This window comes from Allocatelliglobosispora scoriae (assembly GCF_014204945.1).
GTDB lineage: Bacteria > Actinomycetota > Actinomycetes > Mycobacteriales > Micromonosporaceae > Allocatelliglobosispora > Allocatelliglobosispora scoriae.
On the sequence record NZ_JACHMN010000003.1, the window covers coordinates 1,551,270 to 1,781,955 of the forward strand.

General features: G+C 71.4%; 163 protein-coding genes (2 of these 163 only partly in view). 81 read left to right on the plus strand and 82 right to left on the minus strand.

Annotated features, from left to right (window positions below):
- Both F4553_RS33435 and F4553_RS33440 read right to left on the minus strand, forming a co-directional pair.
- Nucleotides 1-753, minus strand: the 5' portion of a protein-coding gene (locus F4553_RS33435) for an oxidoreductase (RefSeq protein ID WP_184844411.1). The gene continues 51 nt to the left of window position 1, outside the view; the window shows 753 of its 804 coding nt (coding positions 1-753); its start codon is at nucleotides 751-753; the stop codon falls past the left edge of the window.
- A complete protein-coding gene (locus F4553_RS33440) occupies nucleotides 754-2,352 on the minus strand; it encodes a nitrilase-related carbon-nitrogen hydrolase (RefSeq protein WP_184844414.1) in 1,599 nt (532 codons plus the stop codon).
- A 103-nt stretch (nucleotides 2,353-2,455) separates the two neighbouring features.
- Here F4553_RS33440 and F4553_RS33445 point away from each other — a divergent pair, with 103 nt between their 5' ends.
- Nucleotides 2,456-2,722 (plus strand): Dabb family protein, encoded by a 267-nt coding sequence (locus F4553_RS33445; protein WP_312875574.1) that lies wholly within the window; start codon nucleotides 2,456-2,458, stop codon nucleotides 2,720-2,722.
- Nucleotides 2,723-2,860: 138 nt separating this feature from the next.
- Nucleotides 2,861-3,688 carry a hypothetical protein gene (locus F4553_RS33450; protein WP_184844420.1) on the plus strand — a complete coding sequence of 276 codons (828 nt, stop codon included), beginning with the start codon at nucleotides 2,861-2,863 and terminating at the stop codon, nucleotides 3,686-3,688.
- A 70-nt stretch (nucleotides 3,689-3,758) separates the two neighbouring features.
- Here F4553_RS33450 and F4553_RS33455 read toward each other — a convergent pair whose 3' ends face one another.
- Nucleotides 3,759-4,223: a P-loop nucleotide/nucleoside kinase family protein gene (locus tag F4553_RS33455; RefSeq protein WP_312875480.1), complete on the minus strand. Its 465-nt coding sequence runs from the start codon at nucleotides 4,221-4,223 to the stop codon at nucleotides 3,759-3,761.
- 175 nt (nucleotides 4,224-4,398) lie between these two features.
- Here F4553_RS33455 and F4553_RS33460 point away from each other — a divergent pair, with 175 nt between their 5' ends.
- From F4553_RS33460 to F4553_RS33470, 3 genes are all read left to right on the plus strand, one after another.
- Nucleotides 4,399-5,601: a cytochrome P450 gene (locus F4553_RS33460; protein ID WP_184844422.1), complete on the plus strand. Its 1,203-nt coding sequence runs from the start codon at nucleotides 4,399-4,401 to the stop codon at nucleotides 5,599-5,601.
- Nucleotides 5,598-5,810 carry a ferredoxin gene (locus F4553_RS33465; protein ID WP_376776327.1) on the plus strand — a complete coding sequence of 71 codons (213 nt, stop codon included), beginning with the start codon at nucleotides 5,598-5,600 and terminating at the stop codon, nucleotides 5,808-5,810. The genes F4553_RS33460 and F4553_RS33465 overlap by 4 nt, the downstream gene beginning before the upstream one ends.
- An 83-nt stretch (nucleotides 5,811-5,893) precedes the next feature.
- Nucleotides 5,894-7,624: a toll/interleukin-1 receptor domain-containing protein gene (locus tag F4553_RS33470; RefSeq protein WP_184844425.1), complete on the plus strand. Its 1,731-nt coding sequence runs from the start codon at nucleotides 5,894-5,896 to the stop codon at nucleotides 7,622-7,624.
- Nucleotides 7,625-7,642: 18 nt separating this feature from the next.
- On the opposite strand, the gene F4553_RS33475 is transcribed toward F4553_RS33470, so the two are convergent.
- Nucleotides 7,643-8,446, minus strand: coding sequence for an inositol monophosphatase family protein (locus F4553_RS33475; protein WP_184844428.1), 804 nt, complete (start codon nucleotides 8,444-8,446; stop codon nucleotides 7,643-7,645).
- 60 nt (nucleotides 8,447-8,506) lie between these two features.
- Here F4553_RS33475 and F4553_RS33480 point away from each other — a divergent pair, with 60 nt between their 5' ends.
- Entirely contained in the window at nucleotides 8,507-9,196 is a 690-nt protein-coding gene (locus F4553_RS33480) for an HAD family hydrolase (protein ID WP_312875481.1), read from the plus strand.
- Nucleotide 9,197: 1 nt separating this feature from the next.
- On the opposite strand, the gene F4553_RS33485 is transcribed toward F4553_RS33480, so the two are convergent.
- The 6 genes from F4553_RS33485 to F4553_RS33510 are packed head-to-tail and all read right to left on the minus strand — an operon-like array spanning nucleotide 9,198 to nucleotide 16,388.
- Entirely contained in the window at nucleotides 9,198-10,634 is a 1,437-nt protein-coding gene (locus F4553_RS33485; RefSeq protein ID WP_184844431.1) for an aldehyde dehydrogenase family protein, read from the minus strand.
- A complete protein-coding gene (locus F4553_RS33490) occupies nucleotides 10,631-11,779 on the minus strand; it encodes an FAD-dependent oxidoreductase (RefSeq protein ID WP_184844434.1) in 1,149 nt (382 codons plus the stop codon). The genes F4553_RS33485 and F4553_RS33490 overlap by 4 nt, the downstream gene beginning before the upstream one ends.
- A complete protein-coding gene (locus F4553_RS33495) occupies nucleotides 11,776-12,624 on the minus strand; it encodes an isocitrate lyase/PEP mutase family protein (protein ID WP_184844437.1) in 849 nt (282 codons plus the stop codon). Before F4553_RS33495 ends, F4553_RS33490 begins: the two co-directional genes overlap by 4 nt.
- A complete protein-coding gene (locus F4553_RS33500) occupies nucleotides 12,621-14,093 on the minus strand; it encodes an aldehyde dehydrogenase family protein (protein ID WP_184844440.1) in 1,473 nt (490 codons plus the stop codon). Before F4553_RS33500 ends, F4553_RS33495 begins: the two co-directional genes overlap by 4 nt.
- Nucleotides 14,090-15,385: an acyl-CoA dehydrogenase family protein gene (locus tag F4553_RS33505; RefSeq protein ID WP_221470575.1), complete on the minus strand. Its 1,296-nt coding sequence runs from the start codon at nucleotides 15,383-15,385 to the stop codon at nucleotides 14,090-14,092. The genes F4553_RS33500 and F4553_RS33505 overlap by 4 nt, the downstream gene beginning before the upstream one ends.
- A gap of 4 nt (nucleotides 15,386-15,389) precedes the next feature.
- Complete coding sequence (locus F4553_RS33510; protein ID WP_184844443.1) at nucleotides 15,390-16,388, minus strand: flavin reductase; 999 nt, start codon at nucleotides 16,386-16,388, stop codon at nucleotides 15,390-15,392.
- A 151-nt stretch (nucleotides 16,389-16,539) separates the two neighbouring features.
- On the opposite strand from F4553_RS33510, the gene F4553_RS33515 reads away from it, so the two are divergent.
- The 4 genes from F4553_RS33515 to F4553_RS33530 are packed head-to-tail and all read left to right on the plus strand — an operon-like array spanning nucleotide 16,540 to nucleotide 19,178.
- Nucleotides 16,540-17,358, plus strand: a complete 819-nt coding sequence (locus F4553_RS33515; protein WP_312875482.1) for an IclR family transcriptional regulator — start codon at nucleotides 16,540-16,542, stop codon at nucleotides 17,356-17,358.
- Between the two features lie 46 nt (nucleotides 17,359-17,404).
- Nucleotides 17,405-17,893 carry an NUDIX domain-containing protein gene (locus F4553_RS33520; protein WP_221470576.1) on the plus strand — a complete coding sequence of 163 codons (489 nt, stop codon included), beginning with the start codon at nucleotides 17,405-17,407 and terminating at the stop codon, nucleotides 17,891-17,893.
- A gap of 59 nt (nucleotides 17,894-17,952) precedes the next feature.
- Nucleotides 17,953-18,516, plus strand: coding sequence for a GNAT family N-acetyltransferase (locus F4553_RS33525; RefSeq protein ID WP_184844448.1), 564 nt, complete (start codon nucleotides 17,953-17,955; stop codon nucleotides 18,514-18,516).
- Entirely contained in the window at nucleotides 18,513-19,178 is a 666-nt protein-coding gene (locus tag F4553_RS33530; RefSeq protein ID WP_184844451.1) for a GDSL-type esterase/lipase family protein, read from the plus strand. The genes F4553_RS33525 and F4553_RS33530 overlap by 4 nt, the downstream gene beginning before the upstream one ends.
- 51 nt (nucleotides 19,179-19,229) lie before the next feature.
- Here the strand turns inward: F4553_RS33530 and F4553_RS33535 are convergent, their stop codons facing one another.
- The 3 genes from F4553_RS33535 to F4553_RS33545 all read right to left on the minus strand — a co-directional run bounded on the left by F4553_RS33535 (nucleotide 19,230) and on the right by F4553_RS33545 (nucleotide 21,782).
- Nucleotides 19,230-20,168: an alpha/beta hydrolase gene (locus F4553_RS33535; RefSeq protein WP_184844453.1), complete on the minus strand. Its 939-nt coding sequence runs from the start codon at nucleotides 20,166-20,168 to the stop codon at nucleotides 19,230-19,232.
- 89 nt (nucleotides 20,169-20,257) lie between these two features.
- Complete coding sequence (locus F4553_RS33540) at nucleotides 20,258-20,854, minus strand: hypothetical protein (protein ID WP_184844456.1); 597 nt, start codon at nucleotides 20,852-20,854, stop codon at nucleotides 20,258-20,260.
- Between the two features lie 220 nt (nucleotides 20,855-21,074).
- Complete coding sequence (locus F4553_RS33545; RefSeq protein ID WP_184844459.1) at nucleotides 21,075-21,782, minus strand: hypothetical protein; 708 nt, start codon at nucleotides 21,780-21,782, stop codon at nucleotides 21,075-21,077.
- A 76-nt stretch (nucleotides 21,783-21,858) separates the two neighbouring features.
- Between F4553_RS33545 and F4553_RS33550 the strand changes: the two genes are divergently transcribed.
- Genes F4553_RS33550 through F4553_RS33605 form a run of 12 tightly spaced genes read left to right on the plus strand, consistent with a single transcriptional unit; the run spans nucleotide 21,859 to nucleotide 31,398 of the window.
- Nucleotides 21,859-22,359, plus strand: coding sequence for a MaoC family dehydratase (locus F4553_RS33550; protein ID WP_184844462.1), 501 nt, complete (start codon nucleotides 21,859-21,861; stop codon nucleotides 22,357-22,359).
- A complete protein-coding gene (locus F4553_RS33555; protein WP_312875483.1) occupies nucleotides 22,356-23,366 on the plus strand; it encodes an LLM class flavin-dependent oxidoreductase in 1,011 nt (336 codons plus the stop codon). The genes F4553_RS33550 and F4553_RS33555 overlap by 4 nt, the downstream gene beginning before the upstream one ends.
- Nucleotides 23,363-24,562, plus strand: a complete 1,200-nt coding sequence (locus F4553_RS33560) for a CaiB/BaiF CoA transferase family protein (RefSeq protein ID WP_184844465.1) — start codon at nucleotides 23,363-23,365, stop codon at nucleotides 24,560-24,562. Before F4553_RS33555 ends, F4553_RS33560 begins: the two co-directional genes overlap by 4 nt.
- Entirely contained in the window at nucleotides 24,555-25,868 is a 1,314-nt protein-coding gene (locus tag F4553_RS33565) for an MmgE/PrpD family protein (RefSeq protein ID WP_312875484.1), read from the plus strand. Before F4553_RS33560 ends, F4553_RS33565 begins: the two co-directional genes overlap by 8 nt.
- Nucleotides 25,865-26,842, plus strand: a complete 978-nt coding sequence (locus F4553_RS33570; protein ID WP_184844470.1) for a RidA family protein — start codon at nucleotides 25,865-25,867, stop codon at nucleotides 26,840-26,842. Before F4553_RS33565 ends, F4553_RS33570 begins: the two co-directional genes overlap by 4 nt.
- A complete protein-coding gene (locus tag F4553_RS33575; RefSeq protein WP_184844473.1) occupies nucleotides 26,839-27,306 on the plus strand; it encodes an FAS1-like dehydratase domain-containing protein in 468 nt (155 codons plus the stop codon). The genes F4553_RS33570 and F4553_RS33575 overlap by 4 nt, the downstream gene beginning before the upstream one ends.
- Nucleotides 27,303-27,737, plus strand: coding sequence for a MaoC/PaaZ C-terminal domain-containing protein (locus F4553_RS33580; RefSeq protein WP_184844476.1), 435 nt, complete (start codon nucleotides 27,303-27,305; stop codon nucleotides 27,735-27,737). The genes F4553_RS33575 and F4553_RS33580 overlap by 4 nt, the downstream gene beginning before the upstream one ends.
- Complete coding sequence (locus F4553_RS33585; RefSeq protein WP_184844479.1) at nucleotides 27,734-27,925, plus strand: hypothetical protein; 192 nt, start codon at nucleotides 27,734-27,736, stop codon at nucleotides 27,923-27,925. The genes F4553_RS33580 and F4553_RS33585 overlap by 4 nt, the downstream gene beginning before the upstream one ends.
- The gene (locus tag F4553_RS42640) at nucleotides 27,922-29,034 is read left to right on the plus strand and encodes a thiolase C-terminal domain-containing protein (protein WP_184844482.1); all 1,113 of its coding nucleotides are present in this window, start codon (nucleotides 27,922-27,924) and stop codon (nucleotides 29,032-29,034) included. Before F4553_RS33585 ends, F4553_RS42640 begins: the two co-directional genes overlap by 4 nt.
- Entirely contained in the window at nucleotides 29,031-29,408 is a 378-nt protein-coding gene (locus F4553_RS33595) for a Zn-ribbon domain-containing OB-fold protein (protein ID WP_184844485.1), read from the plus strand. The genes F4553_RS42640 and F4553_RS33595 overlap by 4 nt, the downstream gene beginning before the upstream one ends.
- A 5-nt stretch (nucleotides 29,409-29,413) precedes the next feature.
- Nucleotides 29,414-30,577 (plus strand): acyl-CoA dehydrogenase family protein, encoded by a 1,164-nt coding sequence (locus F4553_RS33600; RefSeq protein WP_184844488.1) that lies wholly within the window; start codon nucleotides 29,414-29,416, stop codon nucleotides 30,575-30,577.
- Nucleotides 30,574-31,398, plus strand: coding sequence for an HpcH/HpaI aldolase/citrate lyase family protein (locus F4553_RS33605; protein ID WP_184844491.1), 825 nt, complete (start codon nucleotides 30,574-30,576; stop codon nucleotides 31,396-31,398). Before F4553_RS33600 ends, F4553_RS33605 begins: the two co-directional genes overlap by 4 nt.
- Nucleotides 31,399-32,116: 718 nt before the next feature.
- Here F4553_RS33605 and F4553_RS33610 read toward each other — a convergent pair.
- The 5 genes from F4553_RS33610 to F4553_RS33630 all read right to left on the minus strand — a co-directional run bounded on the left by F4553_RS33610 (nucleotide 32,117) and on the right by F4553_RS33630 (nucleotide 37,811).
- Nucleotides 32,117-32,878 (minus strand): TIGR03089 family protein, encoded by a 762-nt coding sequence (locus F4553_RS33610; protein ID WP_184844494.1) that lies wholly within the window; start codon nucleotides 32,876-32,878, stop codon nucleotides 32,117-32,119.
- A gap of 107 nt (nucleotides 32,879-32,985) precedes the next feature.
- The gene (locus tag F4553_RS33615) at nucleotides 32,986-34,314 is read right to left on the minus strand and encodes an MFS transporter (RefSeq protein WP_184844497.1); all 1,329 of its coding nucleotides are present in this window, start codon (nucleotides 34,312-34,314) and stop codon (nucleotides 32,986-32,988) included.
- Nucleotides 34,315-34,339: 25 nt separating this feature from the next.
- Entirely contained in the window at nucleotides 34,340-35,812 is a 1,473-nt protein-coding gene (locus tag F4553_RS42645) for an MmgE/PrpD family protein (protein ID WP_312875485.1), read from the minus strand.
- The gene (locus F4553_RS33625) at nucleotides 35,809-36,612 is read right to left on the minus strand and encodes a cyclase family protein (RefSeq protein ID WP_184844500.1); all 804 of its coding nucleotides are present in this window, start codon (nucleotides 36,610-36,612) and stop codon (nucleotides 35,809-35,811) included. The genes F4553_RS42645 and F4553_RS33625 overlap by 4 nt, the downstream gene beginning before the upstream one ends.
- Nucleotides 36,613-36,614: 2 nt before the next feature.
- Nucleotides 36,615-37,811, minus strand: a complete 1,197-nt coding sequence (locus tag F4553_RS33630; RefSeq protein ID WP_184844503.1) for a CaiB/BaiF CoA transferase family protein — start codon at nucleotides 37,809-37,811, stop codon at nucleotides 36,615-36,617.
- A gap of 78 nt (nucleotides 37,812-37,889) precedes the next feature.
- On the opposite strand from F4553_RS33630, the gene F4553_RS33635 reads away from it, so the two are divergent.
- Nucleotides 37,890-39,317, plus strand: a complete 1,428-nt coding sequence (locus F4553_RS33635) for a dihydroorotase (RefSeq protein ID WP_184844506.1) — start codon at nucleotides 37,890-37,892, stop codon at nucleotides 39,315-39,317.
- Between the two features lie 59 nt (nucleotides 39,318-39,376).
- Here F4553_RS33635 and F4553_RS33640 read toward each other — a convergent pair whose 3' ends face one another.
- Nucleotides 39,377-40,690, minus strand: coding sequence for a hypothetical protein (locus F4553_RS33640; protein WP_184844509.1), 1,314 nt, complete (start codon nucleotides 40,688-40,690; stop codon nucleotides 39,377-39,379).
- Between the two features lie 132 nt (nucleotides 40,691-40,822).
- On the opposite strand from F4553_RS33640, the gene F4553_RS33645 reads away from it, so the two are divergent.
- Nucleotides 40,823-41,248: a hypothetical protein gene (locus F4553_RS33645; protein WP_184844513.1), complete on the plus strand. Its 426-nt coding sequence runs from the start codon at nucleotides 40,823-40,825 to the stop codon at nucleotides 41,246-41,248.
- A 221-nt stretch (nucleotides 41,249-41,469) separates the two neighbouring features.
- Here the strand turns inward: F4553_RS33645 and F4553_RS33650 are convergent, their stop codons facing one another.
- Entirely contained in the window at nucleotides 41,470-41,682 is a 213-nt protein-coding gene (locus F4553_RS33650) for a hypothetical protein (protein ID WP_184844516.1), read from the minus strand.
- Nucleotides 41,683-41,863: 181 nt separating this feature from the next.
- Between F4553_RS33650 and F4553_RS33655 the strand changes: the two genes are divergently transcribed.
- On the plus strand, nucleotides 41,864-42,604 hold the full coding sequence (locus F4553_RS33655) for an EcsC family protein (RefSeq protein WP_184844518.1): 741 nt from the start codon (nucleotides 41,864-41,866) through the stop codon (nucleotides 42,602-42,604).
- Between the two features lie 42 nt (nucleotides 42,605-42,646).
- On the opposite strand, the gene F4553_RS33660 is transcribed toward F4553_RS33655, so the two are convergent.
- The 3 genes from F4553_RS33660 to F4553_RS33670 all read right to left on the minus strand — a co-directional run bounded on the left by F4553_RS33660 (nucleotide 42,647) and on the right by F4553_RS33670 (nucleotide 45,968).
- On the minus strand, nucleotides 42,647-43,489 hold the full coding sequence (locus tag F4553_RS33660) for a DUF4437 domain-containing protein (RefSeq protein WP_184844521.1): 843 nt from the start codon (nucleotides 43,487-43,489) through the stop codon (nucleotides 42,647-42,649).
- Complete coding sequence (locus F4553_RS33665; RefSeq protein ID WP_184844524.1) at nucleotides 43,486-44,982, minus strand: class I adenylate-forming enzyme family protein; 1,497 nt, start codon at nucleotides 44,980-44,982, stop codon at nucleotides 43,486-43,488. Before F4553_RS33665 ends, F4553_RS33660 begins: the two co-directional genes overlap by 4 nt.
- Nucleotides 44,983-45,062: 80 nt before the next feature.
- Nucleotides 45,063-45,968 (minus strand): hydroxymethylglutaryl-CoA lyase, encoded by a 906-nt coding sequence (locus F4553_RS33670; protein WP_184844527.1) that lies wholly within the window; start codon nucleotides 45,966-45,968, stop codon nucleotides 45,063-45,065.
- Nucleotides 45,969-46,022: 54 nt separating this feature from the next.
- Between F4553_RS33670 and F4553_RS33675 the strand changes: the two genes are divergently transcribed.
- From F4553_RS33675 to F4553_RS33690, 4 genes are all read left to right on the plus strand, one after another.
- Entirely contained in the window at nucleotides 46,023-47,216 is a 1,194-nt protein-coding gene (locus tag F4553_RS33675) for a CaiB/BaiF CoA transferase family protein (protein WP_184844530.1), read from the plus strand.
- A 1-nt stretch (nucleotide 47,217) separates the two neighbouring features.
- The gene (locus tag F4553_RS33680; protein WP_312875486.1) at nucleotides 47,218-47,838 is read left to right on the plus strand and encodes an isochorismatase family protein; all 621 of its coding nucleotides are present in this window, start codon (nucleotides 47,218-47,220) and stop codon (nucleotides 47,836-47,838) included.
- A gap of 98 nt (nucleotides 47,839-47,936) precedes the next feature.
- Nucleotides 47,937-48,839 (plus strand): alpha/beta hydrolase family protein, encoded by a 903-nt coding sequence (locus F4553_RS33685; RefSeq protein ID WP_184844533.1) that lies wholly within the window; start codon nucleotides 47,937-47,939, stop codon nucleotides 48,837-48,839.
- A gap of 63 nt (nucleotides 48,840-48,902) precedes the next feature.
- Nucleotides 48,903-49,880, plus strand: coding sequence for an aldo/keto reductase (locus F4553_RS33690; protein ID WP_184844536.1), 978 nt, complete (start codon nucleotides 48,903-48,905; stop codon nucleotides 49,878-49,880).
- Nucleotides 49,881-50,195: 315 nt separating this feature from the next.
- Here the strand turns inward: F4553_RS33690 and F4553_RS33695 are convergent, their stop codons facing one another.
- The 3 genes from F4553_RS33695 to F4553_RS33705 all read right to left on the minus strand — a co-directional run bounded on the left by F4553_RS33695 (nucleotide 50,196) and on the right by F4553_RS33705 (nucleotide 55,859).
- Nucleotides 50,196-51,095 (minus strand): glycerophosphodiester phosphodiesterase, encoded by a 900-nt coding sequence (locus tag F4553_RS33695; protein ID WP_312875487.1) that lies wholly within the window; start codon nucleotides 51,093-51,095, stop codon nucleotides 50,196-50,198.
- Nucleotides 51,096-51,097: 2 nt separating this feature from the next.
- On the minus strand, nucleotides 51,098-53,215 hold the full coding sequence (locus tag F4553_RS33700) for an MMPL family transporter (RefSeq protein ID WP_184844539.1): 2,118 nt from the start codon (nucleotides 53,213-53,215) through the stop codon (nucleotides 51,098-51,100).
- A gap of 310 nt (nucleotides 53,216-53,525) precedes the next feature.
- A complete protein-coding gene (locus F4553_RS33705; protein ID WP_246467866.1) occupies nucleotides 53,526-55,859 on the minus strand; it encodes an ATP-binding cassette domain-containing protein in 2,334 nt (777 codons plus the stop codon).
- A 120-nt stretch (nucleotides 55,860-55,979) separates the two neighbouring features.
- On the opposite strand from F4553_RS33705, the gene F4553_RS33710 reads away from it, so the two are divergent.
- Nucleotides 55,980-58,706 (plus strand): VWD domain-containing protein, encoded by a 2,727-nt coding sequence (locus F4553_RS33710; protein ID WP_184844545.1) that lies wholly within the window; start codon nucleotides 55,980-55,982, stop codon nucleotides 58,704-58,706.
- A gap of 57 nt (nucleotides 58,707-58,763) precedes the next feature.
- Here the strand turns inward: F4553_RS33710 and pntB are convergent, their stop codons facing one another.
- The 3 genes from pntB to F4553_RS33725 form a co-directional block, all read right to left on the minus strand.
- Nucleotides 58,764-60,227: a Re/Si-specific NAD(P)(+) transhydrogenase subunit beta gene (gene pntB / locus F4553_RS33715; protein WP_184844548.1), complete on the minus strand. Its 1,464-nt coding sequence runs from the start codon at nucleotides 60,225-60,227 to the stop codon at nucleotides 58,764-58,766.
- Nucleotides 60,228-60,231: 4 nt separating this feature from the next.
- Nucleotides 60,232-61,809, minus strand: coding sequence for a Re/Si-specific NAD(P)(+) transhydrogenase subunit alpha (locus F4553_RS33720; RefSeq protein WP_312875488.1), 1,578 nt, complete (start codon nucleotides 61,807-61,809; stop codon nucleotides 60,232-60,234).
- A 456-nt stretch (nucleotides 61,810-62,265) separates the two neighbouring features.
- Entirely contained in the window at nucleotides 62,266-62,691 is a 426-nt protein-coding gene (locus F4553_RS33725) for an SRPBCC family protein (RefSeq protein ID WP_184844551.1), read from the minus strand.
- Nucleotides 62,692-62,714: 23 nt separating this feature from the next.
- On the opposite strand from F4553_RS33725, the gene F4553_RS33730 reads away from it, so the two are divergent.
- Nucleotides 62,715-63,263: a TetR/AcrR family transcriptional regulator gene (locus F4553_RS33730; RefSeq protein WP_184844554.1), complete on the plus strand. Its 549-nt coding sequence runs from the start codon at nucleotides 62,715-62,717 to the stop codon at nucleotides 63,261-63,263.
- Nucleotides 63,264-63,502: 239 nt separating this feature from the next.
- On the opposite strand, the gene F4553_RS33735 is transcribed toward F4553_RS33730, so the two are convergent.
- Entirely contained in the window at nucleotides 63,503-65,125 is a 1,623-nt protein-coding gene (locus F4553_RS33735) for a flavin monoamine oxidase family protein (protein ID WP_184844557.1), read from the minus strand.
- Nucleotides 65,126-65,213: 88 nt separating this feature from the next.
- Between F4553_RS33735 and F4553_RS33740 the strand changes: the two genes are divergently transcribed.
- Nucleotides 65,214-67,094, plus strand: a complete 1,881-nt coding sequence (locus F4553_RS33740; RefSeq protein WP_184844560.1) for a CASTOR/POLLUX-related putative ion channel — start codon at nucleotides 65,214-65,216, stop codon at nucleotides 67,092-67,094.
- Nucleotides 67,095-67,145: 51 nt separating this feature from the next.
- Here the strand turns inward: F4553_RS33740 and F4553_RS33745 are convergent, their stop codons facing one another.
- Nucleotides 67,146-71,504: a choice-of-anchor D domain-containing protein gene (locus F4553_RS33745; RefSeq protein ID WP_184844563.1), complete on the minus strand. Its 4,359-nt coding sequence runs from the start codon at nucleotides 71,502-71,504 to the stop codon at nucleotides 67,146-67,148.
- 212 nt (nucleotides 71,505-71,716) lie between these two features.
- Between F4553_RS33745 and mug the strand changes: the two genes are divergently transcribed.
- A complete protein-coding gene (mug, locus tag F4553_RS33750; protein WP_184844566.1) occupies nucleotides 71,717-72,277 on the plus strand; it encodes a G/U mismatch-specific DNA glycosylase in 561 nt (186 codons plus the stop codon).
- A 10-nt stretch (nucleotides 72,278-72,287) separates the two neighbouring features.
- Here the strand turns inward: mug and F4553_RS33755 are convergent, their stop codons facing one another.
- Both F4553_RS33755 and F4553_RS42060 read right to left on the minus strand, forming a co-directional pair.
- Nucleotides 72,288-72,833, minus strand: coding sequence for a hypothetical protein (locus F4553_RS33755; RefSeq protein ID WP_184844570.1), 546 nt, complete (start codon nucleotides 72,831-72,833; stop codon nucleotides 72,288-72,290).
- 36 nt (nucleotides 72,834-72,869) lie between these two features.
- Nucleotides 72,870-72,998: a hypothetical protein gene (locus F4553_RS42060; protein WP_281395458.1), complete on the minus strand. Its 129-nt coding sequence runs from the start codon at nucleotides 72,996-72,998 to the stop codon at nucleotides 72,870-72,872.
- A 46-nt stretch (nucleotides 72,999-73,044) separates the two neighbouring features.
- On the opposite strand from F4553_RS42060, the gene F4553_RS33760 reads away from it, so the two are divergent.
- Nucleotides 73,045-74,358, plus strand: a complete 1,314-nt coding sequence (locus tag F4553_RS33760) for a DUF2252 domain-containing protein (RefSeq protein WP_184844573.1) — start codon at nucleotides 73,045-73,047, stop codon at nucleotides 74,356-74,358.
- A gap of 127 nt (nucleotides 74,359-74,485) precedes the next feature.
- Here F4553_RS33760 and F4553_RS33765 read toward each other — a convergent pair whose 3' ends face one another.
- From F4553_RS33765 to F4553_RS33775, 3 genes are all read right to left on the minus strand, one after another.
- On the minus strand, nucleotides 74,486-76,765 hold the full coding sequence (locus F4553_RS33765) for a glycosyl hydrolase family 18 protein (protein ID WP_184844576.1): 2,280 nt from the start codon (nucleotides 76,763-76,765) through the stop codon (nucleotides 74,486-74,488).
- 75 nt (nucleotides 76,766-76,840) lie between these two features.
- Nucleotides 76,841-77,392 (minus strand): PadR family transcriptional regulator, encoded by a 552-nt coding sequence (locus F4553_RS33770; protein ID WP_184844579.1) that lies wholly within the window; start codon nucleotides 77,390-77,392, stop codon nucleotides 76,841-76,843.
- Nucleotides 77,393-77,512: 120 nt separating this feature from the next.
- A complete protein-coding gene (locus F4553_RS33775) occupies nucleotides 77,513-78,835 on the minus strand; it encodes a ricin-type beta-trefoil lectin domain protein (RefSeq protein ID WP_312875489.1) in 1,323 nt (440 codons plus the stop codon).
- 161 nt (nucleotides 78,836-78,996) lie between these two features.
- Between F4553_RS33775 and F4553_RS33780 the strand changes: the two genes are divergently transcribed.
- The gene (locus tag F4553_RS33780) at nucleotides 78,997-79,245 is read left to right on the plus strand and encodes a hypothetical protein (protein WP_184844583.1); all 249 of its coding nucleotides are present in this window, start codon (nucleotides 78,997-78,999) and stop codon (nucleotides 79,243-79,245) included.
- Between the two features lie 5 nt (nucleotides 79,246-79,250).
- Here F4553_RS33780 and F4553_RS33785 read toward each other — a convergent pair whose 3' ends face one another.
- From F4553_RS33785 to F4553_RS41405, 4 genes are all read right to left on the minus strand, one after another.
- Nucleotides 79,251-80,081, minus strand: a complete 831-nt coding sequence (locus tag F4553_RS33785; protein WP_184844586.1) for an NAD-dependent protein deacetylase — start codon at nucleotides 80,079-80,081, stop codon at nucleotides 79,251-79,253.
- A gap of 18 nt (nucleotides 80,082-80,099) precedes the next feature.
- Nucleotides 80,100-80,759, minus strand: a complete 660-nt coding sequence (locus F4553_RS33790; protein WP_184844589.1) for a TetR/AcrR family transcriptional regulator — start codon at nucleotides 80,757-80,759, stop codon at nucleotides 80,100-80,102.
- A gap of 127 nt (nucleotides 80,760-80,886) precedes the next feature.
- Nucleotides 80,887-81,621 carry a peptidylprolyl isomerase gene (locus tag F4553_RS33795; protein WP_312875490.1) on the minus strand — a complete coding sequence of 245 codons (735 nt, stop codon included), beginning with the start codon at nucleotides 81,619-81,621 and terminating at the stop codon, nucleotides 80,887-80,889.
- Nucleotides 81,622-81,803: 182 nt separating this feature from the next.
- Nucleotides 81,804-85,781 (minus strand): choice-of-anchor D domain-containing protein, encoded by a 3,978-nt coding sequence (locus tag F4553_RS41405; protein WP_184844595.1) that lies wholly within the window; start codon nucleotides 85,779-85,781, stop codon nucleotides 81,804-81,806.
- A 292-nt stretch (nucleotides 85,782-86,073) separates the two neighbouring features.
- Between F4553_RS41405 and F4553_RS33805 the strand changes: the two genes are divergently transcribed.
- The 4 genes from F4553_RS33805 to F4553_RS33820 all read left to right on the plus strand — a co-directional run bounded on the left by F4553_RS33805 (nucleotide 86,074) and on the right by F4553_RS33820 (nucleotide 89,200).
- Nucleotides 86,074-87,042: an aliphatic sulfonate ABC transporter substrate-binding protein gene (locus tag F4553_RS33805; protein ID WP_184844598.1), complete on the plus strand. Its 969-nt coding sequence runs from the start codon at nucleotides 86,074-86,076 to the stop codon at nucleotides 87,040-87,042.
- Nucleotides 87,039-87,890, plus strand: a complete 852-nt coding sequence (locus F4553_RS33810) for an ABC transporter permease (RefSeq protein WP_184844601.1) — start codon at nucleotides 87,039-87,041, stop codon at nucleotides 87,888-87,890. The genes F4553_RS33805 and F4553_RS33810 overlap by 4 nt, the downstream gene beginning before the upstream one ends.
- Entirely contained in the window at nucleotides 87,863-88,576 is a 714-nt protein-coding gene (locus F4553_RS33815) for an ABC transporter ATP-binding protein (RefSeq protein ID WP_184844604.1), read from the plus strand. The genes F4553_RS33810 and F4553_RS33815 overlap by 28 nt, the downstream gene beginning before the upstream one ends.
- Nucleotides 88,577-88,792: 216 nt before the next feature.
- Complete coding sequence (locus F4553_RS33820; protein WP_184844607.1) at nucleotides 88,793-89,200, plus strand: MmcQ/YjbR family DNA-binding protein; 408 nt, start codon at nucleotides 88,793-88,795, stop codon at nucleotides 89,198-89,200.
- On the opposite strand, the gene F4553_RS33825 is transcribed toward F4553_RS33820, so the two are convergent.
- The 5 genes from F4553_RS33825 to F4553_RS33845 form a co-directional block, all read right to left on the minus strand.
- Entirely contained in the window at nucleotides 89,197-89,745 is a 549-nt protein-coding gene (locus tag F4553_RS33825) for a dihydrofolate reductase family protein (RefSeq protein WP_184844610.1), read from the minus strand. The two genes, F4553_RS33820 and F4553_RS33825, sit on opposite strands and share 4 nt — an antisense overlap.
- Before the next feature lie 82 nt (nucleotides 89,746-89,827).
- Complete coding sequence (locus F4553_RS33830) at nucleotides 89,828-92,278, minus strand: CHAT domain-containing protein (protein WP_184844612.1); 2,451 nt, start codon at nucleotides 92,276-92,278, stop codon at nucleotides 89,828-89,830.
- Between the two features lie 121 nt (nucleotides 92,279-92,399).
- Entirely contained in the window at nucleotides 92,400-92,627 is a 228-nt protein-coding gene (locus F4553_RS33835; RefSeq protein ID WP_184844615.1) for a hypothetical protein, read from the minus strand.
- On the minus strand, nucleotides 92,624-93,112 hold the full coding sequence (locus tag F4553_RS33840; protein ID WP_312875491.1) for a universal stress protein: 489 nt from the start codon (nucleotides 93,110-93,112) through the stop codon (nucleotides 92,624-92,626). Before F4553_RS33840 ends, F4553_RS33835 begins: the two co-directional genes overlap by 4 nt.
- Nucleotides 93,113-93,134: 22 nt before the next feature.
- Nucleotides 93,135-94,706, minus strand: a complete 1,572-nt coding sequence (locus F4553_RS33845; protein WP_246467553.1) for an MDR family MFS transporter — start codon at nucleotides 94,704-94,706, stop codon at nucleotides 93,135-93,137.
- A gap of 83 nt (nucleotides 94,707-94,789) precedes the next feature.
- Between F4553_RS33845 and F4553_RS33850 the strand changes: the two genes are divergently transcribed.
- The 3 genes from F4553_RS33850 to F4553_RS33860 all read left to right on the plus strand — a co-directional run bounded on the left by F4553_RS33850 (nucleotide 94,790) and on the right by F4553_RS33860 (nucleotide 98,064).
- A complete protein-coding gene (locus F4553_RS33850; RefSeq protein ID WP_184844619.1) occupies nucleotides 94,790-95,383 on the plus strand; it encodes a TetR/AcrR family transcriptional regulator in 594 nt (197 codons plus the stop codon).
- 68 nt (nucleotides 95,384-95,451) lie between these two features.
- Nucleotides 95,452-96,378, plus strand: coding sequence for a hypothetical protein (locus F4553_RS33855; protein ID WP_184844622.1), 927 nt, complete (start codon nucleotides 95,452-95,454; stop codon nucleotides 96,376-96,378).
- 123 nt (nucleotides 96,379-96,501) lie between these two features.
- A complete protein-coding gene (locus F4553_RS33860; protein WP_184844625.1) occupies nucleotides 96,502-98,064 on the plus strand; it encodes a PP2C family protein-serine/threonine phosphatase in 1,563 nt (520 codons plus the stop codon).
- On the opposite strand, the gene F4553_RS33865 is transcribed toward F4553_RS33860, so the two are convergent.
- The 3 genes from F4553_RS33865 to F4553_RS33875 are packed head-to-tail and all read right to left on the minus strand — an operon-like array spanning nucleotide 98,061 to nucleotide 99,407.
- Complete coding sequence (locus F4553_RS33865; RefSeq protein WP_184844629.1) at nucleotides 98,061-98,453, minus strand: ATP-binding protein; 393 nt, start codon at nucleotides 98,451-98,453, stop codon at nucleotides 98,061-98,063. The genes F4553_RS33860 and F4553_RS33865 overlap by 4 nt on opposite strands.
- Nucleotides 98,454-98,492: 39 nt before the next feature.
- Nucleotides 98,493-98,825: an STAS domain-containing protein gene (locus tag F4553_RS33870; RefSeq protein WP_184844632.1), complete on the minus strand. Its 333-nt coding sequence runs from the start codon at nucleotides 98,823-98,825 to the stop codon at nucleotides 98,493-98,495.
- A 42-nt stretch (nucleotides 98,826-98,867) separates the two neighbouring features.
- Nucleotides 98,868-99,407: a MarR family winged helix-turn-helix transcriptional regulator gene (locus F4553_RS33875; protein WP_184844635.1), complete on the minus strand. Its 540-nt coding sequence runs from the start codon at nucleotides 99,405-99,407 to the stop codon at nucleotides 98,868-98,870.
- A 52-nt stretch (nucleotides 99,408-99,459) separates the two neighbouring features.
- Between F4553_RS33875 and F4553_RS33880 the strand changes: the two genes are divergently transcribed.
- Entirely contained in the window at nucleotides 99,460-101,556 is a 2,097-nt protein-coding gene (locus F4553_RS33880; RefSeq protein ID WP_184844638.1) for an MMPL family transporter, read from the plus strand.
- A 19-nt stretch (nucleotides 101,557-101,575) separates the two neighbouring features.
- Here F4553_RS33880 and F4553_RS33885 read toward each other — a convergent pair whose 3' ends face one another.
- From F4553_RS33885 to F4553_RS33930, 10 genes are all read right to left on the minus strand, one after another.
- Nucleotides 101,576-102,571, minus strand: coding sequence for a YihY/virulence factor BrkB family protein (locus F4553_RS33885; protein WP_184844641.1), 996 nt, complete (start codon nucleotides 102,569-102,571; stop codon nucleotides 101,576-101,578).
- A 129-nt stretch (nucleotides 102,572-102,700) separates the two neighbouring features.
- On the minus strand, nucleotides 102,701-102,970 hold the full coding sequence (locus F4553_RS33890) for a GlsB/YeaQ/YmgE family stress response membrane protein (protein WP_184834845.1): 270 nt from the start codon (nucleotides 102,968-102,970) through the stop codon (nucleotides 102,701-102,703).
- Nucleotides 102,971-103,044: 74 nt separating this feature from the next.
- Nucleotides 103,045-103,269 carry a CDGSH iron-sulfur domain-containing protein gene (locus F4553_RS33895; RefSeq protein WP_184844644.1) on the minus strand — a complete coding sequence of 75 codons (225 nt, stop codon included), beginning with the start codon at nucleotides 103,267-103,269 and terminating at the stop codon, nucleotides 103,045-103,047.
- Nucleotides 103,266-104,297, minus strand: coding sequence for an iron-containing redox enzyme family protein (locus tag F4553_RS33900; RefSeq protein WP_184844647.1), 1,032 nt, complete (start codon nucleotides 104,295-104,297; stop codon nucleotides 103,266-103,268). Before F4553_RS33900 ends, F4553_RS33895 begins: the two co-directional genes overlap by 4 nt.
- 102 nt (nucleotides 104,298-104,399) lie before the next feature.
- Nucleotides 104,400-106,403, minus strand: a complete 2,004-nt coding sequence (locus F4553_RS33905; protein ID WP_184844650.1) for a SpoIIE family protein phosphatase — start codon at nucleotides 106,401-106,403, stop codon at nucleotides 104,400-104,402.
- Entirely contained in the window at nucleotides 106,400-108,172 is a 1,773-nt protein-coding gene (locus F4553_RS33910) for an ATP-binding protein (protein WP_184844653.1), read from the minus strand. Before F4553_RS33910 ends, F4553_RS33905 begins: the two co-directional genes overlap by 4 nt.
- A 1-nt stretch (nucleotide 108,173) precedes the next feature.
- The gene (locus tag F4553_RS33915; RefSeq protein ID WP_246467556.1) at nucleotides 108,174-109,187 is read right to left on the minus strand and encodes an ATP-binding protein; all 1,014 of its coding nucleotides are present in this window, start codon (nucleotides 109,185-109,187) and stop codon (nucleotides 108,174-108,176) included.
- On the minus strand, nucleotides 109,175-109,594 hold the full coding sequence (locus tag F4553_RS33920; RefSeq protein WP_184844656.1) for an ATP-binding protein: 420 nt from the start codon (nucleotides 109,592-109,594) through the stop codon (nucleotides 109,175-109,177). The genes F4553_RS33915 and F4553_RS33920 overlap by 13 nt, the downstream gene beginning before the upstream one ends.
- Nucleotides 109,591-110,010: an STAS domain-containing protein gene (locus F4553_RS33925; RefSeq protein WP_184844659.1), complete on the minus strand. Its 420-nt coding sequence runs from the start codon at nucleotides 110,008-110,010 to the stop codon at nucleotides 109,591-109,593. The genes F4553_RS33920 and F4553_RS33925 overlap by 4 nt, the downstream gene beginning before the upstream one ends.
- A gap of 3 nt (nucleotides 110,011-110,013) precedes the next feature.
- Nucleotides 110,014-110,868, minus strand: a complete 855-nt coding sequence (locus tag F4553_RS33930) for an STAS domain-containing protein (protein ID WP_184844662.1) — start codon at nucleotides 110,866-110,868, stop codon at nucleotides 110,014-110,016.
- A gap of 155 nt (nucleotides 110,869-111,023) precedes the next feature.
- Here F4553_RS33930 and F4553_RS33935 point away from each other — a divergent pair, with 155 nt between their 5' ends.
- Nucleotides 111,024-111,374 carry an STAS domain-containing protein gene (locus F4553_RS33935; RefSeq protein ID WP_184844665.1) on the plus strand — a complete coding sequence of 117 codons (351 nt, stop codon included), beginning with the start codon at nucleotides 111,024-111,026 and terminating at the stop codon, nucleotides 111,372-111,374.
- A 146-nt stretch (nucleotides 111,375-111,520) separates the two neighbouring features.
- Here F4553_RS33935 and F4553_RS33940 read toward each other — a convergent pair whose 3' ends face one another.
- The 3 genes from F4553_RS33940 to F4553_RS33950 all read right to left on the minus strand — a co-directional run bounded on the left by F4553_RS33940 (nucleotide 111,521) and on the right by F4553_RS33950 (nucleotide 117,381).
- Nucleotides 111,521-112,018 carry an SRPBCC family protein gene (locus tag F4553_RS33940; protein WP_184844668.1) on the minus strand — a complete coding sequence of 166 codons (498 nt, stop codon included), beginning with the start codon at nucleotides 112,016-112,018 and terminating at the stop codon, nucleotides 111,521-111,523.
- An 86-nt stretch (nucleotides 112,019-112,104) separates the two neighbouring features.
- Complete coding sequence (locus F4553_RS33945; RefSeq protein ID WP_184844671.1) at nucleotides 112,105-113,724, minus strand: hypothetical protein; 1,620 nt, start codon at nucleotides 113,722-113,724, stop codon at nucleotides 112,105-112,107.
- Nucleotides 113,725-113,910: 186 nt separating this feature from the next.
- Nucleotides 113,911-117,381: an ATP-binding cassette domain-containing protein gene (locus F4553_RS33950; protein ID WP_184844674.1), complete on the minus strand. Its 3,471-nt coding sequence runs from the start codon at nucleotides 117,379-117,381 to the stop codon at nucleotides 113,911-113,913.
- Between the two features lie 294 nt (nucleotides 117,382-117,675).
- Here F4553_RS33950 and F4553_RS42065 point away from each other — a divergent pair, with 294 nt between their 5' ends.
- Together F4553_RS42065 and F4553_RS33960 are read left to right on the plus strand one after the other, a co-directional pair.
- The gene (locus tag F4553_RS42065; RefSeq protein WP_184844676.1) at nucleotides 117,676-129,048 is read left to right on the plus strand and encodes a LamG-like jellyroll fold domain-containing protein; all 11,373 of its coding nucleotides are present in this window, start codon (nucleotides 117,676-117,678) and stop codon (nucleotides 129,046-129,048) included.
- Complete coding sequence (locus F4553_RS33960; protein ID WP_184844679.1) at nucleotides 129,042-129,293, plus strand: hypothetical protein; 252 nt, start codon at nucleotides 129,042-129,044, stop codon at nucleotides 129,291-129,293. The genes F4553_RS42065 and F4553_RS33960 overlap by 7 nt, the downstream gene beginning before the upstream one ends.
- A gap of 82 nt (nucleotides 129,294-129,375) precedes the next feature.
- Here the strand turns inward: F4553_RS33960 and F4553_RS33965 are convergent, their stop codons facing one another.
- From F4553_RS33965 to F4553_RS33985, 5 genes are all read right to left on the minus strand, one after another.
- Nucleotides 129,376-130,257 (minus strand): hypothetical protein, encoded by an 882-nt coding sequence (locus tag F4553_RS33965; RefSeq protein ID WP_184844681.1) that lies wholly within the window; start codon nucleotides 130,255-130,257, stop codon nucleotides 129,376-129,378.
- A complete protein-coding gene (locus tag F4553_RS33970) occupies nucleotides 130,254-130,568 on the minus strand; it encodes a PadR family transcriptional regulator (protein WP_184844684.1) in 315 nt (104 codons plus the stop codon). The genes F4553_RS33965 and F4553_RS33970 overlap by 4 nt, the downstream gene beginning before the upstream one ends.
- Nucleotides 130,569-130,629: 61 nt before the next feature.
- A complete protein-coding gene (locus F4553_RS41425) occupies nucleotides 130,630-131,856 on the minus strand; it encodes a helix-turn-helix domain-containing protein (RefSeq protein WP_184844687.1) in 1,227 nt (408 codons plus the stop codon).
- A 153-nt stretch (nucleotides 131,857-132,009) separates the two neighbouring features.
- Nucleotides 132,010-133,218 (minus strand): NAD(P)/FAD-dependent oxidoreductase, encoded by a 1,209-nt coding sequence (locus F4553_RS33980; protein WP_184844690.1) that lies wholly within the window; start codon nucleotides 133,216-133,218, stop codon nucleotides 132,010-132,012.
- 182 nt (nucleotides 133,219-133,400) lie between these two features.
- Complete coding sequence (locus F4553_RS33985) at nucleotides 133,401-134,534, minus strand: toll/interleukin-1 receptor domain-containing protein (protein ID WP_184844693.1); 1,134 nt, start codon at nucleotides 134,532-134,534, stop codon at nucleotides 133,401-133,403.
- A gap of 117 nt (nucleotides 134,535-134,651) precedes the next feature.
- On the opposite strand from F4553_RS33985, the gene F4553_RS33990 reads away from it, so the two are divergent.
- Nucleotides 134,652-136,562 (plus strand): 5'-methylthioadenosine/S-adenosylhomocysteine nucleosidase family protein, encoded by a 1,911-nt coding sequence (locus F4553_RS33990; RefSeq protein ID WP_184844695.1) that lies wholly within the window; start codon nucleotides 134,652-134,654, stop codon nucleotides 136,560-136,562.
- 9 nt (nucleotides 136,563-136,571) lie between these two features.
- On the opposite strand, the gene F4553_RS33995 is transcribed toward F4553_RS33990, so the two are convergent.
- From F4553_RS33995 to F4553_RS34005, 3 genes are read right to left on the minus strand one after another with little or no spacing between them, the layout of a single operon-like run.
- Nucleotides 136,572-137,435: a 5'-methylthioadenosine/S-adenosylhomocysteine nucleosidase family protein gene (locus F4553_RS33995; RefSeq protein WP_184844698.1), complete on the minus strand. Its 864-nt coding sequence runs from the start codon at nucleotides 137,433-137,435 to the stop codon at nucleotides 136,572-136,574.
- On the minus strand, nucleotides 137,432-139,276 hold the full coding sequence (locus F4553_RS34000; RefSeq protein WP_184844701.1) for an AbeC-like domain-containing protein: 1,845 nt from the start codon (nucleotides 139,274-139,276) through the stop codon (nucleotides 137,432-137,434). Before F4553_RS34000 ends, F4553_RS33995 begins: the two co-directional genes overlap by 4 nt.
- A 9-nt stretch (nucleotides 139,277-139,285) precedes the next feature.
- On the minus strand, nucleotides 139,286-139,852 hold the full coding sequence (locus F4553_RS34005) for a hypothetical protein (RefSeq protein ID WP_184844704.1): 567 nt from the start codon (nucleotides 139,850-139,852) through the stop codon (nucleotides 139,286-139,288).
- A gap of 216 nt (nucleotides 139,853-140,068) precedes the next feature.
- Between F4553_RS34005 and F4553_RS34010 the strand changes: the two genes are divergently transcribed.
- The 3 genes from F4553_RS34010 (at nucleotide 140,069) to F4553_RS34020 (ending at nucleotide 143,186) form a co-directional block, all read left to right on the plus strand.
- On the plus strand, nucleotides 140,069-141,433 hold the full coding sequence (locus F4553_RS34010) for a pyridoxal phosphate-dependent decarboxylase family protein (RefSeq protein WP_184844707.1): 1,365 nt from the start codon (nucleotides 140,069-140,071) through the stop codon (nucleotides 141,431-141,433).
- 96 nt (nucleotides 141,434-141,529) lie between these two features.
- The gene (locus F4553_RS34015) at nucleotides 141,530-142,486 is read left to right on the plus strand and encodes a calcium-binding protein (RefSeq protein WP_184844710.1); all 957 of its coding nucleotides are present in this window, start codon (nucleotides 141,530-141,532) and stop codon (nucleotides 142,484-142,486) included.
- 202 nt (nucleotides 142,487-142,688) lie between these two features.
- The gene (locus F4553_RS34020) at nucleotides 142,689-143,186 is read left to right on the plus strand and encodes a hypothetical protein (RefSeq protein ID WP_184844713.1); all 498 of its coding nucleotides are present in this window, start codon (nucleotides 142,689-142,691) and stop codon (nucleotides 143,184-143,186) included.
- A 4-nt stretch (nucleotides 143,187-143,190) separates the two neighbouring features.
- Here the strand turns inward: F4553_RS34020 and F4553_RS34025 are convergent, their stop codons facing one another.
- The gene (locus tag F4553_RS34025; protein ID WP_221470581.1) at nucleotides 143,191-146,199 is read right to left on the minus strand and encodes an AfsR/SARP family transcriptional regulator; all 3,009 of its coding nucleotides are present in this window, start codon (nucleotides 146,197-146,199) and stop codon (nucleotides 143,191-143,193) included.
- A 32-nt stretch (nucleotides 146,200-146,231) separates the two neighbouring features.
- Here F4553_RS34025 and F4553_RS34030 point away from each other — a divergent pair, with 32 nt between their 5' ends.
- Complete coding sequence (locus tag F4553_RS34030) at nucleotides 146,232-146,789, plus strand: GNAT family N-acetyltransferase (protein WP_184844716.1); 558 nt, start codon at nucleotides 146,232-146,234, stop codon at nucleotides 146,787-146,789.
- A gap of 210 nt (nucleotides 146,790-146,999) precedes the next feature.
- Here the strand turns inward: F4553_RS34030 and F4553_RS34035 are convergent, their stop codons facing one another.
- The 4 genes from F4553_RS34035 to F4553_RS34050 are packed head-to-tail and all read right to left on the minus strand — an operon-like array spanning nucleotide 147,000 to nucleotide 150,514.
- Complete coding sequence (locus F4553_RS34035; protein WP_184844719.1) at nucleotides 147,000-147,242, minus strand: hypothetical protein; 243 nt, start codon at nucleotides 147,240-147,242, stop codon at nucleotides 147,000-147,002.
- Between the two features lie 16 nt (nucleotides 147,243-147,258).
- Nucleotides 147,259-148,062 (minus strand): ABC transporter permease, encoded by an 804-nt coding sequence (locus tag F4553_RS34040; RefSeq protein WP_221470582.1) that lies wholly within the window; start codon nucleotides 148,060-148,062, stop codon nucleotides 147,259-147,261.
- Nucleotides 148,059-149,576, minus strand: coding sequence for a DUF2705 family protein (locus F4553_RS34045; protein WP_184844721.1), 1,518 nt, complete (start codon nucleotides 149,574-149,576; stop codon nucleotides 148,059-148,061). Before F4553_RS34045 ends, F4553_RS34040 begins: the two co-directional genes overlap by 4 nt.
- The gene (locus tag F4553_RS34050; RefSeq protein WP_184844724.1) at nucleotides 149,573-150,514 is read right to left on the minus strand and encodes an ABC transporter ATP-binding protein; all 942 of its coding nucleotides are present in this window, start codon (nucleotides 150,512-150,514) and stop codon (nucleotides 149,573-149,575) included. Before F4553_RS34050 ends, F4553_RS34045 begins: the two co-directional genes overlap by 4 nt.
- A 153-nt stretch (nucleotides 150,515-150,667) precedes the next feature.
- Here F4553_RS34050 and F4553_RS34055 point away from each other — a divergent pair, with 153 nt between their 5' ends.
- From F4553_RS34055 to F4553_RS34070, 4 genes are all read left to right on the plus strand, one after another.
- Complete coding sequence (locus F4553_RS34055) at nucleotides 150,668-151,834, plus strand: sensor histidine kinase (protein ID WP_221470583.1); 1,167 nt, start codon at nucleotides 150,668-150,670, stop codon at nucleotides 151,832-151,834.
- Nucleotides 151,831-152,505, plus strand: a complete 675-nt coding sequence (locus F4553_RS34060) for a response regulator (RefSeq protein ID WP_184844727.1) — start codon at nucleotides 151,831-151,833, stop codon at nucleotides 152,503-152,505. Before F4553_RS34055 ends, F4553_RS34060 begins: the two co-directional genes overlap by 4 nt.
- 188 nt (nucleotides 152,506-152,693) lie before the next feature.
- Nucleotides 152,694-153,419, plus strand: coding sequence for a 4'-phosphopantetheinyl transferase family protein (locus tag F4553_RS34065; RefSeq protein ID WP_184844730.1), 726 nt, complete (start codon nucleotides 152,694-152,696; stop codon nucleotides 153,417-153,419).
- 231 nt (nucleotides 153,420-153,650) lie between these two features.
- Nucleotides 153,651-156,767 (plus strand): AfsR/SARP family transcriptional regulator, encoded by a 3,117-nt coding sequence (locus tag F4553_RS34070; RefSeq protein WP_184844733.1) that lies wholly within the window; start codon nucleotides 153,651-153,653, stop codon nucleotides 156,765-156,767.
- A 93-nt stretch (nucleotides 156,768-156,860) separates the two neighbouring features.
- Here F4553_RS34070 and F4553_RS34075 read toward each other — a convergent pair whose 3' ends face one another.
- The gene (locus F4553_RS34075; RefSeq protein WP_184844735.1) at nucleotides 156,861-157,037 is read right to left on the minus strand and encodes a hypothetical protein; all 177 of its coding nucleotides are present in this window, start codon (nucleotides 157,035-157,037) and stop codon (nucleotides 156,861-156,863) included.
- Between the two features lie 205 nt (nucleotides 157,038-157,242).
- Between F4553_RS34075 and F4553_RS34080 the strand changes: the two genes are divergently transcribed.
- Nucleotides 157,243-158,259 (plus strand): helix-turn-helix domain-containing protein, encoded by a 1,017-nt coding sequence (locus tag F4553_RS34080; RefSeq protein WP_184844738.1) that lies wholly within the window; start codon nucleotides 157,243-157,245, stop codon nucleotides 158,257-158,259.
- A 62-nt stretch (nucleotides 158,260-158,321) separates the two neighbouring features.
- Here the strand turns inward: F4553_RS34080 and F4553_RS34085 are convergent, their stop codons facing one another.
- Entirely contained in the window at nucleotides 158,322-160,205 is a 1,884-nt protein-coding gene (locus tag F4553_RS34085) for a condensation domain-containing protein (RefSeq protein WP_246467888.1), read from the minus strand.
- A gap of 47 nt (nucleotides 160,206-160,252) precedes the next feature.
- Complete coding sequence (locus tag F4553_RS34090; protein ID WP_184844743.1) at nucleotides 160,253-160,462, minus strand: DUF5988 family protein; 210 nt, start codon at nucleotides 160,460-160,462, stop codon at nucleotides 160,253-160,255.
- 200 nt (nucleotides 160,463-160,662) lie between these two features.
- On the opposite strand from F4553_RS34090, the gene F4553_RS34095 reads away from it, so the two are divergent.
- The 3 genes from F4553_RS34095 to F4553_RS34105 are packed head-to-tail and all read left to right on the plus strand — an operon-like array spanning nucleotide 160,663 to nucleotide 163,714.
- Nucleotides 160,663-160,929, plus strand: coding sequence for a phosphopantetheine-binding protein (locus F4553_RS34095; protein ID WP_221470584.1), 267 nt, complete (start codon nucleotides 160,663-160,665; stop codon nucleotides 160,927-160,929).
- Nucleotides 160,926-162,497: an acyl-CoA ligase (AMP-forming), exosortase A system-associated gene (locus F4553_RS34100; protein ID WP_312875493.1), complete on the plus strand. Its 1,572-nt coding sequence runs from the start codon at nucleotides 160,926-160,928 to the stop codon at nucleotides 162,495-162,497. The genes F4553_RS34095 and F4553_RS34100 overlap by 4 nt, the downstream gene beginning before the upstream one ends.
- Entirely contained in the window at nucleotides 162,494-163,714 is a 1,221-nt protein-coding gene (locus tag F4553_RS34105) for a pyridoxal-dependent decarboxylase, exosortase A system-associated (RefSeq protein ID WP_184844749.1), read from the plus strand. Before F4553_RS34100 ends, F4553_RS34105 begins: the two co-directional genes overlap by 4 nt.
- Nucleotides 163,715-163,840: 126 nt before the next feature.
- Here the strand turns inward: F4553_RS34105 and F4553_RS34110 are convergent, their stop codons facing one another.
- Entirely contained in the window at nucleotides 163,841-165,202 is a 1,362-nt protein-coding gene (locus F4553_RS34110; protein ID WP_184844752.1) for a condensation domain-containing protein, read from the minus strand.
- A 325-nt stretch (nucleotides 165,203-165,527) separates the two neighbouring features.
- On the opposite strand from F4553_RS34110, the gene F4553_RS34115 reads away from it, so the two are divergent.
- From F4553_RS34115 to F4553_RS34165, 11 genes are all read left to right on the plus strand, one after another.
- On the plus strand, nucleotides 165,528-174,038 hold the full coding sequence (locus F4553_RS34115) for a type I polyketide synthase (RefSeq protein WP_184844755.1): 8,511 nt from the start codon (nucleotides 165,528-165,530) through the stop codon (nucleotides 174,036-174,038).
- A gap of 28 nt (nucleotides 174,039-174,066) precedes the next feature.
- Nucleotides 174,067-179,631, plus strand: coding sequence for a type I polyketide synthase (locus tag F4553_RS34120; RefSeq protein ID WP_221470864.1), 5,565 nt, complete (start codon nucleotides 174,067-174,069; stop codon nucleotides 179,629-179,631).
- Between the two features lie 33 nt (nucleotides 179,632-179,664).
- Entirely contained in the window at nucleotides 179,665-181,125 is a 1,461-nt protein-coding gene (locus F4553_RS34125) for an acyltransferase domain-containing protein (RefSeq protein WP_184844761.1), read from the plus strand.
- Nucleotides 181,126-181,128: 3 nt separating this feature from the next.
- Nucleotides 181,129-185,988: a type I polyketide synthase gene (locus F4553_RS34130; protein ID WP_184844764.1), complete on the plus strand. Its 4,860-nt coding sequence runs from the start codon at nucleotides 181,129-181,131 to the stop codon at nucleotides 185,986-185,988.
- A gap of 8 nt (nucleotides 185,989-185,996) precedes the next feature.
- The gene (locus F4553_RS34135) at nucleotides 185,997-195,305 is read left to right on the plus strand and encodes a type I polyketide synthase (protein WP_184844767.1); all 9,309 of its coding nucleotides are present in this window, start codon (nucleotides 185,997-185,999) and stop codon (nucleotides 195,303-195,305) included.
- Between the two features lie 67 nt (nucleotides 195,306-195,372).
- Nucleotides 195,373-196,278, plus strand: coding sequence for a 3-hydroxyacyl-CoA dehydrogenase family protein (locus F4553_RS34140; RefSeq protein WP_184844771.1), 906 nt, complete (start codon nucleotides 195,373-195,375; stop codon nucleotides 196,276-196,278).
- A 12-nt stretch (nucleotides 196,279-196,290) separates the two neighbouring features.
- Complete coding sequence (locus F4553_RS34145; RefSeq protein ID WP_184844774.1) at nucleotides 196,291-196,545, plus strand: acyl carrier protein; 255 nt, start codon at nucleotides 196,291-196,293, stop codon at nucleotides 196,543-196,545.
- 2 nt (nucleotides 196,546-196,547) lie between these two features.
- Nucleotides 196,548-197,702: an acyl-CoA dehydrogenase family protein gene (locus tag F4553_RS34150; RefSeq protein WP_221470585.1), complete on the plus strand. Its 1,155-nt coding sequence runs from the start codon at nucleotides 196,548-196,550 to the stop codon at nucleotides 197,700-197,702.
- On the plus strand, nucleotides 197,699-198,781 hold the full coding sequence (locus tag F4553_RS34155) for an HAD-IIIC family phosphatase (protein WP_221470586.1): 1,083 nt from the start codon (nucleotides 197,699-197,701) through the stop codon (nucleotides 198,779-198,781). Before F4553_RS34150 ends, F4553_RS34155 begins: the two co-directional genes overlap by 4 nt.
- Before the next feature lie 8 nt (nucleotides 198,782-198,789).
- Nucleotides 198,790-199,566, plus strand: coding sequence for a thioesterase II family protein (locus F4553_RS34160; RefSeq protein WP_184844777.1), 777 nt, complete (start codon nucleotides 198,790-198,792; stop codon nucleotides 199,564-199,566).
- 286 nt (nucleotides 199,567-199,852) lie between these two features.
- Nucleotides 199,853-201,988 carry an MMPL family transporter gene (locus F4553_RS34165; protein ID WP_312875494.1) on the plus strand — a complete coding sequence of 712 codons (2,136 nt, stop codon included), beginning with the start codon at nucleotides 199,853-199,855 and terminating at the stop codon, nucleotides 201,986-201,988.
- 123 nt (nucleotides 201,989-202,111) lie between these two features.
- On the opposite strand, the gene F4553_RS34170 is transcribed toward F4553_RS34165, so the two are convergent.
- Both F4553_RS34170 and F4553_RS34175 read right to left on the minus strand, forming a co-directional pair.
- Entirely contained in the window at nucleotides 202,112-203,155 is a 1,044-nt protein-coding gene (locus tag F4553_RS34170; RefSeq protein ID WP_184844783.1) for a TolB-like translocation protein, read from the minus strand.
- Between the two features lie 134 nt (nucleotides 203,156-203,289).
- On the minus strand, nucleotides 203,290-203,784 hold the full coding sequence (locus F4553_RS34175; RefSeq protein WP_184844786.1) for a DUF1707 SHOCT-like domain-containing protein: 495 nt from the start codon (nucleotides 203,782-203,784) through the stop codon (nucleotides 203,290-203,292).
- A gap of 334 nt (nucleotides 203,785-204,118) precedes the next feature.
- Here F4553_RS34175 and F4553_RS34180 point away from each other — a divergent pair, with 334 nt between their 5' ends.
- The 6 genes from F4553_RS34180 (at nucleotide 204,119) to F4553_RS34205 (ending at nucleotide 216,393) form a co-directional block, all read left to right on the plus strand.
- Nucleotides 204,119-204,955 (plus strand): ABC transporter ATP-binding protein, encoded by an 837-nt coding sequence (locus F4553_RS34180; RefSeq protein ID WP_184844789.1) that lies wholly within the window; start codon nucleotides 204,119-204,121, stop codon nucleotides 204,953-204,955.
- An 85-nt stretch (nucleotides 204,956-205,040) separates the two neighbouring features.
- Nucleotides 205,041-205,763, plus strand: coding sequence for an ABC transporter permease (locus F4553_RS34185; RefSeq protein ID WP_221470587.1), 723 nt, complete (start codon nucleotides 205,041-205,043; stop codon nucleotides 205,761-205,763).
- Between the two features lie 111 nt (nucleotides 205,764-205,874).
- Nucleotides 205,875-210,659 carry a type I polyketide synthase gene (locus F4553_RS34190; RefSeq protein ID WP_184844795.1) on the plus strand — a complete coding sequence of 1,595 codons (4,785 nt, stop codon included), beginning with the start codon at nucleotides 205,875-205,877 and terminating at the stop codon, nucleotides 210,657-210,659.
- Nucleotides 210,656-214,549 carry an SDR family NAD(P)-dependent oxidoreductase gene (locus F4553_RS34195; protein WP_184844798.1) on the plus strand — a complete coding sequence of 1,298 codons (3,894 nt, stop codon included), beginning with the start codon at nucleotides 210,656-210,658 and terminating at the stop codon, nucleotides 214,547-214,549. Before F4553_RS34190 ends, F4553_RS34195 begins: the two co-directional genes overlap by 4 nt.
- Nucleotides 214,536-215,696 (plus strand): acyl-CoA dehydrogenase family protein, encoded by a 1,161-nt coding sequence (locus F4553_RS34200; RefSeq protein WP_184844801.1) that lies wholly within the window; start codon nucleotides 214,536-214,538, stop codon nucleotides 215,694-215,696. Before F4553_RS34195 ends, F4553_RS34200 begins: the two co-directional genes overlap by 14 nt.
- A gap of 208 nt (nucleotides 215,697-215,904) precedes the next feature.
- The gene (locus tag F4553_RS34205; RefSeq protein ID WP_184844803.1) at nucleotides 215,905-216,393 is read left to right on the plus strand and encodes a hypothetical protein; all 489 of its coding nucleotides are present in this window, start codon (nucleotides 215,905-215,907) and stop codon (nucleotides 216,391-216,393) included.
- A gap of 52 nt (nucleotides 216,394-216,445) precedes the next feature.
- On the opposite strand, the gene F4553_RS34210 is transcribed toward F4553_RS34205, so the two are convergent.
- Nucleotides 216,446-218,083, minus strand: coding sequence for an aminotransferase class I/II-fold pyridoxal phosphate-dependent enzyme (locus F4553_RS34210; RefSeq protein WP_184844806.1), 1,638 nt, complete (start codon nucleotides 218,081-218,083; stop codon nucleotides 216,446-216,448).
- A 9-nt stretch (nucleotides 218,084-218,092) separates the two neighbouring features.
- The gene (locus F4553_RS34215; RefSeq protein ID WP_184844809.1) at nucleotides 218,093-219,424 is read right to left on the minus strand and encodes an NAD(P)/FAD-dependent oxidoreductase; all 1,332 of its coding nucleotides are present in this window, start codon (nucleotides 219,422-219,424) and stop codon (nucleotides 218,093-218,095) included.
- A 344-nt stretch (nucleotides 219,425-219,768) separates the two neighbouring features.
- Between F4553_RS34215 and F4553_RS34220 the strand changes: the two genes are divergently transcribed.
- The 5 genes from F4553_RS34220 to F4553_RS34240 all read left to right on the plus strand — a co-directional run.
- Nucleotides 219,769-221,181, plus strand: coding sequence for a glycoside hydrolase family 76 protein (locus F4553_RS34220; RefSeq protein ID WP_221470588.1), 1,413 nt, complete (start codon nucleotides 219,769-219,771; stop codon nucleotides 221,179-221,181).
- 89 nt (nucleotides 221,182-221,270) lie between these two features.
- Entirely contained in the window at nucleotides 221,271-224,072 is a 2,802-nt protein-coding gene (locus F4553_RS34225; protein ID WP_221470589.1) for a glycoside hydrolase family 2 protein, read from the plus strand.
- A gap of 24 nt (nucleotides 224,073-224,096) precedes the next feature.
- Nucleotides 224,097-225,206 (plus strand): SGNH/GDSL hydrolase family protein, encoded by a 1,110-nt coding sequence (locus tag F4553_RS34230; protein ID WP_184844815.1) that lies wholly within the window; start codon nucleotides 224,097-224,099, stop codon nucleotides 225,204-225,206.
- A gap of 97 nt (nucleotides 225,207-225,303) precedes the next feature.
- The gene (locus F4553_RS34235; RefSeq protein WP_221470590.1) at nucleotides 225,304-227,358 is read left to right on the plus strand and encodes a PQQ-dependent sugar dehydrogenase; all 2,055 of its coding nucleotides are present in this window, start codon (nucleotides 225,304-225,306) and stop codon (nucleotides 227,356-227,358) included.
- Nucleotides 227,359-227,510: 152 nt separating this feature from the next.
- Nucleotides 227,511-230,686, plus strand: the 5' portion of a protein-coding gene (locus F4553_RS34240; protein ID WP_184847272.1) for a GH92 family glycosyl hydrolase. It continues 73 nt past the right edge of the window; the window shows 3,176 of its 3,249 coding nt (coding positions 1-3,176); it begins with the start codon at nucleotides 227,511-227,513; its stop codon lies off the right edge, out of view.

Consider the following 230,686-nt stretch of genomic DNA (forward strand, 5'->3'; position numbering starts at 1 on the left):
CTTGTCCGTGGTCTCCTGGCCGAAGAGCCGGACGCCCATCACGTTGGCCGGGTCGCGGTCGGCGATGTTGCGCCGGATCGCCAGGTCCGTCGCGGCCTGCGCCTCGCGCTCGTCGGCGGGCACCTGCTCGGCCTCGTCGACCCACCGCAGCCAGCGGTCGACGTAGTCGGTGAGGACCTGCCGGACCACGCCGATGTTGCGCTCGCTGCGCTCGAAGGAGTAGCAGTACGCCGTGGGGCTGAGGCTGGCCCGGATGAAGCCGGCCCGGCTCACGAAATACTCGAACTCCGGGTCGTTGCGCAGGGTTAGCCAGTCGGCGTCGAGCGGGGCGTAGTACCTGTCGTAGTAGTCGCCGTCGACGACCATGTTGGTCCGCGGCACGCCGTCGACGTAGAACCAGCCGCCCGGCCACACCAGCAGCGCGATGCCGAGGTGCGGCACCCGGATCTGCGGGCCGAGCCAGACCGTCAGGTGCAGGTTGGCGAAGCTCGCGTTGGGGTTGCCGATCCAGGAGTGGACCATCCAGTCGACCTCGGGCCCGGAGTAGGCCGCGAGCGAGCCGCCCGCGCCGTCCGGGTAGTCGCCGTAGGCCTCGAGCTCCAGAGTGGACGGATCGCGGTGCAGCTCGAACCGCGCGTCGATCTTCGCCCTGAGCTCGGCGAGGATCTCCTGGAACTGGTGGAACGTGTCGTGGACGTCGATGACGGGCGAATTGTCGACCATGTCCTCGACGTGCTGGAGGGTCTCGGCCACCTAGGACTGCCTTTCCGTGAGTGCTTGAACGAGCCGCCAGGGGCGCCCGTCGACGAGGTCGGTGCGGCGCGAGACGAGCCGGTTGGCGGCCTGCGCGGGTGCGACGGCTGCGCTGCCCACCGGCTCGCCCGCCGGGATCTCGGTGACCACGGGGTGGCTGATCCGTCCGGTGAACGGCCCCTGCCACGCGGTCCAGAGGGTGAAGTCGCCGGAGAGGGCGAGGATCGCCGAGGGCTGGTCGAGGGGCGCCGCGGCGATGACGTTGAGCCGGTTCTCGGCTGCGCGTTCCCGCAGGCCGAGATCGAGCTCCCACGCCTCGGTCGCGGTGAAGGGGGACGCGACCACGTCCACGTCGGCGAGCGCGGCGAGGCGGTAGGCCTCCGGGAAGATCGTGTCGTCACCGGCGATGATCGCCAGGCGACCCCAGGGCAGGTCGAAGGTGAGCAGCTCGTCGGCGAGCTTGCCGTCGCGGGCCGCGCCCGCCGGGTGCAGCGGGAGCTGGTGCCCGAGCACTCCGGTCGCGTCGAGGAGCACGGCACCGTCGGAGGTGCCGGTGACGGCGTGGGCATCGGTGCCCGCGAGCGCCGTCACGAGTGCTGCCGGGTCCGCCTCGGCGACCACGATCAGCAGCGCGCCGGCGGTGGCGGCGCGCGCCGTCTGGCGTACCACCTCGTCGGCGGAGCCGCGGACCACCGCGACGGGCAGGACCGGCGCGCCCACCGCGGACCTGCGGCCTCGGGGCTCGGCGGCGATCGGGGCGTAGAGCTCGGGGCGGCGGGCGGCGAGGATGTCGGTGCCGTCGGGCCGCAGCTTGCCGTCGGCGAGGTCAGGGTCGATGTCGGCGATCACGACGGCTTCGCCGGTCCGCGGCCCGCGCGCGACCACCGTGCCGTCCGGCGCGACGATCTGGCTCTCACCCGCACCGTGCAACCACTCGGCGGGTACGCCGAGAGCCGCACTGATTCGGGGCAGATCCGATGCGGGGAGCAGCGGGCCGATCTTGTTGGCCGCGACGACCCAGACCTTGTTCTCTGCGGCGCGGACCGGGATGTGCAGGCTCGCCTCGTCGGTGGCGAAGGAGTTGAGGCTGTTGAGCAGCACCTGCGCACCGCGTAGGGCGAGACCCCGGGCGACCTCGTTGATGACGCCTTCCATGCAGGCATACATCCCGAGGCGGCCGAGCGGGGTGGAAAGGATCGGGCCGACCTCGGTCGCCGGGTCGAGGTGGTCGTTCTCGGCCCCCATCAGGGTCTGCTTGTCGCAGGAGCCGACGACCGCGCCGGTCGGGTCGAACATGAAGTTGGTGCCGCCGGTGCGCCCGTCGGGGTAGGCGTGCGTCACGTTGACCTTGATGTAGGCGCCGTGCCGGGCGGCGCGCTCGGCGATCGCGCTGAGGAAACCGTCGCCGGGGCGGGTCGCGATGCGGTGGGCCTCCGCGCGGTCGGCGTAGAACGAGAGATGATTGCAGAACTCGGGCAGCACGATGAGCTGCGCGCCCTGCGCGGCGGCCTCATCGATCAGGCGAAGGCAGGAGGCGAGGTTGGCCTCGACATCCTGTGACGCCTCGAGCTGCACCGCGGCGACCCTCACGGGAGTCATTTCCGGCCTCCGGTTCCCCTAGCGAAACGCTGTTTCCCGAAACTACACTCGGAACCGCGTTTGCAACAGGGGTCAACCGGAGGTCGCAGTGCTCGTTCACGTGGTGCTCATGACGTTTGCCGACGTCTCCGATGCTGCCAAGGCGAAGGATCTTTTGGAAGGGCTGGTGGGAGCGGTTCCGCAGATCCGCACCCTTGATGTCCGTCTGGACGAATTAAAGACGCCGGTCTCGGCCCATCTGTGCCTGACGACGACCCATGACGACGCCGCGGGGCTGGTCGGCTACCAGGAGCACCCGGCCCACCTGGAGGTCGCGGTCTGGCTCAAGCCCCGGCTCGCCGCCCGCACGGTCGTCGACTACACCTCGTAGCACCAACTCTTGAAGAGTTGGTGCTACGGGCGATCCGGTGCTGGCGGATTTCCGACGATCTTGTATCAGGCCGTCGCCGTATCAGCGGGCCTACGCCGGTGCTCTCCTTCGCGACATCGTCAAACGGAGGAGCGAGAGATGACCTACCCAGTCACCGGTGGCAGTTTCATCATCGGCGGAGACGGCGAGCTCAAGGACACCGGCTACACCGCGGTCAACCAGCCCACGAAGAAGAAGCAGGACCCCGCGGTGGTACGCGGTGCCGAGCTCAAGATCGCTTTCCTCGCGGACAACGCGCAGGCGCCGAACCAGGGCGGCGGCACCACGATGCGGGTGAGCCTGATCCAGATCGTCCAGGACAACACGATCGTCACCGACTCGAACGGACTCGTGACCCACCACGGCATCAACGGCTACCAGCCCAACCAGATCCAGGTCTTCGACGGCACCGCCGATGACGGGACCCACATCGACCAGCAGTTCTTCAACCGGTCCGGCGCTGTGATCAACCGCGACCCGCGGTACGCGCAGCAGCGCCTGCTCGGCACGGAGAAGATGATCACGCAGAACCCGAAGAAGGACGGTGCGAAGGTCACCCCGGAGATCGGCGGCGACCGGTCGGCGGCCATCCCGTCGGGCGGATGGGCCGGCGAGCGGGTGAACACGAAGTTCTCCCTGGCGATGCTGCGCGACCAGCCGGGCGCCACGATCAAGACCGGCCCGAACGCGGACACGCTGGTGGGCGGCATGATGTTCGAGATCGCCGTCCTGTTCGAGGCGACGAACTCGACACCCGCCACCTGGGGCGGCTCGATCAGCTGGGGCTTCACCATCGTCGGCGGCCAGGCGGTGCTCACGCCGATCGCGGTCATCCCCGGCGGGGGGCTGTCCCCCCGCTTCATCAAGGCGCGCAACGCCTGGAACGCCGCGGTGGTCGGCGGCAACCCGCTGCTGCAGCTGCCGTGACAGCCGGGACCTCTTGGCACCGACTCTTCGAGAGTCGGTGCCAAGAGGTCGGGCGGCCGCGACTACGCGGCTACGCGAGGTGCGCGGGGGCGTCGAAGAGGGCTTGTTCGGCGGGGTCGGGGATCTGGAAGATCTCCTCGTAGAAGGCCATCTGCTCGTAGGTGAGCGGCACCGTGCCCCGCCCGGTGCGATCGGCGACCCGGCGCATCAGCTCCGCCATCGGCGCGTGCAGGTAGCGCAGCTCCACGGCGGCGCCGAGCGCCTGCCCGCCGAGGCGCTTCTCGTCGCGGTCGACGCGGCTCCAGAAGCCCGATTCCAGGATCACGCTCTGGCCCAGCCGGAGCAGGTCCTGCGCGAGCCGCCAGAAGACCTCCTCCAGCCGCGCCCGTTTGCCGAGGTCGAAGAGGTCGATGTCGAGGTCGCTCAACCAGTCGTCGGGGCAGAGGCGAACGGCGGGGACGGCGGCCTCGAGCTGCTTGGCGAGGGTGGTCTTGCCGGTGCCGGGCAGCCCGCACATCAGGATCAGTCGCGTCACCGGCCCATCATCGCCGCTGCCGCGGCGACCTCGCGACGCGGTGATGGGCGCGTCGTGAGCGGGGGACTTCTGTGTTCACCTGCCGTCATTCCCGGCGTATCGGGTTGGCCCTTCATCCATCGATGACTAACGTATAGGAGTTAAGTAATCACGCATTGACACGGGAGGCCCCCGCATGTCCGACACGCTCGCGCCTACGCATCGGTTCCCCTTCGTGCAGCCCAACGGCGATCCGCTCGTCCCCGTCCCGTCGCCCGGATCGGAACGGGTCGCGCGGATCACCCTCCCGACCGGACGGGAGGCGTGGCTCGTCTCCCACCACGACGACGTACGCCAGCTGCTGCGCAGCCCGGACTTCTCCAGCGACTTCAGCCATCCGCTGTTCCCGCTGCTGCGGGAGGCGCCGCTGCTCGACGAGAGCCGCCGAGCCGGGTTCTTCATCGGGATGGACGCGCCCGACCACACGATGTTCCGCCGCTTCCTCACCCCCGAGTTCATGATCAAGGCGATGCGCCGGTTGGAGCCGCTGATCCGCGAGACGGTCGTCGAGTCCATCGAGTCGATGCGGGCGGCCGGATCGCCGGCCGACCTCGTCGAGTGGTTCGCGCTGCCCGTACCCTCGATGATCATTTGCCATCTGCTCGGTGTCCCCTACAGCGACCACGCGTTCTTCCAGCAGCGCAGCCGGACCCTGCTCAACCGCAAGAGCTCCATGCCGGAGCTGCGGGCGGCCGGGGACGAGCTGCGCGGCTACCTGGCCGACCTCGTCGCGGTCAAGCAGCGCGACGGCGGCACGGACGACCTGCTCGGCCGGCTCGCCGTCGAGCGGGTCGCGACCGGCGAGATCACCGCGCAGGAACTGGTCGGCATCTCGGTGCTGCTGCTCGTCGCCGGGCACGAGACGACCGCCAACATGATCGGCCTCGGCACCCTGGTCCTGCTGCGCCACCCCGATCAGCTCGCCCAGCTGCGGGAGCGGCCCGAGCTGATCGACGGCGCCGTCGAGGAACTGCTGCGCTACCTCACGATCGTGCGGACCGGGCTGCCCCGGCTCGCCGTCGCCGACACCGAGATCGGCGGCCAGGTCATCCGGGCGGGTGAGGGCGCGATCGCGCTGCTCTCGGCCGCCAACCGCGATCCCGAGGCGTTCGCCCGGCCGGACGAGTTCGACCTGCACCGGGCAGCCCACTCGCACATGGCCTTCGGGTTCGGCGTGCACCAGTGCATCGGGCAGCCGCTCGCCCGCAGCGAGCTGCGCATCGCCTTCGCCGAGCTGACGACGAGGCTGCCCGGCCTCGCGCTCGCCGGTGACCAGACCGATCTGGTGTTCCGCGACTCCACCGTGTTCGGGGTCGAGCGCCTGCCGGTGACCTGGTGAGCGAGGTGCCCGCGATGCGCGTCGAGGTCGACCGGGAAGCCTGCTGCGGCTCGGGCAACTGCGTGATGGCCGCGCCGGACGTCTTCGACCAGCACGAATCGGACGGGCTCGTCGTGCTGCTCCTGCCCGAGCCGCCGCCGGAGCTGCACGACGCGGTCCGCCAGGCCGTGCACCTCTGCCCGGCGGGAGCGATCACCGTGGCCGGGTGAGGCCGGCATCCGGCACTCGTCCACCCATCAGGTGTCCGATTCGGTGTGGCGGAGCCCGGCCCGCCCGTGATGGGGTGTCCTCGATGGACGTGTACCGAGGGGGATATGTGAGCCGGGTGCGTCGCGCGGTGGTCGTGGCCGTCGCAGGTGGGGCGGTCGGGGGCGCGGCGTGGTGGCCGCTGTCCCGGTGGGGATTCGGCGGCGGCAGCACCCTCGCGGCGACGCTGCTCCTCTCGCTCGGCGTGATGCTGGGGCTCGCCGTGCTCCTCCGGCGACGGCCGACCCCCGGCGACCGCGGCGCCGCCGAGCCGTCGGAGCCCGGCGGCCACCTGTTCCTCAGCTACAGCCATGCCGACGCGGCCGACTACGTGCGGCGGCTCGCGCAGGTCCTCACCGACGCGGGCGTCCTGGTGTGGTTCGACAGCCGGATCGTGTCGGGCGACCGGTGGACCCGGATGATCCAGTCGCGGATCGACTCCTGCGCGGCGGTCGTCGCGGTCATGACGCCGATGGGCGCCGAGTCCACCTGGGTGGAGCGCGAGATCACGCACGCGGAGCAGGCGGGCAAGCCGATCTTCCCGCTGCTGCTCGCCGGTCGTGGGTTCTTCAGCCTCGCCCACATCCAGTACCACGATGTCACCGGCGGGCAGCTGCCGCCGGAGGCGTTGATCGCGAAACTCCGTGCCCTGGCGCCCCTGTCCGCCGGGCCCGCTCCCATCGGGCCCCGCCCCCGTCCGCTGCGCGACCGGGTGCGGCCCTTCGGCCTGGCCGCGTCCGCGCTGCTCCTCGTGGCGTCACTCGCCGTCGTCGTGCTCTCCGTCCCCGACGCGCCGCCGCGAGACCGGGCCACGACGCCGGCGCCGAAGGGCTCGGTGTCGATGCGATCGGTGAGCCTCACCAATCACGCGGGCACGGTCTTCGGCGTGGCGTTCAGTCCGGACGGCAGGACGATGGCCTCGGCGAGCGCGGACAAGACCGTGATCGTGTGGGACGTGGCCGACCCCGCGCGACCCAGCCCGCTGGCGACCCTGCGGGGGCACACCGACACGGTGCTCTCCGTGGCGTTCAGCCCCGACCGCCGGACGATGGCCTCGGCGAGCGCGGACAAGTCGGTGATCCTCTGGGACGTCACCGATCGCGGGAAGCCGGTCCGGCTCGGTGCCGCGACCGGGCACACCGACGTGGTCTACTCCGTCGCGTTCAGCCCGGACGGCCTGACCATGGCGACGACGGGCGTCGACCGCACGGTGATCCTGTGGAACGTCGCCGCTCCGGCACAGCCGGTCCGGCTCGCGACGCTGACCGGGCACAAGGACCTCGTGTGGTCGGTGGCGTTCAGCCCGGACCGCGCGACGATGGCGACGGCCAGCACCGACAAGACGGTGATCCTCTGGGACGTCGCCAACCCCGCGAAACCGTCCCGGCTGACGACCCTCACCGGCCACGCCGCCTGGGTCTTCACGGTGGCGTTCAGCCCGGTCGGCAGCACGATGGCGACGACGAGCGGCGACAAGTCGGTGATCCTGTGGGATGTCACCGACCCGGCCCATCCGGTGCGGCGGGCCGGCCTCGCCGACCACACCAACACGGTTCTCTCGGCGGCTTTCAGCCCCGACGGCAGGCTCCTGGCCACGACGGGGTACGACAAGCTGGTGATCCTGTGGGATGTCACCAACCCGGCCGCCCCGATCCGGCGGGCGACCTTCACCGAGCACTCGAACTGGGTCGCCGCCGTGGCGTTCAGCTCGAACGGCGGGGCCCTCGCCAGCGCCGGTTACGACCAGTCGATCGTCGTGCGGAGCCCGGTCTCCTAGCCGGGGGGCGGACCACGCCTAACGGGAGCGGGCGAAGTGCGCGCCGATGATCTCGATCAGTGCGGCGTGCGTCTCGGCGTCCGCCGCCGCGACGAGACCGCCGACACCGGTGTGCAGCGGCTGGCCCTGCAGGCCGGTCACCACGCACCCGGCGGCCCGGCAGAGCGCGATCCCCGGCGCGAAGTGAACGCTGTCGCGCAGGTCGCCATCGGTGACGTACGCCGCCCGCCGCCCGGCCGCCACCCACGCCACCGCGAGCGTCGTGGAGACGACCCGGGGCTGGAACCGCGCCGTGAACGCGGGGTCGGCGAGCAGGTCGGCGGCGAGGAAGGCCGGGCTGTTGGGGACGGGCGGGTCGACGTTGATGTCGACGAGCCGCGTCACCGGTGACGGCGTGAGCGGCTCGTCCATGCCGTCGCGGCGGAGGTAGGCGGGGCCGCCGCCGGTCCAGAAGAGCTCGTCCGCGAAGGGGTCGGCGCTCGCGGCGGCGGTGATCTCCCCGCCCCAGCGCAGCGCGACGTTGACCGAGACGAGCGGCGTGCGCGCGGCGTAGTTGGCGGTGCCGCAGAGCGGGTCGACGAGCCAGGTGCGGTCGTTCGAGGTGCCGGGGGTGTGCCCGCTCTCCTCGCCGAGCACGGCGTCGCCGGGCCGGGCGCCCCGCAGCATCTCGATGATGACCTGCTCCGACTCCAGGTCGGCGGCGGTGGCGAAGTCGCCGGGCTCCTTCTCGAAGCGGGCGATCGACTCGCCGTAGAGGGCGCGGACGACGTCGGCACCCGCCTCGGCCGCGGCGATGGCGAGGTCGTGATCGGTCTGCGACATGCTATCGAGGATAGGCGACCCGCCTTGACGGGCCGCGCGTGATCGTGTTGTGGTCTGACGGTGCAACGCCTCGTGCTGTGGGACATCGACCAGACACTCGTCAGCTACGCCGGTTACGGCCGGGTGATGTATGCGGCGGCGCTGCTCCGCACCACCGGCCACGAGCTGCGGGAGATGCCCGATCTCGCGGGCAGGACCGATCGCGAGATCACCGAGGCGGTGCTCGCCGGCCACGGTGTCGAGGCCGACGAGGAGCTCATCGAGGCCTTCTACCAGGAGATGATCGCCACGGCCCTGGCGGGCGGCGCCGAGATGCTCGCCCGCGGTCAGGCGCTGGCGGGTGCCGCCGCGGCACTGGGTGCCGTCGCCGGGGTGTCCGGCGTCGTGCAGTCGGTCGTCACCGGGAACCTCGCCCCCGTCGCCCGGCACAAGCTGGCTCTGTTCGACCTCGCCGAGCCGATCGACTTCGAGATCGGCGGCTACGGCTCCGACGGCCCGGCCCGGTCGATGCTGGTCCGGGCAGCCTGCGAGCGCGCGGCACGCAAATACGGCGCGGTGCCCGCGACGGACCGGGTCGTCGTCATCGGCGACACGGTCTTCGACATCAGGGGCGCGCTGGACGCCGGGGTGGTCGCGGTCGGCGTCGCCTCGGGCCGCACCACCGCCGCGGAGCTCACGGCGGCCGGTGCGCACGCGGTCCTGCCGTCACTCGCGGACACGTCGGCGGTGCTGGCCGCGCTGGGTCACTGACTCACGTGGGGTACGCGTTGGCAGCCGCCCCCGCACCCCCCGCCCGGAACGCCGCCGGAGCGTGCACGACGCAGGTCTGCGCGTACTCGGTGATGCCCTCGTCGCCGTATTCGCGGCCGTAACCGGAGCGCTTGACGCCGCCGAAGGGCGCCCGCAGGGACATCCCGGTCCGGTTGTGCGTGTTGACGAAGACGAAACCGGCCTCGATCCGCCGGGCCAGCGCGAACGCCCGGTCCTCGTCGGCCGACCAGACCGATGCGCCCAACCCCAGCTCGCCCGCGTTGGCCCGCTCGACGAGGTCGTCGACATCGTCGTAGGCGAGCAGCGGCACGACCGGCCCGAACTGCTCCTCGGTCACGACCGGCGCGTCGGCGGGGGCGTCCACGACGAGCGTCGGCAGCACGAAGTGCCCGCCGCCGAGGTCGGTCGCCGGATCGGTCAGCCCCAGCGGGATCGCCCGTCCGCCGCGAGCCACGGCGTCGTCGACGAGCCCGCGTACCCGGTGGGCGGCCTCGGCGGTGATGACCGGGCCCATGCTGACCCCGTCGTGCAGCGGATCACCGGTCCGCAGCACCGAGCGAGCGGCGTCCTGATAGGACTCCAGGAACTCGTCGTAGCGGGACCGGTGCACGTAGAGGCGCTTCGCCGCCATGCAGACCTGGCCGCTGGTGGCGAAGGAGGCGAGGACGAGGCGCCGCATCGGTTCGGGGCCGAGGTCGGCGTCGGGCAGCAGCAGCACCGGGTCGTTGCCGCCGAGCTCCAGGACGGTCGGCGTGGCGAGCAGCGCTGCGGTCGCGGCGACCTGGCTCGCGGCGGCGGCGCCACCGGTGAAGGCGACCTTGCGGACGAGCCGGTGCCCGACGAGGGCCGCCCCGGTCTCCCCGCCGCCGTGCACGGCGTGCAGCAGCCCGTCGGGGAGGGCGTCGGCGAGCAGCCGGAGCACCCGGTCGATCGCGAGCGGGGCCAGCGGCGACGGCTTGACGACGATGGCGTTGCCCGCGGCGAGCGCCGGGGCGACCTTCAGCATCGTCAGGATGACCGGTGCGTTCCACGGTGTGATCGCGGCGACCACGCCGTAGGGCTTGCGCTGCAGCAGCAGCCGCCCCGCGTCGTCGTCGATCTCCCGGTCGGCGAGCAGAGCCGGTGCCCGCCCGGCGGTCCAGCGGAGGTAGGTGAGCGCGAATCCGACCTCGCCCCGGCAGTCGGCGAGCGGCTTGCCCGACTCCCGGGCGAGCAGGACGGCGAGCTCCTCGACGTGCGGGGCGACGGCGTCGGCGGCCCGGCGCAGCACCGACGCCCGCTCGTCGGCGGCGACCGCGGCCCAGGCGCGCTGCCCGTGGGCGGCGGCCCGGACCACGGCGTCCACCCCGTCGGGCGAGGTGGCGGCGACGCTGCCGACGAGTTCGCCGACGCGGGCGGGATTGTGGCGCTCGATCATGCCGGAACCGGGCGCAGGGACGAGATCATCGAGCTCTTCAGCAGGTACGCCCTGGCTCGGACCGGGTCGGCGGCGGTGGCCCGCAGCTCGGCGAGGTGGTCGGCGCGGACCCGCGGATCGGTGGCGGTGAGCCGCACGTAGTTCTGGTGCGACACCGACTGGACGTACTCCAGGGCGATGCGGCGCCGATCGGCCGCGGCGGCTGCCACGGCGTCGGCGGAGTCGGCGATGGCGGCGGCGTAGGCGACGGAGTCGTGGATGCCGGAGTTCATCCCGAGGCCGCCCAGCGGGTTGTTGACGTGTGCGGCATCCCCGGCGAGCAGCACCCGCCCGGTCCGGAACGACGCGGCCACCCGCTGGTGCACGCGGTAGATGCTGGCGTGCGCCACCCGCCACGGCCGACCCGGATCGGCGATGAGCCGCAGCCGCTCGTCGAGCCGGGCGAGCTCCACGTCGTCGGTGGAGTCGTCCGGTGTCGGCAGCAGCACCCGCCAGTGGTCCGGCGTGCGCAGCAGCACCGACCAGTCGACCGGGTCGAAGACGTAGTTGACGGCGGCGAGCCCGTCGAGCAGCTCCGGCAGCTCCTCCTCGGTGGAGGCGACGAGGAACCGCTCCGGGTAGGTGATCCCCTCGAAGTCGACGCCGAGGCTGCGGCGGACCGCCGAGTGCGCGCCGTCGGCGCCGATGACCCAGTCGCCGCCGACGCGGTGCCCGTCGGCCGTGGTCGCGGTGGCCCCGGTCCCGGCCTGCTCGACCGAGGTCACCGGCGACCCGAAGCGGACCGCACCGCCGAGCCGCTCCACCTCGGCGAGCAGGATCGGGGTGAGTTTGGACTGCTCCAGCTGCACCCGGAAGGGGAAGGGGGTGTCCCCGGCGAGGACGGCGAGGTCCAGCGCGGCGATCAGCCCCTCGACCCGGTCCCGATAGGCGAAGACCGGCGCGATCAGACCGCGCTCCAGCACCGGGTCGAGAACACCCAGCTCGCGCAGCATCTCCAGGGTCGGCGGGTGGAAGGTGGAGGCGCGGGACTCGGCGGCGAGCCCGGGGCCCGCCTCCAGGACCGTCACCGCGATCCCGGTGCGCAGCAGGGCGAGCGCGGCGGTCAGCCCGACCGGCCCGGCACCCGCGACGACGACGTGGGTCATGCGAACCTCGCATCCAGTTCGAGTGCCTCGTCCTGCCCGACGAGGCTGGTGAAGTCGGACCAGGGGAGGCGGGTCACGGTGGCGGCGGTGCCGTGCGCGGCGATCGCGGCGTAGGCGTCGCGGGCGGCGTGCAGGGCCGCGAGCAGCGGCGCGACCGGGTGCAGCACGAGGCGTACGCCGGCGGCGTGCAGCTCGGCGTCGGTCGCCGGGACGGCGGAGCCCGCCTCGGAGCGGTTGAGGACGAGCGGCACGCCCGGCAGGGCGGCGTGGGCCTCGGCGAGCTCCGCCGGATCGCCGACCCCCTCCAGGAAGACCGCGTGCGCACCGGCCTCCACATAGGAGGCGGCGCGGTCGATCGCATCCCGCAGGCCGGTCACGGAGTAGGCGTCGGTGCGGGCCACGACGACCAGGTCCGGCACCTCCGCCACGATCGCACGGATCTTGCGCGCGGCGACGGCTGGTGCGGCGAGCTCCTTGCCCGCGAGGTGGCCGCAGCGTTTCGGCTGGACCTGGTCCTCCAGGTGCAGCCCGCTGACGCCCGCGGCGGCGTAGCGGCGTGCGGTCCAGACCGCCTGCAGCGCGTCGCCGTAACCAGTGTCGGCGTCGGCGAGCAGCGGCACCCCGCGCAGCGCGGGCACGATGCGCGCGGCCCGGTCGGCGAGGTGCGTCCCGTGCACGTAGCCGAGGTCCGGCAGGCCCAGATCGAGCGCGGCGCAGGCGGCACCGGAGAGGTGGGCGGCGCGGTGCCCGGCCGCCACGGCGAGCGCCGCGGTCGGCGGGTCGTAGACGCCGGGCAGATGGGTGACGGTCGCCGCGTGCAGCAGCGCGCGCAGCGGGTTGGTCATGGCCGCCCGTGCAGCGCGAAGCCGCCCTCGACGCCGACGACGCGGGCATTGGTGAAGAAGCGCAGCGTCTCGGCCGTGCCCTCCTCGGAGATGCCGCTCAAGCCCCAGGCCGGGCGCGGGGTGAACAGGTGCAGGCTCATGATGCTCGACCCGTTGACCTTCACCTCGCCCGCGCGGATCCGCCGGGCCACCGCGAGCGCGGCGTCCTCGTCGGCGCCGACGACATAGGCCTCCAGGCCGTAGTCGGTGCCGTTGGCGAGGGCGACCGCCTCGTCGAGGTCGGCGTAGGTGTGTACGGCGGCGACGGGTCCGAAGATCTCCGCCTCGGTGTCGGCCGGGTCGACACCCGTCACCAGCGTCGGCGACAGGAAATTGCCCGCCACCGGTACGCCGAGCGACCGGTGCACGGTGCCCCCGCGCTCCACCAGCTCGTCCACGGCGGCGGCGACCCGCTCCCGGTGCCCGGAGTGGATGAGCGGCCCGAAGTCGGTCGCCTGGTCCAGCGGATCGCCCGCGGTGAGCCCGGCGAGCCGGGCCAGCACGGCGCCCACGATCTCGTCGGCCCGGTCGGCGGGCACGATGAGCCGCCCCAGCGCCCGGCACCACTGCCCGTTGAGCGTGGTGAGCAGGTCGGCGGCGGCCCGGGCGGCGGTCCCGGTGTCGGCGTCGGGCAGCACGACGAGGGGATTGTTGCCGCCGAGTTCGAGCTGGACGGGCTTGATGCCGAACCCGCAGGCCGACGCGACCGCCCGCCCGCCGGCGAGGCCGCCGGTGAACGAGACGGCGCGGATCCGGGGATCCGCCACGAGCTGCCCGCCGACCGCCGCGTCACCGTGGACGAGCTGGAAGAGCCCGTCGGGCAGCCCGGCGGCGGCGAGGGCCCGCTGGATCGAGCCGGCGAGCAGCTGGGTGCCGTGGGGGGCGTACTCGCTGGGCTTGACGATCGTCGGGCAGCCCGCGGCGAGCGCGTTGGCGATCTTGTGGGCCGCCATCGGCGCCGGGGCGTTCCACGGGACCAGGCAGGCCGCCGGGCCCCACGGGAGCCGTTCGACCAGGGCGGTCCGGCCGTCCTCGCGGGGCATCGTGCTCGTCAGCCAGCCCGCGCGGAGCTGCCCGGCGGCGAGGCGGAACGCGCCGCCGAGGATCACCGCGAGGATCGAGGTCTGGCGCAGCGGCACACCGGTGGCGAAGGACTCCAGCTCGACGATCCGGGCCGCGTCGACCTCCACCTCGGCGGCGATCGCGTCGAGGAGGTCGGCCCGCTCGTCGGCGGTCCGGGCGGACCAGGCACCCGACCGGTGCACGGCGTCGGCGGCGGCGATCGCGGCGTCGGTGCGCTCGTAGGAGGTGCCGACGGCGCGGCTGGTGGGCGTACCCGTCGCGGGGTCTTCCAGGGCGAAACCCAGGACCGAGTCGCACTCCCGCCACTCTCCCGCGACCAGGTCGGCGACCGGGGGGATCTCGATCACTTGGCACCGCCCGGGGCGACCGGGGTGAAGAGGTCGTTGGCGCGGGACGCGGTGACCATGGAGGCGGCCTCCAACCGGCCGCGCTCCGGCGGGAACGTCATGACCAGGCCCATCGCGAGGTCGCGCAGGGCGCGGCCCATCGTGCCGTGCAGCGTCGCGTTGGAGGTGCCGGAGGCCTTGAAGGCGCCGACCGCGACGGCGAAGGCCGCCTCGCAGATCGAGCCCTTCGCCAGCCGCCACTGCCGGTAGACGTCGGATTTCGGCGCGAGCGGCGGCTCGGACGTCTCCAGCAGCAGCTGGCGGCGCAGCCACAGGTAGGCCGTCTCCAGGTTTTCCGTCATGTCTCCGATGATGACCTGGTGCATCGGGCTCTCGGCGATCGGCCGCCCCGTGTCGGCGAAGGTCTTCGTGGTCAGCCCGCGCAGCGTCTCGTCATAGACCCCCTGTGCGCAGCCGACGTAGACCGCCGTGATGGCGAGCTGGTTGCCGACGAAGCTGCCCCGGCTGCACTGCAGCATCTTCACGAACGCGCCGGACACGGTCAGCGCCTCGTCGGCCGGGACCCAGACCTCGTGCAGGGTGATGCCGTGGTTGGACGAGCCGCGCATGCCCAGGCCGTCCCAGGAGGGGCGGTTGGCGACACCGTCGGCGTCGCGCGGGACGAGGAAGAGGGCGAGCCCGTCGGCGGTGGTGGAGCCGTCGATCCGGGCCGTGACCAGGTAGGTGTCGGCGACACCGGTGGCGCAGCCGAAGGACTTCTCACCGTCGATGAGCCAGCCGTCGACGCCGTCGCGGGTCGCCGGGCGGGCCGTGGTCGAGATGGCGATGTTGGCGCTGGAGCTCTTCACCGACTCGCTGGCGAAGTTGGCGAGCCAGGTGCCGCCGGCCATCCGGTCGAGCACCTTGTGCGCGAAGGCGCGCACGGTCGGCACGTCCGCGTCGTCGAAGAGCCCGGCCTCGATCGCTTCGAGGGGCAGCAGGCCGCGCGAGGCGCTGGTGTTGTGGAAGAAGTAGGCGAGTGCCGTGGACGGGCACGCCGTGCCCATCGCGAAGGTGGCCGCCGCGAGGTCGCGCAGCCCGCCGCCGAGCCCGCCGTGCTCCACCGGGACGACGAGGCCGAGCAGCCCGGCGTCGCGCAGCAGGTCCACGTGGCCCTCGGGGAAGGCGCCGTCGGCGTCGGCGCGCTCGGCCGCCGCACGCAGTGCGGGCAGGACCGCTTCCACGCGCTTGGCACGGTCGCGCTCGGCCTCGGTCATGTCGTCGACGAGTCGCTCGCCGGTCAGGCGGTCCATGTGTTCACTCCCTTGTGGATGGCGGGTCGAAGTCGGGCAGCGGGGCGGGGCAGGCCACGCCGAGCTGCCGGGCGAGCAGGAGCAGATCGTGGGCGGGCAGGCCGCCGGAGGTCGCGTCGAGCACGGTGTCGAACCGGCTCACGCCGCTCTTCATCGCCACCAGTGCGTTGACCAGGCCCAGGCCGTGGTGGGCGAGCAGGCGGACCCGCAGCGGCGCCGGGCGCACCCGGACGACGGCGTCCTGCAGCACGCGGCGTACCTGGAGAGGGGAGGCGGGGCCGGTCTCGGCGCAGCCCAGCTCGACGCCGGGCACCGAACAGAGCGCGCCGAGGGTGGCCAGCACCGTCTCCTCGCGGGCGGGGGTGAAGGCGTCGTCGACGTAGGCGATGACGGCACCGTCGGCGGCCATCCGGGCGATCCGGGCCACGTCCTCGGTGTCGCGGACCAGGACGCCCTGCTCCGGCAGCGGGTGGCCGTCGAGCACCGTCATGCTGATCTCGTCGGGCAGCGGGTCGGCGAGCTGGCCCCAGTTGCGCGAGTGGAAGAGCAGCGGCGAGGTGATCCGGGGGATCGCGGCGTCGAGGACCCGCCCGACGAAGATCGTGTGATCCCCGCCCGGGTAGGCGTGCTCCACCGAGCACTCCAGCCAGGCCGTGGCGTCGGCGAGGCGCAGGCAGCCGGTCGGGCCGCGCTCCCAGTCCAGGCCGGTGAACCGGTCGGCGAACTCGGGGTGCATCCCGGCGAAGCGCCGCCCGACGTGGGCCTGGTCCTTGCCGAGGAAGCTGATCGTGAAGACGCCGGAGGACTCGACGAGGGCCCGGCTGGGCAGGTGATTGCCGAGGCAGACCGAGACGAGGGGCGGGTCGAGGCTCACGGCGGAGAAGGAGCTCGCGGTCATCCCGTGCGGGCGGGCCACGCCGCCCGGCCCGATCGCTATCGTGGTGACCACGGCGACACCGCTCGGCCACTGGCCGAGCACGGAACGCAGGTGGGTGCTGTCCACGGGCCGGAGTACTCCTGTTTCGCATCAGGAAACGCTGTTACCGTGAAGGTAACGATGTGCGACGGCTCGTGTCAACGCCTCACCGGCCTATCTGCCGGAGCGGGCGATGCGATCTACACTGACGCACGTCCACGCCGACAGGAGGGGCCCCGTGCCGACCAGTGCCGCAGCCAAGGTCGTCGTCGAAGACGACGGCGACAGTCAGTCACGCTCCATCGCCGCCGTCGAGCGAGCCATGGACGTGCTGCTCTTCTTCGGCCGCAGCGGGCAGCCCGACCTCGGCGTCACCGAGATCGCCACCGCGCTCGGCATCACCAAGGCCGCCGTGCACCGCATCCTCACCGCGCTGCGCAGCCGCGACCTGATCACCGTCGACCCGGCCACCCGGCGCTACGCGCTCGGCCACGCGGCGGTCGCCCTCGGCCGGGCCTACCTCGCCCGCACCGACCTGCGCGCGATGGCCGCCCCCGAGCTGCGCCACCTCGCCGAGCAGACCGGTGAGACCGCCACCCTCTCGCTGCGGCGCGGCGACACCCGCCTCTACGTCGACCAGGTCGTCCCCGACCAGGAGCTGCGGATGGAGGTGACGCTCGGCATCCCCTACCCGCTGCACGCGGGCGGGTCGTCGAAGGCGTTCCTCGCGTTCCTGGCGGAGGCCGAGATCGAGGAGTATCTGGCCCGGCACCCGCTGGAGCCGATGACCGACAAGACGGTCACCGACCCGGTCAAGCTGCGCAAGGAGCTCGCCTCGATCCGCAAGAAGGGCTTCGCCACCTCGCTGGGCGAGCGCCAGGCCGGTGCGGCCTCCCTCGCCGCCCCCATCTTCGACCACGACGGCCACGTGGTCGCGGTCCTCAGCGTGGCAGGCCCCGCGGCCCGCTTCAAGCCGGACCACACCGACGCGGCCACCCAGCTCCTGGAGGCCGCGGGCCGGATCTCGGCCCAGCTCGGCTACGCCCCTGAACTTTAATGCTGGACACGCCGCGAAAACCGCAACAAATGTCAGGATCGACAGTGTGAGACTGCGACTCGGCGCCCGGGCGCTCATCCTCGACGAGACCGACGCGCTGCTGCTGTGCCGGCTGGACCTGACCTACAAGGGCGGTCCCTATCTCTGGCTCACCCCCGGCGGCGGGATCGACGACGGCGAGCTCGTCCTCGGCGCCCTGCGCCGCGAGCTGCTCGAGGAGATCGGCCTGCACCTCGACGCCGACCCGCCGCTGGTCTGGACCCAGCGGGTGGTCAATCCGGTCACGGCCGCGCGCGGTTACGACGGGGCGATAAACCACATCCACTGGGTACGCACACCGCGCTTCACCCCTCGCGGCCAGCTCTCCGACGAGCAGCTCGCCCGCGAGCACGTCACCGAGTTCCGCTGGTGGAGCCAGGAGGAGCTGCTCGCCTACCGGGGCGACGAGGTGTTCGCGCCGCGTGACCTGCCGGTGCTGCTGGCGGAGCTGCTCCGAAACGGGCTGCCCGCCGAGCCGGTGCAGATCGGTCTCTGACCGAGGGCATCGGCGCTACTCTTGAAGAGTTGCGCCGATCATGGAGTTACGATCGGCGAGTGCTGCTGCCCGCGTACCCCCTGATGACCGAACGGCTGACCCTGCGCCCGTTCGCGGCGGGCGACCTCGACGATCTCCACGCCTTCCACTCGCGGCCGGAGGTGGCGCGCTACCTCTACTGGGAGGCGCGCGACCGGGAGCAGACCCGGGAGGTCCTGGCCCACAAGACCGGGCAGACCGCGCTGCGTGCGGAGGGCGACCGCCTGGTGCTCGCCGTCGTCGCGGGCGAGCGGGTCATCGGCGAGGTGAGCCTCGCCTGGCTCAGCGAGGAGCACCGGCAGGGCGAGTTCGGCTACGTCTTCCACCCCGACGCGGGCGGCAGGGGCCTCGCGACCGAGGCCGCCCGGGTGGTGCTGCGGCTCGGGTTCGAGGAGCTGGGGCTGCACCGGATCATCGGGCGCTGCGACCCCCGCAACGAGCCGTCGTGGCGGCTGCTGGAGCGGCTGGGCCTGCGGCGCGAGGCGCACTTCGTGCAGAACGAGATCTTCAAGGGCGAGTGGGGGGACGAGTACCACTACGCGATGCTCGAAGACGAGTGGCGCGCAATAACATCGGAGTCGTGATCACGAACTCTGCGGCGAGCAAGGTCCTCTGTTTCGGGGACTCCAACACCAACGGCATCCCCTCCGACGACGAGGACTACGCGCGGCTCGCGGCCGATGTCCGGTGGACCGGACGGCTGCAACTCCTGCTCGGCGACGGCTACGACGTCATCGAGGAGGGCCTCGGCGGGCGCACCACCGACCTGGAGTACGACGACCGCCCGGGCTGCAACGGCCGCCCCTACTTCGGGCCCTGCCTGCGGACCCACCACCCGATCGACGTCATCGTCATCATGCTCGGCACCAACGATCTGAAGATCCAGTTCGACCGGGCGCCCGCGTCGATCGCCGGTGCGCTGCACGGCTACATCGACGACGTCGCGCTCAATGCGGAGAGCCGGTCCGGTGGCGTACCGGGGATCGTGCTGGTCAGCCCGCTGCACCTCGATGACGGCCAGCCCCGCTTCGCCGGGACGACCGCCGGTGCTTTCGACGGGACCTCGGTGGAGAAGTCGCGGCTGCTCGCGGCGGAGATCTCCCGGGTGGCACACGCCCGCGGCGTGCTCTTCGCGGACGCGGCCACGGTGGCCCGGGCGGGCAGCGACGGGCACCACCTCTCGGTGGGTTCGCACGAGCGGCTCGCCGAGCTGATCGCGGGCAAGGTCCGCGATCTGGTCAAATAGCACGGCGCGGGCGGCGGTGTCGCTGCGCCGCCGCCCGCCCTGATCAACCGGTCAGTACGCCGACTCGGTGGTCACGTTCGCGTCGAGCGTGTCGCCGATACCGTGGATCCAGGCCTGTCCCACGGGATCGCCGAGCTGTGCCCGCAACCAGTACGCCGTCCAGCGCGCCACCGTCTCCACGCCGACCGTCTGCCCGAGCGTCTGCGGGGAGAGGTCCGGCCGGGCGCCCGCGGGGTTCTGCCCGTCGGTGATGCCGTAGTGGTTGGCGCCCGTCACGCTGACGAAGAGCTTCGGCGGCGAGACGATCGCGGCGTAGGTCGCGTGCCCGGCGACCGGGCTCCCGATCCCGTCCACGCCGCCCTGGATGAGCGCGATCGGCACGGTGTTGACGACCGGCGGGTTGATCCCGGTCCCGGGCACGGTGTTGTTGGTGCCGTAGAAGACCGCCGCCTTGAGCTGCGGCGGTGCCGGGGTGGGCAGCGTACAGAAGGGCGGCGTGCAGAGCCCCGACGCCAGGGTCAGCCCGGCGGCTCCGCCGAAGGAGTGCCCGAGCAGCAGCAGCGTCCCGGGGTCGATCGCGCCGAGCAGCGGGGAACCGGCCCGGACGTTCTCGGTCTGCGCCCAGGTGACGGTCCAGCCCGCCTGCGCCCCGGTGGCGTAGAGGCCGGGCTGTCCGAAGAGGACCTGGAAGTGGTTCGGCACGACGACGACGAAGCCGTAACCGGCGACCTTGGCGGCGTACCGCGCGTAGTTGGCCTTGTCGACGTTGGCGCCCTGGAGCAGCAGCACCACCGGCCACGGGTCGTGCGGTGAGGTGGTGACGGGGTGGTGTACGTCGGCCGCGTCGCCGTTGACGCTGGTGGCGAAGCTCGCCACGGTGCTGTAGGCGGCGCTGGCGGGTGCCGGGGCGGCCAGCAGGCCGGCCCCGGCGGCCAGCGCGGCGGCGGCCAGGGTGACCAGGCCGCGCCGCATGGCTGTTCGAACGTGCATGACGGTCCTCGCGTTTCTTCTAGCGAAACAGCGTTTCCTAATTGGGGACCATCATGGGAGTCGAAGCCTGATTCGTCAATGTCGGCCGCCTAGATGATCTGCTCCCAATCGCCCTGCGGCATCGAGAGGGTGCGCATCGTGTGCTGGTGCGCGAAGGCGTTGCGGGCGGCGGTGGTGGCGAGCGCGTTGTAGCCGGGCAGCTCGGCCACCTGGTCGTCCCAGCGGTCGTTGACCGCGGTGCCCATCGCGAGCCTGCCGCGCGGGTGTGCCCAGCCGACCTGCGAACCGGCGGCCATCACGTTCACCGTCGGCACGCCGTAGGCACCGAGTGTCTGGAAGCACGCGGCGCAGTTGGCGCCGGTGCACTCCATCCGGTTGAGGACCAGCCCGAGGTCGTCGGCGGCCGCAAGCACGCACATCTCGCCGTGGTTGCTCGCCCCGTCGCTGGTGAACTTCTTCGCGAGGTAGACGACGGTGGTGCCGGCGACATACCACGGGTAGGTCTGGATCTGCGCCTGCAGCGCGGCCATTCCGCCGGCGCGCAGGGTGATCCCGCCGACCTTGCTGATGATCATCGTGTCGCCGGAGAGGCCGACGGCGAAGTTCGGCGCCTGGTTGTTGATGAAGAACGGCTGAGCCATGATCCACGTGATCACGTTGGTCGTGGCGACGTTGGGCAGCGGCATGACGCGCTCCTCGATGCTCGGGCGACTCGGCGCCCTTGTCGCGCCGTGCCTGTCCCCGAGTAGATGGGCGACCCGCCCTCGCTGATACCGCTGCGGCGGTCGCCCATCCGACGGAGCGCCAGGTATTCGCGGCGGTGATCGCGGTGTTTCCCGGAAACAGGCCTCTCAGGCGGCCTTCGAGGGGACTGCTTCCGGGAAACACCGCGATCACCGCGCCTCGCTACAGGTCGGCGAAGGGCTTCAGGACGCCTAGGGCCGCCGCCAGCAGGACGCTGGCCCAGATGCCGTAGACGTAGGGGAGGCAGCCGTCGATGGAGCGCTTCAGTGCGGCCTCCACGGAGGGGGTCGAGCCCGTCGTCATCAGGGTGCCGAACGCCGGGCCGAAGGGGCGCAGCGTCCGGCGGATGCCGAGGCCGCAGGCGATCGCCACCGTGTAGAGCAGCAGCTTCGCACCCAGCCAGCGTGGATTCGTCGTCACGCCGAACGGGTTCGTCGCGATCAGTGTGTAGAGCGCCAGTCCGGCGAGGACCGCGATCAGCGTGAGGCGGATCGTCCAGTCGAGGGTGCGCACCCACGGGCGCTTGCCGGGGTGGTGGTGGTCGCTGATCGTGGCGGCGAGCCAGCCGGCGGCGAAGAGCCAGACCAGCACGACGAGCGGCCAGGGGAACGGGTTGACGCCGAAGAGCGTCGCGCCGTGCGGTTCCAGCGCCATCAGGGTCAGGCCGCTGGGCAGGAAGAGCACCAGGCAGATCTTGGGACCGAGGTCCAGCCCGCCCATGATCTTCAGGGCCGTCGCCCGCGCGGCCGGGGTGAGGTCGGGGCGCAGCACGAAGCGGCTGGACCAGAAGACGCCCAGGTCGCCGCCGAGCCAGAAGACGAACAGGACGAGGTGGAGCAGAATCCACCAGCCGTGTGTATGTTGTCCCACCGCGTAATGGAAACACTGATTCGCTGTGAGAAACAAGCCCTTGACGGGCTGGTCAACGCATGGCTAGCGTCGCAGCATGGTTGGCCTCTACTTCGAAGACTTCACCGTGGGTGACGTCTACCAGCACCCCCTCGGTCGCACCCTGAGCGAGGCGGACAACACCTGGTTCACCCTGCTCACGATGAACACCAACCAGAACCACTTCAACGCGCACTTCGCCGCGAAGGCGCCCTACGGGCGGATCATCGTCAACTCCGGGTTCTCCGTCGCGGTCGTGCTCGGGCTGTCGGTCTCCGACATGAGCCAGAACGCGCTGATGAACCTCGGCTGGGACGAGATCAGGCTGACCCACCCGGTCTTCATCGGCGACACCCTCTACTCCGAGTCGATCGTGACCGAGACCCGGGAGTCGAAGAGCCGGCCCTACGCCGGGATCGTCAGCTGCCGCACGCGCGGGCTCAACCAGGACGGCGACGAGGTCATGTCCTGGCGCCGCTCGGTGATGGTCTACAAGCGCGACGCACCCCACGACAAGGGCCTCTTCCCGGTCGCCAAGACCGGGCCGATGACGCCGTGATCCGGCTGGACTACCAGCCGTGGGGGGAGTCGCTCGCCGAGCTCGCCGACGCGGCCCGCCGGGCGGAGGATGCCGGTGCCGGGGTCGTCTGGGCGCCGGAGCTGCACCGCAGCGCCCCGATCGCGGCGGCCGCGCTGATCTCGGGCACCACGACCGTCGGTGTCGGCACCGGGGTGGCGCTCGCCTTCGCCCGCAGCCCGATGGTGACCGCGCTGACCGCCCTCGACCTGGACGAACTCTCCGGCGGCCGGTTCCGGCTCGGGCTCGGCTCCGGGGTGCGCAAGCTCATCGGCGACTGGCACGGCGTGCCCTTCGATCCGCCGGTGGCCCGGCTGCGGGACACGGTCGCGGCGATCCGGGCGGTGATCGCGGGCGCGCACCTCGGCGACCCGATAGTCCACAGTGGCGAGACTTCGATCGCGGTGCGTGGCTGGCGGCGGCCCCATGCCCCGGTCCGGGAGCGGATCCCGATCCACCTCGCCGCCGTCGGACCGGCGATGACGGCGCTCGCGGGGGAGATCGGCGACGGGTGGCTCTCGCACGAGCTCTGCCCGGCCGACCACCTCGCCGAGACCGTGCTCCCGATGCTGCGGAGGGGTTCGGCGCGGACCGGCAACCGGCCGGAGGTCGTCGTCTCCGCCTGCTGCTCCGTCGACGCCGACGCGGGTCTCGCCCGGGACCGGGCGCGCGGCGTGGTCGGGTTCTACGCCAGCGTGAAGTCCTATGCCGAGCTCTTCGCCGGTGCCGGGTTCGCCGCAGAGCACGAGGCGACCGTGGCGGCGCTGCGCAACGGAGCCGCCGCCGACGCGCTGAGGGACGGCGTACCCCCGGAGATGGCCGCCGCCTTCACGCTCAGCGGGACCCGCGACGACGCTGCCGCGGGGATCGCGCGCTACCGCGGGCTCGCCGACGCGATCAAGCTCTCGCCGCCCACGCACGGCCTTGCACCAGCGGAGATCCGCGCCGCGCAGGACGCCGTCATCGACCTGATCCGGGAGCTGGCATGAAGCCGTTGGCCGACATCCGCGTCATCGCCGTCGAGCAGTACGGCGCCGGGCCCTTCGGCAGCCTGCACCTCGCCGACCTCGGCGCCGAGATCATCAAGATCGAGGACCCGTCGTCGTGCGGGGACGTGGGGCGTTACGTGCCGCCCTATGCCGACGCCGACGACGACGGCGAGGACTCGCTCTTCTTCGAGACCTTCAACCGGGGCAAGCGATCGCTGTCGCTGGACCTGTCGACGACCGCCGGTCGGGAGGTCTTCGAGGACCTCGTCGAGCACGCCGACGCCGTCTACAGCAACCTGCGCGGCGACGTGCCGCCGAAGATGCGCCTCACCTACCCTGACCTGCGCCACCTCAACCCGCGGATCGTCTGCTGCTCGCTCACCGGCTTCGGCATGACCGGGCCCCGCGCCGCCCAGCCCGGATACGACTACATCCTGCAGGGCCTCGCCGGCTGGATGGCGCTCACCGGCGAGCCCGACGGCCCGCCCGCCAAGTCCGGCCTGTCCATGGTGGACTATTCGGGCGGCTTCGTCGCCGCGATGTCGCTGCTCGCCGGGGTGCACGCGGCCCGCCGCGACGGGCAGGGCATGGACTGCGACCTCAGCCTCTTCGACACCGCGCTGGGGCTGCTCACCTACCCCGCGACCTGGCACCTGACGGCCGGTTTCACGCCGGTGCGCACCCGCCACTCGGCGCACCCGTCGCTCGTACCCTTCCAGGTCTTCCAGGCCGCCGACGGCTGGCTCGTGGTCGGCTGCGCCAAGGAGAAATTCTGGCGGCGCCTCGCCGGGGTGCTCGGCCTCCCCGACGACCCGCGCTTCGCCACCTTCGCCGACCGGCAGCGCCACTCCGCCGAGCTGCTGGCGATCCTGGAGCAGGCGTTCCTGACCAGGGATGTCGCGGCGTGGCTCGCCGACCTCGAACCGGCCGGGGTGCCCTGCGGCCCCGTCAACGACGTCGCCGCCGCGCTCGCCGACCCGCACACGCTGGCCCGGGGCATGGTGGTCACGACCGAGCACCCGCGCTATGGCACGGTCACCCAGGTCGCGTCGCCGGTCCGGGTCGGCCCGGCGCCGGAGACCTACCGCCGGGCGCCGCGGCGCAACGAAGACTTCGACTACGTCACGCGCGACCTGCTCGGCTACTCACCCGTTCACATCGCCGAGCTGCGCGGTGCCGGAGCATTCGGTGCGTGACCTGGCCGTCTGGGCTTCCGGCCTCACCCTCGCGCAGGTCCCGCCGACGGTCCGGGCCGCGGCGCGCCGCCACCTGCTCGACGGCCTGGGCTGCCTGATCGCGGGGGTACGCCGTGACGCCGCCCCGGCAGCGCAGGAGGTGGCGTCGGGGCTGGGCGGCCCACCGGAGGCGACCCTGCTGGGGTGCGACACCCGCGTCGGCGCACCCGCGGCGGCCTTCGGCAACGCGGTGGCGATGCACGCGCTCGACTTCGACGACACCCACGCGGGCGGCCTCGTCCACGCCACCACGGTCACCGCACCCGTCGCCCTCGCCGTGGCGCAGCAGCTCGGCTCGACCGGATCGGAGCTGCTCGCCGCCTATGTCGCGGGGCTGGAGACGGTGTGCCGCCTCGGTGCCGCGACGCCGCACGGGTTCCACGCGCGCGGGGTCCACGCCACCTCGGCCTGCGGCACGATCGCGGCGGCCGTGGTCGCGGGTCGGTTGATGGGCCTGCCCGCCGAGGTCATGGCCGATGCGATCGGGATCGCGGCGAGCGGGTCCAGCGGGCTGCTGGAGTTCCTCGCCACCGGGTCGTCGACGAAGCAGCTGCATCCGGGGTTCGCCGCCTGCAACGGGATCCTCGCCGCCCGGCTCGCCGCGGCGGGAGCCACCGGTCCCGGGAGTGCGATCGAGGGGTCGCGGGGGCTCTATGCGGCGTTCACCGGTCGCCGGCCGGACCTGTCGGTGCTGGTCGGGGCGTTGGGGGAGCGGTGGGAGGCGGCCCGGATCACCATCAAGCCCTATCCGGCCTGCCAGCTCGGCCATGCCTCGATCGATGCCGCCCTCTCCCTGCGCGGCGGGGTGGACGTCGAGCGGATCACCGGGATCGAGCTGCGGCTGCACCCGGACGCGCTGGCGATCGTCGGGGACCGGGCGCCCGGGACGGCGTACGCGGCGAAGTTCTCCGCGGCCTGGTGCGTCGCGGCCGTGCTCGTCGACGGCGCGCTGCCGGTCGAGGTCTTCGACCAGCCGCTACGCGCGGACCTGCAGCGGCTCGCGGGCATCACGTCGCTCACCGCGCGGCCGTCCTCCGGTCCCGCGGCGGACGCGCCCGGATGGCTGCGGGTGACGCTCGACGACGGCACGTCGCTCGTCGGCGAGGTGCCGCGCAGCGGCGGCGGACCCGACGATCCCGGCCTCGACGCGCTCGTGCTGTCGAAGGCGCGTGGCACGATCGGCCCCCGGGCCGAGGTGGTTCGTGCGGCGGTGGACGGACTCGCCGAAGCGTCCGATGTGGAAGAACTCGTGAGGAGCCTGGCATGACGATTCACCTGCCCGCGACGGGCGGCCATCCGGCGGCGACCGCGCTGCTCGGCGAGTGGGGCCTGGAGCCGGGCGACCTCGTCCACCTCGCCGAATACGTCACACCGCACGCCGACCCGGTGCAGCTCGCGGCGGGGCGCAACCGGCTGCTCCACGGCCACGTCGTGCCGGTCTCCACCATCCCGGTGCGGGGCTTCCCCGACGACTCCGGCGACGCCTTCCGCGTCGTGATGACCGCCGACCCCGGCGGCAGCGTGCTGCGCGGCAGCGGCCGGGACGTGCTGCGCAGCGCCGACGGCATCGTCTACCTGCCGAGCGTGCACACGGCCGAGGGCGAGTTCCGGGATCAGTACCGCTGGTGCCTCGAACGCCTCGAAGCCCTCCTCGGCGGGCTCGGCCTCGGGCTCGACGCCCTGGTCCTCACCACCGACTACACCGCCACCGCCACCCGCGCCGACTACCCGCGCTGCGGGCGGCCCCGCCGCGACCTGCTCGGCGACGGACCCGTGCACCCCGGTGCGGCGGGCATCCTCGTCGACCACCCGGTCGCACCCGGCGCGATGGTCTCGCTCGACGCGGTCGCCGCGACCGGCTCGCTGCGCGCCGTCAACCCGGGCTGGGCCCGTTACGACACGCTCACCTACAAGCCGGCCGTCGTCGCCGGGCGGCACGTCTTCGGCGCCGGGTTCGGTGCGCTGGACCCGGTCACCCAGACCGCGCTGCACGACGGCGACCTGCTCGCCCAGGCTGCCTACATCTACGACAGCATCGACACCGTGCTCGACGCGGCGGGCGGGGCGGAGGTCGTCACCCTCCTCGAATACGTCACCCCGGCCGGGGTGACCGCCTATCCGGAGCTGGCGGCCCTGCGCGCCGCGCGATTCCCCCGGGCCGCCGTCACCTCGGTCGTCTGCGACGGACTGCTGCGGCCGGAGTTCCTGCTCGAGGTCATCCCCCGGGCGGTGCTGCGATGAGCCTGCTCACCGATGAGCTGCGAGCCCAGGTCGGCCGCGAGGTCGTCTACACCGCGCCCGAGGAGCTGGGTGCGGCGGCGATCCGCTACTTCGCGCAGGCGATCGGGGCCGTCAACCCGGCATACACCGGCTCGGATCCGGTCGCACCGCCGACGCTGATCTGCGAGACCAACTCCTACGCCGGGCTGCCCCGCGACGCCGACGGCTACGCCGGGCACGGCTGGCACCTCGATATCCCCGGCACCCGGCTGATCCGGGGCGGCAACGCCTACGAGTTCCACCAGCCCGTCCGGGCCACCGACGTACTCACCGTCCAGTGGCGCCTCGCCGCGATCACCGAACGCGTCACCGGCGGCGGCGTACCGATGGTGGTGGTGACATCGGTGGCGACCTACGTCAACCAGCACGGCGACCTGCTCGCGGTGAACACCGAGACTCTGATCCACCTGGGGAGCGCGTCATGATCGCCGTGGGTCTCGAACTGCCGGTGCGGGAGCGGACCATCGAGCTGCCCGACATGATCGCCTATGCCGGTGCGACCTGGGACTGGCACCGCCTGCACTACGACCACGAGTACCTCGCCGATCGCGGCCTCTCCCGGCCGGTCGTCGACGGCCAGCTCTTCGGCGCGCTCCTCGCCGAGCAGGTTCTCGACTGGGCCGGTCCCGGCGCCCGCCTGACCGCGCTGAGCTTCCGCTTCGCCGGCCTGGTCTTCGCCGGTGAGACGGTCCGCCTGACCGGCACGGTGACCGCCGTCGACGGCGACACCGTCACCCTGGACCTCCGAGTCGAGGTCACCCCGGACGGCCGCCCCGCGGTAGCTCCCGCCGCCGCCACGATCCTCTTACCTCCGGCCGCAACCACAACCCATGCCCCGGCTCCGGCTCCGGCATGAGCCGCACCCAAGATCGTCGCAACTCTTCAAGAGTTGGTCCTCACCCGGCCCGCTCGCACACCGGGCCGCGCACTTTCCGGCGCAACTCTTCAAGAGTTGGTGTCATGGACGGCGCGCACAGGCGGGTGCGGGGAGCGCATAACACCAACTCTTCAAGAGTTGCGGCGGTCTTGGCGGTGCTGCCGTGAGCGTTGCGATTGTGGGGGCGGGGGAGTGCGACCTCGGGGTGACCGGGCTCTCGACGCAGCACCTGCTGGCGCAGGCGGTGGCGCGGGCGCTCGCGGATGCAGGGCTGCGACTGTCTGATGTGGATGGGATCGCCACCACGGGGCACGGACGGTTTCCGGCCACGCACCTCGCGGACCAGCTCGGGATCCAGCCGGCGTGGACGGACTCGACCGCCGCCGGGGGAGCCGTCTTCGAGATGTATGTCGCCCGCGCCGCACAGGCCATCGCGGCCGGGCAGTGCCGTGTCGTCGTCATCGCGTACGCGTCGAACCAGCGGTCGGCCCGGTCCCGGGTGATCGGCGGTGTCTGGGACCCGGCGCTGCCGGAGGCGCAGTTCGAGCAGCCCTACCAGCCGCTCTGGCCGTTGTCCTACTACGCCATGACGGCCCAGCGCTACCTGCACACCTACCGGCTCGACCGGGCCGACCTGGCGCGGGTCGCCGTCCGGGCGAGGGAGCACGCGCTGCGCAATCCGGCCGCCTTCCGCTACGGAGCCGGGCCGCTCACCGTCGACGACGTGCTCGGCGCGCCGGTCGTGTCGAGCCCGCTCGGCACCCTGGACTGCTGCCTCGTCACCGACGGCGGCGGCGCGGTGGTGCTCACCTCGCTGGACCGGGCCCGTCACCTGCGGAAAGCTCCGATCATCGTGCGGGGTTACGGCGAGGCGGTCACGCACGCCGCGATGTCGACCGCCGACGACCTGCTCGACACGGGCGCCGCCGTCGCCGGGAAGCGAGCCTTCGCGCGGGCCGGGATGACGCCGGGGGAGATCGATGTGGTGCAGACATACGACTCGTTCACCGTGAGCGTGCCGCTCGCGCTGGAGCAGCTCGGCCTCTGCCCACCGGGGACGGGGACCTTCTGGGACGGGGTGCCGGTCAACACGACCGGCGGCGGCCTGTCCTACTGCCATCCGGGCCAGCTCGGGGTGCTGCTGCTCGTCGAGGCGGTCCGGCAGCTGCGTGGCGAGTGCGGCGAGCGGCAGGTGCCGGGGGCCGCGTCCGCCCTGGTCCACGGCATCGGCGGCATCTCCTCCAGCCACGCCGCCGTCATCCTGGAGGCGGGATGATCCCCGAGGACGAGGTGACCGCGCCCTGGTGGGCCGCGACCCGCGAGCGCCGCCTGCTGCTGCAGCGCTGCGACGGCTGCGGCACCGTGCAGCACCCGCCGCGAGCGCTCTGCACCACGTGCGGGCTGCTCGGTCCGCACGGCTTCGTCGAGGCCTCCGGCCACGGCACGGTGGATGCCTTCACCGTGGTGCACCGGGCTCCGGCGCCCGAGGTCGCGGTGCCCTTCACGCTCGCTCGCGTCCGCCTCGACGAGGGCCCGATCCTGCTCACGCACCTCGTCGGCGTGGCGGTGCCGCGGTGCGATGTGCCCGTACACCTCGCCTGGGAGCCGCTGCCCGACGGCCGCGCGCTGCCCGTCTTCAGCCAGGAGTGACCACAGTGGACTTTGAACTGTCCGAGGAGCAGAAGCTCTTCCGCGACACGCTGCGCGACTTCGCCGACCGGGAGATCCGCCCGGTCGTGCAGGAGTGGGAGAGCGCCGGGCGGTACCCGACGGAGATCGTCGCCACCATGCGTGACCTGGGGCTCTTCGGCCTGACCGTGCCCGAGCAGTACGGCGGGCTCGGCATCGACATGGTCTCCTTCGCGCTCGTCTTCGAGGAGATCGCCAAGGCGTGGATGGGGATCGCGGGCATCCTCGGCAGCCACTCGCTGTCCTGCTGGCTCATCGCCAAGCACGGCACCGCCGAGCAGAAGCAGCGCTACCTGCCCGACCTCGCCACCGGCGTCCGGCGGACCGGCATCGCGCTCACCGAACCCGACGCCGGCACCGACCTGCAGGGCATCCGCACCGTGGCCCGCCGCGACGGCGACCACTACATCCTCACCGGGCGCAAGACCTGGATCACCAACGCGCGCCACGCCGACCCGCTGCCGGTGCTCTGCAAGACCGACCCGACCGCCGACCCCGCGCACAGGGGCATGTCGGTGCTGCTCGTCGAGGCCGGGTCGCCGGGCTTCGAGGTGCTGCGGGACCTGCCGAAGCTCGGTTACAAGGGCACCGAGTCGTGCGAGATCATCTTCGACGACGTACCGGTACCCGCGTCGCAGCTGCTCGGCGGGGTCGAGGGGCGCGGCATGCAGCAGGTCCTGTCCGGGCTGGAGATCGGCCGGATCAACGTCGCCGCGCGGGCGCTCGGGATCGCGCAGGCCGCCTACGACGCGTCGCTCGCCTATGCCGGGCAGCGGGAAGCCTTCGGACAGCCGATCGGCGACTTCCAGGCGATCCAGCTCAAACTCGCCGACATGGCGATGAAGGTCCAGTCGTCGCGGCTGCTCGTGCAGTGGGCCGCGTCGCGCGCCGACGCCGGGCACCGGGTCGACCTGGAGGCCGGCATGGCGAAAGCCCACGCCTCCGAAGCCGCCGTCGACTGCGCGCTGCTCGCGATGCAGATCCACGGCGGCTACGGCTACTCGCCCGAGTTCGGCATCGAGCGCCTCTACCGCGACGCGCCGCTGATGATGATCGGCGAGGGCACCAACGACATCCAGCGCATCGTCATCGCCCGCGCGCTGCTCAGCGGGAAGGGCACCATCGGATGAGGTCCTACCTCTACGTCCCCGGCGACTCCCCGGCGAAGCTCGCCAAGGCGCTCACCGTCGGCGCCGACGCGATCATCATCGACCTCGAGGACGCGGTCCCACCCCCGGGCAAGGCCGCGGCCCGCGCGGCCGTCGCCGCCTTCCTGCGCATCTCATCCGGCCCCCAGCTGTGGGTACGCGTGAATCCCGGCCCGCTCGGCCACGAAGACGCGCGGGCCGTGGCCGGACCGTGGCTCGCCGGGATCTGCGTCGCCAAGACATTGTCGGCGGCGGAGCTGGTCGAGCTGGACGGGGTGCTCTCCGACGCCGAGCGGCTCGTCGGGGGCGTTGCGGCGGTCGTACCCCTCCTCGAGAGCGCGAGCGCCATCCTCGCCGCGCCCTCGATCGCGCTGGCACCGCGCGTGGCCCGGCTGCAGATCGGGGAGGCCGACCTCGCGGCGGACCTCGGGGTGACCCTGGGGCCCGACGAGCGGGAGCTGCTCTGGGCCAGGTCACACGTGGTGCTCGCGAGCGCGGCGGCGGGAATCGAACCGCCGGTCGGGCCCGTCTCGACCAACTTCCGGGACTTCGACGCGCTGCGGGAGAGCACGGTGGCGCTGAAGCGGCTCGGCTATCGGGGGCGGGCGTGCATCCATCCGGCGCAGCTCGTGGTGGTGCACGAGGTGTTCACGCCGACGGCGGCTGAGCTGGCGGCGGCGACCGAGGTGGTGGCCCGGCACGCCGAGGCGCTGGCGTCGGGTTCGGGCGTCTGTGTCGGCGCGGACGGTCGGTTGATCGACGAGGCGGTGGTGCGGTCGGCGCGGCGCCTGCTGGGCGGGTAGCGGCCGCTGGTGACGCGTTGTGCGTTGTGGTGCTGTGGCGCTGTGCGTTGTGGTGCTGTGGTGCTGCGTGCTGTGCGTTGTGCGGCTGTGGTGCTGTGCGTTGTGGTGCTGTGGTGCTGTGGTGCTGCGTGCTGTGCGTTGTGGCGCTGCGTGCTGTGCGTTGTGGCGCTGCGTGCTGTGGTGCTTTGCGTTGTGGTGCTTTGCGTTGTGGTGCTTTGCGTTGTGGCGCTGCGCGTTGTGCGTTGTGGCGCTGCATGTTGTGCGTTGTGCGTTGTGCTGGGCCGTCGCGCGGCGCGTTGCTGCATGATCGCGTTGTTTCCCGGAACTTGGCCCCTCGACAGGACTCTGAGGGCGTTGTTTCCGGGAAACAACGCGATCATGCAGTGGGAGCGCCCGCTGGAGGGGGCTGTTTCCCGGAAATAGCGCGATCACTGGGGCGTCATTCCGGCGGCGCGGGGTGTTGCGCAGGTACAAGCAGAGCTGGGGGTGTAGCGCAGGTGTAAGCAGAGCAAGGGGGTGCCGCGTAGATGTAAGCAGAGCAAGTGGTGTTGCGCAAGTGTAAGCAGAGCAAGCGGGTGCCGCGCAGGTGTAAGCAGAGCAAGGAGGGTGCCGCGTAGGTGTAAGCAGAGCAAGCGGGCGCCGCGTAGGTGTAAGCAGAGCAAGCGGGTGTTGCGCAGATGTAAGCAGAGCAAAGCGTGGCAGGGCGCCGGATCGCGACCTACAGGCTGCGGGTGATCCCCTCCGCCGCCAGCCGTTCCTCCTGGCGGTCGGGGTCCAGGTTGGCGACCAGGACCACCGTCGCGCCGACCGACAGCGGCGCCAGCAGCCACTTCACCGGGTGCTCGTGCTCGGCGGCGTCGACGAGAACCCGGTCGCCCGGCCGCAGGCCGTTCAGCGAAGCGAGCTCCGCCGCCAATCTGCCCCACGCGCCGTAGCTGGTGCCGTCGGTGGTCGCGGCGCCGTCGGGCCGGACCTGGGCCGCTGGCATCTCGGCGGGGAAGCGCGCCACCTCGGTGAGGTAGTCGAGGTAGTAGCCCTTCGGCTCGCGGAGCGTCTCGATCTCGGGGCCGAGCGCGTACTGGTGGACCGCGTCGGGGACGTTCTCCAACCAGTCGTCGAGCCGGTCCCGGGCGACGAACGACACGTCGAACGGCTCGCGGGCGTCACCGCCGAGCGCGGGCAACCCGGCGGTGGCCGTGCCGCGGAACGAGACCGCCACCCCCGCCGACCAGCAACCGAGCAGCACCGCGGCGGTCTGCCAGTGCGGGTGCAGCATCACCGCCGCGCGGTCTCCGATGCCGAGCCCGCAGCCGTCGCGCAGCAGCCCGGCCGTGCGGGCCGCCCAGCCGCCGAGGTCCCCCGCGGTGAGCGCGGTCCGCTCGCCGGTCGCGTCGTCGTAGAAGGTGAGCAGCGGCTGGTCGACGCCGACGAGCCCACCCTCGGCGAGCAGCGCGGGCACACCCGCGGTCTCGACATCCATCCTGACCTCCCACCAGCGGCAACCCGACGACTCTACGCCGCCATCACCCGAGGTTGCCGAGATCTTGAGTAGTTTCCGTCGTTACAACGACGGAAACTACTCAAGATCTACGATTCGGCTATCGCGGCGGCGGCATCGGTGTCGTAGCTTCGGTACGCCGAGAGCACGATCAGGCTGCCCACGATCAGGGGTGCGATGACCACGGCGTACGCCCAGCGCAGCGACCCTGTCGCGTCGGACGCCTCGCCGATCAGCCACGGACCCAGCGCCCCGCCGAGCGTCACCACCATCTGCAGCACCGCGAACCCGAGCCCGCGCCGCGACGCCGCCACGACATCCGCGTTCACGGCGGTCAGGTTGGCGATCGCACCGGCGAAGCCGACGTTCGCCAGCCCGAAGCAGATCACCTGCGGGACGAACGGCGTGAGCAGCACCGCACCGGTCAGCCCGGCCGTACCGAAGAGCAGCGACCAGCCGCCGAGCGCCACCCGCCAGCCAATGCGCTTGCCGTGCCATCGGTCGCCGAGGAAGCCGCCGACGGCGATGCCGACGAGGATGCCGACGAGCCCGGCCCCGCCGCCGACCGCAGCCGCCCCGGCCTCGTCGAGACCGAATTCGCGCTGGTAGAACGAGGGCATCCAGAAGAAGAGCCCGCCGAGGCCGAAGAAGAGGATGCTGAGCCCCACGACGACCGAGCGCAGGGTGCGGATGCGCCACAACCCGCGCAGCTGCACGATCATCGGGGCCGGGGCGACGGGTGCGGCGGCGGCTCGGGCGGTGCCGGTGGCGTAGAAGGCGGAGAGGCGATCGCCGATCCCCCGGATCGGTTCCTTCACGGTCAGCATCAGCAGCGCGATGACCGCGCCCGGGATCGCCACCAGGAAGAAGCCGGTACGCCAGCCGTAAGCGCTCGCCAGCGCGCCACCAGCGATGACACCGATCGGCAGCCCGGCGAAGTAGGCCATCCGCTCCAGCCCGAACGCGCGCACCCGGGACGGGCCGGGGTAGAGGTCGCCGAGCAGACTGGAGGCGGGCGGGTTGTAGAGCTGCCCCGCCGCCCCGAGCAGCATCCGCACGCCGAAGAGCGCGGCATAGGAGCCGACGAGTCCCGTACCCACCGTCAGCACTGCCCAGACCGCGACCACCGCGGCGACCGTCCACGAACGACGGCCGGTGTCGGCGAGCTTGCCCGCGGGCAGGAGCAGCGCGATCGCGGCGATCGCGCCGGCCGTGGCGATGGCACCGGCCTGGCCGTCGTCGAAGCCGAACTCCCGCTGGATGGCGGGGAGCGCGCCCGCGAGCAGGTTGTATTCGATCCGGTCGACGAGCGCGACGAGCGCGATGCAGATCGCGGGCCACCAGCCGAAGGGCGCGGCTTCGCCCCTGACCACGGTGACCGGCGGCTTGCCCCGGTAGACCTCGATGTCCTGGCTCATGGCGGCACCCTTCGGGGTTGGAAGGTCAACGATCGGCGATGCAGGCCTGCATGATCTCGGTGGCGGTGCGGCGGCCCAGCACGGTCGCGGTGAGGGCCTGAGCTGCGGCGTCGGTGAGCGCACCGGTCGCGTTGATGGCGAACTTCAGCGCGAGCTCCTCGCTGCGCAGCGGGTGCTCCGGGCCGCCGCGCGACGAATCCACCCGGTGTTCGAGCAGCTCGCCGCCGTGAGTCCGGACCCGCAGCACGGCGCCGAAGGCGGTGGGGAAGCGCTCGGTGGCGCGCTCGTCGGCGACGCAGCGGATCCGCGCGGCGAGCGCCAGCCGGTCCGCGCGCAGCTCCGCGAAGTCACTCAGCGTCACCCCCAAACCCCCGCCGCCGGTCAGGGCGGCGGCGACGGTGTAGGGTCCGGAGAATTTCGCATGGTACGCCGAAGCCGGCCGCGCCTTCTCCGCCGCGGGTTCGGCGATGGTACGCAGCACCGGCGCCGCCACCCCCAGCTCCGCACTCGCGACATCGTCGGCGGTGAGCCCGCGCTCCCGCAGCGCCAGCGCGCAGTCGATCCCCGGATGCGTGAAGTGGTTGGTCGGGTAGGGCTTGTACACGGTCCGCAGCAGCTCCCAGCGCGTGCCGAGTCCGTCGAGCAGCGCACCCGCGTCGAAGCGCCCGTCGGTGTACGCGGCGAAGAACCCGAACCGTCCTTCGAGGACGGTCGGCGGCCCGGTCATCCCCTCGGCGGCGAGCACGGCGGCGGTGACCCCGCCGTGCGCGGCCCAGCCGCAGTGCACCTTCTTCACGGTGCCACCGGTGCGGTTCGCCTCGATCAGCCCGGCGCCCATGCTCGCCGCGATCCCCATGGCGGAGGCGATCCCGGCGGCGTCGAGCCCGTAGAGCAGGCCCGCTGCCGCCGCCGATCCGATCGTGCCGCAGATCGAGGTGGCGTGCAGCCCGCGCTCGAAGAAGACGGAGTTGCGCAGCTCGGCGTCGTACGCGGCCGTGCCGAGGCGGTTGCAGATCTCGATGCCGGCCGCGACCGCGGCGATCAGGGCGTCCCCGTCGGCACCCGTCGCCTCGGCGGCGGCGAGCGCGGCCGGGACCACGCTGGCGCTGGGGTGCAGCACCGACGGCAGGTGCGTGTCGTCGAAATCGAGCGCGTGCGCCATCGTGCCGTTGACCAGGGCGGCGACGGGTGCGGGGAGGCGTTCGCCGGTGCCGACGACGGTGGATTCGGCGATCCCTCCCCAGCGGCGGACCGCACGCAGCACCGAGGGCACGGCGTCGGCACCGGGCTCGGTGGATGCGGCGAGCGCGAGGCCGAGGATGTCCAGGATGCGCCCGGGTACGTCGGCGGCAACGGCCGCGGGTAGCGATTCCCGGCACCCGACGGCGAAGGCGGCGAGCCGCTGCACGGCGGTACCGACCGGCTCGGCGGAGCCGACCGCGGCCGCTGTGTCCGGGACCGCCGCGGATGCGGCTGCGGCGGTGTCGTGGCTGCTCACGGCAGCACCGCCAGCGGGCGGACCGGTGAGCCGGTGGCGCCGACGATCAGCAAGGGGTTCAACACGAGCAGCACCTCGCGCTCACCGCTGTCGAGCAGTTCGGCGAGGCGCATCGTCTCGACGATGTGGATGCCCGCCTCGACGAGCAGGATCCGGTGCGCGGGCAGCACGGCGTGGCCGCGACCGGCCGGGATCTGCTCGAACGCGATCGTCTCCCCGCCCACGGCCACGGGCCGGTGCCCGGCGAGCCAGCGCGCTGCGTCCACCCCGGGTCCGGGCGTCCCGTCGCGGCCCCCGACGAAGGCATCGTGGGAGTCCCAGCGCCGCGACCAGCCCGTGCCGATGAGGATGACCTCGCCCGGTGCGAAGGCGACGCCCTCGGCGGCCTGCTCCAGATCGGCGACGGTGATCTCGTAGCCCGGCGGCAGCGACGCCACCCCGTGCGCGGCGGCGGCATCGAGGACGACGGCCCGGCCCAGGTAGGGCGGGAACGCGTCGATGCCGAGGTCGCTGAAGCCCAGGTGGGACTGGAGCGGGCCGGCCGGGCGGCCACCGTGCAGGAGACCGTCCTGGGAGACGTGGGCGAGCGCGTCGACGTGGGTGCCGACGTGGCCGCCGGTGACGATCAGCTCGTTCGCGGCGGATCCGCCGTCGGGGCGCACCAGGTCGCCGTGGCGGCGTTCGAGCGCCATCCGGAACGGGGGATGGTTGGGCGACTGCGGCATCCCCCGGCGCATCGGCTGCGCCAGGTCGATGACGCGCTTGCCCCGCAGCGCCTCCCAGCTCTTCGGCGACACCATCTCTAGATCACTCCGCTCTCGCGCAGGGCCGTCAGCTCGTCGGCGGTGAGCCCGAGCCGCGTGGTGTAGACGTCGTCGTTGTCGGCGCCCCGGGGCCGTCCGGTCCAGCCGATCCGCCCCGGTGTCCCGCTGAGGCGGTAGAGCACGCCGGGCATGCGAACCGGCCCGAGGACCGGGTCCGTGACGGCCGGGAGGGACCCGAGGTGGGCGTACTGGGGGTCGGCGAAGACGTCGGTGATGTCGTAGATCGGGGCCACGGCAGCCTGGGCCTGCTCGAACGCGGCGGTCACCTCGGCGAGGTCCCGCTGCGCGATCCAGCTCCCGACGTAGCCGTCGAGCTCCTCCGCGTGCGCGGCCCGGCTGGTCCCGGCGGCGAACCAGGGTTCGTCGATCACCTCGGGGTGCCCGACGAGGTGCATGACCCGCTCCGCTATCGCCTGCGCGCTCGTCGAGACGGCGACCCATTTCCCGTCGCGGGTGCGGTAGGTGTTGCGCGGCGCGTTGTTGACCGACCGGTTGCCGGTGCGCTGCTGGACGATGCCGAGCTGGTCATAGGCCATCGCCTGCATGCCGAGCACGGGCAGCATCGGCTCGATGATGGCGAGGTCGATCACCTGCCCGCCGCCGCCGTGCACGTCGCGGTGGTAGAGCGCGGTCATGACCGCCTGCGCGCAGGTGAGGGCGGAGATGCCGTCGGCGAGCCCGAAGGGGGGCAGGGTCGGCGGTCCGTCGGGTTCGCCGGTGATCGCCGCGAAGCCGCTCATCGCCTCGGCGAGCGTACCGAATCCGGGCCGCTTGGCGTAGGGGCCGGTCTGGCCGAAGGCGGTGACCCGGGCGATGACGAGGCGCGGGTTGATCGCGTGCAGCGTCTCCGGCGACAGTCCCCAGCGCTCCAGGGTGCCCGGGCGGAAGTTCTCGATCAGCACGTCGGCCTCGGCGATCAGCCGCTTGGCGAGCGCGGCCCCCTCGTCGCGGCCGAGGTCGAGGGTGATCGTGCGCTTGTTGCGCCCGAGCATCGTCCACCACAGCGGTACGCCGTCCTTCGACGGCCCGTGACCTCGCGAGGGGTCGCCCTTCACCGGGTGCTCGATCTTGATGACCTCCGCGCCGTAGTCGCCGAGGATGGTCGCGGCGAGCGGTCCCGCGAAGAGGGTCGCGGCGTCGATGACGGTGATGCCGGTCAGGGCGGCGGGCGGCATGGCCGAACGGTACACGGTCTACCCACGAAAAGGAAACCCCGTTACAGTGTGCGAAACACTCGACCCCGGAGGTACGCCGTGGCACGCTATGACCTGCTCGTGAAGGGCGGAACGCTCGTCCTCCCCTACGTGGGTACTGTGCGAGCGGACCTCGCCACCCGGGGCGGGAAGGTCGCCGCGATCGCCGACGAGATCGGCACCGCCGAGGCCGACGAGGTGCTCGACGCGTCCGGCCGCCTCGTCTTCCCCGGCGCCGTGGACGCGCACTACCACCTCGGCATCTATCGCCCGCTGGAGGTCGACGCGGCCGAGGAGACCCGCTCGTCGCTCGTCGGCGGCGTCAGCACGGTGCTCTCCTACTTCCGCACCGGCCAGCACTACCTCAACCGGACCGGTGCCTACGCCGAGATCTTCCCGCAGGTGCTCGACGCGGTCGCCGGGCACGCCTTCACCGACTACGGCTTCCACCTCGCGCCGATGGACACCGCCCAGGTCGGCGAGGTTCCGTCCCTCGTCGACGACCACGGTGTCAGCTCGTTCAAGTACTACATGTTCTACAAGGGCTTCAACCTCTCGGCCGACTCCCGCGACGCCAAGTCGTTCACGATGAGCGACGAGTACGACCTGGGCCACCTCTACCAGATCATGGAAGCCGTCGCCGCCAACCAGCGCGCCGGGCGCCGGGTCTCCCTCTCCCTCCACTGTGAACAGGCCGAGCTGATGCGCCTGTTCATCGACCGGGTGCGGGCCGCCGGTGATCCGCAGACGCTCAAGGCGTACTCGGATGCGCGTCCGCCTTTGACCGAACGCGTCGCGATCGGTGAGGCGACGACGCTGGCGCACGCCACCGGCTGCCCGATCAACCTGCTGCACCTCTCCTCGGCCGAGGCGCTCGCCACCGCGAGTGCCGCGAAGCGGTCGCTCGGGCTGGACCTGCGCTGCGAGGTGACGCTGCACCACCTCTGCCTCGACCACGAGAGCCTGGACCGCAGGGGCGGCCTCGGCGCCAAGGTCAACCCGCCGATCCGCGCCGTCAGTGACACCGAGGCGCTCTGGGCCGGTGTCCTCGACGGGACGGTCGACTGGGTCGCCTCCGACCATGCCTGCTGCCTGGAGGAGAACAAGGGCGACCAGCTCTGGCCAGCGCTGCCCGGATTCGGCGGCACGGCGCTGCTCTACCCGATCCTGCTCAGCGAGGGCATGCACAAGCGCGGCCTCAGCCCGCAGCGCGTCGCCGAGCTCGCTTCGGCGAACCCGGCCGCCGCCTATGGCCTCGCCGGGCGCAAGGGCAGCCTGATGGTTGGCGCCGACGCCGACATCACGGTCGTCGACCCGCACCTGGAGCAGGTGGTCACCACCGACCTGCTCCTCTCCGGCCAGGACCACTGCCCGTTCGAGGGCCACCGGGTCACCGGCTGGCCGGTGGCGACCGTGCTCCGAGGCCGCGTCGCCTACCGGGACGGGAAGGTCACGGGTACGCCCACCGGCCAGTTCGTCGCCCGCTGACCAAGATCGCCGTGCTCCCGCGGCGTGCCAAGATCACCGCAACTCTTCAAGAGTTGGTCCTATCGGCGGCGCCTCGGCGTGCCCGGCGCGGGCTCGCCGAGGCCGGGCAGGAGCTGCCGGGTGGCCCGGACCCGCCTGCGCGCCAGCCAGCCGATCACCAGCAGTCCCGTGAACGGCGCCCACGCCAGCAGGTACGCCGGCCAGTAGACCGACAGGTCGAAGATGGACCGTTCGCCGGTGATGTCGCTGGTGCTCGACCCGAAGTAGGCGAGCAGCAGCGCCGGCGGGATCGCGATCATCGAACCCACCGCGACCATCGTCGTCAGCATCCGGTCCCGGCGTTCCTGCAGGCTCTGCTCGGCGGAGGCGAGCACCGTGCTGCGGGCCGCGACGACCGAGCCGAGCCGCTCCACCATCCGCGAGGTGTTGGCGAGACCGGAGTCCATTCCCGCCACGGCGTGCAGCGATTCGCGATAGACGTCCAACCGCGAGTCGGGGATCAGCACGCTGTCGATGTAGGCCTCGACCCCGAAGCTCAGGTCGAGCTGCACCTCGCCCAGTTCGGTGGCGAGCCGGGCGTGCACCTCCCGCGCCTCGGCGAGCGAATCGGCCGCCGACCGCAGGTCGTCCTGGAGCGCGTCGAAGGCCCGCAACCGCGCCCGCCGCAGCACCGCGAAGGCACTGATCATGCTGGTGGCGACGAGAACCAGGCCATTGTGGATGGTGCTGCTCCAGCCGGCGGCGACCGTCAGCGACCGCCCGTGCGCGATCATGGACTGACCGGGATCGTTGATCGCCTCCGGCGCCTTCGGTGCGGCGACCTTCCCCCGTCCCGCCGCGCGATAGGTCATCAGCTCCGCCACCAGCGCGGACCGGTCGCCCGGCTCGGCGAGCAGCTTGGTCGCCAGCTCGCCGTCGGCGAGGATCAGGTGGTGCGCGTAACCGATCCGGAACCCGTCGCCGACCGGCAGGCGCTCGGCCAGCCAGGTGGTCAGCGGGCCGCCGAGGAGCTCCAACCGGTCCCGGTCCACGTGCATGTGCGTCACGTAGTCACTCAGGTCGGCTGCGGCGGCCGACGAGTCGATCTCCGCGACGAGCAGCACCAGGGTGTCCTCGCGCGGCGTACTCAGCACGGTGCAGGTGAGCTGCTCGACGGCGACCTTCCGGGTGCCGCTGAAGCCCTCGGCGTCGACCCGCTCGTGCAGGATCACCCGGGGGAGCAGCCCGGCCGAGTCGGTCATGAACCGCTCGAGGAACCCGAAGTCCAGCATCGTCGAGAGCGGCTCGGACGGACGGTTCGGCAGCGACGTGTTGGTGCTGAAGATCGAGATCACGCGGGTACGCGGTGACGCTGCGACAGGGCTGCGTGGCATCCCGTCACAGTGGCAGGTGGTGGCAACCCGAGCACGAAACGGTCGGATCGACGACAGCCTCAGTGTTCCCGTTGCCATGACGACGGAACCGCTCAAGATCTCGGGTCGGGACTGTTCGGTAGTCTCACCGCCGTGACGACCCGAAAGATCGCCAACGCCACCGGGCTCGACGAGTTCCTCCGCGACTACCAGGCGGGTGGTTACCCCGTCGCCGAGGTGGTCCACGCGGCCTGCGCCGACTGCGGCGGCACGGTCTTCGCCGTCCTGCTCGACGACGAGGCCGGTTTCGTCGAGCGCTGGTGCACGAGCTGCGAGGCCGACGGCGTGGCGATGCTCGACTCGGCCGAGTACGCCGAGGAGGCGGAGCCGGGCGAGGCGACCTGCCCGTGCGGCGGCGAGTATTTCGAGGTGGCGGTCGGTTTCTCCCGCAACGCCGACGGCGACATCCGGTGGGTCTCGGTCGGGCTGCGCTGCGTCGCCGACGGGCTGGCCGGCGTCTACATCGACTGGAAGATCGACTACCTCCCCGCCGAACACCTGCTGACGACGGTCCGTTAGCACCAACTCTTCAAGAGTTGGTGCTAAAGGGCGTGGTCGCCGTAGCGCACGGGCGACGGTGATCACGCCATCTTCCCCGAAATAGGCGTGATCAAGGTGCTTGATCACGCCTATTTCCCCGAAGAAGGCGTGATCATGTTTCCCCGAAGAAGGCGTGATCATGCCAGCACAGCCGCAGCCGCAGCCGCAGCCACAGCCACGGCCGCCGCCGCGGCCGGTGCTCAGGCGCGGATGCGCTCTACCCGCTCGCCGCCTGCCGCGACCCCGGCCGAGGAGAACGCCGCCATGACCTTGGCGCGGTCGGGACCGGCCGGCACCGCGGTGGTCGGAGCCGCAGCGGTCGGGGCGGCTGTGGCGGGTGTGTAGTTCCGGGTGCAGGCAGCGGTCGCGACCAGCGTCAAGCCGAGGGCGGCGGCGGCGAAAGTGCGTCTCATGTGGATGGACCCCCCGCGGGCGAGCGGCGCGGACCGCTGCAGAAAGCAGCGATCATGCCATAGAAAGCAGTGATCATGCCGCGGAGAGCAGTGATCATAGAGGGTGGCAGACCGGCCCGGTGTGGCCCGCGTGTGGAGGGGGTATGCAGTATGGGGTTCCCCCGACCTAGCGGAGACTCCGATGACCGAGCCCCACATTCCCGCCCAGCGACAGCCAGCCTCCACTGTGGAGGTCGACGGCCCGCCACCCGGCCTGTGGGATCGGATGCGGGCCGACCCGCAGTACGCACCCGAGCAGCTCGCCCTCGAAGCCGTCGAGCGGATCGGTCCGGAAGCCCAGGCCTGGGCTGTGAAGATGCGCGAGCGGCGGCCCGATGCGCACCCGGCCGCCTTCGCCAGCGAGGTGATCGTCCGGTTCACCCGGCACGCCCGGCTCTCCGGTGCGATCTCCGGTGTCGCGGGGCTCCCCGGTGCCGTACTCGACATGGGGGTCCTGGTCTGGACCCAGTGCCGGATGGTGCTCTACATCGCGGCGGTCTACGGCATCGATCCCACCCACCCGGACCGGGCGACGGACCTGCTGGTGCTGCAGCGGGTGCACAAGGCGACGGAGGCGGCCCGGCTCGCGCTCGGCGTCGCGACGGGCCGGGAGCGGCTCGGCGACGCGGTCGGCACCTTCAGTAGGAGCGCGACCGGCAAGGCGTCGAAGAGCAGGGCGTTCGGGGCGCTGGCGATGAAGCTGGCCCAGATGGCCGGGATGCGGGCGGTGAAGCGGGTGCTCGCGAAGGTGCTGCCCTTCGCCTCGGTGATCTTCGGCAGCTGGGCGAACTCGTCGGCGACGAAGGAGCTGGCGCGGCGGACCACCGCCTACTACGAGGGCATCTCGCCGCTGATCAAGCGGCCGGGCCAGGTCACGACGTAGGGAGTGTCCCGCGCCCGAGGGGAACGGGCGCGGGACACCGGCTCACATGCCGTCGCCGGACCACTCGCCGCGCGACTTGGACCGCAGCGGCATCGTCGAGATGACCGGCGCGTGCTGGTGCTCGTAGTTCTCCGCCGTGCCGCCCCACTTGACCCACTCTTCGGTGGTGTACCAGTTGATGAGCTCGCCGTCGGACCGGATGATCCAGTCGATCTGGGTCTCGGCGATGAAGTGCCCGTGCTTCACCCCGGCCGGCCGGAAGCAGTAGGTGCCGTCGTCGATGTCGCCGAAGTTGTAGGCCATCTTCCCGCCGAGGGTGTAGAACTCCTCGTAGCAGGGGTGGTGGGCCAGCCGGTGATCGGTCCAGCCCTTCTCGGCCCGGATGAGCCGGGTGTAGAAGCCGGTCAGCGGGTCGCGGTTGAGCAGCTTGATGTAGAGCGGCGTGATCGGCCCGACGGTCGGCGCGGGCGTCCACTCCATCGCGTTGGAGTCGAGGACGGTCGCCTCGCCTGCGGCATCGGCCCAGCGCTGCGCGCCGGGATCGAAGCCGCAGTCGCCATACTCGCGCCAGTGCAGGATCCGGCTGCCCTCGGCGACCTTCAACCAATCCATGGGTACGCCCTTCGGCGCCTGCACGTATCCACCCGGCCCGATCTCCCGGCCGCCGTAGGTCATCGACCCGGACACGACGTAGAACTCGGTGTTGGCGTGCGGCACCCCGCCCGCGCGGCCCCACTCGCCGGGGAAGTCGAGGGAGAGCGAGGTCGACCCGTCCTCCTCGTCGGTGGAGAGCCGTCGCTCGCGGACCTTGCCCTCGCCGAAGGGCAGCTCACCGGCGTGCCAGATGTAGTCGTCCTCGTGGATCAGTTCGGTGTGCGCTCTCATTGCTCGGGGCTCCTCAGCTGTCGTTTCAGGATCTTGCCGGCGGCGTTGCGTGGCAGCACGGCGGGGAACACATAGGACTTCGGGACCTTGTATCCGGCGAGCCGTCCGCGCAGGAACGCGTCGAGTTCGGCCGGGTCCAGCGGGCTTCGGCAGATGACGTGCGCGACGATCCGCTCGCCCCAGCGCTCGTCGGGCTCGCCGACGACCGCCGCCTCCACGACACCGGGGTAGGCGGCGAGCGCCTCCTCGACGTCGCGCGGGTAGACGTTGACGCCACCGGTGATGATCAGGTCCTTCTTGCGGTCGACGATGCTGATGAAGCCCTCGTCGTCCACGACCACGATGTCGCCGGAGGTGAGGAAGCCGTCGGCGGTGGTGCAGGCCGCGGTCGCCTCGCTGTTCTTCAGATAGCCGTTCATCAGGAAGGGAGACCGGCTGAACAGCTCACCCGGCTCGCCCGGCGCCACGGCGGCGCCGTCCGCGCTGACCACCCGGACCTGCGTCGCGAACCACGGATGCCCCACGGATCCCGCCTTGCGCCGGGCATCGGCGGGCCGCAGGTTCGTCACCACCCCGGCCTCGGTGGAGCCGTAGAGCTCGTGTACCCCGACGTGCGGGAAGGCACCGAGCACCCACTCCTTGAGCGGCTTGGGCAGGGCCGCGGCGTTGAAGTAGAGCGTGTCCAGGCTGCTCAGGTCGGCGTGGGTGGCGGGGTCCTCGGCGAGCGCCCGGATCAGCTGGGCGTGGGTCGGCACGAGGAAGACCGACTGGGCCCGGTCCCGGGCGATCATCTCCAGCAGAGCGCCCGCGTCGAAGGAGCGCAGCATGCTGACGGTGCCGCCGCAGAAGACGGAGGCGTAGGCGAAGGCGAACCCGGCGCCGTGGTACATCGGTGCGACGGCGATGCCGCGCCGCCCCGGTCCCAGGCCCCACTCGAGGGCGGTGGCGTAGAAGGTCAGCACCCGGGACCGGTGCGAGATCTGCACGCCCTTCGGGTCCCCGGTCGTGCCGGAGGTGTAGGTGACGCAGAACGGGCTGCGCTCGTCGACCGGGAGCCACGGGTCGGTGGCGTCGGCGGCGCGCAGCAGCTGCTCGTAGTGCTCGCCGACGGTGATCGCCCGCTCCGGTTCCGGGGCGAGGTGGGCGAGCGACTCGTCGGCGATGAGGGCCCTCGTCTCGGCGTGCTCGACGATGAAGGCGATCTCGGCGGCGGTGAGGCGCGGGTTGAGCGGCACGAGGACGAGCCCGGCCTTGGCGAGCCCGGCGGCGATCTCGCAGTATTCGAGGCGGTTGCCGAGCAGCAGGGCCACCCGGTCGCCGGGGCGCAGACCGCTGCCGAGCAGGGCGTTGGCGAGCCGGGAGGCCCGGTCGTCGAGCTCGGCGTAGGTCAGCCGGCGGGCACCGTCGATCACGGCGACGGCGGCCGGGGTGGCCCGCGCGAACTCGCGTACGCCGCCCGCGATGGAGAGATCGGCGCCTCCGGGAAGCAACATGGCGTAATGGAAACACCGTTTCCATTCTGGGGCAAGAGTTGATCCTGAGGTTTATTGCAGTTCCGGCGGCGTGTCCAGCATTAAAATTCAGGGGGGAAGGGTCCGGCTCGGCCGAGCAGCGCCGGGGTCGGGACCTCCAGCTCGGCGGTGATCCAGCGGCCGGTCGTCGCCAGGGCGGAAACGTCCACGCCCGTCAGCTGGCCGTTGCGCTTGAGGAGGTAGGCGAGGTCCTCCGTCGCGATGTTGCCGGTGGCGGCGGGGGCGAAGGGGCAGCCGCCGATGCCGCCGGTGCTGGCGTCCAGCACCGTGATGCCGTGGTCTCCGGCGGCGATCGCGTTGGCGTACCCCGTGTTGCGGGTGTTGTGGAAGTGTGCGCGGAGCGTGACGTCCGGCGCCACCTCGCGGGCCGCGGCGGCGAGGGCTGCCACCTGGCGCGGTACGCCGACGCCGATCGTGTCGGCGAGGCAGATCTCGTCCGGACCGGCCTGTGCGGCGGCGGCGACGAGGTCCCGGACCCGCTCGACGGGAACCTCCCCGGTGAACGGGCAGCCGAACGCCGCCGCGATCGTGATCGTCGTGCGCAGCCCGGCGGCCCGGGCGTCGGCGGCGATCACCGACCACTGCGCCAGCGACTCCGCGCTGGTCATGCCCTGGTTGCGGCTGGAGAACACATCGGTGGCGACGAGGACGTAATTGACCTCGTCCACCCCGAAGCCGTCCGCCGCGCTGGCGAGCGCCCGGTCCAGTCCACGCCGGTTGAGCAGCAGCCCGCTGTAGGAGACGCCCTCGATCCGGGGGACCGCCGCGAGGACCGCCTCGGCGTCGGCCATCTGCGGCACCCGAGCGGGGTGGGCGAACGCCACCGCCTCGATCCGGCGGAGTCCCGCGGCGATCGCCTGCCGGATATAGTCGACCTTCGTCGCCGTGCTGAGCAGCTTCTTCTCGTTCTGCAACCCGTCGCGCGGGCCCACCTCGACGATTTCCACGAGTACCCCTGGTTCCTCTAGCGAAACAGCGTTTCCCAAGCATAGGATGCGGCGATGATGGGGGCGCTATCCGACATCCGGGTGATCGAGACCGGCACGCTGCTCGCCGGACCGTTCTGCGGGCAGCTCCTCGGCGACTTCGGCGCCGAGGTGATCAAGCTGGAGGATCCCGGCAAGGGCGATCCGATGCGGCAGTGGGGGCGGGAGAAACCGCACGGGCAGAGCCTGTGGTGGCCCGTCGTCGCGCGCAACAAGAAGTCCGTGACCTGCAACCTGCGGACCGAGGCGGGCCAGGACCTGGTGCGCCGGTTGGTTGCTGAAGCCGACGTACTCCTGGAGAACTTCAGACCCGGCACGCTGGAGCGGTGGGGCCTGGGCTACGAGGAGCTCGCCGCGATCAACCCCCGGCTGATCCTGACCCGGGTCACCGGCTACGGCCAGACCGGGCCTTACGCGCCGCGCGCCGGGTTCGGGTCGATCGGCGAGGCGATGGGCGGCATCCGCTACGTCACCGGTGAACCCGACCGGTCGCCGTCGCGGGCCGGCATCTCGCTCGGCGACTCGCTCGCCGCCACCTACGCCGCCTACGGCACGCTCGCCGCGCTGCACGCCCGGGAGCGGACAGGGGTGGGGCAGGTCGTCGACTCGGCGATCTACGAGGCCGTCATGGCGATGATGGAGTCGCTGCTTCCGGAGTGGGCGGTCGCGGGCTACCAGCGCGAACGCACCGGCGCCATCCTGCCCAACGTCGCGCCGAGCAACGTCTACCCGACCGTCGACGGCATCGACATCCTCATCGCCGCCAATCAGGACACCGTCTTCCGGCGGCTCGCCGAGGTGATGGGCCGGGTCGAGCTCGCCGCCGACCCGCGCTACGCCACGCACGGCGCACGGGGCGCCCACCAGGGCGAACTCGACGAGCTCATCGCCGCCTGGACCGCCACCCGCCACTCCGGTGAGCTGCTGGAGTCGCTGCACGCGGCCGGGGTTCCCGCCGGCGGCATCTACACCGCCGCCGACATGCTCGCCGACCCGCACATCGCGGCCCGCGAGGCGATCGTCACGGTCCCGCACCCCGACTTCGGCGAGCTGCCGATGCAGAATGTCGCGCCCAGGCTCTCCGCCAACCCGGGCTCGGTGCGCTGGGCCGGCCCGGCGCTCGGGCAGCACAACGACGAGGTCTACGGCGGCATTCTGGGGATCGGCGACGAGGAACGGGCGGCCCTTCGGGAGCAGGGGGTGATCTGAGGTGCTGGAGCGCGACTACGCCGAGGCCGGGTTCGCCCGGCGGCTCGGGTGGGGCATGAGACCGGCGCTGGTGCTGGTGGACCCCGTGGTGGCGTACACCCTGCCGGGTTCTGCCTTGTTTCTTCAGACCGGGGCCGAGGCGGTGCGCGCGATGTCCGCGCTGCTCACGGCCGCGCGCGCCGCGAGCATCCCGATCGCCTTCACCACCGTCCGGTACGCCGACGAAAGCTGCGCCGAAGCCCCGCTCTTCGCCGCCAAGGTGCCCGCGTTGAAGGCCTTCGCGGCCGGGAGCCCGCTCGGCGCCTTCCCCGACGAGATCGCCCCGCTGCCGGGGGAGAACGTCGTGGCGAAGCACTACGCGAGCGCCTTCGCCGGGACGTCGCTCGCAGCCTGGCTCACCGCCCACGGCGTCGACACGGTGGTGCTCGGCGGCTTCTCCACCAGCGGCTGCATCCGGGCGTCCGGTGTCGACGCGCTCCAGCACGGTTTCCGCCCCATGGTGGTGCGCGAGGCCTGCGCGGACCGCGACCCCGGCCCCCACGAGGCCAACCTCTTCGACCTCGACGCCAAGTACGCCGACGTGGTGACCCTCGCGTCGGCGGTGTCGGCCCTTTCCCGCTAAACCTCGAAATGTTGACATATCTGAATGCTTGTTTCTCTGAGAGAAACGGTGTTCCACTCTTGGAACCAGTTCCGCTCTCCCATGAAGAGGAGCAAACCATGTTGAGACGAGCGATCCTCGCCCTCACCCTGCTGACCGCCGGTGCGCTGGTCGGACTCCAGGCACCGGCGGCCGCTGCCGACTCGACGAACCCCGGCCCCTACGCCGTCGGGTATGTCGACGCCAACGTCAGCGCCTCCGGCCGTTCCTTCAGCGCCCGCGTCTACTACCCGGCCACCACGGCCGGGCAGAACGCACCCATCGCCGCCGGCCGGTTTCCGGCGGTGGCCTTCGGACACGGCTTCCTCCAGGCGATCAGCAAATACGCCGGCACCCTGACCCACCTGTCGTCGTGGGGCTTCGTCGTCGCCGCGCCCACCTCGCAGGGCGGCCTGTTCCCCAGTCACGGTGCGTTCGCCGACGACCTCAACGCCCAGCTCGCCTGGCTGGTCGCCCAGGACGCCACGGCGGGATCGCGCTTCAACGCGCACATCAACACAGCCAAGCTGGGACTGTCCGGCCACTCGATGGGCGCGGGGGCGAGCGTGCTGGCGGGTGCCCGCAACTCCGCCGTCACCACGGTCGCCAACCTCGCCGCCGCCGAGACGAACCCGTCCGCGGTCACCGCCGCCGGGACCCTCACCAAGCCGTTGATGCTGCTCTCCGGCTCGGCCGACGGCACGGCTCCGCCCGCGAGCCACCAGCGGCCGATCTACAACGCCAAGCCCGCACCGAAGCAGCTCCGGACGATCACCGGCGGCTTCCACTGCGGGTTCATGGACTCCACCAGCACCTTCTGCGATAGCGGCTCGATCAGCCGTGCCACGCAGCTGCAGATCACCCGCCGGGTGCTCACCGACTGGTTCCGCTTCTACCTCGCCGGTGACACCTCCCTCAACGACGCAGTCTGGGGGACCGCCGCCCACAGCGACCCGCAGGTAGTGTTCGAGGGCGTCGCCTAGATCAATGTGCCGGGTACCCGCTCGCTCGCGGGTGCCCGGCACCTCCCCGGAGGGCACCACCACATGGACTATGCGAAGCTCGGCTCCACCGGCCTCGACGTCTCGCGCCTGTGCCTCGGCTGCATGAGCTACGGCGAGCCGGACCGCGGCGCGCACCCCTGGACGCTGCCCGAGGACCAGTCCCGGCCGTTCATCCAGCGCGCCGTCGAGCTGGGGGTCAACTTCTTCGACACCGCCAACGTCTACTCCGACGGCACCAGCGAGGAGATCGTCGGCCGTGCCCTGCGCGACTTCGCCCGCCGCGACGAGATCGTCATCGCCACCAAGGTGCACGGCGTGATGCGTCCCGGTGCCAACGGCGGCGGCCTGAGCCGTAAGGCCATCATGACCGAGATCGACAACAGCCTGCGCCGTCTCGGCACCGACTACGTCGACCTCTACCAGATCCACCGCTGGGACCCGCGTACCCCGATCGAAGAGACCCTCGAAGCCCTGCACGACGTCGTCAAGGCGGGCAAGGCGCGCTATATCGGCGCGTCGTCGATGTCGGCCTGGCAGTTCGCGAAGGCCCTCTTCACCGCCGATCTGCGGGGCTGGACCCGCTTCGCGACGATGCAGAACCACTACAACCTGATCCACCGCGAGGAGGAGCGGGAGATGCTGCCGCTCTGCGCGGATCAGGGCATCGGCGTGCTGCCGTGGAGCCCGCTCGCCCGCGGCCGCCTCACCCGCGACCCGGTCGCCGCCACCGAGCGGTCCGGCAGTGACGCGTTCGGCGCGACCCTCTATGCCGCGAGCGAGGCCGCAGACCTCGCGATCATCGAGCGGGTGGCGTCCGTCGCGGCGGCCCGCGGTGTGTCGCGGGCGCAGGTCGCGCTCGCCTGGGTGGCGCAGAACCCGGTGGTCACCGCGCCCATCGTCGGCGCCACCAAGCCCCACCACCTCGACGAGGCGGTCGCCGCCCTGGAGCTGCGCCTGACCGCCGAGGAGATGTCGCAGCTGGCGGAGCCCTACGTCCCGCACCCGGTCGTCGGCTACTAGCCGGTCGGCCCACTCGAGATCTCGGTTTGCGGTCTGGGTCTGCGGCACAGCGCGGCCTCGCTTCGCGAGAAGGCCGCGCTGTGCTGCAGACCCAGACCGCTACGCTCTGTCACCCAGAGCTGGCGGTGGCAGAGTAGTGCGCGCCGCGCTTTGCTCTGCTTACACGGACGCATCACCGGGAATATCCGGATTCAGTGGGTGGTGCGCCGGTGTAAGCAGAGCAAAGCGCGGCGCGCACCTACGATCCCCACCGAGGCAGCACACACGCACCGTCACCGTCGTCCGGAATCGGTCGGGATCGCCCACCGACAACGGTCACCGCGGAGGACGCGACGGCGAAGCGCTCGCGATCCACTCGATCAGCGCGGCCGGGCGGTTGGTGATGACGCCGTCCACCCCGGCGGCATCGAGTCGGCGCCACCCGTCCGCGGAGTCGACCGTCCAGGCCAGCACCGCCACCCCGGCCCGATGCAGGTCGGCGATGGCGGACGGCCGAGCCATCAGGGCTGCCCCGGCCGGGTTGTAGGCGGCGAGGTGCAGCCGGGCCGAGACGGCGACCGGGTCGGCGTCGAGCTCGTCGCGGAGCAGGCCGAGCGGCAGATCGGGGGCGAGGTCGTAGCTGTGCTGCAGGGCCACGGGGTCGAAGCTCTGGATCAGCACCCGACGGCTCATCCGCTCCGCCCGGACCACGCCGATGATCGTGGCGACCTCGTCCCGGGTATGCGGTCCCTTGATCTCCAGCAGCAGGTTGCCGCCGTGCTCGCGCAGATCGGCGAGCTGCTCGGCGAGGGTCGGCACCCGGGTTCCGGTGAAGGCGGAACCGAACCACGCCCCGGCGTCGAGGCTCTTGAGCTGCGCCGAGGTGAGGCGGCGGATCGAGCCGGTGCCGTCGGTCGTCCGGTCGACCGTGCTGTCGTGCAGGACGAAGGGCACCCCGTCGGCGGAGGGCTGGACGTCGTTCTCGATCCAGACCGCTCCAGCCGCGCGGGCCGATCGCTGAGCGGGCAGCGTGTTCTCGGGTGCGTCGGCCGAGGCGCCCCGGTGCGCGACGACGGTCAGCGGCGTGCCGGGCGGGCGGGAAACGCCGGCGGTGGCGGCCGAGACGAGAACCGCGCGGTGGGGCAGCAGCGCCGGGACACCCCCGCTCACAGCGATCGCGCCGAGCGCGACGGCCCCGAACGCGAACCAGGCGAGGAGCCCGCGCGCGGGACCCACCGTTACGCCTCGCTGCCCGCGGCGGCGGTCCGGCGGCGGCCGGGCCACCAGTTGGCCCGGCCGAGCAGCGACATCACCGCCGGCAGCAGCAGGCCGCGCACGATCGTGACATCGAGCAGCACGGCCACCGCCATGCCGACCCCGATCTCCTTCACCGCGATCAGCTCGCCCAGCGCGAAGCCGAGGAAGACGATGCCGATGGAGAGCGCGGCGGCCGTGATGACCGGCCCGGTGGCGGTGATCCCGGCGAGGACCGCGCGGTCGTTGGCGCCCCGGTCGTCACCGGTACGCCGGTCCCACTCCTCCTTGATCCGGGCGAGCAGGAACACCTCATAGTCCATCGACAGCCCGAAGATGAAGACGAAGAGCAGGAGCGGCGTGGTGATGTCCAGCGCCCCCCAGGGCTGGAAGCCGAGCAGGCTCGCGCCCCAACCCCATTGGAAGACCGCGACGAGGGTGCCGAGGGTCGCCGTCAGCGTCAGCACGTTCATGCAGAGAGCCTTGAGGGGTACGACCACCGAACGCGTCAGTGCGAAGAGCAGGATCGCGGTGGCGATGACGACCACGGCGAGGGCGATCGGCAGCCGGTCGACAGTGGACTCCTTGGCGTCGATGAGCTCCGCGGCGGGACCGGCGACGAAGATCGGCACCTCGGGGTGCATCGCCCGGACGGTGTGGACGAGCTGCTGGGCCCTGTCGCTGGTGGCGGGGCCGGAGGTCATCAGGTCGACGATCGTCACCTGCGGCGGCGCGTCGGTGCGCAGATCCACGTCGATGGCCCCGATCAGCGCGCGGAGGTCGTCGAGGAGTGCGCGTACGGCGGGCTCCTCGACATTGCCCTCGATGAGGATCGTGATCGGCTGCGAGAAGTCCATCGCGAAGTCGCGCTCGAAGGCCTCGAAGGCGAGCCGCTCCTCGCTGTTCGCCGGCAGCGACCGGGCGTCGGAGTTGGCGAGGTTGACGCCGAGCAGCGGCCCGCTGAGCAGCAGCAATCCTGCCGTGACCGCGAGCGCCACCAGGGCGGGACGGCGTTGGGCGAAGCGGGCGAGCTTGGCGAGGGAGCCCGGTCCGGGCTGACGGGTACGCCGCCAGACCCAGGTCCGGGTGCCCGGTGCCGGGATGCGGTGATGCGCGACGGCGATGATGGCGGGGACGAGCGTCAGCCCGGTCGCCGTGGCGAGGCAGACCACCAGCGCACCGCCGAGCGCCATCGCGGCGAGCAGCGGGTCGGCGAAGGCGAAGAGGCCGATCAGGGCCGCCCCGACGGCGAGCCCGGAGACAAGGACGGCCCGACCTGCGGTGGCGACGGTCCGCGCCAGCAGCTCGGGCAGGGCTGCTCGGCGGTCGGCGGCTCGTTCCTCGCGGAACCGGGAGATGATGAGCAGGCTGTAATCGACGGCGAGCCCCAGCCCCAGCAGCGTGACGATGTTGACGGCGTACTCGCTGACGGGCATCGCGCTGGCGAGACCGGTGAGGGCGAGCAGGGTTCCGGCGACGGTGGCGAGCGCCGCGGCGAGGGGAATGCTGCCCGCGAGCAGGCCGCCCAGGATGACGACGAGTGCGGCGCACAGGACGATCAGCGCGACTCCCTCACCGATCGCGGCGTCCTGGATCGCCTGGTCACCGAAGGAGCGCTCGGCGAGCAGTTCCCCGCCGACGAGCACCGTCGGCGCGTCGATGCGGTGCAGGGCGGCGGCGACCCGGTCGGCGAGGGCGAGGGCTTCGTCGTCGCCGAGGCCGGGTTGGAGCTCGACGGTGACGAGGGAGCTCTTGTTGTCGGCGGCGATCTGCCGGGCCGCCGAGGTGTAGGAGTCCGAGACGCTCTTGACGCCCGGCATGCCCCGGATCTCGAACATCACCTTGCTGGCGCTGTCGATGAGCGCCATCGAGTTGAAGTCACGGCCGGCGACGACCGCGACGATGTGCTCGCCCTCGGGGTCGACCTTGTCGATGCGGGCCTTGGCGACGGTCGACTCGGCGGTGGGGCGCAGGCTGTCGACGGACTCCGTCCTGTCGTAGACCGCGCCGCCGAAGACCGCGCCGAGCAGCGCGATTCCGATCCAGCCGACGATGATCGGGTAGCGCCGGCGCGCCGCCGACCGACCGAGCCATGCGAGCACCGCGACCTCCCCAGTCCGGGTGCTGATCCGACAGCAACCGACGCAATGCAACACGCATGTACCCGTACGCGCAATGGGTAAAGATCTTGATCTTTAAAGCGGGCGGACCTTGCCCTCGATCCGCGGCCGGGACGCGCCCTCGACCGCCGTGCAGATGCCGTAGACCAGCGCCGGTCAGAACTTTAATGCCGGACACGCCGTCCGCGGCGCGACAAAAGTCAGGATCGACCCGGCGGCTGCGGGTCGATCCTGACTTTTGTTGCGGTTTTCGCGGCGTGTCCAGCATTAAAGTTCAGGGGCCGCGGGGGAGCTAGCCGTTGCCGGGCTCGAAACGGCGCAGGGCCAGCCGGGTCGCGCCCAGCAGGACCAGGATCTGGACGCCCATGATGGCGATCGCCCGCCACCAGTTGCTCGCGACGTGGGTCCAGAGCGCGTCCGGGAACGGGAACCGCACCAGGTCCGTCGTCGCGGCTGCGGCGGCGAAGCCCCAGCGGGACGGGTCGATCATCGAGATGTACTCCAGCACCTGCTGGCCCTCGATCGCGAACAGGCCACCCGAGAGCACGAGCTGCGCCATGACGCTGACGACGAGGATCGGCGTGGTCTGCTCAGTGGTGCGGACCAGGGCGCTGGCGAGCAGGCCCAGCGCGGTCGAGGTGAGCGCGACCATCGTGACGGCGATCATGATCTCGATCATCGGGTCGCCGAGGATCAGCGCGTCCGCGGGCTTCGGGCGGCCGAGCATCGCCAGGTAGACGAAGAGGCAGCACTGAACCGCGTCGATGATGAGGAAGATCAGCACCTTGGAGGCGAGGTAGGCGCCCGGGGAGAGGCCGATCGCCCGTTCCCGCCGGTAGATCGACTGCTCGTTGACGATCTCGCGGATCGCGATCGCGACGCCCATGAAGGCGGCGCCGATGACGAAGACGACGAGCAGCCGCTGCGCCTCCAGGCTGTAGCCCTTCGGGTCGGGGCTCAGGCCCATCTCGCCGGGGACGGCGTGGCTGAGCACGGCGAGCGCGAGCGGCAGGCCGAGCAGGAAGAAGCTGTAGCCCCGGTCGGAGAAGATGACCGCGATGAGGCGCAGCGAGAGCGTCACGAAGGCCCGCAGCGGCGCCAGCGGGTGCAGCGCCCGATAGGTCATGGAGATGTCCTTGCTCTCACCGGCCGGCTTGCGCTCTCCGGCCGGCTTCGCCGGTGCGGCGGGTACGCGGGCAGTCGCCTTCGCCGTGACCGGAGCCGACCCGGTGGCCGTCCCCGTCGGGGCCGGAGCGGCAGCCGTCGCCGCCGCGGGAGCGGTCGCCGTGGCCGTCGCCGCAACGGACTCCGCGACGGTCTCCGCATCGGTGGGAGCGGCGGCCGTGTCGACGGCGGTCGTGTCTGCCGCAGCGTCGGCGGGTGCCTCGGGGCCTGCGGCGGCGGAGAGGTCCTCGATCACCGGGGCGACGGCGTCGGCCGACCTCGGCGTGGGGATGGCGATCGTCATCGAGTCCGAGACGTCGATGTCGTCCGGCGAGAGCAGCTGCAGTGACAGCTCGCCGATGAATTTGCGGTACACGTCGGAGTTGCGGAACCGCTGCGCCCAGCGCTGCGCGTCGTGGGTGACCTTGTGGAAGACGTCGGCGTAGTCCTCGGAGCCGAAGAACTCCAGCACCCCGTCCGGCGGGCCGAAGTAGCCCATCCGGCCGCCCAGGCACATGACCATGACGCGGTCGCAGATGTCGAGGTGCAGCACGCTGTGGGTCACGACGACGACCGTGCGGCCACGGTCGGCGAGCAGTCGCAGTTCCCGCATGACCTCCTTGTCCAGGGCCGGGTCGAGGCCCGAGGTCGGCTCGTCGAGGGCGAGCAGCGACGGCTCGGTGAGCAGCTCCAGCGCGACCGAGGTGCGCTTGCGCTGGCCGCCGGAGAGGGTGTCGATGCGCTGCTTGGCGCGCTCGGTGAGGCCGAGCAGCTCGATCACCTCGCGAACGCGCTGCTTGCGCTGCTTGCGCGGCACGTCGTTGGCGAAGCGCAGGGAGGCTGCGAAGCTCAGCGCCCGCTCGACCGTGAGCTGGCGGTGCAGCACGTCGTCCTGGGGCACCATGCCGATGCGGTGGCGCAGCTCGGAGTAGTTGTCGTAGAGGTCGCGCCCGTCGTATTTGATGCTGCCCCGGGTCGGCACCCGGAAACCGGTCATCGTCTTCAGCAGGGTCGACTTGCCGCAGCCCGAGGGCCCGATGATGCCGAGCAGCGAGCCGTGGTGCAGCGCGAAGCTGACATCGTCGAGGAGGTTGGCCTTGCCGATGTCGACCGTGATGTCGTCGGCGATGACCGAGGTGGGGCCCTGGTCGTCGTGCTGGAAGATCTCGTCGCCGTCGTAGAGGAACTCGTGCCGGCCCACGGTGAACCGGTCGCCGGCGTCCAGCGAGCCGCGCTGCACCCGCTTGCCGTTGTGGTGGATGCCGTTGGTGCTGCCCAGGTCCACGATCTGGTGCCCCGTGCCGCCACCGGGGCGGATCTCGGCGTGCTTGCCGGAGACCCACAGGTCCGGCAGCACGATGTCATTGTCGGGGTCGCGCCCTATCCGGATCGTGCCCGTCGAGCTGAGCACGGCGACCGGTTCCCCCAGCGGCGCGGTGCTCAGTCCTGCCTGATCGTTCATCGTCACGCGCCCATCATGCCGGGTGCCCGGCGACGCGTCTTCCGGCCGAACAGACGATGGGACCAACCACACAAACGGCATCGAACACCATCTTGTACGGCTGGCGTACCGTCGGCGGGCATGAGGCTCCTCCTCCGTGGCGCGCTCGTCGCCGTAGTGATGGTGATTTCCCTGTTCAGCGCCGGTGCTCCAGCCAGCGCGGTCGACGGCGGTGTCGAGGTGGCGTTCACCGGTGCCGATGCGCTGAATCCTTTGATGCGGTTGACGAACACCTCCGGCACGCCGTGTCAGGTCGTGGCGGGGTCGTTCGGCACTGTCGCGTTGTCTACAGTGGAGCAGGGTGGTGCGCCGTCGATCCCCGTCGGCCTGCGGATGGCCTTCCTCGACGATCCCGCGATCGCCCTGCGGAAGCAGCTGCGCACGCTGCTACCGGGCGAATCGGTCGAGGTGCCCCTGGAGACGGTCGACTGGGGCGAGTCAGGCCATTCGGTGCGTACGGTCGCCTGGACACCGGGTGGCGGGTCCTTCGCGCAGCTCTACCAGGTGCGGTCAAGAGAGCCGCTCACGCTCGCGGGCCGCTATGTCCCGCCCGCGCTGAGGGTCACGGGTCCGCAGCTCTGCCAGCCGGCGGGCGGTGAATTCGGGGTGGCTGCGGCGATCGGCGGCGATGCCGCGTCCACGGGATCGCCATGGCTACCGGTCGGTCTCGGGGCGCTCGCCGCGCTGCTGCTGGTCGTCGTCGTGGTGCTGCTACGAAAGCGCCGGACCGGGACCGCCGCGATGGCTCTGCTCCTGCTCGCAGGCTTGATCGGCGCGGACTGGCACTCGCCGCCGGCGAGCGCGGCGCCCTTCGTCGTCGCCGACGACCTGAAGGCGGAGTGGAACAAATGCCTCGCGGAATTCCAGCTGCCCGGTCACGACCCGGCCGGGATCATGCCGACGATCCTCGGTCCGGACCTGCAGATCGATGTGGCCCGGGGCCACTCGACGCCGAATCACAGCGCCGATGACGAGGGTGCGATCAGCAGCAGGCACGTGCTGATCACGTGGGATCCCGATGAGAAGTACGAGTACGTCGGCAAGGGCGGGAGATCCGAGAAGTGCGATTCGCTCTATCACGAGCTCTACCACGCATACGAGCACAAGAAGATGATCCTCTCGGACCTGCAGTGCGTGACGAGGGAAGAGGGTGCGACCGGCATCTCGGTGGCGGAGGTCAACGCCACCCGCGCCCAGAATCGGCACCGCAAGGTGGTTGGTCTGGACGAACGCGATCACTACGGCGACCGGGTGCTGCCCAAAGGCGAGTGCCTGCCGCCACCGGACAGCTCCTGCGGCGACGTCGAACGCTTCCGGAGAATCCGCAGCCGTGGGCTCGACGCCGTCGAGGGCCAGCATCCGGCGGATGCGGCGACGACCTGCGCGACGACGAGCGGCGACCCGCATCTCGCCACCTTCGACGGCACCCGTTACGACTTCCAGGCGGCGGGCGAGTTCATCCTGGCCCGTGACTCCGATGGTGCGTTCGAGGTCCAGACGCGCCAGCAGGGGTATGCGTCGATGCGCACCATCGCGGTCAACACGGCCGTAGCGATGCGGATCGCCGGCGATGTGGTGGAGTTCCGCCGCGATCCAGCCGACCGGGGAGCCGCGCTTCAACTGCTCGTCGGCCGGGTGCCGCAACCGCTGACATCGGCGCGGCTGCCCGGCGGCGGTGAGATCCTCGTCGACGCCGAGAGCACCACCAGCTACGTCGTCTGGCCCGACGGCTCGTCGGTCTCGGTCACCAGCTACAACGGCACGCAGCTGACGATCGGTGTCGCCCCCGCCGCCACCCTCGCGGGGAAGCTGCACGGGCTGCTCGGGGACATGGACGGTGTCGCCCTCAACGACCTGCGGCCGCGGGGTGGTGAGCCGATCACGAACGCCACCTTCGACGCGCTCTACCCCGGGTACGCCGACTCGTGGCGGGTCGACGCTGCGACGTCGCTGTTCGCGTACCCGCCGGGGGTTGGTCCTGCTACCTTCGCGGACCGCGCGTTTCCCGACCGGCCGGTGGCTGTCGCGGGCCTGCCGGGGCGGGCCATGGCCGAGCAGCTCTGCGCGATGTACGGCGTGACGGACCCGCAGGTGCTCGCGGCGTGCGTGCTGGATGTGGCGCTCACCGGGCGGCCGGAGTTCGCCGCTGCGGCCGCTGCGAGCCAGCTCCAGCTCTCCGGCCGGGCCACCTCGGGTACGAGTTGGTCGGTGCGCATCGGCAGCCCCGGTGAGAAGGCGCGCGTGGAGTTCGCCGGCACGGCCCGGCAGAAGGTGTCCGTCGAGATCACCACGACGCTGCCGGAGCAGTGCACGCCGTTCCGGCTGCTGGATCCGAGCGGCGCCGTGCTGCGGACCAGCTGCGCCGGGCCGACCAGCAACTTCCTCGACGGGACGGTCCTGCCGGTCGACGGCACCTATGCCGTCCTGGTCGATCCCAACGACACCGCCGCCGATGTCGGCGACGTGACGTTACGCCTGATCACCGTGACCGATCAGCGGTCGGCGATCGAGGTCGACGGCGCGCCGGTGACGGCCCGGGTGGATCAACCCGGAGCGGTCGCGGTGCTGACCTTCGCCGGGCGGTCCGGGCAGCGGGTGGCGGTGGAGCTCAGCGGTGCCACGCTGCCGGACGAGTGCAACCACGTCGGCCTGTGGGACTCGGCGATGAAGCTGGTGGCCCAGGCCTGCGTGAGCGGCGGGAAGGGCGAGATCGCGGCGACGACCCTGGCGGTGGACGGAACCTACAGCGTCATCGTCGACCCGGCGGGCCGCAAGACCGGCTCGATCACCGTCCGGGTGCACGGCTGACATGACTGATCGCCGCAACCCTGTACAGGGTTGCGGCGATCGATCGAGACGGACAGGTCAGTGACCGGCGCCGACGGGCACGCGCTTGTCGCCCGAACGCTGCGAGGAGACGACCGGGCCGAGCGCCCGCAGGATGTCCTCGACGCGTGCCTTGGCATCGCCGAAGAGCATCTGGGTGTTGTCGCGGAAGAAGAGCGGGTTCTGCACGCCCGCGTAGCCGGTCGCCATCGAGCGCTTGAAGACGATGACGTTCGCCGCCTCCCAGACGTGCAGGACGGGCATGCCGGCGATCGGGCTGCCCGGGTCGGCGGCGGCCGGGTTGACGGTGTCGTTGGCGCCGATGACGAGGACGACCGACGTGGCGGCGAAATCGTCGTTGATCTCGTCCATCTCCAGCACGATGTCGTAGGGCACCTTCGCCTCGGCGAGCAGCACGTTCATGTGTCCGGGCAGGCGGCCGGCGACCGGGTGGATGCCGAAGCGCACCGTGATGCCGCGCTCGCGCAGCTGGCGGGTCAGCTCCGCCACCGGGTACTGCGCCTGCGCCACCGCCATGCCGTAACCGGGCGTGATGATGACCGAGGTCGCCTCGCGCAGCAGCGTGGCGGTCTCCTCGGCGGTGATCTCGCGGTGCTCGCCGTGGTCGACGGTGTCGGTGCTGGGCGCCTCGATGCCGAAGCCGCCCGCGATGACCGAGATGAAGGAGCGGTTCATCGCCTGGCACATGATGTAGGAGAGGTAGGCACCCGAGGAGCCGACCAGCGCGCCGGTGACGATGAGCAGGTTGTTGTTGAGCAGGAAGCCCGAGGCGGCCGCCGCCCAGCCGGAGTAGCTGTTGAGCATCGAGACGACGACGGGCATGTCGCCGCCGCCGATCGAGGCGACGAGGTGCCAGCCCAGCGCGAGCGCGACCACGGTCACCGCGATCAGCAGGCCCAGGTGGGGCTCGATGACGAAGAAGACGGTGAGGACGACGAAGGCGACGAGCGCGCCGATGTTGAGCAGGTTCTTGCCGGGCAGCATCAGCGGGTTGGACTTGATCCGCGCCGAGAGCTTCAGATAGGCGACGATCGAGCCGGTGAAGGTGACCGCGCCGATGAAGATGCCGATGAAGATCTCGGCGTGGTGGATGCTCAGCAGCGAGCCCGCGATCTCGGTCTGGGTGTCGCCGTGCGCCTCGACCTCGAGGTAGCCGTTCCACCCGACGAGCACCGCGGCGAGGCCGACGAAGCTGTGCAGGATGGCGATGAGCTCCGGCATACCGGTCATCTGCACGACCTTGGCCCGCCACAGGCCGATCCCGCCGCCGACGACCATGGCGCCGACGAGCAGCGCGATCCCGGCTCCGGTGATCGACTCCGAGGCGAGGACCACGGTGGCGACGAGCGCCACGACCATCCCGGCGATGCCGTAGACGACGCCCGAGCGGGATGTCTCGTGCTTGGAGAGGCCGGCCAGGCTCAGGATGAACAGCAGGGCGGCGACGATGTATGCGGCCTGGGCGGCCGTGACGGCGGTCATGGGATCAGCCCTTCGAGAACATGCTGAGCATGCGGCGGGTGACGGCGAAACCGCCGAGGATGTTGATGCTCGCCAGCAGGATGGCGACGGACGACAGCACTGTCACCGCGAGATTGTCGTGCCCGATCTGCAGCAGCGCGCCGACGACGATGATGCCGGAGATCGCGTTCGTCACCGACATCAGCGGCGTGTGCAGCGCGTGGTGCACCTTGCCGACGACGTAGTAGCCGATGACGATCGCCAGCACGAAGACGGTGAAGTTGCCGATGAGCTGGCTCGGCGAGAAGGCGGTCACCGCGAAGAGCGCGGCGGCGGCCGCGCCGACCACCGCGTAGGTGCGGCCGGGCTTGGCGGGCGCCTTCTCCTTGACGATGGGACCCACCACCGGCGTGGTGGCGGTCGGAGCCGCGGAGACCTGCACGGGCGGCGGCGGCCAGGTCTTCTCACCGGCGCGCACGACGGTCATCGTCCGCTGCACCACGTCGTCGAAGTCGAGGACGATCTGGCCGTTCTTGCCCGGAGTCAGCAGCTTCATCAGGTTGACCAGGTTGGTGCCGTAGAGCTGCGACGCCTGCGTCGGCAGTCGGCCGGGCAGGTCGGTGTAGCCGATGATCGTCACGCCGTTGTCGGTGACGATCGCCTGGCCTGCGACGGAACCGGCGACGTTGCCACCCTGCGCGGCGGCCATGTCGACGATGACGCTGCCCGAACGCATGCTCGCGACATGCTCGGCGGAGATCAGCTTCGGTGCCGGGCGGCCCGGGATCAGCGCCGTGGTGATGATGATGTCGACCTCGGCGGCCTGCTCGGCGTAGATCTCGGCGGCACGGCGGTCGTAGTCGGCGGAGGTCGCCTTGGCGTACCCGTCGAGACTCGCCTCCTGCTCGACCTCGACGGCGAGGAAGTCGCCGCCGAGCGAGCGCACCTGCTCCGCGACCTCGGGTCGCGGGTCGGTGGCGCGCACGATCGCGCCGAGGCTGCTGGCCGCACCGATCGCGGCGAGTCCGGCGACGCCGGCGCCCGCGATGAGCACCTTCGCCGGGGGGACCTTGCCGGCCGCCGTGACCTGACCGGCGAAGAACCGGCCGAACGCGTGCGCCGCCTCGACGACCGCGCGGTAACCGGCGATGTTGGCCATGGAGCTGAGCACGTCGAGGGACTGGGCGCGCGAGATGCGCGGCACCGCGTCCATCGCGAGCGCCGTGATCGGCCGCCGCGCGAGGCTCTCCACCAGGTCCGGGTTGAGCGCGGGGCTGAGGAGGCTGATGAGCGTCGCACCGTCGCGCAGCTCGTCGATCTCGGCGGTGGCCGGTGCGTTGACCTTGAGCACGATGTCGGACTGCCAGGTCTCGTCGTGGCTGCCGATCTTCGCCCCCGCCGCCACGTAGGCGTCGTCGGCGAAGCTCGACTTCACGCCGGCGCTGGTCTCGATCACGACCTCGAACCCGAGCGCGAGCAACTGGCGCACCGTCGACGGCGTCGCCGCCACCCGGGTCTCGCCCGCATGCGACTCCGCGACCACACCGATCCGCTGGACCATGGTCGTGATGTCCTCAGGCTGCTCTATGTCCTGTTGTCCCACTTGTTGTCTCCAGTCGTTCGGTGACCCACAGACTAGATCAGAGAAGGTGCCATTCCTATGGACGGTGCGGCTCGTCTCAGGATGGGCGACGCGCGTCGGCTAACCCCAGCAACAAAGGCTGATCGGCGGCGTCGGGCCGCAGTCGGACCATCGTCGCGTGGCATCCGCGAAGCAGGCAAGGCATGTGACTTAATCGATGTATGTGGTGTTCGTCATGCGTCCCGGAGGTTGGGATGTACACCCCTGGTTGTAGGCCGGCATACCGCGTGGGGTTGAGGCGTGGCAACCACGGGTGAATGTGCGGACGCCCTGACTGCTGGAAGCTGTCAGGGGGAGGTCGAGCCTTGGGCGCGACTGCGGGCCGGAGACGGGGCTCGGTGAATCAGGGCTCGCATGGGCTCGATCGCCACCGCCCCGTCTACGGCCCCCACGCCCACCGACCGGAATCGGTGGTGCTCACCGGCCGGCCCGCTCCGCGGCGGCCTTGAAGCCGGCGTTCTCCAGGGCGAGGGACGCGCGCAGCAGGGCGCCGAAGGCGATGCCGAAGAGGCGGGCGCCCCGCCCGGTGACCTCGATGGCCAGCGTGTTGCGGCAGCCGCTCGGGGTCGGCTCCACGAGGTGGGATCCGGTCATCGACAGCCCCATCCGCCGGGTCCGCCAGGAGAAGGCCCGGCCCTCGTCGAGGTGGTCGACGGTCCAGAGTGCCGTGCTCTGCCCCGGCTGCTTGATCCGGGCCGAGCTGCCGACCCGCAGTGGTCCCTGATCGACCCGGTCGACCCGCTGCATCGTGGTGGTGAGGGACGGCCACTTCTCGACATCGGTGGTGAGCTGCCACACGACCTCGGTCGGCGCGTCGATCGCGACGGTGTTCTCCCATCTCATGCAATCAATGTACCATCTGGTACATGACTGGTGCCGATCCCAAGGAGCTCCTGCTCGGCCGCGTGATCGACTTCCTGGCGGCGTCCGGGATCACCGGCAAGAGCCTGCGGGAGATCGCGATCGGCGCGGGGACCAGCCACCGGATGCTGATCTATCACTTCGGCTCGCGGGAGGGCCTGCTCGCGGCGGTCGTCGCCGTCATCGAGGCGCAGCAGCGCTCGGCGATGGCCGCGATGGCGGGGGAGTCGTCGCGCGAGCTGATGACGGCGCTCTGGCGGCAGGTCTCCGATCCGGCGATCCTGCCGTTCGTGCGGCTCTTCTTCGAGATCGTCGGCCAAGCCGTGCAGGGCGTGCCCGGCACCGAGCGGCTGTTGGCGACGCTGACCGAGCCGTGGCTCGCCGAGGGCGCTGCGACGGCCGAGCGGGTCGGCGCAGCGTTCGATCCCGCGGTGATCCGGATGGGAGTCGCCGTCACCAGGGGACTGCTGCTCGACCTGCTGGCAGGCGCCGACCCCGCCGAGGTGACCGCGTCCTACCAGCGCTTCGTCGCACTGGTCGCCCCGGAGTCCTGACGCTGGTGATCGGTTGGCGGGCGGCGGTTGCGGCGACGATCCTGTCGGCATGGTGCGGCCCAAGATCGCCGCAACTCTTCAAGAGTTGGTCCTAAAACCCCGGCCTCCGCGCGGCCGGGTACATCGTGGTGCATTGGGTCCGGGTGCGATGGGGCGCCGAGGCCTTGGCGATCGCGGCGGACTTCGGGAGTTGATCCTGACTTTTATGGCGGTTTTCGCGGCGTGTCCAGCATTAAAGTTCAGGGGTTTGCGGGAGCTAGGTGGCGGGCCGGGCGGGCGGCCGTGAGGTCGGCGAGGACCTCTCGGGCGGCCTCGATGCCGCTCGCCGCGGCGCCGTTCATGAAGCCCTGGAACTCATAGGAGCAGTGCTCCCCGGCGAAGTGCACGTTGCCCTGGCGGACCTTCTCGTACCCGGCGTAGCGCGACACGTAGCCGACCGGCCAGAACGAATAGGCACCCCGGGTCAGCGGGTCGAGGTGCCACGCCGAGAGCGCGGCCTTCCCGGTGAACACGCCGGGCAACCCCGGAAAGGCGGGCGCGGCGTCCGCGACGGTCGCCCTCGCCAGCGCGGCGACGCCCCGATCGCTCTCGGTCAAGAACGCGGCGGGTACGGAGACCCGCCGCGCCGCGTCGCCGCCGAGGTAGTTGTTGAGGATCCCGCTCGCCCCGGCCTGCCCGAGGCTGGGCTGCCACAGGCACTGGAAGCCGCGATCGCTGAAGGCCTGCCCGTTGCTGACGCCCGGCCAGGCACCGCGACCCTGGAAGATCCGGCTGCTGAACTGCATGTTCAGCTTGGTGCAGGCGCCCATCCGCATCGCGGCGATGCCGGCGGTCTTGCGGGCGTCGAACCCGGCTCCGCTGACGTCGATGCGCTGCAGGACGCCGAGCGGCAGGGCGAGGACCGTGTGGTCGGCGACGACCTCGCGGGTGGCGCCCGACACCTGGAAGGTGAGCACCTGCCGCCCGTCGGTGCGGGTCCGCACGGCGAGCAGCGTCCAGCCGGTCCGGATGCTCTCCGGCGGCAGCGCGGCGGCGATCGCCTGGGGCAGCAGGTCGTTGCCGCCGCGGATGCGGTAACGCTCGTCGGACTCGCCCCAGACCGCGAGCTTGCGCGCCTCGGGCTGGTAGCCGAGCACGTAGACGAGGCCGAGGGCGGAGATCTCGCCGGTCTCGGCGCCGTACTCGGTGCGGTAGGCGACATCGAGGAATCGGCCGAGCGGGGAGTCGTGGCCGCCCGGTACGCGGGTGTCGATCCACTCCGCGACGCTCATCCGGTCCAGTGCCCGGGCGGCGGGGGTCGCGGCCGACCAGGTCGCCTCGGGCAGGCAGTCCTGGAGGTCGCGGCGGAGGCGACGGCGTACGGGTTGGAAGTCGGCGTCGGCCCGCAGCGGATCGTAGTAGCCGCCGAGGAAGTGCAGCACCTCGTCGGAGCCCTTCGGCGCTGCCCGGAGCACGTCCACCTTGCCCAGGCCGAAGCGCCGGACCAGGCGGTGCATCGTGGTGTGACCGGTGTCGATGAGTTCGCCGCCCCACTCGGAGAGCTGCCCGTCGGCGAAGTGGCCGCGCAGGGTGCGCACGCGTCCGCCGACCCGGCCGCTCGCCTCGTAGATCGTGCCGGTCCGGCCCGCGTCGGCGAGGGTCAGCGCGGCGGTGAGCCCGGCGAGTCCACCCCCGACGATGGCGATGACGGGTCCGCGCCGCGGGTCTTCGCGGGGCCGCGGAGGTGCGCCGACGGCGGCGAGCGCGGCGGTGGCGCCGATTCCACGCAACAACGTACGTCGATCGAGTGACATCGCGGCGGGTCCGGTGGCGGGTGTGCGGAGGAGTCGCTGCAGCGCGTGCATCATCGGGCTATGTGCCATCGCGCAACTATGCACGGTGAAACGGACAAAATGGCTGACAAATTGTCCGTTATTCTGAAAAAACTGGACATGCGGCATGATAGTTCGCATGAGTAGCCTGTCGGCACGCTTGCGGTACTGGTTCGACAACACGATGGCGCGCGGCACTCCGGCCCTCGTCGGCCTGCTCGGCTTCGCCACCCTCGCCGTCCTGATCGTGGTCTCCTTCTATCTCCTCGCGGTCGGCGACCGCACCGACGGCTACGGCAACCCGCGTACCCCCGCCCAGATGCTGTGGGAGAGCCTCACCGCGGTCCTCGGCCTCTACTACGCGCCCACCAGCGGCCACTGGCAGATCCTGCTCGGCTGGCTGCTGCTCGGCCTCGGCGGCCTCTTCATCACCAGCGCCTTCATCGGCGTCATCAGCTCCGGCATCAGCGGCAAGCTCGACGAACTGCGCCGGGGCAGGTCCCATGTGGAGGAGACCGGCCACACCGTCCTGCTCGGCTGGTCGGACCAGATCTTCATGCTCCTCGGCGAGCTCGCCGCCGCGGGCAACGGCCGCCGGGGCGTCGCCGTCATCCTGGCGTCCCGAGACAAGGCCGAGATGGAGGACGCCATCCGGGCCCGGATCCCCCGCGGCGCGCTGCGGGTCGTCTGCCGGACCGGCAGCCCGCTCGACCCCGCCGACCTCGACCTCGTCAACCCGGGCCGGGCCCGGGCCATCCTGCTCGTCAACGACCACGAGGACGACGACGCCGACATCCGGGTCATCAAGACCCTGCTCGCCGCGCGTGACACCGGGGAGATCCCGGTCGTCGCCTGCGTGCAGCACAGCGCCAACGCCGGGGCCGCCGGTCTCGCCGCCGACGGGCGGGCGATCGTGCTCGACGCGAGCGAGATCACGGCCCGGCTGCTGGTCCAGACCGCCCGGCAGCCCGGGCTCTTCGACATCTATCTGGAGCTGCTCGACTTCGCCGGGCAGGAGATCCACCTGCGGGCGGAGCCCGCGCTCACCGGGCACACCTTCGGGGAGGCGCTGTTGGCGTACCCCCGGGTGGGTGTGATCGGGCTCGTGCCCGGCGGCGGACGGCCCCGGCTGAACCCGCCGATGTCGACGCGCCTCGGCGCGGACGACCGGCTCATCGTGATCGACGCGGACGCGGCCCCGAAGCCCTACGCGCCGGTCTCCGCAGTGCGGCCCGCGACCTGCGCGCCCGTGCCCGAACCCGGCCCCGACCACACGCTCGTCCTCGGCTGGAGCCCCCGGGCGGCGCGGATGCTCGCCGAACTCGACGCCTATGTGGTGCCCGGGTCGACCGCGCTCGTCGTCTCACGCGAGCCGGTGGCCCTCCTCGCGCTGCCCCGGCTCGCGGTCGAGACGCTGCGCGGCGACCCGACCGACCGTGCAGTGCTCGACGAGGTGGAGCTGGCACCCTTCAGCCGGGTCGTCGTGCTCTGCGAGGACCACGGCGAGCCCGCACTCGCCGACGCCCGCACCCTCGTCACGCTGCTGCACCTGCGCGACATCATCGCCCGCACCGGGCACACCTGCACCGTCGTGAGCGAGATGCGCGACGACCGCGACCGGGTCCTCGCCGAGGTGGCCGGGGCCGACGACTTCGTCGTCAGCCAGCGCCTGATCAGCCTGCTGATGACCCAGCTCGCGCAGACGCCCGAGCTGCGCGGGGTCTTCGAGGACCTCTTCGACCCGGCCGGTGCGGAGCTCTACCTCCACCCCGTGACGCGCTACGCCGTCTCCGGCCGGGCCACGACCTTCGCCGAACTCGTCGCCGCGGCGGCCTCGATCGGGCAGACCGCGGTCGGCTACCGGCGCGCCGGAGCCGGACCCGTGCTGAGCCCGCCGAAGGATCTCGAGCTCGCCTTCGAGGCGGGCGACATGCTCATCGTCCTGGCCGACGGGGTCATCCGCTCCGCACCGGCGGCGCCGCGACAGCTGAGCGTCCTGCAGGCGGAGCAGGTGGGTTGAGGGACGGGCGGACACCCCGGCAGGTGCCCGCCCGTCGCCGAGCCGATCAGCTCACGAGCCGAAGACCGAGAAGCCGGAGATCTGGCCGCTGGAGCCACCGCTGTTGGCGGTGATGTTCAGGCGGACATGGCGGATGGTCGTCGACGTGAAGGTGATCGTCACGGTGTTGCCGGTGGCCGGGTTGAAGGTGTAACCCGCCGACGCGACGACCGGAGTGAAGGTCGTCCCGTCCGTGGAGCCCAGCACCGAGAGCGTCTCGGTCCGGCTCGCCCACGACGCCGACGGCGGCAGGTTGAGCACCACCGAGCCGACCGCCTGCGCCGAGCCCAGGTCCACGGTGAGAGTCGACGGGAACCCGACGCCCTCCCAGTAGGAGCTGGTGTTGCCGTCGGTGGCGTTGCCCGGCAGGTAGGTCTGCGTCGAGCCGGACGCCGTCGTGGGGCGGTTGAGCGCGAGGTCGGGACGCCCCACCCCCATGACGGCGAACTCCGCGAGCTGCGCCGCCGGCCAGGCCGAGTTGCCGGTGACGGTGACCCGGACGAACCGGCTCGACGTCCCGGCGGGCAGGCCGATGGTGACCGAGCCGCCGGGGTTGAAGGCGTACGCCGCCGAGGCGACCAGCGTCGTGAAGGCCGATCCGTCGCCGCTGCCGAGAACCGACAGGGTCTGGGTACGCGCGCCCCACGCCGGCGGCACCGAGAGCACGACCGACGACAGCGTGCTCGCCGAGCCGAGGTCCACCGTGATCCACTGCGGGAAGGCGTTGTTGGCGCTCTCCCAGTAGGTACCCGGGTTGCCGTCCACCGCATTGCCGCCGCCGTAGGACTGCGAGACGCTCGACGTCGTGGTGGCCTTGCCCAGCGCCAGGTTCGTCGTCGTGGCGGTGGTCCCCGTGCCGGTGAGGGCCACGGCCAGCGTCGGGTTGGTCGCGTTGCTCGCCACGGTGAGCGTGCCGCTCGCCGCTCCGGTCGCGGTGGGGGCGAAGCGGACCGTCGCGGTGCAGCTCGCACCCGCCGCCAGCGCCGAGCCGCAGGTGGTGGACTGCGTGAACGCGCCGGACACCGTGACCGAGCCGATCGACGCGGCGACCGTGCCGGAGTTGGTGACCGTCACGGTCTGCCCGGCACTCGTCGAGCCGACCGTCTGGTTGCCGAAACCGAGCGATGTCGGCGAGGCGACGAGCGTCGCCGTCCCGACCGTCGTGCCCGTGCCGGTGAGCGCCACGGTCAGCGTCGGGTTGGTGGCGTTGCTCGCCACGGTCAGCGAGCCGCTCGCCGGACCGGTCGCGGTGGGGGCGAAGCGGGCCGAGACGGTGCAGGACGCGCCGGCCGCGATCGCCGAGCCGCAGGTGGTGGTCTGCAAGAACGCCCCGGAGACCGTGATGCCGGAGACGGCCGCCGAGACCGTGCCGGTGTTGGTGACCGTCACCGTCTGCGGCGCGCCGGTGGTGCCGACGGCCTGGTTGCCGAAGGCGATCGACGACGGCGACGCCGCCAGGGTCGCCGTGCCGCCACCGGTGCCGGGGAAGACCGCGAACTCCGAGATCTGCCCCGCCGGCCAGCCGGTGTTGCCGGTGATGGCGAGGCGGACGTAGCGGACCGACGAGTTCGGCAGCCCGATGGTGACGGTGTTGCCGGTCGCGGGGTCGAAGACCCGGCCCGCCGCACCGGAGAGCGGCGCCCAGTCGGTGCCGTTGCTGCTGCCCAGAACCGTGATCGTCTCGGTACGCGTCGCCCACGACGGGGCCGGCGGCAGGTGGAGCCGGACCGAGCCGACCACGACGACCGAGCCGAGGTCGACCGTGAGGGTCTGCGGGAAGGCGTTGGCCGCGCTCTCCCAGTAGGTCGTGGTGTTGCCGTCGTTGGCCTGGCCGGGGCCGAAGCCGCCGGTCGAGCTGCTGGCGGTGATCGGGGCGCCCTGGGCCAGGTTGGTCGTGGAGCTGATGCCCAGGCCGGTGAGGCTCGCGCCGATCGGGGTCTGCGTCCCGCTGTTGGTGATCGCGATGGTGCCGGTGACGGCGCCGCCCGCCGTCGGTGAGAACCGTGCGGTGATGGTGCAGGACGCCCCGGCCGCGAGAGTGCTGGGGCAGGCGTTGGTCTGGCTGAAGCCGGCGCTCGCCGTGATCGACGAGACCGTGATCGGGGCGGTGCCCGGGTTGGCGAGCGTGAGCGTCTGCGGCGCGCTCGTCGAGCCGACGTTGACCGAGCCGAACTGCAGGCTCGTCGGCGTGACGGTCGGCGGCGTGATCACCACGTTGGAGCCGGTGCTGCCGACGAGCGAGAGCACCGTCGGGCTGCCCGGCTGGTTGCTCGGGATGGTGAGGGTGCCGGTCGTGGTCCCCGCTGCCGACGGCGTGAAGGAGACGTTGACCTGGCACCAGACGTTGGGGTCGCCGGGCGAGCTCAGTGCCAGCGTCGTGCCGCACGGGTGGCCCGAGTCCGGGGTGACGGTGAAACCGCTGCTCGCCGAGACCGCGCCGATCGTCGCGGCGGCGGCGGCCGCGTTGAAGATCGTCACTTTCTGGCTGGGCGTGGCCTGGCCGACGGTGGCGTTGTGGAAGGTCGTGGTCGTCGGGAAGGCGTAGAGCAGGGCGGTCGGCGGCAGCCCGCAGGCCGTCGTCGACCAGCCGGAGTTGCCGCTGCCCTGGTTGAGGGTGAAGCCGCTGTTGCAGTTGAAGACGCCCGCCGTGCCGACGCCCGTCGCCACCGTGCCGGAGACGGCGGCCGAGCCGGGCCCCTGGAGCTGGAAGACGAAGGTGCCGACGTTGGTCACGGTGTTGTTGCTGATCGTGATGCCGGTCGCGGTGTTGCCGTTGACGCCCTGGGTGGTGACGCCCGCACCGACCGGCGGCGCCTGGTTCTGCAGGTGGAACGCCGCGCCGGGGCTGTCCACGATCTCGTTGTTGGTTATGTTGACGGTGCTGGCGATCGGGCCGTCGAGGGGCCAGGTCCAGATCGCGCCGACGTGGTAGTCCCAGCCCGGATCGAACTGGCCGGTACGCACCAGCCGGTTGCCGGTGATCGTGGTGACCCCGGCGAACGCGGTGCCGCCGAACCGCCGGCCCAGGTGGATGCCGCCGCCCCGGGTCACGGTGTCCTGGAGCAGGTTGTTGCTGATCGTCGTACCCGTGCTGCCGTAGAGGGCGATGTTGTTGGCGATGCCGGGGGAGTTGACCGTGTTCTGGTCGACGACGTTGTTGACATCGGCGCCGGGGCTCGACCAGAAGGCGATGCCGTCGTCCTGGGTGTTGCGGATGAACGTGTTCTTGATGGTCGAGTTGGTCACCGAGCCGTGGAAGTTGATGCCGTCGGCGGTCGTGTCCAGGATCCGGTTCGAGTCGATCGTCAAGTGGTCGGTGGGGCCGACGACCCAGATGCCGACCTTGTGGTTCTGCATCCACACGTGGTGGATCGTCGAGTTGGTGAAGCCGCCGTTGAAGGCGTGCACCGTGCCGTCGGCGTCGTCACGGGTGTTGACGTTGCCGAACATCGCCAGGTGCGACACGTTCACGTTGGTGCTGGGATTGCCGATCTGCCCGGCGAACTCGACGTGGTACCCGGTGAGCTTCGTGTACCACTGGCCCGCACCGGTGATCGTCACGTTGTTGACGTAGATCGGCGCGCTCACCTTGTAGAGGCCGGCCGGCAGGAAGAGGCCCACACCCTGGGCGGATGCGGCGTTGACGGCGTCCTGCAGCTTCTGCGTCGAGTCGGTCAGGCCGCTCGCGTCGGCGTTGTAGGGCGCGGCCGTCGCGTCGAGGAAGCCGGCGGGCTTGGAGAGCGCCGGTGCCACCAGTTCGAACTCGGCGGTGTTGATCGCGTACCACGGCGCGGTGTCGTTGGCGCCGACCTGCAGGCGCACCTTCGCGCCGACCGGCAGCGTCGAGGAGAACATCGTGCGCACGTCGTCGTAGAAGGCGTGCGGCGCGCTCGTGCCCGGCTCGCTGACGAACGGGGTGTTCGTCTCCTCCGGCGGGTTGGAGCCGTAGAGCCAGCTGTTCTTCGAGGTCAGCGCGAGCGGTGCCTGCGGGGTGCCGTTGACGGACAGGCTCAGCGAGGCGTTGATGCCGGTGCCGTCGAGCGAGTCGGGGATCGAGTAGTGGACGTTGACCGCGTTGGCCGGTGCGGTGAGCGTGAACTCCACGTACTTGCCCTGCCCGACGAGCTGCACGGCCTGGCGGCCGGTCGCCTCCGAGGCGAGCGCGCCGAAGTAGAAGTTCTTCGCGAGGACCGTGCCGTTGGTCTGCGCGTTGACCGCCTGCTGCTCGACGAACGGGACCGGTGCGCCCGCGGTGACCGCCGCCGGAGCGGGGGCCGCCAGACCGATGACGGCGAGCACCGACGCGGCGAGTGCGCCGGTCGTGCCGATGGCTAGCGCGCGGATGCGCATCGCCGGGTTGCTGATCTTCACGGGCGACCTCTCTGGACAGCGCGGCCGGCCGAGGCGCTCATCGCCCGGCCTGACCGGTTATGCGGAAGTGCAGTCCCCCCGGGCGACAATTCTTAGCAAGACAGCAACACGATCGACGCAAGAAATCAACACGATGCGGTAGGGAATGTGATGGCGCAGCAACATGACCGCCCCGCCGAGCGGCCCGGTCGGCGGTGTGATCGGCTGGAGCGGTGCGCAGACCCTCCGCCGCCGATCTCGCCGCCGCCCACGGCAGGTCCATTCCCGACCTGATCGCCGACGACCTCTCGGTTCTCTTCTGCGGCATCAACCCCGGCCTGTGGTCGGCGGCGACGGGCCACCACTTCGCCCGCCCCGGCAACCGGTTCTGGCCGGCGCTGCACGCGGGCGGCTTCACCCCGCGCCTGCTCCGCCCGGCGGAGCAGGGTGAGCTGCTCGCCTATGGGCTGGGCATCACCAACCTCGCCGCCCGTGGCACGGCTCGGGCCGACGAGCTGACCGCCGCGGAGTTACGCGAGGGCGGTGCCCTGCTCGCGGCGAAGCTGGCCGCACATCGGCCGGGCTGGCTCGCGGTTCTCGGCGTGACCGCCTACCGCAGCGCGTTCGGGCAGCGGCACGCGGTGATGGGACGGCAACCGGAGCGGATCGCCGGGGTGCCCGTGTGGGTGCTGCCCAACCCGAGCGGCCTCAACGCGCATTACACCGCTGCCGCTCTGGCCGCCGCTTTCGCTGAACTTCACACGGCCGTCACCCAAGATCACCGCAACTCTTGAAGAGTTGGTGTCATGCGTCGGGCTTGACGATCTGGAGCAGGCCGTGGACGAACCAGAGCCGGTGGCCGTCCACGTGCACCACCCACTGCGACGCGGTGCCGGGGTCGGCCTGCCAGGCGCCGGGGAATCGCGTCAGCGCGTCGTTCACCACACAGGACCATGGCGCCAGCCGCTCCGGCCTGGGCAGGTCCGGGACCGCTGCACCGGGGGAGCGGACCAGCCAGCCGTGCAGGACCGCGCCGCCGAAGCCCACCGTCACCTGCCAGCGCAGGTCGGGCCAGAGCCCCGGCAGCGGCCACGAGCAGTTCTTCACCGTCACATCGCCGACCTGCACCGGCTGCTCGGTCTCGGGCGGGCCGAGGACCGCCCGGTAGAGCGCCAACCCTCGCGGTGCCCGGCGCGAGTGCTGCATCGTCTGCCAGCGGTTGTGCGCGGCCATGTACTCACCGAGCGACGCGCCCAGCTCGATCCGCGCCTCGGTCACCAGGTCCGGCTGGAAGTCCGCCATCCGGCGCAGGAGCATGAGCTGGAACTCTCGCCGAGCGAATCCCTCCACGCCCGCCAGCCTATGTCCTCGCTGCTCCGACGGCGGTCACGGGAGCCGCCCCCGCGTAGGACCAACTCTTGAAGAGTTGCGGCGATCGAGCTCCTCCCGGGACTCGACCCCGAACGGGCTCGTGTCGAAAGGTGTCAGAAATCGGGCAGCAGGAAAAACAGACATGTAAGGGACAATTCATACTATGGACGCGTTGAATGGTGACGATCGGATGACCGACCGCAGTCCCGATCGGGGTCGTCTGATCGCGGGAGCGATCGACACCCACTTCGGCGAGATGATGCGCCTCGACCTGCCCGCCTTCCGGCGGAAGTTCCGCAAGATGGCGGCGTCGCCCTACGCGTTCTACCGCGGTGCGGCCTGCCTGTTCTACGCCGACATGGCGGGCGCCTTCGCCGACACCTCCTATCTCGACGCCGAGACGAGCCGGGTCTGGATCCACGGCGACCTGCACGCCGCCAACTTCGGCACCTATATGGACTCCGAGGGGAGGCTGGCCTTCAACGTCAACGACTTCGACGAAGCCTATATCGGCCCCTATCTCTGGGACCTCAAGCGTTTCGCCGCGAGTGTGGCGCTGATCGGCCAGGCCAAGGCCCTCTCGGACCGGGCGATCTCCCAGCTCGTCACCGTCTTCGCCGCGGGTTACCTGGCGGAGCTGCGGGCGATGGTGCAGCAGCCGTCCGCGACCGGCGCGATCACCCTCGGCACCGCGCACGGCACCATCCGCCGGGTGCTCCAGCAGGCGCAGCTGATGACGCGGACCGGCATGCTCGCCACGTTCACCGAGATCACCGACTACCGCCGCCGCTTCATCCGCGACTCCCACGTCTTCGAGGTCGACGCGCAGGCGGAGGTGGCGCTGCGGGCGGCGTTCGAGCGCTACCTCGACACGCTGCCGCCGTCGCGGACCGCCCACGCGTCGGAGGCGAAGATCAAGGACCTGATGCTGATCAAGGGCGCGGGTATCGGCTCGGCGGGCCTGCCGTCCTACAACGTCCTGCTGGAGGGGCGGACGGAGGCGCTGGAGAACGACATCATCGTCTACCTCAAGCTCGCCCAGGTCCCGGCGGTCTCCGCCTACGTCACCGACGCGCGGATCCGGGACCACTTCGAGCACCAGGGGCACCGTACCGCCGCCGCCCAGCGCGCGCTGCAGGTGCACGCCGATCCGTGGGTGGGCTGGGCCGAGCTGAACGGCGCGGGGCAGTATGTCGCCGAGGTCTCGCCCTATGAGGCGGACCTGAACTGGGACGACCTCACCGAGCCCGCCGAGCTCACCGAGACCGTGGCGGACCTGGCCAGGATCGTCGCGCGGATGCACGGTGCGGCCGATGTGGACTCCGCCGACCCGCTCGTCGGCTTCTCCGCGGAACAGGCGATCCTGCGGGTGGTCGACGGCGACGACGAGGGCTTCACGGTCCTGCTCAACAGCTTCGCCCGGGAGTACGCCGCCCAGACCCGCGCCGACCACCAGCTCTTCGTCGACCTCTTCCGCAACGACGAGCTGCCGGGGTTGAGCTGAACCCGCCCTGAATTTTAATGCTGGACACGCCGGGAAATCTGCAATAAAAGTCAGGATCAACTCGCCGCAGCTCGTTGATCCTGACTTTTATTGCACTTCAGGCGGCGTGTCCAGCATTAAATTCAGGTTATAGGCCGCTGTTGACCGCAGTCATCAACGTGCCGCTGGACGTGTCGCCGGACATCTCCCAGATCATCCCGCCCAACAGTCCCTTACTCTTCAACCACGTGGTCTTCTGCCCGATCGACCATGCGTCGTCGAAGCTCCACCACTGCCCGCCCGCCCCGGTGTAGCAGTAGGTCGAGACCGACTGCGTGTCGTGGTAGACGGTGCACGCGGGCACCCCTGCGAGCAGGTTGGCGTAACCCCGGGTCCCGGCCTCCTCGGCGAACTGCCCCGGCGCGGCCCCCGTGGCGGTCTGCCACTCGCCGTTGACGCCACCGGCGGCGACGCCCTGCCAGCCCCGGCCGTAGAACGCGACGCCGATCGTGAGCCGCCGCGGATTGACCCCGGCGTCGAGATAGGTCTGAACCGCCTTGTTGACGCTGAACTCCGTGTAGGGGTCCTGCGTGTCGCGGTAGAGGTTGGCCTGGTGGCCGGTGCGGTTGGGCTCCCACGAGTTGTCCGAGCCCGAGCCGTGGAAGTCGTAGCCCTGCACGTTGGCGAAGTCCATCGAGGCGAAGACGCCGGTCGGGCTGATGTCCCAGCCCGCCGCGATCTTCGCCGGGTCGGCCGGGGTGAACGCCGTGATCAGGTAGCGCTTGCCGCTGGTGGCGGTGAGCGCGTCGAGCTGGCGGCGGAATTCGGCGATCAGCGCGGTGTTGTTGGCCTTGTCGGCCGGGCTGACGTGGTTGCCGGGGTGGCCCTCGGCGCCCGGCCACTCCCAGTCGAGGTCGATGCCATCGAAGATCCCGGCCGCGCTGCCCGGGCCGCCGGCGGCGTTGTACGCCGGCAGATTCCCCTTGATGTAGATGTCGAGGCAGGAGCGGACGAACTTCTCCCGGGACGCCGCCGTGGCCGCCACATCGGAGAAGTACTTCGAGTAGGTCCAGCCGCCGATCGAGATCAGCACCTTGAGGTTGGGGTACTTCACCTTGAGCTTGCGGAGCTGGTTGAAGTTGCCGCGCAGCGGCTCCCAGCCGGTGTCGGCCACTCCGTCGACGGACTGCGCAGCCGCGAACGGGCGGCCGTAGTCGGCGTCGGCGTCGCCCGCACCCGTACCCTGATCAGGATCTTGGGGGTTGGCGGTGGTGCCCCGGGTGACGCCCTGCAGGCAGGTGAGGTTGACCGGGTCGATGTTGGCGAAGGCGTAGTTGATGTGGGTCAGCTTCGCCGCCGCACCGCTGGTGTCGAGGTTGCGGACGAAGTACTGCCGCCCGTAGATGCCCCACTGGACGAAGTAGCCGACCTTGGCGTACTTGCCGGTGCCGAGGACGTCGTCGGTGGTGACGGCGACCGCGTTGCTCGCCGCGGAGACGTTGTCATAGGTGTCGCGGGCCTTCACGGTGAAGGTGTATCCGGTCATCGGCGCGAGACCGCCGACGACCGCGGTGAGCCCGGTGACGCTGGCCCGCAGCGTGGTGCCGGTGTAGATGTCGTAGCCGGCGATGCCGCTGGCGTCGGTGGCCGCGGTCCAGGCGAGCGTCACCGAGGTGGCGGTCTTCGCGGTGGAGCGCAGCGTCGTCGGCGCGGTCGGCGGCGTGGTGTCGTTCGCCGGGTTGAGGGTGGTCGCGCTGACGGTGGTGCTCAGGGCGGAGAGGTTGCCCCGGGTGTCCTTGGCCCGCACCGCGAAGGTGTATCCGGTGTTCGGGGTGAGCCCGGTGACGACGGCACCGGCGGTCGTGCTCGTCGCGACGACGGTGCTGCCGGAGAGCACCTCATAGGAGGCGATCGGGAAGTCCGTCACGGCCGCGGCGGTCCAGGCGAGCGAGACGGTACGCGTGGTCCGCCCCGCCACCGTGACGCCGGTCGGAGTGCCGGGCGCCCGGTCGGCGCTGCCGTCGCACTTGTTGCCGTTGATCCTGCAGTTCAGCGGTGCCGCGCTGCCGCCGTAGGCGATGAACCACGGGCTGTAGGGCTCGGTGGTGGCACCGGCGGCGACCGTACCGTTGTAGTGGGCGTTGACGACGGTGACGTGCGAACCGGCCTGCGTCGCGGTGCCGTTGTAGAAGTTGCTCATCGTCACCCCGGCGGGCAGGTCGAACTCCAGCGTCCAGCCGGTGATCGAGGCCGTGGTGGGGTTGGCGACGATGAGCTTGTCCATGAACCACGAGCCGTTGTCGGCGCTGGAGAACGTCGCCGTCAGCCCGGCCGGTGCCGCGGTCGCCGCCGTCGGCACCCCCACGGCGGCGGTGGTGCCGACGGCTAACGCGAGCACCGCGGCGGGTAAGCGGTAGATCCTGCGCATGTGACCCTCCCAGTTATTAGGAAACTTTCCTAATATTCAGGCCGCAGGACTCGGGCGTCAATGCCATATTTATATCTACGGATATGTTGTCGGCGCAGGCAAAATATCGGCTCGGTGCCCCCGCTGACCCGGCAGCAGTTGCAGCCAGGCGAGCAGCGCCCCCGTCATCTGCTGCTCGAAGGCGACCTTCGCGTGGAGGGCGGGCGGGCTGTCCGGGGCGGGATCGGCGAGGCCCTGCTGCCGTTGCCGGATCACGGTGAGACTGCTGCGGAGGAAGGCGTCGAAGGTCTCCCGGTCGGCGGAGGCGACCGCGAGCACGCCCCGCACGTAGAACTCCTCGATCGAGGCGCCCTCGGGTACGTCGGCGAGCCAGGACCGCTGCCGCCGCCGCCCGCTGACGGTGAGTGCGCAGGCCGGCCGGTTCTGGTAGCCCTTCGCGAGCGGGGTCACGGTGTCGACGTAGAGGTATCCGGAGCGTTCGAGCCGGTTGACGGCGGCCTGGACGCGGCCGAGCTCGACCGGCCGGTGGCTGTCGAAGATCTGGGTGTGCCGGCGCTGGAGGTCGTAAGCGCTGGCGGGCTCGCGGCTGAGCAGCACGAGGAGGATCTCGTCGAGCGCCAGCGTCACCGCTCGGTTCCTTTCGCCGACCCTCCCGCTGCAACTTCTACAGTATGTAGAAGTTAACACCGGGTACCTCCGGCGACCAAGATCCCCGCCCCGGCCGGAACCGGGGCGGGGGACCATGGCTCAGCCCAGGCGCCAGCGCTGGGCGGCGGTGCCGTTGCAGTCCCAGATGGCGAGCTGGGTGCTGTTGGCGGAGTTGCCGCCCGGCACGTCCAGGCAGCGCCCGGACTGCGGGTTGAACAGGCTCTGATCGGCGCGGAGCTGCCAGTTCTGGCTGCCGACGCCGAGGCACGACCAGAGGTGGACCTTCGTGCCGTTGGCCGTGCCGCCGCCGACGATGTCCAGGCACTTGCCGAGGACCCGCCAGCTCGTGCCAACGTTGGTCCACTTCTGCGCACCGGTGCCGTTGCAGTCGTAGAGCTGGATCGGCGTACCGTCGGCGGTGTTGCTCGACCGCACGTCGGCGCACTTGTTGGCGAGGCCGATCAGCGGCCGGTCGGTGGTCGACTGGCAGCTGCTCGCGCCGCCGACGTTGTCGACATGGGTGGTCCCGGCCGTGCGGTAGCTCGCGACCCGGCTCTTCGCGTCAGCCGTCGTGATCACCTCGCGGTCGGTGTAGTAGACCCAGTCGACCTGCTGGATCCAGGTGCTGCGGCCGCCGGTGTGACCGGCCAGGTCGATCAGCCAGAGGTTGAAGTTGATCGACATCGGCGTCTCGGGGTAGTACTTGTCGCCGTGGTCGGCGACGAGCGCGCCGTCGATGTAGTACTTCACCCGGCCCGCGCTCACCGTCACGGCGAGGTCGTGCCAGCCGTCGTAGCTGCGCCGCTGCGCGTTGTTGATGTTGTCGGCGATCCACGGGTCGGCCTGGTAGGTCTCCCAGGTCGTCTCGAAGAAGGTGGCGCTCGGCTCGCCCCAGCCGCCGTTGGGCAGGTACTCGAAGTCGATCTCGCCGTAGTTGGGCTCCATCGGGGCGTTGAGCGGCGTGATGGTGAAGAAGGTCTCCACCAGGTGGTCGCCGTCGGCACCGCTGACCGGCGCGTCGGTGAAACGGACCCGGCTGGCGTAGGTGCCCTCGAAGAACTTGCGCTGGTGCAGGATCTCCGACTGGCTGGTGCCCGCCCCGGTGCCGTCGGTGGAGGCGGTGAGCTGCATGACGCGCTGCCCGTCGGCGGTGGGGAAGGTGATGTTGGATGCGGGCCACGAAGCGCCGGGGACGCCCGGCCCGCCGGCGTTGGTGCGGACCGTCCAGTTGCGCGCCCTGATCAGCGGGTCCGTCGACGACGTGTAGGCGAAGTCGTCGAAGAGCACGTTGCAGGCGGCGGCGAGGGGTGCTGCGGCCTGTGGTGCTGCGGCCTGGGCGGGTGCGGTCGCGCCGGTCAGGGCTCCGGCGATGAGCGCGAGGACGGCACTCGCCGTGAGCAGTGCGGGGAGTTTCGGGGACACGAGCTCCTCCTGAGTAGAGAATTATTTATATTTAATTATGTGAACAATGAAAATTATGACTGGAACCGTCCCCGAGTCAAGAGTTTTGCTGAGAGCGCTCTCACGGATTGGCACATCGCGGGCCGTGCTTAGGCGGCGGTGCCGGTGGGTATGCCCAGGACATGACCATGACCAAAGACATCGTGGCCCCGCCCGGCGGCGTCATGACCGACGAGGTGGGCGTGGTGACCGGCGACCTCACCCTGGAGACCGTCCCCGCCGACGACGGCACCGTGAGCCTGCGCGTGCAGTACCAGGGCGCGGAGGAGTGGTACCGCGTCACCGGGGCGAAGGCCCAGGTCCCCGACCCGCACGACGAGCAGGCGGTCGACAAGGCCGCCAGTGACCTCTTGGCCCGCTTCACGGGCTAATCCGCCTAGCGGGTGGCCGTCACCGAGGCCAGCAGGTGGGGGAGCGCCTCGCCGAGCGGGGCGTCCACGACCCAGCGGGCGACCGGATCCGCCCGGGTGACGCCCTGATTGATCACCCCGACCGGGATGTCGAGCTTCACCGCGTGGGTGACGAAGCGCCGTCCGGAGTGGACGGTGAGCGAGGAGCCCAGCACCACCACCGCCCGGGCCTTCTCGACCAGGTCGTAGCAGGTCCGGACCCGATCGGGCGCGACCGATTCGCCGAAGAAGACGACATCCGGCTTGAGCGTCCCGCCGCAGTATTCGCAGCCGACGATCTCGAAGTCGGCCACCTCGTCGTCGGCGAGCTCCGCGTCGCCGTCGGCGTTGAGCGCGGTCGCCTGCGCGCGGAAGCCGGGGTTGGCCTCGCTGAGCCGCACGTCGAGCCGGTCGCGGGTGGTGCGGCAGCCGCAATCGAGGCAGACCACGCTCACGAGGTTGCCGTGCAGCTCGATCACGTCGCGGGCTCCGGCGGCCTGGTGCAGGCCGTCCACGTTCTGCGTGATGATCCCGCCGAGCAGCCCGAGCCGCTCCAGCCCGGCCACCGCGTGGTGCCCGGCGTTGGGCGAGGCGTATGCGATGGTCCGCCAGCCGAGGTAACTGCGCGCCCAATACCTCCGTCGGGCGATCGGATCGCCGGTGAAGACCTGGTAGGTCATGGGTGTGCCCCGCCGCGCACTGCCGGTCGGTCCCCGGTAGTCCGGGATGCCCGATTCGGTGGAGAGCCCGGCCCCGCTGAGCACCACCACGCCGCCCTCGGCGACGAGGGCGGTCAGTTCCCGCAGGCCGGCCGTCATCCCACCATGATGCCCGCGCTACGTGCTCTTGCCCAGCGCCGCGCTCTCGCTCAGCGCCGCTACGGCGAGCTCGGTGAGGTGGTCGACGAGCACGTCGGGGGCGTCGGCCATCCCGCCGGCCAGCCATTCGATGAGCACCTCGGCGACGCCCGCCATCAGCGCGAGCAGCAGCCGATCCGACCGCAGCCGATCTCGCGGCCCGGCGGGCACACCGTGCAGGAGGCCGTCGAAGAGGACGGCCTCCTCGCGCAGCAGCTCGCGGCGGCGGGTCTCCAGGCGCGGCGCGTTGATGTAGATCACACGCGCGCGATCGGGATGGGCGAGCAGGAGCGCGACCTTGGCGCCCATCGTCGCGCGGAAGAGTTCGTCGAGGCCGGCGGGGTGCGGCGGTGCGGCGGCGGTGATCCCGGCGAGGAGCCAGTCGTTCTGCTCCCGGTGCACGGCGAGCAGCAGGCTCTCGCGGTCGGCGAAGTGCTCGTAGAAGTCGCGCTTGGCGACGCCGGAGTGGGCGCAGACGTCGGCGACCGTCACGTCGTCATAGCCCCGGGCTGCGAAGATGTGCCGGGACGAGGTGAGGATCCGGTGCCTGCGGTCGGCGGAGCGTTCCTGGCGGGACTGCCCGCCATAGGTGTCCCCGCACGGGTCACCGGCGGTGGCGACCTGCTGCTGCTTATCCACGACGCACCCTTCCGAACCGTGCACGGACAGTAGCAGGGCACGCGGGTATCGTCCTGCCTCGATGAGATGCCAAGATCGGCGCAACTCTTGAGGAGTTGCGCCGATCTAGGGTGTGAGCAGGGCTGCGTCAGCAGGTGATGCGGGCCCTGATGATGTCGGCGGTGAGGACCGGCGTGCCGTCGATCGGTGCCGGGTCCTCCGGCGTCGGCTGGATGCCGCCCGCGGCGATCGTGTCCAGCACGGCGAGCCCGGCGGCGTCGATCTGCCCGAAGACGGTGTAGTTGGGGCGCAGGATCGAGTCGGCGGTGACGAGGAAGAACTGGCTGCCGTTGGTGTCGGGGCCCGCGTTCGCCATCGCGAGCGTGCCGCGCGGGTAGTAGACGCGGTCCGGCCGGTCGGGCACCGGCGGCAGCGTCGTGGGCAGCTCGTCCTTGTAGCGGTAGCCGGGCCCGCCCTCGCCGGTCCCTGACGGGTCGCCACACTGCAAAACCTTCAGAGTGGGGTACGCCGTGAGCCGGTGGCAGATCGTCCGGTCGTAGAAGCGGTGCTGGACCAGGTGCAGGAAGCTCTGCACCGTGCAGGGCGCCTGCGCGCCGGTGAGCGTCAGCGTGATGTCGCCGTGGCTCGTCTTGAGCACCGTCTCCCTGGTCCGCGTCGGCGTCCGGTGCGGATCGGGCGGCAGCGGCACCCGCCGGACCCCCGGGTCGTCCGGCGTCTCCGTGTACTGACAGGGCCCATGCGTGACCTTGGGCGGCTTCGGCGGCTTGCCCGCGGCCGCGGCCGCGGCCGGCAACCCGACCGCAGCAACCAGCAGCCCCGCGGCGATCCCCGCCACCGCGACGCGCGATAAATGACGTCCCACGTGATCCTCCATTGCATCAGGGAGATGTATCAATGGAGATCCTACCGACCACCCACCCCCAAATTCGCGTTGATCAAGGGAAGACTCGCCGCATATCGGACACCCGACATGGTGAGTCTTCCCTTGATCAACGCGAATTTGTTGGGGTGGCCCCCGCCCGGAGGGGCGGGGGCCGGGGTGGGTCAGGAGGCGTAGGCCTCGAATTCGGAGATCTGGCCGGCGGGCCAGCCGGTGTTGGCCGTCACCGTGATGCGGAGGTAGCGGACGCTTCCGGCGGGGAAGGTGACCGTCACCGTGTTACCCGTCGCCGGGTCGAAGGTGTAGCTGGCGGCGGCCTTCAGGATGGTGCCGGTGCTGCCGTCGGAGATCGCGATCGTCTGGTTGCGGGTGGCCCAGGCGGTCGCGGGCGGCAGCTTCAGGACCACTCGGCTGATGCTCGTCGAGCTACCCAGGTCCACCTGCATCCACTGCGGGAAGGCGTTGTTGTTGCTCTCCCAGTAGCTGCTGGCGTTGCCGTCGACCGCGTTGCCCGAACCGTAGTTCTGCGTGTTCGACGACTGGGTGGTCGGCTTGTTGAGCGCCAGGTTGACATTGCTCGCGGGTGCCCCGGTGCCGGTGAGCGGCACCGTCAGCGGCGAGTTGGTGGCGCTGCTGACGACCGTCACCGAACCCGTACGCGTACCGGTGGCGGTGGGGCGGAAGGTGACCGAGACGGTGCAGTTGGCACCGGCGGCGATGCTGCCGCCACAGGTGTTGGTCTGCGTGTAGTCACCGGACGCGGCGATCGACGACACCGTCGCGGCGAGGGTGCCGGTGTTGGTGACGGTGATCGATTGCGCACCGCTCGCCCCGCCGACCGTGGTCGAGCCGAAGGTCAGCGAGGTCGGTCCCGCCGCCAGGGTCGCCGAGCCGGTCGACGTACCGACGCCGGACAGGGAGACCGTCGCCGGGCTGTTCGTGGCGCTGCTGGCGATGATGAGCGAGCCGGTGCGCGTACCCGCTGCCCGGGGGTGGAAGTTGATCGTCGCCGCGCAGTTGGCACCCGCCGCGAGAACCGCGGGGCACGTGTGGCCCACGGTGAAGTCGCCGGTCACGGTGATCGACGAGATCGTCGCCGAGCCCGTGCCGGTGTTGGTGATGACGACCGCTTCCCAGTCCTCGTTGTTGATGTTGACCGGGGTCGCCTCGAACGTCAGCGACGTCGGGCTCGCGGTGATCGTGGCCGGGCCGGACGTGCCGGCGGCGTAGACCTCGAAGGCCGACAGCTGCCCGGCCGGCCAGCCGGTGTTGCCGGTGACGGAGAGCCGGACGTAGCGAGCGCTCGTCGTCGGGAAGGTGATGTTCACCGTGTTGCCGGTCGCCGGGTCGAAGACGTAGCCCGCCGACGGCACGACCGTGGTGAACGTGTTGCCGTCCTGGCTGGTCTGGACCGCGAGGGTCTGGGTACGCGTGGCCCAGGCCGTCGGCGGCGGCAGCTTCAGGGTCACCTTGCCGACGCTCGTCGACGCACCCAGATCCACCTGCACCCACTGCGGGAAGGCGTTGTTGTTGCTCTCCCAGTAGGACCCCGCGTCGGCGTCCGTCACGTTGCCCGGACCGTAGTTCTGGGTGTATGACGACGCCGTTGCCGGCTTGCCCGCCGCCACGTTGGTGGTGCCGGTCCCGGTGACGCCGGTGCCGGTGAGCTGCACCGCGATGGCGCCCTGACCGTCGTCGCCGGTGATGGAGTAGATCGCCGACTGCGCGCCCTGCGCGGTCGGGGTGAAGGTCACCGTCTGCCGGATCACGTCACCGGGGAAGAGCTGCTGGCCCTCGGAGACCGGCGTGCTGGTGTTGAAGACGCCGACCGGCGGCGCGGCCTTGGTCAGGGTCAGGGTGATGTTGCCGGTGTTGGCGATCTCGAAGGTGTGCGTCGCGGTCGTGCCGACCGGCACCGCACCGAACGCGACCGGGTTGGGGGTGATGGTGAGGTGCGCGGCGCCGGTCACGGCGGTGCCGTTGATCGGGACCGTGACGGCTCCCGCATTGCTCGTCACCGTCAGCGAGCTGGTCTGGTTGCCCGCGACGGTGGGTGCGTAGGTCACCGAGATCGCGACCGACGATCCCGCCGCGATCGTGGAGCCGTTCGCCGGGAAGCCCGTAGCGGTGAAGGGCCCGGTCGGCGGCGTGGAACCGGTGATCGTGACGGCGGAGGTACCCGTGTTGAGGATGCTGACACCGATCGTCTTGCGAGCGCCGGTCGGCACGGTGCCGAAGGCGAGCGTGGACGGTGTCGCGCCGAGGCCGGCCTGCGTACCCGTGCCGTGCAGGTCGAGCGCGACCACCCCGGCGTCGGTGGTGAACGACAGGCTGCCGGTCGCGCCGCCCGTGGTCGTCGGGGTGAAGCGGACCGGGACCGCGAGCGTCTGGCCGGTGGTGAGCGTGCGCGGCAGCGACGGCGGCGTGGCGCCGAAGGGCGCCGTGGTGGAGATCGCCGAGATCGTGACCGTGCGCGCGGCGGTGACCGTGACGGTCGCGTTGGCCGTGCCGTTGACCGGCACGTTGCCGAAGTCGGTCGGCGGGCTGGTCAGCGCGGCGGTGGTGGGACGGCCGAAGCCGTAGATGAAGCCGTCGCGGGTGCCGACGTAGACCCGGCCGTTGTCGGTGGCGGGGGTGGCGAACTTGGTGGCGATGCCGATCGGCGCCGAGTAGCGCAGATTGAGACGGCCGCTCACCGGCAGCGCGTCATAGGCCCGGAGCTGGCCGTTGGCGCCGGTCGAACCGTCGCTGTAGACGGCCCAGACGATCGCGGTGCCGGAGGTGGTCCCGGTGGAGGTGACGACCGGCGAGCCGGACGTGTAGCCGAAGGTGCCGGCGCTGGTCCCGGCCGAGGTGAGCACGGGCAGCCCGGCGCCGTTGACGCCGTACTTCAGCGCGCGCAGGAAGCCCTGGTTCTCCACGTTGTAGACGTAGCCGCCGTCGCCGCCCCAGAACGCCGGGTGGCCCCAGACGCCGTTGTAGGGACCGGCGGGCGGGCCGACCGAGTTGTCGGAGCCGCCCGGGCCCTGCGCCATGCCGCCGAGGTTGTCGCGGTTGAGCAGGTAGACGCGGCCGTCCTTGCCGGTCTGGACCAGCAGGCGCGGAATGGCCGCCGTGCCGAAGCCGGCCGGCAGGGCCATCGGGCCGCCGGAGCCGAAGTCGGTGTCGTCCTGGTCCAGCTTGCCGTTGTTGTACGGGCTGAAGAAGTCCTTCGCGGTCAGCGTGCCGTCGCCGTTGACCTGCAACCGGATCACCGACTCGCCGAGCGTGCCGGGCGGGCTGGTGCCGGGGCCGGGCGCGGGCGAGACGCCGTTGCCGGTGGAGACGATGATCCGGCCGGGGCCGTCGGAGACGAGGCCGCCGCCGGACTGCCAGATGCCCGCCATGCCGTTGGAGCGGCCGGCCTCGGTGGACCACAGCGTCGACATCGCCGGGGTGGTGGTGCGCACACCCGCGATGTAGCCGACGTAGGGGCCGTAGTCGCAGTGGCTGGCGAAGCCGGCGTAGACGACGCCGTCGAGCAGGAGCAGGCCGGGCCGCTGGGCGGCGGTCTTGGCGTTGAACGTGTTGCCCGGGTCGTTGCTGGGGGAGCCCTGGATCGTCACGGGCCAGCCGGCCCGCTCGACGCCGGTCGCCGGGTTGATCGAGTGCATGTAGAAGTGCGGGTGGTCGGCGTCGGGGCCGTCGTTGACCTTCGCCATGAAGAAGACCGAGCCGGTCGCCGGGTCGTAGACCGGGGTGCTGGTGATGCCGATGTTGGGCACGAGGTCGCCGCAGCCGATCGCCGAGGCGGGCCAGGCCGGGCCGACGCTGCGCGACCAGGAGACGGCGCCGGTCACGGCGTTCATGCCGTAGATCCAGTTGTTCTCGGTGACCGCGATGACGGTGCCCGCGATGACGATGGGCTGGGCGTAGACCTGGCCGTTGACGGGGGTCTTGAAGAGCTGGCCGAAATCGGCGGCCGAGACGGCGGAGGGGGCGAGGCCGGGCTCGTTCTGATCCCAGCCCGTCCGCAGCACGTCGACGGAGACCGTCGTCTCGTCGGCGGTCGCCACTCCGGGCGCGGCGACGACCGCGGCGAGGAGTAGCACCCCCGGTAGCAATCCGGTTAACAGGCGACGTACGCGAGATCTGCGACGCATGACCCACTCCTGAGGTGAAACACCGGTGACCGGCGTAAATGCGGGACGGAGGGCCAGAGCACACCTGGCCTGATTGGAGCAGACCGTAACTTGCTCGACACGTTCCCGCAAGATATCGACCGCATGTCGAAATAATCTGTCCTAAGTTGCTAAAGAAGCTGCGTACGGCGGTGGTTGTCGCGCTGTGCGGGTGTCGCGCTCGCGTCGCCAAGATCCCGGCTATCGCTCAAGTACACATATCCCATAGGCTTAGTAGGTATTACCCGCATCCCTTGCCCCTCTTGGAGAATCCATGTCCCACCCCCTTCCGCAAGGTCGCCGCCGCGTCCTCGCCGGGATCGCCGCGCTCGCCCTCGCGGCCGGTTCCCTCGTCGCCTGCTCCTCCGCCGACGACGCCAAGCCCGGTGCCGAGGCACCGCTGCGCATCGGCTACCAGCGCTTCGGCGGACTGAGCCTGGTCAAGGCGAAGGATGCGGCGCCCGGCACCACCTGGTCGCTCTTCGAGAGCGGACCGGCGCTCACCGAGGGGCTCAAGGCGGACGCCATCGACATCGGACAGACCGGCGAGGCGCCGCCCGTCTTCGCCGCCGCCGGAAAGATCGACTTCCGGATCATCGGCACCTCGCAGCCGGTACCGAAGGGCGAGGCGGTCCTGGTGAAGACGGCCAAGGGCTTCAAGACCTTCGCCGACCTCAAGGGCAAGACCGTCGCGCTGAACAAGGGCTCCAACGTCAACTGGCTGCTCGTCAAGCTGCTGGAGAAGTACCAGCTCAAGCTCACCGACATCAACATCAAATACCTCAAGCCGGCCGAGGCGCGCCCCGCGTTCGACAACGACCAGGTCGACGCGTGGATCATCTGGGACCCGTACTTCGCCCTCGCCGAGCAGCCCGGCGTCTCCATCCTGGAGGACGCGACCGGCCTCGCCAGCAACCGTGAATACCTGCTCGTCTCGCCGCAGGCGCTGAAGAACAAGCCGAACCAGATCCGCGAGTTCCTCAAGCAGTACCGCACGATCACCGACTGGGGCATCGCCAACCCGACCGAGCGCGCCGCGGTGCTCGCACCGGAGCTGAAGATCCCGCTCGACACCACCACCCGGGCCCTGTCGCGCAGCGCGCAGCCGCTCGCCCCGGTCACCCCCGAGATCGGCGCCGAACTGCAGGCGATCGCGGACGGCTTCACCACGCTCGCGCTGATTCCCGAGAAGATCGACATTGCGGGGCGGATCGACGGGCAGTTCGCCGAGATCCTCCGATGACCAGCTCTCCCACCACCACCGCCCCGGACCGTGCCGACAGCGCGGCTCCGGGGGCGGTGGCCCTCTCCGGCTCCACGCCTCCCGTCGTGACATCGCGGCGCTGGCGTCGGGCCGTCACCCCGGTGCTGCTGGTGCTGCTCTGGGAGCTCGCGGCCCGGATCGGCCTGCTGCCGCCGGAGAAGCTCCCCGCGCCCACCGACGTCATCCGGGCCGGCTGGCTTCTCAGCGGCGACGGAACCCTCGCCCTCCACGTCCTCGACTCGCTCACCCGCGCCCTGATCGGACTGGCGATCGGCGGCCTGCTCGCCCTGGTCCTCGGATCGCTGGCGGGCCTGCTGCGGATCGGCGACGACGCCATCGACCCGCCGGTGCAGATGGCGCGGATGCTGCCGCACCTCGGTCTCGTCCCGCTGCTCATCATCTGGGTCGGCATCGGCGAGGAACTCAAGATCACGCTGGTGGCGCTCGGCTCCTTCTTCCCGATCTACTTCAACACCTACGCCGGGATCCGGGACATCGACGAGCGGTTGGTGGAGGCCGCGCGTACCTGTGGGCTCGGCGCCTGGGGGCGGCTGCGGCACGTGGTGCTGCCCGGCGCGCTGCCGTCGCTCTTCCTCGGCCTGCGCCTGGCGATCGGCGCCGCCTGGCTCAGCCTCGTCGTCGGCGAGCAGGTCAACGCCCAGACGGGCATCGGCTTCCTGATGATGGAGGCCCGTGAGTTCTACCAGACCGACATCGTCGTGCTCGGCCTGGTCATCTACGCGCTGCTCGGTCTCGGCTCCGACCTGCTGCTGCGCTTCGCGGAACGGAGGACCCTGTCATGGCGACGCGGACTGAAGGCGACATGAGGCCCGTCATCGTCGCCGAGGGCGTCCGCCGCTCCTTCGGCGCCGCAGTGGTGCTCGACGGCGTCGAGCTGCGCATCGCGCCCGGTGAGGTGGTCGCACTGCTCGGCGGCAGCGGTTCCGGCAAGAGCACCCTGCTGCGGATCCTCGCCGGACTGGATCCCGAGGCCGGTGGCGTGATCCGCCGCCCCGACCATCTCGCCGTCGTCTTCCAGGAGCACCGGCTGCTGCCGTGGAAGCGCGTCATCGACAACGTCGCACTGGGGCTGACCGGCCCGGATCTGGCCGGGCGTGCCAACGTGGCTCTCGCCGAGGTGGGGCTCGCCGATCGCGGTCGGGCGTGGCCGGCCGAGCTCTCCGGCGGTCAGGCTCAGCGGGTCGCGGTCGCCCGGGCACTCGTACGCGAACCCGACCTGCTCCTGCTCGACGAGCCGTTCGGCGCGCTCGACGCCCTGACCCGGCTGCGGATGCAGGCCCTGCTCACCCGGCTGCACGCCCAGCACGGCTTCGCGGCGCTGCTCGTCACGCACGACGCCGAGGAGGCGCTGCTGCTCGCCGACCGGATCCTGCTGCTGGAGGGCGGACGGATCGTCGAGGACTCGCCGGTGACGATCGCCCAGCCCCGGAGCAGGGACGATCCGGCGTTCGGTGCCGCCCGCCGCCACCTGCTCACCCGCCTGGGCGTCTGAGAGCGGCGCCGCTCGAGCCGCCGCCCGCCGCCCGCCGCTGCGCTGCGCTGCCCGCTGCCCGCTGCGCGGTGCTGCGCTGCGCGAGGTGGCGCAAGATCGTGCTGTTTCCGGGAAGTAGTCCCCTCCGAGCGGGTCGGTAGGGCTTGCTTCCGGGAAACAGCGGGATCTTGCACGTTGGCGGCGTCGATGTCGGAGGTGCCCGGTAGCGTCGAGCGCGTGACCGCCCCAGCAGACGTCCCGCCCGAGTTCCTCGCCAGGCTTCGCCCGCTCTGCCTCGGCCTGCCCGAGGCGCACGAGGAGCTCGCCTGGACCGGCGTCCGGTGGCGCATCCGCACCCGGACCTTCGCCCACGTCCTCACCGTCGACCCCGATCACCAGGCGGCCTATGCCCGTGCGGTCGAGACCGACGAGCCCGTCACCGTGCTGACCTTCCGATCGCCGCTCGACGAGGTCGCGGGGCTCGTCGCGGGCGGGCATCCGTTCTTCAAACCCGCCTGGAGCCCCGACGTCGTCGGCCTGGTCCTCGACGAGGGCACCGACTGGGACGAGGTCGCCGAGCTGCTCACCGAGAGCTTCTGCGTGATGGCGCCCAAGCGGGTCGCCGCTCTCGTCGCCCGCCCCTAGGCGTAACGCAGCAGCACCACTCCGTTGCCGAAGGCGCGGGTCTCCAGCAGCCGCAGGTCGAGGTGGCGGTCCTGGAACCACGGCGTGCCCTGCCCGATGGCGACGGGGTGGACATAGAGCCAGAACTCGTCGATCAGGCCGTGCCGGATGAAGGTGGTGGCGAGGTCGGCCCCGCCGATCGCGATGTCGCCGCCGGGCTGCGCCTTGAGCCGCTGGATCTCCTCGACGTCGACCTCGCGGGCGATGGTGGTGCCCCAGTCTGCCGTGTCGAGCGTGCGGGAGAAGACGACCTTCGGCATGTCGCGCCAGATCCGGGCGAACTCGACCATGGCGGGCGAGCTCTCCGGATCGGCATCGGCGGTCGGCCAGAACTCGGCCATCCCCTCATAGGTCACCCGGCCGTCGAAGAAGGCGCCCATCGCGGCGAGCCGCTCGTTGAAGTGGGTGTGCAGCTCCTCGTCGACGAGGTGCCAGCTCAGATCGTGGTCGGGACCCTCGAAGAAGCCGTCGAGCGAGATTGACATCATCAGGATGATCTTCCGCATGAGACTGCTCCTCAGCACCCGCCGCCGGCCTTCCCGCCGCCTGTGGCCACCGTAGCCCCGACCACCGACATCGGCGCCGCGATCACGCGGACTGCGCGGACAGCCTGGCGCCGGGGTCGCCGACGATGGTGAACGGCGCCCACTCCGCCACCGGGGCACCGGACTCGCGCCGCGCCCGCATGCTCATCCGCAGCGCCTCGCCGATGGGCAGTCCCCGGCGCAGCTGTACGTAGACGCCGATCATCAGGTCGGCGGTGGCCGCGTCGTCGACCGGCCACAGCGAGACCACGACGGCGGCGGCGCCGGCCGTGAGGAACGCCCGTGCGAGCCCCAGCGTGCCCTCGTAGGTGCTGCGGCCCCAGCCGGTGCGGCAGGCGCTGAGCACGGCGATCCGGCAGTGTGGCAGCCGGAGTCCGGCGATCTCCGCCGTACGCAGGTAGCCGTCGTCGTCGCCGTCGGGGCTCAGGCAGAGGGCGCCGGGCGTGGTGCCCTCGCTCGCGCCCTGGAGCCCGTGCGTGGCGAAGTGGACGATCTCGCAGCTCCCGATGCGGGCCAGCACGGCGGCCTTCGTCGCCGCCGCGCCGAGCAGCGGCGGTGCGGAGCGGCACTCGGCCGCGATGCCGAGCACCTCCCGTTCCGCGTGGACGAGCGGTGGCAGCTCGGGCAGGGGGAGGCCCGGCCCGAGCGGATGGCGCGGTGGCGCCGGGTTGCCCACCAGCAGCAGGTCACCGATCGCGGTGGCCCGTGCCGACCGGTTCGCCAACTCGGTGAAGACCGCGACCGCCGGGACGATCGCCACCGGCCAGCGATCCCCCAGGTGGACGCCCGGGCGAAGCTGCAGCGCGGCGAAGGGGACCAGGTCGAGCTCCCCGTCGGGCACCACGATCAGCCGCTGGGCGGGCGAGCCCATGAGCGCGGCGTCGAGCGGCTGGACGAGAAGGCGGGACAGCTCGTCGAGATCGCGCACGGCGCGCGGGCGGCGGACGACGAGATCCCTGGTCAGCCCCAGGTACGGGTCGGGCTCGGGCCGGGTGGCCGCCGTCGACGAGGCGAGGGCGCGCAGGAGATGGAGGTCGACCGCCGTGTGGGTGGCACCGAAGGCGTCGATGAACCACAGGTGCAGTCCGGCCTCGTCGTCACCGGGCCGGGCAAGCGGTTCCCAGGCCTGCGGCACCAGGCTGCAGATGAGGAAGCCGACCCCGTGCGTACCGGCGAGGGCCACCGCGTCGGCGACCGTGGGCGTGATCGGTGTCGGCTGCTGCTCCCGGCGCAGCAGCCGCAGCAGGCTCCGGCCACGAGCACGCTCGGACGCCTCGAACGCACCGTCCGGATCGCCGGCCGTCAGGCGGCACGACTGGAGCGTCCGGTACGCCCCCGCCTGCCGCTCCAGCACGTCGACGTGGTGGCGGTCGTCGGTCACCGTGCGGCGGACCGTCTCCCAGTCGTCGATGGCGGCGAGCAGGCCGGTCTCCGCGGCGATCAGCTCACCCCGCGCCATCGCCAGGCTGGCGAGATTGAAGCGGGCCGTGCCGCGCGCGGAGACGTCGCCGCTCTGCTGGAGATCGACGGCCCGTTGCGCCCAGCGCTGCGCTTCGTCGAGCGCACCGGTCTTGGCGAACGCCATGGCGAGGTTGGTGGCGGCGCGACCGGCGAGGTGCTCCGGTCCCGTCGCGGCGATGCTGTCGAACACCTCGGTCAAGGCGGCGATCCCGACCGAGACGTCGCCGCCCTGCACGTGGCACAGGGCCCAGGCGACCCGCGCCTGCCGGTACTGCTCATGCCGCTGGTAGCGCAGGCACAGCTCCATCGACCGCCCCGCCGACTCGATCGCACCGGCGAGGTCACCGGTGCTGCGCCGGATCGACGCGAGCGTCGCGAGCGCGCCGATCCGCTGCTTGTCGGCGATGTCGGGGTCGGCGATCTGGTCCATCATGGACAGTCCCTCGGTCACCGATCGCAGTGCCTGATCGAACTGCTCCAGACCGCAGAGCGCGGTGGCCAGATCGGCGAGCGCGACCGAGATCCAGATCGGGTCGCCGGTGCTGCGCATCAGCTCGAGGACGCGGCTCTGGCAGCCCAGGGTCTCCGTCGGCCGACCCTGCCGCAGGAGCGTCTGCCCGAGGGCGGCGTAGGACATGGCCTGCCAGACCACCTTGTCGGTGCGCTCGGCCACCTCGATCGCCGCTCGGGCCAGCACCTCGGCCTCGGCGAGCCGGTCGAGCCAGTGCAGTGCGTCGGCTCCGATCGCCATCGCCTCGAATCCGGTCGCCACGGTCATCGGCGAGCGCCACAGCGCCGGTGGCGGAAGCACGTCGAGCGCCTGCCGGCAGTGGTCGAGCTGGGCGGCTCGGTCCTCCATAAGCGCGGCCAGCCTGGCGGCGGAGACCCAGCAGTCGGCGGCGAGGACCCGGTCGCGGTGCTGCCACACGGCTCCGGCCTCCAGGTATGCGGCGAGTGCCTCCTGGCGGTTGCCCTGGCGATCGAGCCAGTCCGCCCGCCGCCGCAGGTAAACGCCACGAAACCCGTCGAACATGCTGTCTCCCAGTGGTTGCGGCCTCCGGGTTGCTCCTGACGGACATGATGCGTGGCGCGAGCGCCGCAGTCACCCGAGTCCGCTCGGTCCGCGGTTCGCTCGGGTCAGCGGTTCGCTCGGGTCAGCGGCGAGAGCTCACCGCGTTGCGGTTGCGCGGCCGGCGCGCGTGCGGTCGCGACGAGACGGCACGGCGCCGCAGGCTACGGCCGGTGTCGCAGGTGGATGGCGGCGGCTCGGCGACGGCTTGGGCAGCGGCGGCTCGGGCTCCGGGACAGGCGCCGCGACGGCGGCGCAGGCAGCGGGAGAGGGCGAGCAGCAGCATCCCGGCCACCGCACCGAGCGCGGTCACGGCACCACCACCACGGGCCAGCGCCCCAGCTTGACGAGCTTGGCGGCGACCGACCCGACGAACCGGTGCCCGGCCTGTGCCGAGGCGCCCACGACGAGCAGATCCGCCTTGTGGCGATCGGCCTGGCTCCGCAGTTCGGTGAACGCGTCGCCCCGGCACACGATGAAGGTCGTCGGCACTCCCATCTCCTCGGCGGTCCGCCGGACGTCCTTGCGCAGGGCCTCGGCGAGCTCGTCATACGTGCTGATCAGCGTCGCCGCCGTCTCGGCGTAGATGGCGTTGATGAAGCTGGCCGGCGTACCCACGAAGACGACGACGAGCCGGCAGCGCTGGCGCCGGGCCATGCCCGCGGCGTAGGCGGCGGCCCGTTCCGAAGTGGGGCTGCCGTCCACGCCGACCATGATGACGCGCGGCCCGTCGGTGCCGCGCTCGAAGGGGTGCCAGGCGGCCGCCGGGCCGTAGTGCTCGGCGGCCGAGGTCTCCACGGTGGGGTCCCGGTGGCGGTGGTCAGGCCTGCGCGGCGAGCGCCGGTTCGGCCTCGGGCAGGGCGGCGGGGGTGTCGAGGCTGGACCGCAGCGTGATCGAGGGCAGCAGCAGCGCCGCGATCACCCCGACGACGCCGATCGCGGCGGAGATCAGGAAGATGTGGCCGGTGGCGTCGCCGTATGCCTCCCGCACGACGGTCTGCGCCGCCGCGGGCAGCGCGTTGATGTTGAGCGAGCCGCCGCCGCTCCCGGCCGGGATGCCCCGCTCGGCGAGGTGCGCGGCGATCGTCGTCTGGACCCGGTGGGCGAGGACCGCGCCGAGGACCGAGACGCCGATCGTGCCGCCGAGCGAGCGGAAGAAGGTGACCGCGCCGGTCGCCGCACCCAGGTCCTTCAGCGCCGCGGTGTTCTGCACGGCGAGCACGAGGTTCTGCATCGTCATGCCGACGCCCGCGCCGACGAGCAGCATGCCGACCGCGAGCGCGCCGAGGGAGGTCTGGTGGTCGACGAAGGAGAGGCTGGCGAAGCCGAGGACCAGGATGATCGCGCCGGTGACGATGAAGGGCTTGACCTTGCCGGTGCGGGTGACGAGCTGCCCGGAGACGGTCGAGGAGAGGAAGACCCCGAGCATGAGCGGCATCGTCAGCAGCCCGGACTCGGTGGGGCTGTAACCCCGGCCGATCTGGAAATACTGCCCCAGGAAGACCGCGCCGCCGAACATCGCCATGCCCACCGCGAGGCTCGCGACGATGGCGAGGGCCGGGGTGCGCTGCTTGATCACGTCGAGCGGCACGACCGGCTGCGCGGCCCGCTTCTCGACCCGGACGGCGGCGGCGAGGATCGCGAGGCCGGGCAGGACCATCGCGAAGGTCTGCCACGACAGCCAGTCGAACGAGCTGTCCACAAAGGAGACCCAGATCAGCAGCACGCTCACGCCGATCGCGATCAGCGCGGCGCCGAGGTAGTCGATGGGTCCGGCCGCGCGCCTGCCCGCGGGCAGGCGCAGCGTCTTCTGCAAAAGCCCGAAGGCCAACACCGCGATGGGTACGCCGATGAAGAAGCACCACCGCCACCCCAGCCACGAGGTGTCCACGATGAGGCCGCCGAGCAGCGGACCGGCGAGGGTCGCGATCGCCATGACACCGCCGAGGTAGCCGTTGTAGCGCCCGCGCTCGCGTGGCGGGATCATCGCCGCGATGACGATCTGGACCAGCGCCTGCAGGCCGCCGACGCCGATGCCCTGGAACGCGCGGGCGGCGATGATCTGGCCGGAGTCCTGGGCGAAGCCGCTGAGCAGCGAGCCGATGACGAAGATGCCGATCGCGATCTGGACCAGCAGCTTCTTGTCGAACATGTCGGCGAGGCGCCCCCAGATCGGCGTCGTCGCGGTCGCGGCGAGCAGCGTCGCCGTCACCACCCACGTGTACTGCGTCTGGGTGCCGTTGAGCTCGCCGAGGATCCTCGGCAGGGCGGTGGAGACGATGGTGGAGCTGATCATGGCGACGAAGAGCACGAGCAGGAGGCCGCTGAGTGCCTCCAGGATCTCGCGATGGCTCATCCGCGCTGCAGGCATGGGGGTGGCGGCGGTGCTCATGCACCGAGCATGGCACAACATTGCGCACTGCGCAAAATTGCGCGATGAGCAAATTGGGCCGGATGGCTGTATCGTCTGAACCCGTGGAGGCAACCGCAACGCTGCGCGAGCGCAAGAAGGAAGCGACCCGGCAGGCGCTCTACGAGGCGGTGCTGCGGCTCGCGCTGGAGCGAGGGCTCGACGACGTCACGGTCGAGGCGGTCGCCGACGAGGCGAACGTCTCCCGGCGGACCTTCTCCAACTACTTCGCCAACAAGGAAGACGCCCTGCTGCACGGCGATCGCACCCGGATCGACAAGCTGCTCGACGGGCTGCGGGAGCGGCCCCGCGACGAGCCGCCGTGGCGGGCGCTGACGATGGCCGCCGCGGCGCAGTTCGATCCCCTCACCTCGATCGACGCGAGCTGGCTGGCCCAGCTCCAGCTGCTGCGCCGGCACCCGTCGCTGCTGGCCCGGCAGGTCACCGCACAGGGCATCCTGGAGCAGCAGCTCGCCGCCATGATCGCCGAGCGGGACCCGGGGCACCCCGACGAGCCGATGCGCTCCCGGGTGCTGGCGGCGACGTTTCTCGCGACGCTGCGTACGGCCACCACCGTCTGGGCCGAGCAGAAGGGGCCGATGCCGCTCGGAGCCGCGGTCCGAGCCGCCCTGGACCGGGCCGCCGAGGCGTTCGCCTGAGCCGCCCTGTGGGGTTTATCTCGATCTTGTCGGTTTAGGCGGCCGCGGTTCGGTGCATTGAGAGAGCCATGACCGATCCCTACGCTCGCCCGTCCGGCCAGCCGGACCCCAGCGGGCCACCCCAGCCGTCGAGCGGCGACCTCGGCCAGCCAGGACCGGCCCAGCCGGGCTACCCGCAGCCGCAGCCGTCGAGCGCACCGCCCGCCTACCCGTCGAGCGGACCGCCCGCCTACCCGCCGGGTGGCCAGCCTGCCTACGCACCAGGGCAGGCCGCCTACACGCCGGACGGGCAGCCCGCCTACGGGCAGGGTGGGCAGCAGCCGCCGAAGTCCCGCAAGGGGCTCATCATCGGGCTCGTCGTCGGTGCGGTGGTGCTGCTGCTCCTCGTCTGCGGTGGCGCCGTGGCGCTGATCCTCAACGCCGCCGACGACGACACCACGCCGACGGCGTCGAGCACGAGGTCGGTCGCGCCGACCGGGGCCGCGTCACCGCAGAACAACAACGGGGTCACGGCCAACTCGTCCAGCGACTTCGGCGACGTGTGCCAGGGCGGAACGATCCTCAACGCGGCCGAGGTCGGCAGCCTCGCCACCGCCAAGGCGTACGTGTTCAGCAACACCCCCGCCCGGATGACGAGCTGGAGCAGCAAGATCCTCGACTCCGACGCGTCCTATTACGCCAAGTCGGCCGACTACTCCACGGTGAGCGTCGTCGGCTGCCTCGCCTACCAGGAGGGCAGCGAGGGCGCCGGGCAGAAGTGCGACATCAAGGCGAGCGACGGCACGAAGCTGACCGTCGACTACCTCTCGTCGCGCTACACCCTGACCTTCTACGCGGCCAAGACCGGCGAGAAGATCGGTGACGGCGGGACGATCAACGCGCCCGCCAACAAGTGCCCGATGCTCATCAGCTACAACCGCGAGACGCTGAAGTCCTACGCCTCGCCCGACAACGCGGCCATCGATGCCGCGGTCAAGAAGTTCGTCACCGCCTGAGCGTGCCAGCACCGCGGCCCGGGGGCCGCACCCCGGCCGGGGTGCGGCCCCCGCTGCTGACGGCATCGCTTGCGGGTGGCCGACGCCGGACGGCTAGGCTCGACGGAGTTGGGAGGCGAGCTGATGCCCCGAGGCCGCACGCGTGCCGATCAGGCCGCCGCCGAGCCGGTCACCGATACCGGCGAGGCGATGCTTCCGATCGTCCGCGAACTCCTCGCGGCGATCCCGTCGAGCTGCACCTGGCTGCTGCCCGTTCGCGACGGCGCCGGGCAGATCGTCGACTTCCGGATCGGGGCGGCGGGTGCCGAGTCGCGGGACGTGACCGGGCGCAGCGGCACCGAGCGGGTGGGCGCGCTCCTCGGCGAGCTCTACCCCAGCATGATCGGCGGTCCGCTGTGGCAGCTGTACCTCCAGGTCAGCGCCGATCGGCAGCCCGCGCAGCTGTCGAACTTCCGCTACCAGGAGCAGCGGGCCGGGGTGGTCGCGGTCTCGGTCTTCGACGTGAGCGTGCACTGGGCCTGTGGCGGCCTGCTCGTGTGGTGGCAGCGGCTCGACGAGTACCAGCGGCGCCTGGACCAGACGGAGTTCCTCGGCAACCTGGGCTGGGGCGAGTTCGACCTGGCGACCGGTCGCAACGAATGGTCGCCGGGGATGTACCGGCTCTTCGAGCGCGACCCGGCGCTCGGGCCGCTGTCGCGGGCGGAGCAGACGGCCGCGATCGTCGCCGACGACCAGCCGCTGCGGGAGACGGCGTGGCAGCTCCTCGACGGCGGCATCGTCTCCGACCTCACCCTGCGGGTGCGGGTGGGCGACGGAATCAAGGCGCTGCGGCTCGTCGCCGACGTGGCCCGCGACGCCGAGGGCAACCCCGTGAAGATCTACGGCGTGGTGCAGGACGTCACCGCCCGGGAGGAGTCCCTCAGCGCGGTCGACCGCCTCCGGGAGGAGCTGCGCAGCAGGGAGCTGTCGGCGCTCGCCGAGCACCGTCTCGCCGGGCAGCTCCAGCAGGTCATCCAGCCGCTGCCGAGCGACCCGATCGACCTGCCCGGTGTGCAGGTGCTGGTGCGTTACGTCCCGGCGGGCAGCCCGGTCCAGGTCGGCGGCGACTGGTACCACGCGATCGAGACCGCCGACGGGCGAGTGGTGCTGGCGATCGGCGACGTGGTCGGGCACGGTCTCGCCTCGGCGACCGCGATGGCGCAGCTGCGCTACGCCCTGACCGCGTGGACCAGCATCGGCATCAGCGACCCCGGTCCGTTGATGAGCCACCTCAACGGGCTGTGCCTGCGGCTCGGCACCACCTCGACGGCGGTGATCGCGCTCTTCGACCCGGCCGACGGCAGCCTGCGCTGGGCCCGGGGCGGGCACCTGCCGCCGCTGCACACGCGGGGCGGTCGGGTCACCGCGCTGCCGCACCCGCAGGGGCTGCTGCTCGGCGCCTCGGCGGCCGCGGTCTATCCGGAGGCGATGGTCCACCTGGACTCGGCTGACCTGCTGCTCTTCTACACCGATGGGCTGGTGGAGCGGCGCGGTCACGACCAGGAGGAGATCCTGACGAGGGTGGTCGACACCCTCTCGGCCGCCGACGAGGGCGCGGCCGGGGCCTGGTCCGCTGTGGACGGACTGCTCGAATACGCCAGCCCCGACGACGACACCTGCCTGCTGGCAGTGCGGATCACGCCCTAGAGGTCCATCACCAACCGGTGCCGTACGCCGTAGGCGGTGTGCACCACGGTGACCCGGTCGCAGATCCGGTCGACGATGGCGAGACCCCGACCGCCGGGCGATGTGACCTGCGGCATCACCGGTGGGGCGAGGTCGCCGAGCCGACCGCCGTCCTCGACCTCGCAGATCACGGCGCCCTCCTCGGTCCACACTCGCACCAGGCCGCCACCCGAGGTGTGCTGGAGCGTGTTGGTGGCGAGCTCGCTGACGGCGAGGGTGAGCAGGTCCGCACGGGACGGGGTGAGACCTGCCAGGGTCGCCCGGTCGTGCACGAACGACCGGACCCCCTGCAGGTCGGTCGCGACCTGGTAGGTGAGTTCGGCGGGTGGCGCTGCTGCCGGTTCGGACACGGGATCGGTCTCCTGGTCGGGGCGGTTGTGCGGCGTTTCCTAGCTGTCAGCTCCGGCCGAGGCCGGTGGGGCGAGGAGTTCGGCGACTCCGGTGAGCTCCAGCACCTGCGCGACCACGCCGGTCGCACCGGTGGCGTACAGCCGGCGGGTGGCCTGCACGGCTGCATGATGGGCGGTGACGAGCGCGTGGATCCCGCTGGAGTCGAGGAACTCGACATCGGACAGGTCGACGGTGACGATCCGGGCGTCCGCGACGGCGGCGAGCAGGGTCGCCGTCAGCTCCTCCCGGCCGGCCAGGTCGCAGTCTCCGGCGACGGCGACCACTGTGTGCGCTGGCCCACGGGAGACGTGCGTGGTCAAGCGTCCCGACATCGTTTCGTGATCCATCCTAGGTGAGGGGCCCAGTCATGCCCATCATGGCACTTCCGGAGCCGAGGCGCTTCCGTCGGTGGCCTCGGGGCGTGCGGTGGCCCGGCGGGCGTCGGTGACGGCCTGCGTCATCCGGCGTACGACGGTCGAGGCGATCTTCAGCTCGGTGACCGGGATGTCGGCTGACGCGTGGGCCATGCCGACGCCGAGCGGTGCGAAGAACTGCATCGCGAGCTGCAGCGCGACATTCTGCATCCGGATCGTCACCTTGCGCCGGTCGTGCGGGTCGCGGTCGCGCACGACGTGCCCCGCCGACTCCAGCCGGTCGATGAGCGCGGTGGTCGCGGGTGCCCCGAGCCCGAGCCGGCCGGCCAGCTCACCGGCGGTCATCGGGTGCCCTGCCTGCGCACTTGCGCTGATCCACATGATGGCGTTGAGATGGCTGCGACCGAGACCGTGCGCACGGGCGAAGACATCGACGAAGACGTCGGACTCCACAGTGAAGGTCCGGAGCGCGTCGACCAGATCGTCGAGTGCTTCGGACCTGACGGCGTTCTCCTCGCTGCCCCCGGCCACGACGACCATGCTATCATTTCGATTCTCGAAATATTCGTTAAATGAACAATAGGAGTTGGCGATGGGCAGCCGCTTCATCAAGATCATAACTGGTCGGGTCGGGTCGATTCTCATCCTGATCGCCACCGCCGTGCTCTCGGCGCTGGTCTTCGCCACCTCACCCGAGCAGCCCCAGGCGCAGCCCGGCGACGGGCTGCCCGCCGGAGCGCAGTCGACCCGCGTCACCGAGCTCGGCGACCGGTTCGCCAGCGGTCGGCAGTCCTCGGCGATCGTCGTCTACGAGCGCGCCGATGCCGCGCTCACCGGCGAGGACAAGGCCGCGATCGAGAACGCGCGGACCGCCCTCGCGGCGCGGGCGCTGGGTGGCAAGCTGCCACCGCCCGTCGTCTCCGAGGACGGGCAAGCGGCGCTGCTCATCGTCCCGCTCTCCGGTGACCTCGACGGCGACGCGCTCGGCACGACCGTCGACGGCATCCGCGACGACGTACGGGCGCCGGGCGCCGGGCTCCCGGCCGGACTCTCGGCGCAGGTGACCGGCGGTGCGGCATTCAGCCGGGACATCTCGGCCGCCTTCGACGGTGCCGACGTCACCCTGCTCGTCTCGACCGCCGCCGTCGTGGCGCTGCTGCTGCTCATCACCTACCGCAGCCCGTTCCTGTGGATCATCCCGCTGACGGTGATCGGCATCGGCGACCAGGTGGTGGCGAAGCTGCTGCCCTGGGTGGCGAACCTCGTCGGCGAGCGTACCGACGCGTCGATCAGCGGCATCGTCTCCGTGCTGGTCTTCGGCGCGGGCACCGACTACGCGCTGCTGCTCATCTCCCGTTACCGCGAGGAACTGCGCCGGACCGAGTCGCGCCGCGAGGCGATGGCCGGAGCGCTCCGAGGGGCCGCACCGGCGATCCTCGCGAGCGCCGGTACCGTCATCCTGGCGCTGCTCACCCTGCTCTTCGCGGTGCTGACCAGCAACCGCACCCTCGGCATCTCGGCCGCCCTCGGCGTCGCGGTCGCCCTCGTCTTCGGCCTGGTCGTGCTGCCCGCCGCGCTCGTCTGCTTCCCTCGCGGCATCTTCTGGCCCTTCGTGCCCAAGGTCGGCAGCGCCGACCCGAGCGAGACCGGCTTCTGGTCCAGGGTGGCCAAAGGCGTCGGCCGCCGCCCGGCGGTCGTCCTGGTCGGTGCCGGGGTCGTGCTGGCGAGCCTCGCACTGGGTCTGCTCGGCACCAACGTCGGCCTGTCGCAGACCGAGCAGTTCCGCACCGAGGTCGAGTCGGTCACCGCGCAGGAGACCCTGGCCAGGCACTACCCGCCGGGTTCGTCGCAGCCTGCCGCCGTCATCGTCAACGCGGCCGCCGGCCAGCGGGCCGCCGACGAGCTCCGGGGCATCGGCGGGGTGACCCGGGTCGAGGAGCCGGAGACCTCCGAGGACGGCACGCTCACCCAGCTGCGGGTGCAGCTGACCGCCGAGTCCGGCACCCCGGCCGCCGACGCCACGGTCACCGCGATGCGCGACAGGCTCGCCGGGATCGCCGGAGCGGATGCCTACGTCGGCGGCGCACCCGCCGCCGACCTGGATAAACGCGACGCCAACGTACGCGATGACATGGTGATCGCCCCGCTGGTGCTCGCCGTCGTCCTGATCGTGCTCATCGCGCTGCTGCGATCCCTGGTCGCGCCGATCCTGCTGCTGATCACCGTCATCGTCAGCTTCGCGGCGAGCCTGGGCGCGGCGACCTTCGTCTTCCACCTCGTCGGGATTCCGGCGCTGGACGCCGCGGTGCCGCTGCTCGCGTTCCTCTTCCTCGTCGCGCTCGGCGTGGACTACAACATCTTCCTGGTGACCCGGGCGCGGGAGGAGACCGCCGCACGCGGAGACACCAGGGCCGGGATGCTGCGGGCGCTCTCGGCGACCGGTGGCGTGATCACCTCGGCGGGCATCCTGCTCGCGGCGGTCTTCGCGGTGCTCGGCGTGCTGCCGGTCATCGTGCTCACCCAGCTCGGCATCATCGTCGGCATCGGCGTGCTGCTCGACACGCTGCTGGTGCGGACCGTGGTCGTTCCCGCGCTGGCCCTGCTGCTCGGCGAGCGGTTCTGGTGGCCGGCCCGCCCGGCCGAGGGGGCCGGCGCGAACCGGGCCACCGCCTCGGATCCGTCGGCGTGACGTCCGACCCCGGCCTGGATCAGGAGAGATCCTCGTCCACGCCGGGGTCGACCTTGCTGCCGTCGCGCATCTGCATGTATGGCTCCTGGTCGGCCGGGTGGCCGGCCGCGATCGCCCGGCGGCGCTCCAGCTCGGCGTCGAACTCCGCGCCGAAGAGGATCGCGACGTTGCTCAGCCACAGCCAGGTGAGGAAGACGATGACACCGCCGAGGGTGCCGTAGGTGGCGTCGTAGGAGCCGAAGTGTGCGGTGTAGAGGGCGAAGAGCAGCGAGATCGCCACCCAGAGCACCACGGCGACGAGCCCGCCCGGGCTGACCCAGGCGAAGCCGCCCTGGCGGACGTTCGGGCAGGCCCAGTAGAGGATGGCGAAGAGCAGGCCGATGATGACCACGAGTACCGGCCACTTCAGCACGTTCCAGGTGTCGACCGCCGCCGGACCGATGCCGAAGACATCGCCGACGCGCTGGGCGAGCTCGCCGCTGAGGACCACGATCAGCATGCTCGCCACGAGGAGTACGCCGGTGACGAGGGTGACGCCGATCCGGATCGGAACCGTCTTCCAGACCGGGCGGCCCTCCTTGACGTCATAGATGGCGTTGGAGGCCTGCATGAACCCGGCCACATAGCCCGAGGCCGACCAGGTGGCGACGAGCAGGCCGATGACGGCGGCCAGCCCGGCCTTGCCCTGGCCGTGCTGCACGTTCTCCACCGCCGCGGTCACGATGTCGCGGGCGGACGCGGGCACGATCGGGATCACGTTGTCCACAAGAGACTGTGTCAGCGAGTCGTCGAGCAGGCCCAGGATGGCGACGAGCACCAGCAGACCCGGAAAGAGCGACAGGACGCTGTAGTAGGTGAGGGCCGCCGCCCAGACCGTCAGGTTGTCCCGGCGGAACTCCTTGACCGTCATGACGATCGCCGACCACCAGTCGTGGCCGCTGAGCCGGGCGGGGGAGGCGGGACCGGCCTCCGGCGGGGGTGCCTGCTCGGATGTCGGCTGCGCGTGACTGCTCATGGTCACGCTCATACCCGTGAGCACGGATGAGCACGCAAGATCGGCGCAACTCTTGAAGAGTTGCGCCGATCTTGCGAACGCCGAAGGAGCCGGGACAGCTGTCCCGGCTCCTTCGGCGTTTCGGATGCGTCAGACCGCGGAGCGGCCGCGCATGCCGGAGACGAGGGCGACTCCGACTGCGGCGAGGCCGATCTGGAAGACGAGTTCGATCCAGTCGATGCCGTCGGTGACGGCGACGCCGACGGCCTGGGCGATCAGGGTGCCGACGATGGCGGCGATGATGCCGACGACGATGGTGAGCCAGATCGGCAGGTTCTGCCGGCCCGGGAGCACCAGGCGGCCGAGGGCGCCGATGATGAGTCCGACGATGATCGCTGAAATGATTCCGGCGACGGTCATGGCTTTGTCTCCTTCAGTTACAGGGGAGGGGGTCCCACACCTAGAAAGTGCCCCGTCCCGCTTCTACCCAAACATCAGGGTTTGTCGTGGCCCTCTGGTGCTTCAAAACCGATCAGCTTGTGGGTGCCGTCGCAGAAGGGCTTGATACGAGACTTCCCGCAGCGGCACAGGGCGACGGTGGGTCGTCCCGCGTCGATCCGATCGCCGTCGGGCGTGACGATCTCGAAGTCGCCCCGCAGCAGCAGCGGCCCGTTCTCATAGGGCGTGACGGTGGCCGGGACGTGCCGACCGGCGGTCATCCGGCCACCCCGACCAGGACCGCGCCGTCGGTGACGGGAAGGTCCGGCGACCCCGGCCGCAGAGAGCTCGCGCCGTGCTCCCAGTCGGCGAGCATCCGTCGGCCGACCCGCCCGCCCAGCGCTTCCGCGGCGGCCGCTCCGAAGAGGACATCGCTGCTCAGGTGCGGCTCGGCCGCGACCAGTCCACCGCACAGGTCATGCGCGGCGATCTGCTCGTGGACCGCGTCGGCGGCGACGTGCTCGTCGTAGAAGAGGGTCGCCTCCGCATCACCGCCGAGCCGGCGCAGGCCGTTGCCGTAGCGGCTGTTGGGCAGGCTCGACGTCATCTCGAACGCGGCGAGCTGCCCGGCGAGTGCGCCACGCAGCCGCCGGTGCAGGGCGAACATCGAGATCAGGTTGTTGATGGCGAGCGAGGTGGCGGGGAGCCGGTCGAGGTAGGCGCCATAGGCCGCATCGAGTCCGAGATGCCGCATCGTGGTGCGGAACAGCTCCGAGTGCATCCGGTCCAGCCGGCCCGACCCGTACTCGTCGATCTGGATCTCGACCAGCGCGGCCTTGGCGCGCCCGGTGAGCCGGGGGATCGCGAAGGTGTGCGGATCCGCCTCTTTGAGCTGGTAGAGCGACTTGTGCACGACGAACTCGCGGAACTGGTCGAGCGTGGCGTGGCGCTGGACGTAGCGGGACAGCGACGGGCCGTCCGTCTCGGCGGTGAGGGCGGTGAGGGCGGCCGGGATCTCGGCGGCCGGAACCGGTGCGGGCGAGCCGACCAGGTCTCGGACCGCGCGCTCGAAGCGCCGTTCGGCCTCGGCGCGGACCGCGAGGACACCGGGGTGCCACTCCCAGGCGTCGTCCACCTCGTCGAAGCCGCCATAGTGCAGCTCATAACAGATGGTGAGAGTGAGCTGCAGGTCGTCGTCGACGAGCGGGTCGCCGTCGCCGAAACCGGGCATCGGTGCGGGTTCCGTGTCGGCCCTCAGCAGCGTGATCAGCGTCGCCGATACCGGTCCGCGTGGTTCGGGAAGTCTCATGGCCGCCCCCGCCGTCTGCGCATGTCACGCCCGGACGGGCGTGCGTCCATGAGCCCTTACCCGGAAGCGTCGCGGGCTAAACCGGCATAATTCTCATATCGGTTACGCGTTGGGAATGGGCAGTGCCGCCGTGACCGTGGTCCCCGACGGTCCGGAGCGCACCAGGACCCGGCCCATCAGCTGGCGTACCAGCCACAGCCCGCGCCCGCTCATCGCTCTCGGACCGGCCTGCGGTGCCCCCGCCTCGGCCGCCAGATCGGTGAAACCTCGGCCCTGGTCGGTGACCTGGCAGAAGAACCACGCCTCATCGCGCCACAGCCACATCCGGCCCCCGCCGCCACCGTGCCGGATCGCGTTGGTGAGCAGCTCGTTGGCGGCGAGGACCAACCGGTCCTGGCCGTCGACGTCGAGGCCGTTCTCCTGGCCGAAGGCGCTCATCGCCTGCCGCAGCCGGCTCAGCGACGGCGTGTCGACCACGAAGGTGGCCGCGCCGGCCGGCGGGATGACGTCCTCGATGGGCGGGTAGCCGTGCGTGAAGACCTGGTCGGGCGCCGCCTCGCGGATCGCCCGCCGACGGATCGCCACCAGCGCTATGTCGTCGCTGGGCACCTCCGGCACCAGCTCGTCGAGCAGGCGGCTGGCGTACTGCTCCAGGTCCGGTTCCGGGGTGCCCGCCGCCGCCACCAGGCGCTCCAGCCCGATGTCGAGGATCTCCCCGCGGCGCTCGATCAGACCGTCGGTGTAGAGCACCAGGGTGTCGCCGGGAGCCAGGGTGAAGGAGCTCTCGGTGGCGGGGCGCACATGGATGCCGAGCAGCGGCCCGTGGCCGTGGAGCAGGCGTGCGCCGTCGGCACCGTGCAGCATCGGCGGCGGGTGGCCGGCGTTGCTCATCAGCACCTCACCGGTGTCCCAGCTGATCGCGATCACGCACATCGTGGCGATCTCGCCGGGGAGCAGGGCGCCGATGAGGATGTTGAGCCGATCGAGGATCGTCGCCGGGCTGTAGCCCTCGATCAGGTAGGCGCGGGTGGCGTGGCGGAGCTCGGCCATCACCGTCGCCGCGTGCAGGGAGTGGCCGCCGACGTCGCCGACCGCGATGACGATGCGGTCCGCCTGCTGCGTCACCTCGTAGAAATCGCCGCCGATCTCGGCGTGGTCGCTCGCCGGCACGTAGCGAACCGCGAGGTCGAAGCCGGACAGCCGGGGTACGCGGCGGGGGAGCAGGCTGCGCTGCAGGGTGAGCGCGAGGTTGTGCTCGCTGGCGAACAGGCGCTGCGACTCGATCGCCGCGACGATCGCCTGGCCGAAGAGGGTGAGCACCGGGCTGTCGGTCAGGCTCGCCGAGGACGGCATGACGACGTAGACGGCGGGCTGCTCGGGACGGGTGTGGAAGGCCGCGACCCGGACCTCGGCGTCGGCGGTCCGCAGCGCCGGCCACCGGTCGGCCGCCTCGTCGCGGATCGTGATGCCGATCGGCTCGTCGCCGAGCTCCATCGTGGCCGGGCGCACCTCGGCGGCCTCGCCGCGGCCGGCGCAGGTGGCCATGATCCAGGCACCGTCGCGGTCTCCGGTGAAGATCGTGACGGCCGAGTCGAAGATCTCGCTGCCGCCGCGGGCGGCCTGCTCCAGCAGGCGGCGCTGGCTCGTGGCGGCACCCATGTCGGCGGTGACGTGCACCAGGCTGGTCAGCCGGGCCGCGAGCCGCTCGGCCTGGAGCCGGGCCTGGTAGTAGCGCAGCACGGAGGCGATGGTGGCGAGCAGCTCGTCGGGGTTGATCGGCTCCACCAGGTAGCCGTCGGCGCCGCCGGAGAGGCCGTGGGTCCGGTCGACCGACTCGACCGCGGCGGCGGAGACGTGGATGACCGGGGTGGTGCCGAAGCGCGGATGCTCCTTGATCCGCTGGCAGATCTCGAAGCCGCTGGCGTCGGGGAGCCGCACGTCGAGCACGACGAGGTCGATGTCGCCCTGCTCGAACCGGTCCAGCGCCTGCGCCCCGGTCTCGGCCTCCACCACGGTGTAGCCGCCGCGCTTGAGCCAGCTGACGAGCACGTAGCGCTTCGACGGGGTGTCGTCGACGACGAGGATGGTGTTGCCGTCGGCGCTCATCGCGGACTCCGGGCGGCCAACCCCACCACGTCACAGAGGTCGTCCAGTGTGGTCGAGGTCTTGTCGAGCACCGTCGTGGTGTGCCGCAGCGCGGCGGCCTCCGTGACGTCCGAGGGGTAGGCGGTGATCACCACCACGGGGATCTCGCGCAGCCGCTCGTCGGCGTGGAGGGCGTCGAGGACCGCGAACCCGTCCAGCTCCGCCAGGCGCAGGTCGAGCAGGACCAGGTCCGGCGGGTGCACCGCGATCACCGCCAGCGCCGTCCGGCCGTCGCCCGCCTCGCGGACGTGGAACCCGCAGCGGCGCAGCACCTCACCGGCCGCGGTGCGGAACGCCTCGTCGTCGTCGACGAGCAGGACATCGGTGGCGCTGCGCGACTCGGCCTGTCCGGAGAGGCCGCCGACCGGCAGGCGAACGGTGAAGGTGCTGCCCCGGTGCAGCTCGCTCGTGAGGGTGAGGGTGCCGTGCAGCGCCTCGACGAGCCGCCTGGCGTAGGGCAGACCGAGCCCCGTGCCCGTGACGGTGGCCTGCAGGGCGTGGCGGACCTGGTGGAACTCCTCGAAGACGCGGTCGATCTCGTCGGGCGGTATGCCGATCCCGGTGTCGGTCACCGTCAGCACCAGGTGGCCGTCGTCGACTGCGGCGGAGAGCCGCACCTCGCCGTCCGGGGTGAACTTCAGCGCGTTGGTGAGCAGGTTGCGCAGCACCTGCGCGAGCATCACCGGATCGGTGCGCACCAGCGGCAGGCCGACCGGGTCCTCGACGACGAGCGCCGTCGTCGGCGAGGCGGGCAGCGCTCGCAGCGTGCCGCGCAGGGTGTCGAAGATCGGTTTGAGGTCGGTGTCCTGCGGCACCGGCTGCAGCCGGCCCGACTCGGCCTTCGCCAGGTCGAGCAGCTCGTTGACGAGCGTGAGCAGGCTGCGCGACGACTCGTCGATCAGCTCCAGCTGCCGGGACTGGTCGGGGCTGAGGGCGTCGGACTGCGGGTCGCGCAGCAGCCGGGTCAGGCCGGTGATGGAGGTGACGGGGGAGCGCAGTTCGTGCGTGACGCTCGCCAGGAACCGCGTCTTCGCCTCGCTCGCCTCGCGCAGCTGCGTGGTGCGCTGGTCCAGCTCGGAGTGGAGCGCCACGACACCGCGGTTGGTGGCTTCGAGCTCGTCGGAGAGCTCGGTGTAGAGGGCCACGACACCCCGGTTGGTCTCCTCGAGCTCGCCGTTGAGGCGCAGCAGCTCGTCGCGGTGCGCCTGCACCTCGGCGAGGGTGGCGAGGAGCTGCCGGTTCTGCTCGGCGAGCTCCTCCAGCGGCGTACCGGCGGAGCTGGCGGCGATCTCGCGGCAGACCTCGGCGAGCTCCTCGTCGTCGAGGAGCAGGGCGCGGTCGGGGACCCGCCGAGCCATCCCTACCGAGGTGGTGGTGGAGGTGCGCACCACGTCCCACAGGTCCATGAGCCCCCTCGTCAGCCCGATCTCCCCGACGAACTCCTCGCCCGTCGGTGCATCCACTGTCGCCTGGAAGCCCAGCAGCGCGCGTGCCACGGGCCGCTCCGGCACCTGCGGGTCGTCGGGATCGGGAATCCACAGTGCGAACACCACGGTGACCCTGCCCAGCGCCAGCAGACGCCGACCGGCCTCCGACAACGCGGCTGCCACTCGGATCTGGTCCTGCGTCTCCAGGCCGAGTGCCGCCGCGAGCTGTCTACCCTGTCGGCGGACCTCGAAAACGTCCTGCTCCACGGAGATGTGCGAGCGCAGCAGTTCACGTGTGATCATCTCAGGGCCTCGCGACCACGATCGCGGCGTCGTCGCGCCGCCGGGAGGCGTCGCGCAGCAGGGTCGCGGCGACCACCACGGGGGTACGCGTGAGCAGCCCCGGATGGTCGGCGAGGCTCCACCGCTCGGTCAGCCCGTCGGAGTGCATGATGATCAGGGCGTCCGGCGGCAGCGGGTAGTCGAACTCGCGGACCGAGTGCCGCTGCTGGCCGACGATCCCGGGCATGGAGACCATCGCCCGCCGGACGTCGCCGCAGACGCTGGCGGCGATGTTGCCGATCCCCGCGAAGCGCACCGTGTCCCGGGCCGCGTTGACCTCGGCGATCCCGACGACCGCGCCCCGGGTGTGTCCGATGCGCCCGTGCAGGAAGGCGAGGATCTCCTTCGGACCGCCGGGCGGCGCTTCGAGGAACGCGGCGATCGCGGCCTCGCTGGCGAGGGCGGCGAGGGGTCCGTGCCCGAGCCCGTCGCAGAGCATGATCTGGCGCCGCCCGTCGAGCTCCCGGGCGGCGTAGCCGTCGCCGCAGGCCGTCTCGCCGGCGAGGGGCCGGGCGACGCCGTCGAGCCAGGTCGGCGCGGGCGGTTTGGCCCAGACGGTCGCGGCGAGGACCGTGCCGGTGCCGGGTCGGGAGTAGATGTCGAAGTCCGTCGCCATGCGGGTGATGGCGCCCAGGCCGATGCCGAGCGTCCCGCCGGTCGAGTGTCCGTCCACACTGGATGCGAGCACGTCGGCCATGCCGGGGCCCTGGTCGATGGCGACGAGCCCGACGCCGGCCGCGTCGCCGGCGCGCACCACTCGCAGCAGCACCACGCCCTCGTCGGCGTGCCGGGCCAGATTGGTGGTGGCCTCGGTGGCGATGATGGCGAGGCCGCTGATCGCCGCGGCGGGCAGGCCGATCTCCTCGCCGAGCGCCACCGCGGCTCGGCGGACGGACCCGGCGGTGCTCGGATCGGTCGCCGCCAGCCAGACCCGGTTGTCCGCGCTGCGCAGGCCGAGGTCCATCATCGTTCCCATTTGACGGCGGTGATGACGGTGCCCGCGCCCACCTCGGTGTGCAGCTCGAACTCGTCCATCAACCGCCGGGCGCCGGACAGGCCCAGCCCGAGACCGCCGCCGGTGGTGTAGCCGTCGGTGAACGCCTGGTCGAGGTCCGCGATGCCAGGCCCCTCGTCGGCGAAGACGACGCGGATGCCGCGCCGCCGGCCGTTGGAGACCGGCTGCACCTCGGCGTAGCCACCCCCGCCGTAGACGAGGGTGTTGCGGGCCAGCTCGCTCGCGGCCGTCACCAGCTTGGTCTGGTCGACCAGGCTGAGCTTGCTCTCCACCGCGGCCGCCCGGACGAGCTGCCGCACCCGGACCACGTCGTCGTCGGCGGCGATCTCCTGGCGTCGGGCCGGGCCCAGCGCCTCGACGTCGATCATCGGGAGGCCGCGGAGTCGTCGGCCGTGACCTCGTCTTCGTCGTCGGGTTCGAACTCGTCGGCGGCCCGCAGGTCGCGCAGCAGCCGCAGGCCGTGCTCCACGTTGAGCGCCGTCCGGATGCCGCGCAGGGTGAGGCCAAGCTCGACCAGGGTGATCGCCACGGCGGGCCGCATCCCCACGAGCACGGTCTCAGCGTCGAGCACCTTGGAGACCGCCGCGATCGTGGCGAGCGTGCGGCCGACGAAGGAGTCGACGATGTCCAGCGCGGTGATGTCGATGATCACGCCGTGTGCGCTGCTGGCCGAGATCTTCTCGGCGAGGTCCTCCTGCAGGTGCAGGGCGAGCTGGTCCTCCAGATCGATCTGGATCGACACCAGCAGGACATCGCCGAGGACGAGAATGGGTACGCGGTCCATCGATCAGCGCACCGACTTGGTGGTCCGGCGAACCTCGACGCCGCTGGCGCGCAGTGCGTACTGCAGGGCGTCGGCGAGGTTGGCCTTGGTGACGATCTCCCCGAACTCGATGCCGAGCGCGACGATCGTCTGCGCGATCTGCGGCCGGATGCCGGAGATGATGCACTGCGCGCCCATGAGCTGCGCGGCGACCACGGTCTTGAGGATGTGCTGGGCGACCTGGGTGTCGACCGCGGGGACGCCGGTGATGTCGAGGATCGCATAGGGCGAGCCGGTGTCGACGAGCGTCTGCAGCAGCCGCTCCATCACCACCTGGGAGCGGGCCGAGTCGAGCGTGCCGATGATCGGAACGGCGACCACGCCGTCCCACAGCTTGACGACCGGGGTCGAGAGCTCGAGCAGCTGCTCGGACTGCTCGGTGATGATCGTCTCTCGCGCGGTGACGTAGGCCTCGACGGTCCGCAGGCCGAGCTTGTCGATGAACGAGGAGAACTCCGCGAAGTCTGCCTTGGAGACGATCTTGTCATCGCCGCCGGTGACCGCGTTGAGCGCGTCCTTCACGGCGAAGATGCTGATCGCGGTCTCCGAGACGCTGAAGCTGTGCCGCGCGCGGGAGCCGGACAGCTCGTTGAGCAGGGCGAGCAGTTCGGCACCCCGGGGCCCGTCGAGGCTGGTGGAGCCGGACTCCAAGGTTGACCGCAGACCGGCGTAGAGGTCGCTGATCTGCCGCTTGAGCTCGCTCTTGGTGAGCCGGCCACGCAGGGTGGCGCCGACCGTGTCGTTCCAGTGCTCCAGGATCGGGCCCTGGTGCTCCGCGAGCACCGTCGCCAGCCGTGTCGCCGAATTCTCTTCCACCATGCCGCCTTCGCTCGCGTCGTTTATTGTCTGTCCAGCCGGTGCAGTGTCGCACCGTCCCGGAGGAGTCCGGCGGTCACGCTACCCTAGGTTCGTGCCTTCCGCTCCGCAGTCGGCGCAGGCTGACGATCCACCGAACGGACACGGAGAGAAGCCTCATGCCGCTGATCATCACCGACGAGGAGATCTCGGGGCACGCGATCCTCGCCGCCGCCGGTGACCTGGATCTCACAACCGCGCCGCAGCTCACCAGTGCCGCGGTCCGGCTGATCGAGACCGGCACCCGCGATATCATCGTGGATGCGAGCAGGCTGGAGTTCTGCGACTCGTCGGGCCTGAGCGCGCTGCTGCGCATCGTCGGCCACCTCGGTCCACAGGGCGGTCGGCTCGCCATCGTGAACCCGCACCCCATCGTGCTGCGGGTGCTTCAGCTCTGCGGTCTGGACGAGGCGGTCCTGATCGCCGACACGGTGCCGAGCGCGATCCTGGAGTTCGCCGGCGCCCGCTGATGTCGGGAGAGGCCGGGGATCCCGGCTAAGACCAGGCGCGCAGCTCGATCCGATCCCGGGCGGGCAGGCAACGACCGCTGCGCCCGCGGCGTACCCCCGGATTGCCGGTTTTCGTCAGCGCCGCCGCCCGCGCGTGACGGCCGGGCTCACCGCTCCCGGCTCGCGATCGCCTGCTCCGCCGCCGCGACCACCACCGGGTCGGCACAGCCGCGCGCGAACCCGGCGATGCGGCGGCGGATGTCGCGGCCGAGGAGCCAGACGCCGATCCGGTCGGCGATCGGGCGGATGAACGCGGGACGGCAGCGGAAGTTGTAACGCCAGGTCGCCACGGTGTGCCGGGGGTCGTCGGCGGGGGCGAACCGCCAGCCGCCGCCCATCATCTCGAAGAACCACGGCCCGCGGACCATCTTCATGCCGACGTTGCTCGGCGGGTTGTAGGAGACGTACTCGCTGATCATCGACAGCCCGTGCCGGGACCGGGTGAAGGTCTGCACGCCCTTGCCGGGCGCGGTGGCGCCGTCGGTGAAGTGCTGCTCCCGGATGAAGGGGTCCCAGCGGTAGCGGACGGCACCGGTGGTCTGCGACACCGCGAACGCGACATCCTGGGGGATCGGCACGGTGACGACTGCTTCGACGACGGGCATGGCTTCATCGTCCCGCACCGGCGGCGAGCCCGCTCACCCGGTGGGAGTGCGCCCCGCCCACTCGTAGGCGGACGGGGCGCTCGTCGTCACTCCGCGTCGGCGGAGACCTTCTCCTGCTGCGGTGCCCGCTGGGCCGGGATGGACGCCTCGGCCTCGCGCGGGAAGTGGCCGTTGCCGCCGGTCGGTGCCTCACGCTCCGCGGCTGCCCGCTCGCCGTCGGCCCGCGCCTCGGCCTGCTCGCGGGCCGCCTGCTCCCGGATCGCGGCGAGCTGCCGGGCGGCGTGCTCGCGGGTGAGCTGCTCCCGCGTGTGGTGGTCCTGGGCGGCGTGGTCGTGCGGGGCGCGGTCCTGCGGAGCCTGCGCCTGCACGGGGTGCGGCTGAGCGGGGTGCGGCTGGGTGGGCTGCTCCCGGGGAGCCTGCTCCTGAGCGGACTGGCGCTCCTGGGCCGCGACGGCGGCGACCTGCTCGCGGGCGGCCCGCTCGCCGTCGGCGTGCTCCCGGGCGGCGTTCTCGCGGGCTGTGTGCTGCTCGCCGCCCTGGCCGACCACGGCCTGCTCGCCGGTCTCGTCGGGGCGCCCGCCGGACCTGGTCGACATGACGCGCGGGTATTCGCCGGTCTGGGCGTTGCCCGAGGCGGCGGCCATCACCGCGGCGGCGGCGAGGGTGGCGACCCGCTCCGCCTCGCGCTGCACCCGGGCCCGGACGTCCTTGGCGTGGCGCTCGGCCGAGTCGGCCTCGTGCCGTGCCTCGTCGAGCCGGTGCAGCTCCACCTCGAGCTGCTTGCTGATCTCCGCGTGCCGCTGCTGGAGCTGCTCCAGGTCGCGCTCCGCGGTCGATCCGTCCTGGCGCGTCTGCGCGAGCTGCTGCTGCGCCGCTTCCACATCGGCCTGGAGCTGGGCCATCGCCTGGCGCCGGGACTGGATCTCCTGCTGCACGACCGTGAGCTGCTGCTGGTGGGAGGCGGTCTGCTCCTCGGCCCGGCGGCGCATGTCCGCGGAGTAGCGCTGCGCCTCGGCGTGCAGGGAGGCGTTCTTCTGCTCGGTGGAGCTGCGCTGCTGGGCCAGCTCGCGCTCGGCGGCGGTGCGCCGCTCGCCCATCTCCTTCTCGACGCTCGCCTTCCACTGGGCGAGCCCCTCCTGGGCCTTCACCCGGGCGTCCTCGATCTCCTGCTGGAGCTTGACGCGCGCCGCCTCGACCATCGCCTCGGTCTCGGCCTTGGCCTCCTCGGCCTCCTTGGCGCTCTGCTCGCTGACCCGCTGGGCCTCTTGCTGGGCTTGCTCGTGAGCGGCCTCGCCCTCGGCCCTGACCTTCTCGGCCTGCTCCTGCGCGGCGGCGAGGGCCTTCTCCGCCTCGCTCTGCAATCCGGTGACGTGCTGGGCGGCGGCGGTGGTGATCGCGTCGGCCTGCTTCTCGGCGAGGGCGAGGATCTGGTCCACCATCGGGCCGAGGTGGCGGAAGGAGGCGCGGTCGATCTGCGGCGGGCGCTGGCGCAGCTCGCCGAGCTCGCCCTGGAGCTGGTGCAGGTGGCCGTTCAGGTCCTTGATCTTGCGGATGGCCCGCTCGCGCTCGTTGGCGAGCGCTGAGAGCTCGCTCTCCTGCACGGCGAGGAAATGATCCACCTGCCGTTTGTCATAGCCGCGCATGGCGACATCAAAGCTCGGCCGCGCTTTGTCGTCGCGCTGTGCCATCTCCTCGGCGTTGGACATGGGCCATCCTCCATACGATCGCGAGTGCGCGGCCGACGGACTCTACCGCCCGCCTGCACAATCGCAGAGGCTACCGCTGTCCTCGCTCGACGTCACTCCGCCCTAGGTACCAGTTAACGTACGTTCACCTATCGGCAGCAAGATCACTTATCGCATGAGTGGGCTGAACAGTGGATATTTCACTCGTTAGCCTGCCAGGTGGCCCCACTCGCCCTCGATCAGCGGCCAGGGACCGCGTGCTGCGACGACGCCGTCGATGAGGACGAGCACCGTGTCGGCCTGCGCCAGCGCCGCCCGCTTCGACGTCGAACCGATCACGGTCACGCCGCGCTCGCGCAGCGCGCGCCACAGGGCCAGCTCCGTCGTCACGTCCAGCGCCGAGGAGATGTCGTCCGCGACGAGCAGCTCGGTACGCGGTGCCAGCGCCCGGGCGAGGGCGAGGCGCTGCAGCTGCCCGCCGGAGAGCCGGGTGCCCTTGTGCCCGATGACGAGGCCGAGCCCCGACCCGGTCGCCGCGAGATCGTGTTCGAGCTGCGCCGTCGCGACCGCCGCGTGCGGCTCGACGTCGTGGCCGAGCTGGATGTTGTCGGCGACCGAACCGGAGAAGACCCGGGGCAGCTGCGCGACGTAGCCGACCTGGTTGGGCCGCAGGAAGACCTCCGGCTCGGTGATGGGCTCACCGTTCCAGCGCATCGTGCCGGTGTGGTGCACGATGCCGGCGAGCGCCCGCAGCAGCGACGACTTGCCCGCGCCGACCGGGCCCAGGACCAGCACCAGCTCGCCCCGGTCGACGGTGAGCCCGATGTCGCGGGCCGCGACGGTGCCGTCCTCGTGCACCGCGCTGAACCCGTCCAGCTCCAGGCGGCGCAGCGGTTCCCGGGGCGCCGAGACCGGTGCGGGCGCCGTACCGGCGGAGATGTCGACCCCGTCGACGCTCGCCGAGTAGTCGGCGGAGCCGGTCATCTCCACGGTCCGCCGGGTCCACACCCGGGCCGAGGGCATCTGCGAGATCAGCGACGCCGTGGTCCACGCGAACCACCGAGCGGCACCGAGCGTCGAGACCGTGACCAGGGCCGCACCGGCCGAGAGCGACCCGGCGAGGAAGAGCGCCCAGGCGCCGATCGGCAGCAGTCCACTGAGGATGGACGGCGTCGACCGGGCCCACACCTGCACGGCGATCTCGCGGCGCTGCCGCTCGCTGCGGTCGGTGTCCAGGCGGGCCAGGTGCGCGAGGACCGGCTCGGTGGCCCCGGCGAGCTTCACCGTGCGGGCGGCCGTCAGCGACGACACCAGGGCGGTCGCGAAGGCGGCCCGGGCCGCGACCGTCCCCTTGGCCGAGCGTGCCAGCCGCGGCCCGAACGCCGTCGCGGCGAGCCCGGAGAGCAGCATCGTCCCGGCGAAGAACGCCGCCGGCACGAACGAGCCGGAGATCGCCGTCATCACCACGATCGTGACGACGCAGGCCGACTGGTCGATCACGTTGTCGGCGAGCATGACGACGCGCTCGGTGTCGCCGCCCTGCGCCACCACCTCGGCCGGGGTGTGCCCGCTGACCCGGCGCGGGCCGGTCTGCCCGTGCACGAGGCGCAGGCTGATCCGCAGCATCTGGCGGACCCACCACTCCGGGAACCAGATGCTCGTGTAATAGGGCATCGGTGCCGTGATCAGCAGCGCCGCGACGATCCCGAGCACCGGCCAGAGCAGGCCGCCGTCGCCGTCGACGAGGTCCGTCCAGAGCCACGGCAGCACCGCGCCGTCGAGGCCGAAGACGACGAGGCCCAGGAAGAGGGCGACCGCGCCGAGGCCGAAGCGCGGATCGTTGGTGGCGAGGGTGAAGATCTGCCGCAGCGTGCGGGTCCGGGCCGGTGCGGGCAGCGGCGGCGGGTCGGTCTTCGGCGGTGCCGACATCGCGACCGCCGCGGCGGGTGCCTGCGGCGCGGCGTCGTCGGCGAGCGCCACCCCGCCACTGCCGCCGGCGGTCACCAGGGCGCCGGACCGCATGCTCGTGGCGAGCAGCTCGGCGAAGCGCTCGGAGTGGCGCAGCGGGCCGGCCTCCACGACCCGGCCCTCGGCGAGGATCACCACCTCGTCGCAGTGCTGCACGGTGGAGAGGCGGTGCGCGATGACGATGCCGATCCGGTCGCGCAGCAGCCGCTCGGTGGCGCGCTGCACGCGCGCCTCGGTCAGCGGGTCGAGCCGTGCGGTCGCCTCGTCGAGGATGACGACGTGCGGGTCCCGGACGAGGATCCGGGCGAAGGCGACGAGCTGCTCCTGCCCGGCGGAGAGCACGTGCCCGCCGTCGCCGAGCCGGGTCTGCAGGCCCTGCGGCAGGTCGGCCACCCAGTCGCCGAGGTCGAGCTCGTCGAGGGCGGCGGCGGCCCGGTCGAGCAGGGTCGGGTCGAACAGGGCGATGTTCTCGGCGAGGGTGCCGGCGATGATGTCGGTGCGCTGCGGGACCAGGGCGATCCAGCGGCGCAGCTGCTCGACGTCGAGATCCTCCACGTCGGTGCCGGCGAGGAAGACCGTGCCGGCGGGGAGCGGCACGGCCCGGGTGAGCACCTTGGCGAGGGTCGACTTGCCGGAGCCGGTGCGGCCGACGAGGGCGTAGGAACGGCCCCGGGCGAAGGTGAGGCTGACGTCGCGGAGGGCGGCGGGGCGGTCGTCGCGGGTGGCGTACCGGAAGGTCAGACCGCGGACCTCGAGGTCGCCGTCGACCGGGACCGACCCGCCGGCTGGCTCCTGGGCGGCTTCGCGCAGCAGCAGCACCCGGCTCCACGCGCCGAGGGCGTACTGCAGCTCCGGCACCATCCGGCTGAGGTGCTCGACCGTGGCGCCGAAGGCGAGGGCGAGCAGCCAGATCGCGGTGAGGCGGGCGCCGTCGATCCGGCCGGTCCACAGGGCCCAGGCGCCGCCGATCACGACGAGGGCGATGCCCGCCCGCATCACGCCGGACGCGATGGCGGTGAGCTTCGCCGACTTGCGCCAGACCCGGCGGCCGCGTTGCAGCACGACGCTGGAGCGCTGGGCGAACAACCGCAGGACATAGGGCCGGGCGAGGCTGGTGCGCACGTCGTCCTGGCCGTGGATCGACTCCTCCATCACCGCGGCGAGGTCGGACCAGGCCTCCTCCTCGGCCATCCGGGCCGGGGCGATCTCCCGGGCCGGTTTGCGCAGCCAGAGCACGAGCAGCACCGAGATGGCGAGCATGACGAGGCCGGCCGGCCACCAGACGCCGACCGCGATCACCGTCGACAGGACGCCGATCGCGATCGACTGGGCGATCCGCACGCCCTGGGAGCGGACCGACGACGCCACCTGGTAGACGTCGCCGTCGATGCGGTCGAGCAGCTCGCCGACGGGCGTCGTGTCGAGCGCGGTGAGATCCTGGCCGAACGCGACGTGGCAGAGCTGCCGCCGCACGCGCGCGGACCAGTCCGCGGTGAGCCGGGCCGCGAGCAGGCTCACGGCCAGATCGCTGAGCACCCCCACGATCAACGACCCGGCCAGTACGCCGAAGAGCACCCCGGACCGGTAGAGCAGCACCGGGCCGGCGAGGGCGGCGGCAGCGGCCTGACCGGCGGCGCCGAGCAGGATCAGCGCGACGATGAGGTTGGCCCGCCGGGGCGACGCGGACCACAGGTCCCGGAACAATCGCACGGCTGAACCCCCGATGTGAGTGGATGTGCTCGCCAGCCTCGCGGAAATGCGCATTTCGCTCAACGTATTTTCCGGCGGCTTTTGTCCGCTTCATCGCTGTCGGCGGAGCGCAAGCCATCCGGCCCCGATTGCATGTTTCCGCAAGATCCTACGACGCTGACGATCATCGAAACCTCGCCACCTGCGATGACGCGTCGCCCCCCGGATCGGCCGGGGTAACGCGATCTTGCGCAATGTGCCGCCTGTCCCCATGATGCGAGCGCTCGAACGGTAATCACGACGGGGGATATGGCGATGCGCGAATCTGCCTCGACCAGCACGGTGGCGACGGGAAAGGCCAGGCCCATCCGGTGGCTTCGGCGCGTCTCGACCGTGGTCCTGCTCGCCCTCGCCCTCGGGGTCGCCGTCCCGACCGACGTGGTCGCGCCCGCGAGCAGCGAGTTCCCGCTCTCGTTCGTCGGGACGTGGCTGCGCACGGCGAAGGCGTTCGCGATGCAGACCACCGGCAGCCTGCCGGAGCAGAAGCCGGGACCCTCGGTGAACCGCGGCAGCTACTCCGACGCCACCGACGCCAAGCGCGGTGCGGGCGCCAAGCAGCGGCCCGTCAAGGGGGCGATCGGCGCCGACTCCGACGCCGCGATCGGTGCCGGTGGCAAGACCGGCCATCAGCCCGGTCCCTTCGACCGGTCGAAGGCGACGAGGCAGGCGAAGGACGCCACCGCCGGCTCGGACGTGTACAAGAACCCCGACGGCAGCTACACCCGCGTCTCCTCCACCGCGCCGGTCAATTACAAGGCCAAGGACGGATCGTGGCGCCCGATCGACCGCTCCCTGGTCCGCGGCGCGGACGGCCGGCTGCGGCAGAAGGCGAACAGCACCGACATCGCGGTCGCCGGCGACTCCGCGGACGCGGTCCTCGCCTCCGTCGGGATCGACGCGTCGCACTCGATCGCCTACGGCCTGCTCGACGCCGCCACGGTGGCGCCGGTGATCGACGGCAACGCCGCGCTCTACCGCGGTGTGTGGCCGGGGGTCGACCTCAAGCTGGAGGTCACCGGCGAGGCGGTGAAGGAGTCGCTGATCCTGCACTCCGCGGCTGCCGGGTCCACCTTCGACTTCCCGATGCGGACCGAGGGGCTCACCCTCACCGTGGAGAAGGACGGCTCGATCGCGGCGCGGGACGCCGACGGCAAGATCCGGGCGACGATCCCGGCCGGGTTCATGGTCGACTCCAAGATCGCGCGTCACGGTGACTTCACCCGCTCCGACGAGGTGCGCTACGAGCTGCGCGACGTCGACGGCGCGCAGGTGCTGCGGGTCCACGCCGACGCCGCCTGGCTCAACGACCCGGCGCGGGTCTGGCCCGTCACGATCGACCCGACGCTCACGGCGGTCATCGGTTCCGCGGTCGACACCTACGTCCAGTCCGACTCCACGAGCAACCGCGGCGGTGAGAACAACTTCGCGACCGGCACCTGGAACGGCGGCGGTCAGATGGCGAAGTCGCTGCTCTACTTCCTCAACGTGACGGCGCCCTACGTCGGCAACACCATCTCCAAGGCTCAGCTCCGCATGTTCCTGACCTACTCCACGTCGTGCAGCCCGTTCGAGTTCGGCGTCTACGCCGCGGCGTCCAACTGGGGTGTCACCTCGGTCCAGTGGCCGGGTCCGGGCACCGACCGGCTGCTCGGCAAGTCGGCCCCCGCGCCGGGTTCGGCCTGCACCAACACCGGCGGCAACCGGAACCAGGGCGTCTGGGTCGACGTCGAGCTGGACCGGTCCGTCATCCAGGCCTGGCTCGCCGACCCCACGACCTACCGGGGGATCGTGCTCGAGGCGGACATGGCCAACAGCAGCTCGTGGAAGCGGTTCACCTCGCGTGACTTCTCCATGTCCTACAACCCCGAGCTGCGCCTGTGGTACGCCCCGAACGAGAAGCCCCAGGTCGACATGATGTACCCGCCGGCCGGCTTCGACTCGCCGACGCTGACCCCGACGCTGATCGCCCAGGGCCACGACTCGGACAGCACCGCGGCGAAGTTCACCTACGAGTTCATCGTCAAGGAGAAGACCGGCGAGGTCGCCAACCAGATCTGGACCTCCGGCAAGATCGTCGAGTCCCGGACGACGATCCCGCCGGGCATCCTGCGCTGGGGCAACAGCTACCTGTGGACGGTGCGGGTCAACGACTCGCTGCTGGACAGCTCCACGGTCGACTATCCGATCTCGACTCCCGTACCGCAGCCGACCATCACCTCCGCGCTGTCCCAGAACGGCGGCAAGGGCTTCGCCGCGAACGTCGGCAACTACACGTCCTCCGCCACCGACGCCGCCGTGCCCACCGTCGGCCCGCCGCTGATCGTCCAGCGCAGCTACAACAGCCTCGACAGCCGCCCCACCCTCGGCTTCGGCCAGGGCTGGGCCAGCCTCGTCGACATGAAGGTCACCGAGAACCTCGGTTCGCCGATCAGCCCGCCGACCGTCGCGGTCACCTACCCCGGCGGCAACGAACTCGCCTTCGGCCGCAACGCCGACAACACCTTCACCCCGCCCGCGGGCCGCTACGCCACGTTGCTGCCGGTGCCCGAGGTCGGAGTCTCGGGCTACCGGCTGGTCGACAAGGACGGCACCACCTACCGCTTCGTCAAGGCGCTCGGCGGGACCGGCGGGACCGACGCCGTCTACGGCATCAGCTCCATCACCGACGTGCACAACCGCGCGCAGATCTTCACCTACGACGCCGGCAACCGGATCACCAAGATCGAGGCGGCGTCGAAGCGGGCGCTGTACCTGACCTGGTCGGTGCCGAGCGGTTCCACGTTCGCCCACGTCAACACGGTGAAGACCGACCAGCTCACCGTCGGTGACGACGCCAGCCGCTCCGTCTGGACCTACGCCTACACCGCCGACCGGCTCACCTCGGTCTGCGCACCCGCGTCGACCGGCTGCACGACCTACACCTATGACGCGGTCGGCAAGTCGCCCTACCGCGCCACGGTGATGAACCTCGGCCCGTCCGGCTACTGGCGGCCCGGTGCCTCGACGGCGGTCGCCAACGACGAGGTGAGCACCGGCAACACGACGATGAGCAGCTCGGTCACGTCGGTGACCGGCCCGCTGGCGGCATCCGGGGCGAAGGCGGCCGGATTCAACGGCACCAACGTGATGTACCTGCCCCCGAACCTCGCCGCCGACTCTCCCCAGCGCGCGATCAGCCTGTGGTTCCAGGTGCCCAACGGGTCCACCACGGCCGGAGTCCTCGCCGGGCAGTCGGTGGACGACATCAACACCGTCGCCAACACCAGCAACGGATACACCCCGACCCTCTACGTCGACGCCTCCGGCTACCTGCACGGGCAGTTCCCGACCGTGCCGACCGTCCCGTCGGGCTCGCCGAGCATCGCACTGGGGTCCCTGATCAGCGGCAGCGGCCGGTGCATGGACGTCGTCGGCAACGTCAGCACCAACGGCGCCCGGGTGCAGCTCTACGACTGCCTCGGTACGGGCAACCAGCAGTGGACGCTGATGAGCGACAAGACGCTGCGGACGACGATCGGCGGGGTCACCAAGTGCCTCGACGCCTACTTCAGCGGTACCACCAACGGCACCGAACTGGTCATCTGGGACTGTCACAGCGGCATCAACCAGCAGTGGTACCTGATGGGCAACGGCAACATCATCAACGCCAACGGCGGGCGGTGCATCGACGCGACCTACGGCGGCACGGCCAACGGCACGTTGCTGTGGCTCTGGGACTGCCACACCCCGGCACCCGGCCACCAGACCTGGACCGCGAGCTCGCACACGCCGATGAAGGCGAACGCCCAGGTCAACGACGGCCAGTGGCACCACGCTGTCCTCTCCTCGGGATGGTCGGCGAGCAGCCAGGCGCTGGTGCAGACGCTCTACCTCGACGGCGTCGCGGCGCCGACCAACCTCATCGCCAACCCGGCCGCGCAGCAGAAGATCCAGCTCATCGGCGGCGGGTATCTCGGTGCGAGCTGGCCCGACAACACCACCGCCAACCTGCTCACCGCCGCAGGCCCGGTGAAGCGGTTCACGGGCTCCATCGGCGAGGTGGCCTACTTCGACCATCCGCTGACGCAGTCCGGTGTGACCGCGCTGCAGTCGGCGCGGTCGGCGACGGTGAACCCGCTGGTGCAGGTCAACATGCCCTCGGGCGACATCCGGGCGAAGGTGAAGTACGACCTGGTGTCGAGCCTCGTCACGGAGGTCACCGACGAGTACAACGGCAAGTGGACCATCGCGCCGGGCACGCTCGAAGGCTCCTACCAGGTGCACAGCAGCGCGGTTCTCGCCGCCCGGCCGACGGACTACTGGCGGATGGCCGAGTCGGTCGGCGGCCTGGACGCGATCAACGAGGTGGCGGGCGGCAAGGCGACATACAACAACGTCGGCCTGCACGTCTACGGCGGGCCGTTCGACGGGCCCCAGCGGGCCGAGACGGACCCCGTCCACGACAACTACGCGCCGACGTTCAGCACGGCGCAGGCCTCCTACGTCGCCATGCCGCCGAACAACTTCAGCGGCGCCGGCGGGCCCAACTCGCTCAGCATGTGGTTCAAGATCGCGTCGGGCAACACCGGTGTGCTCTACAGCTGGCAGGACACGCAGATCGGCACGGTGCCGACGACCTACGTTCCCGCGCTCTACGTCGGCAACGACGGCAAGCTGCACGGCAAGTGGTGCTGGTGCAGCGGCTCGGCGGCGCCGATGGTGACCGACGAGACGGTCACCGACGACAAGTGGCACCACGTCGTCCTCACCACCTCGACGACGAAGCAGTCGCTCTACCTCGACGGCAACCTCAGCAAGACCTACACCGCCGCCCCGGTCGACGGCGTCGGCTTCGGCTACGTCAACGTCGGTGCGGGCTACTCCAACGGTTCGGCCTGGCCCGGCCTCCCCGTGGCCGGCAGCAACCACTTCACCGGCCGGCTCGGCGAGGTCGCGTTCTACCGGACGGAGCTCACCGCCGGGCAGGTGGCGAGCCAGTTCGGCACCCGGGACGCGGCGCGCGGTCCGGCGCTCGCCCGCAAGTACGTCGTCACCGACCCGGGCGGCGGCGCGCTGACCACGGAGACCTACGCGGCGGTCACCGGGCAGCGGATCGCGCAGACCGACGGACTGGGCAAGCAGACGCAGTTCGGTTACGACCAGAAGGGCTTCCTGCTCACCACGACGGATGCGCTGGGCCACGTCACGACGACCTACCACGACGCCCGCGGCAACACGATCCAGCGGATCACCTGCCAGGACCAGTCGGCGGACAAGTGCACGTCGTCGTTCTACGAGTTCTTCCCGGACAAGACCACGCAGATCCTGCAGCCGCTCGGGACGGGCAAGTTCGATCCGCGCAACGACAAGCTCGTCAAGGCATGGGGGCCGGGCACGGCACCGACCGACCCGGCGAAGCAGGACCCCTCGACCGACAACCGGTTCCTGACGACCTACCAGTACGACGCCACCACCGGTGACGAGACCATGGTCACGGATCCGCTGGGGCGCAAGGCTTCCATCGCGTACACGGATGGGGTTGTGCTGGGCGAGGGGAGCGCGCTGCCGGCACCGGCGGGGTTGCCGCGGGTGGTGACCACCGCGGACGGGACCTCGAAGTCGATCTTCTACTTCGACAACGGCGACCTGGCGCGCGAGGTCGAGCCCACGGGCAAGACCACGACCTACGTCTACGACCGGCTCGGCCGGGTGAAGACGCAGACGACCGTCACCGACACCTTCCCGCTCGGGCTGAGCACGACCTACGACTACGACAAGGCGTCGCGCGTCCTCTGGCAGCAGGATCCGCCGGTGGAGAACCGGGTCACCGGATCGGCCGCGACCCACACCGCGAAGACGACCTGGACCTACAACGCCAACGGGCTTCGCACCCAACAGCTCGTCGACGACATCTCCGGCGGGGACGCGGACCGCACCCTGAGCAGCGAATACACCGGCGTGCTGCAGACGGCGTCGATCGATGCCAAGGGCAAGCGCACCACCTACACCTACGACGGGTTCGGCCGGGTGCTCACCAAGACCGACCCGCTCGGCACGATCGAGAAGTTCACCTACGACGCGGTCGGCCAGGTCCTCAAGTCGGAGATCCTGAACTACACCGGCGACCCCAACAGCCCGCAGGCCGCCGCGCCGAAGACCGTCGAGACACGCGCCTATGACAGCGCCGGGCGGCTCACCTCGGTGACGAGGGCGGACAACACCGCGACGACCTACACCTACACCGACAACGGACTGCCGGCCAAGGTGACCCGCGTCGACGCGGCCAACCGCAACCCGTTCGTGCTGGAGGACAACTACTACGACCCCTCCGGGTTCCTGATCAAGAAGATCACGAACAACGGTGCCACCACGCGTACCTTCACGGTGGATTTCGCGGGGCGGCAGGTCTCGACGACGCTGGACCCGACCGGGTTGAAGCGGATCACGACCGAGGTGCTCAACCCCGACGACCAGCCCGTCTCCACCACGACGCTCGACGGCCTCGGCAACGTCGTCGGCTACGCCGAGTCGCTCTACGACTCGTCCGGCCGACAGATCGCGGCCACGACCTACCTCGGCGACAGGGCGACGACGCCGGTCGGCCGGTGGAAGCTCGACGAGCCGAGCGGCGCCACCCGGATCGCCGACTCCGTCGGCAACAGCCCCGGCAAGGTCGGCACGGGTGTCACCTTCTCCAGCGATCACGGCGGCTCGGCGGCCTTCGCCGCCACCGGCGAGAACCGCATCCAGACCCTGGCGCCCGTCGTCGACACCATGCGGTCCTACACCGTCTCCGCCTGGGTGAAGCGCGACGCCGCGAGCGGCAACGCGGTCGCGGTCTCCCAGGACGGCCCGGTGGCGAGCACCTTCCAGCTGGCCTACGGCGGCACCACCCTGAAGTGGCGGATGCACGTCTGCCCGGGCAGCGCGCTGCCCGGCTGCGCCGCGGCCGAATCCACCGCCAACGCGGCTCTCGGCACCTGGACCCACCTGACCGGTGTCTACGACGCCGTCGCCAAGACGGCCAGCCTCTATGTCAACGGCGCCTTCCAGTCCTCGGTGGCGATGACCAACGCGGGCGCCTCATCGGGCCCGCTCGCGATCGGCCGGGGTAAGTGGGCCGGTGCCGATGCCGACCTGCTCAACGGCCGGGTCGACGACGTCCAGCTCTATCAGAACGCCCTGACCGCGGGCCAGATCTCCGCGATCTACGCCGGGACGGCGCCCGCCGCCGACGCGACCGTGATCCGCACCTCGACCACGTACGACCAGGCCGGCTACATCACCTCGTCGACCGACTCCCGCGGCAACACCACCGACTACGTCCTGGACGAGCTCGGGCACCAGGCGATCACGAAGACCCCCGAGGTGCTGACCGAGATCGGCGGCGGCACCCCGGTGCTGGCGCGGAACTTCTCCTACGTCGGCTACGACACCTTCGGCGAGGTGGTCGAGACGAAGGACGCCCTCGGCAACCGGGTCGTGACGGAGTACGACGCGAACGGCCGGGTCCAGAAGATCAACCTGCCCAGCTACACCCGCCCCGACACCGGCGCGGTCCTCACCCCGTTCACGACGAAGTCCTATGACGACCTCGGTCGGATGACCTCCGAGACGAACACGCTCGGTCTCGCCACGACCTACGTCTACGACCAGTTCGGCCGGATCGTGAAGTCCGTCGCGCCGGCCAAGTCCGGCGGCTCGGCCGTGACGAAGGTGAAATACGACCTCGTCGGCAACACGACCCAGATGACCTCGCCGAAGGGCGGGATCACCGGCGCGACCTACGACCACCTGGGCCGGCAGGTCACGACATCGCAGCTGGTCAGCCAGGATGCCGGTGCGACATACACGACGACCAACGTCTACGGCTCGGCGGTCGCCGGTGACAGCGCGGCCGGCTTCGACATCGGTGCCTCCCTGCCCGGCGAGGGCGGCTGGATGCTCAAGTCCACGTCGCCCGGCGGGGTGGTGACCCGCTCGACCTACAACGCCGCGGGGCAGCTCGCCACCGCGACGGACGGCGGCGGCAACGTCACCTCCTACCAGTACGCCCCCGCGGGCTACCCGTCGAAGACCACCGCGCCCGACCTCACCTACCAGGTGTTCACCCACGACCGGGCGGGCCGCCTGACGGCGACGGAGAACTTCAACCCGGCGAGCCCGACCCCGACCGTCGCGGTCTCCAAGGTCAGCAACGTCCTCGACGCGGCGGGCAACGTCGTCGCCGTCACGGACGCGCTGCAGCACACCTCGACCTTCACCTACGACTCGACCAACCTGCTCACCAGCCAGGTCGAGCCGGTCGCCGCCGGCAACTCGATCACGAGCACCTTCGGCTACGACGCCGCCGGCCGCCGCACCCGTTTCACCGACGGCCTGAACCACAACTTCCTCACCACCTACACCACGTGGGGGCTGCCGGAGTCGACGATCGAGCCCGCGACGACTGCCTACCCCAACCTCGTCGACCGCACCCACACCGTCGCCTACAACGCCGCCGGGAAGGTGGCGAAGAGCATCGCGCCCGGCGGCGTCACGATCACCAACACCTATGACGACGGCGGCAACCTCACCACGCAGGTGGGTGCCGGTGCCGAGGCCGCCACCACGACCCGCAGCTTCGGCTGGGACGAGGCGGGCCGGCTCGAGACCTTCACCGGTGCGGGCGCCGCGATCAACACGGTCACCTACGACGACCGCAACCTGCCGCGCTCGATCAGCGGTGGCGGCGCCGGTGACACGGCCTACACCTACTGGCCCGACGGGCAGGTCAAGGCCCGCACCGACGCGGCCGGGCAGACCGACTTCACCTACGACACGGCGGGCCGGCCCCGGACGGTCGCCAACACGCCCGCCGGTATCGCCCTCACCTACGACTACAACTCGCTCTCCGCCGTCAGCAAGATCACCTACGGCACGAACGGCAACTACCGGTCCTTCGGCTACGACCTCGACCACCGGCTCGCGTCCGACACCCTCAAAACCTCGGCGGGTACGCAGATCGCGTCGATCGCGTACGTCCTGGACGCCAACGGCAACGAGACCTCGAAGACGACGACGGGCGTGGCGGGCGCCTCCAGCAACACCTACAGCTACGACTGGGCCAACCGCCTGACCTCGTGGCAGTCGACGCCCGCCGGTGGCGGTACCACGACGACCACCACCTATCAGTACGACAAGGCCGGCAACCGCACCTACGTCAACGGCCGCCAGTTCGGCTACGACGAGCAGAACCGGCTGCTCCACTCGACGACGAGCACCTACACCTACACGCCGCGCGGCACCATGCGCACCACGTACGACGGCACCAACACCCTCCAGTCCAAGGCCGACGCCTTCGGACAGGTGAAGGAGCAGGGGTACGCGGGCGGCACCCAGACCTACACCTATGACGCGCTCGGCCGGGCCATCAAGACCGGGCACCTCTACACCGGTGTCGGCAACCAGCTCGCCGCGGACACGTCGTCGACCTACGTCCGGGGCGTCGGCGGGGAGGTGCTGTCGGCGAAGTCGGGGGCGCAGCCGTCGGCCTACGCCTGGACCGACCTGCACACCGACGTCGTCGCACAGTTCACCGCGACCGGGGCGGCGCTGACGGGCTCGCGTACCTTCGAGCCGCTCGGCAAGCAGACCGCTTCCGCCGGCACGATGGTCGGCAGTCTCGGCTTCCAGTCGGAGTGGACCGAGGCGACCACCGGCCGGGTCAACATGGCGGCGCGGTGGTACAACACCGACACCGGCCAGTTCGACACCCGCGACACCCAGTCCAACGACCCGAGCCCGGCGTCCGGCGACGCCAACCGCTACTCCTACGGCAACGGGAACCCGCTGGTCAACACGGACCCGACCGGTCACATGCGGATGTCCGAGGGCGGCGGCGCCGTCGCGGCCGCACCGGCTCCGAGCTACCCCTCCGAGCGCGATGTCATCTTCTGCGAGACGCACCCCCGGGTACCCCGCTGCAAGGCGGTGCTCGAAGCGGACGGCAACCGGCCCCCGCCACCGCCGCCCGCGTGCCGGGAACACTGCGGGAAGACCTTCGTCTCGTCCGCACCCAACGACCTCGCCACCATCGCGGCCGAGATCGACAAGACGAAGGCCGCGCTGGAGGAGGCCTACAAGGCGGCGAACAAGTCCTTCCTGGACATCCTGCTCGATGTCGGCGTCGGCTTCCTGCTGGACATGATCGGCTGGACCGACATCGTCGACTGCTTCACCAAGGGCGACCTGTGGGCCTGCGGCCAGATGATTCTCGGCATCATCCCGTGGGGCAAGGTCTTCAAGATGGGCAAGGCCATCCTGAAGGCTGTCGATACGGCGTTCTCGGCGTACAAGGCCTGGCGCAAGATGGTGAAGGCCGCCGAGGAGATCATCTCGCTGGGTCGCAGGGCGCTGGAGGTCCTGGAGAAGGCGCAGACCGCGATAGACGTGACCAACACCGCCAGCACGCTCGTCGGCGGTGGTCCGATCCTGCCGGACCTGCCGACGGCCGGTCTGCCGAGCCCGGGCAAGAAGGGCAAGGGCGGCAAGGGCGGCAGCGGCAGTAGCGGCGGCAACGGTGGTGGCGGCAAGCACGGTGACGGCAGCTCGCCGTCGCACGACAACCGCAACCAGGACGCGCCGACCGGCAGGGACAGCGACGGCGGCTCCGGCGGCCCCGCTCCGGACGCGGCACCGAGCAACAACTCGCGTTCGAGTTCGTCTGACGGCGGTAACGGCGGTTCCTGCAAGATACAGACGCACAGCTTCGATCCGGCGACGCCGGTGCTCATGGCCGATGGCTCCGTGAAGCCGATCGGCGAGGTAGAGGTTGGTGAGGAGGTCGCAGCGACCGACCCTGGGACAGGGGAGACCACTGCGCGTCAGGTGACGGCGCTGCACCGCAACGTCGACCTGGACCTGACCGACGTGACTGTGGGAACGGTGCGGGCGGACAACACCAAGCCTGACAAGGGCGGTCGGGACGAGAGCGCGGGTACGGTCCGCGGACCTCCTCCCATCACGCTGCAGACTACCGACCACCACCCCTTCTGGGACGCGACCGACGGCCGCTGGGTCGACGCCGCTGATCTGGAGGTCGGGCACGAGCTGACCGGGCCGACGGGGGAGCGGCTCACCGTCCTCGCGGTACGCAGCTTTACCGGCGCCAAGGTCATGCGCGACCTCACGGTCGACACGATCCACACGTACTACGTGCTTGCCGGGGTCATACCGGTGCTGGTTCACAATTGCGATGGCGAAGTTTATTGGGTGAACGAAAGCTCATCGAAGTCTGGCGCGGCAGCTCACTATGAATCTGGCGCGACTGGAGCGGGTGCTGTCAATCCGGTTACAGGGGTTCCGCAGGTCCCTGCGCTGGACTACGTGCTTCACACCGGAGAGGTGCGCTCCGTCAGATTTGATGGGTTTGATCAGGCTAAAGGCGAGCTGATCGATCGTAAGCACGGAGTGCACACGGGTAGCAAGACCCAAGACGCGGCCATGAGGCAGTCACTCGCCTTGGAACAGAACGGCTACACCGGTGCGTGGGAAGTGCCTAATAAGAAGAGTGTCAGGCAAGCTACAAGGATGATGGCAAAACTTAATATCACGAACATAACCGTCCGCCTCGTTCCCCATGTAACACCAGGAGTATGTACATGTTGACCGAGACGTTGGCACGAGCACTCGTAGATTTGATAGTGACTATCGACCTTAGCGACGATGATGAGATCTCGCCCGAAGCGGGGTCGGCGATCCTCGGTGATGTAGCTGCGGCGTTGAACAGCCTGTCTGCTAGTGACACGGATAGGCTGGTCAACATCATCGGGGAAATGGCTGCCGAGGAAGATGATCCTGTTCGTAAGGAAACCATGATCGAGTTGCCGGAAACCCTCGGGCTGGTCGATTAGCGCATCCGTACCCAGGCCATAGGGGAGATCTTGAGTGGTTTCCGCTGCTATAGCAGCGGAAACCACTCAAGATCTCCACGTGTCACTGCGCGACTATCGCTGAGGGGGTTCGGGTGGTTGCGGGTGATGCCAGGCCGAAGCAGAAACCGGCTGCCAGGATCATCAGCCACGCCCGGACGTCGAAGAACGGGCTGAACCCGAACTGATTCGCGTAGAACGGCAGGGTGGTGAGGTTGTCCCAGTACCACCCCGGATCTAGTCGCAGCTGGTCGTCGACCCGGAAGAGGATGGTGTTGCCCAGCAGCACCGGCGCGCTCAGCGCCAACGCGTGCACCCCGACGGCACCCGCGCCCACCACGGCACCCGCATAGCGTGCTCCCCGGCGCCGCAGCACGGCGTACCCCCAGAGGAGCAGGGACATGCCCGCGGCCCAGACCGTCGGGGCGACGACCGCGACCAGGACGCGGTCCGGGGTGACCGCGCCCAGGGCCGTGAAGAGGCCGAGGTAGCCGGCGGTGAAACCGGCGGCGCAGAGCGGGACCGCGAGCAGCGCGCGACCGTCGAGCAGCCCGCGCGCACCGGCCCGGCGCCCCGCGACCACGGTGAGCGCGAGCAGGGCCAGCCCGGCGAACAGGGTGACGATCTGGGTGAGGAAGGCGGCGTCGGAGCTGAGGCGGGGCAGGTCGCCGCGGATGAAGACATCGCGCTGGTGCGTGCTGAACCGCACCACGCCATAGGTGGCGAGGGCGAGTGCCAGCGCGACACCCGCGATCAGTCCCAGCGGGGTGGCGGCGCGGCGGAGGGGCATGGTGGTCATCGCGTGCTCGGTCCTCTCGGTCAGCGCGTGCCACGCCACGTTGAGCCCGTCACGGACGGGACGCGGCGACTCGCGCAGCAGGTGGGAGATCTCGTCGCCATAGCGTTCGCGGATGGCGCGGGGGTAGAGCGCGACCAGCGGGTTCATGAGGTCGCCAGCCGTCGCAGGCCGGTGGTGGACATCGCGCGCATCCGGGCCAGTTCGGCCTGGAGTGCCTCGCGTCCGGCGTCGGTGATGCCGTAGGGCTTGCGGCGGTCGGTCTCGGGGAGCGCCTCGATGAAGCCCTGCTCCTCGAGGCGTTTGATCGCGCCGTAGAGCGTGCCGGGGCCGGGGCGCTCGCCGCCGATGACCGCGATGTCGTCCTGCATGGCGTAGCCGTGCTTGGCCCCGCCGGCAAGGCTGATCAAGATGAGCAGGGCCGGTTCGGAGAACCGGCCGAAGCCCGGAAGTCCAGACATCAAAAGCCTCCTTGCTACGTACGGCGATACTACGCCTCACGTAGTAGAAGCTGTCAACGCCTCAGCGGGCGTAGCTCATGGTGACGTTGAGTTCGATCGCGAGCTGCTGTGCTCGGCGGTGGCCGCGATGGCGGATCAGGATCCGGTTGAGGCGCCGCAGCTCACCGTCGGTCGTCGCCGACTGCACGGCGGCGATGTCGGGCAGCAGCTCCTCCGCGATCACACAGGCGTGGTCGATCTCGCCGTTGAGCGCGTGCACGATGGAGCGGCGTACGCCGTAGCGCGCGCGGGTCCGCCGGGCCTGCACCGGGATGCGCGCGGTCTCCCGGTCGAAGATCTCCGCAGCGCGATGGAGTTTGCCCAGGTCGGAGAGGCACCAGCCGAAGGTCATGGTGAACGGGTCCGCCACGCTGCCCGGGCCGAGCTTGGCGACGGGGTCATCGGCCGAGCGGCTGTCGAGCAGCTTCTGCGCGTCCTCCAGCGCGCGCAGCGTGAGGTCGGCGTGCCCGGCGAGCGCGTGGCCCTGCGCGGCGCGCTGCAGGGCGAAGCTGCGCAGCCAGGGCGGTGCGGAATCGGTCCGGGCGGCCCGGGTGGCGAGCTCGACCACCGTGGCGGACTCGCGCTGGACGAGGGCGAACAGCGCCCGCCGGATCAGGGAGTGGGTGCCCATCACCGAGTCGCCGCCCGCGTGGGCCAGCTGGACCGCGCGGCGCGTCCACTGCAGAGCCTCCCGGTCGGCGCCGGACTCCTGCAGCATCCACCCGGCGAACTCGGCATAGCGTGCCGCGTGCCGGAACAGGGATCCGCGCTGCTCGGGATCGGCGCTGTGCGCGGCGCGGCTGAGCTTCTCGCACAGGTCGATGACGGACGGCGTCACCACCTCGGCCGGGACGAGCTGGCTCAGCTCGCGCAGCTCGCCGAAGACCCGGGTGAACGCGGTCAGCGTGGCCGGGTCCGCGGGCAGCGCGAGTCGGCTCCGGGCGCGGGCCGCCCCGGGCGGCGCCACGTCGTCGAGCTCGGGCCAGTGCGCATCGGGACCGGTCGGGAGCGGCGGCACGACCGCCTCGTCGCGGCGCTCCGCGAGCGCGATGAGCTCGCCGTCGGCCTGCAGCTCGCCGTCGACGAGGCGGGCCAGGTCGGTGTGGGGTCTGCGGTCGCCGTTCTCGATGCGGCTGAGATAGCCCTTGCTGTAGTGCACGCGCGCGGCGAGGACGTCGAGCGAGAGCCCGGCTCGGTGCCGTCGGCGGCGCATCTCCGCGCCGAACTGGGGTTGCAAGCCGTCGCTCATGGGATCAGTCCTCGGCTATCACGCGGCAACGCTGCCATGACGACGGCGTCGGAGCATCTCGCTACGCGATTCTACCGGTCGACCGCCACACCGGGGCATGCCGAACGGGTGGCGGCACGTCCACCTGCGCTGGTCCGTGCGGGCGGCGGCGGGTCAGCCGCGCGATCGTCCCGACCGCAGCAGGCGCAGCGTCGCCAGGGTGGCCCGCTCGGCGGCGGCCGGTGCGGTCGTGAAACCGGACCCGCCCCAGCCCGCTGCGGCGACCAGCGGCAGTGGACCCGGAACCGAGCCCAGCAGGTGTCCGGCGGGACGGTAGAGGCCGGTGCCGACCTCGCCGCCGACCGCGGGGAGAGCGGCGAGCCACGGCCACCGCGCGGTCGCCGCGCCGCGGATCTCGCCGAGGTCGACCTCGCTGAGGGCGCTGCCGCCGACGACGCGGTCGACAGGCCGGGGAGCGGGCCGTCCGATGAGGAACCCGCCGTCGGGGGTGGGCCGTCCCCAGACCCCCGTGACGAGGTCGACGACCGCCGGGAGCCCGCTCCCGATCCCGGCGCCGCTGAAGCGGGCGCACTGGATCAGCCTGGTGTGCGCGCCGCCGTGGGCCGGGCTCGGCAGCAGATGGGCGGCGCCGGCACCCGCGGCGACCACGACGGCACCCGCCGTGTGCTGGCTGCTGCCGCAGTTCAGGCGTACGCCGCCCCGGTGCGTGGAGAGCTCGTGGACGACCGAGTCCGGCAACCGGTGCACGCCCAGGAGCCGGCCGGTCTCGGCGTACGCGCCGGTGACGGCGACCGGATCGGCGAACCCGCCCGACGGCTCCCAGACCGCCCCGGCGACCCCCTCAGGCGCCAGGGCGGGCCAGCGCCGCCGCAGCTCCGCCGGGAGCAGCAGCTCCGCGTCGACGCCGGCGGTGACGAGGTGGGCGATGGCGCGCAGCGCCGCCGCGAGCTGGCGGGCCCCGAGCAGGACCAGCGATCCGGTACGCCGGAAGGCGTGCTCCGGCCGGTCGGGCCGGGCCGCGCGGAGCTGCTGGCTGCGCAGGGCGAGCAGCCGATCGTGCGGTGCCCGCTCGTAAGCCCGCAGCAGCCCGCCGGAGATCGTGGTGGCCGACGGTACGCCGGGCCCGGCATCGATGATCCCGACGGCGAGACCCGTCTCGGCGAGCCGGGCGGCGCAGGCGGCACCGACCACGCCGCCGCCGATCACGATCACGTCGTGGTCGGGGCGCACCGGCATCCGGTGCGGGCCGGCGTTGCGGCGCGTGATCCTCGGCTCGCGCCCGATGAACGCCGAGCGGGCCGGATCATCCGTCGTGGACCGCCCCGACGAGGGGGCCGCCATGGTCGTGTAGGTGTCGGTCACGGCGGTCCCTTCGTCGTCGGGGCGGCCTGCCGGTGGTGCGGACCGGCGTGGTGCAGGGGCGGACCGGTAGCGGGCCGTCGCCCCCTACCGGTCCGCCCATGCTCCGCCATTGTCTGCGGGCGGCGGCGGCCCGGCGCAGGGTTGCCTGTCGCCAACCGCGACGCCACCCGGACGGGTCCGGGTCAGGCGGGCACGGGCCGACCGGTCGAGCCGAGCTCGTCGAGGAGCACGCGGCGCTCCCGGTTGCTGTATCCCAGCAGGTAGACCATGTTCAGGGCGGTGTCCGGCGTCGCGACCAGGTGGGCCCGGACGGCGCCGACCATGGCGGTCACGGTGGCCCGCAGCCCGCCGCCGCCGTCTCCCGTACCGAGCAGGGGCAGCAGGATCGAGCGCACCTCGGGCTCGGCCGCCGCCAGCCGCTCGGCCGCCGCGAGCGCGTTCGCCACGCAGCCCGCGATCCGGGGGACCTGCTGGAACCCCGCGCCCGGCGCCCCGCTCACGGACGCCACATGGATCAGATGGCGTACGCCGTGGCTGCGGGCGAGCGCGCCGGACGTCGTCACGAAGGCCTGGCACGGCGCGACGGGACGGCGTGCACCCACCACCGCCGCGAGCGCCCTCGGGATGACGTCCTCGGTCACCACGCCGATCGAGTCCCGCTCGGCGCCGAAATACCGGATGATGCCCGAGATCGTCGACTCGCTGGTCCGGGACATCTCCATGTCGGTGTTCTCGCTGTTGACCCAGATGTCGGCGAAGCGGACGTGCCGGATGCTGCCGCTGACGACCCCGACCCGGCAGGCCGAGGCGGCCACGTCGAAGACCCGCACCTCGTCCGCGGGCGCCTCCGCGCCGTCGCCGGGTGCGATCGGGGCGGCGATGATGGCGGCCACCTCGCTGCGGACCCGGGCCAGGTCGTGGTCGATGTTGCGGTGGTGCACGCGGAGGTACTGGCAGCGCACCAGCGCCGCGATGTCGTCGGGGAGCTGATCGGCGGGGGGCAGCGTGGCGTCCTCCACCAGGATCGGGACCACCCGCAGGCCCTGCGCGAAGGCTTCGGCGATCTCCCGGCGTACCCAGTCGTCGTTCGGGTCGGGCCTGCTGTGGCGCAACCAGTCCGGCCCGATCACCGCCAGCAGCGCGACGCAGGACCGCAGGCTGTCGTGGATCTGGGTGACGAAGTCGTCGCCGGGCCGGATCGACCTCGAGGAGAGGAAGACCGCGTCGCGGCCGAAGGCTTCGGAGAGGTCGCGGTCGAGCAGCGCGGCAAAGCCCGGCTGGTCCCGGCCACGGAAATTGATGAAGACCCTCGGCATGACATCATCGTGGCATCGATGGGTGGCGCTGGGTACCCGTCCGCCCGCCGGTCGGCCGCGGCGGGCTGTCCGTCGGAACCACGTGGCACCGCGAATTCGCCCGGCCGGGGAGAGCAGATGGATGTGACGTTCACACAGTGCCGGGCCGCCGCCCGCGCCGCCCGCGGCGCCGAGGATGGCAGGCGGGCCATTCGCGTCGCCCGTCCGCGCAGCGTGCACGGCCTGGGGAGCAGCCGCGCGCCGCTCGCCCTGATGCTCTACGTCGCCGCGACCGAGGGGCGGCTGGTGTGGCGGAACCCGGCGAGCTTCGCGCTCCTCGAACGCCCGGCCGCCATCGAGAGCCCGATCGGCAAGGGGCTGCGGAGGCGCCTGCTGCGCATCGTGGACCGGCGCTGGGACCTGCTCGTCTTCGCGGTCCCGCCGGTGCTCCTGCTGCTCGCCGCCGTCGTCGCGGGCCTCCTCGCGCGGCTTCCGCTCACCGCTGTGCTGCTCGCGACGGGCGCCGCCGCGTACGCGGTGGTCTTCATGGCCGCGCAGATGCTCACTCAGCTCGCCTGGGTCCGCCGGGTGCTGGGCCTGCGGCAGCGCTCGCCCGACGAGATCGCCGAGGAGACGCTGCCGGGCTCGAACTGGTCGGTCCCGCTGCTGCATCACGAGGCGGCCGACGACATCCGCCCGCTCGTCCAGGAGATCGACCAGCGGCTGTCGCGGCTGGTCCGGGCCGATCTGCGGGTCCGGGGCGAGCTCACGGACCGCGACGTCCAGGAGATCCCCGTCCGGGAGCTGCTGATCTTCCTGCCCCGCGGTGCCACGACGCAGGACGCACGGCAGGCGATGTCGGCGATCATGGCCGCGCCGTTCGGGCCGGGGTCGCGGGTCCTGCTGCGCGCACCGGCCAACCAGGTGGCGAAGGTGCGGCAGCCGGTCCGGGAGGGCGGCGGCTTCTTCTTTTTCTACGCCGGTGCCTGCGCGGTCGTGCTGACGATCTGCGCCTACCTGGTGAGCATGTGGGAGGCGGAGCGGTGCCTGTCGGGGGCGACGTGTGCGGGGCGCCCGGACACGTTCGGCTCGGCGGCGCACTGGCTGGCCTGGCGCCTGTTCTTCCAGGACCCCGCCGGGATCTCGGCCGACGCACCGCAGTCCCTGGTGATCGGGTGGCTCACCAGCGTCGTGGGGCTGGTGAGCGTACCGGTGCTGGTCATGTCGTGCCGGCTGGCGATCACCGCGCAGCGCACCGCCACCGCCTTCGCCACCGAATACCTGGAGGGTGTCATGGACACGACCCGCCTGCTGCTGATCACGGTCACCACCGAGGAGCGCGACGCGGTGCTCGCCGCCGTCGCCGCCATCACCGGTACGAGCCCCGAACGCTCCTTCGAGCAGAACCACGTCATCTACGACCTGGGAGTCGCCGGAGGTACCCGGATCGGGCTGGTCCGGTGCCCGAGCCAGGGCGCGACCGGCCCGGGCGGCGCGATCATGACCACGACCGAGGTGATCCGCCGGTGGCGGCCGGACTTCGTGGTGATGGCCGGAATCTGCTACGGGCTGCGCGACGACTGGCGGACACCGCAGCAGATCGGTGACGTCATCGTCTCCACCGCCGTCTTCGACCTGGACCGCAAGGCCATCTTCGACGGCGAGAACGGCGAGGTCAGGCAGGAGATCGACGGCGACCGGGCGAGTGCGCCGAGCATCCTCGTCGGCCGCCTGGACGCCGCCTCCATCGACTGGAACGCGGCCAGGGTCTACTTCGGACTGATGCTCTGCTCCGGCACCCTGGTCGACTCCAAGGTCTACCGCGACGAGCTGCGGGCCAACCACCGCAAGGCGGTCGGCGGCGACATGGAGGGGCACGGCGTCTACGCCGCCGCCGCCGAAGCGCGAGTGCCGTGGATCATCGTGAAGGGGATCTCCGACCTCGGCGCCGACCGCAGCGGCCTCGTCGACCGCGGCCTCGCCGCCCGCAACGCCGCGGACTTCGTCGCGCACGCCGTCAAGCTCGGCGCCTTCGCCGACAAGGGCTAGCCGGTCGCGCTAGGGCGACGGGATCGGATCGAGGCCGCCGATCCTGATCATGTGCGTGACGAACGACGCGGCGTTCGCGGCGGCCGGAGCCTGATGGCGGTCGTCCTTGTCGAAGCCCCAGTCGCAGATGCCCTTGACGAGCGCCCAGTCCACCTTGCTGCGGATCGCGGCCGCGTAGACGCCCGCGCCCTCCATCTCGCCCCCGATCGCCTCCGGATAGAGCCGCCGGATCCGCTGCTGATAGGCGGCGGAGTCGACCAGGACGCTCTCGGTGACGATCGGGCCCTCGTGGACGGCGGCCTCGTTGCGCCAGTCCAGCCGGGCGGAGCGGAGCCGGTCCAGCAGCACCGCCGAGGGGTGGACGGCGCCGCCCCGGTCCGTCTCCGTGCCGGCGACCTTCCGGTGGGCGGCGAGGCGCAGCTGGGTGGCGATGAGCACGTCGCCCAGCTGCTGTGGGCGCCGGGGATCGTCGGCCTTGAGCCCATAGCAGATGCCGACCGCGAGGACGAAGTGCGGTTTCACGTCGTCGAGGAGGGCGGGCATGGCGACCCCGGCGGCATCGGGCGTGGTCGTGCCCTGAGCGACCTGGGCCAGCGTCACCTCGGTGCGGCCGATCCGGCCGAGGGAGTAGATCGTGTGGTGGCGGGAGTGGCTCCGGGTGAGGCTCGCGCCGCTCACCGCGGTGACGGCCCGGATCGTCGCGTCCCGCTCGACATCGGCCACGACGACGAGCAGCACCCTGCTGCACCCGCCCGCTGACGGCTGCGGCCGGGACGGGTCCGCGCCACCGCCGGCGACGGCCGGGCTGTTGTCGCCGAAGGTGACGGCGGCGGCGGTGAAGGTGCCGAAGTTGTTGCGCTGCGTGCTGGTCACTGCCGCTCCTGATGGCCGGGGTTCGGGGGCGGCGGCGGTGTCACGGATCCGGTCGCCGGGCTGTTGTTGCCGAAGGTGACGGCACCCGCCTGCAGGTCGTTGAAGTTGTTGGTGATCAGCGTGATCGACCTCGACGTGAAGTCCAGGGTGTCGATGCCGCACGAGCGCAGATAGGCGTCCACCTCGTGGACGAGCCGGTGCTGGAGCCGCTCCGCCTGGGCCATCATGTCGATCAGCGCGTTGTAGTGCAGCCGCTGGTTCATGGCGAGGAACTCGCGCAGCGAGGTCTCGGCGCCGAAGTCGAACTCGTCCCGTGCGACGGTGCGACCCTCGACCCATCCGGCGACGGCGTGCCGGACCGGTGCCGTCGCCGCCGCCGCGCAGCGGCTGACGCGGCCGGTCCGCGTCGCCCAGAACGCCTTGGACCCCTCCTTGATGCCCCGCCAGGCGGCGTGGGCCCGCCGTGGTGGCACTCGGATCCCCGGGGTCGGCGGCGTCGTGGTCGACAGCCACCTGCGGCTGGTGAGCAGCACCGGTCCGGTGCCGTCGTCGGCCGCCTTCGGCCAGGTGACCTCCGGCAGGGCGTGCACACTGACCTCGATCTGAAGCAGGTCGCGTTCGAGCATGGCCCGGACGAACATGGTGACCACGACGTCGCCGTCGGAGTCGACGGTCTTCAAACACAGGTAGCCGCGCTGATATTTCTGCGGCTCGGCCACGCGGCGCAGCACGAACTCGTCGGCCGTCGCGGTGAGCCAGGCCTCCTCGGGCCGCCCCTCGTGCAGCTCGGGCAGATCGGCCAGCGAACGCCCGTCGATGTAGAGGCGATGCTCGCACTGCAGGCTCGGAAGCTCCAGCCCTCGGGCGGCGGTGGCGAGCGCCTCGTGCAGCTCGATCACGTCGACCTCCTTGGGCGCCGTATCCGACTCGGAGCGGAGCGCCACGTTCACCGGTGACGTGGTCCACCGCATGATCCGGTGTCCCGCGCCGACGAACGGGCCCAGCACACTGTGTGCCCGATCGCGCGCGTAGATGAGCACATTGGCGTTCTCGATCTGGCGAGCCCGGGTGGCAGCCCTCCCTCGCGGGGAGACGTGCCCTCGATCGACCACGTCGCTGGTGAGGACCCGGCTGGCCCGGACGTATCCGACGACGGAGAAGGTGACGATGATCAGCCAGGAGAGCAGCAGCTCGGTGCCGATGGCGAGCAGGGTGAGGCGGCTCTGGCGCTGCACCACGACGAAGACGCCGACGGCGATCGCGATCGCGGCGATGACGGCAGTCCGCTTGGCGCCCTCCCGGTCCGGGCCCGTGACGGATCCGACGATCCGTTGGACCACCGTCGCCAGGGAGATCTCGTTGCGGACGAGGAGCCAGCGCAGGGCGCCCAGGGCGGCGCAGACGCCGACCACGGCGAGCAGCCCGACCGGGCTGAGGCCGAACCAGATGAGGCTGATCACGACGAGCGTGGCGAAGAGCAGGGCGGACAGGAGCACGTCGCGGGTGAGGGCGAGCCTGGTGGCCCGCCCGGTGTGCCACAGCAACGCGATGAGGTCCACCGCGTAGCAGGGTGCCCAGGCCCGCCGGCCCTTTCCGGAGAGATGCGTGTTGACGTGGGTGCGCAGCTCGTCCTCGACATGGACGAGGGTGCAGAGCTTCCGGGTCGGGCTGGTGGTCTGGTCGGCGGCCCTGCCGGGCACCACGGCCGGAGCCTCGGGGTCGGGCCGGCGCTGGGCCGGGATGGGGTTGCGCCGGACGGGCGTGACGCGTTGCAAGGCGTCGCCCAGGTCGTCGGGCGCAGCACCGTTGAGCCGTCCGCCAGCGACGTTGTGATCGGTCATCGTCGGCCCCTAGCCCGGCTCGTGTGCGGTGTCGGGGCGGCTGTCGACGTTGGTGAGCACCTGATGGCCGAGGCCGGCGAGCGCGGCGATCTCGACGATGACGAGAGCAGCCATCGCCGGTGAGGTGGCGATCGTCGACCAGCTCATCAACATCGCCACGATCCCGGGCCCGCAGAAGGTCACGACGGTGATCACCGTATGGATGGTCCGGCGCAGCCGGTATCCGCCGATGGCCCGGTGCTCGGCCTCCCAGCCGAAGAGGCCGGTCGCATGTGGACTGCCCGCGAGCTGGCTGATGAGGCTCCGGCGGATGTATCCACCGATCTCCCAGACCTTGCGGTCGTTGCTCGCGTGCGTCCAGCCGAGGATGATGCAGACCGGGGGCAGCAGCAGGAGCAGATTGTGCAACCCGGTCTGCAGGGCCGCCGCACCGATCGCGCCCACCGCGACGAGCGTGGCGTAGACGAGATTGTCCCGGCTCGTGATCCGCTGCCGTTGCTCCTCCTTGAGCTGCTCATACTCCAGAATCAACAACTCGGTGCGGATGGGCAGGGCCGGTCTCAGCGTGCGCTCCACGGGTCCTCCGATCGGTGCCTGACGATTCGCTGCACATCTATGAAGGTAATCGCCGCGCGACATTATTGTCAATATGACATTTAAGATGGATCGATTGTGCGGCAGGGGATTTCCGACAGCGGGATGATCTGACGGACGGCCAGGCGCCACCGGGCGGCGCCGGCGCATGGTGCAAACGGAGCGCGGCGCTCCCGGCCGAGTTCTAGAGTCGGGGTCATGAACGAGTCGGGTCACCTCCTGCGCCGGGCCGCCGAGCACGCCATCAGCTACCGCGAGTCGGTGGCGGACGCCGCTGTCGGCGCCACCGAGACGGCCGCCGCTCTCGCCACCGCGTTCGGCGGTCCGCTGCCGGTCCGGCCCACCGATCCCGCGGCCGTCCTCGAGGAGCTGGTCGCGGCGGCACGCGGCGGTCTCGTCGCCACCACGGGACCCCGCTTCTTCGGCTTCGTCGTCGGCGGTGCGCTGCCCGCCGCCACCGCGGCCGAGATGCTCGCCGCCGCGTGGGACCAGAACGCCTTCAACGGGGTGCTCGCACCCGCCGCCATCGCCGCCGAGACCGCGGCCGGCGGCTGGCTCAAGGAGCTGCTCGGGCTGCCCGCGTCGGCGTCGACCGGCTTCGTCACCGGCGGCCAGGAGGCGAACACGGTCGGCCTCGCCGCCGCCCGGCACCACGTTCTGGAGCAGCTCGGCTGGGACGTCGAGCGGCACGGGCTGGCCGGTGCGCCGAGGGTGCCGATCCTCGCCGGGGTGGAACGCCACGCCACGATCGACCGCTCGCTGCGGCTGCTCGGCTTCGGCACCGAGGCGCTGCTGGCCGTACCGGCGGGGCCTGACGGCGCCATCGACATCGGCGACCTGCGGCGGCTGCTGCCGGACGGCCCGGCGATCGTCTGCCTGCAGGCGGGCAACGTCAACACCGGGGCCTGCGACGACCTGCGGGCGGCGTGCGAGCTGGTGCACGAGCGCGGCGGCTGGGTGCACGTGGACGGTGCCTTCGGGCTGTGGGCGGCGGCGAGCCCGGCCACCCGGCATCTCGTCGACGGGATCGAGCTCGCCGACTCCTGGGCCTGCGACGGCCACAAGTGGCTCAACGTGCCCTATGACTCGGGTTTCGCCTTCTGCTCCCGGCCGCAGGTCCACGCCGCGGCGGTCTCCTACACCGCGTCCTACCTCGTCGGCTCGGGCACAACTGCGGCGGCGGCCGACTTCACCCTGGAGTCCTCGCGCCGGGCGCGCGGCTTCGCGGTCTGGGCCGCGCTGCGCGAGCTCGGCCGGGACGGGGTGGCCGAGCTGATCGAGCGGTGCTGCCGGCTGGCCCGGCGGTTCGCCGAAGGCCTGGACGCGGCCGGGTTCGAGGTCGTCAACGATGTCGTGCTCAACCAGGTCCTCGTCGGCTTCGGCGACGACGCCCGGACCGAGCGGGTCATCGAGGCGATCCAGCGCGACGGCACCTGCTGGATGGGCGCGACGACCTGGCGCGGACGGCGGCTGATGCGCATCTCGGTCTCCGGCGCGGCAACTACGGAGTCCGATGTGGACCTGTCGGTCGACGCGATCCGGCGGCTCGCCGCGGCGGCCTGAACCGGCCACAACATAGTCGCAACGAACCCACAGTCGCGCCGGTGTCTGCTCATCGGGCGAGGGCACGTCAGCCCTCGCCCGATGAGGGGGAGACCGATGAGAAGCGGATTCACCAGGCTGCTCCTGGGTGCCGGTGCGGCGACGGCGATGGTGGTCGCGCAGGGCGCGCTGATGGCGACGAGCGCGCAGGCGCTGCCGGCCAACGTCTACCTGAGCGGCACCGTGGTGCGCTACGACGCGAGCAGCGCCAACAACCTCGTGACGATCACGCACACGGGCACCAACATCTACATCGACGACAGCTTCACGCTGACGCCGGGTGCCGGGTGCTGGTCGATCAACTCCACCAAGGTGGCGTGCGCCGACGGCGGGGTGACGGGGGTCAAGGTCACCGGCGGTGACGGCAACGACCGGATCAACAGCGCGATGGACCTCCCGGTCACGCTCTGGGGCGGCGACGGCAACGACGTGCTCTCCGGCGGCGACGGCGACGACATCCTGCGCGGCGACGCCGGGCAGGACCAGCTCGCCGGTGGTGCCGGACGCGATGGTGTCACCTACTACGGCTACACCGCCAACGTCTACGCCGACATCGACGGGTCGTCGAAGGACGACGGTGCCGCCAACGAGGGCGACACGATCGCGCTGGACGTGGAGGACCTCTACGGCGGTGAGGGCAACGACACCCTCGGCGGCGACAGCGGTGCCAACTACATCCAGGGCAACGGCGGCCACGACACCATCAAGGGCTGGGGCGGCGCCGACACCATCTACGGCGCGGCGGGCAACGACGACATCGACGGCGGTGGCGGCAACGACATCCTGCACGGCGAGAGCGGCAACGACGTGCTCGACGGCTGGTCCGAGAACGACCTCATCTACGGCGAGAGCGGCGACGACGTCCTCTACGGCGGGCTCGGCGTGGACCAGCTCTACGGCGGCGAGGACAACGACGAGCTCTACGGCGGTGCCGACCTGGACATCTCCGACGGCGGCCCGGACGGCGACGTCTGCACCGACTCGACCCCCTGGGTGACGATCAGCTGCGAGTAACCGCAGGTGAGGCATAGGGCGGCCGACCGTTCGCCCGCCAAGATCGCCGCAACTCTTCAAGAGTTGGTGCTTCAGGCCGCCAGGCCTTAACACCAACTCTTGAAGAGTTGCGGCGATCTTGGGTTGCACAACATTCCCACAACGCGATGCGGCTATACCTTGAGCGCGGCGGGTGAGCTGCCCGCCGTTCGAAGGAGGAGCAATGCGACGGTTGACGCCCTGGATCGTGGTCGCGCTGATCGGTGCGGCCCAGCTCGGCTCGGCGAGCCCGGCGAGCGCCGTCTCGCCTACCTGCGCCCGCACGGTCGCGATCACCTCGGTCTCGCAGCTCGAGGGCACCAACGTCCCACCGCAGACCAATGGGTACACGCTGTTCGACTTCACGGTGTCGACGACCGCGCCGTGCCCCTACGCGATGGCGAACGCGATCTACCACACCGGGCACGGCAGCACCGACGACACCGACCTGATCGGCGCGTCCGGCTCGCTCTACTGGCCGCCGGGGGACTTCACGTCGCGCGTCGTCACCGTCCGGGTCCGCAAGGACGCGGTCAACGAACCCATCGAGCGATTCGGCCTCTACTTCTGCGGCACCAACGGCACCGACGGTTTCGGGGTGAGCGAAGGCGTGATCCGCAACGACGACGGGCCGAGGCTGCAGTCGCCCATCGTGGAGTGGAACTACCACTCCTGCCAGTAGCCGGTCAGCGGGCGAGCGCGGCGGCCTCCGCACGGGCGTTGGCCGCCGCGTAGAGCTCCGCCGCCCGGTCCCGGTGCGCGGCGACCGCCGCCGCGTCGTCGCGCTGCTCGGCGAGGACGCCGAGCCAGCGGTGCAGGTGCGCCTCCTCGTAGGGGTCCGGCACGCGCCGCCGCAGGTCCAGCGCCGCGGTCAGGTGCTCGCGCGCCGCGGCCAGGTCGCCGGTCTCCAGATGGGTACGCCCCACCTGCCCCAGCACCACCGACTCCACGTGCCGATCGGCGTGTGCCCGACTCAGCTCCAGTGCCTCGCCGAAATGGGCCAGCGCTCCACCGTGGTCGCCCGTGACGAGCAGGGTGGCCCCGATGTCGGCGAGCCCGCCCGGCACCTCGCGCAGGTCGCCGATGCGCCGATAGGTGTCGACCGAGTCCCGCAGCCACCGCAGTGCCGCCTCGTGGTCGCCACCGTTGCGGCAGGCGAGCCCCAGCCCGTGCTGCACCGCCGCCTCCAGGGGCAGGTTGCCGACCTCGCGAGCCAGCGCCAGCGCCGTCGACAGCCGATCCACGGGGCTGCGTCCGGCCTGGACCTCGGCGTACCCGACGTTGTTGAGCGCGACCGCGACCGCGGCGGGATCGTTGCGCGAGTGCAGCTCCAGCGCTCGTCCGAACGCCACCGCCGCCTCGTCGAAGCGGCGCAGCCCGGCGTGGGCGATCGCCATGTTGTTGTGGACGTGGCCCTCGTCGCGGCGGTCGCCGCCGGCGATGGCGAGGGGAAGCGCCTCGGCGAGCACGTCGAGGGCCTCGGCGTAGCGGCGCCCGGCGTTGAGGGCCACCCCGAGAGCGCTGCGCATCAACCCGGCGTAGGCGGCGTCGCCGAGCCGGTCGGCGGCGGTGACGCCGAGCCGGCAGATCGCGATCCGGTCCGTGCCGCTGCCCCGGCGCCCGAAGAACCCGGCGAGCAGGTAGGCCAGCTCGCACGCCACCGTGAACCGGCCCAGCTCCACCGCGTGCGCCACGACCGGGACGAGGTTGCCGCGCTCCCGGTCGAGGAACCCGACGGCCGCCGCGGACTCGGCCTTGAAGGGCAGGGCCTCCGGCTGGTGGACGATCGCCGGGACGATCCGGGTCCGGGTCGGGCTCAACGCCGTGTTCGTCGCCGCCGAGACGGCCCGGTACCAGTCGAGCAGACGGTCGGCCGCCTCGGCCCGGGCCTGCGGTGTCTCGTCGGCGAGGGCGCGCTCGCGGGCGTAGAGGCGGATCAGATCGTGGAAGCGGTAGCGGTCGCTGTCGATCTCGGTGATGAGGTGCGCGGCGGCGAGCTCGTCGATGCTGCGCCGGACCCGCCCGTGCGAGACCCCGGCGACCCCGGCGGCGAGGTGCGGTACGAAAGTGGCACCCGGATGCAGTCCGAGCAGCCGGAACAGGCGTGCGGCGGGCTCACTGAGCGCCTGGTACGCCGTGGCGAGCACCCCGCGGATCCCGTGCGAGTCGCCCGCGACGGAGAGCACCCCGAGCCGGTCGTCGCCGGAGAGCTGCGCGACGAGGTCGTCGATGCGCTGCCGGGGCCGGGCGGCGAGCTTCGCGGCGGCGATCCGCAGCGCCAGCGGCAGCAGCCCGCACAGCTCCGCCAGCCGGGTGGCGGCTTCGGGTTCGGCGTCGACCCGGGCGGCGCCGAGGATGCGGCCGAGCAGCTCCCTGGCCCCGGCCGGGTCCATCACGTCCAGCTCGACGGCGTGCACCGCGTGCTGCACGACGAGGGCCGAGAGCTGCTGGCGGCTCGTCACCAGGAGCGCGCTGCCGGGGGTCGCCGGGACCAGCGGCAGCACGTGGTCGGCGGTGCCCGCGTTGTCGAGCACCAGCAGCACCCGCCGGTCCTGCAGCAGCGTGCGGACCTGGGCCGACTGCTCGCTCGGCTCGGCGGGTACCCGATCGGGCGGCACGCCCAGCCCGCGCAGCACGTGCGTCAGCGCCTCCGCCGCCGTCAGCGCGGCGTCCGGGTCGTGGCCGAGCAGGTCCAGGAAGAGCTGGCCGTCGGGGAAGAGCTCGCGCGCCTCATGCGCCCACTGGACGGCGAGCGCCGACTTGCCGACCCCGGCCGGGCCGGAGACGACGGCGATCGAAGCGCCCGGCACCCAGCCGCGCAGACCCGCCAGCTCCGCGTCGCGCCCGCAGAAGTGGCCCGTCGCGGCGGGGAGCTGGGCCGGGGCGGTGCTGGGCGGCTTCGGGAGGTCCAGCGACCGGTCGCGCCGCAGCATCGACCGGTGCAGCTCCTGCAGCTGCTCTCCGGGGTCGAGCCCGAGTTCGTCGGCGAGCCGGGCGGCCGCCCGCTGATAGTGGCCCAGGGCGTCGGCCTGCCGCCCGGAGCGGTAGAGCCCGAGCATCAGCAGGCCGATCAGGCGCTCCCGGACCGGATGCTCGGCGACGAGCCGCTCCAGCTCGCCGACGGCGGAGACGTGGTCGCCCAGGCGCAGCCGCAGCTCCCACAGGTCCTCGGCGGCGGCGAGGCGCAGGGCGTGCAGGCGTTCGCGCTCGGCGGTCGCCCAGCCGTCGTCGCCGAGGCCGCTGAGCGCCTCGCCACGCCACAGCGCCAGCGCTTCGTCGAGCCGTTGCGCCGCGGCGCTCCACTGCTGTCCGGGGAGATCGGCACGGGCCTCGCGGACGAGGCTCTCGAATCTGTGGGCGTCGACGTGATCGCGGTCCAGGTGCAGGGCGTAGCCGGGTCCCCGGGTCACCAGGATCTCGGGGAGGCCGCACGCGTCCAGCGCTTGGCGTACCCGCGCGATGTGGCTCTGGAGAGTGCGCACCGCGGTCCGGGGCGGGTCGTCGCCCCAGAGCGTGTCGATGAGCCGGGACTGGGTGAGAGCCTTGCCGGCGTCGAGCGCGAGCAGGGCGACGAGCACGCGCTGCCTGGTGCCGACGAGCCCGGCTGTCCCCAGCGGACCCGTGACCTCGCAGGGGCCGAGCAGTCGGATCACCGGCGGTGGGGAGGCACTGTCCTGTGTCGACGCGTGGGGCATCCGGACAGCATATTGGCGGTAGCGTTGGCCGGATGAGTGCTGACCTCCTCACCACCGACCGCCTGCTCCTGCGCCGCTGGCTGCCATCGGACCGGGAGCCCTTCGCGGAGCTCAACGCCGACCCGCGCGTCATGGAGCATTTCCCGCACCTGCTGACGCGGGAGCAGAGCGACGCGATGATCGACCGGCTGGAGGGGATCTTCGAGGCTGAGGGGTTCGGGATCTGGGCGGTGGAGGTCAGGGCCACCGGCGAGTTCATCGGTTTCATCGGTCTGGCGCCGGTCGGCTTCGACGAGCACTTCACCCCGGCGCTGGAGATCGGCTGGCGGCTGGCGCACGGCGGATGGGGCCACGGCTATGCGACCGAGGGTGCGCGGGCGGCACTGGACCACGCCTTCCGGGTGGTGGGGCGCGAGGAGGTCGTCTCGATGACGGCCACGACCAACCTGCGCTCGCAGGCGGTGATGCGGCGGCTCGGCATGACCTGTGATCGTGCCGACGACTTCGACCACCCCCGGGTCGACGACGATCGGCTGCGCCGCCACGTCCTCTTTCGGATCACCGCAGCTCAGTGGGGCGAGCGGGTGTGACTCCTCGGCGGGGGACGGCCGCTGGGTGCAATCACGGACGGTGATGCTCGGCTCGCGGGGCTCCAGCAGAGTGCGTGGGACTTTGCTCTGCTTACACCTGCGCATCGGCCACTAGGTCCGGACATTCCCGGTGATGCGTCGGTGTAAGCAGAGCAAAGCTCCACGCACACCCTCAGGCCGCCGACCCAGAACGGTCACCGTGAGTAGCGATCAAGCGCGAATGCGCAGCACCACCGTGGAGATCCGGTGCCGCCGGTCGCCCTCGGCTTTCGGCACCGCACCGCCACCGACCGACCAGACCGCACCACCACCGACCGACCAGGTCGAGTCCACGCGGCCGTGCCCGCGATGCGCGGCCGTGCCCGCGATGCGCGGCCGTGCCCGCGATGCGCGGCCGTGCCCGCGATGCGCGGCCGTGCCCGGGGTGCCGCGACCCGGGACAGGTCGCGGCACCCCGGGGAGGGCGGGCTCAGGCGTCGCGGAGGCGGAAGGCGAGACCGCCGACCAGCGCCGCACCCGCCGCGTAAGCGGCCAGCAGCCCCACCCCGGCCCACTGTCCGATATGGATCGTGGCGAAGTCGCGTGTCGCCTGGATGGCGAGGCCCGCGTCCATGGGGGAGAAGCGGTGGATGCGGTGCTGCCAGCGCGTGTCCGAGACGAACTGCGCGAGCAGCGGCGACGCGAAGAGCAGCGCCAGCACCACCGTCAGGGCGCCGCCGGTGTCCCGCACCAGCAGGGCGACACCCGCGCTGAGGAGCGCGACGAGCCCCAGGTAGAGCACCGTGCCGACGCAGGCGCGCCGGGTCAGGTCGTCGAGCAGCGGGATCGCCGGATAGCCGTTGGCGGGGGTGAAGCCCCGGCCGGGCAGCGTCGCGTGGGCGACGAGCACCGAGCCGGCCGTTCCGACGACCCCGGCGGCGAGTGCCAGGCCGGTGACGACACCGAGCTTGCCGATGAGCACCGCCCAGCGGCGGGGCATCGCCGTCAGCGTCGGTTTGATCGTGCGGGTGCCGTACTCCGCGGTCACGGCGAGCACCGCGAGGATCACGACACCGGCCTGTCCGAGGCGCACGCCGAGCAGGCTCAGCTTCACCGTGTCCTCGAAGCAGGGCGTGGTGCAGTCGTCGGGGAGCCGCAGCGTGCCGGTGACCGCGAGGCTCATCGTGATCATCGAACCCGCGGTGAGCAGCAGCAGCCAGGGCGTGCTCTGCAGCGTCCGCAGCTTCGTCCACTCCGCGTGGACGGCCCGCCCGATCTCCGTGACCGGCCTCATGCGTCCCGCCGCCGCAGCCGCCACCAGGCGATCCCGAGCCCGATCACCGCGTAGGCGCAGACCACGCCGATCCCGGCCCAGGGGCCGATCAGCGACCACGGCGTGGCCAGCGTCTCGGTCGAGGGCTTGGCGCGCTGGGTGGCGAGGCCGCCCGCGAGGGTCGTGAGCATCAACCAGCGCGGGGAGGTGCCCGGCAGCGCGGTGCCCGCGATCACCGGCAGCACGATCAGCGTGATGGTGATGGTGATGGCGGCGGCGCTGTTGCGCAGCAGCGTGCCGAGGGCGAGGGCGAAGACGGTCACCGCGGTCATGAAGAGGGCGGTGAGCAGCAGCGCCCGGAGGACCGGGCCGTCGGTGAGCGACGGCGTCGGGAAGGCGGGCGGCGCCATACCGTGTTCCTGCAGGATCGGTACCGCGGCCAGGAACGACGTGACCAGGGCGGCGAGGCTCAGCACGAAGGTCACCCCGCCCAGGACGACCGCCTTGGCGGCGAGCACCCGGCCCCGCCTCGGCGTCGCGGTGAAGGTGGTGCGGATGAGGCCCCGGCGGTACTCCGAGGTGCCGAAGAGGACACCGACCGCGATGAGCGCCATCAACCCGGCGATGACGCCGAGCAGCGAAGCCTCCACCACGTCGTCGTCGGGTGCCGAGGGGCCGACCTTGCCGGTGCCGACGAGGGTGTAGGTGCCGGCGTTCTCGGTCAGCGGCGGTCCGGCGTCGATGTCCTCGCCCCGCTTCTCCGGGTCGTCGCCGTTGCCGGGCGGCGGCTCGTCGATCGCCATCTTCACCCGGTCGCCCTGCCATACCGAGGTCGTGGGCGGTGCCGTCGTCACACTGTCGAAGGTCGCGGACGACCTGGTGGGGTGGGCGCCGATCGAGGAGCCGCCCATCCCGCGCGAGGTGAACAGCTCCGGTGCCGACGAGGTGAAGAAGCCGATCTGCGCCGCCGCGGGAAGGGCCGCGGGGGTCAACCTACCGATCATCTGCCAGGTGCTGCCGTCGGCCGACTCCTCGCCGGTGACGGTGCCGCCGGTGCGGGTCAGCCGCAGCCAGCGGGAGCCGGAACTCGTGCTGCCCGCGATGTCCTCGGCGAAGTCGGACTGCATCCGCACGCCGTTGTTGGCCGTCAGCATCACCGAGACGTAGGACGAGCCGGTGCGCGTACCGTCCTTGATCATGATTCCGGCGGCGGCGCCCGTGAACGGGGTGTCGGCGATCCGCTTGCCGATCGGACTCGGTCCGCGGTCGACGGCTGCCGGCGGCGGGGTCAGCGACGCGACGTGGACGGTGAGGGTCACGTCGCCGGTCACCGGCTGGTGCGCGAAGGAGAACGCGTCGGAGACCGGGTCGCCGAGCGGGCCGGTGACGAAGTTCGGATGCTCGTTGATGTTGGAGTTGGTGCTCGCCGCGGCGAGTAGGCTGACACCGACCGTCAGCACGGCGGCGATGGCGAGGGTGATCAGCCAGCGGGGGACGGAGCGGAGCTTGGTCCACTCCGAGCGCAGCAGGTTCATCGCACGTCCCCCTCAGCCGTCGCGGACTCGACCGCGGTGAACTCGACAGAACCCCGGGTCAGCTCCATGTAGGCCTCCTCCAGGGTGGCGCGGTGCCGGCGCAGCTCGGAGAAGGTGAGGCCCGCCTCGGTCAGCAGCGGCGCCACCCGGTCGCCGGAGAGCCCCTCGACGGTGACGGCGTCCGAGCCGCTCACGGTGACCGTGGCCCCCGCGTTGGCGAGCACCGTCATCACCTCGGCCCGCTGCGGCGTGGTGACCTCCACCCGATCCTTCGACGCCTTCGCCAGCAGCTCCGCCACGCTCGTGTCGGCGACGAGGCGCCCCCGCCCGACGACGATGAGGTGGTCGGCGGTGTCCTCCAGCTCGCCCATCAGGTGGCTGGAGACGAGGACCGCCCGGCCCTGCGCCGCGAGCTCGCGCAGCAGGCCGCGGATCCAGACGATGCCGTCGGGGTCCAGCCCGTTGACCGGCTCGTCGAACATGAGCACCGGCGGGTCGCCGAGCAGCGCCCCGGCGATGCCGAGCCGCTGCCGCATCCCGAGCGAGAACCCGCCCGCCCGCCGTCGCGCGGCCGAGGCGAGGCCGACCTGGTCCAGCACCTCGTCCACGCGTTTGCGGGGTATCCCATTGCTGTGGGCCAGCCACAGCAGGTGGTCGCGGCCACGGCGAGCGGGGTGCACGGCCTCCGCGTCCAGCAGCGCTCCAACCTCCAACAGGGGGGTACGCAGGGAGGCGTACCGCACACCGTTGACGAGCGCCTCGCCGGAGTCGGGTGCGTCGAGCCCGAGGATCAGCCGCATCGTGGTGGACTTCCCGGCGCCGTTGGGCCCGATGAAGCCGGTCACCTCGCCGGGCCGGACCGAGAAGGAGAGCCCGTCGACGGCGACGGTGCCCCGATAGCGCTTGTGAACAGCGCGAACGTCAATGGAGGGTGCCATGACAGGGACGCTATGCGCCGGAGCCGGGTGGAATCGTCACGCCACAGCGGGGTCTTCCCCGCCCCGGTCCGGGGCCGCCTCCCCCGCGTGGGGGACACGGTTACCCCTGGCCTGGTGGACGACACCGGCGTCGCCGCAGGTCACAATGGCTGCATGAGATGGCGGGCCGACGCGGCGGGGTGGCCTCCCCTGGCGGCGGCGGTGCTCGGGGCGGCAGCCGCCATCCAGGCGGCGGCCCGGATGGACGAGCGCTCCGAGCTGACCGTCGCCGGCACGCTGCTCGCGTTGGGGATGACGGCGCCGGTGGCGCTGGCGGGCCTCTGGCCGATCGCCGCCGCCGCGCTGGGCGCGCTCGCCACCCTGCTCTGCCTGCTCACCGTCACCCCGCCGACGGTCGGGGGAGTCGTCGCGGTCGGGGTGCTCTTCGCGGTCGCCGGGCGCCGGCGTCCGGCTCGGCTCGTGTTCCCGCTGCTCCTGCCCTTTCTATGCTGGCTGTTCCTGCTGATCGGCATCGTTCCGATCGGCGGCGTCCTCTCGGCCGACGATCTCGCCGCCGGCCGGCGCGTCGCGGGCGGGCTGCTCGGTGTGATGGCGGTCGCCGCGGCGGCCGGGACGGCGTGGCGGGTGCGTGCCGAGACCCGCCGCCGCGACGCCGCCGCGCAGGCCGCCCAGGAGTCGCTGCTGGCCCATGTGGCCCGGGGTGAACGGGCGACGATCGCCCGGGAACTGCACGATGTCGTCGCGCACCACATCTCGATGATCGCGTTGCTCGCCGACACCGCCCGGCTCACCACGGCGGGGATGCCGCCGGAGGGCGCCCAGCGCCTGGTCACCATCGGCGACACGGCCCGGACCGCGTTGACGGAGATGCGCCGCCTGCTCGGGGTGCTGCGGGAGGACGCGGAGCCCGCGACGGCGCCCGTCCGGCAGCCGCAGCCCGGGTTGCGGCAGCTCAACGACCTCCTCGACGAGGCACGCAGTGTCGGCTCCGGCAGCGCCCGGCTGATCGTGAGCGGGGCGGTGGCGCCGCTCGACCAGGGGATAGAGCTCACCGCCTATCGGATCGTGCAGGAGGCGCTGACGAACGCCCGGCGGCACGCGGCGGGTGCGGCGGTCGACGTGGAGCTGCACTACCGGGCGGATGCGCTGCTGATCCGCGTACGCGACAACGGGCCGGGACCGACCCGGCAGGACAGCGGGCACGGGCTCGCGGGGATGCGGGAGCGAGCGGCGATGGCGGGTGGCACGGTGGCGACGGGGGCGGGTCCGATGGGCGGTTTCGTGGTGGAGGCGCTCCTGCCGACGGGTGCGGCGTCGTGACCGTCACGCGGATCGTGGTCGTCGACGATCAGGAGGTGGTCCGGGCGGCGTTCGGCGCGCTGCTCGCGACCCAGCCCGACTTCGCCGTGGTCGCCACGGCCGCCGATGGTGCGCAGGCGGTCCGGGCCTGCCGGGAGGAGCATCCGGATGTCGTGCTGATGGATGTGCGGATGCCGGTGATGGACGGGATCGAGGCGACCCGCCGCATCGTGGCCGACAGCGGTGACCAGGGCCCGCGCGTCCTCATCCTGACGACCTTCGACCTCGACGAGCACGTCTACGACGCCCTGGACGCGGGTGCGAGCGGCTTCCTGCTCAAGGATGTCACCGCCGAGCGGCTCTTCGACGCGGTGCGGGTCGTCGCCGCCGGGGAGGCGCTGCTGGCCCCGACGGTGACGCGGCGGCTCGTCGCCGAGTTCGCGAAGCTGCGTACCCGGCGCCGACCGCCGACCGCCGCGCTGACCTCGCTCACCCCGCGCGAGACGGAGGTGCTGCACCTGATCGCCGAGGGGCTCTCCAACCCGGAGATCGCGGCCCGGCTCGTGGTGGGGGAGGAGACCGTCAAGACGCACGTCAGCCGGGTGCTGACGAAGCTCGGCCTGCGGGACCGGACGCAGGCCGTGGTGCTCGCATACGAGTCGGGACTGGTCTTGCCCGGCGACCGCCGATAGGGTTTTGTAAGAATAGCGTTTTGTCGCATTTATCGCTGCGCTCCGCGCAGGTCGGCGGATAAATGCGAATAGCATTCAAGAAAAGGTTTCACCATCTGGAGTGCGTGCATCGGAGTGATCATCGGTGGACACGTTTCGATCTAGATCTAATGTAGAATTCGATGCATGGCGAAGCCCGGTCGCGCGGCATGAATAGTCCACTCACGACAGAGCAAAGTGGTCAGTCCGGTGGTGCCCGGCTCGCCTGCCAGGTGTGGACCGCCAGCGCCGGTGCGGCGCGATCGGCGCACCTCGCGCTGCTCGACGAGGTGGAGCTCGAGCGGCGGGCGCGCTACCGGCGCGACGAGGACCGCGATCGCTTCACCGTGGCGGCCGCGCTGCTCCGCCTGGTGGTGGCCGGCGAGACCGGCCTGGACCCGGCCGCTGTGCGGGTCGACCGCACCTGTCCCGGCTGCGCGGCGCAGCACGGCAAACCGCAGATCGCCGGTGGCGCGGTGCACGTCTCCGTCTCGCACTCCGGCGACGCGGTGGTGCTGGCGGTGACCCGCGCAGCACCGATCGGCGTCGATGTCGAGGTCGTCGGCGACCGCGACGTGACCGGGCTGGCGCGCACCGTCCTCGGCGCCGCCGAGCCGATGCGGCGCGACGCGGACTTCTACACCTACTGGTGCCGCAAGGAGGCGATCGTCAAGGCCACCGGCGACGGGCTGCGGGTGCCGCTGATCGAGGTGGTCGTCAGCGCCGCCGACGAGCCGGCCCGCCTGGTGGCCTACCGGGGTGCCCCGCTAGCCGCGACGCTGCGTGACCTCTCCATCGACGGTGGTTACGCCGCCTCGGTCGCGATCCTGGCCGAGGGCGAGCTCGATGTCGAGATGCAAGATGCATCCGGCATTTTGACCACATTGGATCGGTGAGTTGTTGTGCCGGGATCGGTGAACGGTCCATTAGTCGGATGGCGAGGGCCGGGATTTCGTTATTGCGCAAGAGAAAGACGTGCTCATCGGAGTCAACAATTAACCTCGGGCTGATGGCACCCAAAAGATTGATGCGAGTATGTTGTTTTCGACCGGGATCGCGGGGTTGATGTCCCGGACCGCTGGTTCGTCACGGCCGTGCAGCACTCGTCGCTTCCGGGAGGAGGGCTCGTGGGGTTAAGAATTCTCGGCCCGCTGGAGCTCGTCGCGGGCAGCCGGTCCTTCAAGATCGGTGGACCCCGGGAGCACATCGTCCTCGCCACGCTCGCCCAGAAGGTCAACCGGATCACCTCCGTCGAGCAGCTCATGGACGCGGTCTGGGGCGACCACCCGCCCTCCACCGCCCGGGCGCAGATCCAGGGCTGCATCTCGGGGCTGCGCAAACTCTTCGGCGACGCGGGCATGCCCGACGCCATCAAGACCCGCTCCTCGGGCTACCTGCTCAGCCTCGCCGACGACGAGCTCGACAGCGAGGAGTTCGCCAAACTCGTCTCGCTGGCGCACCGGCAGGTCGCCGAGAAGCACGACGCGGATGCCGCGGCGACGCTGCGGACGGCGCTGGCGCTGTGGCGCGGACCGGCGCTCGACGGGATCCAGAGCGACCCGGTGCGACGCAACGCCGCCCTGCTTGAGGACGCGCGACTGGAGGCCGTCGAGGAGCGGATGCGCCTGGACCTCGGTCTCGGCCGCCATGAGGAGATCAGCGGCGAGCTGCGGGCGCTCCTCGCCGAGCACCCGCTGCGCGAGCGGCTCTACGGCTTTCTCATGCTCGCCCTCTATCGCGCCGGCCGCCAGGTCGAAGCGCTGGAGGTGTGCCGCCGGGCCCGCGAGACCCTCATCGCCGAGCTCGGCATCGAGCCCTGCCAGGAGCTGCGCGACCTGGAGCGCGCCGTGCTCAACAACGACCCGTCGCTCAGCCTCCCCACCGACGGCGACGGCCACTCCGATCCCGCCGAGTCGCCGGGCGGCAGCCCGCGCCAGCTCCCCAGCAGCACCGCCGACTTCATCGGGCGGGCCAGCCACATCGACGAGGTGCGCCGCATCCTGCTCGACGAGCAGCGGTCCGCGGCCGCGCGCTTCGCCGTCCCCGTCATCGGCATCTCCGGCCGGGGCGGCATCGGCAAGTCGACCCTCGCCCTGCGCATCGCCCACGAGCTCGGCGAGGCCTACCCGGACGGCCACCTCTATGTCGACCTCCAGGGCGCGGTGGGCGAGGACCGCACGACGACGCTGCTGGCGCGCTTCCTGCGGGCGCTCGGCGTCAGCGGCTCGGTGATCCCGGACGACCAGGCCGAGCGCGCCGAGATGTTCCGCAGCCGCCTCGCCAACAAGCGCCTGCTGCTCGTGCTCGACGACGTGACGAGCGAGCAGCAGGTGATCCCGCTGCTGCCGGGCAGCCCGAGCTGCGCGGTGATCGTGACGAGCCGCATCCGGCTGGGCGCCCTCTCCGGCGCCTACTGGATCAACCTGGACGCCTTCGACCGCGACACCTCGATGGACTTCCTCGCCACGATCGTCGGCGTCCAGCGGTTGGAGGCCGAGCCCAAGTCTGCCGACGAGCTCGTCGACTACTGCGGCGGGCTGCCGCTGGCACTGCGCATCGCGGGTGCGCGGCTGGCGTCGCGGCCGCACTGGCGGATCGCCGAGCTCGCCCGCCGCCTGAAGAACGAGGTCCGCCGGCTCGACGAGCTGAGCCACCACGGCCTCGAGCTGCGTTCCAGCATCGGGCTGAGCTATCGGAGCCTGCCCGACCAGGCCAAGCGCCTCTTCCGCCTGATCGCGATGATCAAGGTGCCGGACTTCCCGGCGTGGGCCGCCGCCGCGCTGCTCGACATCGAGCTCGCCGTCGCCGAGGAGACCCTGGAGTCCCTCGTCGACGTGCAGATGCTGGACATGACGCAGTCGCCGCGGGGCATCCGGTACCGCTTCCACGACCTGATCCGGGTCTACGCCCAGGAGCGGCTGCTCGCCACCGAGACCGACGCGGAGCGCAACGAGGCGCTGGGCCGGATGCTGGGCGGCTGGCTCGCCCTCGCCGAGCACGCGCACCGCAAGGAGTACGGCGGCGACTACACCATCCTGCACGGCACCGCACCCCGGCCGCAGGTCTCCGAGTGGCTCGACGACGAGTTCGTCAACAGCCCGATGGACTGGCTGGAGAACGAGCGAGCCGCGCTCGTGGGCGCGATCCGGCAGGCCGCCGCAGCCGGGCTGGACGAGCTCTGCTGGGACCTCGCGCTCACCTCGGTGAGCCTCTTCGAGGTGAAGGGCTACTTCGACGACTGGCAGGAGACCGCCGAGCTCGCCCGGCAGGTCTGCGTCGAGACGTGGAACCGCACCGGCTACGCCGCGATGCTCTACTCCCTCGGTACGCTGCGGATGTTCCAGAAGCGGCTCGACGAGGCCGAGCGGCACTTCTCCTCCGCCCTGGAGATCTTCGAGTCCGGCGCCAACGTGCACGGCCAGGCGCTCGTGCTGCGCAACGCGGCCTTCGTGGACCGGCTGCGCGGTGACGTGGAGCCGATGCTCGCGAAATACGCCGACGCCCTCGTCAAGATGCGGCTGGTCGGCGATGTCATCGGCGAGGCCAACATCCTGCGCAGCCTGGCGAAGTTCCGGATCGACGAGGGCGACGCCGCCGAGGCCGGCAAGATGCTCGGCGAGGCGATGCGCCTGTGCCAGGCGGCCAACTACCGGCGGGGCGAGGCGCAGGTCGCGAGCCGCGTCGCCGAGCTCTACATGACCACCGGGCAGCTCGCCCTCGCCCGGCAGACGCTGCACGACGTGCTCAACACGGTGCGTGAGATCGGCGACCGGATCGGCGAGGCGCACGCGCTCTACGGCCTGGGGATCGTGCGGTTCCGGGAGGGCCGCCTCGACATGGCCGAGGCGACCCTGGTGCTGACGCTGGCGATCGCCGAGGAGATCGGCGACCGGCTGATCGAGGGCCAGGTGCAGTACGCGCTGGGCGAGCTCGACGTCGCGCGCGCGGACAACCCGGCGGCGGCGGAGCACCTCGCCCGGGCCCGGTCGCTCTTCGGCGATCTCGGCTCGTCGCTGTGGCTGGCCAAGACGCTGATCCTGCTCGCCGAGGTCCACCACACGGGCGGCGACCAGGATGTCGAGCAGGCGGCGAGCCTGCTGCGCCGGATCGACTCCAAGGAGGCGACCCGGCTGCTGGAGCAGTTGCAGTCCACCATCGTCCCGGACGGCGACTCTCTCTCCGGCCGGATTCCGCGCCAGACGAGGTTCGGTTCGGAGAGCAGTTCGGTCGTGCCGCCGCAGTAGCCGCTGCGGCTACCGGGCCGGGGCACCGGTGACGAGTGTCCGCATCAGACAGTCACCGACCGGCGCCCTCAGCGCGCTGCCGCTGATGTCGTTCTAGAGGCTGCCGCGGCCGGGTCGCGCGGCGTCGTGGCCGACCGACTGGTGCGTCGTGGTCTTGGCCGAATCCCAGGGCGAGTCGGCGAGGATCTGCGTCGTCGTCGCGGTGGACACCGAGGCCAGCAGGCCGATGGCCAGGCCGGCGAGGGCAACGATCGCTTGATTCTTCGTCACGTGGGTCTCCCAAACGTAGGTAGCTCACGGGGCATTCGTGATCTGCTGGCCAGACGCTAGCGAGGGCCTCATCTCATCTGCTGCTGATGCCTTCCCGCCCACCAATAGCGGATCGGAAGAGCTTGGGAAGCGAGCTGTGGAATATGGAACGTGCCCGTGTCCATGCTGATCGGGGCGACCCCCATGGGTTTAAAGGAAGGCAGTTATGGCACCAGGAACACTGCTACGCACCGGGACCCCACCGGCTCACGCTGCTCACCTCACGAGTGTCTACCGCTACGCCGTACGCACCGGCGGCATCGGAGCGCTCGATGTCGTCGCGACCGACCTGGATCTCGCGCTCCACGAGGTGAGCACCGCTGTCGAACAGCTCATCGGCAGCCACCTGCTGCGCGAGGAGATCGGTGCCGAGCGCCTGCTCGTCGCCGTCGATCCCGAGGTCGCCGCGGTGCTGCTCGTCTCACCGATGGAGCGAGAGATCTACCGCAGGCGCGAGCTGATCGCGGAGATCCGGGAACGCACCGAGATGTTCCGCCAGGACTACGCCCGCAACGGGCAGCTCTCGGCGGAGCTCGCCTCGGTGGAGCACGTCGCCGGCACCATGGAGGTGCGCGGCTATCTGAAGCTCGCCAGTGACGCGTGCCGTGGTGAGGTCATGGTGCTGCAGTCCGGCAAGCAGGATGTCGACGAGTTCGACGACTTCCTGAACGTCTGCTCCAGCCTGCTGGAGCGGGGCGTCGCCGTGCGGATCGTCTGCCAGCACCGGAGCCGGGCAGACCTGACGACCCGGCAGAAGATCAAGAAGGTGACCTCGGCGGGTGCCCTCGTCCGGACGGTCAGCCACATCCCGCGTGCCGCGGTCGTCTTCGACCAGTCGCTCGCGGTGCTGCTGGGCACCGACGGTGGCGAGACCACCGCCTCACGCGTACGCAACGACGACGTCGTCCAGTTCCTCCTCGACGTCTTCAACCACCTGTGGGACGCCGCGACGCCGGTGGACTCGTTCGAGTCCGGCTACGCGGAGGTGGCTGAGGACCTGCAGCAGACGATCGCCGGGCTGATGGCGAAGGGTTACACCGACGAGGTTCTCGCCCGCAAGCTCGGCATGTCGGTGCGGACGTGCCGGCGCCACATCGCCGCCCTGATGAAGGACCTGGACGCGGTGAGCCGCTTCCAGGCCGGGGTGCAGTCGGTGCGGCGCAGCCTCGTCGAAACCGAGTGACCTGCGCATACGCCAACGCCGAGCCGTTCTTCCCGACGGCTCGGCGTTGGCGTGTCGGCGTCTCAGGCCGCCAGGGAGGCCGGTACGGCGGTCCGGTTGAGCAGGCTCGCCACGGCGCCGAGCGGGCGGCTGCCGGCGAGCTGGTGCACCGTGATCCCCTCCCAGCCGTGCTCCCGCAGGACCGCGAGCACGCGGGGAATCCGCAGCACCCGGCCCCCGGCGATGGTGTAGGAGTCGGCGAGGCTGACCTCACGGAGACCGTTGACCTCCGCCACGATCGCGGCGAGCGCCCGTTCGGCCTCGCCGATTGCTCCGATGTGGAGGGACAGTCGCCCGTCGCCCTCGACGACCGGAAGCTGTCCGGACGGGGTGACGCGGAACCAGTCGGGGCAGCGCACCGCGGCCCGGTCGTGCAGGCGGCCCAGGACGTGACCGCGCAGGTTCGCGGGCGTGACCGGGAGGTCGGTGGCGAGCTCCGCCACGAGCCGGCCGGCGCCGTCGACCGCCACCCGCGCGTCCGCGACGGCGGGGTGCTCGCGCAGCACGGCGGCGACCTCGGCGAGGTCGATCGCGCCGTTCCGGTCGAGGTGCCGGGCCGGGGTGGCCGGGGCGGCGAAGCCGATGAGGCGGGCGATGTCGTCGACCCGGAGGTCGGCGTCGGGATCGGCCTGCGCCAGCAGGACCGCCTCGTAGCCGCGCAGGAACCGCTCCATCGTGTCGGCGTCCATCACCGTCGAGACGGCGTTGAGGGCGATGACGACGGCGTCGCGCATCTCGTAGATCCGGAAATACGTGTCCGCGCCGAAGTGCGCCCACGAGGTCGGGGTGGCGTTCCAGGTGAAGGTGGTCCGCCGGGCCCGGGACGCGTGCGCGGCGTGGCTGAGGAAGTTGAGCTCCGAACCGGTCCGCACGATCTGGCCGCGCCGGAAGCTCTCGCGCGACGTCAGCTCCACCAGCTCGTCATAGGGCACGTTGGCGTAGGCCTGGCCCTGCTCGAAGCGCTCGGCGGTGCGCCGCACCACCTCGCTGAAGGACGGGTTCCCGGAGCAGTCGACCTGCATCAGCAGTGGCGAGAACATGCAGGTCATGACGTCGTTGTAGGGGTTGGCGTCGCGGTTGCCGGTGAACGACAGGTGCGCCACCCGGTCGCTGCCGGTGTATGCCGCCAGCACCATCGCGTGGGTGGCGAGGTGGACGAGCGACGGCCAGACGTGGTGCCGGGCCGCGACGCGGCGGCTGGCGTCGAGCATCGCCGGTGAGGTGAGCGTCGCCGCTCGCGCCGTCGGGCTCGGGTCGGCCGTGCGGCGCAGGGCGAAGGTGTCGGCGGGCATCGTGGCGATCTCGTCGCGCCAGTAGGCGAGCGCGCCGTCCTTGATGGCGACGGCCCGGGGGGAGGACTCGTACTGGGCGAGGTCGCACGGCTGGTGCCGGATCGGTTCGAGGACGGCCGGCCGCCCGGCGGCGATGCCGGCGCCGAGCGCCTCGATCTCGCGCTCGAAGCGGTCCACGGTCCACGCGTCGAACGCCATGTGGTTGAGCACCGTGATGAGTTGCTTGGGCCGGCCGCCCGCGGTGAGGACACAGGCCCGGATCGGCCACTGCTCGGCGAGGTCGAACTCCGTGGTGGAGAGCCGCTCGATCGCCTCGGCGGGTGTCTCGGTGCCGTCCCGCTCGGTGGAGACGACGGTCACCGGGAGCGCGCTGGGCGGCTGCACCCGCTGCTGCGGGTCGGCGGCGAGATCGAAGTGGTAGGTGGTGCGCAGCGCCTCGTGCCTGCGCACCAGATAGTTGAGCGTCGCGCGCAGCCCGGCGAGCGAGACGCCGGGCGGCAGCTCGAAGCTGATGACGATGTGCGCCTCGTGCCGAGCAGCCGGTGGCAGGTGTTGATGCCGCAGCCAGACGTAACGTTGACCCCAACCTAGGTCGGCGCTCTTGTTCACATGCATCACGTCAATTCCTCCACCGTTCTTCGTTCGGTTCCGGGAGGCCTGGCCTACTCTGCGATCCTGGTCCGATCGAACCACCGGAAGGCGGGCAGGTGAGCCCCGTCCAGCTCCAGCGACTCGCCGGAGTAGCGGAAGTGCTCGTAGCCGTTGCCCCTGGCGACCTTGACAGACTCGGCCATGCTCACGACCTCGCGGATGCAGTCCGCTGGGGGCAGATCGGCCGGACCGCCGACGAGTAGCACCCGGATCTGATCCATGATCGTCTCCTGTTCGGAATGATTGCGTCGAATTGCTTCCATGAATCGTCGCTCGGATATCTAGGACGCGACAGCGTGGGCCGGTGGCAGGTTGCGGACGGCGACAATGTCCACCGGCCAAAGGGGACACCGCCGTTGACACGCGCCCGCGAGTGCGTGAGCCTTGGGCACCAAGCGGCAATCGGGCCTGAGGTGGCATGGTGACTACATTGCAGATACCCCGCACATTCCAGGAGATACTGAGGCCGCATCTCCCCTATGCGGACTCCGGCGAGCTCGCCGATTCGAATGAGCTCGCCAATTTCGGCCTGGATTCGATGGGCATCGTCGCACTCATGGGCGATCTCGAAGACCACTACGGAATCGAGCTGCCCGACGACATCCTCAATGAGGCGACCTTTGCGACGGTCGGCTCGCTCTGGCGGACACTGGTGGTCCTGGTGCCCCACGCCGGGGACGAGCTGTGACCGGCGCCCGCGATGTCATCGTCCTCGACGACCTGCTCCGCATGGGTGACCCCGATCGTCCCGCGCTCACCTTCCGGGACGAGACCGTCACCTATGCGGAGCTGGCCGAACGGGTCGCCGCCGCCGCCGCCGGACTGCGCGGTCTGGGGCTGCGCCACGGCGACCGGGTCGTCGTCTTCCTGGGCAAGCGGATCGAGACCGTCGTCGCGATGCTCGCGGTCTCGGCGGCCGGCGGCGTCTTCGTCCCGGTCAACCCGGTCGCGAAGCCGGTCCAGGTGGGCTACATCGCCGCCGACTGCGCCGCCCGCGTGCTGGTCACGACACACGAGCGCCATCGCGTCCTGGTCGGCGAGCTCACCGGCGCCACCACGATCGAGCACGCGGTCCTGATCGGCGACGAGGCCCCGGCGGCACCGGTCCCGCCCGCGTGGAGCACCGTCGGCTGGGCTGAGCTCTGCTCCGGCCCGGCGGCGGCGCGGGAGCGGGTCATCGACACCGATCTCGCGGCGATCTTCTACACCTCGGGCAGCACCGGCGGGCCCAAGGGCGTCGTGCTCTCGCACCGCAATCTCGTCGCCGGCGCGCAGAGCGTCGCGGCCTACCTGGAGCACACCGCCGACGACGTGGTGCTCTCGGTGCTGCCGCTCAGTTTCGACGCCGGATTCAGCCAGCTCACCACCTCGCTGATCGCCGGGGGGCACCTCGTGCTCGTCGACTACCTCCTGCCACGGGAGGTGGTGCGGATGTGTGCCAGGCACGGGGTGACCGCGCTCACCTGCGTACCCCCGCTGTGGTTGCAACTCGCCGCCCAGAGCTGGTCGCCCGAGGCGACCGCGCGCCTGCGCTACTTCGCGAATACCGGCGGACGGATGCCGCGCACCACCCTCGGCCGTCTCCGCGAGCTCTTTCCCCAGGCCAAACCCTTCCTCATGTACGGGTTGACGGAGGCCTTCCGATCGACCTACCTCGACCCGGCCGAGGTCGACCGCCGCCCCGACTCGATCGGCCGGGCGATCCCCAACGCGGAGGTCCTGGTGGTGCGGCCGGACGGCTCGGTCTGCGACCCCGGCGAGCAGGGCGAGATCGTGCACCGGGGCGCCCTGGTGGCGCAGGGCTACTGGAACGATCCGGCCCGCACCGCCGAGCGGTTCCGGCCCTACCCGCCGCAGGCCGGACCGGCCCGGGCCGAGTGCGCGGTCTGGTCCGGCGACCTCGCCTACCGCGATGACGAGGGCTTCCTCTACTTCGTCGGGCGCACCGACGACATGATCAAGACATCCGGGTACCGGGTCAGCCCGACCGAGATCGAGGAGGTCGCCTACGCGACCGGCCTCGTCGGCGCGGCGGTGGCCTTCGGTGAGGAGGACGAGCGGCTCGGCCAGCACGTCGTCCTCGTCGTCACCGGCGCCGACGGCGCGGTCTGCGACGTGGAGACCCTGCGCAAGCTGCTCGATCGGGACCTGCCGAAATACATGCTGCCGCAGCGGATCGTCGTCCTCGACGAGCTGCCCCGCGGCGGCACCGGCAAGTTCGACCGGCCCGAGCTGCGCCGACGGGTGGCGGCATGAGCGGCGAGACCGACTGGGCCGGGCGCGACCAGGGGGAGCTGACGATCGGCGGGGTCGGGGTGCGGCGGCTCGCCGCGCGCGTCGGCAGCACGCCGTTCTTCGCCTACGACCGGGGCCTGATCGGCGCCCGGGTCGCCGCCGTCCGGGCCGCGCTCCCCAGTGGGATCCACCTGAGCTACGCCGTCAAGGCCAACCCGATGCCGGCCCTGCTCCAGCACATGTGCGGCCTGGTCGACGGCTTCGACGTCGCGTCCGGGCAGGAGCTGCGGCACGCCCTCGACACCGGCGTCGACCCGTCCGACGTGAGCTTCGCCGGACCCGGCAAGCGGACCGGGGAGCTGACCCAGGCGATCGCGGCCGGTGTCACGATCGAGCTGGAGTCCGAGCACGAGCTCATCCGGGTCCGCGCGGCGAGCGACGCCCTCGGCATCGCCGCCCGCGTCGCGCTGCGGGTCAACCCCGACTTCGAGGTCCGCGGCTCCGGGATGCGCCTCGGCGGCGGTCCGCAGCAGTTCGGCATCGACTCCGAACGGGTTCCGGCGGTCCTCGCCCAGCTCGGCGGCTCCGGCCTGGAGTTCCAGGGCTTCCATGTCTTCGGCGGCTCGCAGAACCTGCGCGCGGAGAGCATCTGCGAGGCGCAGCGGCGTACCGTCGAGCTGGTCCTCGATCTTGCCGACGCGGCGCCGGGCCCGGTGCGCTACCTCAACCTCGGCGGCGGCTTCGGCATCCCCTACGCCAGCCGCGACGTGCCGCTGGACCTGGCCGCGGTCGGCGACAACCTGGCGAAGCTCGTCGACGGCGAGATCCGGACCGGCCTGCCGTCGGCACGGGTCGTCATCGAGCTCGGTCGTTACCTGGTCGGCGAGGCGGGGGTCTATGTCACCCGGATCGTCGACCGCAAGCAGTCGCGCGGCAAGACCTTCCTCGTCGTGGACGGGGGGCTGCACCACCAGCTCGCGGCGACCGGCAACCTGGGCCAGGTGATCCGCCGCAACTATCCGATCATGGTCGCCAACCGGGCCGACGAACCGCTCACGGAGACGGCGAGCGTGGTCGGCTGCCTCTGCACGCCCCTGGACCTGCTGGGCTCCGATGTGGAACTGCCCCCGGCTGAGGTCGGCGACCTGGTGGTGGTTTTCCAGGCGGGTGCTTACGGCCTGACCGCGAGCCCTACGGCGTTCCTCAGCCACCCCGCACCCGCCGAAGTGCTGGTGTAACCCCTGAATTTTAATGCTGGACACGCCGCATTTCCTGCAATAAAAGTCAGGATCAACTCGCGACTAGGAGTTGATCCTGACTTTTATTGCGCTTTCGACGGCGTGTCCAGCATTAAAATTCAGGGGCTAGGCAGGGGCCAGCTGGAGGCTGGTGGGGAAGAGGGACGGGGCCAGATCCGTCTCGTCCGCCCGCCAGACAGTCGCGACCGTGGCGTGGGGGCTGGAGACCGCCCGCTCGGCGCCCAGGGCGACCATGCGCAGGATCGAGGTCACGCCGTCGGCGGAGATCAGGTCGGGGTCGACCCGCAGGGCCACGCTGGTACGCCCGCCGCGGACCGTCACCCGCACGTCGAAGGGCTGGCCGAACTGCCGGGCCACCGGGGTCCAGGCGAACTCGGCGGGGGCGGCCGCCCTCGGCTGCGGTGCCTCGCCGTCGAGCTGGAGATAGTTGAACCAGCAGGGGAAGAGGCGGTTGAACCAGCCGTCGTGCGCGGCGGGCGGACCGATCTCGGCGGCGAGCGCGGCGATCCGGTCGATGTCGTAGCAGGAGGCCCGATAGGCCTTGGCGGCGGCCCAGTGCAGCTGGGTGACGAAGGCCGCGAGCGAGACGTCCGGGTCGACGTCGGCGACGACCGGGATGAGCTGGTTCATCGTGCCGACGATCTTCGCCGACTCCGGCGTGAAGCGGTTGGAGGACATCACGCCGATCGCGACGCGCGTGCTGTCCGTGTAGCGGGCCAGCCCGGCGGCGACGAGCGCCACCAGCACGGCGGGCGGAGTCACCCCGTGCAGCTTCGCCGCCTGTGCGGTGAGGAAGCTGAGCCGGTGCGAGTGCAGCGTGGCCTGGATCCGGTCCCGGGTGACACCGGCGGGCAGCGTCGGCAGGGCGGGGATCAGCTCGTCGGTGAGGATGCGGCGCCAGTAGCGGTCGGCGCTCTCCTGCCGGCCGCGCGCCGACTCGTCGCGCTGGCGCTCGGCGAGCTGCCGTGGTGACGGAGCGGCCGGCTCCTCCGCGCGGGGATCCGCGATCACCGCCCGGAACTCCGCCTCCAGCCGGTGGATCGACCACACGTCGAGGATGAGGTGCGAGAACGACATCGACAGGAACATCGGCGCGCCGTCGGTGGTGACGAGCACTCCGCGCCAGCACAGCTCGTCGGTCATCGCGAAGGGCCGGCTCAGCAGCTCGACGGTGGTGCGGTCGGGGTCGCCGAAGTCGGTGATGACGCGGTCGACGTGGACGATCGGCGACCCGACGCCGGGGTGCACCCGGTGCACCGGCTCGCCGTCGCGGAGGTGATAGGTGGTCCGCAGCGGCTCGTGGCGCAGGAACAGCACGCGCAGCGCCGCGTTGACCTGGCCGAGGGTGAGCCCGCGCAGGTCCCAGGTGGCCGGAAGGTTCGCCTCCTGCTTCCAGTCCTGCGGGTAGGAGTCGATTTCGCGCCAGCTATAGAGCTGACCGAAGCTGAGTGGCGCCTCGATGGACACGTGGACTCTCCCTCATCCGCAAGACGATTGACGCGACAGCGCCATTCGATCCAGTAATCCCACTGTAGCCACCGACGCTATCGGCGGAATTTCACCATCGTCAAGGCCGCGCGATGGCATGTTGTTTACGTCGTTAGTCGCCACCGCTCCGACCGTCCTTGATGGATTGACAGTCGTTCGCGTTGCTGGTGCTCTGTTCAATAGCATTCCGCACTCAGCCGTTCACGATTCCCACGCAATCGTGAATTCAATGGCCGGGTGCCAATTGCGTAACGCGGAACAGACCCAGACCCGCAAGACGGCGAAGCCTGAGGTGGCGACAGCGATGGTTGGCGAGAAGGCCCAGCGAGCCGGGACGGCGTCGAAGGACGGTGCCCGGACGGTGATCGGCGCACGCCCCGCGGCGACGGGGGAGCCGATCGCCATCGTCGGCATGGCGTGCCGGCTGCCGCAGGCCGGTGACCCGGCCGCGTTCTGGCGGCTGCTGCGCGGCGGCGTCGACGCGGTGACCGAGGCCGCCGAGGAGCGCTGGTCGCGGGAGATCGTGCCGGACTACCGCCGGGGCGGCTTCCTCGACGAGGTGGACCGCTTCGACGCCGGGTTCTTCGGCATCTCGCCCAACGAGGCGGCCGCGATGGACCCGCAGCAGCGCCTCGTCCTCGAACTCGCCTGGGAGGCCCTGGAGCAGGCCCGCATCGTCCCCGCCGGGCTGCGGGGGACCAGCGCGGGCGTCTTCATCGGTGCCATCGCGGGCGACTACGCCGCGATGCAGGACCGCCTCGGCACGGGTGGTGCGCACTCCTACACCGGCACCCACCGGGCGATCATCGCCAACCGGGTCTCCTACGTCCTCGGTCTGCGCGGTGCGAGCCTCACCCTCGACACCGGACAGTCGTCGTCCCTCGTCGCCGTGCAGATGGCGTGCGAGAGCCTGCGCCGCGGCGAGAGCGGGCTCGCGCTCGCGGGCGGCGTCAACCTCAACCTCCTCGCCGAGACGACCGCCGCGATCGGGCGTTTCGGCGCGCTCTCCGCCGACGGCCGGTGCCACGTCTTCGACGAGCGCGCCAACGGATACGTACGCGGTGAGGGCGGCGCCCTCATCGTCCTCAAGCCGCTGAGCGCAGCGCTGCGCGACGGCGACATCGTGCACGGCGTGATCCTCGGCGGCGCGGTCAACAACGACGGCGGCGGCGACTGGCTCACCTCCCCGAGCCGGCAGGCGCAGCAGGATGTCATCGAGCAGGCCTGCGCGCAGGCGGGGGTCACGCCGTCCGATGTGGCGTACGTGGAGCTGCACGGCACGGGCACGAAGGTCGGCGACCCGATCGAGGCGGCGGCGCTCGGCGCGGCCCTCGGTGCGGGGCGCCCGGCGAAGCAGCCGTTGCTGGTGGGCTCGGTGAAGACCAACATCGGCCACCTGGAGGGCGCGGCGGGCATCGCCGGGCTGCTCAAGGTGGTGCTGAGCCTCAAGCACGGCGAGGTGCCGGCGACCGTCGGCTTCGCCCGGCCCAACCCGGAGATCCCCCTCGACGAGCTGCGGCTGCGGGTCGTCCAGGAGACCCAGCCGTGGCCGGGGCGCAGCCGGATCGCCGGCGTCAGCTCCTTCGGCATGGGCGGCACCAACTGCCACCTCGTGATCGGTGCGCCGCCCGCCCCCGAGGCGGCGCCGCCAGCGGCCCCGTCGGCGCGGCCGGTCACGGGCAGGCCGGACCTGCCGTGGGTGCTCTCGGCCCGGTCGGCACCGGCACTGCGCGCTCAGGCCCGGCGCCTGCACGAGCACCTCACCGCGTCGCCCGACCTCACGACACCCGACATCGCGCTGGCACTGCTGCACACCCGGGCCGAGCTCGAGCACCGGGCGGTCGTCGTCGGCGGGGACCTCGCCGACCGGACCGCCAGCCTCGCCTCCCTCGCCGCCGGGCAGCCCGACAGCCGGGCGATCATCGGCTCCGCCACCCGCGGCCGCACCGTCTTCGTCTTCCCCGGGCAGGGTTCGCAGTGGCCGGAGATGGCCCGCGACCTGCTCGACACCTCGCCGGAGTTCGCCGCGCGGCTCACCGCCTGCGACGAGGCGCTCTCCGCCTTCGTGGACTATTCGCTCCTCGACGTGCTGCGGGGCAGGCCCGGTACGCCGGACTTCGCCCGCGTCGACGTCGTCCAGCCCGCGCTCTGGGCCGTCATGGTGTCGCTCGCGGAGCTGTGGCGGGCCCGTGGCGTACACCCCGAGGTCGTCATCGGGCACTCGCAGGGTGAGATCGCCGCGGCGACGGTGTCCGGCGCGCTCTCGCTCGCCGACGGCGCGCGGGTGGTGGCCCTGCGCAGCCGCGCCATCAACGCGATCGCCGGCAGCGGCGGGATGATGTCCGTCGCCGCGCCGATCGACGTGGTCGAGGCGGCGGTCGGGCGGCTCGCGCCGGATGCGACCGTCGCCGCCTACAACGGGTCGCGCGGGATCGTCGTCTCCGGCACCACTGCCGCCCTCGCGGAGTTGGAGCGGGAGTTCACCGCCGCCGATCACCGCACCCGGATCGTCCCGGTGGACTACGCGTCGCACTCCGTCGCCGTCGAGCAGATCCGCGACGAGCTGCGGGTGGCGCTCGCGCCGATCCGGCCGGTCTCGACCGAGACCCTCTTCCTCTCGACGCTCACCGGCGAGCCGATCGACACCGCGCGGCTCGACGCCGACTACTGGTTCCGCAGCCTGCGCAACCCCGTCCGCTTCTGGCAGGCGACCCAGGTCGCACTGGAGCTGGGCTGCGGGCTCTTCGTCGAGTGCAGCCCGCACCCGGGGCTCGTCGCCGCGCTGCAGGAGACGATCGAGGAGGCCGAGCGCGATGCCGCCGTCGTCGGCACGCTGCGCCGCAACCTCGGCGGCCCGGACCAGTTCGACCGCTCGCTCGCCGAGGCCTATGCGGCCGGTGCGACCGTCGCCTGGGACAGGACGGCACCGGTCGACCGGCAGACGCTGATCGACCTGCCCACCTACCCCTTCCAGCGGCAGCGCCACTGGCTGACCCAGCCGGGCGAGGCGGCTCCGGCGCGCCGCGGGGCGGCCTCCGCCGTCGCGGAGCCGGTGGAGAGCGAGCAGCCGGCGCCGACCCGGTCCCGCCGCGAGCTGCGCGACCTCGTGCTCGCGACGACCGCCTCCGCGCTGGGCCACGCCGACGCGCGAGCCATCACGAACGGAGCCGCCTTCAAGGAGCTCGGCGTCGACTCGGCGACCGCGATCGAGCTGCGCAACCGGCTCCGCGCCGCGACCGGCCTCGCCCTCCCGACCGGCCTGCTCTTCGACTACCCGACCCCCGACCAGGTCACCGACCACCTGCTCGCCCTGGGCAACCGCACGGCGGGCGGGACCGCGACCGCAGCGCGGTCCACTGTGGATGCTGACGGCGATCCGATCGTCGTGGTCGCGATGGGCTGCCGCTACCCCGGCGACGTGCTGACGCCCGAGGACCTGTGGGCGCTGGTCGGCAGCGGTGCCGAGGCGATCGGCGACTTCCCGGTCAACCGCGGCTGGGACGTGGACGCGCTCTTCGCGACCGGTCCCGAGCGTTCCGGCACCAGCGACACCCGGCGCGGCGGCTTCCTGCGCGACGCCGACCAGTTCGACGCCGGATTCTTCGGCATCAGCCCGCGCGAGGCGTCCGCGATGGATCCGCAGCAGCGGCTCCTGCTGGAGATCTGCTGGGAGACGGTCGAGCGGGCCGGGATCGACCACGAGTCGCTGCGCGGCAGCTCGACCGGCGTCTTCGTCGGCGCGATGGCCTCGGACTACGGCCCCCGCCTGCACCAGGCCGGCGGGGCGGTCGACGGACACCTGCTCACCGGCACCGCGCTCAGCGTCGCCTCCGGGCGCATCGCCTACACGCTCGGCCTCGAAGGACCGGCGCTCACCGTCGACACCGCGTGCTCGTCGTCGCTCGTCGCGATCCACCTCGCCGTGCAGGCGCTGCGCCGCGGCGAGTGCACCCTCGCGCTCGCCGGTGGCGTCACCGTGATGTCGACGCCCGGCATGTTCGTCGAGTTCTCCCGCCAGGGCGGCCTCGCCGTCGACGGCCGCTGCAAGGCCTTCGGCGCCGACGCCGACGGCACCGGCTGGGGCGAGGGCGCCGGGATGCTGCTGCTGGAGCGCCGCTCCGACGCGCAGCGCAACGGCCACCAGATCCTCGCCGTGATCCGGGGCAGCGCCGTCAATCAGGACGGCCGTAGCAACGGCATGACCGCACCCAACGGCCCCGCCCAGGAGCGGGTGATCCGGCAGGCGCTCGCCGACGCCCGGCTCTCGCCGCGGGATGTCGACGTGGTGGAGGCGCACGGCACCGGCACGAAGCTCGGCGACCCGATCGAGGCGCAGGCGCTGCTCGCCACCTATGGCCAGGACCGCCCCGCCGACCAGCCGCTCTGGCTCGGCTCCCTGAAGTCCAACATCGGCCACACCCAGGCCGCGGCGGGCGTCGGCGGCGTGATCAAGATGGTGCTGGCGATGCGCCACGGCGTCCTCCCGGCCACCCTGCACGCCGACGAATCCACCCCGCACGTCGACTGGAGCGGCGGTGCGGTCGCGCTGCTCACCAAGCCCGTCGCGATCGCCCCCGGCCGCACGATCCGGGCCGGTGTCTCCAGCTTCGGCATCAGCGGCACCAACGCGCACCTCATCCTGGAGCAGGCGCCCGCCGCCGAGCCCGGTCCGGCTCCCGTCGGCGAGACCGGGCCGCTCGTCTGGGTGCTCTCGGCCCGCTCGTCCGCCGCGCTGCGCGCGCAGGCAGGTCAACTGCACGACTTCGCGATGTGTACGCCGGCCGAAGACCTCCCCGCCGCCGCCGTCGAGCTGGCCCGGCGTACCCGTTTCGAGCACCGGGCCGTGGTGGTCGCCGGGGACCGCGACGAGCTGCTCGCCGCCCTCGCCGCGCTGGCCGAGGGCACCGGGCACCCGAGCCTCACCGAGGGGGTCGCGGGCACCGATCTGCGCCCGGTCTTCGTCTTCCCCGGGCAGGGTTCGCAGTGGGCCGGGATGGCCGTGGAACTCATGGACGGCCACCCGGGCTTCCGGGCGGAGCTGCTGCGGTGCGACGCGGCGCTGAGGGCGTACACCCCCTGGTCCGTCGTGGACGTGCTGCGGGGGACCGACGGCGCGCCCGCGCTGGACGGCTCCGAGGTCGTGCAGCCGGTGCTCTTCGCGGTGATGATGTCGCTCGCGGCGCTCTGGCGCGAGCTCGGCGTCGAGCCCGCGTCGGTGATCGGCCACTCGCAGGGCGAGATCGCCGCCGCCTGTGTCAGCGGCGCGCTCTCCCTGCAGGACGGTGCCCGGATCGTGGCGCTGCGCAGCCGGATGCTGATGCGGCTCACCGGCTCCGGCGGCATGACCGCGGTGGCGCTGCCCGCCGCCCGCGTCGAGGAGATGCTGGCGCCGTGGTCGCAGCGGCTCTGGGTGGCGATCCACAACGGACCGACGAGCACGGTGATCGCCGGTGACCCGGACGCGCTGGACGAGTTCGCGGCCGCCTGCGACGAGTCGGTGCAGGTCCGCCGCCTGCCGGTGGATTACGCCTCGCACACCCCGCACATCGAGTCGCTCCACGACGAGCTGCTCGATGTCCTCGCCGGTGTCGCGCCGCACACCACGGAAGTCGGCTTCTGCTCCGCCATGGAGGGCCGGTTCATCGAGACCTCGGAGCTGACGGCCGACTACTGGTACCGCAGCCTGCGCCACCCGGTGCAGTTCGAGGACGCGATCCGGACCTTCGCCGGCCGGGGAACACCGCTCTTCATCGAGGCGAGCCCGCATCCGGCGCTCACCGGCCACGTGCAGGACACCCTGCGCGACGCGGGCGACCCCGGCGACTCCGTCGGCTCGCTGCGGCGCGGCGACGGCGGCTGGCGCCGGTTCCTCACCTCGGCGAGCCAGGCCTTCGTCCTCGGCGCGCCCGTGGACTGGTCGGCCGCGCTCGCCCCGGCGGCCCGCCGCGACATCGACCTGCCGACATACCCCTTCGAGCACCGCCGCTACTGGATCGAGGGCGACACCGCCGCCGACGTGTCGGCCAGCGGCCTGACCACCTCCGGGCACCCGCTGCTCGGTGCCGTCGTGCCCCTCGCCGAGGGCGGGGGACACCTGCTCACGGGTCGGATCTCCCGGGGCGCGACGCCGTGGCTGACCGACCACGCGGTCGACGGCTCGGTGCTGCTGCCCGGCACGGCCTTCGTCGAGCTGGCCCTGGAGGCCGCGACGGTGGCGGGCTGCGACCTGATCGAGGAGCTGACGCTCGAAGCGCCGCTGGTGCTCCCCGAGACCGGTGCGGTCCAGGTGCAGCTCACCGTCGGCGCCGACGACGAGGGCCGCCGCAGCATCACCGTCTTCGCCCGACCCGCCGACGACCCCGAGGGCGGGTGGACGCGCCACGCGACCGGCACGCTGGGCACCGCCGCCCCCGCGCACCTCGCGACCGGCGGCGAATGGCCCCCCGCCGACGCCGTCCCGGTCTACCTCGACGATGCCTACGAGCAGCTCGCCGAGGGCGGCTACGAGTACGGCCCCGCCTTCCAGGGACTCGTCGGCGCATGGCGGACGGAGACCGACGCCTATGTCGAGGTCGAGCTCCCGGCCGCCGTGCGCGACGACGCGGACCTCTTCACGCTGCACCCGGCGCTGCTCGACGCGGCACTGCACCTGCTCGTCCTCACCGGACTCGCCGATGCGGGCGACGGGTCGCTGCTGCTGCCGTTCCACTGGAGCGGCGTGCACGTCGCGGCTCGCGGCGCGCAGTCGCTGCGGGTGCGGCTGACCGGCTCGGGCGAGGACCGGGTCGGCCTCACCATCCACGACTCCGCCGGGCAGCCGGTCGCGACCGCCGAGGCGCTCACCCTGCTCCGGGTTCCCCGCCGCAGCGGTGCCCTGCGCCCGCGCGGCCAGGCGGTGCCCTACGCGATCGACTGGACCGACCTGTCGCTGCCCGAGACCGATCTCGCCGGGCAGCGCTGGGCGCTCGTCGTCGGCGACGGTTCGGCCGACGGGCTCGGCGCCTCGCTGACGAAGGCCGGCCTCGACATCGCCGTCTACTACGACCTGCCGTCGCTCGCCGACATGACCGCGGGCGACGTGCCGGGCACCGTCGTCGTCGCCTACACGCCCGAGATCGACCCCGACGACCTGGCCTACTCGGTGCGCGAGGGGATCTACCCCGTCATCGACCTGCTCCAGGCGTGGGTCGGCGACGACCGCTTCACCGGCAGCAGGCTCGTCTTCGCCACCCGGGGCGCCTTCGACACCCCGTTGACGACCGACGGGCTGGCGCACGCTCCACTGTGGGGACTCGTCCGGGCCGCGCAGGTGGAGCACCCCGGCCGCTTCGCGCTGCTCGACCTCGACGAGGGCGACTGCAACTGGGGCCTCGCCGCCGCCGCGATGGATGCGGGGGAGACGCAGCTCGTCGCCCGTGACGGCGGGGTACGGGTGCCGCGGCTGGCCCGCCGCGACCTCCCGGCCGACGCCGTCGCCACCGAGGTGGACCCCGCGGGCACGGTCCTGGTGACCGGCGGGACCGGCGGCCTGGGCGCGCTCGTCGCGCAGCGGCTGGTAGAGCGCCACGGCGTCCGGCACCTGCTGCTCACCTCCCGCCGGGGCGCGGCGACGCCGGGCGCGGACGAGCTGGTCACCGTGCTATCCGAGCTGGGCGCGTCGGTCACGATCGCCGCCTGCGACGTCGCCGACCGGCGAGCGCTCGCGAAGCTCCTCGCCGCGATCCCGGCCGAGCACCCGCTCACCGGCGTCGTGCACGCGGCGGGCATCCTCGACGACGCCACCGTGCAGGGGCTCTCCGCGCAGCGGATCGACTCGGTCTTCCGCCCCAAGGTCGACGCGGGCTGGCTGCTGCACGAGCAGACCCGCGACCTGCCGCTGAAGCTCTTCGTCCTCTTCTCCTCGATCGCCGGCGTGCTCGGCAACCCGGGCCAGGGCAACTACGCCGCCGCCAACGTCTTCCTCGACGGCCTCGCCGAGCACCGCCACGGCCTGGGCCTGCCCGCGACCTCGATCGCGTGGGGCCTGTGGGCCACCGCGACCTCCATGACCGGCGGCCTCGACGACGCGGACGTGGCCCGGCTCGGCCGCTCCGGCATCGCGCCGCTCAGCTCCGAGCAGGGTCTCGACCTCCTCGATGCCGCGCTCGCCTCACCCGACGCGGTGGTGGTCGCGAGCCGCTGGGACAACGCGGGCCTGCGGGCGCGCGCCGAGTCCGACCTGCTCACGCCCATGCTCCGCAGCCTGGTACGCGCACCGCGCCGCGCCGACACCGCGACGTCCCGTCCGGCGGCCGCCACGAGCGGCGGGGGAGCGGCGGAGCTCGTCGCCCGCCTCACCTCGCTGGCACCGGCGGACGCCCGCCTCGTCCTGGTGGACCTGGTGCGCACCCAGGTGGCGGCGGTCCTCGGCTATGCCAGCGTCGACGGGGTCAATGCGGACCGCGCCTTCAGCGAGCTGGGCTTCGACTCCCTCACCGCGGTCGAGCTGCGCAACCGCCTCGACGCCGCGTGCGGGCTGCGACTGCCCGCCACGCTCGCCTTCGACTACCCGACGGTCGCGGGGCTCTCGGACTTCCTCTTCCGCACCCTGGTCCCGGCGCCGCAGTCACCCGACGAGGCGCTGCGGGCGAGCCTGGATCAGGTGGCCCTGGCGCTGCCGCACCACGACGACGCGACCCGCGGCAAGGTCATCGCGATCCTGCACAGCACGTTGGCACGGCTGGAGGCCGGTCCGGCCGGTGCGACCACCGTGCAGGACAGGATCCGGTCGGCTTCGGACGACGAGATCTTCGCCTTCATCGACAACCAAATCTGAGTCCGGTACTGATTCCCGAAAGGCTTGACTGATGGCGACCGAGGACAAACTGCGCGAGTACCTCAAGCGTGTGACGGTGGACCTGACCGAGGCCCGCCGTCGGATCGCCGAGGTGGAGGAGAGCCGCCACGAGCCCATCGCCATCATCGGCATGGGGTGCCGGTTCCCCGGCGGGGTCACGTCGCCCGACGGTCTGTGGGATCTGATCGAGTCCAAGGTGGACGCGATCGGCCCCTTCCCGACCGATCGCGGCTGGGACCTGGAAGGGCTCTACGACCCGGACCCGGAGGCGCAGGGCAAGTCCTACACGCGCCACGGCGGCTTCCTCTACGACGCCGGCGACTTCGACGCCGGGTTCTTCGAGATGAGCCCGCGCGGCGCGCTCGCCACCGACCCGCAGCACCGCCTCTTCCTGGAGACCACGTGGGAGGCGTTCGAGCGGGCCGGCATCGACCCGACCTCGGTCCAGGGCAGCCGCACCGGTGTCTTCGCGGGCATCATGTACAACGACTACGCGATGCGCTTCAACGGCGCCGCCCCGGCCGGGCTGGAGGGCGTGCTCCTCGTCTCCAGCGCGCCGAGCGTGCTCTCCGGCCGCGTCTCCTACCTCTTCGGCCTCGAGGGCCCGGCCGTCACGCTCGACACCGCGTGCTCGTCGTCGCTGGTCGCGATGCACCTCGCCGTGCAGGCGCTGCGCAACGGGGAGTGCTCCCTCGCCATCGCCGGTGCCTCGACGCTGCTCGCCACCCCGGACTCCTATGTGGAGTTCTGCCGCCAGCACGCGCTCTCGCCCGACGGCCGCTGCCGGGCCTTCTCCTCGTCGGCCGCCGGTGCCGCCTGGTCCGAGGGGGTCGGCACGCTGCTGCTGGAGCGCCTGTCGGACGCGCAGCGCAACGGCCGCCGCATCCTCGCCGTGATCCGGGGCAGCGCCGTCAACCAGGACGGCCGCAGCAACGGCATGACCGCACCCAACGGCCCCGCGCAGGAGCGGGTGATCCGGCAGGCGCTCGCCGACGCCGGGCTCGACACCCGCGATGTCGACGTGGTCGAGGGCCACGGCACCGGCACCACGCTCGGCGACCCGATCGAGGCGCAGGCCCTGATCGCGACCTACGGCCACAACCGCCTCGCCGACCAGCCGCTCTGGCTCGGCTCGGTGAAGTCCAACATCGGCCACACCCAGGCGACCGCCGGGATCGCCGGTGTCATCAAGATGGTCGAGGGGATGCGGCGGGGCGTGATGCCGCCGACCCTGCACGCCGACGAGCCCACCACACACGTGGACTGGTCCGCCGGCTCCGTACGCCTGCTCAACGAGGCCCGCGAGTGGACCCGCCACGGTCGGCCGCGTCGCTCCGGCATCTCCTCCTTCGGCATCAGCGGCACCAACGCCCACGTGATCCTGGAGGAGGGACCGGAGCCGCTGAGCCCGCTCGTCGACGCGCCGCCCTTCGACCACACCGGGCCGGTGGCCTGGGTCGTCAGCGCCCGCAGCGAGCAGTCGCTGCGGGAGCAGGCTAGCCGCCTGCACGCCTTCGCCACCGCCGACGAGACGGTCCGGCCGGTGGACGTCGCCTACTCCCTCGCCACCAGCCGGGCGCTGTTCAAGCAGCGGGCGATCATCCTCGGCCACGACCGGGAGAGCCTGCTGGCGAACCTCGGCGACTACCTGCGCGACGCGCCGACCGCCGAGGTGGTCGCGGGCAGCGCCCGGGAGAAGTCGAAGGCGGCCTTCCTCTTCACCGGCCAGGGCGGCCAGCGGATCGGGATGGGGCGCGAGCTCTACGCCGCCTTCCCCGTCTTCGCCGCCGCCCTCGACGAGGCCTGCGACGCGATCGACGCCCACCTCGACCGGCCGCTGCGCGAGGTGATGTGGGCCGACCCGGACTCCCCGGACGCGCTGCTGCTCAACGAGACCTGCTACACCCAGCCCGCCCTTTTCGCCTACGAGGTGGCCGCCTTCGCACTGCTGGACTCGATCGGGGTCACCCCGGACCTCGTCGCCGGGCACTCCGTCGGCGAGTTCGCCGCCGCCCACGTCGCCGGGGTCTTCTCCCTCGCCGACGCGGCCCGGCTGATCGTGCTGCGCGGGCGCCTCATGCACTCGCTGGACACCCCCGGCGCGATGGTCGCGATCGAGGCGACCGAGGCGGAGGTGCTGGCGAGCCTCGCCGGGCACGGGCCGCTGGTCGGGATCGCCGCCGTCAACGGGCCGACCAGCATCGTGGTCTCCGGCGACGAGCAGGCCTGCCTCGCGATCGCCGAGCACTGGCGGGAGCTGGGACGGCGTACCCGACGCCTCTCGGTCAGCCACGCCTTCCACTCGCCGCTGATGGAGCCGATGATCGACGAGTTCGCGACCGAGCTCAAGAGCGTCGCCTTCACCGCACCGCGTATTCCGGCCGTCACCAACCTCGTCGGCGCCCACGACGATCTGACCTGGTCCGACGCCGCCTACTGGGTCGAGCAGATCCGGCACGCGGTGATGTTCCGCGACACGATCGCCGAGATCGAGTCGCGCGGGGTCAGCACCTACCTGGAGGTGGGGCCGGACGCCGTGCTCTCCGGCATGGCCGCCCAGTGCGTCTCGGTCCCCGACGCCTCCGTCATCGCCCTGCACCGCCGCCAGCTCGCCGAGCCCGACGGCCTCTTCAGCGGCCTCGCCAAGGCCTGCGTCGCCGGGGTCGCCGTCGACTGGGCGGCGCTGTTCAGCACCGGCACCGGCATCGGCGCCGACCTGCCCGTCTACGCCTTCGACCGGGAGCGCTTCTGGCTGGAGCCGCCGTCGCGGGGTGCCGATGTCACCGCCGTCGGCCTGCGCGGCGTCGACCACCTGATGCTGGGTGCGGCGGTCGAGGTCGGCGACGCCGGCGGGATCGTGCTCACCGGGCGGCTCTCGCTCGCCGATTTCCCGTGGCTCGCCGACCACATGGTCGCGGGCACGATCGTGGTCCCCGGCACCGCCGTCGTCGACATCCTGATCGAGGCGGGTGCCCAGGTCGGGTGCGCCGACATCGAGGAGCTGATGTTCGAGGCGCCGCTGGTCCTGCCCCCCACCGACTCTCTCTTCGTCCAGGTCGTCATCGACGGCGGTGAAGCCGGCACCGCGCGCCCGGTCCGGGTCTTCTCCCGCTCCGGCGACGGCGGCTGGGTCCGCTGCGCCTCCGGCGTTCTCGTCCCGGCCACCGCCACGGTGACCGCCTGCGAGTGGGCCGCCACCTGGCCGCCCACGGGCGGAACCGCGATCGATGTCGCCGACGGATACGGCGCGCTCGCCGACGTGGGCTACGAGTACGGCCCCGCCTTCCGCGGCATCTCCGGCGTCTGGTCCCGGGGCGAGGAGCTCTTCGCCGAGGTGATCGTGCCGGAGGGGCTCGACATCAAGGGCTTCGGCCTGCACCCGGCGGTGCTCGACTCCGCCTTCCACCCGCTGATGCTGACCGCCGCGTCGAGCACCCTGCGGCTGCCCTTCGTCTTCCGGGGCGTACGCCTCGCCGCCTCGGGCGCCTCGGTGCTGCGGGTGCGCCTCACCCAGTCCGGCGACGACGTCACGGTCGAGGCCGCCGACGGATCCGGCGGGCTCGTCTTCGGCATCGACCAGCTCCGGGTGCGTACGGTCTCGGCCGAGTCGCTCAGCGCGGCGAGCACCGAGACCGGCCCGGTCTCCTACTGGCTCGACTGGACGGCCGTCACCGGTGCCCCGGGCGGCGACGCGGCCCGCTGGGCCTCGATCGGCACCCTGGTGCCCGGCCTCGCAGTGTCTGTTGGCGCGCCTGGCGGGGCTCAGTCGCTACGCTCCCTCACTCCTCAGGCCAGCGCGGAGTTCCCGGACCTGGACACCCTGGTGGCAGCCGTCACTGGCGGGCGGCCCGCACCGGACTACGTCGCGGTCTCCACCCTGGAGGGTGGCGGCGATGTCCTGGGCGCGATCCGGACGGTCACCGGGCGGGTGCTGGAGCTGGTGCAGCGCTGGATCGCCGACCCCCGCTTCGCCACCTCGAAGCTCGTCTTCCTCACCCGCGACGCGGCCGGACCCGACGCGAGCGACATCGTCGGCGCCTCGGTCTGGGGCCTCGTCCGAGCTGCTCAGGCCGAGCACCCGGGCAAGTTCGTCCTCGCCGACCTGCCGGCGGGCTTCACCGACTGGAGTGCGCTCGCCGGTGCGATCGCGGCCGACGAACCGCAGCTCGCGGTCCGCGGCGACGCCGTCCTGGCGCCCCGGCTCGCCAAGCGGGACGTACCCGTCGCCGCCGAGGGCGTCCTGGACCCGAACGGCACGGTGCTCGTCACCGGCGGCACCGGCGGGCTCGGCGCGCTCGTCGCCGAACACCTCATCACCACCCACGGGGTACGCCACCTGGTGCTCGCCTCGCGGCGCGGGCCCGCCGGCCCCGGCGCGGCCGAGCTCGTCGCCCGTCTGGGCGAACTCGGCGGCCAGGCCGAGGTGGTCGCCTGCGATGTCGCCGACCGCGCCTCGCTCGCCGCACTCCTCGCCGCCGTCCCGGCCGACCGGCCGCTCGTCGGCGTGGTGCACACGGCCGGCGTGCTCGATGACACCACAGTGGAGGGGCTCTCGCCGCAGCGGTTGGACACGGTCTTCCGACCGAAGATCGACGCCGCCTGGCACCTGCACGAGCTCACCCGCGACCTGCCGCTGACGATGTTCATGCTCTTCTCCTCCATCGCCGGGGTGCTCGGCAACGCCGGTCAGGGCAACTACGCCTCGGCGAACGTCGTCCTCGACGGGCTGGCGGCACTGCGGCGGCAGCAGGGGCTCCCCGCGGTCTCGGTGGCGTGGGGGCTGTGGGACAACGAGACGAGCATGGCCGGTGCCCTTTCCGGCGCCGACATTGCCCGGATGGCGCGGTCCGGGATCGCGCCGCTGCGTACCCAGCAGGGGCTCGAGCTTTTTGATCTTGCTTTGAACGCGCCGGAGCCGCTGCTCGTCGCCGCGAAGTGGGACAACGGCGGGCTGGCCGCCCGCGCGGACGGCGGCGCGCTGCCGCCGGTGCTGCGCGGCCTGGTCCGGGCGCCCCGGCGCGCGGCGGCCGGAGCGGCCACGACGGCGGGCTCCTCGGCGCTCGTCGCGAAGCTTTCGGCGCTGCCCGAGGCGGGCGGCCGGCGGATGCTCGTCGACCTGGTGCGCGGCCACGTCGCCGCGGTGCTGGCCCACCCGAGCGTCGACGCGGTCGACGTGGACAAGGCCTTCAGCGAGCTGGGCTTCGACTCGCTCACGGCGGTCGAGCTGCGCAACCGGCTCGACCAGGAGAGCGGGCTGCGGCTGCCCGCGACGCTCGCCTTCGACCACCCGACGGTGACGGCGCTCGCCGGCCACCTCTACCGCACGCTGGCGCCCGCGCCGCCCTCGGCCGAGGACACCCTGCGGGCGAGCCTGGACCGGGTCGGCCAGCTCCTGCCGGACGGCGACGACGTCACCCGCGACAAGCTCATCGCGATCATGCACAGCACCCTCGCCCGCTGGGGCGCCGGATCGTCGTCGCTCGCCGACGCGGTCGAGGCCGAGGCCGTCGCGGCCAAGGTCGGCTCCGCCTCCGACGAGGAGATCTTCGCCTTCATCGACAGCGAGTTCTGATCCCGGCGACGGAGAGTTTGGAGAGAAGGATTCATGGCGACATCCGATGAGCTCGGCGAGGACCCCAGCGTGGTCACCGCCGGTCTCGAGCCGCAGGTACGCACGGCCCCCGGCCGGCGTACCCGGACCGAGGGACCGCTGGTCTGGGTCCTGTCGGCGCGCTCGGAGGCGGCGCTGCGCGCTCAGGCCGGGCGCCTGCGCGACTACGTGGCGCTCGCCTCCGTCGAGGATCTCGCCGCGGCCGGGCACGAGCTGTCCCGGCTGACCGCCCTCGACCACCGGGCCGCGGTCGTCGCCGACGACCGCGACGGGCTGCTCGCCGGGTTCACCGCGCTCGCCGCCGGCGCCGCGCACCCCGGCGTCACCGAGGGTGTGGCCGGCGGCGACGTACGCCCGGTCTTCGTCTTCCCCGGCCACGGTCCACAGTGGGCGGAGATGGCGGCCGAGCTGCTGGAGACGAACGAGGTCTTCTGGGAGTGGATGTGCCGCTGCGACGGCGCGCTCGCCGAGCACATCGACTGGTCGGTGCTGGACGTGCTGCGCCAGGAGGACGGAGCGCCCGAGCTGCACCGCTCCGACGTCATCCAGCCGGTGCTCTTCGCCGTGATGGTCTGCCTCGCCGCGCTGTGGCGCTCGCTCGGGGTCGAGCCGACCGCCGTCATCGGCCACTCGCACGGCGAGACCGCCGCCGCCTGCGTCGCCGGAGCGCTCTCCCTCGAGGACGGTGCGAAGATCGTCGCCCTGCGCAGCAAGGCGCTGACCCGGCTGCGCGGCACCGGCGGCATGGTCGTCGTCGCGCTCTCGGCGGACCGGGCGCGCGAGCTGATCGCGCCCTGGTCGGACCGGCTCTGGGTCGCCGTCTTCGCCGGTCCCGCCTGCGCCGTCGTCGCCGGTGAGGTGGCGGCGCTCGACGAGTTCGCGGCGGCCTGCGCCGACACGGTCGCGCTGCGCCGCATCCGGATCGACTGCGCGCTGCACACCCCGCACATCGATGCGCTCGACGCCGAGCTGCTCGAGCTCCTGGCCGGGGTCACCCCGCTCGCCACCGAGGTCGTCTTCGCCTCCTCGGTCGCCGGGGCGATCCTGCCGAGCACCGACCTCACCACCGGCTACTGGGTGGAGAACCTGAGCCGGCCGGTGCGCTTCGACGCGGCGGTCACCGCCGTCGCGGGGCTCGGCAACCCCCTCTTCATCGAGGTCAGCCCCCATCCGGTGCTCGGCGACGATGTCCGCGACATCCTGCGCGACGCCGACCTCGCCGGTGCCACCTGCAGCACCCTGCACCGGGAGTCCGGCGACTGGCGCACGGTCGTGGCCGCCGCCGCCCGCGCCCACGTCCTCGGAGCGCGGGTGGACTGGCCGACGGTGCTCGACCAGCCCTCACCGCCCCACACCGGCTTCGACCAGGGCCGCTTCCGGCTCGCCACCGACGGCAGCGCACCGCAGCCTGCCTCGCTCACCGACGAATCCCGCTCTGTTTCCGGAAAGGCTTGATCGATGGCGACCGAGGATAAACTGCGCGAATACCTCAAGCGGGTGACGGTGGACCTCACCGATGCCCGCCGACGGATCGCCGAGGCGGACGAGGCCCGGCACGAGCCCATCGCCATCGTCGGCATGGCCTGCCGCTACCCCGGCGGAGACACGGTCGAGGAGTTCTGGGACCTGCTGCGCGACGGCCGCAGCGGGGTCGTCGAGGTGCCGCCGTCGCGGTGGAACGTCGACGACTACTACAACCCCGACCGGCGCGTCGTCGGCGGCGTCTACACCCGGCACGGCGGCTTCCTCGACGACATCGCGGGCTGGGACGCCGAGTTCTTCGGCATCTCCCCGCAGGAGGCGCTGCGGATGGACCCGCACCAGCGGCTGCTGATGGAGCTCGTCTGGGAGGGCCTGGAGAACGCGGGCACCTCGCCGACGCAGCTCGCGGGCAGCCGCACCGGCGTCATGGTCGGCTACATGGACAGCGTCCAATATGGACGACTGGAGACGGAGCGCTACGGCGACACCGTCACCGCCGACCCCTACTTCGGTCCGGGCGTCTCGGCGAGCGTCGCCGCCGGGCGGCTGGCCTACCAGTTCGACTTCCGCGGACCCACGATGACCCTCGACACGGCGTGCTCGTCGTCGCTGGTCGGCGTACACCTGGCGGCCCAGGCACTGCGGCGCGGGGAGTGCGACCTCGCCGTCGCCGCCGGCACCTTCCTCATCGTGCACCCGGACACCTATGTGCTCGCCTGCGCCACCTCGATGCTCTCCCCGGACGGCCGGTGCAAGACCTTCGACAGCAGCGCCGACGGATACGTGCTCGGCGAGGGCGGCGGCATCGTCGTGCTGGAGCGGCTCTCCTCGGCGCTGCGCAACAACCGGCGCATCCGCGGCGTCCTGCGCGGCTCCGCCGTCAACCAGGACGGGCGCAGCAACGGGCTCACCGCACCGAGCCGCAGCGCCCAGGTCGAGGTGATCCGCCAGGCGCTCATCGCCGCGAAGGTCGAGCCCGACGACGTCGACTTCGTCGAGGCGCACGGCTCCGGCACCCACCTCGGCGACGCGATCGAGCTCTCCGCGCTGCACGACGTGTTCGGCGGCCGCTCGCCGCAGCGCCCCCTGCACGTCGGCGCCGTCAAGACCAACATCGGCCACACCCAGTCGGCGGCCGGAGTCGCCGGGCTGATCAAGACCGTGCTCAGCCTGGAGAACGGCCTGCTCCCGTCGAACCTGCACCTCAACGACCTCGCCGGGGCGGTGCCCCCGGACGGCACCATCAGACCCGCCGGGGCAGCCGTCCCGTTCGTCGCCGACGGCCGCCGGACCATCGCCGGGGTCAGCTCGTTCGGGTGGTCGGGGACGAACACCCACCTCGTCGTCGAGGCGCCGCCCGTACCCGCTCCGACGGAGTCTGATGTGGACGGCCCGCACACCCTGACCGTCTCCGGCGCGAGCCCGGCAGCACTGCGGTCGCAGCTCGAGCGCCTCTCCGGCTGGCTCGCCGCGCACCCGGAGCTGGCGCTCACCGATGTCGCGCACACGCTCAGCGTCGGCCGCGCCGGGCACGACCACCGGCGCGCGGTCGCCGTCACCGATCGCGGCGACGCGATCCGCCGCCTCGCCGACGCGGCGGCGAGCGCCGGGGTCCACCGCGCGAAGGGCCGGCCGCGGGTCGCCTTCCTGCTCCCCGGCATCGGCGACGAGTACGCCGGCCTCGGCCGGGAGCTCTACGCCACCGAGCCCGTCTACGCCGCCGCGGTCGACCGCTGCGTCGAGATCGTCGAGCAGCGCTGCGGCGTGGACCTGCGCCCGGCGTTCGCCGCCGCCGCCGTTTCCGCCACCGACTTCGCCTCCCTCATCGGCCGGGGCGCCACGGCACCGGCGGACGACCCGCTGCACCAGGCGGAGCTCGCCCACCCGTTCCAGTTCACCGTCGAATACGCCCTCGCCACGCTGCTTGCCCACTGGGGCGTCACGCCCGACGTGGTCGTCGGCTACAGCCTGGGGGAGTATGTCGGCGCCTGCCTCGCCGGGGTCTTCACGCTCGCGGACGCCCTCTACGTCGTCGTCGAGCGAGCCCGGCTGATCAGCGCCGCACCGGCGGGCCGGATGGTCGCGGTCGCCGCCGACGAGCAGACCGTCCGCGCGGCGATCACCGCCAGCGGCGCCGAGGTCGACATCGCGGCGCTCAACGGCCCGTCGATGACGGTCCTGAGCGGCATCGCCGGTGAGATCACCGCGATCACCGCCCGGCTCACCGAGTCCGGGATCGCCTGCCAGCCGCTGCGTACCGCGCACGCCTTCCACTCGTCGCTGCTGGAGCCCGCTCGCGGCAAGCTCGCCGCGCTCATCGACTCCGTGCCGCGTTCGGCGCCGGCCATCGACATCGTCTCCAACCGCACCGGGGCGACCCTCACCGCGGCGCAGGCGACGAGCTCGGACTACTGGGCGGAGCACCTGGTGAGCGCGGTCCGGTTCGCCGACGGCGTCCGGCACTGCGCCGAGCAGGGCATCAACGTCTTCGTCGAGCTCGGCGCCGGGCAGACGCTCGGCGGCCTTGCCCGGCAGAACCTCACCGGCCCGGCGAGCGGCGCGATCCTCGGCACCCTGCCGCCGATGTGGAGCGCGGGGGAGCGCCCCGACGCCCGGCACGAGCTGCTCTCGACCTGCGGGCGGCTCTGGGAGCTCGGCGTCGATGTCGACTGGTCGGCGACGCGCGGCGGTCGTGGCCGCACGGTCACGCTGCCGGGCTACGCCTTCCAGCGGACCCGCTTCTGGCCGGAGCCGGGCGAGGCCGCCGCTCGTCCCGCCGCCGCGGCCCGGCACGGCGAACCCGCCGACATCTGCTACACCCCCGCCTGGCGGCACGCCGTCACCGGCGCCCTGCCCACGGCACTCGCCCTGCCGGGACCGCTGGTGGTCTTCGCCGACCGCGACGGCGTCGGCACGGCCCTCGCCGATCTCGCCGCCGCGAGCGGTGTGTCCGTCGTGGAGGTCGTCGCGGGTGCCGAGCTGCGCCGCGACGGCCGCCGCCTCACCATCGACCCGACCGTGCCCGAGCACTACCGCGAGGCCTTCGCCGGCCTCGACGGGCGGGGCACGGTGCACGTGGCGCACCTGTGGAGCCTGCTCACGACGGCTCAGGACGGGACCTTCGCCGGCGATGCGGAGCTGCGCGGCTCGATCCGGGACGGGGTCGGCAGCCTGCTGCTGGCGATCCAGGCGCTCGGTGACCTGCCCGGCCGCCCGGACGTGCGACTGCTGACCGTCAGCGCGGGCGCCGGCGAGATCCTCGGCGCGGACATCCCGGCCCCCCACCGGGCGGGCGTGCACGGGCTGTCCCGGGTGGCGCAGCACGAGTACCCGGGACTGACCTGGACCGGCGTCGACCTCGACCCGGCCGTCATCGGCGTCGCGACGGACCGGCCCGCCGACCTCGCCACCGCTGCCGGGCAGCGTGCCGGGACGCCGTCCGCCGGGTCCACCACGCCGCTCGTTCCGGCCGCTGTGCCGCGTGCCGGGATCGCCGCGGCCGCCGCTCAGCTCGCCTATGAGCTGGTCGGAGCACCGGTCGAGGCTCACGGCGCGGTCGCCGGCTGGCGGCGCGGACGGCGCTGGATCCAGGACTGGGCGATCGTCTCCACATCGGACGAACCGACGCCGACGTGGCGCGCCGACGGCGTCTACCTCATCACCGGCGGCACCCGCGGCCTGGGCCTGGGCCTCGCCCGGCACCTGGTCCGCGCCGGGGTGAAGCGGCTCGCGCTCGTCAGCCGTACCCCTCTGCTCGATCCCGCCCGCGACGGCGACCCCCGCGTGGTCCAGAGCCGCCGTGACGTGGCCGAGCTGGAGGCCGCGGGCGTCGAGGTGCTGCTGCTCACCGCCGATGTCGGCGTGGGCGACCAGCTCCGCGCGGCGCTGCGGCGCTGCCGGGAGCACTTCGGCGCGCTGCACGGCGTCGTGCACGTCGCCGGCCTGCCCGCGAGCGGCATGGTGGCCCGGGGCACCCTCGGGACCACCGAGACCGTTCTCGCGCCGAAGGTGCTCGCGATGGGCCCGCTCGCCGAGCTGGTCGGCCCCGGCACCCCGGCGCAGGAGCGGCCGGAGCTGCTGGTGCTCTACTCGTCGGCGATCACCGCCTTCGGCGGCATCGGCGAGGGTGACTACTGCGCGGCCAACTCCGTGCTCGACGCCTACGGCGCCGCGCTCTCGGCGACCGCGCCCTCGACCCGGGTCGTCACCGTCGCGTGGGGACCGTGGCTGCACGACGACTGGCAGGTCAACGCGGCCGGTGGCAGCGGTGGCGGCCTCGCCGAGCGGGCCGGTGACTACCGCAGGCGGTTCGGCTTCGCCGACGAGGCCGGGTGCGCCCTGCTCGACCGGGTGGTGGCGAGCGGGCACGGCAGCGTGGTCGCGGTACGCCAGCCGATGAGCGAGGCCCTGCGCGAATGGTCCGCCATGATCGACATCGACGCGCTCGTCGGCGCGAGCAGCCCGCTGCCCAGCGGCGAGCGCTTCCCCCGCCCGCAGCTGCGCACCGAGTTCGTGGCGCCGCGCTCCGACCTGGAGACCCTGATCGCCGGTGTCTGGCAGGCCTATCTCGGCATCGACCGGGTCGGCGTCCACGACCCCTTCTTCGACCTCGGCGGCAACTCCCTGGTCGGCATGGCCATGGTCCACGCCGTGGAGAAGGAGCTCGACACCCCCATCGCCCCGGCGGTGCTCTTCGAACACCCGACCGTCGCCGAGTTCGCGGCCGCGCTCAAGCGCGCCGAGACCGGTGAGGACAACACCCAACACCTGCTCGCCATCAGCTCGGACCGGGGTCAGCGGCGCCGCCGCGCCGCCCGTCCCGGCAACCGGAAATGAGGACCGACGTGAGTGACCAGACCGAGAGCGATTTCACCGGGACCAGCATCGCCATCGTCGGCATGTCGGGTCGCTTCCCCGGTGCGGCGGACGTCGCCGAGCTGTGGGCCAACATCCGCGCCGGGATCTCCGGCATCACCCGCTTCACCGACGAGGAGCTGCGGGCGGCCGGCGTACCGGACGAGCTGATCGCCGACCCGGCCTACGTCAAGGCCAACCCGGTGATCGAGGGCATCGACCTCTTCGACGCGGGCTTCTTCGGCGTGGGGCCGAAGGAGGCGCAGATCCTCGACCCGCAGCAGCGGCTCTACCTGGAGCACAACTGGCAGGCGCTGGAGGACGCGGGCTGCGACCCGACCCGCTTCGACGGCACGATCGGCGTCTTCGGCGGCAGCGCGTGGAGCTCCTACCTGCAGAACAACCTCGCCCCCAGCGGGATCGCCTCGGTCATGGGCGACCTCGCGGTCGGCCTCGCCAACGACAAGGACTCGCTCACCACCCGGGTCGCGCACACCCTCGGCCTGACCGGGCCGAGCTACAGCGTGCAGAGCTACTGCTCCACCTCGCTCGTCGCAGTCTGCGCGGCGGCGACGAGCCTCGCCAACTTCGAGTGCGACATGGCGCTCGCCGGCGGTGTCAACGTGGCGGTGCCGCACAACGTCGGCTACCTCTACCAGCAGGGCGGGATCGCGCCGCCGGACGCCGAGTGCCGGGCGTTCGACGCCGCCGGTCTCGGCAGCCCGGTCGGCAGCGGCGTCGGCGTCGTCGCGCTGCGCCGGCTGGAGGACGCGATCGCCGACGGGGACCGCGTCTACGCCGTCATCCGCGGCTGGGCGATCAACAACGACGGCGGCCGGAAGGTCGGCTTCACCGCGCCCGGCGTCCAGGGGCAGGCGGCGGTCATCGCCGAGGCCCAGTCGAGCGCGGACCTCAGCGCCGCCGACATCGACTATGTCGAGGCGCACGGCACCGGCACGGCACTCGGCGACGCCGCCGAACTCGCCGCCCTGCAGCAGGTCTTCCACGGTGAGGAGTGCCTGATCGGGTCGATCAAGACCAACGTCGGGCACCTCGATCGCGCCGCCGGTGTGACGAGCCTGATCAAGACCGCGCTCGCGCTGCGCAACGAGGAGATCCCGCCGACGCGCAACCTCGCCGACCCCAACCACCAGCTGCGTACGGGTGAGGCGCGCCTCGAGGTCGTGACGAGCCTGCGGGAGTGGCCGCGCAACCCGGACCGGATCCGGCGGGCCGGGGTCAGCTCCTTCGGCATCGGCGGCACCAACGCCCACGTCGTGCTGGAGGAGGCGCCGCTGCCCACCCGGGCCGACCTCGCGCCCCGTCCGGAGCTGCTCGTCTGGTCGGCGCGCACCGCCGCCGCAGCCGACGAGATGACCGGCCGCCTCGCCGACCACCTCGACGTCGTCGACGAGCGGATCGGCGACGTCGCGCACACCCTCCAGAGTGGACGACGCCTCTTCGAGCACCGCCGCGTCGTCGTCGCCGCCACCGCGGCCGAGGCGGCGGCCGGGATCCGCGGCGCGAAGGTGCTGGCACAGGCCGACGGGCGGACCGACCGCCAGGTCGCGTTCCTGCTCGCGGGCACCGGCGAGCAGTACCCGGGCATGGCCGCCGACCTCCACGAGACCGAGCCGGTCTTCCGGGCCGCGCTCCAGGAGTGCCGCGCGATCCTGACCGAGCGCCTCGGCGGCATCGACCCGCTGGCGGAGATGCTGAGCCCGCGCAGCGCCGGTGACGCGGACGGCTCGGGCCTGAGCTGGCTGCTGGGCCGGGCCACCCCCGCCGCCGCCAACACCGGCGACGCCACCGACCGGCTCCAGCCCGCGACCTTCGCCGTCGAGTACGCCCTGGCGCAGCTCCTGCTCTCCTGGGGCATCCGGCCGAGCCTGATGGCCGGTTACAGCCTCGGCGAATACGTGGCCGCCTGCCTCGCCGGGGTGCTGACCCTCGACGACGCCCTCGCCCTGGTCGCCTTCCGGGCGCAGCTCATCAACGAGCTGCCCGCCGGTGCCATGGCGGCGGTGCCGCTCGCCGAAGCGGAGCTGCGCTCGCGGATCGAGCGGGCCCAGCTCACCGGCGTCGACATCGCCGCGGTCAACGGACCGGAGCTGACCATCGTCTCCGGCGAGCCCGACGAGCTGGCCCGGCTGCGGGCGCTGCTCGAGGCCGACGCCGTGCCGTGCCGCCCGCTCGCCACGACGCACGCCTTCCACTCCCGGATGCTGGAGCCGATCCGGACACGGCTGACGGAGTGGGTGGCGGCGAACATCCGGCCGTCGGCGCCGCAGATCCCCTACGTCTCCAACGTGACCGGGACGCTCGCGACCGCGGAGCAGGTGACGGACCCGGGGTACTGGGCCGAGCACATGTGCGCCGCGGTGCGCTTCGACGCCTCCCTCGCCACCGTCATCGCGCAGGGCGACCTCGCGCTGCTGGAGATCGGTCCGGGGCAGTCGCTCGGCGCGATGGCCCGCGGGCGCCGGGACTACCCCCAGGACCGCTGGCGCCTCGTCGTCCCCACGCTGCCCGCCGCCGCCGACCCCCGCCCGGCGAGCGCCGCGCTCGCCGAGGCCGTGGGCCGGTTGTGGCTGGCCGGCGTACCCATCGACTGGGCGGGCTACCAGCAGGACCGGCCCGTCGCCAAGGTCGGCCTGCCCGGCTACGCCTTCCAGCGCGAGCGCTACTGGATCGACGCCCCCGCCGGGGGTGCCCGTCCGGCGGCCCGCCAGGTCGCGCCACAGCAGCAGCAGTTCGTCGCGGTCTCCCGCGACGAGCACGTCGCCCTGCTGAGTCCGCAGTGGACGGTCGCCGCCATCGCCGGGGCCGCACTGCCGGTGGACCGGTGCGTGCTGGTCACGAGCGGTCCCGACCCCCTCGCGGCGGCACTCGCCGACGCGCTGCGGGCCGGTGGGGCCGAGGTCGCCGCCGTCGCCGACGACGCGGACCGGGCCACCCTCACCGCACGGCTACAGGCGCAGGCGCCGACCCTCGTCGTCGACCTGCGGGCGCTGGCGCAGGCCGGTGCCGGCGGATCGGAGGCGGTGCTGCCGCTCGCCGGTCTCGTCGACGCCCTCGGCAGCGACGCCGCCACCGATGTGCGGCTCGTCGTCGCCACCCGGGGCGGCCAGGCCGTCCTCGACGGCGAGCGCCCGGTGCCCGGCCACGCCGCGGTGGGCGCCATGCCGGTCGTCGTCAACCAGGAGTACCTCAACATCGAGAGCCGGACCGTCGACCTCGACCCGGCCGCCGACACCGCCGCGATCGTCACCGCGCTCGCCGCCGAGCTCGGGCACACCGCGCAGGACGTGATCGCCGCCTACCGCAACGGTTCCCGCTACGTCCGGGACTTCGCGGCGGCAGCGGCGGACGGTACCGGCGTGTCGGTCCGTAGGGGCGGCACCTACCTCATCACCGGCGGCCTCGGCGACGTCGGCCTGCTCGTCGGCGAGCACCTGGTCCGGGCCGGTGCGGCGCGGATCGTCCTGACCAGCCGGGCCGGTCTCACCGGGCAGCCGGGCGACCGGCGCTTCGACGCGGTGACCGGGCTGCGGGCCCTCGGCGCCGAGGTCCTCACCCCGGCCGTCGACGTCACCGACCTCGACCAGATGCGAGCCCTCGTCACCGGTCTGGACCGGCTCGACGGCGTGGTCCACGCCGCCGCGCAGACGGGGCCGGAGACCTTCCGCCCGCTGCGCGACCTCGACACCGACACCGTCGACCGGCACTTCGGCGCCAAGGTGACCGGCGCGCGGGTCCTCGCGGACCTCATCGCCGAGCTGCCCGCCGAGTCGGCTCCCGCCTTCGCCCTGCTCTTCTCCTCGACCTCGTCGATCCTCGGCGGCCTGGCGTTCGGCAGCTACACCGCCGCCAACGCCGCGCTCACCGCGATCGGCCAGCAGCACCGCAACACCGCGACCCGGTGGATCGCGGCGAGCTGGGACACCTGGGCCGCCACCCTGGAGAAGCTCGAGGGCGGGATGGGCGCGAGCATGCTCGCCCACTCGATGAGCAAGGAAGAGGCGCTCGCCGCCTTCGACCGGCTGCTCGCCGTGGGCCTCCCCAGCCTCGTCGTCGCGGCGGCGGGCCTCACCGACCGGTTGCCGCGCCTCAACGCCGAGCCGGACGCCCCGGTGGCGAGCGGTTCCCGCTTCCCCCGGCCGGACCTGCCGCAGCCCTACAGCCCGCCGCTGACCGCGACCGAGCGCGCGCTCGCCGAGGTGTGGTCGGAGGTGCTCGGCGTCGAGCCGGTCGGCACCCGGGACAACTTCTTCGACCTCAGCGGCAACTCGCTGCTGGGCCTGCAGATGCTGGCGCTGGTGAAGAAGCGCTTCGGCGTCGCGATCCCGTCGGTGACCCTCTTCGAGGCACCCACCGTCACCGCGCTCGCGGCGATCCTCGACCAGCAGGGTGCGGTGATCCCGGCCCAGGCCGGCGCGCCGGTGGTCGTGGCCGCCGCAGCTCGCAAGCCCGCCACCGTCGCGCTGCGCTCGCAGCGCCTCGACACCGGCGTGGACGTCGACCGGCGCATCGCGGTGGTCGGCATGGCCGGCCGCTTCCCGGGTGCCTCGGACGTCTCGGCCTTCTGGCAGAACCTGCGCGACGGCGTCGAGTCGATCAGCTTCTTCTCCGAGGAGGAGCTGCTCGCCTCCGGTGTCTCGCCGGAGCTGATCCGCGATCCGTCCTATGTGCCCGCCCGGCCCGTCCTCGACGACGTGGCGGGCTTCGACCCCGCCTTCTTCGGCATCAGCCCGCGGATGGCGGCGCTGACCGACCCGCAGCAGCGGATGTTCCTCGAGGTGTGCTGGGAGGCGCTGGAGCAGTCCGGCTACGCCGCCGCCGAGCACCGGGGCCGGGTCGGCGTCTACGGCGGGTCCAACATCAGCACCTACCTGCTGCAGATGCCCGAGGAGACGATCACCAACGGCGACGTCAGCACCTACGAGATCATCATGGGCAACGACAAGGACGCCCTGACCACCACGGTCTCCTACCTCTTCGACCTCTACGGGCCCAGCGTCGCCGTGCAGACCTTCTGCTCGACCTCGCTGGTCGCCACCCACCTCGCGATGCAGAGCCTGCGCAACGGGGAGTGCGAGCTGGCGATCGCGGGCGGTGTCTCGATCCGGGTGCCGGAGAAGGTGGGCCACGTCTTCGGCCCCGGCGGCATGGAGTCGCCCGACGGCCACGTGCGCACCTTCGACGCCCAGGCCAAGGGCAGCATGTTCGGCGACGGCGCGGCGGTCGTGGTGCTCAAGCGCCTCTCCGACGCGCTGCGCGACGGCGACCACATCTGGTCGGTGATCCGGGGCTCGGCGATCAACAACGACGGCGCCCTCAAGGTCGGCTACACCGCGCCGAGCGTGGTCGGGCAGGCCCGGGTGATCTCCGACGCGCTCGCCGACGCGGGCGTCACCGGCGAGGACATCAGCTACATCGAGGCGCACGGCACCGCCACCGAGCTCGGCGACCCGATCGAGCTCGCGGCCCTGACCAGGGCGTTCGGCCCGACCGAGGAGAACCAGTACTGCCCGATCGGCTCCGTGAAGACCAACATCGGGCACCTCGACCGCGCCGCCGGCGTCACCGGCCTGATCAAGACCTCGCTGGCGCTGCGGGACCAGGTGATCCCGGCGAGCCTGCACTACACGAGCCCGAACCCCGACATCGACTTCGAGAACAGCCCCTTCTACGTCAACACCGAGCTGACGCCGTGGCGGGCCCGGGACGGCCGGACGCCGATGGCCGGCATCAACTCGCTCGGCATGGGCGGCACCAACGTGCACGTCGTCGTCGAGCAGGCACCCACCCGCGAGTTCGGCGACGCGGGCGACGAGCCCACCCGCCGCTTCCAGGTGGTGCCGGTCTCGGCGCGCAACGCCACCGCCGCCGACCAGGCCGTCACCCGGCTCGCCGACCACCTGAAGGGAGCACCCGGCATCCGGCTGATCGACCTCGCCTACACGCTCCAGGTCGGTCGCAAGACCTTCGAGCACCGCCGGGTCCTCACCACCGACAGCACGGCGGACGCCGCGGCGGTCCTCGGCGGCGAGACCCCGGGACGGCTGCTCACCCGCATCGACACGGTCAAGGGCCGCCAGGTGGCGTTCCTGCTCACCGGGGTCGGCGAGCAGTACCCGGGGATGGCCGGCGAACTCTACCGGCGCGAACCCGTCTTCCGGGCCGCGCTCGACGAGTGCCTCGCCGCCCTGAGCCCGCTGCTGCCCGAGGTCGACCTGCTCGACCTGCTGACGGGGGAGCGCGGCGCCGGGGCGGATCTCGCCTCGCTGCTGGGTCGCGGCACCGCCGCGGCCGACCCGCGGGTGGCGCTGCTGGAACGGACCGAGGTGGTCCAGCCGGCCCTCTTCGCCATCGAGTACGCCCTGGCCAGCACCCTGATCACCTGGGGCGTCCAGCCGCGGGTCCTGCTCGGCTACAGCCTCGGCGAATACGTCGCGGCCTGCCTCGCCGGGGTGCTCTCGCTGCCCGACGCGCTCCGCCTCGTCGCCCACCGGGCGAAGCTGATCGAGGCGGTCGACCCGGGCGCCATGGTCGCCGTGCCGCTCTCGCCGGAGGAGCTGACCGCGAAGTTCAAGCTCGCCAAGCTCGGCGTGGACATCGCGGCGGTCAACGGGCCGAAGGTCACCGTCGTGGCCGGGCCGATCCCGGCGATCGAGGCCTTCGTCGCCGCGCTGCGCAAGGCCGAGATCGCGAGCCGTCCACTGCAGACGACGCACGCCTTCCACAGCCGGATGCTGGCCCAGGTCGGCCCGGAGCTGACCGAGTGGGTCCGCGCCAACATCACCCTCCACGAGCCGGAGCTGCCCTACATCTCCAACGTCACCGGCGGCTACGCCGACGCGGACCTGGTGTGCGATCCCGGTTACTGGGCCGCGCACATGGCGGGCACGGTGCAGTTCGCCACCGGCATCGAGACCCTGCTCGGCGATCCGCAGCTGGCGATCGTCGAGATCGGACCCGGGCAGTCGCTCGGCGCGCTGATCCGCAGCGCCGGTGCCCCGCCGCAGCGGTGGCCGATGATCCTGTCGACCCTTCCCGCCGCGAGCGACAGCCGCCCCGACGACGCGGTCGTCACCGACTGCCTGGCCCGGCTCTGGCTGCTCGGCGTCGAGCCGGACTGGCTGACCTACCACGACCGGCACGACGGCGCGCAGGTCGGCGACCCGGCCGCGCTGCCGGGCCGGATCCCGCTGCCCACCTACCCCTTCCAGCGGCAGAAGTTCTGGATCGAGGGCACCCGCGCCTCGAAGAGCGCCACGGCGGGCCACTCCGTCGCAGCGGTCGAGGGCGACGGGCCGAGCCTCGCCACCCTCGACGCGATCGAGGGGCTCGCCAAGCTGCCCGAGGACCAGTGGCACTACCTGCCCGTCTGGCGCCAGACCGCGGCACCCGCGCCCGCCGCCGCGCAGCCGGCCTCGTGGCTGGTCTACACCCGCGACGGCGTCGCGGACGAGGTGGTCACGGCACTGGCCAAGGTCACGACCGCAAACATCCGACTGGTACGCCCGGGCGAGGGCTACGCCACCGGGCCGGACGGGTACACGATCCTCCCCGGCAGCGTGGATGACACCCTGGCCCTCCTGCGTGATCTGCGCAAGAGCGGACAGCCGCTGGAGCGGGTGCTGCACCTGTGGTCCCTGGGCCCGGCGCTCGGCGAGACGATCGTCGCCGACGGCATGCACACGCTGGTCGCCCTGGCCCGCGCCGCCGGTGAACTCGGCATGGACAGCTGGTCCCTGGACGCGGCGGTCTCCGGCACCCAGCAGGTGCTCGCCGGTGACGTGGCCAACCCCTACGCCGCGACGGTGACCGGCCCGTGCCGGGTCATCCCGCTGGAGTACCCGACGATCGCCACCCGCCTGATCGACCTCGACGCCGACCCCGGTGCCACGGCGGTCGCGGCTCTCGTCACCGAGCTCCAGCGCCCGCTCGCCGATCCGGTGGTGGCGCTGCGGCACGGGCGCCGCTGGCTGCCGGGCTACGACCCGATGCCGACCATCACCGGAGACGACCGGGCGGTGCTCCGCGAGGGCGGCGTCTACCTCATCACCGGCGGCCTCGGCGGCATCGCCCTGGGCATGGCCGAGCAGCTCGCGACGGACTGCCGGGCGAAGCTCGTCCTGCTGGCCCGCAGCGGCCTGCCGGCCCGCGCCGAATGGCCGGGCATCCTCGCCGCCGAGCCCGCCGAAGGGAACAGCGACAAGGGAATCCGGGCACGGATCGCCCGGGTCGTCGACCTGGAGCAGCTCGGTGCCGAGGTGGAGATCGTCGTCGGCGACGTGAGCAGCCCCGACGACGTACGCCGAGCGGTCGACATCGCCCGGGAGCGCTTCGGGGCGCTGCACGGTGTGCTGCACGTGGCCGGCGTACCCGGCATGGGGTTGATGCAGTTCAAGCGGCCCGAGGAGCTCGACCTGGTGCTCGCGCCGAAGGTCGGCGGGACCCTGGCGATCGCGGACGCCCTGCGCATCGGCAAGCCCGACGAGGTGGAGCTGGACTTCCTGGTGCTCTTCTCGTCGATCACCTCGACGACCGGCGGCGGCCCCGGCCAGGTCGACTACTGCGCCGCCAACGCCTTCCTCGACAGCTACGCCTACCAGCTCGCCGACACCGGGCGCCGGGTGCTCTCGGTCAACTGGGGCGAGTGGACCTGGAACGCCTGGACCGACGGCCTGGCCGGCTATGCCGACTCGCTGCAGGAGTTCTTCCAGGCCAACCGGGCCCGGATCGGCATCGGCTTCGCCGACGGCTGGCGGTCGCTGCTGCGGGCGCTCGCGACCGGCGAGCCCCGGCTGGTCGTCTCCACACAGGACTTCGCGTCGATGATCAAGTTCAGTGCCTACTTCACCGTCGACGCGGTGACCTCGCAGGCCCTGGCACCGGGCGGCGGCGTCCGCCACCCCCGGCCGGAGCTGGTGACGTCCTATCAGGAGCCGTCGACCGATGTCGAGGAGGCGATCGCCGCGATCTGGTGCGAGTCGCTCTGCCTGGAGCGCGTCGGCGTGCAGGACAACTTCTTCGAGCTGGGCGGCAACTCCCTGCTCGGCGTGAACATCGTGGCGGCGATCCGGACGGCGTTCGACCTGGTCGAGCTGCCGCCGCACATCCTCTACGAGGCCCCGACCGTCGCGACCCTCGGCCTGGTGGTCGAGAAGGCGGCGTCGGGCGAGACCACGGGCTCCGCCACCGCGGAGAACGACGACAACGGCAGCCATGTCCGCGCGCAGCTGCGCCGGTCCGGGCTGGAGACGTCGGCCGGCCGCAGGCGCGGCCGGTAACTCCCACCGGGCGGGCCGGAGCCCCGGCCCGCCCACCCCTAAGGAACTCAACGGAAACGGAGTGATCATGAGTGTGATCGGCGTTATCGGCGCTGGCGTCATGGGAGTCGGCGTCGCCCAGAACCTCGCCTCCACCGGCCACGAGGTGGTCCTCGTCGACAAGGACGAGAAGATCCTCGCGGACGCGTTGGCGACCATCCGGCACAACTGCCGGCTCAGCCGCCTGATGGGCGGCCCCGCGCTCGACGCCGACGCCGTGCTGGCGAAGATCAGCACCGGTGTCGGTGCGGACGCGGTCGCGAAGGCCGACATCATCATCGAGAACGTCACCGAGAACTGGGACATCAAGCGCGAGGTCTACCAGGCGCTCGACGCCGCCTGCGGCCCCGACACCGTCTTCATCGTCAACACCTCGGCGATCCCGATCACCAAGGTCGCCTCGGTGACGAAGCGGCCCACCCAGGTGATCGGCGTGCACTTCATGAACCCGGTCCCGGCCAAGCCGACGGTGGAGCTGATCCCCGGCTTCCACACGACGCCGGAGACGATCCTGCGGACCAAGTCGCTGCTGACCGCGATGGGCAAGAACGCCGTGATGGTGAAGGACGCCTGCGGCTTCATCTCCAACCGGGTGCTGATGCTCACCGTCAACGAGGCGGCCTACCTGGTGCACGAGGGCGTCGCCGACGCGGCCTCCGTCGACGAGGTCTTCCGCAGCTGCTTCGGGCACCCGATGGGCCCGCTGGAGACCGCCGACCTGATCGGCGTCGACACCATCCTCTACAGCGTGGAGGTGCTGTACGAGCACTACTCCGACAGCAAGTACCGGCCGTGCCCCCTGCTCAAGCAGATGACCGACGCGGGGCTGCACGGCCGCAAGTCCGGCCGTGGCTTCTACGACTACGCCGGTTCCAATCGCGCTACCGCGGCCATCCCGGCCCAGCGGAGCGTCAGCCAGTCCGTCAACCACTGAGGAGAGTCCCAGATGTCAGAGATCGCGAAAGACCAGGTCCTTGCCTTCATCCGCGGGCGCTACCCGCAGGCGGAGATCTCGGATTCGGAGGACATCTTCCAGCTCGGCTTCATCAACTCGCTGTTCGCGATGGAGCTGGTGATGTTCATCGAGAAGACGTTCGCCGTGACCATTCCCAACGACGAGCTGCGGATCGACAACTTCCGCACCGCGAAGTCGATGGCCGAGCTGGTGGATCGCCTGTCGCCGGTGCCGGTCGAGGTGTGACCGTGACCAGCCAGATACTGGACGCTCGTGACGTCGAGACGGTGTTCGACCGCGCGTCGGCCCGCAGGTTCGTCGACGCCCACATCGCCCCGTATGCCAACGGCTTCGAGTTCGAGGGCCGGATCCCGGAGGAGCTCATCGAGAAGATGAGCGCCGCCGGGATCTGGGCGCCGTTCCTCCCGGTGGAGCTGGGCGGCATCGGGATGGACATGGTCACCCTGGGGGAGATCCACGAGGAGGTGGGTCGGGGCTGCTCATCGGTGCGCAGCCTGCTCACCGTGCACACGATGGCGGCCTGGACCGTCCTGCGGTGGGGTACGCCGACGCAGCGGGAGGAGTGGGGCCGGGCGCTCGCGAGCGGCGAGGCGCTCGGCGCCTTCTGCCTCACCGAGCCGGAGGCCGGCAGCGACGCGGCTGCCATCCAGACCTCCGCCACCCCGTCGCACGGCGGCTGGGTGATCAACGGTGTCAAGAAGTGGATCACCAACGGGCAGCGGGCCGACGTGTACCTCGTCTTCGCCCGCGTCAACGGGACCATCGGCGCCTTCCTGGTGCCTCGGCGTACCCCCGGCGTGCACGTGCGGCCGATCCCCGAGATCCTGGGGACCAGGGCGTCGATGCTCGCCGAGGTGACCTTCTCCGACGTTCCGCTGGGCCCGAGCGCGCTGCTGGGCCCCGCGAGCGGGTTCGCCGCCGGAATGGTCCTCACCGGCACCCTCGACCTCGGCCGCTACAGCGTGGCGACCGGGTCGGTCGGCATCATCCAGGCGTGTCTGGACGCGTGCGCCGCCTACACCTCGCGGCGCACGGTGGGCGGCTCACCGCTGCGCAGCCTGCAGCTCATCCAGGCCAAGATGTCCGACATGGTCACCGACGTGCGGGCGGCCCGGATGCTCGTCGCGGAGGCGGGCCGGCTCAAGGACAAGGGCGATCCGTCCACGATCATGGCGACCTGGATCGCGAAGTACTTCGCCTCCACCGCCGCCGCCGTGCACGCGTCCGAGGCGGTCCAGATCCACGGTGCCAACGGGTGCGGGCCGGAGTACCCGGTCGCGCGCTACTACCGCGACGCCAAGGTCATGGAGATCATCGAGGGCAGCAACGAGATCCAGCGGATCACGATCGCTGCCGAGGCCTATCGGGAGTTGAACCAGTGAGCACGGACATCGATAGCGCGGGCTCGGGGGTCGACGTCCTCCAGCCGCCGAAGCGCGGGAAGATCAAGTGCATCGTGTGGGACCTCGACAACACCCTCTGGGACGGGGTGCTGCTGGAGGACGGTGCGGTCGCGATCCGCCCCGCGGTGGTCGAGCACATCAAGCGCCTGGACGCCATGGGCGTGCTGCACTCGATCGCGAGCAAGAACGACCGGGAGGCGGCGATCGCGAAGCTGACCGAATTCGGGTTGGCGGACCTGTTCCTGTTCCCCCAGATCAACTGGAACCCCAAGTCCAGTTCGATCGAGCTGATCGCCAAGGCGCTCAACCTGGGCCTCGACGCGTTCGCCTTCGTCGACGACCAGGAGTTCGAGCGGGGCGAGGTGGCCCACGGGGTGCCCGGCGTGACCTGCGTCGACATCCTCGACATCGACGAGGCGCTGGAGCGGCCGGAGTTCCGGCCGCGCTTCGTCACCGACGAGTCGGCGAAGCGGCGGGGGATGTATCAGGGCCAGATCGCCCGGGACGAGTTGGAGCGCGACTTCGTCGGCACCAACCACGATTTCCTGGCGAGCCTGGAGATGTCCTTCACCATCGAGTCGGCCCAGCGGGACGACCTGCAGCGGGCCGAGGAGCTGACGGTACGCACCAACCAGCTCAACTCGACCGGGAAGACCTACTCCTACGAGGAGCTCGACCTGCTCCGCGAGTCGCCGGACCACCTGCTGCTCGTGGCGTCGCTCACCGACAAGTTCGGCAGCTACGGCAAGATCGGCCTGGCCCTCGTGGAGAAGGGCGAGACGGTGTGGCACCTGCGGATGCTGCTGATGTCGTGCCGGGTGATGTCGCGTGGTGTCGGGATGGTGCTGCTCAACCACGTCATGGTGCTGGCGAGGGAGGCCGGTGCCGCGGTGCGGGCGGACTTCGTGGAGACCGGGCGCAACCGGATGATGCAGGTGACCTACGCCTTCGCGGGCTTCCGCGAGGTCGCCCGCGACGGTGTCCACGTGGTGCTGGAGGCCGACCTCGCCCAGGTGCAGCCGCCACCGCCCTACGTCCAGCTCCACGTGATCGGCTGAGGTCGGTCATGACGGATCTGGAGACCGTGTGGCTGCCGTTGCGGGCGCACACCCAGGCCGACGCGCTGCCGATGTTCTGCCTCCCGCACGCGGGGGGCAGCGCATCGGCGTACCGCGGCTGGATGGGGAAGCTGCCCGGCGTGGCCGTGCTGCCGGTCCAGCCGCCGGGCCGTGAGGCCCGGCTGCGGGACGCGCCCCATAATCACATGGGTCCGCTCGTCGAGGAGCTGGCGACGGTCGTGCTCGGCGTGGCGGGCACCCGCCCCTACGCCGTCTACGGCCACAGCCTCGGCGGCCTCGTCGGGTTCGAGCTGCTGCGGGCGATCCGGCGCCGGGGCGGTGCGATGCCGGCGCACTTCTTCGTCTCGGGGTGCGTGGCGCCGCACACCGCCTTCGACGACGGCCCGCCGGTCGCCGGGATGTCCCTGCCGCAGCTCGTGGAGATGCTGCGGCAGCTCGGCGGTACGCCGGAGTGGCTGCTCAACGACCCGAGCGTGCTCGACATGATCGTGCCGGCGGTGCGGGCCGACTTCAGCATCAAGGAGACATACGAGTATGTCTCGGAGGCGCCGTTGCAGGTGCCGATCACGGTGCTGTCGAGCACCCACGACCCGCGGGCGAGCCACGAGCTGCAGGCCGGCTGGCGGGATCAGACGATCGGGGCGTGCCAGGTGCACACGCTCGTGGGCGGGCACTTCGCCGTCTTCGAGCAGCCCGAGCTGACGCAGAAATATGTGAATGCAGCTCTTGTTCCAATCCTTTATGGATCCCCCTTCCGCAATTGATCGATGAGTGGCACGCTGCGCTGTGTGGTTCGTGCGGGTCTCCCGTACCACCCCGGCTCAGCGTGCCTCGTCGTTTTCAGCCAATGAACATCAGCCCAGGCCAGTGCGGGTGCCTCGAAGTACCTGGCCGGGAGTGGCCACTGTGGGTTAGTTGTCCTCGTTTAGCACCGTGTGACAGGCTTCACCGCAGACTCGAGGCTCAATACCGATGACCTTGCCGAGACACTAAGGACGGAAAATGTTTGCGTGGTGGGGAACAGTAGCGAGCAGGCTGCGATGGTCGATTGTGGCTTTCGCGGTCGCCTTTATCGCATTCTCTGGTGTCTGGGGCACCGGTGTCTTCGACGAGCTCACGGGCAGTTCGAGCCTCGATGACCCGGCGAGCGAGTCGCAGATCATCAATCAGCGGGTCATCGACGATCTGGGCCGGCAGAACACCGACATCATCGCGCTCTATTCGAGTCCGACCCTGACGGTGCCCGATCCGGCATTCCGCGACGCGGTCACGGCGGTGGTGACCCGCATTCGCGCCAATCCGTCCGTGGAGCAGGTCACCTCGTTCTACGAGACCAACGCGCCGTCGCTCGCCTCGAACGACAACCACTCGACCTATCTGGCGATCCGGCTGGTGCGGCCGACCTCGGACAGCAAGGCCCAGAAGGTGATCCACGATCTCTCGGCGACGGGGCTCACCTCGACGGTCGGCGGTCAGCGGACCATCGACCTCGACATCAACGACCAGGTCAGCAGTGACATCCCGTTCGCGGAGATGATCGCGATGCCGATCCTGCTCATCCTGCTGCTCTTCGTCTTCGGCAACCTCGTCGCCGCGCTCATGCCCGTGCTGATCAGCGCCTTCGCCGTCCTCGGCGCCTTCATGGCGGTCCGCGTGATCACGCTCTTCACCGACGTCTCGATCTTCTCCATCAACATCATCACGATCCTCGGCCTGGGCCTCGCCGTCGACTACGGACTGTTCATGGTGAGCCGGTTCCGCGAGGAGCTCGACAAGGGGCACGAGGTGCCCGTCGCGCTCTCGCGCACCATGGCCACCGCGGGCCGCACGGTCGCCGTCTCCGGCCTGCTCGTCACGCTCGCCCTCTCCAGTCTGCTGATCTTCCCGCAGGTGCTGCTGCACTCGATGGGCCTCGGTGGCGCCGCCGCCGTGCTGATGGCGATGCTCGGCAGCCTCATCGTGCTCCCGGCGATGCTCGCCATCCTGGGCCACCGCATCGACGCGCTGCGCCTGCCGTGGTCGCGCCGCAAGAACATCCCGTCGGTCACCGGCACCATCGCCGCCGCGACCGCCGACGGTGCGGGTCGCTGGGCCAAGATCGCGGCGAGCGTCATGCGCCGCCCGGTCCTCTACGCGGTCGGTTCCGTCCTCGTGCTCCTGGTGCTCGCGCTGCCGTTCGCCAACACCCGCTTCGGCGGCATCGACGAGCGCATGCTGCCCCCCGGCACGGAGAGCCGGACCGTCTCCGAGCACCTCAGCGCCGAATTCCCCAACGGCGGCATCCGCCCCATCCGGGTGCTCGTCAGCGGCGTGCCGGCCGAGACCGCGACGACCTTCCAGTCCACGGTCGGCGCCATCACGGGCGTCACCAGCACCGGCATCGCCGCCCAGAAGGGCACCACCACCCTGCTCACCGTCAACTTCACCGGCGACGCGAGCTCGGAGGCGGCCCAGAAGATCGTCAAGGACATCCGCGCGCTGGCACCGCCCGCCGGGGCGACGGTCCTCGTCGGCGGCTCGACCGCGAGCGTGATCGACCAGCTCGACAGCCTCTCGTCGCGGCTGCCGTGGATGGCGCTGCTCGTCGCGCTCGTCACCTTCCTGCTGCTCGCGATCGCGTTCGGCTCGCTGATCGTGCCGCTCAAGGCGATCATCATGAACCTCTTCTCCATCGCGGCCGCCTTCGGCGTGGTCACCTGGGTCTTCCAGGACGGCCACCTCGCCGGCCTGTTCAACTTCACCCCGACGGGATATGTCGAGGCCAGCCAGCCGATCCTGATGGTGGCGATCCTCTTCGGACTCTCGATGGACTACGAGGTCTTCCTGCTGTCGCGGATCCGCGAGCGCTGGGACGACCTGGGTGACAGCACCGCGGCGGTGGCGAGCGGCGTTCAGCGTACCGGCGGGATCATCACCACGGCCGCGCTGCTGCTCTGCGTGGTGGTCGGCGCCTTCTCGACCTCCGGCATCACCTTCATCAAGATGATCGGTGTCGGCATGGTCGTCGCCCTGATCGTCGACGCCACCCTGGTGCGCCTCATCCTGGTGCCCGCGACGATGCGGCTGCTGGGCAAGTACAACTGGTGGGCGCCGGGCTTCCTCAACCGGCTCTACGGCCGCTACGGCCACCGCGAGGAGGACCCCGTCTCGCCCGCGGCCCCCGACCTGGTCTCCACCCACAGCTGACCCGCTCCGAGCTGCGCCCCCGGCCCGTCCCGGCCGGGGGCGCAGCGCTTGTCTCCCAGACGGGTACGCCACTCGCGCCCTCACGATCGCCGCAACTCTTCAAGAGTTGGTCGCATCTCCGGGTCAGGGCACGTATCCGGTCAGCGTCAGATCCCCGGTCGGCTCCGCCTGCCGGGCGACCACGGTGCCGCCGACGCCCCGCAGTTCGAGCACGGTGCCGCCGCCTGCCGTGACCCGGGTGAGCGTCCGGCCGTCCGCGGTCCACAGCACCACGGTGTCGGTGGCCTCGGTCGTGCCGGTGGCCGTGTCGACCAGCGCGGTGGCGTGGAACCAGCGATCGGCCCCGTTGTCGATGTCGCAGCCGGTGCAGAAGAGGTAGACCGCCACCTCGCGTGCGCCCGGGGAGACACTCGCCACCTGAGCGACGCGACCGGCGGCGCTGCCCGCCGTGACCGGCACGGTCCGGCTCGTCGAGCCGCCGACCTCGACGACGGTCAGGCTCTTCCACAGGTGCTCGTCGCGTCCGGAGGCGAAGACGACGTGTCCGCCATCGGGTGACCAGGTCGGGAAATCGCCGTCGCCGCCGAGCTTGCGTACCGTGCTGGTGCCCGCATCGACCATCTCGATCACGTTCTGACGCGGGGAGATCTGGCGCCGGTAGACGATCCGGGTCGAATCCGGTGACCAGTCGAGCATCCCGGCCCCCTCTGTACCGGGCAGGACGCGCTTCCCGCTCCCGTCGGGATTCGCGATGGCGACCGCACCGGAGCTGCCGTCGGTGAACGCGATTCGGCGGCCGTCCGGTGCGACCCGGACGACGTGCCCGTCGCCGAGGGCGGGTGCGAAGTCCTCCAGGCTGTGGCCGGACCGGAACCGGCGTACAGCCGAGCGCCCGTTCGAGAGGTAGGAGTAGTAGAGCGTCCCCGGCAGGGCGGATATGTCCTTCGTCGATGGCGGGACCGATTGCCCCTCGGGCCGTGGTGTCGCGGTCGCCGACGCCGAGGCGACGGGTGCCGGGTGGTGGGTGTGGCCGTGGGCCGGCTCGCGTCGCAGGCCGCCGCGCCGAGGGCGAGCAGCGCGGTGACACCGGTGAGTAGGGCCTTTTGCATGATCACGCCTCCGTGGTGCGGGCCGAACGGTTTCGGCACACCACCTCCACGCGTTCACGGTCGGCCCGGTTGCAGCGGTTCCTCGGCCCGGTGCCGACACACATGGGATGCGATAAAGGTCAGGACCGGCTCCATCCGCGGAGTCGATCCTGACCTTTATCGCCGTCTCTCCGGCGGGTCCGGCATGAGAATTCAGGTGCGGCGCAGGGTGCTGCGGCGGGCCACCTTGAGATTGCGGCGGAGCTCCTTGGCCTGGCGCTCGTGGCGCACCAGTGCGGTGCCCAGGGAGATGCTCAGCAGCCCTGCCGCCGTCGGGATGGCGACCCAGATCGGCCAGAAATAGGTGAAGGTTCGGTTGGTGACGCTCACCATCGCCCAGAGCGCGATGTTGATGGACACGATCGTCAGCCAGATCGTCCACAGCACCCGGACCCAGGTCGGCAGGTAGCCGACCCGCTTGGGCCGCCGGACACCGTCGACCCGGGCGTAGGTGACGTGGCTGCGGGTCTCGATGCCGAGGCTCGTCGTGGGCAGGTCGGCGTAGAGCTGGGCGAGGTCGCCGTAGGTCACCGACTGCGGCACCCGGGCCACCCGCCGGTCGTGTTCGGCCTGGTCGAGCCGGCCCTCGCTGAGGGCGGTGCCGAGCCGGGCGATCACGGCCCGCCGGTCGGCATCCGAGGCTCGCATTCCACTGCGTTTGTCCATGGTCACGCGTCCGCTCGGGGAGTGAGAAGTCAGGTCGAGCGAAGTCTATGGATCGGCGCGGCATCATTTCGCCGATCACCGATGGCAGTTACCTGCCAAACATCGCTGCCGTCGGGGAATGCGTGCACATGGCAGGGGAATGCCACTGGCCTAATCTCTCCGGCCGCTTCTGGCCAATAGCGGCGCCATCTCCTCGACCCTATCTTGGGAATGACTCCAATTTCACCTGGTGGGGCTCATGCGAATACGCCGAACCGGTGAAGGAATCGTCAAAGCGCTGACCCGCCGTAGGTCAAATACCGAGGGATGTGACACCTTGCTTGAAGCATTCGATCTGACCAAGCGCTACGGTCCGGTCAACGCGCTCGACGGATTCAGCCTGCAGGTGGCCGCAGGCGAGATCGTCGGACTGGTCGGCCACAACGGCGCCGGAAAGACCACCTTCGTGGAGATCGTGTCGGGCCTTATCCGTCCCGACGGCGGCTCCATCACCATCGACGGCAAATCGCCGGCGGCGGCCCGTGGGCAGGTCGGCGTGACGCCTCAGCACCTGGGGCTCTACCCGTCCATCACGGTCCGCGAACACCTGCAGCTCTTCGGCCGGCTCGCCGGACTCCGCAAGGCCGCGCTCGCCAGCTCCATCGACGATCTCGCGGTCGCGCTGCGGCTCACCGAGATCATGGACCGGCGGACCGGCGTACTCTCCGGCGGCCAGCAGCGCCGCACCCAGGCGGCCACCGCACTCGTGCACCGGCCGTCGCTGCTGCTGCTCGACGAGCCGACGGCCGGCGCCGACCTCGAGACCCGGCAGGCGATGCTCGACATCGTCAAGCAGCGGGCGGGCGAGGGCGCCGCGGTCGTCTACACCACGCACTACCTGCCGGAGCTCACCGAGCTCCAGGCGACGATCGCGGTCGTACGCAGTGGCCGGATCATCGCCCGTGGCACCTATGACGAGCTGCTCGACGGGCTTCCGGGCGAGGTCCGGGTCGTCTTCGCGGACGAGGAGGACGTGCGGATCTCCACCACGGAGCCCACGGCCACCCTCGTCGAGCTGCTCAGCAAGGCCGACCGTGCGGTCACCGCGGTCGAGTTGCGCAACGCATCCCTGGACGACCTCTACCGATCACTGGCGGTCAGCAATGCTTCTTGACACCCATCCAGCGGCGGCGGTCTCCGTCCCGCAGCGCGCCAGTGCGCGCGGCTCTCTCCGCGAATCCGCTTATCGAATCGGTGCCGTGGCGAGGCACAACGTGATCATCCGGCTGCGCGACCCGGGCCAGATGATCAGCTACATCGTGGCCCCCATGATCCTCATGGTGGTCCTGAAGCCGCTCTACGTCAAAGCCGTCGACGGCGGCGCGGTGCAGGTGGTGACCGGCCTGCTCGTGATGTTCTCGGTGTTCGCGATCGCGATCGCCGGCTCGTCGATCCTCGTGGAGCGGCACTGGCAGACCTGGGACCGGCTCCGCCAGACCCGGGCCTCGGCGGCCGAGATGCTGCTCGGCAAGATCATCCCGATCTTCGTGGTGATGGTCGTGCAGCAGTCGATTCTCATCGTCTACGGCTGCCTCGTCATCGGGATCCCGATCCCGAAGTCCGTCGGCTACATGGCACTCGCCATCGCCGTCTGGGCGTTCTGCCTGCTCGCGATCGGCGCGGCGCTCGCCACGCTCGCTCGCAGCCTGGGGGAGCTCGGCGTCATCTCCGATGTCAGCGCGATCACCCTCAGCTCCTTCGGCGGCGCGCTCGTGCCGCTGAGCATCATGCCGGGATGGGCGCAGGCCGCGGCCCACGCCTCGCCCGGCTACTGGGCCCTGCAGATGATGCAGGCCGCCATCCGCGGTGACGGCCCGGGCGTGCTCGTGCCGGCCGGGGTCCTGCTGGGTCTCGGCATCGTGGCCGGGGCGTTCGCCGTCAGCCGCCTCACCAAGGGCTGGGGTCGCACCCGGCTCCTCTGAGGAGAGGACCGGGCTCCCGGAAGGGGGCCCGGCATCTCGGCACGTCGCAGAAAGGGCGCCGCCGCAACGGCGTCACCAACCCTCACTGACATTCTCGGGATACATAGGGGCATGTTGATGGATCACCAGTATTCACCCCGTGATGCGAACAGTCCGGCCGCAGAGCCGGAGATCGCGATCATCGGCATGTCCGGCCGATTTCCGGGAGCGGACGATGTCGACACCTTCTGGCGCAACATCAGCACCGGGGTGGAATCCTTCACGCAATTCACCGACGACGAGCTGATTCTGGCGGGCGAGGACCCCAAGGTCTTCAACCAGCCCAACTACGTCCGCTCCCGTCCCATTCTCAACAACATCCGCGGGTTCGACGCCGGATTCTTCGGCAGCAGCCCGCGCGAGGCGACCCTCGCCGACCCCCAGCAGCTCCTCTTCATCGAGGTCGTCTGGGAGGCGCTGGAGGCGGCGGGCTACGCCACCGCCGAGGACCGCGGCACGGTCGGCGTCTTCGCCGGCATGAACATCAGCACCTACCTGCTGACCCGGCCCAACGCGTTCCAGATGGGCGTCGAGATCGACGGTCTGATGGTCGGCAACGACAAGGACGCGCTCGCCACCAACGTCTCCTACCGCCTGGACCTGCGCGGACCGAGCGTGAGCGTGCAGACGTTCTGCTCCACGTCGCTGGTCGCGGTGCACCTGGCGGCGGCGAGCCTGCGCCGGGGCGAGTGCGACATCGCGCTCGCCGGCGGCGTCTCGATCCGGGTGCCGGACCGCGCGGGCTACGTCTACCACGAGGGCAACCAGGCCTCGCCCGACGGCCACGTGCGCACCTTCGACGCCGATGCCCGGGGCAGCATGTTCGGCGACGGTGCCGCCGTCGTCGCGCTGAAGCGGCTCGACCGCGCCATCGCCGACCGCGACACCGTGCTCGCCGTCATCCGCGGCTCCGCCATCAACAACGACGGCGCGCTGAAGTTCAGCTTCCAGGCGCCGAGCATCGAGGGCCAGCGGCGCTGCGTCACGACCGCCATCGCCAACGCCGGTGTCGACCCCGCGACGATCTCCTATGTGGAGGCGCACGGCACGGCGACCGAGGTCGGCGACCCGATGGAGGTCGCGGCACTCACCGGCGCCTTCGGTCCGACCGATGCCAAGCAGTACTGCCTGCTCGGCTCCGTGAAGCCCAACGTCGGCCACCTCGACCGCGCGTCCGGCGTCACCGGGCTCATCAAGGTGGTCCAGTCGCTGCGGCACGAGCTGATCCCCGGTACGCGCAATTTCCGCAAGCCCAACGCGGAGATCGACTTCGAGAACAGCCCGTTCCGGGTGACCGCCGAGCCGACGCCGTGGCCCCGCCGGGCCGACCGGCCGCGCATCGCCGGGCTCAGCTCGCTGGGTACGGGCGGCACGAACTCCCACGCCATCATCAGCGAGGCACCGGACCTGCCGGCCCGCCCGGATCGGCCCCGCCGCTTCCAGGTCCTGCCGGTCTCGGCCCGCTCGGCACTCGCCGCGGAGCAGGCCTGCACCAACCTCGCCGAGCGCCTGACCGCCGCCCCGGAGCTCGAGCTCGGCGACGTGGCGTACACCCTGCAGGTCGGTCGCAAGGTCTTCAACCACCGGCGCTTCGTCGTCGCGGACTCGACCACCGGCGCGGCCGCGAAGCTCGTCGATCCCACCGCGAAGCTGGGCCGCAACGACGCGACCGTCGGCCGCAAGGTCGGTTACCTGATCGCCGGAGTCGGCGAGCAGTACCCGGGCATGGTCGCGGCGCTCTACGCCGAGGAGCCCGCGTTCCGGGCCGACGTCGACGAGTGCGTGTCCATCCTCGGCCTGGCCGGTGCCGGGCAGCTCTCGGAGATCTTCACCGAGGCGAGCCGCACCGCCGACGCCGTCGGCGACCTGGCCCGCCTCCTCGGCCGCGACACGGCACCGGCGACGCCGACCGCGCTGAACCCGCACCTGGTCCAACCGGCCGTCTTCGTCGCCGAATACGCCCTGGCCCGCCAGCTCATCCGCTGGGGTGCCGCCCCCGACATCATGATCGGTTACAGCCTCGGCGAGTACGTGGCCGCGTGCCTGTCCGGCGTGCTCTCGCTGCGCGACGCCCTGCGCCTCGTGGCCCACCGCGCCTGGCTGATCGCGTCGATGGCACCCGGTGCGATGCTCGCCGTCGCCGCCGACGAGCAGCGGCTCGCCGCCGTTCTCGGTGACGCCTTCGCCGACCTCGACGTGGCGGTCCGCACCGGTTCCCAGCTCGTCATCGCCGGTCCCGTCGGCGCGGTCAACGCCGCCGCCGCCGTGCTGCGCGACGCCGAGATCGGCTGCCGCCTGCTCGACACCACGCACGCCTACCACTCCCGGATGCTCACGCCGATCGCGGCGGAGCTGACGGAGTGGATCGCCCGCAACGTCACCCTGCACGCGCCGACCATCCCCTACCTCAGCAACGTCACCGGGGAGCTCGCGACGGAGAAGGCGGTCACCGACCCCGGCTACTGGGCCCGGCACATGTGCGAGACGGTCGAGTTCGGCGAGGGGCTGGCGCACGTGCTGCGGACAGCCGACCTGTCCCTGGTGGAGATCGGACCCGGGCAGTCGCTCGGCGCCCTGACCCGCGGCCACGCGGCCTGCCAGCAGAGCCAGTGGCCGCTGATCGTGACCACGCTGCCCGCGGCCGCCGACACCCGCGACGCCAACGCGGCGCTCGCCGAGGCGGTCGGCCGGTTGTGGCTCGCCGGTGTCCCGATCGACTGGTCGGCCCTGCACACGACCGGCACGGACCAGCAGTGGCAGCCCGGCCGCGTCCCGCTGCCGACCTACCCGTTCGAGCGCCAGGACTACTGGCTGGAGTCGACCGGCGGCCCCGGTGGCGGCGGCCCGGTCTTCGACGAGACCGACCCGGCCAGCCTGCTGCACGGCCTGCCGAAGCTGCCGGAGACGGAGTGGATCAACGTGCCGGTGTGGCACCAGACCACGCCGCGGCCGGCCCGCACCGAACCCGGCCGCTGGCTGATCCTCACCGACACCGGCCTCGCCGACACGCTCGCCGCGTCCCTCACCGCCCAGCTCGAAGTGGCCGGGGCCCAGGTGGTGCTGGCCCGGCCGGGTGCCCGCTACGCCGAGGGCCCCGACGGCCTCGTGCTGCGCCCGGGCTCGCCGGAGGACGCCACGGCGGCGCTGCGCGGCCTCGCCGCCCGCGACCTGCGCCCCGACCACGTGGTGCACCTGTGGACGGTGGGCACCGGCACGAGGAGCGAGGGGAGCACGGCGACCGGCGACCCGGCCGCGACCGAGGAGTGCCTGCAGCGCGGTCTGCACACCCTCATCTCGCTGGCGCGCGCCGCCGGTGACCTCGGCTTCCCGGCCTGGTCCCTCGACGTCGTCACCAACGGCAGCCACCGGGTGCTCCCCGGCGACCCGGTCCGCCCGGAACTCGCCACCGTGCTCGGGCCGGTCCGGCTGATCCCGGTCGAATACCCCCGGGTCAAGACGCGGCTCATCGACATCGACACCGCGACGGCGCTCGCCTCGCCCCGCGCGCTCGTCGCCGAGCTGCGGTCGGACCCCGCCGACCAGGTGGTCGGGGTACGGGCGGGCAAGCGCTGGATCCCCGGCTACGACATCCTCGACGGTGCCAGCATCGCCGACGCACCGCCCGCCGTGCGGATCCGCCGGGGCGGCACCTACCTCGTCACCGGCGGCCTCGGCGGCATCGGCCTGGCGATGGCGGAGCGGCTCGCCGAGGACCACCGGGCCAACCTGGTCCTGCTGGGACGCACCCCGGTGCCCCCGCGCGACCAGTGGAGCCAGATCCTCGCCAACCCCAACCTCGCCGGTGAGGTACGCCGCCGCCTCGACGGCCTGCAACGGCTGGAGGGGACCGGGGCGCAGGTGATCACCGTCGCCGGCGACGTCTCGAACCCGGAGGACGTGGAACGGGCCGTCCGGGCCGGCATCGACCGCTTCGGGCAGCTCAACGGCGTGCTGCACGCGGCCGGCGTACCGGCTGTGGGCATGATGCAGTTCAAGACCGCCGCCGACATCGCCAAGGTGCTCGCGCCGAAGGTCGCCGGAACGCTGGCGATCGAGGCGGCCCTGCGGGACGTGCCGGTCGACTTCGTCGCGCTCTTCTCCTCGACCACCTCGGCGACGGGCGGCGGTGCCGGACAGGTCGACTACTGCGCCGCCAACGCCTTCCTCGACGCCTACGCCACCAGCGACCCGATCCCCGGAGTCGCGGTCACCTCGATCGACTGGGGTGAGTGGACCTGGAACGGCTGGACGACGGGCCTGGACAACTACGACGAGGGGTCCAAGGCCTTCTTCGAGGAGTACCGCGCCACCTTCGGCATCACCTTCGACCAGGGGTGGCACGCGCTGCAGCGGATCCTCGCCAGCGGCGAGTCGCACGTGATCGTCTCCACCCAGTCCTTCGCGCCGATCGTGGCGATGAGCCGGCTCTCCTCGATCGAGAGCCACCAGGCCGTCGTCAAGAAGGCACGCGACGCCCTCGGCCGCCACCCCCGTCCGGAGCTGTCGACGACCTTCGTCGAGCCGCAGACCCCGGCCGAGGAGACGATCTCCGCGGTCTGGACCGAGGCGCTCGGGCTGGAGCAGGTCGGCGTACACGACAACTTCTTCGAGCTCGGCGGCAACTCGCTGATCGGCATGGAGATCATCGCCGAGGTACGCAAGGCGTTGAACCTCTCCTACCTGCCACCGCACATCCTCTACCAGGCACCGACGGTCGCCGCGCTCGCCGAGGCAGCCCTCGCGGGCGAACCGACGACCGAAGACGAACAGGACCAGCAAGATGCCGGTGCCCGCGACCTTCACCGGTCTCGCATCGAGCAACGACGTAGCACGCTTCGGAGCGGGAGAATGTCATGACGGAAACGGATTACGCCTCAGCGGTGGCCCTGGTCGGCATGGCCGGTCGGTTCCCCGGCGCGGGCAGCGTCAACGAGCTGTGGCGCAACGTGGTCGCGGGGATCAAGGGCCTGCGCGAGCTGACCGAGGAGGAGCTGCGGGCAGCCGGCGTCGAGCCGGGCCAGCTCGCCGACCCCCGCTATGTCCGGGTCGGCGCGCCGCTGGCCGACCTGGACCGGTTCGACGCCTCGGTCTTCGGGATCAACCCCCGCGAGGCCGAGTCGATGAACCCGCAGCACCGGCTCTTCCTGGAGTGCTCGTGGGAGGCGCTGGAGGGGGCCGGTTACTGCCCCACCGAGGTGCCGGGCCAGGTCGCGGTCTTCGCGGGCTCCGGCTTCCCCGACTACATCGTGCAGAACATCCAGCACCTCGCCGGTGAGCCCGGCGGCGCGCTGCTGATGGCGGTCGGCAACGAGCGCGACTCGCTCGCCTCGCTCGTCTCCTACAAGCTCGGCCTGCGCGGCCCGGCGATCGCGGTGCAGACCTTCTGCTCCACGTCGATGGTCGCGGTCCACCTCGCCTGCCAGAGCCTGCTCACCTACGAGTGCGACATCGCGCTCGCCGGCGGCGCCTACATCCCGCTGCCGCAGCCGACCGGCTACATCTACGAGCAGGGCGGCATCACCTCCTCCGACGGCAAGGTGCGCAGCTTCGACGCCGAGGCGAACGGCACGGTCATGGGCAGCGGCGTCGGCGCGGTCGCGCTGAAGCGGATGTCCGACGCGCTCAACGACGGCGACATCATCCACGCCGTCATCCTCGGCTCGGCGTCCAACAACGACGGTCGCCTGCGGGCCGGTTACACCGCGCCGGGCGTCGAGGGCGAGGCCGAGGTGATCGAGCTCGCGCTCGGTGTCGCCGGGGTCAAGGCCGAGACGATCGGCTACGTCGAGTGCCACGCGACCGGCACCACCCTGGGCGACTCGATCGAGCTCGCCGCGCTGACCCGGGTCTTCACCCAGCCCCGCGAGGTGCCGTGCGTGCTCGGCACGCTCAAGCCGAGCATCGGGCACCTGGACCGGGCCTCCGGCGTCACCGGCCTGATGCGCGCCGCGCTCAACCTCAAGCACAACGTGCTGCCCGCGACGCCCAACTACAAGAGCCCCAACCCGGCGCTCGTGCCGGCGCTGGACCGCTTCACCGTCCTCACCGAGCACCAGGCGTGGCCGGAGGGCCCGCACCCGCGCCGGGCCGGCGTCAACTCCTTCGGCCTGGGCGGCACCAACGCCCACGTCGTGCTGGAGCAGGCACCGCTGCGCCCCGAGCGGCCGCACCGGGCCGGTCCGCACCTGCTCACCTTCTCCGGCGTCACCGATCAGGCGCTCACCGAGGTCGGCGACAACCTGCGCGCCCACCTCGCGGCCCATCCCGACCTCGACCTGGCCGATGTCGCCTTCACCCTGCAGGTCTCGCGGGGCGCCTTCGCGCTGCGGCGGGCGGTGGTCGTCCGCGACCAGGCCGACGCCGTGGCCGCGCTCGCCGACCCGTCGCGCTGGATCGACGGCAAGACCCAACGACGCAATCCGAAGGTACGCCTGGTCACGGCCGACGCCGAGGTCCCCGCGCAGTGGTGGACGGAGCTGCACGGCGCGGTCGCCGAGATCCAGGGCATCGAGCAGCGCCCCAGTGGACCGGCCGGATCGGGTGCGGCGCTGACCGCCCTGTCGTCCTGGTTGACGAGCATCGGCGTACGCCTGCTGCACGACGACTCCGACCAGTCGGCGAGCGTCGAGGAGCTGACCGTCGAGCCCGGCACGGAGGCGACGGCCGCGCAGTGGCTGCTCGCCACCCTGGGCCGCCTCTGGCAGGCCGGCTCCACCATCGCCTGGCCCGCACTGCACCGGGGCCTGGGCCGCAGGGTGGAGCTGCCGACCTACGCCTTCCAGCGGCGCCGCTACTGGGTCGAGGGCAAGAACAAGATGAACGTCCCGGATGTCTGGTGGTCCGCGCCGACGACGACCGCGCGCTCCTTCGACCGGGCACAGTGGACGCTGATGCCGACCTGGCAGCTCCGCCCGCGCCCCGTCGCCGACCTCGACGAGCAGGTCCGCCTCATCGGCCCCTGGCTCGTCTTCTCCGGCGACCACCGGGGCGAGGCACTGGTGCAGCGGCTCGCCGTCGCCGGTGCCGAGGTGACCGCCGTCCGCGTGGGCGAGCAGTTCGCCCAGGACGACGCCGGTGACTTCACCATCCGCGCCGACAACGCCGACGACATGGCGCAGCTCATCCGCTCGCTGATGGTGAGCCCGCGGGCGATCGTGCACGGGTTCAGCCTCGCCAGCCCGCAGGCGGCGCCGGGACAGGACCCGGTGGCGCACTTCGACATCGAGCAGGACCGGGGCTTCTACTCGGTCCTCGCCCTCGCCAAGGAGCTCATCGACGACAGCGGCGCCGCGCCGCGCGCCGAGCTGGTGCTGCTCACCTCCGGCGCGACCGCCGTGGTCGGCTCCGACCTGCGCCACCCGGAGCACTCGCCGCTCACGGCGCTGGCGCCGAGCCTCGCCCAGGAGAACCCGCGCCTGCGCTGCCGCCACATCGACGTCGATGAGGTCGCTGCCGACGCGGCGGGACCGCTCGCGAAGCTCGCCACCCAGCTCCTCGCGGCGACGGTCGGCCCGCACGAGGGTCCGGCGGCGGTGCGGGCCGGCGAGATCTGGCTGCGGCGCTACGAGCCCTACCCGATCGCCGAGCTCGGCCCGCTGGAGCACCCGATCGCCGACGGCGAGACCGTGCTCATCACCGGCGGTCTCGGCGATGTCGGGCTCGTGCTCGCCCGCCACCTCGCCAGCAAGTACAGCGCCAAGCTGGTGCTCACGGCACACAGCCCGCTGCCGCCCCGGGAGCAGTGGCAGTCGTTCCTCGCCGCCGTCCCCGCCGGCGGCGAGCGGACCGCGCGGCACATCCGGAGCGTCCTGGACCTGGAGAGCCGGGGAGCCGAGGTGCTCGCCCTCTCCGCCGATGTCGCCGACCGGGAGCAGATGCTCGCCGTCGTGCAGGCGGCGATCGGCCGCTTCGGCAAGATCGACGTGGTGGTCCACGGTGCCGGGGTCCAGGGCAGCGCGTTCTTCAACTTCGCCCACCTGATCGACCGGGCGTCGGTCAAGGCGCACATGGACGCCAAGGTCACCGGCTTCCACGTCCTGCAGGAGGTCCTCGGCGACCAGGCACCGCTGCGGCGCCTGACGATGTCGTCGGTCGCGGCCGTGCTCGGCGGCATCACGCTGGGCCACTACGCCGCGGCGAACGCGGCGCTGGACGCCTACAGCCGGGTGGCTCGGGCAGCCGATGCCGGGCGCTGGATCACCGTCAACTGGGACACCTGGAACATCGACCCGGACCGGCTCCAGGGCCACGGCCCCGGCGTCACCGACTACGCGATGGTCCCGGCCGAGGCGATCGACATCTTCGAGCGGGCGCTCTCGTCCGGCGACCGGGTCGCGCACCTCGTCATCTCGACGGGATCCCTCGGCGCCCGGCTGGAGCAGTGGGTCACCGGCGACCTCTACGACTTCGACGAGCAGGACACCGACAACCGTGAGCGGCACCCGAGGCCCGACCTCAGCACGCCCTTCGTGGCGGCGCGCGAGGGCACCGAGGCGACGCTGGTCGAGATCTGGTCCCGGGTGCTCGGCATCGAGCCGATCGGCACCGCGGACAACTTCTTCGAGCTCGGCGGCCACTCGCTCATCGCGATCGACCTCACCGCGCGGATCCGCAAGCAGCTGGGTACGGCGATCCCGATCACCGGCCTGCTGGAGTGCCCGACGATCGGCCAGCTCGCGGTGCTGATCGACGCGGCGGTCAGCGGTGAGGCCGCTGCGGCGGAGGAGGCGACCGATGCGCCAGCCTGACTACCTGCGGACGGTGCAGTCGTTCGTCCGCAACGAGCTCATCGGCAACGAGGCTGAGCTCGACTCCCTGGCGGCGGCACCGATCCCGGCCTACCAGCGCTTCGCCGAGACCGGCCTCGCCAACTGGTGGCTGCCGAAGGAGTCCGGCGGGCTCGGGCTCAACCTGGAGGAGAGCGTCCGGATCGTCTCCGAGCTCTCCTACGGCGACGCCGGGGTGGCGTTCGGCCTCTTCCTGCCGATCCTCACCACGAGCATGATCTCCTGGTACGGCTCCGACGAGCTCAAGGAGCGCTACCTCACGCCGTTGCAGGCCGACAACGGCTTCTGCGCCACGATGGGCAGCGAGCACGCGGCCGGCAGCGAGCTGGCCCGGATCACCACCACCGCCCGGCGCGACGGCGAGACGCTCGTCCTCAACGGCGAGAAGGCGTTCTCCACCAACGCCGACTTCGGGCGATTCCTGGTCGTGGTCGTCCGTGCGGAGGAGAACCCGTCGGCCTTCCACGCCGTGCTGGTGCCCCGGGACACGCCGGGGATCACGGTGGAGAAGCGGTGGGACGTCATCGGCGTCCGCGCCTCGGCGACCTACCAGGTCTCGCTGCGCGACTGCCGGGTGCCGGCCGCCAACCTGCTGCAGGGCAACGGGCTGCGGCTGCTGGAGGTCGGCCTCAACGCCAGCCGGATCCTGATCGCCACGACGGCGCTCGGCATCGCCCGGCGGGCCCGGGACCTGTGCATGGACTACGCCAAGACCAAGCAGGTCAAGGGTGCTCCGCTCGCCTCCAACCCGGTCTTCGCGGCGAAGCTCGGCCAGTTCGAGATGCAGATCGACGTGATGCTCAACCAGTGCCTCGCCGCGGCGCGCGACTACGACGCGATCGCGGAGCGGCCGGACGCGGCGGAGGAGTTCCTCCGGGCCGGCACGCTCAAGTCGGCGCTGACCACGAAGATGTTCTGCGGCCAGACCGGCTGGCAGATCGTGTCGGCGGCGTCGGAGATGTTCGGCGGTGTCGGCTACACCCACGAGTCGATCATCTCCAAGCTGCTCCGCGACGTACGCTACGTCTCCATCGTGGAGGGCGGCGACGACGTGCTCCGCGACCTGATGTTCGCCCGCTACGTCGTACCCGTCTCCAAGCGCTCCTAGCGCGACCATCGGGGCGGCGCGAGCATGACGCTCGCGCCGCCCCGATGCCTGCCTGCCTGCCAAGATCGCCGCAACTCTTCAAGAGTTGGTCCTCACGGGGCGCAGGTCGGGTTCCTCGGCGATGTCCGGCGTCGCGGGCGGCAGCCGGACAATCAATGCCGGACAACGACAGCGCCGCGCCGATCGTCTGCCTGGCTAGTCTCGGCCGATGTCCCCTTGGCGGAAATCCTTTGTCGCGGTGCCACTCGCCGTGCTCGGCGCCGCGCTCGGTCTCGGGTCGGTGCTCGGCGAATGGGCCAGGGTGGTGCTGCATCACGGCGAGACCGCACCCGAATGGATGCTCTTCTCCCAGCCGCTGTTCGGCCTGGCCTACACATCGGCGCTGATCGCCATGCTCGTGCTGGTGGCGGTCGCGCTCGCCGGCCGGCCCCCCGGCGGAAGCAGACGGCTGCGGACGGCCGGGCTCGTCCTCGCCGCATTGTCGTTGGCGCTGCTCGGACTCATCGCCTACGGGGTGACGGCCATCCCGTACCGGGTCAGCGGCTGGTCATACGACACCTCCCTGATTCTGGGCTGGGGCATCCACGCCGCCTTCGGCGCCTGGGCCGCGCTCGGTGCCGCGCTGCTGCTCGCCGCCCCGCCCCGCCGTCCCCCGGCGGCGGTCGTGGCTGAGTCCCAGGTCGATGGCCGCGGCTGACATGGCGACGGCCCGGCTCGTCCGAGCCGGGCCGCCGCATGCCGTGGTCGTCTCAGCGGGCGCCCGAACCGAAGGCGCTGTCCAGGTGCCGCCGTGACGCCGCGATCGACTCCTGGATGATCCCGGCCGCGATGCGTGCCTGCTCGGGAGTGTGGTGCGCCTGCACCTGCAGCCGGAACCGGGCCGACCCCGTCGGCACGACCGGGAACTCCGCCATCGACGCCAGCACGCCGCGGTCGAAGACGAGCCGGCACGCCGTCCGGGCCAGCTTCTCGTTGCCGATCAGCAGCGGCACGATCGGCGACGGCGAACCCATGCAGGTCAGGCCCCGCCCGGTGAGCTCCTCGCGCAGCGCGTGCACCGCGTCGAAGAGCCGGCCGCGCAGCTCGTCGCCCTCGGGCGAGCGGATGATCCGGGTCGACTCGGTGACGATCGCGGTCTGCATCGGCGAGAGCGCGTTGGAGAACATGTGCGATCCGCCGAACATCTTCACCGTCTGCTTGACGGCGGCGCTGCCGCAGGCGAGGAAGCCGCCGTTGGAGGCGAAGCTCTTGGAGAAGGCACCCATCACCAGGTCCACCTTGCCGAGCATCCCCTGCATGCCGATGACGCCGGTGCCGCCGGGACCCATCGCGCCGAGGTCGTGCGCGACGTCGACGAGCAGGGTGGCGCCGAACTCGTGGCAGAGGTTCTGGAGCGCCACGATGTCGGGGTAGTCGGCGTCGACGGAGAAGAGCCCGTCGGTGATGACGAGGATGCCGTTGCGGGTGTCGTGGGCGCGGATGTCGGCGAGCTTGGCCCGGACCGAGTCGACGCTGAGGTGGTCGAAGCGGCGCACGTTGCGGGTCGCGGCCCTCGCCCCCTGCTGGAGGCAGGCGTGGGCGAGCTTGTCTACCAGGACGTGGTCGCTCTGGCGGACCAGGCCGACGACGGAGCCGAAGCCCGCGCCCCAGCCGGTGGGGAAGAGGGTGATGTGCGGCAGGCCGACGAGGTCGGCGAGCGCCTCCTCCAGGCCCCGGGAGAGGCTGGTGTTGCCGACCGCCATCGCCGAGCCCGCGCTGTGTACGCCGTAGTCGCGCATCGCCCGGCCCGCCGCCTCGCGGATCGCCGGGTGGGTGTTGAAGGAGAGGTAGTCCTGCGAGGCGAAGTTGATGCCCCGGGTCTGGCGGCCGGACTCGTCGGAGATGGACGCCTCGGTCAGCGCCGCCTGCTCCAGGGTCCGGGAGTAGGGCCAGGTGCCGGTGGCCTGCCGGGCGCGGACCCAGCCGTGGAAGTCCTCGGTACGCGAGAGCAGGTCGGGACCGGCCGGTCGGAAGAAGTCGTAGGAGTTCTTGTCGAGCGCGTACTCCTCGTCGATGTCGGCCACCTGGGACAGATGGGCGGGCTCCAGCATCTCGGCGAGGTCGAGGTGGACCGCGGCCGACCGCTGGGCGAAGAAGGCCGTACCCACCTCGGTGTCGAGCGAAGCGAGCGTGTCCCACGGGACGTGAGTCGCCCAGTTGCGCATGGTCTCGGAGACCTCGCGTGCGGCGTCGGAGATCTCGGCCGCGTGCCGGTGCAGCAGCTCGCGGGAGGCGGGCTCGTCGAGCGGCAGCTCGGCGGCGCCCGCGAGCGCGGCGATGATCGCCGCGACGAGCTCGTCGTCCTCCCGGGGCAACAGCTGGGCCGGGGGGAGTGCGGTGACAGTCATGGGTCGTCCCTAGGGCTCGATGAAGGGGTTGCGGCGGTACATCCGGGAGGTCGCCTCGAAGTCGTCGAAGATGGGGTAGTCGCGGCTGCTGGACTCCCGCATCCCGCCGTCGAGCAGGAAGAGGTTGGACGCCTCGAAGAAGTCCGACAGCGGCGCGACGTCGCCGTGGGTGGCGAGGAACCGGTCCGTCTCGGCCTGGTTGTCGCGCAGCGCGAGGAACATCCGCAGCTCCTCGTGGCGCGGCGGGCGCATCTCGGCGAGCGTGCAGACGTAGTCGTAGTAGGCGGCGGCGGACTGGCTGCGCCGCCGGGCCTCGTACTCCTTGAGCGCGATCTCCAGCGGCTGGTCGCCACCGAGCCAGGAGCACAGGGCGGCCGAGACGAGCTCGGCGTCGCGGAACGCGTGCGTCATCCCCATCGCGGTGCACTGGTCCTTGAAGCTCTCCGCGTCGCCGACGAGCACCCAGCCGGGGCCGGAGAGCGGCCGCAGGTAGGCCGACTGGTCCAGCGTGCCGTAGAAGCGCTCGACCCGCTGGGCGGACCGCAGCTCGGCGCCGATCTCGGGGCTGATGAAGTCGACCGCCTTGGCGAAGTTGCCCGCGATGTCGCGGCGGAAGGCGGCCGCCCACTCGCTCGGGCCGTAGACGAGGTTCATCGTCTGGCCGAAGTTGGTCGGCACGGACGCCATCGCGAGCCGGCCGCGGCGGTGCAGCCGGGCGTGCTCGACCGGAGTGCCCTCGTAGTAGCTCCAGTAGGCGAAGGTGCAGCGCGGCCGCTCGTCGAACTTCGGCAGGTCCAGCGTACGGGCGACGAAGGAGTTCCGCCCGTCGGCGCCGACGACGATACGCGCGTGCTCCTCGACGGTCTCGCCGTCGCGGCCGTGGCCCCGGACGCCGATGACCCGCTGCTCGTCGTCGAAGAGCAGCTCGTCGACGGTGAATCCGGTCCGCACCTCGGCCCCGGCGGCGTCCGCGGCGTCGATCAGGATCTGGTCCAGCACCCGTCGGCGGACCGAGGTGTAGGTCTGCACGACACCGTGGTCATCGCCGTGCAGCTCGTCGAAGTACCGCTCCAGCAGCGGCAGCGGCACGGTGCCCGAGAGCGGGATGCCGTCGGTGACCATCTCGATGGAGGTGTGCGACGGGGTGACCGCGAGGACATCGTCCAGCAGTCCCCACCGGTTGAGGTAGGAGGCCCCGTGGGGCCAGAGGAAATGGGTGGAGACGACGTCGCTCGGGAAGGTGGCGCGGTCGACCACGAGTACGCGGTGACCGGCCCGGGCGAGCAACATCGCCGTCGATGAGCCGGAGCATCGCGCACCGACCACAATGACATCCCACATGGCGCCCTCACTCTCTGTCTGGGCTGGCCAGCACAGCGGCTGGGCTCGCCGGGACTGATGATGTGTCGGACGCTACGGCTGTCCGGGGCGGTGCTCTACGCGCTGGCGGTGGCCGGTTTATGCCGCCATCGCGCGCCGGTCCGCCGGACTGCCGCCACCGCGGTCGACCGGCCGCCGTCGATGACGAAGGTCGATGTGGAATCTTGTGCCAATCTGATTGACAACGTTGACAATCAACAGTTGTTCACCTTTGATTACCCCAGTCACACCCCGCTTCATCGGTCTTGGTCCGTCCCCCAATCCGATCTGGAGTAGCCATGTTCGCTCGGAGGGTTCGCGCCCGCATGCCCATGCTCGCCGCCGCACTGGTGGCGGCAGTCCTTCTACCCGCACCCGCCCACGCCGCCGCCACCGTCTGCAACCGCTACTGCGACGGCCGCGACGCCGCCCTGTCGCCCGTGGACCGGCAGCCCGTCGCCAGTACGCTGTTCGGCCGTCGCTTCGTCGTCCACGTCAACGACACCGACGCCATGATCTGGGGCTCCGTCGAGAACGGCAGCCCCACCGACGAGGTCTGGCTCGACCGCTCCTTCGACGGCGGCCGCACCACCGCCGACAGCCGCCTCGGCTTCGCCACGATCCCGTCCGGCGCCACCAGCCGCCGCACCCTGATGTACAACGTCGACAACTGGTCCACCCGGGCCGTCGGCGCGCTGCGCGCCTGCGGCAAGGCGGGCAACCGTCCCGAGATCAGCTGCACCGCCTGGGCCCGCACCACCTGGAACGCCTGGGACCGCCGGACCGCGGCGGCGACGGCGCTGATGATGCGCTACAACCAGGGCACCGGGCTGTTCGACACCAACGACTGGTGGACCAGCGCCAACTCCGTCACCGCGCTGATCGAGAACATGCGCCGCAGCGGGATGCGCAGCTACGACTACCTCATCGCCAACACCTACGACCGCAACGTCAATGCCAAGCAGGGCCAGTTCCGCAACGAGTACCTCGACGACACCGGCTGGTGGGGCCTCGCCTGGATCGCCGCCTACGACCTCACCGGCGACGTCCGCTACCTCAACACGGCCCGTGCCGACGCGGACTACATGCAGACCTACTGGGACACCCGCTGCGGTGGCGGTGTCTACTGGAAGACCGATCGCGCCAGCAAGAACGCGATCGAGAACAGTCTCTACATCCAGCTCACCGCCGCGCTGTCGCGGCGCATCCTGGGTGACACCGTCTACCGGGGCCGGGCGCTGGCGACGTGGAGCTGGTTCCAGAGCACCGGCATGGTCAACGGCTCCAACCTCGTCAACGACGGCATCAGCCTGAGCACCTGCCGCAACAACGGCAGCACCACCTGGACCTACAACCAGGGCGCGCTCATCAACGGCCTGGTGGAGCTGAACCGGCTCACCGGTGACGCGAACGTGCTCGCCGCGGCCCGCCGGATCGGCGACGCGCTCACCGCGAGCACCTACCTCAGCCCTGGCGGCATCCTGCGGGAGCCCAACGAGAGCAACACGTGCAGCGGTGACGGCGCGTCCTTCAAGGGTGCGGCGATCCGGGGCCTCGGCGTGCTCAACACGGCGACGGGTGGTGCCTACAACACCTACCTGCAGCGCAACGCCGACAAGGCGTACACGGCCAACCGCGACACGCTCGACTTCTACGGCAGCCACTGGGCCGGACCGTTCGTGCCGACCAACCACAGCTGCCAGCACAGCGTCCTCGACCTGCTGAACGCCGCACCCTGACCCCGGGGGACGGGGGAGTGCCGTGCCGGGACGACGGCGTCCCGGCACGGCACGAAAGGGCCTGCAGGCAGCCGGATGGAGGATTTTCTGTGGAGATCAATCGACGCCGCGTCCTGGCGGCGGGAGTCGGCGCGGCCGGGCTCGCCGCCGCCGGCATTCCCCTGACCTCCCCGGCGGGCGCGGCGCTCGCCGGGCCGCTGACGGAGACGATGGTGCTCACCGGCACCGACGCCGACAACCCGGTCGACTGGGAGTTCCAGGTGACCAGCGGGCGGCGCAGCGGGGTGTGGAGCACCATCCCGACACCGTCCAACTGGGAGTTCCACGGCTTCGGCAGCTACAACTACGGCTCCGCCCTGGTCCCGGCGGAGAAGGGCAACTACCGGCGCAGCTTCACCCCGCCCGCGAGTTGGGCGGGCCGCCGGATCTTCCTCGCCTTCGAGGCCTCGATGACCGACACCGATGTCCGCGTCAACGGCACCTCGGCCGGGGCGACGCACCGGGGCGGCTTCTACCCCTTCCGCTTCGACGTGACATCGCTGGTCCGGCTCGGCCAGGCCAATCTCCTGGAGGTGACGGTCAGCAAGGAGTCGGGCGACAACTCGGTCAACGACGCCGAGCGCCGGGGCGACTACTGGAACTTCGGCGGCATCTTCCGCCCCGTCTCGCTGCTCGCCTTCCCGGCCGCGCGGATCGACCGGGTCGCCGTCAACGCCCAGGCCGGCGGCGCCTTCGCGGCCCAGGTGACCCTCGCAGGAGTGACCGCCGCCGGCCGGGTGACGGGCCAGATCCGCCGCCTCGACGGCACCGCCGTGGGCGGGAGCTTCGCCGTCGCGGTCGCCGCGGGCGCGACGGCGGCGACGGTGACGACGACCGTCGCCGCGCCGCTGCGGTGGACCGCCGAGACGCCGAACCTCTACCAGGTGGAGATCGTGCTCGCCGACGGCGCGGGGACTGCGCTGCACAGCACCGCCGTGCGGTTCGGCTTCCGCACCATCGAGGTCCGCACCGGCGACGGCATCTACGTCAACGGCACGAAGATCGTGCTCAAGGGCGCCAACCGGCACACCTTCTGGCCGACCCTGGGCCGCGCGTCGAGCCCGCGGCTGGCCCGGCTGGACATCGGCCTGATGAAGGAGATGAACATGAACGCCGTCCGGATGTCGCACTACCCGCCGGACGCGTTCTTCCTCGACCTCTGCGACGAGCTCGGACTCTACGTCCTCGACGAGCTGGCGGGCTGGCAGAAGCGCTACGACGAGGGCGTCGGCGCCCCGCTGGTCGCCGCGATGGTCCGGCGCGACGTCAACCACCCGTCGATCCTCTTCTGGGACAACGGCAACGAGGGCGGCTGGAACACCGCGCTCGACGACGACTTCGCCCAGCACGACCCGCAGCAGCGCAAGGTCCTGCACCCGTGGACCACCTTCAGCAACGTCGACACCAGCCACTACCAGACCTACGCGAGTACGGCGGCGAAGGTCGCCGGAAGCACCGTCTTCCTGCCGACCGAGTTCCTGCACGGCCTCTACGACGGCGGCGCCGGTGCCGGACTCAACGACTACTGGAAGCTGATGGGCGGCGGCCAGCGAGCGGCGGGCGGCTTCCTCTGGTCGCTCGTCGACGAGAGCATCGTGCGCGACGACCGGGGCGGCGCGATCGACACCGCCGGGAACCTCGCCCCCGACGGCATCGTCGGCCCCTTCCGGGAGAAGGAGGCGAGCTTCTTCACCATCCGCGACATCTGGTCGCCGATCCAGCTCAACAGCCCCGACTACTACGCGAACACGTTCCCGACGGCGTTCGACAAGTCGGTGAAGATCGTCAACCGGTACGACTTCACCAACATCGACCAGTGCAGGTTCACCTGGCGACTGGTGAACTTCGCCGCACCCGGCGCGGGGGCCGGGCACGCGGTCACCGCACAGGGCAGCCTGACCGGCCCGAACATCGCCCCCGGCGCCGTCGGTTCGCTGATCCTCAACCTGCCCGCCAACTGGCTGGACTCCGACGCGCTGGAGTTGACCGCGACGGACCCGGGCGGCCGGGTCGTCACGAGTTGGATGTGGCGGATCAAGAAGGCGGCGGACTTCCGGACGCGGCTGGTGGTCCCGACCTCGGGCAGCGTCACCGCCACCGAGACCTCGACCAGCATCACGATGACGGCCGGGACCACGAAGATCACGATCGGCAAGGCGAACGGCAGGCTCACCGGCGTCACCCGGGCGGGCGTGGCGGTCTCGCTCACCAACGGCCCCGCACCGGCCGACGGGGCGTCGACCTTCACCGGCCTCAGCCATTTCCAGGACGGCACCGGCTGGGTGGTGCAGTCCACCTACACCGGCGACCTCACCTCGGCGCGGTGGCGGCTCGACGCGAACGGCTGGCTCCAGCTGGAGTATTCCTACCGGCGCACCGGCAGCCACGACTACTTCGGTGTCGGCTTCGACTACCCCGAGGCCAACGTGCGCGGCCTGACCTGGCTCGGCGACGGTCCGCACCGGGTCTACAAGAACCGGCTGCGCGGCGTCTCGACCGATGTCTGGACCAAGCAGTTCAACAACACCGCGACCGGGGCGAGCGGCTTCCAGTACCCGGAGTTCAAGGGCTACCACGCCCGCACCTACTGGGCGGCGCTCGCCACCACCGAGGGCACGATCACGATGGTCGCCGCCGAGGAGGGCCTCTTCCTGCGCCTGTTCACCCCGGCGGTCGGCGTCAATCCGCAGAACGCCACGGTGGCGTACCCGTCGAAGGGTTTGTCCTTTCTCGACGGCATCCCGGCGATCGGCAACAAGTTCCACGCCGCCGGCAGTCTCGGCCCGGAGAGCCAGCCCAACGTCGGTGCCGGTGACTACCACCGCAGCATCTACTTCCGATTCGGCGCCTGACCGCCGACAACGAGAGGAACAGCAATGCGAAGGAACCTCAGAGGACTCGCCGCCGGGCTCGGGCTCGCACTCGCCGCGGGACTCACGCTCGCCGTGGCGGCGCCGGCTCAGGCCGCCGAATCCAACGGTGGGGTACGCGTGATGCCGCTCGGCGACTCGATCACCGACGGGTTCAACGTGCCCGGCGGCTACCGGATCGGGCTGTGGCAGCGGCTCGCCCAGGGCGGTGTGCTGACCGACTTCGTCGGCTCCGGCGTCAACGGGCCGGCGAACCTCGGCGACCACGACCACGAGGGCCACTCGGGTTGGAAGATCCGCGATCTCGACGCCAACATCGTCACCTGGATCCAGCAGGCGAACCCGCGCACGATCCTGCTGCACATCGGCACCAACGACATCGGGCAGAACGACGACATAGCCAACGCACCGGCCCGGCTCTCGGCGCTGATCGACAAGATCCGGGCCTACGCCCCGGCGGTCGAGCTCTTCGTCGCGCAGGTCATCTTCCGCAACGACGCCGCCGCTGAGGCGAAGTCGCAGGCGTTCAACGCGGCGATCCCCGGCATCGTGGCGCAGAAGGGCCCGCTGACCCACCTCGTCGACATGCACACCGGCTTCAGCAACGCCGACCTCGCCGACGGCCTGCACCCCAACGCGGCGGGCTACGACAAGATGGCGGCCCGCTGGTGGTCGGCGCTGCAGTCGGTGCCGGGCAGCCTGTCGTCGCTCGGCGCCCCGCCGGTCGGCACCGCGGTCGCGCTGTCGAACCCGCAGTCCAAGCGCTGCCTCGATGTCTCCGGCGCCGGGACCGCCGACGGCACCCAGCTGCACATCTGGGACTGCCACACCGGCGCCAACCAGCGCTGGACCTGGACGGCCGCCGGTGAGCTGCGCGTTTACGGCGGCAAGTGCCTCGACGTCAACGCCAACGGCACGGCCAACGGCACGAAGGTCCAGCTCTGGACCTGCAACAACACCAACGCCCAGAAGTTCACCTTCCAGACCGACGGCACGATCGTCGGCGTCGGCTCGGGCAAGTGCATCGACGTCAACGGGAGCGGCACCGCGAACGGCACGCTGGTGCAGTTGTGGGACTGCAACGGCACCGCAGCGCAGCGCTGGTCGGCGCGGTGACCTTATGCCCGGTAGGGGCGGCCCGCCCCTACCGGGCATAACCACGCGAAAGGTGGGCAATGTATGTCCATCGATACATCCCATCTTGGAGGACTGCATGGCAATCCGTATCCGAATACTCATGGCGATGGCCCTCGTCGCCGTCTCCGCCGTCGCCGTCCAGGCACCCGCCTCGGCCGCCGCGACCACCGTGGTCGGGGTCGGCTCCGGCCGCTGCCTCGACGTGATCGCCAACAACCAGAACCCCGGGACCGGCGTCAACATCTTCGACTGCAACGGCCAGGCCAACCAGGCGTGGAACTACACGGCCGCCGGTGAATTCCGGATCTACGCCGACAGCCGGTGCCTCGATGTCGCGGGCCACGACACCACCGCACCGGCCGTGGTGCAGATCTACACCTGCAACGGCGGTGCCAACCAGCGCTGGACGATCAACGCCAACGGCTCGATCACCGGGGTCGAGTCCGGGCTCTGCCTCGACGTGACCGGCGCGGGCACGGCGAACAGCACCGTCGTCGGCCTGTGGACCTGCAACGGCCAGAGCAACCAGCGCTGGACCACCACCGTCGGCGGCGGCGACACCCAGGCGCCCACGGTGCCCGGTAACGCGCGGGTGAGCAACCTGCTCTGCAACTCGGTCACCTTCGCCTGGAACGCCGCCACCGACAACGTCGGCGTGGCGTTCTACGACATCTACCACGACGGCCAGCAGATGTCGTCGGTCAGCGGCAGCACCCTGTCCACCACCCTGACGGTGGTGCCGGGCGTGACCTGGGGCCTCTACGTCAACGCCCGGGACGCCGCGGGCAACGTCTCGCAGGCGAGCACCACGGTGACGATCACGCCGCCGCAGTGCCAGGCCGACACCACGCCGCCGACCGCGCCGACCGCCCTGACCGGCTCGGGGTCGGGGACCACGGTGTCGCTGAGCTGGACCGCCGCGACCGACAACGTCGGCGTCCGGAGCTACGACATCTACCGCAACGCCACCAAGGTCGGTACGGTCACCGGGGCTCCGCCGGCGCCGAGCTTCATCGACAGCGGCCTCGCGGCGAACACCGGCTACCAGTATTACGTCCGGGCGCAGGACGCCCAGGCCAACGTCTCACCGGCGAGCAACACCATCACGGTGACGACCGGTGCGTCCTGCGGCAGCGGTTCGGTCTGCACGGTGCGGCAGGTCACCACCGACACGGACATCCCGTGGGGCCTCGTCACGCTGCCCGACGGCACCGTCCTCTACAACCGCCGCGACGCGCAGGACATCATCCGGCTCAACCCGTCGACCGGGGTGAAGACGACCGTCGGCACGGTGCCCAACGTGCAGAGCACCGACGGTGAGGGCGGGCTGCTCGGCCTCGCCATCTCGCCGAATTTCGCCAGTGACCGGTGGCTCTACATCATGCACACCTCGCCCAGCGACAACCGGATCGTCCGGATCCGGCTGGAGACGAACAACGTCCTCAACACCGGCAGCGAGCAGGTCCTGCTCAGCGGGATCCTGCGCAACAAGTTCCACAACGGCGGCCGGCTGCGGTTCGGTCCGGACGGCAAGCTCTACGCCAGCACCGGCGACGCGCAGAACGGCGACAACGCGCAGAACATCAACAACCTCGCCGGAAAGGTCCTGCGGCTCAACACCGACGGCACCGTGCCGTCGGACAACCCGTTCGGCAACTACGTCTGGAGCTACGGCCACCGCAACCCGCAGGGCCTCGCCTTCGACTCGCAGGGGCGCCTCTGGGAGCAGGAGTTCGGCAACGCGATCATGGATGAGACGAACCTGATCACCAAGGGCGGCAACTACGGCTGGCCCGCCTGCGAGGGCACCTCCGGCACCTGCGGCACGGCCGGGTTCATCGCGCCGAAGCGTACCTACTCCACCGCCGAGGGCTCCTGCTCCGGCATCGCCGTGGTCCGCGACGTCCTCTATGTCGCGTGTGCCCGGGGCACCCGGATGTACCGGGCGGTCATCAGCGGCACCAGCCTCACCAACGTCCAGACCTACTTCAACGGCACCTATGGGCGCCTGCGCACCGTGGAGCCCGCGCCGGACGGCGGTCTCTGGCTCACCACCACCAACCTCGGTGACAAGGACAGCACCCCCAACAACAGCAACGAGAAGATCCTCCACGTGACGCTCGGCCTCTGACCAGTGTGTACGGCCGGTGGTCCACGGTTGCCGTGGGCCACCGGCCGTTGACGAAGTTCCCCAGGCGCGCCTAATATCCGGCCGTTGACAACGTTGTCATCCGATCGGCGGCGCGGTCGGCCATCCCTCATCGACGGCAGGTTCGCATGACCATGAAGAAACGCTCCCGCCCCGCCGCCTGGCTCGCCACGGCGGTCCTCGCCGCCGGCTTCGCCTTCGCCCCGGCGCTGCCCGCCACCGCCGCCCCCGGCGACTTCACCACCGGCTTCGAGGCCGGCGACCCGCAGCCCACCTGGGTCAACAGCGTCGAGTCCAGCACCAACATCGGCGGCTACTGCTGCGCGCTGACCGGGATGGAGTCCATCGTCGGCAGCGGGACCGCGCACGCAGGCTCCACGGCGCTGCTCTACTCCGGCAACGACCTCAGCGCCACCTCGTCGTTCTCCTACAATCGGGTCTTCGACGTGAACATCCCGGTCACCGCCGCGACCACCCTGTCCTACTGGGTCTACCCGCAGTCCGGCGGGCACCTCGACGTCGCCGTCGACCTGATCTTCACCGACGGGTCCAACCTGCGCGACTCCGGCGCCGTCGACCAGTACGGCGTCCGGGTGCACCCGACCTTCCAGGGCAACGGCTCCGTGCTCGGGTTCGACAAGTGGAATTACGTCACCTCGGCCATCGGCAACAACGTGGCGGGCAAGACGGTCGACCGGATCCTCATCGCCTATGACCAGCCGCTCAACACCGGCACCTTCCGCGGCTGGTTCGACGACATCTCCATCCTGGCGAGCGCGGCACCGGCCCGCCTGTCCAGTTATGTCGACACCCGGCGCGGCTCCAACTCGACCGGCGGCTACTCCCGCGGCAACACCTTCCCGGGTGCCACGGTGCCCAACGGCTTCAACTTCTGGACGCCGATCACCAACGGCAACTCCGACAACTGGCTCTATGAATACAGCAAGACCACCGTGCAGGGCTTCGCGATCAGCCACGAGCCGAGCCCGTGGATCGGCGATTACGGCCAGCTCCAGATCATGCCGATGACCGGCGGCCTCAAGTCGACACCCGATGCGCGCAAGTCGACGTTCAGCCACGCCAACGAGGTGGCCCAGGCGCACTACTACAGGACGAAGCTCGACACCTACAACATCACCGCGGAGATGGCGCCCACCGACCACGCGGGCGTGCTCCGCTTCACCTTCCCGTCGTCGTCGGATGCGGTCCTCCTCTTCGACACCATCGACAGCGCGGGCGGCTCCGTCGTGCTCGACGCCGCCAACCGCACGATCTCCGGCTACAGCGACCACCGCGGCCGCCGTCTCTACTTCTCGGCGACCGTCGACCACGCCATCGCCGCGACCGGCAACGTCAGCGGGCAGGGCGCGACGGGCTGGATCCGCTTCGCCACCACCGCCAACGAGCAGGTCACGCTCAAGGTCGGCACGTCGTGGATGAGTGTCGCCCAGGCGGCGAGCAACCTCGCCCAGGAGGTCGGGAGCAAGTCCTTCGACACCGTCAAGGAGGAGGCGGCGACGATCTGGGACAACACGCTCGGCAAGGTGAAGGTGGAGGGCGCGTCCACGGACCGCCTCGTCACCTTCTACTCCAACATGTACCGCTCGTTCATGTACCCGAACAACCGCTCGGAGATCGTCGGGGGCGTGCGCAAATACCTCAGCCCCTATGACAACGCCGTCCACGACGGCCAGATGTATGTCAACAACGGCTTCTGGGACACCGCCCGCGCCGTCTGGCCGCTCTATACGCTGCTCGCGCCGACCAGGACCGGCGAGATGCTCGACGGCATGGTCAACGCGTACAAGAACGGCGGCTGGACGGCACGGTGGACCGGGCCTGGCTACATCGACATCATGGTCGGCACCAACCAGGACCTGGCCTTCGGCGACGCCTACGTCAAGGGCGTGCGCAACTTCGACTACAACGCGGCCTACGCCTCGATGGTGAAGAACGCCAGCGTCTACTCCAACGACGGATCCAAGGGCCGCAAGAGCCTGGAGGTCTCCACCTTCAAGGGCTACGTGCCGCAGGACGTGCGGTCCGAGTCCGCCGCCTGGACGCTGGAGGACGCCAACGCCGACTTCGGCATCTACGCGATGGCCTCCGCTCTCGGCAAGACCGAGGACGCCGCCTATTTCCAGAGCCGGGCACTGGCCTACGCCAACCTCTACTCGCCGTCGGTCGGCTTCTTCCGCGGCAAGAACAGCAACGGCACGTGGCGTACGTCCGACGCGAACTTCAAGCCCAACGAGTGGGGCTACGAGTTCACCGAGGGCGACCCGTGGAACTACGTCACGGCGGCCCCGCAGGACCCGCAGGGCATGGCGAACCTCTTCGGCGGCCGGGCCCAGCTCTCCTCCAAGATCGATTCGGTCTTCGCGGCGTCCCGGGACTACCTGGTCGGCAGCTACGGCGGCACCATCCACGAGATGCTGGAGGCCTACGACACCAACATGGGTCAGTACGCCCACTCCAACGAGCCGATCCACCACATGATCTACATGTACAACTACGCCGGAACGCCGTCGAAGACCCAGAACCGGGTCCGCGAGGTGCTCACCAAGCTCTACGGTTCAGGCGCCGGCACCGGCAACGGCTACCTCGGCGACGAGGACAACGGCCAGATGTCGGCGTGGTACGTCTTCAGCGCGCTGGGCTTCTACCCGGCTCGCATGGGCAGCACCGACTACACCATCGGCGCGCCGCTCAACCCGAAGGCCACCATCGCCCTGGAGAACGGCCGGACCTTCACCGTCGAGGCCCCGGCGGTCAGCGACACCAACCGCTACATCCAGAGCGCCACGCTCAACGGGGTGAACTACACCAAGAACTACCTCACCCACGCCGACCTGCTCAACGGCGGCACGCTGAGCTTCGTCATGGGCTCGTCGCCGTCGTCGTGGGGCACCGGTGCCGGTGACATCCCGGGCTCGATCACCTCGGGTTCGGCGCTGCCGAAGCCGCTCGCCGACAAGCTCACCGGCGGCACGATCACGGCCAGCGCCGAGAACGGGACCAACGAGAACGCCGCGAAGCTCGTCGACGACACCTCGCTGAGCAAGTGGCTCGCGTTCGCCACCACCGCGACGCTGTCCTATCAGTTCGGCGGCGGTGCTTCACAGGTGGTCAAGCAGTACACATTGACCTCGGCGGACGACGTGCCGGGTCGGGATCCGAAGAACTGGACGCTGCAGGGCTCCACCGACGGGACCACCTGGGTCACGCTGGACACGCGGAGCAACCTGGACTTCAGCGATCGGCGGCAGACCAGGGCGTTCGTGGTCGCCAACAACACCGCCTATTCGCG

Coding starts and splice junctions, on each gene's coding strand:
- F4553_RS33440 (WP_184844414.1), bottom strand. CDS start 2,352: ATGACTCCCGTGAGGGTCGCCGCGGTGCAGCTCGAGGCGTCACAGGAT.
- F4553_RS33450 (WP_184844420.1), top strand. CDS start 2,861: ATGACCTACCCAGTCACCGGTGGCAGTTTCATCATCGGCGGAGACGGC.
- F4553_RS33460 (WP_184844422.1), top strand. CDS start 4,399: ATGTCCGACACGCTCGCGCCTACGCATCGGTTCCCCTTCGTGCAGCCC.
- F4553_RS33470 (WP_184844425.1), top strand. CDS start 5,894: ATGGACGTGTACCGAGGGGGATATGTGAGCCGGGTGCGTCGCGCGGTG.
- F4553_RS33475 (WP_184844428.1), bottom strand. CDS start 8,446: ATGTCGCAGACCGATCACGACCTCGCCATCGCCGCGGCCGAGGCGGGT.
- F4553_RS33485 (WP_184844431.1), bottom strand. CDS start 10,634: ATGATCGAGCGCCACAATCCCGCCCGCGTCGGCGAACTCGTCGGCAGC.
- F4553_RS33490 (WP_184844434.1), bottom strand. CDS start 11,779: ATGACCCACGTCGTCGTCGCGGGTGCCGGGCCGGTCGGGCTGACCGCC.
- F4553_RS33495 (WP_184844437.1), bottom strand. CDS start 12,624: ATGACCAACCCGCTGCGCGCGCTGCTGCACGCGGCGACCGTCACCCAT.
- F4553_RS33505 (WP_221470575.1), bottom strand. CDS start 15,385: ATGGACCGCCTGACCGGCGAGCGACTCGTCGACGACATGACCGAGGCC.
- F4553_RS33535 (WP_184844453.1), bottom strand. CDS start 20,168: ATGCACGTTCGAACAGCCATGCGGCGCGGCCTGGTCACCCTGGCCGCC.
- F4553_RS33540 (WP_184844456.1), bottom strand. CDS start 20,854: ATGCCGCTGCCCAACGTCGCCACGACCAACGTGATCACGTGGATCATG.
- F4553_RS33550 (WP_184844462.1), top strand. CDS start 21,859: ATGGTTGGCCTCTACTTCGAAGACTTCACCGTGGGTGACGTCTACCAG.
- F4553_RS33560 (WP_184844465.1), top strand. CDS start 23,363: ATGAAGCCGTTGGCCGACATCCGCGTCATCGCCGTCGAGCAGTACGGC.
- F4553_RS33570 (WP_184844470.1), top strand. CDS start 25,865: ATGACGATTCACCTGCCCGCGACGGGCGGCCATCCGGCGGCGACCGCG.
- F4553_RS33575 (WP_184844473.1), top strand. CDS start 26,839: ATGAGCCTGCTCACCGATGAGCTGCGAGCCCAGGTCGGCCGCGAGGTC.
- F4553_RS33580 (WP_184844476.1), top strand. CDS start 27,303: ATGATCGCCGTGGGTCTCGAACTGCCGGTGCGGGAGCGGACCATCGAG.
- F4553_RS33585 (WP_184844479.1), top strand. CDS start 27,734: ATGAGCCGCACCCAAGATCGTCGCAACTCTTCAAGAGTTGGTCCTCAC.
- F4553_RS33595 (WP_184844485.1), top strand. CDS start 29,031: ATGATCCCCGAGGACGAGGTGACCGCGCCCTGGTGGGCCGCGACCCGC.
- F4553_RS33605 (WP_184844491.1), top strand. CDS start 30,574: ATGAGGTCCTACCTCTACGTCCCCGGCGACTCCCCGGCGAAGCTCGCC.
- F4553_RS33610 (WP_184844494.1), bottom strand. CDS start 32,878: ATGGATGTCGAGACCGCGGGTGTGCCCGCGCTGCTCGCCGAGGGTGGG.
- F4553_RS33615 (WP_184844497.1), bottom strand. CDS start 34,314: ATGAGCCAGGACATCGAGGTCTACCGGGGCAAGCCGCCGGTCACCGTG.
- F4553_RS33625 (WP_184844500.1), bottom strand. CDS start 36,612: ATGGTGTCGCCGAAGAGCTGGGAGGCGCTGCGGGGCAAGCGCGTCATC.
- F4553_RS33630 (WP_184844503.1), bottom strand. CDS start 37,811: ATGCCGCCCGCCGCCCTGACCGGCATCACCGTCATCGACGCCGCGACC.
- F4553_RS33640 (WP_184844509.1), bottom strand. CDS start 40,690: ATGCCACGCAGCCCTGTCGCAGCGTCACCGCGTACCCGCGTGATCTCG.
- F4553_RS33650 (WP_184844516.1), bottom strand. CDS start 41,682: ATGAGACGCACTTTCGCCGCCGCCGCCCTCGGCTTGACGCTGGTCGCG.
- F4553_RS33655 (WP_184844518.1), top strand. CDS start 41,864: ATGACCGAGCCCCACATTCCCGCCCAGCGACAGCCAGCCTCCACTGTG.
- F4553_RS33660 (WP_184844521.1), bottom strand. CDS start 43,489: ATGAGAGCGCACACCGAACTGATCCACGAGGACGACTACATCTGGCAC.
- F4553_RS33665 (WP_184844524.1), bottom strand. CDS start 44,982: ATGTTGCTTCCCGGAGGCGCCGATCTCTCCATCGCGGGCGGCGTACGC.
- F4553_RS33675 (WP_184844530.1), top strand. CDS start 46,023: ATGATGGGGGCGCTATCCGACATCCGGGTGATCGAGACCGGCACGCTG.
- F4553_RS33685 (WP_184844533.1), top strand. CDS start 47,937: ATGTTGAGACGAGCGATCCTCGCCCTCACCCTGCTGACCGCCGGTGCG.
- F4553_RS33690 (WP_184844536.1), top strand. CDS start 48,903: ATGGACTATGCGAAGCTCGGCTCCACCGGCCTCGACGTCTCGCGCCTG.
- F4553_RS33705 (WP_246467866.1), bottom strand. CDS start 55,859: ATGAACGATCAGGCAGGACTGAGCACCGCGCCGCTGGGGGAACCGGTC.
- F4553_RS33710 (WP_184844545.1), top strand. CDS start 55,980: ATGAGGCTCCTCCTCCGTGGCGCGCTCGTCGCCGTAGTGATGGTGATT.
- pntB (WP_184844548.1), bottom strand. CDS start 60,227: ATGACCGCCGTCACGGCCGCCCAGGCCGCATACATCGTCGCCGCCCTG.
- F4553_RS33725 (WP_184844551.1), bottom strand. CDS start 62,691: ATGAGATGGGAGAACACCGTCGCGATCGACGCGCCGACCGAGGTCGTG.
- F4553_RS33730 (WP_184844554.1), top strand. CDS start 62,715: ATGACTGGTGCCGATCCCAAGGAGCTCCTGCTCGGCCGCGTGATCGAC.
- F4553_RS33735 (WP_184844557.1), bottom strand. CDS start 65,125: ATGGCACATAGCCCGATGATGCACGCGCTGCAGCGACTCCTCCGCACA.
- F4553_RS33740 (WP_184844560.1), top strand. CDS start 65,214: ATGAGTAGCCTGTCGGCACGCTTGCGGTACTGGTTCGACAACACGATG.
- F4553_RS42060 (WP_281395458.1), bottom strand. CDS start 72,998: ATGTCTGTTTTTCCTGCTGCCCGATTTCTGACACCTTTCGACACGAGC.
- F4553_RS33760 (WP_184844573.1), top strand. CDS start 73,045: ATGACCGACCGCAGTCCCGATCGGGGTCGTCTGATCGCGGGAGCGATC.
- F4553_RS33765 (WP_184844576.1), bottom strand. CDS start 76,765: ATGCGCAGGATCTACCGCTTACCCGCCGCGGTGCTCGCGTTAGCCGTC.
- F4553_RS33780 (WP_184844583.1), top strand. CDS start 78,997: ATGACCATGACCAAAGACATCGTGGCCCCGCCCGGCGGCGTCATGACC.
- F4553_RS33785 (WP_184844586.1), bottom strand. CDS start 80,081: ATGACGGCCGGCCTGCGGGAACTGACCGCCCTCGTCGCCGAGGGCGGC.
- F4553_RS41405 (WP_184844595.1), bottom strand. CDS start 85,781: ATGCGTCGCAGATCTCGCGTACGTCGCCTGTTAACCGGATTGCTACCG.
- F4553_RS33805 (WP_184844598.1), top strand. CDS start 86,074: ATGTCCCACCCCCTTCCGCAAGGTCGCCGCCGCGTCCTCGCCGGGATC.
- F4553_RS33810 (WP_184844601.1), top strand. CDS start 87,039: ATGACCAGCTCTCCCACCACCACCGCCCCGGACCGTGCCGACAGCGCG.
- F4553_RS33815 (WP_184844604.1), top strand. CDS start 87,863: ATGGCGACGCGGACTGAAGGCGACATGAGGCCCGTCATCGTCGCCGAG.
- F4553_RS33825 (WP_184844610.1), bottom strand. CDS start 89,745: ATGCGGAAGATCATCCTGATGATGTCAATCTCGCTCGACGGCTTCTTC.
- F4553_RS33830 (WP_184844612.1), bottom strand. CDS start 92,278: ATGTTCGACGGGTTTCGTGGCGTTTACCTGCGGCGGCGGGCGGACTGG.
- F4553_RS33845 (WP_246467553.1), bottom strand. CDS start 94,706: ATGAGCACCGCCGCCACCCCCATGCCTGCAGCGCGGATGAGCCATCGC.
- F4553_RS33855 (WP_184844622.1), top strand. CDS start 95,452: ATGACCGATCCCTACGCTCGCCCGTCCGGCCAGCCGGACCCCAGCGGG.
- F4553_RS33860 (WP_184844625.1), top strand. CDS start 96,502: ATGCCCCGAGGCCGCACGCGTGCCGATCAGGCCGCCGCCGAGCCGGTC.
- F4553_RS33870 (WP_184844632.1), bottom strand. CDS start 98,825: ATGTCGGGACGCTTGACCACGCACGTCTCCCGTGGGCCAGCGCACACA.
- F4553_RS33875 (WP_184844635.1), bottom strand. CDS start 99,407: ATGGTCGTCGTGGCCGGGGGCAGCGAGGAGAACGCCGTCAGGTCCGAA.
- F4553_RS33880 (WP_184844638.1), top strand. CDS start 99,460: ATGGGCAGCCGCTTCATCAAGATCATAACTGGTCGGGTCGGGTCGATT.
- F4553_RS33885 (WP_184844641.1), bottom strand. CDS start 102,571: ATGAGCAGTCACGCGCAGCCGACATCCGAGCAGGCACCCCCGCCGGAG.
- F4553_RS33890 (WP_184834845.1), bottom strand. CDS start 102,970: ATGACCGTCGCCGGAATCATTTCAGCGATCATCGTCGGACTCATCATC.
- F4553_RS33895 (WP_184844644.1), bottom strand. CDS start 103,269: ATGACCGCCGGTCGGCACGTCCCGGCCACCGTCACGCCCTATGAGAAC.
- F4553_RS33900 (WP_184844647.1), bottom strand. CDS start 104,297: ATGAGACTTCCCGAACCACGCGGACCGGTATCGGCGACGCTGATCACG.
- F4553_RS33905 (WP_184844650.1), bottom strand. CDS start 106,403: ATGAGCGCCGACGGCAACACCATCCTCGTCGTCGACGACACCCCGTCG.
- F4553_RS33910 (WP_184844653.1), bottom strand. CDS start 108,172: ATGATCACACGTGAACTGCTGCGCTCGCACATCTCCGTGGAGCAGGAC.
- F4553_RS33915 (WP_246467556.1), bottom strand. CDS start 109,187: ATGGGAACGATGATGGACCTCGGCCTGCGCAGCGCGGACAACCGGGTC.
- F4553_RS33920 (WP_184844656.1), bottom strand. CDS start 109,594: ATGATCGACGTCGAGGCGCTGGGCCCGGCCCGACGCCAGGAGATCGCC.
- F4553_RS33925 (WP_184844659.1), bottom strand. CDS start 110,010: ATGGACCGCGTACCCATTCTCGTCCTCGGCGATGTCCTGCTGGTGTCG.
- F4553_RS33930 (WP_184844662.1), bottom strand. CDS start 110,868: ATGGTGGAAGAGAATTCGGCGACACGGCTGGCGACGGTGCTCGCGGAG.
- F4553_RS33935 (WP_184844665.1), top strand. CDS start 111,024: ATGCCGCTGATCATCACCGACGAGGAGATCTCGGGGCACGCGATCCTC.
- F4553_RS33940 (WP_184844668.1), bottom strand. CDS start 112,018: ATGCCCGTCGTCGAAGCAGTCGTCACCGTGCCGATCCCCCAGGATGTC.
- F4553_RS33945 (WP_184844671.1), bottom strand. CDS start 113,724: ATGTCCAACGCCGAGGAGATGGCACAGCGCGACGACAAAGCGCGGCCG.
- F4553_RS42065 (WP_184844676.1), top strand. CDS start 117,676: ATGCGCGAATCTGCCTCGACCAGCACGGTGGCGACGGGAAAGGCCAGG.
- F4553_RS33960 (WP_184844679.1), top strand. CDS start 129,042: ATGTTGACCGAGACGTTGGCACGAGCACTCGTAGATTTGATAGTGACT.
- F4553_RS33965 (WP_184844681.1), bottom strand. CDS start 130,257: ATGAACCCGCTGGTCGCGCTCTACCCCCGCGCCATCCGCGAACGCTAT.
- F4553_RS33970 (WP_184844684.1), bottom strand. CDS start 130,568: ATGTCTGGACTTCCGGGCTTCGGCCGGTTCTCCGAACCGGCCCTGCTC.
- F4553_RS41425 (WP_184844687.1), bottom strand. CDS start 131,856: ATGAGCGACGGCTTGCAACCCCAGTTCGGCGCGGAGATGCGCCGCCGA.
- F4553_RS33985 (WP_184844693.1), bottom strand. CDS start 134,534: ATGCCGAGGGTCTTCATCAATTTCCGTGGCCGGGACCAGCCGGGCTTT.
- F4553_RS33990 (WP_184844695.1), top strand. CDS start 134,652: ATGGATGTGACGTTCACACAGTGCCGGGCCGCCGCCCGCGCCGCCCGC.
- F4553_RS34000 (WP_184844701.1), bottom strand. CDS start 139,276: ATGACCGATCACAACGTCGCTGGCGGACGGCTCAACGGTGCTGCGCCC.
- F4553_RS34010 (WP_184844707.1), top strand. CDS start 140,069: ATGAACGAGTCGGGTCACCTCCTGCGCCGGGCCGCCGAGCACGCCATC.
- F4553_RS34015 (WP_184844710.1), top strand. CDS start 141,530: ATGAGAAGCGGATTCACCAGGCTGCTCCTGGGTGCCGGTGCGGCGACG.
- F4553_RS34020 (WP_184844713.1), top strand. CDS start 142,689: ATGCGACGGTTGACGCCCTGGATCGTGGTCGCGCTGATCGGTGCGGCC.
- F4553_RS34025 (WP_221470581.1), bottom strand. CDS start 146,199: ATGCCCCACGCGTCGACACAGGACAGTGCCTCCCCACCGCCGGTGATC.
- F4553_RS34030 (WP_184844716.1), top strand. CDS start 146,232: ATGAGTGCTGACCTCCTCACCACCGACCGCCTGCTCCTGCGCCGCTGG.
- F4553_RS34040 (WP_221470582.1), bottom strand. CDS start 148,062: ATGAGGCCGGTCACGGAGATCGGGCGGGCCGTCCACGCGGAGTGGACG.
- F4553_RS34045 (WP_184844721.1), bottom strand. CDS start 149,576: ATGAACCTGCTGCGCTCGGAGTGGACCAAGCTCCGCTCCGTCCCCCGC.
- F4553_RS34050 (WP_184844724.1), bottom strand. CDS start 150,514: ATGGCACCCTCCATTGACGTTCGCGCTGTTCACAAGCGCTATCGGGGC.
- F4553_RS34055 (WP_221470583.1), top strand. CDS start 150,668: ATGAGATGGCGGGCCGACGCGGCGGGGTGGCCTCCCCTGGCGGCGGCG.
- F4553_RS34065 (WP_184844730.1), top strand. CDS start 152,694: ATGAATAGTCCACTCACGACAGAGCAAAGTGGTCAGTCCGGTGGTGCC.
- F4553_RS34080 (WP_184844738.1), top strand. CDS start 157,243: ATGGCACCAGGAACACTGCTACGCACCGGGACCCCACCGGCTCACGCT.
- F4553_RS34085 (WP_246467888.1), bottom strand. CDS start 160,205: ATGCATGTGAACAAGAGCGCCGACCTAGGTTGGGGTCAACGTTACGTC.
- F4553_RS34090 (WP_184844743.1), bottom strand. CDS start 160,462: ATGGATCAGATCCGGGTGCTACTCGTCGGCGGTCCGGCCGATCTGCCC.
- F4553_RS34105 (WP_184844749.1), top strand. CDS start 162,494: ATGAGCGGCGAGACCGACTGGGCCGGGCGCGACCAGGGGGAGCTGACG.
- F4553_RS34115 (WP_184844755.1), top strand. CDS start 165,528: ATGGTTGGCGAGAAGGCCCAGCGAGCCGGGACGGCGTCGAAGGACGGT.
- F4553_RS34125 (WP_184844761.1), top strand. CDS start 179,665: ATGGCGACATCCGATGAGCTCGGCGAGGACCCCAGCGTGGTCACCGCC.
- F4553_RS34130 (WP_184844764.1), top strand. CDS start 181,129: ATGGCGACCGAGGATAAACTGCGCGAATACCTCAAGCGGGTGACGGTG.
- F4553_RS34140 (WP_184844771.1), top strand. CDS start 195,373: ATGAGTGTGATCGGCGTTATCGGCGCTGGCGTCATGGGAGTCGGCGTC.
- F4553_RS34145 (WP_184844774.1), top strand. CDS start 196,291: ATGTCAGAGATCGCGAAAGACCAGGTCCTTGCCTTCATCCGCGGGCGC.
- F4553_RS34160 (WP_184844777.1), top strand. CDS start 198,790: ATGACGGATCTGGAGACCGTGTGGCTGCCGTTGCGGGCGCACACCCAG.
- F4553_RS34175 (WP_184844786.1), bottom strand. CDS start 203,784: ATGCGAGCCTCGGATGCCGACCGGCGGGCCGTGATCGCCCGGCTCGGC.
- F4553_RS34190 (WP_184844795.1), top strand. CDS start 205,875: ATGTTGATGGATCACCAGTATTCACCCCGTGATGCGAACAGTCCGGCC.
- F4553_RS34195 (WP_184844798.1), top strand. CDS start 210,656: ATGACGGAAACGGATTACGCCTCAGCGGTGGCCCTGGTCGGCATGGCC.
- F4553_RS34200 (WP_184844801.1), top strand. CDS start 214,536: ATGCGCCAGCCTGACTACCTGCGGACGGTGCAGTCGTTCGTCCGCAAC.
- F4553_RS34205 (WP_184844803.1), top strand. CDS start 215,905: ATGTCCCCTTGGCGGAAATCCTTTGTCGCGGTGCCACTCGCCGTGCTC.
- F4553_RS34210 (WP_184844806.1), bottom strand. CDS start 218,083: ATGACTGTCACCGCACTCCCCCCGGCCCAGCTGTTGCCCCGGGAGGAC.
- F4553_RS34215 (WP_184844809.1), bottom strand. CDS start 219,424: ATGTGGGATGTCATTGTGGTCGGTGCGCGATGCTCCGGCTCATCGACG.
- F4553_RS34220 (WP_221470588.1), top strand. CDS start 219,769: ATGCCCATGCTCGCCGCCGCACTGGTGGCGGCAGTCCTTCTACCCGCA.
- F4553_RS34230 (WP_184844815.1), top strand. CDS start 224,097: ATGCGAAGGAACCTCAGAGGACTCGCCGCCGGGCTCGGGCTCGCACTC.
- F4553_RS34235 (WP_221470590.1), top strand. CDS start 225,304: ATGGCAATCCGTATCCGAATACTCATGGCGATGGCCCTCGTCGCCGTC.